Below are 220,675 nucleotides of genomic sequence, written 5' to 3' on the forward strand. Positions count from 1 at the left end.
CGGGCAACCACCGATGACAGGAACGACAATGTCGCTCCCGGCCGGTCGATCACCGCGATGGGAAAGGTCATCATAATGTCGCGCCAGCGTTCCCAGCGATGGAAATCGCGCAGGCTGTCGGCACCCATGATCCAGACGAAATCGACGCCGGGGTTGCGGGCCCGCACCAGCGCCAGCGTATCGGCCGTATAGCGCACATGGTGAGCCGCCTCGAAGGCGGTGACCTTGATGCGCGGATTGCGCGTGATCGCTTCGGAACGCGCGATCCGATCTTCCAGCGGCGAAAGCTCGCGCGTGCTCTTCAGCGGATTGCCGGGGGTGACCATCCACCAGAGCTGATCGAGTGCCAGTCTTCGCAGCGCAATTTCCGCGACCAGCACATGACCGGCATGGGGCGGATTGAAGGAGCCGCCGAAAAGCCCGACCTGCATGCCCTTCTCGACATGCGGCATGCGCAGATAGGCGGATTGCACCGATTGGCCGTGCATGGTCCCGCCTCCCCGAAAGCCTGCTTAAAACCGGTGCGCGGCGGTCAAGGCCGCACCTGCCCCGATCCGCGCACCCGATATTTGAACGAGGTCAGTTGCTCGACGCCCACCGGCCCGCGCGCATGCATCTTGCCGGTGGCGATGCCGATCTCCGCGCCCATGCCGAATTCGCCGCCATCCGCGAACTGGGTGGAAGCATTGTGCAGCAGGATCGCGGAATCGATCTCGTTGAAGAATTTCTCCACCGCCGCCGCATCCTCCGCCACGATCGCCTCGGTGTGATGCGAGGAAAAGGTTTCGATGTGCTCGATGGCACCGGCAACTCCATCCACCAGCTTCACGGAAATGATGGCATCGAGATATTCGGTGCGCCAGTCATCTTCCGTGGCCGGTGTCGCATCCGCAAACAGGGCCATCACCTCCTTGTCGGCGCGGATAGTGCAACCGGCATCGCGCAGCGCCGTCAGCACCGGCACAAGATGCGTTCCAGCCACAGCACGATCGACAAGCAGCGTTTCCGCAGCACCACAGATGCCGGTGCGGCGCATCTTAGCGTTGACGGCAAGCTTCACCGCCATGTCGAGGTCAGCCGACCTGTCGATGTAGAGATGGCAGATGCCTTCCAGATGCGCGAACACCGGCACGCGCGCTTCGGTCTGCACCCGCTCGACGAGGCTGCGGCCACCGCGCGGAATGATCACGTCGAGATTGCCGCCCAGACCCTTCAGCATCTCGCCGACGGCGGCGCGGTCGCTGACCGGCACGAGCTGGATGGCGTCCTGCGGCAGACCGGCCGCCTTGAGCCCTTCGACGAGACAGGCGTGAATGGCGCCGGATGAATTCAGCGAATCCGAGCCGCCGCGCAAAATGACCGCATTGCCGGCCTTGAGGCACAGCGCGCCAGCATCCGCCGTCACATTGGGCCGGCTTTCATAGATCACGCCGATGACGCCGAGCGGCGTGCGCACGCGCTCGATGTGCAGGCCGTTGGGGCGATCCCAGCCGGCGATGACATCGCCCACCGGGTCGGGCAGTTCCGCAATCGTCCTGATGCCGTCGGCTATGGCGCGGATGCGCTGCGGGTCGAGCTTCAGCCGGTCCAGCATCGCCGGCGAAAGACCAGCCTCCCCGCCATTGGCCATGTCGATGGCGTTGGCGTTCAGGATTTCCGCCTCGCCGCGCACGATGGCATCGGCCATGGCAACCAGCGCGGCATGCTTGCGCTCTGCTGAAGCGATGGCCAGTGGCCGGGCCGCGGCCCGCGCCTTGCGGCCGATTTCGGCCATCAACGCCACAGTGTCCTGACGGGAGTTGTCATTCATGTTCAGCATGGTCCCAACTCCGATCAGAGCTAGAGCATTTTGCAGCCGAATGGAAACATTCGGCGTCGCATAAATGCGGCAAAAACAAACAACTAGATCGTTGCATCGATCTAGATTTCAAATCCGTTACCATTCACCACGAGGTCGTCCCGGTGTATCATGGCCGAGCGGGCCTCATAGCCGAGCACGGCTTCTATCTCCGCCGTCTTCAACCCGGCAATTCTTACGGCATCGGCGGCATCGTAAGCAACCAGACCGCGCGCGATCTCGCGGCTGTCGACCCCGAGGATGGCCACCGTGTCGCCGCGCGAGAAGTTTCCGGCCACCTGCCGCACGCCGGCCGGCAGCAGCGACTTGCCCGAAAGCAGCGCCTTCACCGCGCCGTCATCCACCGTCAGGCGCCCGGCTGGTTCAAGCTGGCCGGCGATCCATGTCTTGTAGCCCTTTACCGGATGGGCGCTCGGCCTGAACAGCGTGGCGCGCTCGCCGCGCTCGATCGCCATCAGTGGCGACTGGCGCGTGCCGGCGGTGATGATCATCGCCGTGCCAGCGCCGGTGGCGATCTTGCCGGCATCGAGCTTGGTGCGCATGCCGCCGCGCGACAGTTCGGAAGCCGCTGCCCCGGCCATCGCCTCGATATCGGGCGTGATGCGCTCGACCACCGGAATGAACTTGGCATTGGGATCGATCGCCGGCGGCGCGGTGTAGAGCCCGTCAATATCGGACAGCAGCACCAGCAGGTCGGCGCCCATCATGGTGGCGACACGGGCCGCCAGCCGGTCGTTGTCACCATAGCGGATTTCCGAAGTGGCGACGGTGTCGTTCTCGTTGATGACCGGCACCGCCTTCATCTTGAGCAATGTCGAGATGGTGGCGCGGGCATTGAGATAGCGCCGCCGCTCCTCGGTGTCACCGAGCGTCAGCAGGATCTGGCCCGATGTCAGCCCATGCCTGCCAAGCGCCTCGGCCCATGCACCCGCCAGCGCGATCTGGCCGACGGCGGCCGCGGCCTGGCTTTCCTCCAGCTTCAGCGCCCTGCGCCCCAGACCAAGCATGGTGCGGCCGAGCGCGATGGCCCCCGACGAAACGACAAGGATTTCGGCCCCGTTTGCCGTCAGCGCGCCGATGTCGTCGGCCAGCGAGTCCAGCCAGTCGCGCTTCAGCCCCGTGTTGCGGTCGACCAGCAGGGCCGAGCCGATCTTCACCGTGATGCGGCGATAGTCCTTCAGCGAAAGAGCACTCATGCGATCAGACTTTCCAGCGGTCTTCGTCTTCGCCGGTTTTGGGTGACGCGAGCGCGCGCGCCTCCTCGACCACCGCCATGAGGGCCCGCAGCACCGCCTCGACGCCCTCGCCCGTTGCGGCCGAAAGCAGGAGCGGAGCCGAGCCACAGGCGCGCTTCAGTGTCGCCAGCTTTTTCTTGCGCTCATCCGCATCGATTGTATCGACTTGACTGAGCGCCACGATTTCCGGTTTTTCAGCGAGGCCGTTGCCATAAGCTTCAAGCTCGCCGCGCACGGTCTTGTAAACCTTGCCGGGATGCTCTTCCTGTGCCGACACCAGATGCAGAAGCACGCGCGTGCGCTCGACATGGCCGAGGAAGCGGTCGCCGATGCCGATGCCTTCATGCGCGCCTTCGATCAGGCCTGGAATATCGGCAATGACGAACTCGCGCGCGTCGATGCGCGCCACACCGAGCCCCGGATGCAGCGTGGTGAAGGGATAGTCGGCGATCTTCGGCTTCGCCGCCGTTACCGTGGCCAGAAATGTCGATTTTCCGGCATTGGGAAGCCCCACCAGACCGGCATCGGCAATCAGCTTCAGCCGCAGCCAGATGCTTTTTTCAACACCCGGAAGGCCGGGGTTGGCGCGCCGCGGCGCCTGATTGGTGGAAGTCTTGAAATGCTGGTTGCCGAACCCGCCATTGCCGCCCTTGGCCAGCAGGTAGCGCTGGCCGGGCTCGGTCAGGTCGCAGATCAGCGTTTCGTTGTCGTCCTCGAAAATCTGGGTTCCGGCCGGCACCTTCAGCACCACATCGGCGCCCTTTGCGCCGGTCAGATTACGGCCCATGCCGTGAACGCCGGTTTTGGCCTTGAAATGCTGCTGGTAGCGATAGTCGATCAGCGTGTTGAGCCCGTTGACGGCCTCGGCCCAGACATCGCCGCCGCGACCGCCGTCACCGCCGTCGGGACCACCGAACTCGATGAACTTTTCCCGGCGGAACGACACCGAACCGGCACCGCCATCGCCGGAGCGTATGTGAACCTTGGCCTGATCGAGGAATTTCATCGGACTCCAGCGCTTTCGCTGCTCTTGCGTTTCGTGAAAGTGCCCTTCACTAACCTATGGTGTGGCGAAGTGCGAGTGCGCTTATGCCGAAATGAGCATAAGCGGAAAATGTCGGCCTCGGCAGCCGGCGGAGTAGGAAGCAGATGAAGCTGGTCAACTACAATGTGCAGTTCGGCGTCGGGCGCGACGGCAAGGTCGGGCTGGAGCGCACCGCCGCCAGTGTTGCTGGCGCCGACATCATCGCCCTGCAGGAAGTGACCCGCAACTACCCCACCAATGGCGGCATCGACATGGTCGCGGAGCTGACCGCCCTGCTGCCTGATCATCACCATGTCTATGGCGCGGCCATGGACATCGATTTCGGCGCTCTGATGCCGGAACCTCCCAGACCCGCGATCCGCTTCCAGTTCGGCAACATGCTGTTGTCGCGCTGGCCGATCGTCTCCTGCCGCAACCTGTTCCTGCCCCGCAGCCGCACCTACGACAAGGCCAATCTCCAGCGCGCAGCACTTGAAGGGCTGATCGTCACGCCGCTTGGTCCTCTGCGCATCTACAGCACCCATCTCGACCACGTCAGCGCTGAGGAACGGATCATGCAGATCCGCCACCTGAAGGAACGCCTCTTCGCTTATCCGATGGAGGGCGGCGCCATCACCGGCGCCGGCGAATACGGCTTTCCCGAGCCACCCTGCCCGGAAGATTTCGTGCTGATGGGCGATTTCAACATGCGCCCCGGCGAGCCCGAATACGCGGAGATGACAGGCAGCCCCGACACGCTATTCGGCCGCCGCATCGTTGCCCATCACCCCGTCGACACCTCGCGCCTTGCCGGTCCCGCTCCGGAGGGAAGCGTGAGCTGGACCGATCTTTCCGGCGCCGGCCAGCATTCGCGGCTCGACTACTGCTTCGTCTCCGCAGGCCTTGCGGGACGGGTGAAGAATTGCTGGATCGACAACGACGCCGACGGCTCTGACCACCAGCCGGTGTGGACGGAACTCGCATAGAGCCTCGGACCGAAAGGCGTCGCGCCTGCGGGTCACGAGCGGGCCCAGGACCGCAGGCTGGACCAGGTGCGGCGGTCGAGCCGGTAGCGCTCAATCGGCACCTTGCCGGCGATGATCGAGTTCAGCATGCCCTGCCCGGCATACTGGAAGCCGCACTTGTGGATCACCCGGCGCGAGGCCGGATTGATGACCCGGCAGGACGCATGCAGCGTATTGATCTCCGTGACCCGGAAAGCGAGGTCGACCAGTGCATGCGCGGCTTCCGTGGCATAGCCCTTGCCCCAGTGCGGCTCGCCGATCCAGTAACCGAGTTCAAGGCCGCGCTCGTTGCGGGTGAGCCCCGCGCAGCCGACCAGCGCGCCGTTGTCGGCAAGGGTGAGCGCATAGACGACACCGCCCAGACCGGCCAGCTTGCTGGTGGCAACAAAGCTGCGGGCCTCCGCCTCGCCATAAGGATGCGGCATGCGCCCGAGCATCTCGGCGACGCGGCGGTTGTTCGCCAGTTCGGCGAGATCCTCCACGTCCTCCTCATGCGGTGCACGCAGAACCAGACGCTCGGTGACGAGCACCGGGCAGTCTATTCTCAGATCGTAGTAATCTTCGGCGTCTTCCTTCTCGACGACCATGGCCTGATCCCTCCAGGGCAAAGAAAAAGGGGAGATGGCGACCCATCTCCCCTGATCCTTTTCTGGTCTGACCAGACACCGGTTCCCGAGATGGGGCGCCGGTGTTGTGGTGCGGAAACCGGCTACTCCGCGGCTTTCGGCATCGGGTTTACCGACACGTAGGTTCGGCCGTTGGCTTTCTTCGCAAACGACACGGCACCTGCTTCAAGAGCGAAAAGGGTATGATCCTTGCCCATGCCGACATTGACGCCGGGATGCCATTGGGTGCCGCGTTGACGAATAATGATGTTGCCGGGAATCACGGATTCCCCGCCGAACTTCTTCACGCCAAGGCGCTTCGACTCCGAATCGCGACCGTTGCGCGACGAACCGCCAGCTTTCTTGTGTGCCATCTTGATGCTCCTTTGCGCCGTTTCAGGCGCCTGCAATCTCTATGAACGCGTTGGCGTTCCGTTTCAAGCCTGCAAGGACGGCAAAAACCGCCCTGCCGTTGCTTACTCTGCTGCCGCGTCCTCGGCCTTGGCCTTCTTAGGCGCTGCCTTTTCCTTCTTCGGCGCGTCTTCCTTGGCCTCGGCCTTGGCAGCCGCCTTCTTGGAAGGCTTGGCGCCACCGGTCAGGATCTCGGAGATCCGCACGGTGGTGAGAAGCTGGCGGTGGCCGATCTTGCGGCGCGAATTCTGGCGACGGCGCTTCTTGAACGCAATGACGGTGCGGGACTTGCCCTGCGCCACGATCTCGGCGGCGACGATGGCGCCTTCCACGAGCGGCGCGCCGATGACGACATTCTCGCCCTCGCCATGCGCCAGAACCTGGCCGATTTCGACGATATCGCCGACTTCGCCCGAAACCTTCTCGATCTTAAGCACGTCGTTGGCGGCTACGCGATACTGCTTGCCGCCCGTTTTGATGACTGCGAACATTTTTTGCCTTTCGCTGTTCGGTCGGCCTTGTTGATCCGCTTTGGTTCCGGTTGGCCCTGCAGGGCGCTTGATGCCGGAGCTTGTGGATCGGCCGTCTTTTTGTCAGTCTGCGGGTTCAATAGACAACAGGCGCGGACCACAGCCCACGCCGATTGCGCGCCGTCCGTAGACGATGCTCAGGGCGAAGTCAAGGAAAATGCCCTTGGCCGGCCAGCCGGAACGCTCCAGCCAGCTAACACCTTGCGCGGCTTGCCGGACGAACCACAAGAGCCTTACGCCATCCCCTTCACTCATCCCGCCCACGGCTTGTACGCCGTCCGGCATGAAAAACGAAAACCTTTCCGAAGACGCCTTATTGGCCCTTGTATCGGAACGCGACTGCCGTTATCTAGTGCGCCGCTGGCAACGGCCGACCACACTTGCGGAGAAGTGGCAGAGTGGTTGAATGCACCGCACTCGAAATGCGGCATGGGTGCAAGCCCATCGGGGGTTCGAATCCCTCCTTCTCCGCCATTTCAGTCCCTGAGTGGGCACTGAGTTTACGCCACTTCCCGCCACAAGCGTCTGTAGCAGCCGGGACTTCGATCCCATGATGCGAACCTCGCCGTCTGCGACCTCAACGCGCTGCGCGAGTGCGCGCAGGTGGTCGCGGCGATAGCCGCCACCTTCCAGCCGGATACGGTCGCGGGCGGTTGCGGCGAACTTGCGCAGCATCTGCGGCGTTACCGCCTTCTGTCCTGTATTCTGGAGCATGGCCTGCGCTCGGTCGGCGTCGGCCTTGGCCTGATCGCGGATCGCTTTGAGGCCGTCGATGCGGTCTTTCAGCGCCGGGTCATCCAGATTGGCAACACCTGCCTCGATGGCGTCATAGAGCCGCTTGAGGCGCAGCTCCGATTCGGCGGCGCGCTTGTTCAGCTCGGCGATATGCTCGCGGCGGCGCTCGGCGTGTTCCTCCCTGCGGTCCAGCGCGGCGGCAAGGACGGTTTCCAGCCGCTCGGGTTGGAGTATCTGGCCCTCAAGGTGATTGACGACCAGATCGTCCAGCTTCTCCATCGGCACGGCCATGCCCTCGCAGGCGGTCGGCCCCTGCCGTGCCTTCATTGAGCAAGCGTAATAGCGATAGCGTCCGCCCTTGCCGGTGCGGATGGTCATGGCCCCGCCGCACTTCGCGCAATGGATCAGGCCGGTCAGCATGGTCGGGCCGCTGATGACGCGGGAGGGCATGACCTTGGGATTGCGGGCCTTGAGCAGCTTCTGAACCGCCTCGAAGGTCTCCTTGTCGATGATCGGCGGGACCGGCACGACGACGACCTCGGTTTTGGGCTTCAATTCCTTGGTCTTGGTCCGCTTGTTGAACTCGTGCTCGCCCATATAGGTGCGCCGGGTCAGGATGCGGTGAACCTGACCGATGCCCCATCGCCCGCCGTCGCGGGTGAAGATGCGACGACTGTTGAGATAGGAGACGATGTTCTTCACGCCCATCTGGCCGGTCGTGCCGTCGCCTTCCAAGGCAAGGCGATAGATCAGCCGCACGGTGTCTGCGTGGAGCGGGTCGATTTCCAGCTTCTTCTTGGTCTTGGCTCCGCGCTGCTCGGCGGCGACGGTGCGATAGCCGATAGGGGGAAGCGAGCCATTCCAGAAGCCTTGCCGCGCGTTCTCCTTCAAGGCGCGCATGACGTGCTTGGCGTTTTCCTTGGACTGGTATTCATCGAACAGGGCCATGATCTGCCGCATCATGACGTGCATGGGGTCATCGCCCATTTCCTGTGTGATCGAAACCAGCTTCACGCCGTTCTTCGCCAGCTTGCGGACATAGAACTCAAGCTCGAAGTGATCCCGGAAGAACCGGCTGAACGAATGGACCACGACAACATCGAAGGGCGCGGGCTTGGACGTTCCGGCCTCGATCATGCGCTGGAACTCCGGGCGGCGGTCGTTGGTCGCCGATGCGCCGGGTTCGATGAAGGTTTCGACCAGTTGCAGATTGCGGGCCTCGCAATAGGCTTCGCCCTGCCGCTTCTGATCGGGGATGGAAACGTCATGCTCGGCCTGCCGCGCCGTCGAAACGCGCAGATAAAGGGCGGCGCGTAGCTGCACGGTGGAAGCGGTCATGGCGATGTCTCCATTCAAACTCGGTCGAACCGAATGAAGCCGCTATTCAGCGGCCTCCCGGATCGTCCCGACGATCCATTCATTCAGGCTCTTGCCCGATGCTGCTGCGGCAATGACTGCTGCGGCATGGTCGTCAGGCGTGAGGCGGACATTGAACTTGCCAGAGAACTTCCGACGCGGCTCGATGCCCTTCTCCCGGCACATTTCGAGATAGACGGCCAGCGACTTGCGGCCTTCCTCGATCAAATCGTGGACGCTCTCGGCATAGAAGTCGGCCCCACCGTTCAGGCCGACAAACTCGCCGCGCAGCATCTGAATCTCGGGATCGAAAGCGATAACCGCCTTCTCGCCATTGATTTCAACGACATTGTTCATGGCTTTACTCCGTGTTCGTCCAGCCATTTTCGGATGCTGGCAACCGCACCTTTGTCCGTATCCGGTGAGGGATGCGGGCGATGAAAGACGCGCACTTCGCCGAACAGGAACACGCCGACGCGCGAACCTTCCCGCTCGCTGACTTCCGCCCCGAGGGCTACAAACAGCGCCTCTATGTCGGCCCAGCGGATCGAACCGTTGACCGGGCGGGTGAAGATCAGTTCCAGCGTGGCTCTGTGACGCTTTTTCATGGAGTATCCAGTATCATTATTTAGTACCGTTTTCAAGATCGATTTCGATCCCGGCGCCAGGTGATCCGCCGTCGGGGTCAAAGAGTTCATCGAACAGGTCGCCGAACCATCGCTCGAATACCTCGATCTCGGCCTCCGTGACCGGAACGGGATCGGGCCAGTCGTCGGTGACGGTCCATGTGCTGAGGTCGTGCTTGGGCGGCCTGCCGGGGAACGGCCACGGATAGCCCAGCAATTCCTCAAGCTTCTCCGACGCCGTAGGCGGTCGTTTGGTGCGCCGGGAACGGGATGCCGTCACCGGCTTGCGGTCAGAAGTCATCGAGGAAGTCAAATTCGTTGAACGAACGCTGCCGCCATCCGGCAGGGTTAGCGACCCAGTGATTGATGTCGGATTCTTTCCAACCCGCGCCGTTGGCGCTGATCTTGATCTGGGCTGGAAAGGTGCCTTCGGCGATCTTGCGGTAGATGGTAGACCGGGACAGCCCGGTGCGGGCGAGAACGGTCTTGAGACGGACGATACGGTCTGGTTGACGCACGGCTGTGCTGCCTCCTGCTGGTTGTTTCTGACGATTGCAGAGACCAGTGAGGGCAACGAATTATTGTTGTGCAATAGATATTTAGCTGTCGTAGTAGTGTAGCGTAGAATCGGCGGTAAATAGGATGGTTCTACAGTCCGGGACGCCGACCTCTGCCAAGGTCGATACCGTGGGTGAAGGCCAATTCCTGACCGCGCCTCCGACCTGATTCGAGTTTACGCTTGCGGTTTTCGAGCAGGGATTCGAGATACTGATCGCGTCCTGCTCCGGCATCATGATGGGGTGCGCCATAACGGGGAGGCAGCAGCCTCTTGGCCTCCCTACCCGCGACTGTTGCAGGTTTTGGGATTTTCGCGACAGTCTACTATAGAGGAGAACGAATGTTGACGGGATTGATAATTCGGCAAACGAACGACAGCGATTTGAATTCTATTCTGGAAATTCATGAAAAGGCGTTCAACAATCTAAAGGAACCAGAGCTGGTCAAGAACCTTTTGAGTGACCCAAGCTCGCTGCCTCTAATTTCTCTCATCGCCGAACGTGATGGAAAAGCTGTTGGGCATATCCTGTTTACCGCTGCAACGCTGACTGGATCGTCAGAACCTTGCCTGCTCTCTTTGCTCGCCCCTTTGGCAATAATCCCTGATGCGCAAGGAGCTGGTATCGGTCAAGCATTGGTGCATGAAGGTCTGGCCCACGCAAAAGCATCCGGCCGCCAAATAGTTTTTGTGCTCGGTCATCCGGGATACTATCCAAAATGTGGTTTCATTCCGTCTGCCGGCGATCTGGGATTTGAAGCACCTTATCCGATCTCTGAAAAGGACGCCCCGGCATGGATGGTGATCCCGCTTGAGGATCGTGCGCTCGACCGTTTCGAGGGGAAAGTAAATTGCGCTAACGCGTTGAACCGGCCGGAATACTGGCGCGAATGACAGGAAATCCCGCGAAGTGGACTTGTTTGTCGCGTAACTCCTAAAACCCGCGACAGGTCGGCTGTCCCCGAAAAATCAGTGGTTTTCGTGTCGCATGTCTTTGTTGTAGGACGCGAACGACCCGCGAGATGATGTGCGACAATTGGGCGAGCCGACAGTCCGGTCCTACAATCCGATGCCGCGCCCCCTGCCGAGGCCGTGACTGAGGGCGAGTTGTCGGCCAAGCCTCATCCCTGAGTCGAAATCCATGCTGATGCCGAGTTGCTTCTTGCGGCCTTCGAGCAAAGATTCCATCTGCGGGTCGCGTTCGAGGCTCATTGCCATGTTGCCCATCTCTGCCCGCGCAGCGTGATAGCCGGAATAGTTGCCCGCCGCATACTGGCGTTCGCCGGTCTGCCTGAGGTCTCGAAAGCGTTCCACGAAACGGTCGGCGCGTAGGTCGGGGTTCTTGCGCATCTCGGCTTCCAGTTGCAGGGCGCGCCTGGCGGGCGCGGCGCGATCAGGATCGCCAGACGCGACATCCGTCGCAAACTCGGGATTCCGTTTATAAACGGCCTCGGCATCGCGGGAAGCGTGAGGGTAGTGCTTATCCAAGGCCGCGCGGGCTTCGTGCAATTCCTGTATCTGTCCGGGCGTTGCCGCGATGCCTCGGTCCTGCGTATCGAAGATCACATCCACGGCACGGGCATGGCGAACGAACGCCTGCCCGGCGCTCGCGCGACGCAACAGTTCTTCCGGTTCGATGCCGCTCTTGCGTGACGTGACTTCAAGGTCGCGCTGCACCTCCCGCCTTGCGGCTTCCCTGTCCGCCCCTGCGGGCACATGCTCACCGGGAGAGCGCAGGCTGTCGATATAATCGTCTATGGCATCGCGCAGCCGCTCGGGCATGAGTTTGCGCATGATCTGGGCGACACGGACACGGAAGGTGATGCCGCGCCGCTCGGCATAGTCCTGCGCCGGGTCGATCTGCTCGTAGTCGGTCGCCATGTCCTTGGCCCGGTCCCGCGACAGGGTGCCGATGAGCTTGCCCTGACCGGCGAAGTCGTCACGGCCATAATGCAGGTCCATGCCGTCGCGGTGACGCGACAGGGCGACATAGCTGCCGTGCGCGTCCATGCCCGGCGTTGCCAGCACATGCGTCCGATCCACGGTCATGCCTTGCGCCTTGTGGATCGTGGCGGCATAGCCGTGGTCGATGCGGTCATAGTCTTTCAGATCGAACGAGATGCCGCGCCCGTCATCGGTGCGAACCGACATGGATTGCTGGCTGACCTGTTCGATGGTGCCGAGCGTGCCGTTCTTCACGCCAAGGCTGCGCTCGTTTTGCAGGAACATCACGCGATCCCCGGCGGCGAAGCTGCGTTCACCGCGCTCGACGGTGACGCGCACATCCTCGCCAAGATCGCCGGCCTCCCGCATCCGGTCGCGGGCGGCTTCGTTGAGTTCCCGAACCTCGGCATTGGTGTGGGTGAGGATGATGCGGCGGCTGTCCGGTGCCGCCTGCCGGTTCCGGTCCCAGCCGTCGATCAGATCGTCGCGCGCCTGTTCCCGGCTTTGTGCCTCATGCACCATGCCATGCGCGTCATAGGCATGAATCGCTGCGCCCGTCCTGCCGGTCGCCAGATCGCGGGTCGCGTCTCGCTGCCAATCCTCGCGTTGGCGGCGCACTGTTTCGATCTCGACGCCGCCGTGGCGCTCGTGAATGGAACGGAAGGCCGCACCCGCCTCGATGGATTGCAACTGCTGCGGATCGCCGACCAGCACGACCTTTGCGCCAGCTTCCGCCGCGTGGGACAGGACGCACTCCAACTGGCGGGTGCCGACCATGCCTGCCTCGTCGATGACAAGCACATCGCGGCTGGTGAGCATGTCGCGGCCCTGCGCCCAGCCATGTTCCATGCTGGCGATGGTGCGGGATGCGATGCCCGATCCGCCTGCCAGATTCTCGGCGGCGATGCCAGACAGGGCAACGCCGCGAACCTCATAGCCCGATGCTTCCCAAGCCTCGCGGGCAACGCCAAGCATGGCGCTCTTTCCCGTTCCGGCATAACCTACGACAATGCCAAGGTCGCGTCCGTTCGTGACATGCGCCAGCGCATCGGCCTGCTCGCCCGACAGGACAAGGCCACGCTGTTCGGCGCGGGCAAGCGCGTCGAGTCTGTCTTTCTCGCTGACCTCATGCCGTTCCCTCTCGGCCATGAGTTCCGCCGCACGATGCAGGCGCTGTTCGGCCTCGATCATGTCTCGGGTGGTGAACCTGTCTTCACCGCGCACGTCCTGCCCAAGCTCGACCAGATCGGGAGCGTTGCGCATCGCACCCATGACCTCGTTGAACTGGTCGATGCCGTCGCTGTGCCGGTGCGCAAACTTCGCCATGTCGCGTCGCGTGAAGGTCGATTGCTGCTGCGTGATCGCGTCCAGCGCCACGGAAGGATCGGCGATGATCCGTTCGCCATTGTTGCGCGCGATCTCGCGGTGCATGTCGGCGCGGTCGGCAGCGTTGATGCCTTCGCCCTCGATCCGCTGCGCGGGTGCGCCGATCTGGCTTTGCGGCTCAAGCCCAATGCCCTGCGCTTCAAGGCTGCGGTGGTCGATACGGGCGTCAATATCGAGTTCGGCTAGACGTTCGTTGACATGTTCGGCCCAACGCTCGCGCCAACGCTCGACCATCCCCGTACGGTTCCAGTCCCGCACTTTTGGCCCGAAACCGTTCTCGTCCACGCTGCGCATGGTGAGCATGACATGAGCATGGGGTTTCGGCATCCCGTCCTCGCCGATGTCCCAATGCACATTCAGATCGGCGATCATGCCCTGATCGACAAATTCGGACTGCGCGAAGTCGCGGGCAAGCTCGATCCCCTGCGCCTGCGTCATCTCGCGCGGAATGGCGAACTCGACCTCGCGGGCAAGCTGCGCGTCCTTCCTGACCTCGAACGCCTCTACATCGTTCCAGAGCCGTTCGCGGTCGCTCCACGCCTCCGGTGCATTCTCTGGCAACAGCACCTCGGAATGAACGACGCCGCGCTTGTTGGAAAAGTCCTGTACGCGGTCGATGCGCTCGTCACGCATCCGCGAGGCCGAGCGGTAGGCGGCGGAGGCCACCGCGCTCGACCCGGCCTTGCGGCCAATGACCTTGACGTGAAGATGATAGATCGCCATCGCGATCAAGCATTGCCACGGTCAAGCGCACGTCGGAACGACGTATAAGCGCGCCCTCCCTCGAAAAAATCTCGGAATGGACCGGGCCGTGCCAGACCGTCCCGGCAACAATACTGCGTTCTGTCGCCTCCGCAACTATCATCGCTCCATCAACAGCTTATGGAGATGACGATGCGCAAGCCACGGGACTACGATGCGGAATTGAAGGCGCTGGAAGACAAGGCGCGGGAACTGAAAACCCGCAAGGTGCAGCAGTTTGGCGAACTGGTGATCGCCACCGGGGCCGACAACCTCACCGTCGACAAACTGGCCGGTGCGTTGGTCGTGCTGGCGGAAACCACAGATGCCGGAAAGAGGGAGGCATGGGCCAAGCGCGGGGCCGCGTTCTTTCAAGGAAAGTCGCGGCGAACTCCACCAACGCCTGACCGCGACACTGGCGGCGCTCCGGCGCAAGCGGGCGGCGCGCAACCGGCATCAGGCACAACGGGCACGGCATGATATGCGCACATGGCAGGTCGAGCGCCGCAAGCGCACGAAGCACCTGATCGAGCTTGGCGGTCTCGTCGTCAAAGCCGGAGTGGTTGACCTGACCGGCGACGACCGCGCCACCATCCTCGGCGCGATGATCTGGATCGCCGAAAAGCTCAAGAGCGACGACGCCGAACGCGCACGATTGCTCTGGGCCGAAAAGGGGAAAGAAACATTCGCGGTGGACCGCGATGGCGGGGCTTTCGCCGCCGCGCTGAACCAACACGATGGGGCGTGACCGATGGCGGGCGGCGCGGAGACCCTACATATCGCAGCGCCGCCCGCCATCGCGCTGCATCACCGCGCCAATGCAGCATGTACGCGTCCTATTTCTCGACGTTGACACGGGTGAAATCACTTCATCGATCGCCACAACAATGGCATTGCGAGCGCGCATGAAATAGCTAAAATAGCTTATCCTCTGTGGGGCTGATCACATGAAAACCATGTCTGCCAAAGATGCCAAAAACAGCTTCGGCCTGTTGTTGGATCAAGCCAGAGCAGAGCCAGTTCAGGTGGAGAAGCATGGTCGGCCAGTTGTGGTCGTCATGAGCGTTGAGGCGTTCGAGAAGCTTTCCAGCGCCCGCGCAAAAGGGAGGCAAGTTTCCGAACGGCAAAGGCCGGAAGAAGGCTGAAGTCAATATGTATGCCGGTGGGCGAACGAGAGCAGAAATGTTGGTATGTGGGCGTGAGCACAGGGGGCAGGCCCAACAGCGGTTTCCGGCTTACAAAGTAGTCGATCTCTTTGCGGGGCCTGGGGGCCTAGGGGAAGGCTTCGCTTCAAGCATTGACGAGAAAGGGTGCTCTCGTTTCACCAGCGTCGTATCGATTGAGCGGGACGAGTTTTCACATCAGACCCTTCTCCTGCGGCACTTCATCAGGCAGTTCCCGGAAGGCGAAGTGCCTGATGACTACTATGCGTTTCTCGCCGGAGATATTTCCCGCGACCAGCTTTACCGGCGCTATCCAGCCGCGCATCGTCATGCGGCATCGTCCGCTCTACGGATTTCGCTCGGCCCAGAGTCTCACGGGCAGGTGCAGGAGATTATTCGCGGGCGGATCGGTGGAAGTCGTCGATGGGCGCTTGTTGGAGGTCCTCCCTGTCAAGCTTATTCGCTTGTCGGGCGCTCTAGGATGATGGGCCGATCTGATTTTGAGAAGGACGAGCGCCACACGCTCTACCTCGAATATCTCAGGATCATTGCCGATCACCGCCCGCCTGTGTTCGTGATGGAGAATGTAAAAGGTCTGCTTTCTGCGACCATAGAAGGCAAATCGGCAATCGCGCGGATTGTACGTGATCTTTCCCGTCCGAATACCGCTATTCCTGACGCTCCGAGCGACCTGACATACAGGCTGTATTCACTGACCGAAGAGGATATGGCGGACGAGGAAGTGGACCCTCGCCTGTTTGTCGTGCGCGCAGAAGAATACGGCATCCCTCAGGCTCGGCATCGCATGTTCATTGTCGGCATCCGTAGTGACCTGAACGTCCGCCCCGGAGTGCTGAAGAAGATGGCGGCTCCGACCGTGCAGGAGACGATAGGATCGCTTCCATCCATACGTAGCGGTCTATCCAAGGAGAAGGACAGTGCGACAGCCTGGCTGAGTGAATTGCGGGCCATATCGAGCATGAATGTCCGCCGTCAGTTGAACGGCGCGACCTACGCAGGCGAGGTCGCCCGTGCTCTCGATTTCCATAATCTGATCGAGGTGAAATCGCCCCGCGCAGTCTCGTCCACGCGCTATCCTATGCGCAGGCCCGCGCATGACGTGTTGCGCAGCCTTTACGACGAGCGGCTTTCGGTGCTGACTGCGCACGAAGCGCGCAGCCATATGGCCTCTGATCTCAGGCGTTATCTTTACGCCGCCACCTTCGCGCAGAAGACAGGACGCAGCCCCAAGCTGGCGGATTTTCCCGAAGGCCTGTTGCCGGAGCACAGGAATGTCGAGCTTGGCCGCACTGGCAAGATGTTTTCGGATCGCTTCCGGGTGCAACTGGCGGATCACGTCTCCACCACCATCACGTCCCATATCTCAAAGGATGGACACTATTTCATCCATTACGATCCAGCGCAGTGCCGCAGCCTCACCGTGCGGGAGGCGGCACGTCTTCAGACATTCCCCGACAATTACTTTTTCGCCGGGCCACGCACAGCCCAGTACCATCAGGTCGGAAACGCCGTCCCGCCGCAGCTTGCAAAGCAGATTGCGGAAATCGTGGCGCAGGTGCTCGATTCCATCCGAGAAGACCGTTGATGGCAGATACGATCACGCGCGAACGGCGAAGCTGGAACATGTCCCGCATAAAGGGGCGAGATACCGGCCCGGAATTGCGGCTTCGTTCGCTGCTGCATCATGCGGGCTTCAGGTTCAGGCTTCACGCGAAGGAGCTTCCCGGCAAACCTGATATCGTCCTGCCGAAATACCGCGCGGCGATATTCGTCCACGGATGCTTTTGGCATCGCCACGACGGGTGTCGTAATGCCACGATGCCTTCGACCAGAACAGAATTCTGGAAGTCCAAATTTGATTCCAATGTAGATAGGGACGAGCGCAACCGAGCCGCCCTCAAGGCGGCGGGATGGACTGTCTTCACGGTATGGGAATGTGAGCTGAAAAGCGATGCGCCCAGCGTGGTGGAAAAACTTTCCTATGATATCCGTGAGGCGGGCTGATGGCACGAAATATCCCGCTTCCGCCAAGTGCGGCCTGTCTCTCTGCCTCAATGCGCGATCTGGGCTATTCGCTTGAAGCTGCGGTTGCAGACCTTATCGACAACAGCATCTCCGCCGATGCGTCGAAGATCGATATCTTCTGTGAACCATCAGTTCCGCAGCCCATCCTCGTCATCCTTGATGACGGGCGTGGCATGGACGCAGCCGAGCTTTTAGCGGCCATGCGGCACGGGGCCGCAAACCCGCGCATGGAACGGTCTCCTAAAGACCTGGGCCGGTTCGGTCTCGGTCTCAAAACCGCCTCTTTCTCACAATGCCGCTCCCTCACCGTGGTGAGCACGAAGGATGGCAGCCTGTCAGGGGCTGAATGGAACCTCGACGTTATTGACCAGGCGGATGACTGGATTCTCAGCATCCTCGACGAAAAGGATATCGCAGCTCTGCCCTATGTGGACCATCTTGGCGCACACGGCACCGCCGTCATCTGGCGGGAAATGGATCGACTGCTGGAAGATGAAACCGGCAACCGCCGGGATGAGATCGTAAATGAGAAGCTGGACGTGCTGGAAAAGCATCTGGCACTCGTCTTCCACCGTTTTCTTGCCGGTGAAATCCGGGGGCGGGGCCGCATTGCGATCAAGGTGAACGGGCATCCCGTCGAAGCCTTTGATCCCTTCTGCCGCAAAAACACCCACACCAGACATCTGCCGGAAGAGATTGTACGGATCGGATCGGCAGCGGTGCATCTGCAACCGTACATCTTGCCACACCATTCAAACCTGACGGCGCGCGAATATGATTTCTATCAGAACCGCAGCGACTTCATCTCCAATCAGGGTGCGTACATCTACCGCAACGGAAGGCTGATGGCGTGGGGCGACTGGTTCCGGCTGATACCGAAGGGAGAAGCGACCAAGCTGGCCCGCGTTCAGATCGACTTTCCAAACAGCCTCGATGAGGCGTGGACCATCGACATCAAGAAGTCGCGATCCCGTCCGCCGCTGCCGGTACGGGAACGGCTCCGGCAGATTATCGCTCAGGTTTCAGGGGCAAGCACCACCGTTCATCGGGGGCGCGGCCAGAAGCTTTTCCATGAAGTCACCGCGCCGCTGTGGGAGCGATATGCCGACAAGACCGGCATCCGGTATGCCCTGAACAGGACGCATCCGCTGGCACAGCGCCTGCACGAGAAACTGGACGGCGAAGGTGTGCGCCACCTCGACCTTCTACTGGAAGCCGTTTCGGCATCGCTGCCCGTCGAGATGATCTACTCAGATTATTCGACGCACCCTCGCGACGTGAGCCAGATGCCGCCAGTCGATGATGTGAAAGACCGCCTTGATGACCTCAGACGCGCCCTGTGGGGTGACGGGCCGGGAGATGCGGATGCATTTAGGGATATTGTCAGATCGACGCGACTCTTTGACGATCACTGGGAGATCGTTGAAAACTACATTCTGGGGGGATTCGCTTGAGTACGCAGAGCGATAAGGAGAAGGTTGTTCTTGCTGCACTGATCGGTGCGTTCGACGATCAGGACGGCCTGCCGTCACGCGACGAGATTGCAGCGAAAGCCGCTCTCCTCGCGCCGCTGCTCGGTTACTCTGGCGATCTTCAGAACATCATCACTGAAGCCGAGACGGCAATACCGTCGCGCATGAACGCGGGCGTTTCACTGATCGATGTCGATGCCGCGCACGACGAGGACTGGATTCACAAGCGCGAGATCGGCACCACTTATGCGGATGCCTATGGTGGCTACCTTCGCGGTCAGGGCTGGAAGCCCACCGTTGTGAACACCCTCCTCAACGCTGACGGTTCAAAAATTCTTGGCCTTCTCCAAGACCCGACCAGCGAAGGCGAATGGAAACGCCGTGGTCTGGTCATCGGCCATGTCCAGTCCGGTAAGACTGCCAACTACATGGGCGTGATCGCGAAGGCTGCCGATGCCGGATACAAGTTCATCATCGTCATTGCGGGCATTCATAACAATCTGCGCAAGCAGACCCAGCAGCGTGTCGATGAAGGGTTTGTTGGTCGGTCCAGCGATCCGGAAAATCGCGTCAACATCGGTGTCGGGCTGGACAGAAACTACCCGAATCCTGTCACACTCACGAACATAAACTCAGATTTCAACAAGCAGACTGCGAATGTCAGTGGCGCACAACTGAACGATTTCAAGAATCCTGTCATTCTTGTGATTAAAAAGAATGTGAAGACGCTTGAAGCTCTGCACATCTGGTTGCGGGAGTTGAATGCGAAAGGGCGCGACCGCATTGCCGATGTCCCAATGCTGGTCATCGACGATGAGGCTGACAACGCATCGATCAACACAAACAAGCCGGACATCAATCCGACCGCCACCAATGCGTGGATCAGGAAGATTCTGCGGCTATTCACCAAGAACTGCTACGTTGGTTACACGGCTACGCCGTTCGCCAACATATTCATCGACCCTGACGCTTTCGACAAGGATGCCTACGAAGAGCTGTTTCCGAGCGACTTTATTCACTCGCTGGACGCGCCGACCACATATTTCGGGCCGGACAAGGTTTTCCTGAACAACGAGAGCAGCAGTGCTATCCTGCGGCAGATCGACGACTGCGAGGAATACCTTCCGTTCGTCCATAAGAACGGTTTTCCGGTCGCGGAACTGCCGCCCAGCCTTTATCGTGCGCTCGATCAATTCATTGTCGCGCGAGCCCTCCGAAACCTCAGAGGTCAGGAGCGGAAACACTGCTCCATGCTGGTCAATGTGTCCCGCTTCGTATCCGTCCAGAAGGAGGTGCGGAGTTTCATCGGACTGCGCCTCGACCGGATGCGGGAGGCCGTGAAAGCCAATTACATGATGCCGGAAGCCGCATCATCGAAAAACGAACACATGGCCCGTCTGCGTGCTGTGTTCGACGCTGAGTTCGCCACCAATGAATTTGGCGGGAGGAACTTCACCTGGGACGAAGTGAAAGGGGTTCTCTGGGGTGTGTTCGAAAATCTGCGCACCTATGTGGTCAACAGCAAGAGCGATGAGGTTCTCGATTTCGCGAGGTACGAGAAGGATGGCATCGGCCTGACCGCAATCGCTATCGGCGGTCTGAGCCTGTCACGCGGCCTGACGATTGAAGGGCTGACAATCAGCTACATGTACCGCAACACCAAGATGTACGACACGCTGATGCAGATGGGGCGCTGGTTCGGTTATCGACCGGGCTACGAGGATGTCTGCCGCGTCTGGCTGCCGAATGACTCGACCAACTGGTATAAGCATATCGCACTGGCATCCGAGGAGCTGCGTCAGCAGATCACGCGGATGCGTCAGGCCGACATGAGTCCAAGGGATTTCGGCCTCTATGTGAAGTCCCATCCAGACAGCCTGATGGTGACTGCCGCCAACAAGATGCGCAGTGGTGAAAAGATCGTTCTCAACCAGAACCTCACTGGCACACTTCAGGAGAGTTGGCTGCTTCCTCTTGATACTAAGATCAACTTGGAGAACGAGGAACTGATCGCGGAATACTGGCGCGACGGGTTTGGCGGCACAGTGCAACCGACAGAAAAGGGGTGGTTTATTCCTGACGTTGATGTCGGGAAGGTGGACGAGTTCCTGTTGCGGTTCAACGCGCATAAATCCGCGAGAAAGAGGAAAGCTGACGCGGTTGAGTATCTGCTCAAGATTGCGCCGAAATTCTCCAAAGCTGATGTTCTGCTTATCTCGAAAGGGCTTGGTGACCCGGAAGCATATCGGCTTGGCGCACAGGACCGGACGGCTGAAAAGGATGCCACGCCTGATAAATGGCAGGTTTCAGGATACCGCGTCGCCAGTCGCGGCGACGAGAAGCTTGGCCTGACTGACGATCAGATTTCCGCCGCGGAGAAGCTGGCGTCCGAGGATGCCAAGTCCAAAAAGAAAAAGCCCTCTGACGTTCATTATCGCATGGTCCGTAAAAAGCCGCTGTTGATGATCCATGTTCTGGAACCGACCGAAAATCCTGCTTTCGCTGGTTACAGGGTTCCCGCATGGGGGCTGAGCTTCCCTGACGGCCTGTACGGAGCCGACTTCGAGATCGAGGTGATCGCCAACAAGGTTTGGATGGAGGAGATGTACGGCTCGATGGACGACGATCCCGACGCCGACGAGGACTATGACGATGAGTAGGTCCGTGCCGTGGGACGCTATTCCGACGCCGGCGGCTGATCTCAGTGTTCTCCGCATCGCGGGAACCACGGGTGTCTCCATCTTCTGGGGACGGGATGCCGGAGGACAGTGCCTGCTGATTATCGAGCTGGATGGCGATCACACCGCACAGCTCCGCCGTGATGTGGTTTCCCTCCATGGTATCGGCGTTGATCTTCGCAACGGTGATCGAGCCGGACAGCAGCGATTTGTTCTCACGCTTGCCCGTCATATCGACAGCGATCTGTTTCTTGGCCTGTGTGAAACCCTCATCGGCAGCCTCAGGGATGTCGCGGACCCGGCGACGGCACTGGCCGTCGCACTTGCCCATCTGCGGCGCTGGAAGGCGTTTCTTGCCGGACGCAATGCCCGCCTGCTTTCACCTGAAGAGATTCGCGGCCTGTTCGGCGAACTGCACGTTCTGCGCCTTCTCTATCAGGACACGCTGCCGCAGATCGCTGCCGTCGATGCGTGGTGCGGTCCCGACGATTGCCATCAGGATTTCATTTTCGGCAACCGGGCCATCGAGGTGAAGTCGCTTTCCGGTCGGGAGCGCAGCACTGTCCGCATTTCGTCCGAGGATCAATTGGAATCGCTTGCCGACGAGCTGTTTCTCCTGACTCAGCGCCTGAGTAGTCAACCCGATGCTGGCCAGGCATTGTCACTGAACGGTATTGTCGGGCTGATCGACAGTGAGCTTGCGGATGCCGGTGCCATCGAGCAGTTTGCCGATAAACTCGCAGGCATGGGGTACGTTCCACTCGCGGAATACGATGCTCCACGCTTCATTGTCGGCGGCCTTCAGGGATACCGCGTGACCGATGGGTTTCCCCGCCTGATCCGCTCGGAGCTGCCACCCGGCATCACCAAGGTTTCCTACGACGTCATGCTGGAAGCGATAGCGCCGTTCTCCTGCGATGAAGCCGATATGTTCCGGAGGCCCTGATTGGAAACGCCCGCCGAAGAGTTCTTCCATGATTTCCGTCAGGATTTGCTGGCCGGGGCCGAGGCGAACGGCAGCTTCCTGCTGGCCGAGTTCATGGATGTCGTGTCCCGCGAGCTGACAGAGACGGGGTTCACGGAAGGCTTCGAGTTCGCGCACTATCGGGCGCAGCGCGGTATGCGCGTGGACGGATACTGGTTCAACGACGAAGGCGTTCTGAACCTTTTCGTGGCGGATTTCGACAGCCGCACTGAGCTGGCATCACTTACCCGTACCGATGTTGATGCCGCGTTCAAGCGTGTGGTCAATTTCTTCGACGCCAGTTTGCGGAAGAATCTGGCGGCTGATCTGGAAATCACGTCGCCGGAATATGGCCTCGCAAGGCAGATCGCGGACAGGAAATCGCTGATCCGGCATCTCAATCTTATTCTCGTTTCCGAGCGTACCTTGAGCGACCGGATTCAGGCGCTGCCAGATGCCGAGACAGCCGGTATCGCAACGAGCTTTCACATCTGGGATATCTCTCGCCTTCACCGCCAGCGCAGTTCCCGTAGCCACAAAGAGGCGCTGGACCTGGACTTCGAGGCTATGTTCGGAACCGGTATACCCTGCCTTCCCGCCCATCTAGGGACAGATGCTTATCAGTCCTATCTCGTCGTCATGCCGGGACCGATCCTTTCGACAATATACGAGAAGTACGGCGCGAGGCTGCTGGAGCAGAACGTCCGCACGTTTCTTCAAGCGAGAGCGAAGGTCAACCAAGGTATCCGCACGACCATCATGACCGAGCCGGGTATGTTTTTCGCCTACAACAACGGCATCACAGCCACAGCCCAGGGGGTCGAAACGAAGCGGACTGGCGACGGACTCCAGATCACCAGGATAACCGACCTTCAGATTGTGAATGGCGGTCAGACCACCGCGTCGCTGTTCCATACCCGCAGGAAAGACAAAGCCGACCTCACGCAGATATTCGTGCAGATGAAGCTGTCCGTCATTGACAACGAGGAGAGCGAGAAGGTCGTTCCGCGTATTTCCGAGTACGCCAATACCCAGAACCGGGTTCAAGCTGCCGATTTCTTCTCAAACCATGCATATCATATCCGTATGGAGGAGTTTTCTCGGCGCCTATGGGCGCCTGCGGGTAAAGGTGCGCAGCGGGAAACCAAATGGTTTTATGAACGCGCCCGTGGTCAGTATGCGGATGCACAGGCCAAACTTACCCCTGCCGAGCAGAAGCGGTTCAAGGCGGAAAATCCGAAGCCGCAGATGCTGACCAAGACGGATCTTGCGAAGTTCGAGAACGTCTGGGATGACCATCCGCGATACGTGAACCTTGGAGCCGAAAAGAATTTCGCCCGCTACGCCGCCCGGATCGGCAAGGAATGGGACAAGTCATCGGACAGCTTCAACGAAGCGTACTTCAAACGCGCCGTTGCGCGAGGGATCATATTCCGTGCGACCGAACGGATTGTGTCAGCGCAGCCGTGGTATAATAACGGCTATCGCGCCAATATCGTCGCCTATACGCTGGCCGTTCTCAGCGAACTGACAAGGCGACAGGAAAAAACTCTTGATTTTCAGCGGGTCTGGAATGCGCAGGCGATAAGTCCTGTCCTCGAAAGCACCATCGCGGTTGTGGCTTCCCGCGTGAACGATGACCTCCTGCGCCCGATGCAGGGTATTTCGAACATTTCGGAATGGGCCAAGCGTGAAGCCTGCTGGACACGGATGCTGGAAAATATGGACGAGTTTGCCGACCTTCTGCCGAATGAGTTCGACGGCGAATGCCTGTCCCGCGACGATCATCTGTCTGAAAAGCGGGCTGCCCGGAATACCCAGAAGTTGGATAACGGCATTGAGGCGCAGACGAAGGTCTTCGCGATCCCGGCGGCCAGATGGATCGCTGTGCATGAAGCGCTTGCTGCCAAGCGTCTGCTGACGCCGAAGGAGATCGGCATATTGAACGTCGCCATGCAGATGCCGATGAAAATCCCGACGGAAAAGCAGTGCGCCGTCCTGTTGGACACCATCGAGAAAGCACGAGCAGAGGGCATCAGCCTTGATTAATGCCCTCGCCTAACAATGGATCAATAAGGAGGCATGTCACTTGACTTTCGAGGATGATCTCACAAGCGCCGATAGCACGATCTGACTCTATGGCACGAAGACCTACCGAGAGCGCGAATATCCCATGGACCGACGACGAGCTTAGGCGATCGGTCGAAGTGTATGTGCTGCTGCTTCGCCTTCAGCTTCACGGTGCGGATGATCGATCCGAGCCGCTTGCGCAGACGCTGTTAAGTGGCGCTCTTGCCCAGAGGAACGACGCAGCGATCCGCTATCGGATGCGCAATATCTCAGCCGTGGTTCAGGAACTTGGCGCTCCCATCCTCAACGATTTCTCTCCTGCCGAAAGCGTTGGGCGGCTCGTCCGTCCGAAAATCAAAGCAATGCTGCTGGAAGATACCGACTTTGCCCGTATCCTAAAGCCCGGCGGTGCAGGAGAAGCTGACACCACATCCAATGCACGCACGGCGCTTCGCATCCTCCGCGATCATATTGAAGACCTTGAGCGCGAACTCGCATGGCGGGGGCACAACGGGCCACCTGACCAAGAAGATCACAGTGCTGAACGTGACCAGCTCCGAAATGCACTGAATGATATAGGAGTGATTGAAAGGGAACTGGAAAAATCTAACCCCGACAAGGAACTTGTAAAATCGCGAACCGCAAAACTGCTCGGTTTGGCCGTCACCTTCGGGAAGTGGTTGGGCGAGCGGACAACGAAGTTCGTTGATGCCGCTCTGGTTGCGGCAGCCCCGGTTGCTGTCGCAAAAGTCACCGGCCTGCTCCCAGCCTTGGTAAACGCTATCGAGGCTGTGTCGAAGGCCATTGCACATTAAGCGGAAGCCCTCTGTAACTGCATAAAATGCGATATTAGAGGGCTATGGCGAAAACGTAGTGCTCATCACTATCGGTCGCCGCCCGCCATCAACTCACATTCTCAGCACCCGTGCAGAAACGGCCCAGCCCTAACCGAGAGCAGGGCATCGTGCCGGGTTGGCATGCGACCGTGATCCGGTTCCATACTTGTCGGGCAAAGTGTCTCCCGATAAATGCGGGATGTTGCATGCCGTTGTCCGTCCTAACTGCGTATCCACCATCGTCACCATCTCAAGGCCTGTTCCAGTTGAACGGCTTTCGTTCACTCAGCCGGCTCCGTGAAAGGGTTTCCATGCGTTCCTGTCTTCGTTTCGGGTTGCTGACCCTTGCCCTTGCCATGCCGATCGAGGGTTTCGCCCAGAATGCGGAAACTTTCACAGCCGCGGATGGATCCTATACGTTCCAGTATCCGCAAGATTTCACGCTGAGCCATATGTTTGCTGACGGAACCGGAGATGTGACGGGTGTCACGGCCTCCTCCATGGACAACGGCGATGTCAGCATCACCCTCCTTGGGCCGCGCGATCCGGGCGACATTGCAGAAGTCAGCGAGCAAAACCAGCAAGCCATTGTCGATGAATTCACAAAGGCCATTGCAGTTCTGTCATCGATCAGGTTCCAGTCGTCGAAGATGACGACGATGCTCGGCCAACCTGCCGTCGACATGGTGTTCACCAACAAGAGGTTCAAAACCGTCGCGATCAACCGTTACGTCTTCACGGTGCACGACGGCAAAGCCTACAATTTCGAGTGCATTTACCGCGAGGACAAGGCAGAGCAATTCGCGCCCGCCTGCGATCTTGCTGTTTCTACCGTCAGCATGCCGGCCGTCCATGCGAGATCATCCGACGATACGGAAGAAGACAGCAGCGCCGGCACATCGGCAGCCGGATCCTGCACCGAACAGGAACTCAACCGTCGCACTGTCGAGGTTACGGAGCTGGCCTCCAGCTTGCTGATGAAGGGTCAGTCACCAGCGGCGATCGCACGGGTGAAAGAGGCGTACGACGCAGCGGCAGGGATCGATGCACGGGCAGGTTCACAGCCGTCCGGACAGGATTGCCTCGACGTCGACGCGATCATCGAAACACTGAGGTAACAGGCTTTTCGGAACATAGAGCATTTCTGCTTTTCTCCGAATCGCAGAAATGCTTTATCTCTTTGTTTTGGCCGCATTTATGCGCCGCGGGGTGGTTCATTCCGCCCATTCCGGGTCGCCGGTGAAGACGACGGTGATCCAGCGGTTGGGTCCCTCGCCGCCGACCGCCTCGCCGATCTCGTCGCGCAGCGCATCCCATTCGCCGATGGTGCGGGCGGGCGCATCGGCGGGTACGATGAAATAAAGCTCGATTTCTCTGGATCTGCCAACCCGCGCCACATAGGCGCGATATGAAGCAAGGCCGTGCTTTTCGACAAAGGCCTGCGCCACCGTGTCGACATGCGCCTTGAGACCGGAGGGCGTGACAAGGAAGATGTCGGCCAGCGCCTGCCGGACGGTCGAGACCGGCAGCGGGATGATGAGCAGGCACACGATCGCCAGCACGGCCGGATCGATATAAGGCGAAATCCACTGCCATTCGGTGCCCTGCACGGCATAGCCGATGCAGAACGCGACCAGCAGCGCGGCGGTGATGCCTGCCGACATGAGCCAGCCCCTGACGTCGAGCCGCACGAATTCGGACCCGATCCTGCGGTTGGCGCGGGCCTCGACCATGGCGATGGAGGCGCAGGCAACCACGGTGACGACCGCATAGACGATGGCCCAGCCGAACTCGAGGTCCCGCCCGCCTTCAAGCAGGCTGCTGACCGCATTGACCAGCGCATAGACCGCGACACCGATCAGCAGCGTGCCGTTCAATCCCAGCACCATCGGCTCCAGATGCCAGAACCCCATGGAAAAGCGCTCCCGCAGCTTGCGCGACAGCCCCCTGGAAACGGCATAGGAGGTTATGAGATTGACCACGAACAGCGACAGCAGGCTCATGCTGGCGTCGATCAGCGAATAGACGCCATCGAAGATGATCGAGAACGAACCCGAAATCAGACCAAAGCAGATCCCGAGCGACGAGATCACCAGCGTCACGGCAACGGAGGTTCTGAGCACGCCGCGTTCGTCACTCAGATCGAAGAATGCGGGTTTCTCGGACATGGTTTTGCTGTGAGCCTTAGGTCTGTGATGGAAAGCGGGCCGCGATGAAGAGCGTTCGGAACGCGGCATATTCTGCGGTGCAGAATATCCGGGGTCAGCACCTCATGGTCAAGGTACACCCGAAAAAGGATCGGGATGAGTGCATTTGCAGCCACGCTCTATAGGGCAATTTTCATACAATACTGAACGCCCGCACCTCGCTGCCCCACCTCCCCTGCTGCCGTCTCACGTTTCGGCGATGGCTGCCTACGGGTGGACGATCTTCGTCGCGCAGGGTATCTGCCACAGGTGATCGGCACCAGCCTTTCGCTATCCATCCGGCCGCCGCACTCCGGCGGGCAATTGCGACGGCGAACGACAAGGTGCAACCAGCAGCCATCGGGGCAGGCATGTTTCGTTTCATCCATTCCAGCGATCTGCATCTTGGCAAGCGCTTCGGCAATTTTTCAGGTGATCTGCCGGTCAGGCTGCGGGAGGCGCGACATGCTGTCATCGCCAGGCTGGCAGGACACGCGCTGGAACATGGAGCCGGGACTGTGCTGCTTGCGGGTGACACGTTCGACACGGAAACTCCGGCCCCGGATGTGCGCCGGCAGGCGCTCGCCGAAATGGCGCATCATGCGTCCGTGCGCTGGGTGATCCTGCCCGGCAACCACGATTCCCTGCAGGCAACGCAATTGTGGACGACGCTGCGCGCGGAAGCACCGGAAAATGTGGTGCTGGCAACCGAGCCCGGCCCCATCGAACTGGCAGCCGGCGTCACCCTGCTGCCGGCTCCCTGCACCACGCGTCGTCCCGGCCGCGACCTGAGCGCGTGGATGGATGCGCAGGCGACGCCGGAAGGGGCACTGCGCATCGGGCTTGCCCATGGCGCGATCCAGAGCTTTTCCGAAGACGCCGCGGCAAGCGAGGTGATCGCACCGGACAGGGCGCGGCGCGCCGGCCTCAACTATCTCGCGCTCGGCGACTGGCATGGCGCTATGCAGATCGACCCCCGCACGCATTACAGCGGCACGCCCGAGCCCGACCGCTTCAAGCACGATCGCCCCGGCGAAGCCCTGCTGGTGAGCCTTGCCGGCCCTTCCGCCATGCCTGAGGTGACGCCGCTTGCCACGGCAAGCTTCAGCTGGAGCACGCTTGAACTTCACCTGCTTGACGGCGACGATCCCGTTCGCGCGATGGAAGCCGTGCTGCCGACAGGCAGGGACCGCCGCCATTGCCTTTCGCGCATCGTGGCATCAGGACAAAGCCATCTCGAAGGACACGCAAGACTGGTGCAGGCGGTTGAAAGTGCCGCCCCGGATTTCGCCTTCCTCGAACTCGATGATACGGATCTCGCAATCCAGTGCGAAATTGCCGATCTCGACCTGATCGACCGTGCCGGCGCCCTCCGCGAAGCCGCCAATGCGCTGCTGGCGGAGGCTTCCGACGAAAGCCGCCCGGCGGCCGATCGCGACATAGCGCGTGCGGCGCTGGCCCGGCTTTATTCCCTTGCGCAGGGAGCCACGGCATGAAGATTTCAGCGCTGCGGCTGTTCAACGTCAAGCGCTTCGGCGGACGCGGAGTGGCGATCGAAGACATTGGCGACGGCGTCAACGTGCTGTCGGAGGCCAACGAATTCGGCAAGTCGACCAGCTTCGAGGCCCTGCATGCGCTGTTCTTCCAGCCGCATTCGAGCGTGTCGGCCGACGTGCGCAGCCTGCGGCCTTACAGTGGCGGCAACCCTCTCGTGGAAGCCGACATCGCCACGGCCGAAGGGCGGTTTCGCATCACCAAGCAATATTATGGCGGCCGCTCGGCACGGGTGACGGATCTGGGCAGCGGACGGCTGATGGCACAAGCCGATGAAGCCGAAAACTTCATCGCCGGGCTGATCAGGGGCGGCAGTGCCGGCCCGGCGGGCCTGCTCTGGGTCCGGCAGGGCATTACCGGCATCGAGGCGCGCAGGAAATCCGAGGAGGACAGCGAGAAGCAGGCGCGCGCGGGCCTCCTCGAATCCGTGCAGGGCGAGGTGGAAGCCATCACCGGCGGGCGGCGCATGGCCGAGATCGCCAGAGTGGTCGGCGAAGAGATCGAGAAGCTGGTCACGAAGCGAGGGCCAAAGGCAGGCGGGCGCTATGCCGCCGCAATCGAAACCCGCGACAGGCTCGCCGCCGAAGAACAGAGACGGTCGGCCGAAGTCACGTCCCTGCGCGCAGCACTCGACCAGCGCGCCACGACTGCCAGACGGCTTTCCGAACTCGAACAGCCGCAGGACAGGCAGGAGCGCCGGGCTGCGGTCGAAAAGGCACAGGCGGCCCTGAACGCGGCAAGATCGCAGAGAGAAATGCTGAATGCTGCGGAAGCGAAGTGGCAGCTCAGCCGCGACCGCCGCGATCTTGTGGCGCAGAATCTCGGCATCTTGCTGGAGGCGCAGGAAAAGGCGCAGGCACTGCGGGGCAGGCTCGGCGAAGCCGAACTCAGGCATGTCCAGACCGCCGAAAAGCGGCGCGAAGCGGCCGCGACAATGAGCAAGGCGAGGGCACAGGCCGAAGCGGCCGAGCAGCAGGAACAGGAAGCCCGCGATCTGCTTGTCCGGCTGGATGCGGCGCTGAAGGCGCGCGATGCCGCCGAGCGTCACACAGCCTTGCAGGAGCGGCTGAAGCAGGCCGAAGACGCCCGCCTCGCGCTGGAACAGGCTGAGGCAAGGCATGCCCTTGTGAAGATCGACCCGAAAGCCATCGACGATCTTCAGGTGCTCGATGTCGAGATCGCCCGGCTGCGCGCCATCGGGGATGCCGCCCGCCCGTCCATGATGGTCGCCTATGAACCGGGTGCGGCGCACTCCATGGAGCTGGACGGTGTTGCGCTGACGGATGGCGAAGAACGCCGCTATGACGGCGAGGCGCATCTGTCGGTGCCGGGCATCGGCGCCATCACGCTGCGCTCGAACCGCCCTGCCCCGGACGACAGCAGGCTGAAGCAGGCCGTGGAAAAACGGCGCGCCTTGCTGGCCGCGCTGGAAGCCGATGGCCTTGCAGCCGTCAGGGCACGTCACGAACAAGCCCAGCAGATCGCCGTCGAGATGCAGGGGCTGCGCAGCCGCCTGTCCGCGCTGGCACCCGCAGGGCTGGCAAAGCTGCACGAAGAAGTTGCCGCGCAGGAACCCGCCGCCGCGTCCGCGACGGTCGAGATCACCGGCGAGCCGGAAGAGGTCCGGGCGGCCCACGCGCAGTCGGATGACAACCGCAAGGCTGCCAGGCAGGCGCTGCGGGAGGCCGAACCCCTGCAGCGCATCGCCGATGAGGCGTTCATCGCAGCACAAACCGATCTCGCGGCCCTGCGCGCGGAGCTTACCCAGATCGAGGCCGCCCTCGGCCCGGAGGACGGCCGCGCCGAGCGCCAGCAGGAACTTTCCGGGCAGCTCGACGAAGCCGCGCGCAAGCTGGAAGCCGACCGGGCCGAGCTTCAGAAGCTGCGCGACAGCGCCGCCGATCTGGAATCGGTCGAGGCCGCGCTTCGCCGTGCCCGCTCGGTCGAGGAAGCGGCCGAAAAGGAAGCCGCGGCGCTGCGCGAGACGATTGCCGAACTGAACGGCCTGATCAGGGCTCTGGCCGACGACGCCGTCGAAGAAAAATGGCACGAGACCAGGGAAGCCCTTTCGGCCGCGAATGCCCGCGTCGCCGCGTTTGAGAAAGAGGTCGGCGTCCTGCAAAGATTGTCCTCGGCGCTGGAGAGCGCCCGCACCGAGGCCAGCGATCTCTATCTCAAGCCCGTCATCACGGAACTGCGGCCATTGCTTGGGCTCCTGTTCGACGATGTTGCGATCAGCTTTGACGACAAGACCCTTTTGCCGCGAACCATTCTGCGCAACGGGCAGGAAGAAGAGGTGGAACGCCTCAGCGGCGGCATGCGCGAGCAGCTTTCGGTGCTGACGCGGCTGGCCTTCGCGCGCCTGCTCGCCCGCGACGGCCGCCCGACTCCGGTCATTCTGGACGACGCACTAGTCTATTCCGACGACGACCGCATCGAAAAGATGTTCGATGCGCTGCATCGCCAGTCGCGCGACCAGCAGATCATCGTCTTTTCCTGCCGTCAGCGTGCCTTCCAGAAGCTGGGCGGCAACATATTGAGGATGACCGACTGGCAGCCGTGAACCGTTACACGGCCAGCGAGTGGCGCGCAGCACCACGCCCCAGATAGCTGTCGAATTCGGCCGCGACGGAGCGCACATGGGCGCGTGCGTCGGGCTGCACCATGAAGCTGCCGTCCTGCCGGACGAGCACCTCGGGAAAGCGTGCACACATGGTGCGCGCCTCGTCGACGACCGCACCGGCTGCCGCGCCGAAACGCACCGACGCCTCGTCCACCGAAAAGCCGAAGTCGCACATCAGCCGCTCGATCACCCAGGCGCGCACGCGGTCCTCGCCGGAAAGCTCGAAGCCGCGCATCACCGGCAACGTTCCGGCCTCCACCGCCCGCCGGTAATCGCCCATGGCGGTGGTGTTCTGGGCGTAGCCCTCGCGCATGCCGCTGACCGACGATGGTCCGAGCCCGATCAGCGTTTCGCAGCCATCGTCGGTGTAGCCCTGAAAATTGCGCCGCAGCGTGCCACGACGCGCGGCCAGCGCAAGGCTGTCGCCCGGCTGGGCGAAATGGTCGAGGCCGATCGCCTCGTAGCCAGCCTCGCGAATGAGGGCAGCAGCCCGTGCCGACTGCGCCATGCGCGCCTCGCGGCCGGGCAGTGCGGCTTCGTCGATCAGTTTCTGGTGCTTCTTGAACCATGGCACATGGGCATAGCCGAACAGCGCCACCCGGTCGGGCTTCAGCGACAGCGAAAGCGCCACCGTATCGGCGATGCTGTCGACGCTCTGGTGCGGCAGGCCGTAGACGAGATCGAGATTGATGGCCGAAACGCCCCGCGCCCGCAGGCCATCGACCACGGCGCGCGTGTCCTCGAAGCTCTGCTCGCGATTGATCGCCTTCTGCACTTCGATGCGAAAATCCTGCACGCCGAGGCTGGCGCGCGTGGTGCCGACGGCGGCGATGGCGTCGAGACGCGCCTCGTCCATGTCGGTCGGATCGATCTCGACGCTGATCGACGCATTCGCGGTAAACCGGAAGGTGGCGCGCAGCGTATCGATGAGGCGCTGCAGATCCTCAGGTGTCAGCAGCGTGGGCGAGCCGCCACCCAGATGCACCGCGCCCACCTGCACCGTTTCAGGCAAGGCTTCAGCCACCAGCGCAATCTCGCGATAAAGCGTCCCGAGATAGGCGGCGACCGGCTCGTAACGCAGCGTATGGCGGGTATGGCAGGCGCAAAACCAGCACAGCCGGTCACAGAACGGGATATGAATATAGAGAGATACCGCTTCGCCGTCCTTCACCGCAGCCATCCAGCGGCACACGGTTTCATCGCCGACACCTTCATGGAAATGCGGCGCGGTGGGATAGCTCGTATAGCGTGGAGCAGTGTCGGCGAATTTGAAAGCGGTTTGCGCAGACATGAAACCTCCTTGTCATACGCAAAACTCTGACGTGAAGTAATTCATCCTGCGTTGACTCTGATCAAACCCCGCACAGCAAGACAAACTGACGCGGCGCGTCAATTGCGCTAAGGTGCTATCGATGAACCGAAAGGTGGCCAGATCGTGCGCAAGGACGTTCATACTGACGGTATTCCCGTATTGTGCGTGTCCTGCGAGGCGCGTCACAAGGGCGTTTGTGGCGCGCTTGAACCTGAGCAACTCGTTGCGCTGGCGAAAACATCGCACAAGCATCATGCCGACAGCGGTTCCGAACTGCTGGGCGACGCCGAGAAGATCGACACCTATGCCAATGTGCTGTCGGGCGTGGTGAAGCTGACCAAAACCCTTTCGGACGGGCGCCAGCAGATCGTCGGCCTGCAATTCGCGCCGGATTTCCTCGGCAGGCCATTCAAGACCGAAAGCGAGCTGAACGCCGAGGCCGCCACCGAAGTCTCGCTCTGCTCCTTTCCGAAGGCTTCCATCGAGCGGATGATGCAGGCTTCGCCCGAACTGGAACGACGGCTCTACAAGCAGGCGCTCAAGGAGCTGGACGACGCCCGCGAATGGATGGTGACGCTCGGGCGCAAGACCGCGGCAGAAAAGATCGCCTCCTTTCTGCTGATGATCGCGCGCCACATCGATCCTTCGGCAGCACCGGACCGCAACTCGGCCAGCTTCGACCTGCCGCTGACCCGCGCCGACATTGCCGATTTTCTTGGCCTGACCATAGAAACCGTCAGCCGCCAGCTCACACGTCTGCGCGCCGACAAGGTCATCACCATCGAGAACAACCGGCACATCATCGTGCCGGACCTTGCACGGCTGGAGGCCCGGGCCGGAAACTGACCCGTTCGGCCCTCACGCTTCCACGCAGCCTATCTCGGGCAATACATGCTCGCGCTCGAAGGCGACATGGCGGCGCTGGCCTTCGAAGAAGCCACGCAGCATGAAACCCAGCGCCTCAGGATTGTCGACGCTGCCGTCGCGCCCGAGCAGGAGAAGGGCTTCACTCAGTTCTCCGGCGAAGCACTCGTCCTCGACATGTTCGGCAAGCAGTCTCTCCAGCGAGCCGCGCCCTCGTCCGCGCTGCTCAAGCGCGCGCTCATAGGCCGGCAGCAGCGTTTCCTCCTCGAAACGGTGAATGCCGCGCACCAGCGGCTCCAGTTCGCAGGCGATCATCAGGCATTTGCGGCGATCGACGCTCGCCGGCAGCGAGTCGGCCACTTCCTCAAGCAGGCCGCACAGCCGCAGCATCTGCGCGTGGGCCAGTTCCACGATGGCGATCATGCTCTCCTGACAGCGCGGCTGGCGCGCCTCTCCTCCCTGCAGGGTCGTTATCCGTATGGTTTTCATTCTGCCTGACCCGATCGAATGCGACACACAATGGCTGCGGCGACGCGTCACGGCGTTGACATGGATCAATGCGCTTCACGCTGGAAACACCCAATGAAGAAGGATGCCGGCAGATGTCATCTGCGCTGCCGGGCAAGGATCGGGGACTCTGGATGACCAACGGACCATATATCGTCGGCCTGGGCCTGTTTGCGTTCATCGCCCTTCTGGGGGCGGGATTCGCAGCTGACCAGCCCTTCGCCCAGCACATGTGGGTGCTGTTCTTCGTACTCGTCGGCGCGACCTTCGTGCTGATCCGCCGCGCGCAGTTCGCGCCCGCGCAGGCGCCCGATCCGGACGCCTACATGGACGGGCCGATCCGCTACGGCTCGATTGCCACCATCTTCTGGGGGGTGATCGGCCTGACCGTCGGCGTGGTCGTGGCGTTGCAGCTTGCCTTCCCCGATCTCAACATCGAGCCCTGGTTCAATTTCGGCCGCATGCGGCCGCTGCACACTTCGGCCGTCATCTTCGCCTTCGGCGGCAACGCGCTGATCGCGACCTCTTTCTATGTGGTGCAGCGCACCTCGCGCGCACGCCTCTTCGGCGGCGATCTCGCCTGGTTCGTGTTCTGGGGCTACCAGCTCTTCATCGTCATGGCGGCGACCGGCTATCTGCTCGGCATCACCCAGAGCCGTGAATACGCGGAACCGGAATGGTATGTGGACATCTGGCTGACCATCGTGTGGGTCGCCTATCTGCTGGTCTTCCTCGGCACCATCCTGAAGCGCAAGGAACCCCACATCTATGTGGCCAACTGGTTCTACCTCGCCTTCATCGTCACCATCGCCATGCTGCACATCGTCAACAATCTGGCGGTGCCGGCATCCTTCGTGGGCTCGCGCTCCTATTCGCTGTTCTCCGGCGTACAGGATGCGCTGACGCAGTGGTGGTACGGCCATAACGCGGTCGGCTTCTTCCTCACCGCCGGCTTCCTCGGCATGATGTACTATTTCGTGCCGAAGCAGGCCGATCGCCCGGTCTATTCCTACCGGCTGTCGATCATCCACTTCTGGGCGCTGATCTTTCTCTACATCTGGGCCGGCCCCCACCACCTGCACTACACCGCCCTGCCCGACTGGGCGCAGACGCTGGGCATGGTGTTCTCCATCATGCTGTGGATGCCATCCTGGGGCGGCATGATCAACGGCCTGATGACGCTCTCGGGCGCCTGGGACAAGATCCGCACCGATCCCGTCATCCGCATGATGGTGGCAGCCATCGCCTTCTACGGCATGGCCACCTTCGAAGGCCCGATGATGTCGATCAAGGCGGTCAACTCGCTGTCGCACTACACCGACTGGACCATCGGCCACGTCCACTCCGGCGCGCTCGGCTGGAACGGCCTGATCACCTTCGCCGCCCTCTACTTCATGGTGCCGAGGCTGTGGGGCCGCGCGCGGCTCTACTCGGAACGCCTCGTGGTGTGGCACTTCTGGCTCGCCATGATCGGCATCGTCGTCTACGCGGCCGTGATGTGGGTGTCGGGCATCATGCAGGGCCTGATGTGGCGCGAATACGACGAGCAGGGCTTCCTGGTCTATTCCTTCGCCGAAACCGTCGAGGCCATGTTCCCCTACTATCTGATGCGTGCGCTGGGCGGTGCCCTCTACCTCGCCGGTGCAATCATCATGGCCTACAACCTCACCATGACCATTCTCGGCCACCAGCGCGAGGAGGAGCCGATCGGCGGCAAGGCCGCTTCGCCCCGCCCCGCTGCCGTGCCGGCCGAATAGGAGTTTGACCGAATGGCTCTTCTTGACAAGCATCGCGTCATCGAAAAGAACGCCACGCTTCTTCTGGTCGGCTCGCTCTTCGTGGTCTCGATCGGCGGCATCGTGGAAATCGCACCGCTGTTCTATCTCGAAAACACCATCGAGAAGGTTGACGGCATGCGGCCCTACTCGCCGCTGGAGCTGGCCGGGCGCAACATCTACATCCGCGAAGGCTGCTACGTCTGCCATTCGCAGATGATCCGCCCCTTCCGCGACGAGGTCGAGCGCTACGGCCACTACAGCCTGGCGGCGGAATCGATGTACGATCATCCGTTCCAGTGGGGATCCAAGCGCACCGGGCCTGACCTTGCCCGCGTTGGCGACCGCTACTCCAACGAATGGCACGTCCAGCACCTCATCGAGCCGCGCTCGGTGGTGCCGGAATCGGTGATGCCGAGCTACGCCTTCCTGAAGGACAAGAACCTCGACATCCGCAATTTCGAGACGCATCTGGTCGCCAACCGGCGCGTCGGCGTGCCCTACACCGACGAGATGGTCGAGAACGCAGTGGCCGACCTGCAGGCGCAGGCCGATCCCAACGCCGACACATCCGGCGTCGAGGAACGCTATCCGAAGGCCAAGCTTGGCGATTTCGATGGCGATCCCAACCGCCTGACCGAAATGGACGCGCTGGTCGCCTATCTGCAGATGCTCGGCACGCTGGTCGATTTCACCAGCTACGACGAGCCCGACGGCTCGCGCTAGGAGGCTTCCATGGAAACCTACACCTATCTGCGCCAGCTCGCCGATTCGTGGGGGCTGCTGTTCATGACGCTCTTCTTCATCGGCGTCGTGATCTTCGCCTTCCGCCCCGGCAGCCGCGAACAGGCCGACGAAGCCGCCCGCATTCCGCTCAAGGACGACTGACATGAGCCACAAGGAAATCGACGAAATCAGTGGCGTCGCCACGACCGGCCATGAATGGGACGGCATCAAGGAACTCGACAATCCCATGCCGCGCTGGTGGCTGTGGACCTTCTACGCCACCATCTTCTGGGCACTCGTCTACACCATCGCCTATCCGGCATGGCCGCTGGTGAATTCGGCGACCTCCGGCCTGCTCGGCTGGTCGAGCCGCGCCGACCTGCGCACCGAACTGACCGCGGCGGAAGTTGCCAAGGGCGACTATGTGGCTGCCATCGAAAAGGCTTCGGTCGAAGAGATTCTGGCCGACGACACCCTGCGCCAGTTCGCCATTTCGGCGGGCGCCGCGGCCTTCAAGGTCAACTGCGTGCAGTGCCACGGCTCGGGCGCGGCCGGTTCGCCCGGCTATCCGAACCTCAACGACGACGAATGGCTGTGGGGCGGCTCGCCCGAAGAAATCCGCACCACCATCGCCCACGGCATCCGTTTCGCCGGCGATGAGGACACCCGCATTTCCGAAATGCCGGCCTATGGCGACATTCTCAGCCGCGAGGAGATCGCCGACGTCGTGAAGCATGTCGTGGCGCTGTCCAGCGGCGGCGACCTCACTGGCCCCGGCGCCGAAACCTTCGCCAACAACTGCGCCGCCTGCCATGGTGAGGCCGGCAAGGGCGGCCTCGAGTTCGGTGCGCCGGACCTCACCGACGCCATCTGGCTCTACGGGTCGAGCCCCGCCGAAATCACCGCCCAGGTGCGCCAGCCGCGCCATGGCGTGATGCCGGCCTGGCAGGCGCGTCTCGGAGAGACGACGGTGAAGGAACTGACCGTTTACGTCCATTCGCTCGGCGGGGGCCGCTGATCCCAACCTCCGGTCCCAACCTGCAAAGGGGCCGGGCGATAAGCCGGGGGGCTGGAGGGTCCGGCAGCAATGCCGGGCCCTCTGACGCGCATGGATGTCACTGTGCCGCACCCTGTGCTTGACCCAGATCAAGCCAGCCGGGGCAGGTTCAGGGCATGGCTGGACGGCGGTTAGGTACGGTCAGGAGAAGAGTATGTCCGGCACAGTCGAGTTCGAACGCCACGACGCGCAGGCGGTCAACTCTGCCAAACTGCGCCAGCCGCTCTACGCCGCGCGCAAGAAGATCTTTCCCAAGCGCGCCAACGGCTCGTTCCGCAATTTCAAATGGCTGATCATGGCCATTACGCTCGGCATCTACTACCTGACGCCGTGGATTCGCTGGGACCGTGGCCCGCATGCGCCCGATCAGGCGGTTCTGGTCGACATCGCCAACCGCCGCTTCTATTTCTTCTTCATCGAAATCTGGCCGCAGGAGTTTTTTCTCGTCGCCGGCCTTCTGGTGATGGCCGGCCTCGGCCTTTTCCTCATCACCTCAACGGTGGGGCGCGCGTGGTGCGGCTATACCTGCCCGCAGACCGTGTGGGTCGATCTCTTCCTCGTCGTCGAGCGCGCCATCGAGGGCGATCGCAACGCCCGCATCCGCCTCGATCAGGCTCCATGGACGTCACGAAAGATCGCGCTCCGCACCGCCAAGCACGCGATATGGATCGCCATCGCGGTGGCGACCGGCGGCGCGTGGATCTTCTATTTCTCCGACGCGCCCTATCTGGCCATGGATTTCGCGACCGGGCAGGCAGCCCCCGTCGCCTACATCACCGTCGCCGTCCTCACCGCCACCACCTATGTGTTCGGCGGGCTGATGCGCGAGCAGGTCTGCACCTATATGTGCCCCTGGCCGCGCATTCAGGCAGCCATGCTCGACGAGCATTCGCTGACCGTGACCTACAACGACTGGCGCGGCGAGCCCCGCTCCCGCCATGCCAAGAAGGCTGCGGCAGCCGGCAAGCCGGTCGGCGATTGCGTGGATTGCAACGCCTGCGTGGTGGTGTGCCCGATGGGCATCGACATTCGCGACGGCCAGCAACTCGAATGCATCACCTGCGCCCTCTGCATCGATGCCTGCAACGGCGTCATGGACAAGCTCGGCCGCGAACGCGGCCTCATCTCTTACGCGACACTGGCCGACTACAACGCCAACATGGCTCTGGCGACAGGCGACGGCGCCCATGACATCCGCCCTTCGCTGGTCCGCGATGCCTCCGGCCGTATTTCCGACGCCATCTCGACCTTTCATCTTGGAAAGCTGTTCAGACCCCGCACCTTCATCTATTTTGGCGGATGGGCGCTGGTCGGCGTACTGCTGATCTACGGGTTGCTGACCCGCGACCGGCTGGAGATGAACGTGCTGCACGACCGCAATCCGCAATATGTGGTGCTTTCCGACGGATCGATCCGCAACGGCTACACGGTCAAGCTGCTCAACAAGATCCCCGAGCAGCGCACCGTCACCGTCAGCCTGGATGAGCTTCCCGGCGCGACGATGAATGTCGTGGGCCTCGATCATGAGGAAAGCAGCACCATCACGGTGACGCTGGAGCCGGATCGCGCGCGTTCGCTCAAGGTCTATGTGCGTCAGCCCCGCGAAGGGGCGAAGAGCCCCGGCAAGGCGCAGCGTCTCGTTTTCCACGTCGAGGACAAGTCCAGCCTCGATTCCGCCGACTATGTGACCAGCTTCGAGAGCCCGGAGTGAGAATGATGAGCCAGCAGTTCACCGGCCGCCACTTCCTGTTGATCATGGTCGCCTTCTTCGGCGTCATCATAACCGTCAACGTCACCATGGCCGTCTATGCCAATACGAGCTGGACTGGCTTCGTGGTGCGCAACTCCTACGTCGCGGGCCTCGAATTCAACCGAAAGTCGCGCGAACACCGCGAGCAGGTGGCGCTGGGCTGGAACACGACGGTGACCGGAACCGGCGGCACCTTCCGCTTCGCGCTGGCCGACGCCGAAGGCAATCCCGTCGCCCTGAAGGCCGGTACGGCCCAGTTCCGTCGCCCCGTCACCGATGCCGAGGATACGACGCTCGCCCTTGCACCCGCATCGGGCGGTGCGCTCGACGCACCTTTCGCGCTGGGTGACGGCGCCTGGATCGTGGAGATCGAGGCCGACGCCGGCCGCGACGTGCCATGGCACGAAATCCACCGCATCATCGTCAGGGACGGGGCCATCAGATGAGTTGCTGCGCGCCCGGAAGCGAAGATCTTGCCAGAGCGCTGGCCGCGCTTCCATCCGGCGAGGAAGTCGCCTTCGCCGCGCGCGACATGGGTGACGGGACGCGTCAGGTCGAGCTGTCGGTGCCGGACGTGCATTGCGCCGCCTGCATCCACGCCATCGAGACCGCACTGGGCAAGCTGGAGACGGTCGAGCGGGCGCGCGTCAACCTTTCCACCAAGCGCGTCAGCATTCGCTGGCGCGGCGACGACCTGCCTCCGGTCGTCTCCACGCTCGATGGGCTCGGCTATCCGCCGCATCTGTTCGACGATGCGCAGGACGGCAAGGACCCGGTGCTTTCGGAACTGCTGCGCGCGCTGGCCGTGTCCGGCTTTGCCGCCGGCAACATCATGCTGCTTTCCGTGTCCGTCTGGTCGGGCGCGGAAGGAGCCACACGCGACCTGTTCCACTGGGTCTCGGCACTGATCGCCCTGCCCGCGCTGGCCGTGGCCGGCGGCATCTACTATCGTTCGGCGTGGAGCGCCCTGCGCCACGGGCGCATGAACATGGACGTGCCCATCGCCATCGGCATCACCATGGCCTATGCCCTGAGCATCTACGACACCTGGCATTCCGGCACCCATGCCTATTTCGACGCCTCGGTGACGCTGCTGTTCTTCCTGCTCATCGGCCGCACGCTCGACCATGTGATGCGCAACAAGGCCCGCGCCGCCGTGGCCGGCCTCGCGCGGCTCAGTCCGCGCGGCGCTCTGGTGCTGTTCGGCGACGGCACCCGCGACTATCGCCCCATCGCCGAGATCGAGCCCGGCATGCGCCTTCTGGTCGCCGCCGGCGAGCGCATTCCCGTCGATGCGAAGGTCGTGCAGGGTGCATCCGACCTCGACTGCTCGCTGGTCAATGGCGAGAGCGCGCCGCTTGCCGTGGCTGCCGGGGCCGAGATACAGGCCGGCACGCTCAACCTGACCGGACCCCTGACGCTGGAGGCCACACGGCCCGCCTCCACCTCCTTCCTTGCCGAAATGATGCGGCTGATGGAAGCCGCCGAGGGCGGGCGCGCCCGCTATCGCCGCATCGCCGACCGCGTATCGGCCATGTATGCGCCGGTGGTACACCTGACCGCGCTCGTCACCTTCATCGGCTGGATGCTGGCCGGCGCCGACTGGCATCAGGCGGTCACCATCGCCATCGCCGTGCTGATCATCACCTGCCCCTGCGCGCTTGGCCTCGCCGTGCCCATCGTGCAGGTGGTTGCCGCGCGCCGCCTGTTCGAGAACGGCATCATGGTCAAGGACGGGGCTGCCATGGAACGTCTGGCGCAGGCCGATGCCGCCGTCTTCGACAAGACAGGCACGCTCACCCTCGGCCATCCGCGCCTGACCAATGTCCATGAGATCACGCCGCGCCTGCTCGGCATCGCCAGCGCGCTGGCCGCCCATTCCCGCCACCCGCTCTCGCAGGCCATCGCCGAACAGGGCGGCGGCACCCCTGCGCCTCACTTTGACAAAGTAGAGGAACTGCCGGGCTTCGGCATGGAGGCCACTGCGGGCGACACGATCTGGCGGCTCGGCCGGGCCAGCTGGGCAGAAAATGATTCGCAGGAAAGCGGTACGGTCCTCTCCCGAAACGGTGAAATCGTTGCCCGTTTCACTTTCGAGGATGAGCCCCGCGCCGGCGCGCGCGCCACGATCGCCGCGCTCAGGGCCAGCCTCGGCCCGGTTGAAATGCTGTCGGGCGATACGGAAGCGGCCTGCCGCCGCGTCGCCGGTGAACTCGGCATCGATGCCTGGCGGTCCGCCCTTCTTCCCGCCCAGAAGGTCGAGCGCATCGAGGAGCTTGCGCAGGAAGGCCGCAAGGTGCTGATGGTGGGCGATGGGCTGAACGACGCTCCGGCGCTGGGCGCCGCCCATGTCTCGATGGCGCCCGCAACCGCTGCCGACATCGGCCGCAACGCCGCCGATTTCGTGTTCCTGCGCGAGAACCTCGCCGCCGTGACCACGGCGCGTGACGTCGCCCTGCGTGCCGGCCAGCTCATCCGCCAGAACATCGGCATCGCCATCGTCTACAACATCATCGCCGTGCCGATCGCCGTTCTGGGCTATGTCACGCCGCTGATCGCGGCCATCGCCATGTCGGGCTCGTCGATCCTCGTCATCACCAATGCACTGCGGCTGATGCGCGCCGGCCGTACGGAGGATGAAGGCAAGACACGGCAGGTTACGGAGCCTGCAACGGCATGAGCATCCTCATCTATCTGATACCTGTTGCCCTGTTCCTCGGGGCCATCAGCCTGCTCGGCTTCCTATGGGCACTGCGCAGCGGCCAGTACGACGATCTCGACGGTGCCGCCGAACGCATCCTGCTCGACCCGGAGGACACGAAACCAAAGTCCTGATTCGCCTCCTCCTCTTTATGCTGCTGCACCGCAATCAAAGCGCATCCCGCCATCCGGCTGCGGCTCCGCCGCGATACACGATCACGGATAGCACGACACTCAAACGCACTCTTTGACAGCGAAACCTCCGATTCGCGGTCTCGCGTCAAAATCGCAGGCCAAAGACCGTTTCCGCCAGCACAGGTTTAACCCCGAGGACGGTTCGACTTTATAACCGGAATGAGGGAAATGGTGCTGCCACAGAGACTCGAACTCTGGACCTCTCCCTTACCAAGGGAGTGCTCTACCACTGCTCGCCTTTGGCGTTCGTCGAAAGACTGAATGAATTCAGCTACTTCGTAGTTGGTACAATCTTTCTCTGAGCTACGCAAGCCCATCGTTGCATGTGATCATTGTGACCAGGGCGCTGCCGGGACAGGAAAAGCTCCCCGATTGGTTTACGGTTCGGATTCCCTTCCATCGTTGACAGCGTTTCGTCCCACGCTTGATTTTTGAAATCTGTAAACTCAGCGGGTGGGAGACCTGCCATTGCAGAGGACAGAAGAAATCTTCCCTGTGATACCACCCGGTAGGGGAGGAAGTGACGGGTGGGGGCCAACGGGATTGCATATGGGCTCGACCTAATTTGAGGAAAAATTCTAGCTGTAAACCAATGCTACCTTCCCGTCCTCCTGTCACTGTTATTGGTCTGCTGAAGTTATTTTCGCATAAACATAACCATAACGAGATAATATTATATGATGTTAACACTTTTCCATATATATAACCCTAATGAGTAGGCGTTAACTTTATATTTATATAATGGTGATTCATGTTAACATCTACTCTTTTTTCATACAAAAGATATTCTCTCAAATCATTATCAAGAAATCTAGTTAGTTGTTCTTTTCTTATACCTAAGACATCGGTTAAATCAGATTTTTGTATTTTTATTTTTCCGGATTTTGCCTTATGCAAAATATATTCCACAAGTTTTTTCTTCCTGTCATTTAGATTACGAACAGGTTTCCATTCAACAACCTTTGCTTCGGGGAACACTTCTTCAAGAATAGCTGCCGGTATGGATTTAGTGGAGTAGATCACATACAAATGGCAATCCGGCGGGCAACAATCTCCCTCCGCTTTCCTGACAGCACCCCTGCAAGCAGCCTGAAAGATATGGTGCTTGATCTCCCCCAAGCGTGTTTTGAGGGAGTCTTCCTGACTGAAATTGTCATCAACACCAAGCTTCTTTGCTCCCCTTCCCAAGGCTTCGTAGTGGGGACCATCATACTGCAAAAGACCAACAAGAAAGACGTGCCGGCAATCAACGAAATCATTCGTAGCTGTGTGCTTGCCCCATGTACAAAACCTTACTCTGTCATCTCCAATAAATCGTTTCTGTAGCTCTTCCTCTACATTTGCAAATGTTCCATTTTCCTTGAAGTGGATTATCAGGAATTTTTCATCATCTTGAATATTCTCAATTCCCTTTACAATCCCGTCATATACCTTATTTCTGTCCAAATTTGATTTCTTGAACTGGTCTTTACCCGAACCACGATCCCAGTGATGAATCGTCAATCCTGAATAACGCTTGCCGGGACTGTGAAGGAACCTCAATCCCTTCCTGTTCTCATTCCAGTGCCGATACACTTCCCTGAAGGGGCCGGAGGCATCACATATCAGGATTGGCCCAAGGTCTTGAGGAAACGCTTCCTCGTATCCGACCAAAAATCCCCCGGTGTTGTACCTTCTATGGAGAACTCTCTTGCCAGACAGCTTCCACAGAGCTTCGACCGTCTTTCTGTCGTCGCCTCCTGTGAAGAGACCCCTCGCTTCGTTCAGGCCAACTTTGAAGCGGAGAATGTCCGGCATCTGAAAAATCGTGGTGCCGTCCGCATCCTTCACCTCTGTGGAGAGTTTTTCCAGCCGTTCGGCTAGGTCGTAATGCTTGGCTTTGGCAAAGCCTTTCAACAGATTGGAAATATCCCATCTACCGATAACCAGACTATTACTGGGGAGGATACCCTCATCCCATATCCTGACCTGACGTGCTTTTCCCTTGAAGTGGAAGTCCTTTATGTCCCTGAAAAGCTTACTTCCATTCAAGCGGACCTCAAGCATCTGCTGGGTGGTGAAAAGGACACGGGCTTCCCCGGCAATGCGATTCCCTTGAGGAACCTTGTCCCGATAGTTCTGGCTTACAAGCGTTGCAAATTCGGCATCCTTCAAACCCATCCCCTCAATGAGCTTTTTGATTTCCTCGACACGGGACAGGAAGAATATCACCCCGACATCATCACATGCCGGTGTCCTGACAAGTTGATAGATTGCCTGGCCAATGGTTGTCGTCTTGCCGATTCCGGGTGGCAGGGATGAAAGGAAATAGTCGTTGCCAAGGCTCTTGTGCCCTTCGCCCATTGCCTGAATGACCTTGGCGATTTCCTCCATGCCCTCATAGTGCTGTTTTGATGGGTTGCTCTTTTCACCTTCTGCAAAAAATTCCCTTACCGCCAACATCGTTCGTTCGGTCAAATCACCGGGATGCCGCTCAATCGTGAACCTTTCTTCGGGAAGAGGTACGTTATGGCGGTGCCCTTTCCAGCCATTCTCCTTGGCTAGCTGGAACAAAGTCCCGATGGCGACAGGGTTGCCGTGGTTCTCTCTGAAGCCTTCCCAAGTTCGGTGCTGCTCTTTTTCATCATAGTTCCCGGCCTTGGTATTTCGCGACCAGTCATCCCAGATTTCAAATGCCTTCTGGGAACCGTTCGATTCATGATGGAGAGCCATTCCGACCGTCAGCCAGACATTCCTGCCTTCCGATGGGATAGATGGAAGGGCATCCCCGACTTGATCGAAATTGATGGTGCCGTGTAGCGGAGGCGGCAGACTGTGGGTTGATCCATCGGCCTCGTTTTCATCATGATCGGCAAAGGCGGAGACGATTTCCTGCCGTGTATAGCGCTTGGGATTGCCCTCGTTGTCCCACACGATCCTGACCAGAAACGGCTTGCTTTTTTGATGAAGGCTTCCGGGTAATCTCAAGGCCCTCGAAATGTCCGAGGCATTGCTATCGCTGCCATAGCTCTTCACCATGGTAGCCATCACCCGCCTGAAATCCATTCGCCCTAGCTCGTCAGCAGGCCATTTGTCTTCTATCAACCAGTAGTAGTGAAACCGCCCCGGTGAAGTTTCAACAGTAAGAGAAGCGTCCAGAGGAAAAGACCCATTGTAGCCCTCGTCATTCTCGTTCCAAACAGCCCGAATGCGGGTGACATTCTCGCTCTTGCGCGGCCTTCCATCCGTAGCGTTGATTGTAACAGCAACGGCTTGGCCGGAACGGTTTGCGTCTCTAAGCTGGCCATGACAATCTTGAAATGATCCAGCGAACGTCTCTGCCCTGACACTTCCTGAATCAGAGAATGTTTGAAATACAAACTCCCCTTTGCACTCAAGATAATTTAAAAACTTATCTGATATGAATTTGTTCATTATAATTTCCTCATAAAAAATATACTTATCTATAGTTAGTTTCATTTACTATTACGAATTACACACAATAAAAACTCTGCCAGAAACAAATCCGCCAGAGGCTAGTCGTCGACTAGAAAAGCATGCCGAAGGACACACTCGTTGCGTACACGATTTTGGATTGCTTGCCGTCTTAATAGCCTATCTAGGGGCTAACGGGTTGACTGCAACACAGTCTCACATGAACCGGCTTCCAGTTTGTCAGACTGGCCAGAAGGGGTCACCTGTTACGTCCCTAAGGAGAAGCTATCCCTTGCAGGTCTCTGAAGACGGCTAGGGGTCAGGGTGGCCTTCGGTTTTTGCCGCAAATGCGCTTCGACGGCATCCATACATGCTCGCTATGGTTGCGTCAAGAAGAAATTAATTCTACGACCCCTAGGAGACTCGTACGCGCGCTTTGTGATCAAGGGCAGGAAAAGGCCACCCAATCCCGTAGTGACTCTGTGCGGGCTTCCTGGGCCCTTTTGGTGCGCTTCCATGAGCCGCGTTAATCCGCTGCCGAAACCATCCATCTGCCCTTCGCAAAGGTAATGTCGAATCTGGCGAGGAATGACCGCCCAAGCAGTCCGTCTATATCGCTGCTTAGTGCATCAGTTTTCTGCATTGCCACCCCAAGGACCTTCTCGGCCTTGACCTTTCCGACACGCACAGAATCCATTGTCACTCGGTTGCCCTTGGTAATTCCGTTAGCGGTGCCAAGAAGGATTTCACTATCCTTCGAATACTTCAACCCGGCTCGCTCAGCAAACGATCTGGACACCGAAACCAGCGCAGCACCCGTATCGACCACGAATCTACCCTTTATGCCGTTCACGTAGACGTCAGCATAGATAACCCCTGAGGCGTTTGGCTGATGGCGGAATGTGTCCTGTCCCGTCGCATAGTCCGTTACGCAGTCGCCCTTTTCCTTCAGGTTCACGACAAGGAAATTGAGTTGGCTGTTGTCATGCTCCCCGTTGGCTGCCACCCATGTTTGAATGGCGCTAGCTGCCTCGCAGAACTCCCGTTTGGCTTCGTATGCGAGAGACAAGCGCTTGAAGACGCCATAGCTTGTTTTTGAAGGATCGTTGATCAGGGAAATCGTCGTCAGATAATCGGATATTGCCTGATCCATGTTCCCAAGAGCCTCATTCGATCTGGCTCGAAGGTAGTAGCCGCCGGGATTTTCTGCCGTGTCCTCTATGTATCGCCCTATGGCTCTTAGCGCGGCAGGGTGGTCTCCGATTTGCTCATAGATATTGGCTGCGTACCAAGTGGCAGTGTTGGCCTTTCGACAAGAGCTATCGTAGTATTCATAGAGGGTAGCTGCATTCCGCCGCTGGCCATCCTTTGATAGCTGTTCAGCAAGATTGTAGATTGCATTCCAGTCACAAGGTTCATTATAGGCACCTGTCAGATGCCGAGAAAGAAGAGATTTCTCATCAAGAGACACAGATAGATTTGAGAAACCGAATTTATCCGAAATAATTTTCAGATTTTTATTTTTCTCATCTATCTGTTCAACTCGTTTTTTGAATTCTATTTCGTTCCTATCCTGTTTTCTTGTATGCTCCTGATAGATCAAATATCCAGCAATAGAAGATAGAATTAAAAATATCGCCAAGAATACATATATGAACGTATTTCGACCTTCATCATACTCCATTAATTTCCCGCCTTTAAAACTCTATTTTCTGATATAAGCAGGTATATTTACAGGAAAAACAATTCTCATTTCTTTTTGAATCGGTGATTTAGAAAATTTTATAGGATTTTTGAAAACATCATTAACTAGATATGTTGCTTGCTTTGTAGCATTCTTATTTCGTATTTTTGTTGCCGTTCCGTTTCCGTTCTTGTCGATAGTCATATGAACGAGAACTGATTGATATTGCCCGTTTGTGACGTTGTGGAAGCGATATTCGTTCTTCCGAATGAAATGCTGAAGCTCACTTTTGACGCCTGCTCTCCACTTCTCTATTTCTGGCGAACCAGCATTTGCCGTGCCTATCGCAACGATAAAAATACCGAGCGCCAAAATGATGCGTTTGAACATGATTCCCCCAGTTGCAGAGCCCATGGGCCCGCGCTGATTTGCCCTGCTATACATAATATAGGTGATAAACCGAACGCTCCGAACCTGCAATCCGTCCGTGTATGGATATGCGGAAATTGGTTGGCCGGAACGTTGCTCGCTTGCGTCGTGAGCGTGGTTTCACTCAGGAAAAATTTGCTGAGGAATCGGGTTTCAGCCAGCAGTACGTTAGCGACCTGGAGCGCGGTAAGCGCAATCCAACCGTCATCACCCTCTATGAACTGGCCCAAACACTCGGCGTGAGCCACGTCGATCTGGTAAAGCCTGATGGTGAGGACGAGGGTAATACTTCTGGAAAGCCGTCCTAGCCGGTCCCACAAGCTCCGTTTAGTTTTCTCGCAAGCTTGCTTTGGTCAGCGTGAGCGTATCTAAGGAGCATTCTTATATCCCTGTGGCCACTGATCGATGCCACTTCCGGCACGGTAAGCCCTTTCTCGAAAAATCGGGAAATCGCCTCATGGCGCAAATCATGGAAATGCAGATCGTCCAGCTTTGCCCTTCTGGTCAGCTTGTCCCATGCGAGACGCACCGCAACCGGAGTAATTGGGAAGATACGTTCATTCTGGTCTTTGGCCTTGTCGCTCATGACTGCCATGGTCGTTTCAAGAATTGCTACCGCCAAAGAAGATAGCGGAATAACCCTCGAATAGCCGTTCTTTGATTCCCTGACGGTTGCCGTGCAGCGTTCAATATCAACGTCACGGTATTTCAGGGCCAGTATCTCACCCCGTCTCATGGCTGTTTCCAGCGCCAGCCGCACAATTGGGATCAGGAACGGGTTACGGGTCTTTTTCCCGGCTTCCAGCAGCTTTTCGAGTTCGCCTTCTCGTAGCCGCCTGTCCCTCTTTTTGTCCGTTCCGGTAAGCCTAGTTTTCGAGAGTAGATCGGCTCTAAGTGGCAAATCCCATTCCGTCCGAGCATTAGCGAACATATGTCGTAAAGGGCTGAATTGCCGTTTCAGTGTTACAATCGTCACCCTTCCAAGGCGTTCATCACGGTAACGTGCGAATTCAGATGGCGTTAGGTCCGAAAGTCTCAATTTAGAGATTGGATGGGAGAGGAATTGAGCTAAGGAAACAGAATCCGTCTCACGATGGCGCTTTGTAGGCAGAACCTCTTCTCGGTACCGTAGAATTAACTGACCAAGCGTAATCCGGTCCAGTTCTCTTCTGTCAGGCCCCAGTTCTGCCCTGTCCGCCAGTCTGTCTTGGTGTCTTGCCCATTCTTTTGCGTCGGCAAGCAGGGTAAATGTTTTGGTTAAAGGGGCGAAACCCTTCCTGCGAATCTGTACCTGATATTTATCACGGTGCTTACGTATCGAAGCCATGAAGAACCCTTTGCTGTGACCAGAGCGTGACCAGCAGCTAAATCAAGGGTCTTTCGGACGAGGTCGGCTTAATAGATAACTTATTGAAAAATCTATCAAATACCGGAATGAGGGGAATGGTGCTGCCAGAGAGGATTGAACTCTCGACCTCTCCCTTACCAAGGGAAAGACTTTAGGTTTATAAGTATATTGAATTTAAAAAATAAAACATGGTTTTAAAAACGGGCTTGCACGGCCCGTGCACACTATTGATTGTGATGGGCTATAAGCAGCCTCGTTCCGTCGACGGCGATTGATGTGCGGTATATTGCAGTTTGCGCATCAATCCTGAACCACTCGTTGTGCATCCTGAATTCTCCAAGAAGATCGTGTGCCTCACGCTCGGCAATGATGGCGTACAGCCTGCTGTCAAATTGATGCTGATACGATACCCGAAGTTTAATGGGGCAGTTGGCCTGAACGTGAGACAGCCTTGTCGGCACGTCCTTCGCTATTCCAACCTTGGCGAACTGACCTCCTGTGAACACGTAAATGCTGACGCGCTCGCCCCTGTCGTATGTATCAGAGGCGCCCCTTGAAAGAAACATTGGCAGGTTCATCATAGATGAAACCGCCTCCAGTCGTCCTGCAGTAAGCATTGCTCTTCCTCGAAAAAGGCCCGCTCAATGGCGGGCCGGTTATAAGAAGGATGCTGGTGGCTTATAACTACCAGTCGAAAATTGCGTCTTCGACTCGATCCATCCACGATCGGCTAGTTCGCCGCAGGCGCACTCTCTCCGCGCGAACCAACTCTGCCAATAGCGCGGCCTTTACGCGCTCAACATGCAGACGTTCGCGCTCGATGCGCAGACGTTCGGCTTCAATATCGGTTTTCACGCCACCACCTCACGCATCACCCAGTCGAGGTTTTCGTGCAGCCTGTCTATGCCGTAGTGGTTGCCGATCATCGCATCCGCCTCCCAATCCATCTTTTCCGAAACGTGGCCGCCAGACAGCCCGCCCCGGCCCGCAAGCCGTACGACAACGCCGCCCAGCTTGCGCACCGCGTCCGCCTCGTTGGCAAAGCGGCAATCGTCCACCACGACGCGCCCCTCGGCATCCAGCACCTCAAGCGCGGCGCGTTCCCACAGACCAACCCAGAAGTGCGGGCCGATGCAGTCGCGTCCGAACTCTGTGCCGAGCAGCTGCATGAACTGGCGGGGCGACTTGCCTTGTAACCAGTCCAGCGGGCGCTCCTTGCCGTCGCCCTCTAAGTGCCAATCAGTAAATCCTATTGCTTGGCACATGGCCTTAAGCGGGCCGGCAAACTTGATCAGCGTGTAGCCCCGTTGCTGGAGGTAAGCTGCTGCGGTGGACTTGCCGCTTCCGGCGGGGCCTGACAGGGCAATAATGCGGGGAGAATTGTCGTTGGCGGGGAGGTGGGCCCATGGCGAATAGACGTAGCTCATCCCGACACCTGTTCGTTGAGGGCGGCGTCTATGGCGGCCTCGTACGCATATTGCGGCGCGATTGTTCCGGCGTGATCATCCATCGCATCCACCATCGCATCAGTCGGCTCGCGCATGGCCTCAATGGCGGTGCGGGCAGCCGGGAGGGCCAGCACATACCGCCTTTGGAAGCCGTCTGGCGTGAATACTTCCTCGTCGGGATTGTGACCGTCGCCGGTCTCAATCGCCCGTGCCACCCGCTCAATCATCGATTCAGACATGGCCGGACTCCCGGTTCGACATAAACAGCGACGTGCGCTTGAACGCAGCAAGGCCGACCTCATCAATGGCAGCCATAAATGCTGCCATCAGCGCTTCGCGCAGTTTCTTGCTATCCATGCTCAACCTCCAATTCCTTCAGCCTGCTCCCCGACACAACCGGCTTGAACCGATCGGCACGGAACGGAAGGTCGTCGCAATACGCGGCCGGGTCTTCGCCGCGCTGCAATTCCACCAACCGGACGCCCATGTACGAGCCGTCAATCGGGTGGTTCCATCTGCCACGCCATGCGATTGTGTACTCATGGCCGGCGACAAGCCCTTGCGGGCCAACGCCGTAGGGGAATTCTGCGTTGGTGCAGATAACGCGGTCGCCGGGTTTCATGCTCCGCTCCTCTTGGCGTTACGATCCTTGGTGAGCCTGTCGGCGTACCAATGAAGAATGATCTTCGCCATGCCGGTGAATTCTAGAATTTGGTTTGTCGCCCACATCGCCACAACAGCAAGAATGCCGACGGCCCCGACGCTCGTCACGGCAACGCCAAGCCAATACAGAGCCATATCTATCACGCCACCATCCTTTCCGCTCCCCCGCCGCGTAGCACCTTGGCCGCCGCGCAGAACGCATCCCAAAATCGTTGTGTGGTTTCGTCACTGCTGTAGAGCGCTCCGCGCACAAGGCGCCCGTTGTGCTGTCCAACCGCGTTGAAGCAGCGGTTAGCCGCCGCCTCCAACGGCTGCGGGCTGTAGCCAGCACGCAGCAGGGCCGTTGTGGTGTATGGGAGGTGGGTCATGCCGCAATCTCCCACGGTCGCTGCGTTCGCACGCCCACCGCCGTCTCCAGCGACATGTAATGTACCGGCTTGCCGGCCCGCTCGAACTCACCAATTTCGTAGGCAAGCCCAACGGAGTCCTGCCAGCCCTCCATGCGCAGCACGATCAGCGCCGCAGCCGCATCAATCATCGGCTGGCATTGCGCCTTCCAGAACTCCCAGTCCTGCGGCAGGTCGCTGTGCATCGTGACGAAATGGCCGTGCGCAATGGGCGAATATACGACAAGGCCGTCCGCCATCAGGCCGGCCGCAGCGCGAGCCACCAGCGAGGCGGCAGCGTCGTGGCCGTCTTTGTAAAGGCTGTATGGGCTTCCGAGGTAGTAGAAGCCTGATGGACGAGGCCCGGCCGCCAGCCGCGCCATGATCTTCGGAAAGCGCGCTAGCGTGTCTTTGGCCGAATCGGCGGCGCTTACCTTGGGCACATTGTCATTGTCGCCCTCGACGGCAAGGCGGGCCTCGGTGTCGCGGCAAGGCTTGGTGTAAATCTTGCCGTCCATATTGAGTCCATAGTTCGGCGCGTATTCGATCTTGCCCACGTTCATGCCACCCTCCTCTGCGGTTCGTTATCATTCGCGGCATGCAACTTGCTGGCGCCAGCAACCATGGCTGGTGTCATCCTGTCCCGGCCAACTTCACCATGTTCTTTGTGGTAGGTAATGCGCTTGGCTGACCTACCGGACAGCCAGCCGCCGCTTGCTGCATAGTCGTCCTTGGCGGCAAGCGTCTCGTGGCGCTCGACGTACATCAGATTGGTTTTGATGCCTTCGTCGGAGTGCCTATGCCCGATATGGCAATAAGACACATCGCTCTGGCCGTACTCCTTGCGGAACAGGCCGGCCATGGTGACGTCGACATTATTGATCGTGCGCTTGTCGCCGTGATGGTAGAACAGTGCCGTCTTGCCCCACGTATAGACGTGGTAGTGCATCGGTGAGCTATCGACTGTGATACGAGGCTCATTCTCGTACATGGCGGCGAGCATTTCGCGCAGCCATGCCGACGAGGCCGGGTCGTGGTTGCCAGATGCCATGATGACGTGGACATGCTTGTGCTTCTGAAGGAGCATATCGATAATACGACGCACCGTGCGTATGACGACGCGGATCACCTTCTGGAGCCTGCTGTCCGCGTCCAGAACATGCCTATGGGCTGGCGTGACGCTTTCAAGGCTATCGTGGTGCATCAGGTCGCCCAATTGCGCCAGAACCGCCGTGTGGGCTTGTGGCGCCTGCGCTACGGCTGCTGCAAACCAATCAAGAAGAAGCTGTTCGGCAATGCGAAGATCGTAATCGTCGCCTGTCTCTTCGCGCCATGCCAGCATACCAAAATGGCTGTCCGTTACGACGAACTGATTGAGCAGGTCTGACGATACATGGGCGGGCGGCGGCATGATCGTGACGCGCGGCAAGTCTTCTTTTAGAGCTTCGACCATCGCCCGCAGCGCAGATGCTTGCTGCTCGGCTGTGGCCCGCTCCATGATATGCTGCGTGATAATGCGGCCTTCCGCATCCACCAACGTCGTCTTGCCCTTCACCGGCAGCGTTGGCGTGTATTCCTCGCCATGCGCCTTCCGCTGCTTGACGTAGGTGCCATTGGGCGTGGTCGTCAGGGACTCTATGCGGTACCCCGGCAGCGTCTCTTTCGGCCCCAGCATCCCCCGCTCCGCCGCCCGCTTAAGCCGGTTTTGCAACGTAGCACGCGGAATGCGCAGGAAGTCGGCCGCAGCCTGTTTTGTGCCGAACGACTCAAAGGCATCGGCGGCTTCTTTGGCTAGTTCGTCACTTAAAGGTGGTGTTGGCAATGATCAGGCTCCGAAATACATAATGAGTGCGCTGACGATAAGGTGCGCCAGCCAAATGCCGCCGGCCGCTGACAGAATGAGCGCGCAGGCAAAGCCGAACAGGGCGAAGTAGAAAAGAATCCGAAGGTCTGGGAGGTTGCCCATTAATGCGCCCCCACGATGCGGTAGGCGATGATGTCACCATCGACACCCTCAACAGACCAGTCCCACTCTTCGGCGGGGCGACAGTAGTCCCATCCGCCTTCAGGATTCCGGAGCCGCACCTCCACGAGCAGTCCACCTGCCACCGGACACTCCCCACCGCCCCACTCAATCCAATCCCCCATCACACGCTCCTGCTTGCAGCAGTGAACGCAATCTTGTGGCGATCATGGGAGATCGAAGTGGACCAGCGCGTGCAGTAGCCTCCGTCTTCCTTCTCCACCAGCGCCACCAGAACACGGTCAGGGAAGGCAATCAGGAACATACCGACAGGCTGCGCACCGTCTGGAAACTCGATACCTGCGGCCTTGTGATAGGTGTTGACGAACTCGATGTCTTCCGTCGCCCAAAGGCGCTCAAGGCCGATGCCGTTGTCCTTCATGGCTTGATCTATGACAGCAAGCGGGATGCACTGTCCGGGCTGTTGCGCCACGGCAGGCACGGCGAACGCAATGGCGGCAACAGCCGCAAGCAAAGCTCTGCGAAGCATGGTGTTCTCCTCTGGGCGGCATAGCCGCGTGGTGTGGTAGTTGGGTGCGCCAAGGTTGGTGGTCTGGCACGCTGTTGGCAGTTAATGCCGGTTCGTCGTCAGTTCGCCGGCGTCACCGCGGAAGTCGATGTCCGGCAGAATGGACTGCGGCTTGAACACGACGCGGTAGTGGTAGGCGCTGACGGATGCGGCTTCCAGCTGCTCGACGAATGCGCTGGTGTTGTCGGACAGCACCAGCGTGTGGCGCTTGTATTCGGATGGCCCGGTCTTGCAGATGACGTTGAATGCCGTGCCGCCCGAGTTAAGGTCCATCGAACAACGGCCTTCAATCGTCAGCATGTACCTATCGGTAATGCCATTGTAGAAAACGATGCGCCGGGTGATCTCGAAATTGTCTGCCGCGCGCTTGATGTTCTCGGTGGCGACGGTCGCATCGCTGGAACAACCAGCAAGCGCGGTGGTGACAGCCAACATGGATGCCAGCAAGAGCTTCTTCATGTGTTTCTCCTCTAGGTGGTATGTCGCGGTTGGTAGCCGCTAGGCCCTATGGCTGGCCATATTCACACTATGCGCGCATCAGTTAACTTTGTCAACATCAAAAACAGAAAAAGCCCCGCAGCCGGTCAGGGCATGCGGGGCTGGTGTTACGATGCGCGCCGGCTTGCCGGGCGCTGCATGATGATGTTGTCCAGCCTTTCCGTGAGGCCGTCGATACGAGACGCCACCCCTTCGATGGCACGGAGCATCTGCGCGGTCTGCTCCTGCATCCCCTGCTTGGTGGCAAAGGTCTGCGCCGCGTGAAGGCGATGCTCGTGCAACTGGGTGATGGCCAATTCAGCCTTGGCGCCAGCTGCGGATACTGCAATGTTGGTTTCGGTGCGCACAGCGGCAATCTTGCTTTCGATGTACTTCCAAGCGCCAAACAGCGTGCCGAAGAGCATCGTAAAAAACCCCACCACGGCCATAATCTCTGCGCCGGTCATCCAGCCAGCCCCCGCAACCCTACGACCAGCGACAGCGCCTGCACATAGGCCCACGCCGACACCCCCGCCACTACGGGCGCAAGCCACATAGGCGCGCCAGTTTTTCGTTCTCGGCCAGTATCTGGCGCGCCGTGTCGGTGGTTAGTGCGTCCGTCACACTGGGCAGAATGGGTTTCGCAATATCGCAATATGATCCCCCGCTAGTCGCGCATCCAGCGACCAAGGCGGTCATGCACACTGCCGCTATCCAGGCCGTCGACTTCATGCTCGACTTTCCTTGCTTTGTTGATTTCGTTGAGTCTGGTTTCTGTGGCGCGGGCCGCGTTGTCCTTGCGCCCCTTGGTGTACGCCGCGAACAGGATGGCCAGCGCTGCGCCAATGGCGGCCAGATATCGGCCTATGCGGCTGGTCAGGGCGGCCCATGCAGCGCTAAGCATTGGCGTCCTCGATGTAGACGCCATGCTCACAAAGCCTGTCGATGATCCAGCCGGTGAGTTGTTTTGGCAGAACAATGGAAGCCACGGCCAAGGCGCGAGCTGCGCCGGAAAACCACCATCGTGTCATGACGCGTACGGTTATTTTGTCGACAGCCTCAACCATCCGCCCTCTCCCGCTGCACCAGCCTGTAGATCGCATACCCGACACCCGCCACCACAGCAGCGGCAAGCGCCCACTGCACAGGTCCGGCACCTGCGGCCAGCCCACCAAGGGCGGTCAGCATCGACACCACAAGCGTCGGCTCTTTCTTGACGATATCTACAACGCTACGGTCGGCCGGGTTCGCCTTGCCGCCCGCAACGGGTGGGTTCTCGACGGTCTGGGCTCCGGCAGCCAGACGCAGCGCGTTCCCGACCGCGCCGGGCTGGTCTTTCCACTGCCCTTTCGGATCCTTGCCGGTCACGCGGATGGTCCATCCACGGCCGTTAGCGGCCCACCCCTGCGCACCGCCCAATGACCGCAAGAATCGCATGCGCTCGTCGCAGTAGGCGCGGATTAGCGCCTGTACACCACCCGGATACCGATCGATCGCCGCGAGAGTCTGGCCACCAACAATGCCGTCCTGCGCTACGCCGACGACCTTCTGCAACGACTTGACGGCACGCGCTGGTCCCGAGTTGACGCCGTAGTCAAAAGCCGCATAGTCCAGCCCAACAGGTAGAAGATCGCCGCCGCTCTGCGTCCAATAGGACTTGCGGTAGATAGCTTCGGCCTCGGCCTTCGACATGGCCTTGACCTGTTCGGCGGTCACAGACTTTACGCCGCGGTGCGCGGCAAGCGTCTTATGGGTGATGCCGTATTTCGTCGGGCCGCCGCGGTCGGACTTCGCGTGGACGTAGCCGCCCTCGTGCCCAAACATCAGCGCAAGCGCTGTGGGCAGCGTTTCTCTGGCCATTATGGCCTCCTACTTTTTGGTGATTTCCGCTATGCGCATGCGCCAGCAGTGACCCGGGTCGCGCAGCGCCCAGCCGACAACCCGACAGAACAGGCAGTCATGGCCGCGCGTACGCGCCATGCGCCCACACAGCGTTTCATTGGGCTGGCCTTTGAGCAGACCGTTAAGGGCGCGCGAAAGGTTGCCGAGGGCGCGGACAAGCCGCGCTCGGGGATCGGGCATGGATTTGGGCTTTCGGATTGTTCTGAGGAACAGGCAGCCACGGACGCCGCGCCGGCGGGCACGGTTCTGTCCATGGTGGAGCCTTTCACAGTCTGGTAATTTTTCGTCTCGACATATAGACATGCCAAGGTTTTGATGAGGGTTGAAATGGCTGATGAGCAGTACGAGGCGGCGATCAGGCGCGCCATTGCCAAGCGGCGCGCCGAAACGCCTGAACAGCGAGAACAAATCTATGCAGCGGCGCGTGAGAGTTTTCAGCGCACTGGAAGAGCCGCCGAAGAGCTTGATGCTCTGGATGCCGCGATTAAGACCGTCGAGGATACTTTTTCAAAACCCTCACACAAAACTGCACAACGCTTGACTGAGATATTGAGCCCTTGGATGGTTCCGGTTTTTGTGGCCGGCATCGCGGCCGGTCTCGGCGCCACCTATGCACTCTCGATCACACCAGCCGGCACCAACGATATAGATGATGCAGTTTTTGCTCAGCGCTATTTTGAGCGTGCTTACAAAGAACAGGCCGAATTGATGCCTGTAGCCATCGGCTTTTTGCGTGAGGTCACCGATGCAGTTGTGGCGCGCCAAAGGACTGATCGGGCGTCTCTGGAAAAATCTCAAAAGACCTTCATCAGCCTGGCTGCCTTAGACGCTCAGCTAGCCAAGAAACTCCCTCCGGCTCTGCCTCGCGGCACAGCTGTGATTGTGCGTGCGAACGATACAGATTTTAAGGTGCTGATGAACTGGACGCTATGCGGGGTTGCAACCATTTCCAACCCAGAGATGGTAGACATGGTACGGAACACTGTCTCAACTATAGGTTGCCCATACTTTGGATTGTGGACCTCCGGCGCTGCTACGTGGTGACCGCAGCTCAGGCGTGCCAGCCTGCATTGTGCTCTGAGAGCTTGCCGCTACGATCAAGGCGCAGCTTCCCAAATGGCCGCAAGAGCCGGCAAAATCAGCCTCCTTCACAGCCGGTTGCTGGCCCATCCCTGCATCACGCATCGTGACAGATGTGTAATATTGTGGTAGTGGCACCGTCTTTCTTTGTCTTGGAAGGGGACAATTGGATGGCTCACCCCGTCAGCAGGGAGACTACCGAGGGAGCGTCGGGAGACGCGGTCAGGCAACAACTCCATCAAAAGAGAGCGCGAAAAACAGAGGCTATATTCATCGCTTGTTGGGTAGTTGGCTGCTCGGTCGCGATGCTCGTCTTGGTATCTTTCCTGACAGGCGCAAACGGGGCGGCTTTTTTCAGGCCTTAGCGTCTACCCACAGGCCCCACACACGAGACTGCCCTGAGCCCGGCTGGAGAATCCTCTTAAGTTTCGGACAGGGTGCTGGGATGGCGAATTGCCATGGCTCGAAAGCGGGTCCCTCCCCACGGGCAACTCAATGTGCTCCCCAAACGGGTGGATCGGACGTTGGCTATGCCGGTAGCCCCCCGGCTCGCCGCCGTCTCTCTTAGTCTTTGAAGACCTGCCGAATGATCCGGAGCTGTCGAGAGAATTGACGCGCAAGCATCAGCAGTCACGGTGCCGAGTTTCGTAAGGCCATCATGGCCTTGCGAGACCGTCTCGACTGTAGACGGATCAGTTGGTTGATGCCGGGGCCACTCCGCTGGCCTACCTGCACAACCGCCAAGACAAACAAGGCAGGAAAGAACGAGAATTGTAACGCGCATCGCCTGATTATGACAACCGGATTCGCCGATGGCAACCTACCATTCTTCGGCGACAGCAGGAGATGATTCGGAGCAAAGTTTCTCTATGGACCATCTCAATCAGAATCCTTAAGACAGGCCCATGATAGACCCCCCTTTAATCCAAGCTCTCAGATTTTTTGGCCGTGTCCTTTATGTCGTTTTAGCTGCTATCGGCTTATTGGCAGTGGTCTCGCTGCAATTTGGATGGATAAGGGGTCCTGTTAAAGAGCACTTCGGCGGCGCGAGAGATGTCGCCATTGCCAGTGATAAAAGCTTCCTATCAGCCGGCAGTCCCGCCACCTTCACATCGCAATTTGTGCCGGTAGATACCAACCTGACTTACAATCTGTCAGCCCAGATACGCACGCTAGCGCCAGCAGGATCAGAGCGCGCATCGGCGCGGACATATATCGGCGTGATATGCTACGATCAAGAGCAGCAGCCTATAATGCAAGGCCTCGGTGCTCACAGGTATGCCACCGCTAATAATCGGCATATATACAGCTCCATAGGCTGGGTGACTCTGATAGGCGATTTATCCGGCGAAGGCGACATGACGCCTAACCAGTTCGCCATAGGCACTAAATTCGTTCGGTTAGTCCTTATTCTTAACTATAAACATGACCCTACGAGTGACTCGGCAGCAACATCGACAGAAGTAAAGAACGTTATATTCGTCCCACGATTGAATCTAAGTTGAGATTGACCGGCACTGTTACCGACATGTTGCAAGAAGCGTCTACCGGAAAACGGTCATTACGCACGCCAGTTACCTTCGGGATGATCTTCGGAGGCATATTTGTTCTCGCTTGTATGAACCCCTGGACAAGCTTTGGCACAAACTCCATGGATTCTCAGCCATGGCCGCTTCTGCTTGGAATATTATTTCTGATAGTTTGCAACCGAATTGTCTTTCCGCGATATTTCGTATCGATTGCGGTGCTCATAGGATCCGGCCTCAGCCTTAGCATATTAGCTTCAGTTTCACCTCCAATTGCAGATGTGGCCCGCGCCATAGCTTCATACGGAACTCTCTTGGTGGTGTTCCTTGCATTTTATAATTATTTGCGGCGTTACGGCTTTCCACTCAAAATTTTGTTGTTCTCTTGTGCTTCGTGGATTGTGTTCGCTTTTGTCGAGATCTTAAATCCACACTTAAAAAGCCTTCTGGCAGCCTATCGAACTTCAGAGGGGCGAGGTCTCACGTCCCTGTCGCCAGAGCCAACATATTTCGCCATTTTCATGATCTTCTTGGCATGGCTGATATTGGTGGGGACAAACTACAGGCCAAAAATCATATCCAAACTGATGGTACTCGGATGCGTCATCAGTGTTTTTGTACTTGCGCAATCAGCTATGGCGATCTTGTATATCGTTTCAGCTTTCGCGATATACTCCGTGTACGTAATCCTCAAGCTCTTCCTCACTTTCAGAGGCAGAATTTGGCAGGCTTCGACAATCGTACTCACATTCGCAATCTCAGTCGGAGCTATATATGCGGTGGCAGATTATGGGGGGGAGTCCCGGGCGAGTCGGCTGATGAACAACATAATCAACCATGGAATAGTAGAGGTAATATATGTCGATGCAAGTGTAGCTCGCCGCCTAGAGGACGCTATCCTTTCCATCCACGCAGCCATAAACAATAAGCTGATGCCTGGGGGGCTGGATACCTACGAAACCCAAAAAGAATTTGCTCGCCCCTTTTGGCAAGAGTACCTATGGTCGCCTTCGACTGGCAACAAAATCATGAGCTGGAGCGGAGCCATCATCTATGAGTTGGGGATATTCGGTTTTTTGGCATACTTTTTGTTCCTATGGAGCGCTTGCCGGAAGGGGTCTGCCAGCCTTGGCGAGGTCGCGGTCTTCATGGTTTTTGCTGTGGGGGCGATCCCTGTAGCTTTCCCGCTGATCCCGATGCTGCTTGCCCTCTGGTGCTTTCAAGGTAGGGAGATACGGATGGCGCGAAGAAATCGCCTCAAGACCGGAACTCCCACCAAGATAGCGCCATCTAGCGCCAATTAGATCAGCCGGATGCCTATTGCCACAAGCCGCTGCGATCCCAAGGCGAAGTTAGCTGGCGAGTACAAATTCGTAATGTTTATGGCCGGGAAACTCATCGCCGATCGGGCGCGATTGTTGTGATTTTTATCGTATAGGGCCATAGCCGCCGTACCCGCCAGCTTAGCTCTTTAAACCTTTGTCGGGGTGAGTGTCTGCGGGGCGGTAAATGCCAATCCAAACGCGCCGATCCCGCGAAGGAGAACCCCACAACGGCCTAGCTCAAATACTCAGCGCTCAGATAGATCATGCCAGTTAGGGGATTGGCACTGGTGTTTCGCACCCGCACGATTGCTTTGTTGGCTGTTACGCTATGTATGTTATCCACGACGATAGCTGCCCCAGTTGTAGGAGTTGATACTGAAGCCGATATACTGTTGGGGGTGACAGCAAAGGCGGTTGCAAACGGCACAGTAACATTAGCAGCCGAACTCCCGGCCAATTCTCCAGTAGTGATAGATACCTTTTTTGCTGTGGACCCGTCCGGCCCATCGCCAATGACATCTAGTCCCGTGACCCCAGATAAGTAATGAACCTTGTTGCGTGTTGTGTTGCCCCATATTATCGGGTTTGTGACTTTGATGCTGTCCGATGCCATGACGGCAACACCAGTGTGTTGAGTAGGGATGGCTTGATCGTCATACGCCTGCACATGGTTAAACGATCCATTTATAGAGCGCTGAACTCCGGCCTGCTGAATGGCAATAAACCCAAAGAACTCTCCACCGCCCTGACCATTATTCCGAGATATGTCTCCAGCAACAGTCCAGTTCTTAGCACCAAGAAGGAGGCACCCAGACTGGCGGTTAAACTCCCACAAGTTACCGATTAGCGTCAGTCCATCAAGCACTTCGCCGCGCGCCAATGCGGCGGCGTTAAGAACCGATGCGCGAAATCCTAAGATGCCGCGTCGGCCGACGCAGCCCTGAACGGTTACTTGGCGAGAGCCGCGCACATCAATGGCATGCCAGTTGGAATTGTTGATGTCGGCAATGCAGTTGATGACCTTGGCCAGTAAGGTGCCATCGTTGATCGCAATGCCAGCATGGTCGGTGTCGTCAATGCGAAGCTTGTAAAATAAGATGTCTCGACATGGGATAGTATCGTTTCCAAGACCGTTTGAGCGATCGGTCATAAAGACCTGTTCGCCACAGTCGCCCCCAGCGGCATAGCGAACCGTGATGTTCGTCGCACCCTTTCCGGCGACACCGGACGCTATAGCCAGACCTTTCCGCCGGGAATGACGAACGTCGAACCCGCTCAGGATCACGTCCTCGACGTTGTAAACCAGCAATAGGCTCCTGTCCGTCCCCATATTAGACATCGCGGGCCGGTTTCCGTCGAACTTCAAACGGCCTTTGAGCCGAAAACCATCTGCACCTTGGACGAGAAACCCGTTCTTGTCTTCGTTCGGGCCAGCTAGTTTCAAGGTGGCGTTACCTCTCAGAGTAACGCCGGGCGCCGCTATGTTGGTTTCGAGCGGGAAGAAGTAAGTGCGGTCTCCCAAATCAACGATTTTGCTACCGAGCAATGATGACGTAGCAGCAAGAGTTTTGGAGAGGATGGCTCTGTTTGCAGACGTAGCGGTATCGTCATCTGGGATAAGCCCAAATGCCTCCGCAAACAGAGCCCCAGCCATCGCCACGACATACAGCTTAACGCCACCGGCAGTCTCGACGTGATTATCGGTGGCGCTCGTGGCGGCCTCCTCATACAGGAATTCACCGGCCTGCCACCGAGTTCCAGAACCGCCTGCCGCGCGAGTGCTGGAAAGCAAGTCCTGTACGGTTTTAAAGCGAAATGTCGGGTCGTAGAGCGCAGCCTCACTAGCGGCAGTCTCAGCCCTTACAGCCTGCGCTTCTGCTGCCGCAACAATCGCCGCGCTGGCCTGATCAGAGATCAGCCGATAATGCGTCCCGTCATCCAGAAACAGATAGATTCCATCAGCCACCAAGCCGGCGGCTGCGATCTGGTTGCCGCTATTGGTCAGCAGGGGTTTGCCGTTAACAGTGACGTTGCCGGTGTTGGGCTGGGCGACCCCGCCAAGGATGTAGACCGCAGATCCGGGATTGTCAGGCAGTTCCGAATCCGGCTCAGCGATGATATCATTAGCCGTGCCGCCTGTGACCGCAAACGAGATCACTCCGCGCGCAAGCTCGATGTCGCCGCCCTGCCCCGCAATGAGTGCAATGATGGCACTTTCGTAGCTCTTGAGCAGGCGGCGGATTTCAGGCTTGCGCGGATTCCACTTGCCGCTGGACGGCACCTTGTCGGTTACGAAATCCCGGAAAACCTGCGCAGGATCGAGATCGGGGAAAGCCATGCTTTTCTCCATACAAAAGCGCCCCACCAAGGCGGGGTCTGAAATGAAATTGTCGAAGTGATCAGTTGTCGGATTGGTCAGGTGACGGTGATTGGGCCTACGGCCACAGGGGCACTTTCCACGCCAGACGCGTTGGCCGCCCGGATCCAGTAGTAGTAATCGCCTGCGGCAAGGCCGGTATCGCTCCAGCTATCAGCCAGAGACGGCGGACCATATTCCACTCGCACTGGAGCGCCGGTCTCAATGTTGACCGTGTTGCGCCTGATGTGCGCCGCGACATAGTTCGGGCTATTAGGCGCCGTCCATGTGAGACTGACGGCTCCGGTGCCGCCAACGGCATTGGCGTCTTCGACGATGGCAGGCGCAGTCGGATCGGCAACCGGTGTCACGTATTGCGATGCGGACCATTCGCCCTGCCGACCGTTGGCCTGTGCGTAGCGAATTTGAGCCTCATACTGGACGCCATCGGAAAGAGCACCGGTTTGAGCTTCTGTTGCATCATCGCCTATAGGGATGACGGTCCAGTCCGAGGCAGACACCTGCTTGTAGCGCCCATCTACCTTCAGCGATCTGTTTGCCGGACGCGCAAATGTGATGACGCCGAGTGGCACCTGCTGATTGCCGACAGTGATGCGGGTGACGCCAAATGATAGATCAGAGGGCACAGGAATGGTGCTTTCGACATTCGTTTCCTCGGCAATGGGAGCCTCGCCCTCCTCTGCCGCTGCATCCCACGAAAAAGCCTCGGCCGGCATGGATGCAACCTGAAGTGTGCAGCCAAGCAGTATGCCGCCCTCCCCGATATTGAACCGGAAATCCTGCACCTCGAACACATCATCGATGCCGAACAGCGGATAGCGGATGCGCACCCGCCGTTTACCGAACGCCGCCAGACCGCGAAGGTTGCAGCGGAACTGCCCAACCCATTTCGGGTTTGCCCGGTAATAGGCCCGCTTCATCAACCGCCGGCACTGGCTGTGAGACGGCGCCATGTTGAATTCAGCCGGAGATATGATCTCCCCGCGCTCATCCACATCATCGGAATCAACCCATGCTTCCGCATCCGTCGCCTGGTAGTCGTGATCCGGCGACAAGAAGGTCGCTGCAATAATGTTGGCCGTGGTCATGATATCCCGACCACGAGAGACATCCGAGAACCCGACGACCGCATCGTCATCGAGGATGACGGTTGGCTCCTGCCACTCGTTGATGTCGAGCGTCACACCGCCATCAGGAGTCGGCACCAGCCAGCCATCGCAGCACGGCAGCATGCGGCCCAGCACATCGGCTGGCCGTTCGTCAAACCGGTAGCTACCCCACAGCCGCCACGCCGGCTCTGTTCCGCCTGCCTTCAGGGCAACAGGGGCAGCGGCACGGTTAAACGCTCGCCTCCAGCCTTCCGACGCCAAAGGCGTATTGAACAAGGATTCCGGGAGCCGCATACCATCGGCATGCCCCATATAATCTCGGATGATCGCGGCGGCATTATCGGACCAAGCAATGGTCTCTGTGACCGGATTCCAGACCTTCGAGCCCCGTGCGACAACGCGATAGAGCGTGTTGGTGACGTTAGGAAAGATCTGCGCAAAGGTTTCGGCGCTTGACGCCCCCTGAAAGGCATAAAGGGATGAAACACCGTCTCCGCGGTGGGTTTCATCCCACTCCGGGAAGACCGCCTCCAGATCGCTATAGTGGGTTTCTGTCGGCAGGCCCATGCGGTATTGGATACGCAGATGCTTCCACTTGCCGTCATAGTTCCACGGATGCTCCTGCACATAGCCATTGGCATCCAGAGTTACCGGTGCGTCATCAACCCAGATTTCTTCTATCGCGTCGAGTTCTCCGGTCCCGAGCGCGACCACCTTGTGGAAACTGCCTTCTTTGCTTTCACCAAAAGCCCACGGCCCAGAAGTCTTTACGCGCCCATAATGCCGCTGACGAGCTGCGGTCGGGTTTTTGATAGAGGTTTGGACATCCTCCGGTTTCGGCTGCCTCGGCGCAAACAGGCGCGATGACAGATAGGATAAACCCACCGAAAGGCCAATTGTCGCTGCGGTGGTCAGTCCGGCGATAAACGCCGCGGAGCCGGCAAGGCCGATTGTCGCCGAACTCGATATAAGGGCAGCAAAAATTGCGCCCTCAATAAAGCCGGTTCGCACGACTCCATGCAAGCCGAGCGAATTATCGCCCGCAAAATTGATGCGCCCCCACTTCATATCGCCCAAGCCTTCCAATATTTGTCAGCCGGGAACAGCATCAGCCCCGATGAATTGCGCGAATGCCATCCATGGCGGCCGCGTATCGCAACACTGATCGGGATTTTTTCGTTGATCCGATCCCCGTGGATGACCAGGCCAACATCACCGAATTGCGGGTCCGCGGTCTTCTCCAGACCGACAGACCGCATAATGCGGTTCACGGCCACTGCGATGCCGCCCGGCTCTGTGAGCCACGCCTGCACATCGTCATCTGTCTCAAAGTCCCGGCCATAGCGAGCGATGGGCGAAAAGCCACGCACGAGAGCAACCCACTTATCTGCCATGCGCCCACACGCGCCGGGATAGGGCCGCAAGGAGGCTTCCCGGCGAAGGAAATCCGCCAGTGCAATTTCGATATCCACGAGGCGTTTTCCTCAGTAGGAAGGATACGTGATCTTCTTGTTGAGCAGGCTGGCCACGAAGCCAAAGAACTTATCGCCGGGCGATCTGGCCTGCTGGTCGCGATCCGTATTGCGGCCATGGGGCGGCCGAGAGCGACCGAAGAAGACGTTCTCGGCAGTCAGCGACACGCTCTGCACTGCGCCCTCTACCCCCTGCATTTCCGAGCGGGAAACCTTTGGCGGCTGCATGAATCCGAAAAACAAGGGGATCGGCACCGAAACACACTGCCAATCTGGATCGAACAGTTGCAGCGAGACGGTCACCATGCGCTGATCGACTTCCTTGGTTTCCGCCAATGCTTTACCGAGAAAGTCGAGAGGCATGTCGGGCAGACCGTCGAGCCCGAGGGTGATGGCTTCAGACGTCGTTCCCGGCCCCGCAAGTCCCAGCCCGTCGATCTGGCCGAATCCATACATCGGGCGATAAGTGTTGCCGTCCAGCGCCGGCAGGTCGGTATTGCCGTTCCAAGCATAATACGGGCCGCTGAGGAAATCGAACTTTACGAGGAAGTCGCAACGCACTTCGGTTTGCGACAGGCGCTCGATCTGCTCGGGCGTGAAGAAGTCTTCTTCCATCACACATCCTCGATGAAATTGACGGTCGGGCTTCCCCACTTGCGCATGGCAAGTTCCAGATCCAGCTCGCTGTCGCTGGCAAGCCGCATGCGGCAAACCGGGTCGTCGAAGTTGAGTTCGGCACCCACCTCAACGGCTTCGCGCAGTGGTGGACGAAAAGTGAGTTCGCCGCTATCCGGGTCAAAGCCCCGAACGCGATAGAGCCGCTCCTCGACCGAGAAATGCTGCCCCGGCTGAATATCACCGGCCACATCCACATCAACTAGCATGGAAACGGCGCGAACTGGTGCCGCCTCTCTGGCGGTGACTGAAATCACCCCGCCCTGATACAGCGATGTGTCGCTGAAGGGAGTTTCGTCGCTATGCGGAACGCGATCATAAAGTTCGTATTCATCAGCCTCTGCGGGTGCCGGCTGATACCCTCGACACAGCGGCACAAGGATCGGATTTAGCCGCCCTTCCAGCAATGTCGAAATCGCGCGATGCGTCAAGACGCTATTGCGATTGCGGACAAGCACATTAGAAAAGGTCGCCTTCCAGATGCCGGCATCACTGGACACGACCTGCGTCTTGCCGCTCACAGACGACGGCCCGGCCAGTGTTCTGGGGGCAATATCAAATGCCACGTTCTGCGGAGGCAGAACGCCTACAGGCCAGCGAATTGTCATGGGTTACCCTAAAGCTTGCGAGCCTGCGTTTCGGCAATCATGCCCGACATCTGCCCGCGCACCGACTTCACGCTCTGCTGCACAGACAATTGCACAAGTGCTCCGGATCGGGTTCTGATTTGCTGGTCAGCGATATCGGCCATTCTGCCGCTGTCGTCTTGCAGAACGACGCGGATAGTTTCGGTGGAAGCGGGGGCGGTTGCCGCCAATTTCGGCATGGTCGTAAAAGAGGGAACGCTTGGCAGAATTTTCCCGTTTTGGTCGGGAACGAAGACCTCCGGCCTCCTCTCTCCAACGATGTACGGCTGCCCCTTCCTAACTGGGCCGCCTTTTTCTCGGAACAAGCCAGAAAGCAGCCCAAGAATACCACCTCCGCCGCCAAACAGTCCGCCCTTGGCATCGAACATAGAGTTGAGGGCAATATCGAGAAGTTTGTCAGCCACTTTCTGAAGCGCACCGGACAAAGCTTCGGACGCGCTTTTGCCGGATTGCAAATCCTTGATGAACCCGCCGAGGACATCCTTGCCTAGATCCCGCATTTCTTCGGATTGCTGCCGGGCTTTTTCTTGGCTATCGGCAAGTTTTTCAGCCGCAACGCTGGCCTTGGCGTAGCCTTCTGCCAGTTGCTCGATCTGCGCTTCAAGTTCTGGGGTTATGGCAACTCCAGCCTTCTTGGCGGCTGTCAGCAAGTCTTGCTTCGCCCTCGCCTTTTCCAGCGTATATCCGTAATCCTCGATAAGAGGATTCAATCCGGCCATCGCCTCGGTTTCTGCTTGAATAGCCGCGGTGCGATCCTTGATCTGTTCAATCTCTCGCTGAAGTTCGTTCTGCCTGTCGCGAGAGGAGCGGCCACCTTTACGGCCTCTGCCCCCCCCGCCGCCTCCGGGAGGATCGAAATCATTCAAAGAAACAGTTTTTGGCGTGAGGGTCGGGGCCGGCAACGGGTTAAAAGGGACCATGCGATTGATGGCATCATCAACCGACTGCTGGTTTACAACCCCCGTCTCCATAGCTGCACGAAGCGCATTCGCCTTAGCTATGAGGCTGTTTAATTGAGCTTCCGCTTCGGTCGTATCAATCGCCATTTCCTTGTTGGCGTTGATCCGATCCTCCAAAATCTTAACCTGACGCTCAAGGTCAGAAAGGTCCTTCTCCGCGGCAAGAGTTTCAACAGCAACCGGGCGACCAACCGTCAGTTCAGTTCCAGTAATCCATTCCGCGAACTTTTCCATGTAACTGGAGTTGGCAAGATCATCCAGGAAACTATCAAGCGCACCGTGCGCTTCTTGGATTTTGCTGATGAATCCAGAGACGTCGAAGTCTGACACGGCTTGAGCAATGTTATTTATTCCGCCCGCGAATCTCCCGGCCGCCCCGGTTGAAGTGTTGAACTCTCGCGCGACATCAATCAGAGCTGTGCTAAGGTTCCCTACAGCCTGGTCAACCGTGAATGTTGCATCGGCTACTTTCTCTTCAAGAATTGGGGCGCCAGCTTCAAAGGCACGGAAAAAAGCTTCAGACGAAACTTTTCCATCAACAACAAGTTGCCTCAGCTTCGCAACGCTTCCCCCAGCCTCTTTCAGCCCCGCCGCTGCGGCCTGCGCAATCGGAAGCGCCCCTTCGAGGATAGAGTTGAATTCCTCAGCCCTGACTACGCCAGAACCGAGAGCCTGCGACAACTGCAGAAGCGCCCCGGATGACTCAGCGGCGGATTTACCTGATACTCGTAGCGCTACGGCAATCTTGTCGGTGAAATTCAGAAGTTCCTCGCCAGAAATGCCGAGTTCTTTCTGAACCAGCGCAGCGCGCCCATAAAGCTCTACCAGCGCCTCGATGGGGGCGGCGTTTTTCGTGGCGCTGTCGCGGAGCCTATTATAAACCTTCTCTAGTTCTTCCCCGGAAAGCCCGGCAACTTTCAGAGAGTTATCTATACGAGTAGCCGCATCTGAAAACTTTTTAGCCTGTTGGACAGACAAACCAGCCGCAAACGCCGCGCCGATCCTGCCAGCCATGCCGGTCATGGATGACGCAATGCGCGTGTTCATGGCCTTGAACCGGCTCTCCACCGCGCGCGCCTGACGATTTGTAACTCCCATAGCGCGGTTAAGCGCGTTCTGATATTGCTTTGTGTCAGCGGAAAGCTGAACCACTAAGCGTTCAAGGTCGGTGGCCAAATCGGAGATTCCTCATGCGCTCGGCGCTAACTGCCGCTATGTGCATTCTGTCGACTTCAGCTTTTTCTGAGGTCGTTTTCGATTACGAAAATTTTCAGGTGACAAGGACGGGCGCGGCAGAACTTGTTCTCAAGTTCACCAACACAGGTTTAGAAACGGCAACATTCGCAAAGGCTGAGTGCGCTTTTCTTGACGGCAACAGAAGGGCAATAACCGTTAACCCGGTTATTGCCAAAAACATATCGCCCGGAGGAACGGGCTACGCCAAAACGTTTGGTCCCAGAGACCCGCGCGTTAAACATGCCGAATGCCGGATGGTGGACGTAGACTACAAGTGAAGCGGAAGACCCATGGCTTCTCACCTAAACACCCTTTTCGAGCATCCACTCCCAAAGCTCGTCAGCTTCACGGCTACCAAGCTTGCCGTCTTCTCTAGACGTATGCGCTTTCGCGTATCCCTCTACGGCGCACAAGTATTGCCAGACCGACATTTCGTTCACCTGTTGAGGGGTGAACCCCATAACGGCGGCATTACCATAAATCGGAGCTAGTCTGATTTTTCCGCGGGGGAGGTCGTCGATGCGCTCTGCGTTTCCGCCGCCTCCCCTGAGGTTTCCCCCACTTTTTCTTCCGGAGCGCCATGTAACCCAGCGGCTAAGATCGCCTGCGCCACCAGAACATTTTCCAGTGGAGGTCGATCTTCCACGTAGGCTCTGACCTTGCCAAGAGCCTCAGTCGGGGACATCCCGCCGCCAATCAGCCCGAGCCTGATGACATTCGTGATGTCTTCCATGCGCCACTGTCCGTCATACAAGCGGTTCAGCACGACATATGGGCCTGAATTACACCTCTCCTGAAGTTCAACCAACTGCCCCCAAGCGAGCCGAAAGCGAAAGTCGCCATCGGCCCACGTAATATCAATCGAGGCGTCGCGCGCCATTAAGCGGGATCCCAAGTCTTGGTGACTTCGCCATCTGACTGCATCGACACAGAAAGCTGAACGCGACCGCCCTGCTCTGCGGAGGGATTGAAACTGTCGATATGGAACGGTCCCTCAAACACTAGCGTGCCTGTGTTGAATTCGATCTCCACGCGGGCATTGATCGGCTCAGTGCTGTAGGCTGCATCGGTCCACGTCTGAATCGACTCGGCAGCGGCCAGCCCCTCACCAGTAATCGACGCAGACAGCGATTCCGTGTCTCGCGCAATCCAGAATGGTGCGTCGGGGTCGTCGCAATCCGGGATTGTGATTTCCTGAAGGTTCTTGGAAAGCGTGAATGCTTTAGAAGTGAAACCGCACGGGGCGACAAACTGCTCAGGGCTCGCTCCATCGCCAAGAAGAATACGGAAGCGGCCGAATTTTGCCGTGGTAGGCTGTGCCATTGAGGTGGCCTTTCTATGCGCAACAAAAAGGCCGCTCGTGGCGGCCCGTGTAGATGGGAATGTGAGGTTCCGGGAAGAAGCCTATGGCTCCTCGACGATAGCCTCGTATCTGATGGAAGCTTGCTTCAGGGCGCCGGCACGGATGTAATCTGTCCGCCAGTGATTGAAGGTAACAAGCGCGTTGGTGGTGAGCGTCGGCTCCCAATTTCTGAGGGCAGACCGAACCAAGTCCGAAACACGTCTTACTTCAGCCAGACTGCCCGAAATCGACCATGCATCAACCTGGATCATGACGTCGCCGCCGACAATGCAGTCCGCGTCTGCGGACTGATAGTTAGATGCCCCTATACTGATGTATGGGGCTTTATCCGTACCCGTGTGCCATGCCGGGTTTGGGATATCGACGATACGCGCAGCAGGCACCATGGCTGTAACGGTCGCATCGCTTCGCAGACGCGCTATGATCGCGCCCTGTAGTTCTAGGACTGGATCGGCCATTGACTACCCTTTGCTGGCGGCTACTTCCTTGGCCGATTTCGTTATGGCGCGCGTGATGCGAGACTTCGTGCGCCGGCGTAACGCCCTGTAGCTCACAAAGAAAAATGGCTGCGCCTGCGTTCCGGGGTGCATCGAGCCAGCGAACATGCCGCCGTTGACATGGGCTGCGGTGGCAAATTCCACCAAGTGGGCGTATCTGACCTTACTGTTGCCGGCGTATATCGTCAGCGTCAGTTTCCCGTCAGAAGACTTCAATGTCCCTATACGCTGGCTGTATTTAGGGGCCTCACCCCACGTCCACCCGATAGAATCGCGCAACTCACCAGTATCGACCGCCACCAGTGATTTCATTAGGGTGACTATCTCGTCAGCCCCCTGAGCCATCGCTTCTTTGATTCTCTTTTCGGCGGCAATCGGAAGTTTCGCTAGTTTTCGGTTCAACCGATCTAGACCCAATATGGCCTTGGCCATCTACCCGGCTTGCCCTTCGACAATCAACATTTCCAGATAGGCATTGCGCTCATCCGGATTGACGATTGTCTTGATGTTATATGTGCGGCCATTTCTGACATTGCGCACGCGCCAGTCTGGGCCGACGGCACGTGTTGCCGAACTTGACCGCACAATCAGGTTGTAAGGCTGCTCTGACGCCAAACGGGATGCCACAACGCTTTCGACAGTCAGGCGCGATCCAAACAATGGCGCCAACCGCGCCGCATCCTGAAAACGCTCGACATAGCCGGTAGTGATTCCGCCGTAGCCGTCATCGATATTGTCCGGCTCCAGGAAGGCTACTCGTTCGCTGAGTGAGCCGGCACCGGCTCGTTTTCTGGCCATTCTACCGGCTCCTCGTCTTTTAGGAATACAGGCCCACCAACCCGCTCGACCTTGCGCCAACCGTCCTCTACGTACTCGCGCGTTTCGACGTGCACGTATGTCGGCTCCTCATCCTTGCTTGCCTTCCGCATACGCACGGCTTTCCCAGCCGCTACTGCAAGCGTGGCGCACGCGCTCGGGACGTTCAGCGTCATGCCCGCTTTGTAGGCAATCACGACACCATAGCTCGGTCGGTAGTCGAAACGGTCTGTGAATTTAACCCAAGACATCACACACTCACAAACCAAGTGTAGTTCGAATCCAACTCCACCCCCTCGGGAAACGCCTCATCAACGGCCCTACGCACGCCCGTGAAATCGAACGGCGGCTCAGGGTTGTCGATATCGTGGCCTCCTATCCAGCCACCCTTGCGCACCTTCGGAAGCCATGCCTCGATGTCATCGCGCACACCCTCGTAGCTATGGTCGGCGTCGAGAAACACGAAATCCATGCTGCCGTCGTTAATCTGTCGCGCCGCCTCTACAGACGGCATCTTAAGCACCACGGCTCGACCGCCACTGCGCTCCGCAACGGCACGCGCATGCGCCTCATTGGCGCCGCACTCGGCAACAGTTAGCCCGGCGCAATAGTCCTTGGTCTTGCGGTAATGTTCCGGCTGTGCCTCTGCTGGCGCCCATGTGTCGACCATAAACAGCCGATCAACGCCCTTGCGCAAAAGGTACGCTGAAAGCGCGCCGCGGAACACGCCAACCTCAACGCCGCGAGCGTTACGTCCTACGCGCTTAAGGATGGCGTCACCACGCTGGGCGGCGCCGCTTCGCTTGTCTACCGCCATGCTTTTGGCACCCATCCGGTCTTTAGTTCGCTCGGCTTCGGCCTGCCGTGAAAAGCAACAACCGCAGCATCACTAGGCGGCGCATCCTCGCAGTTGTGAACCTTGTAGGACGCAACGCTGCGCTCGCCGAACAAATCGCGGAACGTGTCGACGTCCCGGCCAAGCAACTGGTCTTCAATGAACGCCTGGTCGCCAATGCGCGGGCGCATCTTGTTGTCGTACTGGTGCGCGTTCGTATTCGGGTTGGCCGCAAAAGCATTGGCGATAAACGAATAGTCGCCATTCCAAGCCATTGCCGTGCTGCACAACATCGACGGCCGGTAATACTCATGCGCCATCGTGAACTCGTGCGGGTAGGCCGCAATGGCGTCCAGCGAGCCGACGACAACCGTATCAAGGTCGAAATACAGCGTTGGCCCGGTAAACTCATAGAACAAGTTCAGCTTGCTCCACCAACCACGCCAGTTCTTGCGCAGTGGTAGACTTTCGCAGTCAACCGGCATATCGGTAAGGCACACAAACCTATGCGGCAGGCTCAAATGGCGACGCACGCCATTCTGTAGCTTTCGCACCCACGCTCCATCATAGATGCCGCCGCTGCGCAGTACGCACGCAACGGTGATCAATGGTCGTTCTTCGCCAGCCATTCCGCCACCTTCTGCTTGCATTCGCCAACAATCGCACGTCGGACAAGAATCTGCTCCGACATGCCGTATCGTTCATTTTCTGGAAGGTGCATGAAAGGCAGGTTGTTTATCGTCACCGGACCCTTGCGCTGCATTTCAAATCGGCCAGGAACATCCTTGAACTTGGCGAGAACAGCACTCGCGTTCGGCAGCACTTCGGCGTTGGGAAGCACATCGGCGTAGTCGTTCACGACGCACGGAACGTCGATGCCTAACCGCTGCGCAGCCCATAGGCGCGAGCCGCCGAGGTATTCACTGACGAGTAGCGTTCCGTCTCGGAGGTGTTGTCGCTCTTCGTGCGGTAATTCCGCCTCTTTGCGCCGCTCAAGCCGCCCGCCAGCCACCATGATTGGGTTTCTGAAGCCTTCGCGCGCCACGGACTCCAGAAGTCGCTCATAGTGACCGGAGACTTCGTTGAACCGCCGTACATAGTGATCCTCCACAATGTCGCGAAGCGGCTCATACCGCATATGATGCCAGTTGTATTTACCGCGCCATTTCAGGCTGATTTCCGGCAGATATCGCGGCGAAGTAAGGTTGAATATTCGCGACGGAGGAAGAACCGCATAGCGGACAACGCACCTCGCCACTATTCATCCTCCACAATCGTCCGCCACACCCTATACGGCGCAAGAAGCGCTCTTACAGCGCGCGGCAGCATCGCGGACGATGTGTCCTGCGCATCCGCCTCTCGTGTTTCGTACAAGTCGCCAAGCAACAGAAGTACGGCCGCCGTAATAGCTGGCGATATCTCGATAGCTGTTCCGTCATCGCCGCTAGGCGGCGCTCCGGGTGGGCTGTCGTCGGCGGAGGCATAAACAGCCCTGTCTATGTACTTCGTTACGACATCCTCAGCCGCTGCAAGATAGGCTTCTATCTCAGCGTCGTCATCATCGTGAAACACACGCAGGTGTTTCTTGGCAAGCGTCAGCGATACAAGAGCCATGCGTTTTCTCCGCGGCGGCCAGCGCCGCGCTAAATTCCATCTTGGGATATGCCGTCAGCGCGCTAATGGCGCTCGCGTTCAGCACGCGCACACCCATTTGCCGCAGTGGCTCCGCCTGACTATCCAAAACACCGCGCCATCGCGCTAAGCTCGTCTTGGTCGGATTGCGCAGGCCGTTCTCATGCCTGCCATGCCAGTGGATACCGGCTCTGTCATGCATGTCGTAGCCGACGAGAATGATCGTGCGGCACCCGAACTGCACCGCCAAATTCAGCGCCTGAAAGCCGGAATTGCCGCCGTAGCCGACCTTGCCAAACTGGTGGATGACAATCTCGTCGCGGCGCATGTCGATACGGATAGGCCGTACGCACCACTTGCCGTCACGGACATCGCCGCCGAATTTCAGGCCCTTGTAATCGGGCAGGCCGCGCGCAGAGCGCCACCAATCATAGTCGCAGGCGTAGTGGACATTAGACCACGGAGCCAGCTTCCACGAGTTGTTGATCGTGATTACTTTGCAGCGGCCTCGCGCTTCCTGTAGGTCCGCTTCGGCCGCGCTGGGGCCTCCTGCGACGATGACGCAGGTTTCGCCGAGCCATCGCGGCCAGTCGCTCGGCGCACCGGGAAAGGGTCGCTGGTCTCACCGTCGCGGACGGCAACCAAGGGTGCCGCGACAGACTGCTCCACTTCGGGAATATGCACGGCGTAGCCAAGCGCGATCAACTCTCGGGCCTTCCAATTGTCGACTTCCGCGACCGTACCCTTCTTGGTGGTCACGTTGCCGTCGAGCAAGGTCTTTAGGTATTGGATTCGCATTTAGCGCCTCAAATAAGGAAGAGGCGCTTGTCCTTCTTCCGAATGTTGTCGCCGCCCCACATTGGACGAAGGTTCGTCAAAGCCCAGCACGCCTTGAAGTCAGGATGATCAGGGCTGTCGTAATCGAAACTGGCAATCGGCAATATGTGGTCAATGTGCCAGCCATTGACGCCGCGGTTCTCCCACGTCATGCCGGGTAAGAACTGGCGCTCTAGGTGGGCCTTGAGTTCGTCGACGGTGTAGTCAACAAACGCCGTCCACGAGTTGCCGTCCTTCTTGTCGCCAAGAGACTTCAGGATACCGCCGCGCATAAAGTCGTTAAGTGCGAATTTTGGGTCTTCGCGGTATCGCTTTGCACGCCATTGGCGCCTGGCCTCTCGCAGGTGCGGGAGGCTCCCAGCCTTATTTAGCTCTCGGCACGCCTCGCAATAACAGGTTGGCTGATAAGTCCCCGGTCTAACAAAGAAAAACACATTTTTTTGTGAAAATTCGTTTTTATTATTCAACATAGTTCCCTTCAAGAGCGATACCCCTCGAATTGACGCGTCGAGGATCCCCGCCACGGTTGATGAGAGCTTTGTTGTAGGTGGACCAGTTGGTGATTTTGAACTTTTGCTTTGCCACGGAACGGTCTGCGTTGTCGGGAAGATGCGTGATCTGATCCTTCAACTCAGCAAAAGTTCGATTTATTCAACAAAGCCGCCGTCCCGTCAAGTCAGCGTAATGCTCTGCCAGTGTTACAACCAATTAACCAATTCTGATTAGAAAAACTCATCGAGCATCAAATGAAACTGCAATTTATTCATATCAGGATTATCAATACCATATTTTTGAAAAAGCCGTTTCTGTAATGAAGGAGAAAACTCACCGAGGCAGTTCCATAGGATGGCAAGATCCTGGTATCGGTCTGCGATTCCGACTCGTCCAACATCAATACAACCTATTAATTTCCCCTCGTCAAAAATAAGGTTATCAAGTGAGAAATCACCATGAGTGACGACTGAATCCGGTGAGAATGGCAAAAGCTTATGCATTTCTTTCCAGACTTGTTCAACAGGCCAGCCATTACGCTCGTCATCAAAATCACTCGCATCAACCAAACCGTTATTCATTCGTGATTGCGCCTGAGCGAGACGAAATACGCGATCGCTGTTAAAAGGACAATTACAAACAGGAATCGAATGCAACCGGCGCAGGAACACTGCCAGCGCATCAACAATATTTTCACCTGAATCAGGATATTCTTCTAATACCTGGAATGCTGTTTTCCCGGGGATCGCAGTGGTGAGTAACCATGCATCATCAGGAGTACGGATAAAATGCTTGATGGTCGGAAGAGGCATAAATTCCGTCAGCCAGTTTAGTCTGACCATCTCATCTGTAACATCATTGGCAACGCTACCTTTGCCATGTTTCAGAAACAACTCTGGCGCATCGGGCTTCCCATACAATCGATAGATTGTCGCACCTGATTGCCCGACATTATCGCGAGCCCATGTATACCCATATAAATCAGCATCCATGTTGGAATTTAATCGCGGCCTCGAGCAAGACGTTTCCCGTTGAATATGGCTCATAACACCCCTTGTATTACTGTTTATGTAAGCAGACAGTTTTATTGTTCATGATGATATATTTTTATCTTGTGCAATGTAACATCAGAGATTTTGAGACACGGGCCTCGACGCGTCCTCGGTACCGGGCCCCCCCTCGAGGTCGACTCTAGAACTAGTGGATCCTTTTTGTCCGGTGTTGGGTTGAAGGTGAAGCCGGTCGGGGCCGCAGCGGGGGCCGGCTTTTCAGCCTTGCCCCCCTGCTTCGGCCGCCGTGGCTCCGGCGTCTTGGGTGCCGGCGCGGGTTCCGCAGCCTTGGCCTGCGGTGCGGGCACATCGGCGGGCTTGGCCTTGATGTGCCGCCTGGCGTGCGAGCGGAACGTCTCGTAGGAGAACTTGACCTTCCCCGTTTCCCGCATGTGCTCCCAAATGGTGACGAGCGCATAGCCGGACGCTAACGCCGCCTCGACATCCGCCCTCACCGCCAGGAACGCAACCGCAGCCTCATCACGCCGGCGCTTCTTGGCCGCGCGGGATTCAACCCACTCGGCCAGCTCGTCGGTGTAGCTCTTTGGCATCGTCTCTCGCCTGTCCCCTCAGTTCAGTAATTTCCTGCATTTGCCTGTTTCCAGTCGGTAGATATTCCACAAAACAGCAGGGAAGCAGCGCTTTTCCGCTGCATAACCCTGCTTCGGGGTCATTATAGCGATTTTTTCGGTATATCCATCCTTTTTCGCACGATATACAGGATTTTGCCAAAGGGTTCGTGTAGACTTTCCTTGGTGTATCCAACGGCGTCAGCCGGGCAGGATAGGTGAAGTAGGCCCACCCGCGAGCGGGTGTTCCTTCTTCACTGTCCCTTATTCGCACCTGGCGGTGCTCAACGGGAATCCTGCTCTGCGAGGCTGGCCGGCTACCGCCGGCGTAACAGATGAGGGCAAGCGGATGGCTGATGAAACCAAGCCAACCAGGAAGGGCAGCCCACCTATCAAGGTGTACTGCCTTCCAGACGAACGAAGAGCGATTGAGGAAAAGGCGGCGGCGGCCGGCATGAGCCTGTCGGCCTACCTGCTGGCCGTCGGCCAGGGCTACAAAATCACGGGCGTCGTGGACTATGAGCACGTCCGCGAGCTGGCCCGCATCAATGGCGACCTGGGCCGCCTGGGCGGCCTGCTGAAACTCTGGCTCACCGACGACCCGCGCACGGCGCGGTTCGGTGATGCCACGATCCTCGCCCTGCTGGCGAAGATCGAAGAGAAGCAGGACGAGCTTGGCAAGGTCATGATGGGCGTGGTCCGCCCGAGGGCAGAGCCATGACTTTTTTAGCCGCTAAAACGGCCGGGGGGTGCGCGTGATTGCCAAGCACGTCCCCATGCGCTCCATCAAGAAGAGCGACTTCGCGGAGCTGGTGAAGTACATCACCGACGAGCAAGGCAAGACCGAGCGCCTGGGTCACGTGCGCGTCACGAACTGCGAGGCAAACACCCTGCCCGCTGTCATGGCCGAGGTGATGGCGACCCAGCACGGCAACACCCGTTCCGAGGCCGACAAGACCTATCACCTGCTGGTTAGCTTCCGCGCGGGAGAGAAGCCCGACGCGGAGACGTTGCGCGCGATTGAGGACCGCATCTGCGCTGGGCTTGGCTTCGCCGAGCATCAGCGCGTCAGTGCCGTGCATCACGACACCGACAACCTGCACATCCATATCGCCATCAACAAGATTCACCCGACCCGAAACACCATCCATGAGCCGTATCGGGCCTACCGCGCCCTCGCTGACCTCTGCGCGACGCTCGAACGGGACTACGGGCTTGAGCGTGACAATCACGAAACGCGGCAGCGCGTTTCCGAGAACCGCGCGAACGACATGGAGCGGCACGCGGGCGTGGAAAGCCTGGTCGGCTGGATCCGGCCACGATGCGTCCGGCGTAGAGGATCTGAAGATCAGCAGTTCAACCTGTTGATAGTACGTACTAAGCTCTCATGTTTCACGTACTAAGCTCTCATGTTTAACGTACTAAGCTCTCATGTTTAACGAACTAAACCCTCATGGCTAACGTACTAAGCTCTCATGGCTAACGTACTAAGCTCTCATGTTTCACGTACTAAGCTCTCATGTTTGAACAATAAAATTAATATAAATCAGCAACTTAAATAGCCTCTAAGGTTTTAAGTTTTATAAGAAAAAAAAGAATATATAAGGCTTTTAAAGCTTTTAAGGTTTAACGGTTGTGGACAACAAGCCAGGGATGTAACGCACTGAGAAGCCCTTAGAGCCTCTCAAAGCAATTTTGAGTGACACAGGAACACTTAACGGCTGACATGGGAATTCCTGCAGCCCGGGAATCATTTGAAGGTTGGTACTATATAAAAATAATATGCATTTAATACTAGCGACGCCATCTATGTGTCAGACCGGGGACTTATCAGCCAACCTGTTAGCAGTGGTTGCCGCCATTGGTGGATACCAAAAAACCCTCGCCGCAATGAGTGCATACCTCCAGTCGGCCTATGCGCTTTCTGGCTCCACCTTTATCGTCAGCATAGCTTCTGGCCCTAGATTCTCGACCATTCGCAGATCGATAGCACTCTTCACAGCAATACTTAGCGCGGCTCTTGGATGTTGCCACAAAGGATGTCTCACACTCCTGGCACGTGAACGTCTCACCCTTTACCTTTGGTACGCCCCTCTTGCGGCGCTGTTTCTCGGCCGCTATACGAGCGGACTCGCGTTTATTCTTGATCTTGCAAGATGAACAATAAACGCGAGCGTTTGTCCGATACGACACCATAGCGCCGCATCCACCAAAACACTCGGTAGTTTTACAAGGAAGTTGCGCTCCCGCGACGGGCGCACTAAATAACGCATCAAGCATCACGGAGTCCTAACTACTCGGTGGTGTTAGAGTCCCGCAGAGATTGGCGTCTCTGCGGGACTCGCCTACCTAGTATATAGGCATTCCTTTCGCGCCTTGCAAGGCGTTACGCCGAAGCGGTCGTAACCGTGTCGATGTCGCCGGTGACGAACGCTTCAGGCCTGTATACCGCAAGAGCAAGCCGCTCCTCGATCCTTACGGTCAGCATATTGCGCTCGAAGTCGTCGACGTTCTCGCTCGAAAGCAGAACCTCAACGCCCATGCGGTCGAAGATCTGAGCGCCAAGATTGAACGCGCCGGTCAGGAACTCACCTGCGGCCATGGCCTGCGTCTGCACAACCGGCAGACCCCACAGCGACGGACCAATCGGAGACTGAGCGTTGCCGACGATGTAGCGACCCTCGTTGTCCTTGGTCAGTTCGATGCGCGCCCAATCGGTCGGATTCAGCACGAAGCCGGAAGCCGGGTATTCGGCGAGCACGACCTGAAGAACCGCAAGGCGCAGGCGATCAATCGCCGTCTCGTCGGACGGGTTGAACGCCGGAGCGAACGCGGTAGCCTGCGGCAGGATGCCGTTCAGGTTCTGGCCGGTGCCGTTGCCGTTGAGAATCTGGTTCTCTTCGACAAACTTGAGGCCATAGGTGCCACGTGCGTTGATGTAGCTGGCCAGAGCCGGCGCGTCGTCCATGATCTGCCGCGACGCCTTGAAGATATGCGCGATAGTGCGCACCGGCGTAGTAAACAGGTTGAACGTGATGTCCGATTGCGGCTTCTTGGTGCCTTCCGTAACCGGACGGGCGTTGTTCGTGAATCCCGTCTCCTTGACGAACTCGACGCTCGACTGCGACGTGGTGCCGGGAGCAAGTAGGTCGCGGATGGTAAGCTGACGATTCGGAGGAGCGATGATGCCCGGAACGCGAGCGCCGGGAACCAGCGACGTACCAGCCGAACGGCCAGCACCGACAGTGGTATTACCGGAAGTGATATCAGCGCGCTCAGCCTGAACGCGGATCGAGCCACGCCAAGCGCCAGCCGAATCAAGCGCCTTGAACGCCTCGGAGTTAACGAGCTGGTCGCCGTATCCACCAACTTCGGCGTCATCCGAAGCTTCCTTCTCACGCGCGGCGCGCTTTTCCAGTTCCGTCAGGCGCGTGGTGGCCTCGCCAAGCTCAGACAGGGCCTTGTCGACCCTGCCGGTCAGTTCAGCCGAGGCTTCGCCGTGCTTGTCGATCTTAGCCTTGAATTCAGTGCCGAGGTTGCCGACGGTTTCTTTGATAGTAGCGAGAGACTGGCCAAGTTCGCCAATCTTTTCGGCAAGTGCATTATCGGACATAAGTCCTCCTTTAAATCTGGGGGAAGTCACGCGCGGCCGCAAGCAAGCGGTCCAGCGCAGCTAGTGTTGCCGCGTTCGTGTCAGGCTCCCCCTGACCATCCTTGAAGTAGAGGCGCGCGGCGCGCTCCGCTTCCAAGTTCGACAAGCCCAGAAGACCCTTCAGGCCATGCTCGAACTCGCGTTTCGTAATCTTTTCGCCCGCCGCCATCTTCGCGGCCAGCACTTCCGCAGCCTCGCGTCGAGACTGGTTTGCGGCCTTGATGCGGCGCACCGTGTCTGGCTCGGACGCCCCGCCATAGCGGGCAATCGTCTCTTCAAGCGTCGCCACACGGTCGACCATACCGCGGTCCATCAGGGCTTCGGCGTAAAACACCCGCCCGCGCCCATAACCGTCCTCGACTTTGCCGACAGTGGTGCCGCGGCCATCAGCAACGGCCTTCAGAAACGCCTGATAGGATCGATTCACACCATCCTGGATATGTGCCAGCGTGTCTTTGCCAAGCGGTTCCGTCTCGTTGCCCTCGACCTTTTCAGGCGTAGAGGCGATGTACGTTCGCTTGATGCCGCGCTTCTCCAGCGCCTGCGAAATGTCATCATGCGCCGTGTAGACACCAATTGAACCGGCTCGACCAGAAGGCGTGACCACGATCTCATCCGCGCTGGCCGCAATCCAGTATGCCGCGCTTGCCGCCAGCGAATTGACCTGCGCGATGATCGGCTTTTCACCGCCACGCAGCGCCCGCAACTCCGAAGAAAGCTCCTCCGTGCCCGGAACCGAACCGCCGGGGCTATCAATGTCAAGCACGATCGCCTTGACGTCATCGTTGGCAAGCGCCGAATGCAGCGCCTTCTTGATGCCGGCGTAACTCGTGCCGCCAGACATGGCGGAAAAGGCGTCCATTTTGTTCGCCAGAACACCATAAACAGGCACAATGGCGACGGCGCCATCAACGCTTGCGACTTCGCGGGCACGCGCATCGGAAATGGCCGAAGCCACCTCCGAAGGAACCAGTTTCTCACCTTCGGCGCGCGCAACGATGATATCGGCAAGCATGCCGAGCTTTTCGCGCTGAATAGCCCAAGGCTCCGCCAAAAAGGCGGTCATCAGGTTTTCAAATTTCATCTATTTTCCTGTTCAGCGCTTGGCTGCGGCAGTTGGGCGGGCTGCTCACCCAGCTTTTCCAGCGGCGTCATTGCGCCCTGCACAATCGCGCGATCGCCGCCCTTGACAGGCGCCTTGTCTTCGTAACCGCGCGCCTCGTCGATGAGGTAAATGCCCGCGTTCACCATGGTCGAAAGGAAGCTCGCCCGCGCCGCGCTATCGCCGCGCAAAAGCTCTTCCATGTTGAACTTGACCTTGTATTTCTTGCGGTCATCACTCGACAGAATGTCGCGATAGATCGCGTACTCGATGCGCTTCAGCATCGGACGCATGCACGTCTTGGTGAACTGAAGTATCAGCTGCTCAATGCCGCTTCCCCATGTCGTCGTGCCGTTGGCAGCATGGCCAATCATGACGGGGGGGACGCCGAAGATTCGGCAAATCTGTTCGACGCTGTACTGTCGCGTCTCAAGCATCTGCGCGTCTTTGGGGTTGATGTTCAGCTGGTACGGCTTCATGCCGCCCTCCAGCGGCAGGATCCCGCCGGACTTCTCGGCCCCGCTGAACTCATTCAGAACGCCATAGACCTGCTTGCGCTGCTCAGGCGTAAGCACCTGGTCCGCGCTCACAATCACGGACGGCAAAAGCCCGCCCTTGAACGTCTTGCCGGCCGTCTTTTCTCCGGCAAGAGCATTGCCGATAACGTTTCGGGCCACTCCGATGGGCGAAAGACCACGATCGCAGCCCGGCATGATGACGCCGCGCACATGAAACATGCGCTCTTCGGAAATCTTCCGAACCTTGCCCTTCTCGGTAACCTCGTAGTACCGAGCACCGCGGTCGTTGCGCTTTACAGCAACCGTAATCGGGTTAAGCGGCATCAGCGCTACAAGCCGGCTGCCTGACATCTTCTTCTCCGCGAAGAAGTTGCCGTCCAGACACAGGCAAAGTGCCACCATTGACCAGAACTCAGGCGCCGTATCGTCCGCATTCGGCATGCCGTGCAGCAAATCGTAAAGATTGCTGTCCTTGGCCACGGTCACACCGTCTTCAGCGTACACAATGCACGGCAGCGTGCCTACTGCGTTCTGAATCAGGTTGACGCACGCCCACACAGCATCAAGCTGCATGGCGCGGTCATACGTGACCACCTCGCCGCTATCCGTTCCCGCGCCAAAAAACGCCCGCCAGAACGGCGAGGATTCGGCGTTAAGGTCGATAGGGCGGCCAAGCCATCTATCCCACCAAGCCATTTATTGCCCTATCTACCAGGTAAAACTGCGAAGCGACGAAGCGAAATCGTCGAGGTTTGGCGGATTCTCCACCAAATCCCGCGCCTTCAGACCAAGCGCCATTGCGGCTGCCACGCTTCCATCGATGCGGAATCGCGTCGCAGCCTTGTCCAGCTTTCGATTGCCGGCCGAGTCTGTCTGTACGATCGCGTTTGCGAAGCAGAAGCCAAGAACTGGGTTCCCGTCGTGCTTGAATCGACGTCGTATTACCGACTCTTCAAGCGCATCAACGGCAGGTCCCATGCTTACGAAACCCTGCCCCCAGTCGACCATCCTGATTGCGCCATCTCGGGCATCCTTATCGTCTCGGTAAGCCTCAATGCCGATGGCGTCCAGTTCCTTCAAAAGCATGTCGATGCGCGCACGGTCATAGGCTATGCCGGCAATCTCGTATTCTTGCGAGATGCGAGAAATCGTTTGTGCAACGTATCCGAAGTCAATGACCTTGCCTGGAGCAGCATCAAGCCACCCATCTTTGTGCATCGTCGGATAGTCGAAGTGGTCGCGCCTATAGTGGTCGTGAAGGAAGTCTTTCGGCTTCCAATGCCAAGCTCTTACGCGATCATCACCCGGCTCAGCCGATACAGCGACCAATGCTGTCAAGTCGACCTTGGCTGACAGATCAAGCCCCAGATATATACGCTCGCCGGGACGCAGCAGGCCATTCGGCGCCGCACCATCGACTTGGCACGCCTTCCATTCCGACCTGGATATCAGCGGCGATGTCTGGTCAACGCGCTGATTCAGATAGAGGTTGCGGAAAGCCGCCTCTTTCGACGTCTGACGAGTTGCCTCCTCCGCCAGCGCACGAATATCTTCCGTCTTACGAAAGTCACCAAGCGCAGGGTTCGCTGCCGCCCAAGCTTCCTCGTCAAGCAGATCGTCGATGTCCTCATCTGCGGCATACAGGTGCACGCAAATACGCCTGTCGTTCGCCCGCAGGCCGTCGTCAATCAGCTTGGAAAGCGGATGTTCAGGGTCGGGTGACTGGGTGGAAATGACGAATCCAAGCGGCTCATTGCGGGCGCCCTGAGACGTATTCAGAACGTCGTAAAGCTCGTGGTCGCGGGCTTGTGCTAACTCGTCATAAATCCATACAGACGGGTTCAAACCGTGCTTCGTGCCCGCCTCAGCCGACAACGCGCGGTAGAAGCTGCCGTTGGACTTGCATACTATCGTTTTCGTCGACGGAACGACCGTCAGCGGCATTTCGCCAAGAGGCCCAAATTCCGGCTCAGCCTCGACCATCTGGCGGGCAAACTTGAAGACCTGGCCAGCCTGCTCACGATCAGTCGCGGCGCTGTAGATTTCGCCGTTGATTTCACTTACCGGGCCGCACAGATGCGCCAAAACAAGCGCCGCAATCAGCGCGGTCTTACCATTCTTACGGGCCACGCTGAAAATCGCTCGCCGGACGCGGCGCTTGCCGTCTGCCAGTGGCGCGTACACGTCCCGAATGAACTGCTTTTGCCACACGCGCAGGACTATCGGCTTGCCCTGCCCCTCCCCGCTCGGCACACGCAGAAGTTCAATGAAGTCGATTACTCGTTGAGCGCGTTCCAGCCCCTCATCGGTTACGCCTTCACCGCGCTCTGCCCAATCAGGCCGGCGAACTTTGATGATTTTTTCTCCTCTGGCAACGCCAGTGCAGCGCGAGCCTTCGGGTCCATGCCAAGGCGGTCGCCCATCGACATCATGATGCGCGCGGCGTCATTCTTGATCTTGAACCAAGGATTTACGGTCATATTCCCGGTCGAACCTGGAACCAGTGCCGGCTCTGTCTTCAGCGCCTCAGTGGCGCGCTTGTGGTCCGACCATGCCGCCGCGTAAACGGCGATGCCGCCCGTATCTGTCGCGGCATAAGTGCCCGGCGGCATCGCCGCAACGATCATTTCAAAGCATTGTCGCGCGTCGTCATCCAGATAATTTGGAATGAAAACATCGCCATCAGGCTTCACAGACGGCGGTCGCTTCTTGCGCTTGCCGGGGTTGCCCTTCAGCGCCTGCATTTCCGGCGTCTCGGGGCGCGGTCCTCTTGCGCCCATTTATTTCGGCCCTCGAAAAAATAACTTCAAAACCTGCGGCGTAACGCGCTCGACTCCCGCGCCGGTCCGGGACTGGAACAAGCGTCGAGTTTTTGACTACCCCCCCCATACTCAAAAATTTTTGGGTCAAGGTGCATCGTGAAATGAAAATAGTGACATAAGATGCTCTTAATGGTGCTATTTTCGCCTAGATTGGCCACCCATCTGGCCCGAACCGAACCACCTTCTGCCCAAGGTCTTCGCGCTGGCCTCGTGATGCGTGACATGACTTGCACGTCGACACGAATGGCCCGCTCCAGAACTTAGTCTCGTCACCTCTGTGGCCACCATCTGCGTGGTGGACCTCGGCTGCTTCGGTGATTTCCTCGCGCTCAAGGCACCACTCACACAGCGGGTCTTGCGTAAGCTTGGCTTGCCGTATGCGTTGCCAGCGAGCCGTCTTGTACAGCCGCCTATAAGCCTTGGCTTCATCGCTGCGCTGATCTTTACGTGCCATTGAACACCATGGGGCCGGCAGCCGGAATCGAACCAGCAACAGGTCAGTAACTAAGGCCTGCGCCGTACCTCTGACGGCGAGAATGCCGCCCTTTACCGAGGTTTTTGCCTTTGAATGTATCTGTTTGGCTGTGGCAGTTGGGGCACAATAAGCACAGATTATCCGGGCTATTATCGTCCGAATCTCCGCTGATATGCTCAACTTCAAGCGTTATATGCTTTCCATTCCAATCGCTGATGCCGCAGTCGCGGCACGAATACCCATCACGAATAGTTATCAGTCTTCGAAGAGCTCTGGCGCTCACCGGCGCGGATTCTCCAGAAATCCACCTACTGTAATTATCTTGGGTTTTGAACTCAGCCTGACAAGCCAAGGAGCAAAAGACGCGATCACCGCTATACCTCGCGTCAACGGCCTCCGAACCACAGCATTTGCAGGTAAATGTCCCTTTATCTGACGTATTTCGTCCTGTATTTCTCGAGATGGCGGCACATGACATGCAACAGTATTTGTTGCTCCGCTTTTCAAATGGCAATTCACAGCCACATTCGGCGCACAATTTTGGAGAGAGCCTATAGCTATCTCTTATTTCCGCGCTAATCTTCCTCTGGTATTCACCTGTGAACTGCCCCGTTGCCGTCCTCACCGCTTTTTTTCTCCGCGTTACTGCGTTGGGCAGCAATATCAGATTCTACCAATTGAGCTATGCCGGCTTGATCTGGTCTGGGCAGCAGGACTTGAACCTGCGACATCCGCCTTCCAAGGGCGGCACTCTACCGGACTGAGCTACACCCAGATTGAAAATGAAGGCCGCACGGCATAGCCGCAGGGTTACGCTACCCACATTTGCCTGTCGGCAGGGATGGCGGCCATAACAACAGGCCAGTATGTCTGGCATGGATAATCCGAAAGCGGCGGGGAGCAGCCCAGACGGGCAAGCTACAACCCGCCGCCGATACGCCCAAGGCAGCCAGACGTCGCAAGCGACGGAGGAGAATGGCGCCAAGGGCGGATGAAGACGACAGCGCAAGGGGCGCATGCAAGCAGTGGGGCCGCCTTGCTTTCTACTGTCGTGTAGTTCCGCCCGACTCATCCGGTACCTTGCCGCGCAGGGCTTTCCCGCAACTATGGTCGAGCGTGGGGCAGGTTCGCAAACCATCCCCTTCATAACCATACGCCACAAGTGGCATGGATTTGGACGCTAAGCCGCTTTTTTCTTGCGATTATTGTCATTGGCGACTTTTAGCGCCTTTGCCGCGTCCAGAAGCACATTTTTAGCGCCGCGATCGGGGCGCGTCGTGCCTACACCGAACCGCACTCCGATCTCCGTAAGCGTCGCTCCTGACGCTACCTCCTCCGCCACCCTGATCGCCTCGCCTTTGGCAATCTCCGGTGCCTCCCACATGATTGCGCCGCTAGACGCCGCGCCGCTTGAGCCAACCACGCCACCGAAGAACTCAGCGCCCTTAGCAATGCCTGAGGCAAACCGTACTGCCCGCTGCCCATATGCCGTCAGCGGCAAATCCTCGAACTTCACCGAGCCATCAACGCCGCGCTGGCGCAACTCGGCGCGATTGGCCTCCACGTTGCGCTGCGGATCATACATGGGCGCAAGCGCCGGATCCGCGCTTATCGGGTGTTGGTACGGCTGGGCCACCACAGGCGAAGCCACAGCACCGCGCAGGGCAAGATACCCGTTCGGGTTGCGCCGGCCGCTTGGCTCCTCCCCGCGAGGCGTTGCCCTGTCGCGCGGCTCCAGCTTCCTGCCTTTTGCTGTCCGGCCATACTCAACGAGCGCGTTGCCCTTGAACCTCAAATCGCCAAGCTTGATATACGGATTGCCGTCCTTATCCTGCTTAACTTCCGGCTTCAGCCAGACATAGTTGCCGTCGTCATCCTTGCCATTGCTTGACGCTTTTGCCAGCTCGCCGACCGTGGGGCGGATTTCTAGGTCGCTATCGACTGCGTCCGGCGACCATAGCGTCTTGGAAAGGGATTTCACCGCTTTTGCCATAGGCTCAGCCAACTCCGGGTGATTGTCGTAAAGCCATCGCAACGCCGGTAGGGTGGTGGTGCTGCGCAGGCGTTTCGATGGTTGAGGTTTGTTGTCGTTGGCGGCCTCGCGCTTGGCTGGTGTGGGTGGCGTTGCAGGTGCTGCCGAAAGGGCGTCGGCGAATGATTTGTAGGTTGTCATGCTGCGGCCTCGTGCTCGCTATGGCCCCAGTGCGCCTTGCCTGGCGTCACAACGCCAAAGTACGCAATCGGGATGTCGTCTATGATAGACAGGATTAGACTGTGCGCCTGCGATGGCTTGCACCGAAACCATTCGCTCTGAAGCCTCTGGAAACCTCGACTGGGCGCAGCTCTGTGAGTTTGATTCTCTACAAGCTGCGCGTATTGCTTATTGCGAAACCAGAATGCTCTGTGGATGTACAATCGCCTTGGATTGCCCGCCTGAAGTTGCAACAGCCGCTTGTTTGCGTCACGTGCCTCTCCAATTTTTACGCATTCCCCGAAGATATCTGAAATTACGTAAACCAAAGAATGATCATCGGAGTCCTGATTCATCGAATACAGATTAGATGACAGCATCCTCAATGGGTGTGATAACTTATATTCCTTTTCGGTTGTAATGAGCTGATCCGAAGATGTGACGTCTATGTTCCCCCATCCGCAGATTACATTCCTAAGGCGCTCATCATTGTCGTTGTTGGGCTTCAACGATTTCTCCTCAATGTGGCAGTTCGCGCTTGGTAGGCGCTGGTGGTATCCTGAACCTAAGCGCTTTTGTTAACTTTGTCAAGTACTAATAGACATCATTCAGGCGGTTGCCATCCGCTCTCCATGGCCAGCATGACCAGCGCCAAAAGCCGAGGCACGGGACGCGGGTTGGTCTCCCGCTCGAACTCGCTTATGCGCATCGGAGATTTGTACCCCAAAACGCGCGCAAGCTCAGCTTGGGTTAGTCCCAAACGGAGACGTATTGAGCGGAAGTCGGACGAATTCATGATGAGCCATCGCTTGCAGACAAAGATAGCTTATCTTGATCGTCTGATGTCCATAAAAGATGATCAACCGCGCTGCGAAATGTAAAATCATCCGTAACGCTGTCCCATGTAGCAACTACGATATCCAGCGGGTGAGCGCCCAAATTAACAAGTCTCTTTGTTAATTGTCGCATTGCGGGCCATGATACTGGACCCGCGAGAGGGACAATCTCCTTAATGCCACCGTTGTTAATTATTTCAAGGCAGATTATATGCGGTGCTTTTGTTTTTTTGGTAAATTCTCCAATCGGCGGCATCGGAAAAATTGCACCGCTAAATTTACCCCTCTCTGTCCCGGGAAGGCCGAGGTAAGGCATCTCCAGCGTCCATCGGCGGCGATCTTCGTAGGCTTTAGCCAGAGCATGGACCGGCCCCATCAGGCAACTGCCAGGCAAATGTTGTCGCGGATGATGAATTCGCCAGCATCTTCGCCCCACTCGCCCTCATATCCGCCGACGAGCACTATCGCCTCGTTATCCCAGCAGTATTCCTTGCGGATACGGGCGACTGCGTCTTCAGCTTCTGCGGCGGTGCGAACCTTGATAGTGCTGATGCCGCGAAGTTCCTCGTCGGTGCATTCGCCATCAACCCACACGCGGCTATTGCCGAGAGTCTGGCCAACGGTTGCGGCTACGCGGTGGGCGCGAACGCCGTAGTGCTCGTATTCGCCTTCTTCGATGATCGCTGCAAAGTTGGTCATTTCCGTCGCCCTTGTTGATGACTAATATGTAACGCATATGCGTTAGTACGTCAAGCGACTTTTTTTGCCTTCTCTGTTTTGTTTTGATTCCCGGCCAGCCACTGGCGGACAAGGGCAACGGCCTGTGCGGCAGCGTCCTCCGTCGTGGTGGCGCGCAGGACGGCAACCTCGTGCCCAAGCTTGGCCAGCGCAGCATGCCGATCAACCTGGGCCGGTGACAGGCGGCCACCCGAACCAGTGGCGGGGTTGCCAACCTTATTCTCGATGAATGCGCACTTGCCGCCCGGCAGAAAGATCGTGACATCCGGGTGGCCAGCCGTAAGTCCGGTTGCCAGTGCCTGCTGCTGTGCGCGTGGACCGCGCTTGCCGGCTTCCATGCCGCCGACCAGCAGGAACTGCTCGCCGTACTCGGGCATGGCGCGCAGCGCCCTGATTTGGGCGGCCTGCAACTCCCATTCCAGCACCGGTGCGGGGCGGGCGGTGACGCGCCCGTTGCGGGTGGTGAGGCGCATGCGCTGGCCGCCGATGCGGACAGTCTGGGTGGTGGTGGTGTTGGCGGTGCCGTTGGTGGTGGTGCGCGGCATATAAACTCCTACTATCAGGGGAAGCCGTTCCCAACGCTTCCCCCTACGTAGTAGGGGGTAATTTCCGGGAACGGAAATACCATTGTTTTCAATGGCTTATCCATTTCTGAAAATTCCGGGAACGCCGGGAATGGAAATGCTAAGTTATTGATTTTCAAAGAGAACCCATTCCCATTCCCGTGGGAACGACTTCATTTCCAAGAGGCTTGGGAACGGGTTTTTGCCTACCCGGCGCGCTTCATGCCAGCCCTAAATTCACCCAATCCAGCAGCGAATGGGCCTGTCGGAACATCGAGCCATTTTGGCGTTTTCTCATTTCTGGCCTTGCAGCGAACAATTTGTCCGCGCTCCAAAGCGTCATCCACCATGGCGTGAAGTCTCCCCTTTGAGAGGGCCTTCAACTCGGATGGCAACTGCTCACGAAGCTCGAAAATTCCTGACGCTCCCGACTTTGTATAGGGCGAACCGGCCGCAGCCGCGCTCTCGATGGATATGACAAGGATTGTCGAAAGATCATCCTGTGATGTGAAAACACCATCTGTATTTGACGCCGTGATATCCTCAAGCAGGCCAAATTCATTCCTATGGTAAGTTGACAGAATTCGTCGGGCGGCTCCGTTAGCCTTCACAACTCCGCCGTAGGCAACAGAGTTATGCAGGTAAGGCTTACCTATGCTGCGGCATATTTTCTTCGCGTTTTCTTCCTCGGCTGGCCACAGTGCATAGGCAAGGCGGAGGCCGTCCACCAATGCCGTGCTGCCCCGGATAGCGTCACGAGCCTCTGACAGCTTTTCTACGGGCTTCGCCGTTTTCTTCATGTGGTGCGCGACCATAACGGTAGCCCCCGTTTCGGTTGCCACTCGACTCAAGGATGTGCAAACGAATTGCCCTGCTGCTGGATCTTCATTGATCTGCAGATGCGCGAAGCTTGCTAGCGGATCTATGGCAACAAACATGAGGTCATCGATCGTCAAAAGTTGGTCAACCAGCTGCCTATATTCTGGCGTCTCCTCCAAACCTCGATCTTTACCTTGCCTCCAGAACGGCATGGCCCCACCAGCGCTCGGCAGGGGCACAACCATTAGCTTGTCAGCGACGGACTTGTAGCGGTCCTCACGCATGTCCAGAGCAGCAAGACGACGATGCACTTCGCCCTCGTCGTCTTCCGAAGTGATCATGACAGCGGTTCCGTTCCTCCTGACGTGACCGCCAAGTATAGGCGGCGCAAACGCACCCTCGCCAAATGCAACGCGACGGGCCGTTTCCATCATGACGAACGATTTACCGGTATCTCCCATCGCTGCGATCATAGCAGGCACACCGAGCGGAACGATACCGTCAATAAGATAATCGACCGATGGAGGCTCGCCCACGAAACGCGACGCCTTCCAGTCGAAGATATTGAGGCGTTTTTGCGGTTTGTCGTCGTTTGCGGCTTCTGGTGGCCGCTTGTCAGAATTAAGATTTAGGCTCACGCCAAGTTGAGGTTGGTTCCACCCCATGGATTCTGGATCAGCGCTGACACGCTCACAAAGCCAGAATGCAGCATCCTTCGGCGTCGCGGCGCCACCATACTCAATAACGAGCTGAATCGGCGTAGATGGCTTTTCCTCACCAAAGTCGCGCACGCCGTCCGGGTGGATACTGATGTCCTCCTCAAGGTTGCGGCCGAGTTCCTTGCTGCTAACGCGCCACGCGCCCGTGCCGGCCTCTTTGTGGGCGCCGGAGAACAGCGACGGCACCCATGCATCCGCGTTCGCAAGGGCGGATGTATTGACGCGCTGCCAGAAGGTTTCGCCTCCCTGCAGTACCTGTGTTGACGATTTGTCATGCTTTTTCTCGGGCAAACCAACCGCGGCCATCCGCGATTCCGATTCAGCAAGAAACCTGTCCAGATCGTCGGGCACAATTACAGGCAGGTCAGCAAAACGCACGTCCAGTGGCGAGTCGCCAATCCACTCATAATCGCGGCCTGTTTCTGGGTGCATCCCAAACGCCACAAACTGCTGGCCTTTACCGAGAACCTCGATCTGGCATTTGTGGCCACCAACCAGGTAGACAGGCGTCGTAGCCTTGCTGCGCGGCTCTATAGCGCGGAAAACGTAGAGGCACTTGGGCGCGCGGCCTACACGGCACAGTGCCTTTTGTCCGTCTGGCAGTGCTCGCACCATGCCGCCCAGCTCTGCCGCCAGCTCATGGTCCAGAACATCAACGTCGATCGCCACAACGTCGCCGGCCAGGATACCGGTGTTCTTGTGGTCGATGTGGCCGCGATCCCATGACTCAATGGTTGCCTCGGTCGCGCGAATTGATGACCATCCCGCGATACGCGGACGCTTCCCGTTAACCGGTATAGGGAGGTAGCCGTTACCGAGGAGCTTTTTTCTAATTTCGCTTTGATTCATGGTTGCCCGGCGGTCCTTGTCATGTTCGGCGTTACGACGCGATGCCACTCGGTGTGGCAGTTTCGGCATAGCCAGCTTGTCGGCCAGTCGTCAGCGTCGTTGAAAAGGTGAATGGGAGCCCAATGGTGACGCTCGGTCCCCTCGGTGCTCCCACATCTCTCGCATGGCTCCACATCATGGATCCGGATGAATGGAATTCTGTCCTCGTCAAGGCCCGATATGTCGGCATGTGGGAAATTCGCGCCTACGTTGCGGCACTCCGGGCAAAATGCCTTGTATTGGATAGTTCCATTTCGTGATCTGACTTTGCCCAGATGCGCCACCGTTAGGGTGCGGGAGCAGCGATAACCGTGACGCGGAGCCTTTATGCCAAGATCTGCGATGCTTGCTGTATATGGAGTGTTGTCGTTATCAAACCGCATAGGACTAAGCTGCGTCGGCAATGGTGGTGTCCTTGTTGCTGTGGGCGGAGCGCGCCATAGCGATGAGAATGTTGCGGAACGGCATTGGCGTGTGGATACGGGGCGAACTGTCCTTGCCGCCGCCGCGTGCGCCAACTTCACCAAGACGCTTGGCACGCTTGAGCCCCATGCGCTCGACCACGGCCGGATCAAGACGCGGCTCACCGACACCCCAATCCAATTCCGGAAGATCAACGCCAACGGCATAGAGAAGCGTCGGCTTGCGGGCATAGTGACCGTATCGTCCCTGCTCGACGCAACACGTCCACCCGCCATGAAAATCGGCCATGATCCAGCCGCCGGCACGAGGCGGCTTATTCAGGCCGAAGTGCGCCCAGGCATGGCTTCCCCATGGATGCTCGATGACGCCTCCGAAGGCCCGAACGGCCCATAGCGCATGCGCAAAGCAGCCGCCATCGTCGCCCTTGATTTTGCGGGTGCCGGTGCGCTTGATATAGAGCGGCTGGCCGGCCCATAGCTTGCCCCACCGCTGGCATGGTGGATGCGCGACGACAGGATGCGGCCCGGCGTACTTGCGTGCGTCGCGTACTTCGTCCCATGGATCGACGCCGGGCAGGCCGAAATAGGCGCCGTTGGCTTCGACGTATAGGGCGGCGATCGTCCGCGGCTCGCTATTGGCAACAATAGCCGGCCGCTGGTTATCATTATCGTGCTTCAAAACGGCGCCTCATTCCTGATTTCCGCCCGCAGCGCATTGCCGTACCCCTGCACGACGGTTTTCCAGAGCATGCGGCGCGTGAGTTCATCGTACTGCGCAATGTCGGTTCCGTGCTCGGCCGCAAAGTCGCCGGCTATCTCATCTACGCGATCGAGCGCACGGTGCTCGTAGGCGTCCATTCGTTTGATACGGCGGATGTCCTCGATGAGCATGGAGCAGTCGACGCAGAGCCAGCGCGGGTCTTTGTCGCGGCTGTGGGTGAAGCCGATGCCTATGCCGATGGCGCGCTCACAACAAATATGACAAACAGTCGGTTCTTCAACCTTCATGCGGCTGCTCTTTCTGAATTGTTGTCGTTCGATGGGTTCGGCCATCTTGCTCTCCATTCCATGTGGGAGCACACGTCATCCATAATGCCCAGCCTCCTCGCTACATGGACGGCCCTGCCGCATGACATTTCAAACTCTCTTCTAGTGTTGTACTTCTTCGCCTCCTCCCTGATGGTTTCTGGCATCCATTTAATTGGACGCCTGCTTGGCATGTGGTTGCAGAATTGTGCAACGCCACCAAAAAGGGCCGCAGCCTTATAGGCACCACCAGAGCCCCTTTTAAAATCCTCTCGGCTCGTGTATTTAAGCGCTTCAGCGTGAATTTCTTCAGGCGACCATGCGCGCTGCGTGCTCCCGCCAAGAGCCCCACCAACATTGGCATTAAGCAAGACTATGCCTTTTCTCGCGTAGTCTTGTATGTACCAGCGTTCCGCCTCTCTTGCGGAATCTTCGTGCAGCGGTCCACAGAGTATCTTAAATTCATGAGGTTCATTTATCAGGCGGCGAATGCATTCACGCCCAACCCGCTTGTGCTGCATGTATCTGCGCTGCGGCTGCTTGCTAAGCCCTATGTAAGCGGTCTTGTTGTTGGATGCTACTATCGCATAGATGTACCTATCTTGCGGAACCCTCTCCGTTCTCATATGAGCGTATAGCTCTCCCGTCCTGCCACTTCTTAGCCCGGCCGAATACGCTGCGTAATCGCCCTCTCTAAACTCTTGAAGTGTTTTGTAAGATTTTGCGATGGACATTATCTTGTCGAATGTCCATCGCTCGTTCTTCTTTTCCATATGACTACAGAAATGATCTAGGCCGTATTGACTGCGCCGCGCCGCTGCGTAGGCAGCCGTGGCGCCCTTATGAAATTCGGCGCGTGTTTTAAATTCTAGCGCGACGGACATGATCGCGTCGTGTGTCCATTTGCTTGTGCCTTTAGCGCTCATGCCGCACCTGCTTGCGCGGGAGCGGCATTGTCGTTGTCGCCGACCAGCGGCGCGTGGTCTTTCCAGTCGAACCACTGGATTTGCGGACGGCCCTCGTGCCGCCTGTCCCAGACAAACCACGCGTGGCAGACGGCCGAGCCCGCCTTCGGCCCCGTCCATCCATGGCGGTGCATCATGGGCAAGCGGCGGCTGGAGACATGGACGCGAGCCAGGGGGCGCATCTCGAACCACGTCTTGCGTGCGCACCCCTCAAGGAAGGCCAGCCGCAGAAGCATGGCCACGTAATCACACTCTTGAAGAGCGCGCTCCACGAACTGCCATGCCAGTTTGAAAGGCGGGTTAGTGATGATTGCCTTCGTCACGCCGCGCCCCGGATACCTGCCATCCCGCAGGAAATCCAAGCCTGCCGTGCTGTCCGGGCATCCCCGGTCCACCAAGTCCGTCGCGTATACCGTTCGGCCGCTCTCCCGCAGCGGCAGGACGATTGCGCCGTCGCCGCAGGCCGGTTCCCATATCGCCCCCTCCGGAAGCCACTTCTTCTCGATGGCCAGAAAGGCATCTACCGCTTCGCGCGGCGTGGCGTAAAAGTCGTGACCTCTGTCGGCATGACTGTGCATTCCGACTCCGGCAACCATTGCCATTCATTCTTCTCCTCATTGTGGTGCACGGTTGGTAGCCGTGTGGTGGTTGTTTTTGCGCCTGACTAGGCAACACCTGCTAGTGGGTGGTATTGTTCAAGCATCGACAACAAAGGAACGATGCAATGAACATTGGTTACGAAGAATTGGGTAGGCCCGGGGCACAGGGCTATTATGACTGCACTTACGGAAAGGTGTGGGTGCGCTGGTCTGAAATCAAGGATTGGCAACACGATCCCGCTACTCGTTATAGCCTCGTACCAACAACGGGTGGACGATATGGGCTTGGCTCAATCGTGTCATCCGGAAACCAGTCGTCGTAGGTGGCGACGTTGATCCGTCCATCTGCGGCCGAATTGTATCCGCAGGGACACTCGTATTCGTCCTTGATGTAGAGGCCGACGCCAACGTCAACACACTCAGCCTCAGCCACGCCGCCGCATTCCGGGCACTTCATGAATTGGTCGCCGTAGTTGGTCATGCCGCATCCTTTCGGCGCGGCATTTCCGAAATCAACTCGGCTCGCCACATGTTGGCGTCATCGAATGTAGAGAAGGCACCAGAGCAAATGCGAGAACGCGGCCCTTCGCTGGTGAGGTACGTTTCGATAAGCCTGTACGGACGGGGCGTTTCAGGAAACTCCTGCTTGACGATGGATAGTTCGGACATCACGCCACCCGCACCGAAATGGTAGGCTGGCCGGTCTTGATCTCAGCCCCGCGCACGGCCTTACCGGCATCTAGAGCAGCCTTGATCAGCGTCTTGTCGGGCGTCTTGACGACCTTCAGGAAGCGCGGCGGGACTGCTGTTTCGTCAACAATCTCCACACTATCCCTGCCCTTCGTCACGCTAACCGTTGCCTCAACCAGTGGCGCTTTCTGGATGCCCGCCGCTTGCATCACACGGAGCATGAGTACGCGCATTGCCTCCTTGCGCTTGTCGGCTCTGGCTTTGCGGGCTTGTAGGTCAGAGACACGTGCAGCCACGGCTTTGCCCATGCTGTCGGCGTCACGCTCGATGTTTACAAGGCGAGAAAGAACCGAGAATGCGTCGGTTTCGCCTTCGAGCATGTCGGCCTTGAGTTGGCCATCTTCGGCAAGCTCGGGATAGGCGGTCAGCAACGCGTCGATGTCTGCGAGCACATTGGCGACGTCGGCTTGCAAAAAGTTGTCGTTGGCTGTTTTGGTAGACATTATGCAGCCTCCTGCATTGCGTAATAGGCGCGCTCGTTGGCTCGATACTGTTCAAGTTCATGTTCTGCGCTACGCAACTGCTCACGCAGGCGGGGCAACTCGGCGTGTTCCATCTTGTAGTACTTCTCGACCAAGCCCTTTAATTGAGCCTCAAGGTCTGCAATGCGAGCGTCCGCAATCAAATCGCGGTGCGCCTCGACAATCTTGCGTCGCAACTCGACTGGACCGCTTTCGTGCAAGCGTGACGACGTGTCGAACCATGGTTTGAAGCCGCGCCCGTCATAATAGGACTCCGGCTTCAGGCTAAGCCGGCGGCGGGCTTCGTGTTCGTTGCCGGAAAGGATGGCTTCAATCGCCGCCTCCGCATTAGATCGGACATGACCCGCCAGCCATCCAGCAAGGTTTTCCTTGATGTTGTATTCGACCGTCGAGGCGATCTCGTCCGCAATGTCACGCGCCTGCTTCTCAAGCCTTTTCATGTCAGAGTCGGCAATTACCGTGTCCAGCGCGTCACTGATTTCGTCGCGCTTTTCGCGCAGGATATCGCCCATGCATATTCTCCTCAGTGGTAGCAGTACCGGCTGGGTAGGCCGGCACCATGGTTTTCAGACTATGGATGCATTTGTTAACTTTGTCAATGGCTAGAAGGGAATGTCGTCCGCCAACACTTCGGCCAGTCCGGGCGACATTTCCTGTACATTGTCATTATCGGCAGGCCGCGTGTTGTCGTTGTGGGCGCGAACAGTGCCCGCCTTCTGTGATACGACGGTCCAATATTTACCGTCGGGCTTCACCGATATTTCCTCCGTTTCGACAAGCTCACGCTGCCGCTCCAGCCATTCCATCACAGACTTCGGAAAGGGTCGCTCGCCGCCATGCGCCAGCCACCACCTATCAGCCTTGGATTTGGCGAACCCAGTGTGTTGAGGGCATAGCCATTCGCGGATGGCAGTCATTCCGCACATGTAGCTGACCTTCACCGATGGAGGTTTCCCGCCCTTGCCTTCATGGTAGTCGAAACGGCGGCTGTTGACGGGGCGCCATGATGGCTTCTCTGTGGACAGGACCGGAGCGTCTGCCGCGCTGGCGGTAATGCTGACATTCTCGCTCGGCGGGAACTTGTAGCCGCAGCAATGGCACGTCTTGGCCGATGCATGGATAAGTTCGCCGCAGCCATAGTTGCCGTCCTCGTCGGCCTTGTCCTGCGGGCATAATTTACGAGGCGGATCTCCTTCACCACTTCCGGGTGCGCGCGGTCGTATCTGGTCTATAGGCCCGTGATAGGCCAGATTCTTACCGTGGTCGGCAATAAGACAATTTTCTTTGCCCGGCGAGTTTCGGGTGCCCCGCCCGAGAATCTGGACCAATTTTCCGGGGCTTTTCGTTGACAAAATCAGCGATATGAAATCCACAAACGGAAAATTCGTGCCTGTCGTGATCATGCTGACCGAACTGATGGCCCAATATTTTCCTGATCTGAAGCCCTCAAACACCTCTTTCGTCTGGTGTGCGTTGTCACTTGTCAGGACTGCACATGTCCGCCCATGCCGGCGGATGCACTCCGCAATGTGGCGCGCGTTGTCCTTACTGGTGCTGAAGAATAGTCCGGCTCTGCGCCCCTCGGATATAACCATATCTTCGGCAACCGCATCTTCAATGATGCGCTCCGCGGCAGCCGAAAGCTGGCCGGGTATGTACTCCCCGCCACGGGTGCCGACTCCCTTCAAGTCGATCTTCGCCGTCGTCTTGCCGCTGATAAGGCGTGTAAGAAATCCTTTCTCGATAAGGTCGGCAATGCCCACTTCATAGACGACATCATCGAACAGTTTAAAGCGAACGGGCTTGCCGTCCTCATCAACTTCGTCGTCGCTGTCCAGATCGTCGGTTAGCCGCCCTGAGTCCATGCGGTAGTCGGTTGCTGTCGTGCCCGCCGTTCGGCTATCGGGATTGGCCTTACGAACCTCCCGAAAGAACTTGCCGTACTGCGTGTTGGCGTTGCGGCCGATCGCATGCGCCTCATCGACCAGAACAAGGTCGACTGGCCCCAGATGATCAACCTTATTCCACACAGACTGGATACCGCAGAACAACACCTGAGCGCGCGTATCCCGGCGATTGAGAGATGCGGAATAGATGCCCGCCGGCGCAAACGGCATCAGCCCGATGAATTCCTTGAAGTTCTGCTCCACAAGGCTGGCGGAGTGCGTAACGTTGACGATACGCATGTCAGGATAGTCGGTAAGCAGCTCCTCAATGATCTTTGCAATGACGAGCGCCTTGCCGGCTCCGGTTGGGAGCACGATGAGGCCGTTTCCGCCGCCGTTGGCCCAGTATTCATATAGGGCATCGATGCTGGCACGCTGGTAATCGCGAAGCTGCACTACCCATGTCTCCTATCTAGCCTGTCAAGGGCGGCCTGGATGGCGTCTATGGCAGTAGGGATTTCATTGTCATTTGCCGCGACCAGGATTCGAGCCGCGCCTACTAACTCTAGGAAATCCCCATGCCGTAGGCGCGGACGTTTGTTGGCAGCTTGCTCGGCCTGTGTTGCCCATCGGCAATTTGAGGGTTCATAGTTTCCGTTGACATTGATTCTGTCGAGCGTCTTACCATGCGGGCGCTCCCCCATATCGGCCAGGAAATTCCTGAAGTCGCTCCATCGATCGCACACAGATATGCCTCTCCCTCCATAGTCCGGGTAGGCTCTATGCTTCTCACTCCCGCACCTTTGCCGCATCGCGTGCCATGCTCGGTATGTGGGCGATGCTCGCCCCTCATTAGATGCGGCTGAATGTCCATGCTTGGTCACCTGAGCGACTCTAATCGCATGCGACTCGCAACCACAGTGTGTGGATTTTCCGCGCTTTAAGTTCTCCGCGCGGGTTATCTTTTCACCGCCACAATCACAGATGCAGCGCCATGATGCCTTATACTTTGGTGGCACCCACTTGATGTATTCGACAGCAACAAGCTTGCCAAATCTTTGCCCTTTAAGGTTCGCAGGTCGTCCCTTCCCGGGTATTATATCTAGCGTGCCTCTATTGCCTTTCATCGCATCTCACCTCCTCCCTCGCATGCGCCTGCGCCAGCCGGATCGCGTCGTGGCGCACAACGATCCAACCAGCTGCGCGCAACTCCGCTATGGCGTCGGCACCAATCACTTCGGCGGGCTTCATCATGCCGCCACCCTCTCACGCGCAGCCACAACTATCTGGCGCGCTCGCTCGATGCTCACGCCGCGTCGCTTGCCAATGTCAGCAAAGGTATCGCCCATGGCGTACCGCAGCACGTCTGCCCCACCGCGAACACGCCGAAGCTTTGCAACAGTTTCATTCAATTCGACGCGACTCTGTTGCACAGGCGGCGTGCCGATGCTGTATGCCGCTTCCAGCGGCGCGAAAGAAAGTTGCCGCTTCGCCCTATTGCGGTTTTCGCGCGCAATGGAACGCATCGTGAGCGATGCCCAATTCCAGAAGCCGCCATCCAGTCGGAACGACCGCCAGCGATGCAGCAGCAGAATGACTGTATCGACGTACAGTTCATCACCCTGCCCCGGCGCGAGTTTGCCAGCCAGGCGCTTTAGGCCGGGTGTGTATTGTTCTATCAGCGCATCAAACTCGGGCGGGCGGTTGTCGTTGGCGGCGGTCGTCATGGTGTTCTCCTCGTGCGGTGTTAGGCGGCTTGGTGGGTTGGGGTGGCGTTGGCTGGTGCCGCCCCGTCCACCCAAATGCGGCCGCTTCGCATGCGGTACGTGATGGATTCTGCGGCCTCGTCGAAATCGATTTGCTCGCCGTCGATCAGGCCGGGATTGAAAAGATGGGCGGGGCAAGCTTCTTTCTGTTCATCGACGGAAAGAGGCTTCGACCAGCGCATGCAGCTTATGTGGCAGTCTCCACCGCGCTCAGGCTGCATGTGAATGCAACTGCGGCACGACACGCGAGGCATTGCGCCTTCATGGCAAACGGCATGGTGTTTGCAGAAACGGCACAGCCATGACTCCGGATCGTCGCTTATGCGCGACGGTGGGTTGTCCGAAAACACGATGCGCTCGGCCCGCGCCAACTGACGAAGGCAGAATTCCACATCGTATTCAAGGCGCTCGGTGTAGCGTGCGTCGTCGTTCTTGTTTGTCACGTAGTACAGGCATCTCGTGTATCCGAAGGCGTGCATGCCGATCTGGCATTGAGCAAAATGCAAGGGCTTGGCCACGCGGCAGCCCTTCTTGACGATCTCCTTGAAGCCCTTGTCGTTGGAACTCTTGAACTCGCAAAGGTGAATGGTTTTCGGGGCTTCAGGGATTCCCAGCGCCATTCCGTCGCACTTGCCGCGTACGAAGCCGTGGACAAGGCGGATGCGCTCCTGCTGCCCCCAGACCTCAACGCCAATGCGTTCGAGGTCGGAAACCATGACCTCCTCCCACCGATCGCCGGTTCGGAAGATCGACAGTTTGCGACCGTCGATTTCCTCCGGCTGACTGGCCCAGCGAAATCCGTACCAAAGCGCGCGGTCGCATTCCGTACCGATCTCGCCAACGCTTATGCCAAGGCTGTCATAGTGCTTGTTTGCGGCCTCGTACGCCTTGTAGATCGCTGCGACGGTGGAGGCGCGGGGCTTGGGCAGGGGCGCCATTATGCAGCCCTTGTAAATGAGCCGAATATATCGTTGGCGGCCTTTATATATGCTTCATGGGCCTCAATTGGACAATTGAATGTACCAAGATGGATCAGTTTTCTATCTATCTTTATCCTCGCGATATACTTATTCGACCTCTTTAGGTGCGTGACTCCCTTATACCATGATGTATTATTGCTCTGCATATTCCGGTTGGCTTGATTTTGACTGGCAGTCGCCAACCTCAGATTTTCTATACGATTGTCTGACCTGTTAACGTTGATGTGATCTATCTGACCATTGGGCCACTCGCCATGCACATAAAACCATGCCAGCCGGTGGGCGAAAATTCTTTCTCCGTTGATCATTATTCGGATATATCCATCCCACGTCGGGGATCCTGCAATGCGACCGGCCTCGCCTTTTCCCAACTTTACTTTCCACGTGAATAGACCAGTGTCCTTATCGTAATTAAGGACACTGGTAAGTCGGTCGTGCGTCAATTTTGAAACCGTCTTCATATAACGCGTACCGGCATGCAGACCACCCGTTGCGCAGGAGCCGCGTCACTCGTGAACACCACAGGGCCGTTACAATCGCCCACAGCCATGCGCACATCGCCACTGGGCAGACAGCCAAGGACTTCGCCTAGATAACGCGCATTGAAGCCCACGGCCTGCGCAGGACCGTCGTAGGCGCATGGCACGACGTCATCGGCCTCGCCGTCGCCGCGAGCCGACACGCTGATTTCCTCGCTGGTAAGGTCCAGCCGAACGGATGGCGCCCTGTCCTGCGAGACGATAGCAACGCGATCCACGGCTGCTTTCATGGCGGCATTGTCGAACACGGCAGCGTTGGGCTGGTCGCGCGGAATGACACGCTCGTAGTCGGGATAACTGCCGTCTACCAGCGCGCTGGTCAGAACGATGTCGTCGGTGCAAAACTGGATCTTGGTTCCAGAAATGCGCACCTTGGTATTGCCCTTTGGCGCAAGCGCAACCGTGCCCGACGGCACGATGACCGGCTTGAACTCTACTCCAAGCTCGTGCGCCACCGATGACAGTTTGTGCCCGTTCGTAGCCGTAACTGCGTGCGGCTCCAGATATGCACCGCAAAGGTAGAAGCGCGTGGTTTCGTCCGACATGGCGAACGCAACGGGCGCAAACAGGGCGGCCGGGTCTGCCTCGAACTCCGCCGTGAACTCGCCGGTCTGCATGGTCGGGAAGTCGTCAACGGGCAGAACGGGCAGTTTGTAGCGGCTACGGCCAGCCTTGAGCGTTGCGGTCGCGCTATCCGTCTCGAATGCCAGATCGTCACCGCCAGCCTTGTTGACGGCTGCGGCAAGCAGCTTCGCATCGATGCATGCGGTGAAGTCGCCATCGGATTCGATGCTACCGGACATTTCAACGTTGAGGTTCGTGCAGGTGACGGTCAGGCGGTTGTTCTCGGCAACCAGTCTGACGGTAGCCAGAACGGGAATGGTGTTTCGGGTCTCGACGGCCTTTGTGACCTGCGTAAGCAGGCGCGCCAAGGCGCTGCGTGAAACGCGCATGGTGTTCTCCTCTTGGGTGATGGTGCCGCGTGGTACGCGGTGGTGGTGGTAGGTGGTGCCGGGCAGTTGGTGGCTGCCCGGCAGCGCGGTTGTTAGCGGCCTATGATGTAGAAGAAGCCTAAGAAAGCTCCTGCGCCGGCAATGGCGGCAACGCTATAGAAGAATGCTTCAGGCCAGCCCATCATGCGGCCTCCATCAGCGACTTAGGCTGGTCATCGTTGTCGGCCAGCACCTTGTAAAGATGCCGCGCCGCAGTCATGAACACGATGATGCCTTCCGGCTTCATGAAACCCGGCGCAGCCTGTGATCCGGCTTCCTTCAAGGTGTCCATCACCCAATCGACGGTGTTTGTGCTGAAGTCGCCGGCGTAGAGAACAGGCACAACGTCGCAGCACGCCGGGCGGTTTTCCGGGTTGCTCCACCGGCCGGTGTTGAACAGCGAGAACCGGCGCTCATGCAGGCCGTATCCGCGCTGAATGCCAAGTCCCCACCACTCGCCAAAGTGCTGGCCTTCACCTAGCGCGCGCAGCTCGTCCTCGTTCTGCTTCACCCACGCGGCAAAGCCGAAGTTGTCGTTGTCCGGCGTGATCCAGCGATTACGTGAGCCGGCCCGGACGTTGCCCTCCGCGTCAATGACGATCTGAGCGTTGGTGCCGTCGATCTTTTCGGTGATGATGCAGCCGCGCTTGAGGCGTGGGATTTTAGGGAATGGGATGAAGTCGGTCATCTATGCGGCCTCCTTCTTAGCCAACCCCTCGGCGGCAAGCTGGCAAAGGGCCACCGCCATGTCGGTATCCATCTGCACTTTCGTCTGGTTTGCCTCGGCCGCCATCAGGGCGAGACCCATCGTCTCGCCAAGGCCGCCCGTTTCAAGGTAGCCGCGCGCTTCCTGAACGCTGTAAGCCATATGCTTCTCCTCTATCCAGTAGGGGCGGCCAGTTGCGGGTAGCAACCAGCCGCCGTTGTTCAGATTACCAAGGACGCTTCTTCGCCGCCCCACCCGCAGCCGCCTGCTGCTGTGCCGCGGGACGTGCCGCAGGGCGATTGTCGTTGGCGGGAGCCTGCATGCGAGCGGGCTGCTCGGCGTCGATGGCCGGCTCGGGGACGTTGCCCTGATCTGGGAAGTAGTAGGTGGCGATTTCGGCGCGGGCCGGATACTGGCCATCCTTGGACGGCTTGCCCAACTTCACCTTTACGACATAGCGATGGAAATGAAGCTGCTCGCTGTCCTCGACTTCGGTAATGCCGATGGCGCGGCAAAGGCTGGCGAACTGGCGCTGGCCGATCTCTTGCGCCTGACTGTTCGGATTCTCGATATTGTAGTTGGTGAACAGCTTGCGGCCCTTGAAGTCTTCCGGTTCAAGCACGACGCTGGTGGTTTTCAGGATGGTTCCCGTGCCAGCTTTGGTCGGCGCCACGTCGCTGGCTTCAATTTCGAGAGCATAAATCCCATTTGGCAGTTCTTCGTAATCGCGTTGTTCGGTGTCGTGATCATGCGCGTTGAATTTCGAGCCAAGTACGGCCATTCTATTTTCCTCTTACGTGGTGGTAGGTGCGCCTGGTAGGCGCGGTGGGTGGTTAGGTGCGGCTGATGGTGGTGCGTAGAAAGCTGCCAAGAAAGCCCATGGCAGCGCCGACCTGCCACATGCTGAGGCCGCTGGTCGTAACGCCGACGGCAGCCAGAAAGGCGAGTATCGTTTCGCCGAAGAACAGGCCGACGACCCAGCCCATAAATGCGCCTATGAGCGTGCCGAGAACCGGCATCAGGAAGGCAAGTGCGATTACTGCAAGCGTGCCCATGAAGAGTTTTTCCATTTACGCAGCCTCCTTCTCGCCGCCCGGCCAGAACTTGGCCAGTTCAGCAAAGCCCTGCCCCTTGCTGTAGCGAACGGCGTCGGGCATGCCGTAGCGGTTCTTTGCAACGAAGCCGGCTCCCTCATTGAGGTGGATCTGACGTTCCTTTCCGCCTTCGGCATGGGCGACCTTCGTCTGGCGAGCGACTTCCTTCTCCTTGATGGAGATTCGGTAGTTCAGGAAGCCGACCACATCGGCGCGCTCACGCACCAGTGCAGCGGCACGCTTGTGGAGCTTGATGCCGTATCGGCTGTACGGGTCAGTGACCGGAGAGTCGAAGCGCGCGATTTCGGGGTGCGCAAGCTGCACAACAAAAATGCCGGCACGAGCAAGGGCAGCGCATGCGGAAAGGAACGTGCTCCACTCATTATCGGCTTCGACATAACCGCGACCGTAGCCCGGTTCTTCGATCGACGACACGCCAAGGCGGGCGCAGGTGGCCTGCCAGATAAGGGGCTCCAGCCCATCCAGGCTGTCGATAATGACGGTCTGGAAGCCGTGTTCCGTGGTCAGAAGCTCCTCGAAAATGTCCAGCAAGGCGCCGAACGTCTCCACCGTACCGGGTGTCGGCATATCCACGTCCGACGGTGCGCGCTCGCCTTCCGTCGGCAGGTAGATTGGGTTCGGGAACTCAGCGGCAAGGCTGGTCTTCCCAATGCCGTCCACGCCGTAAAGCAGGACAATGGGTGGATTGTCGCTCTTGGATGAGCGCAAACTAGATAGCGAAATTGCCAATGTGGTACTCCTCTATTGGGTCTATACGACTGGTCGGTAGCCAGCCGCAGGGCTAAACCACCGCCCAAATGGCGATGGCGATTGACAGGGCGACCGCGGACCAGAAGGCTGAGGCGTGCGGGTCTGGGGCGGTCATGCGAACACCGCGACCACGGCACAAACCACGGCCAGACACACAAGGATGGCCAGCCATCGGTTGGCGGGCGGTGAGCGCCGGCTCGTGCTAACAATGAACGTCACGTCCTTCTCGTGCGGTACTGGTCCGGGCGCATAGTCCTTCCACGGGCTGCTCATGGCAGCACCCCGAAGGACCAGAGCAATCCGACGGCCGGGAACACCACGAGCCAGCCGAAGGCGGCCAGCGCGTAGGCGGTGACGGTAAGCGTGGCCAGCGTTGCGGCGGCTATGTCGCGGGTGGTCATGCTGGCACCTGCGAGGCTGAGCGGATGGCTGCGACGATGGTTTCGTCAGACACGGCCTTTTGGGCAAGCGCTTCGGCCTGCTTGGCAGTAGCAATACGGTATACGCGCCAGCGCCACGGCACGAGCCACGCAAGCATGAAGCAGTCTCCGCCGTAGGTGATTGGCTTCCGCGCCGTTCGCCCAATCTTGTCGCCCCAGAATTTGACCTCCAGCCACTCAAGCCCGTTTGACAGCCAGATTTCGCATTTGATGCGGTTATTGGTGGCGGTGTACTCAGTGTACTCCCACCCTGCATCCGGGTCGTTCAGCGACGCAATCAGCGCGTCAACGATTTCGCGCTTCATTACGCCGCCCTCCCCTTCGGAGCCCGATGGAACGACACCGGCGCGTTGGACACGTACCGACCATCGGCCAGCGTTGCGGTGCGCCGTGCCTCTTGGCGCTGTGCAGCCGTGCGGTACGGCTTGCGGTTGTGCATGTTGAGTTTGCCGGTGCGCGTAAACGCGGTGGCATATGGATGCGCGTGATTGCTGGCGTGTTTCGCCATGTGCTTCTCCTCTTTGGTGGTGGGCTGCTGCGGTTGGTGGCCGCAGCAGGAGTTGGTTAGGCGGCTTTGTCGATGAAGGCTTCGACGGCCCGTTTGGCAGTAATCAAATCCAGGCCCGCGATGGCCCGCACTTCCTTGATGGCCGCAATCTTCTGGCCATCCGCCGCCAACCGCTGCCACTCGTGCTTGTAGGTCGGCTTTGCCGCCTCGGCATGGCTCACAAACTCGTAGACGCCGAACCGCTGGCCGGGGTACTTCTTCGCAAGGCGCTCTGCCTCCTTGCTTGCCGCAGTCTTGTTGCGGTGGACGTGCGGGCGACTGGACGGGAGCGGCTGGCCGTTTTCGATCAGGCAGACGATGGCGGGTTGGTTGGTTTTGGCGACCTTCGCTGTGAAGGCGCGGTCGATAAGGCTGTCCAGGAAGGAATCGAACTTGTCCGCGCGGTCGTCGACCAGTTCGATGCAGCCCATCCAATGGCCGCCGAAATGCCCGTATCTGTTCGAGCCGATCGCCACAACTCCAACCGAACCGTCATGGTTGAGCGCCTTCACAATGCCTTCCTTGTGCTTCGTGTGCGGGCCGAACCACCAAGCCCGCGGACACTGGTCTGTAAACCGCACCCTATCCCCAACCTTGAACTTGGCCATCACGCCGCTCCCCTCGTTTTTGCCTTTTTCAAATCAGCAACGGATTTGGTGAAATCCACCACGTTGTCGGCCTCAAGCCCGCCCTTTGGCTCCGGGTCTTGGTCAGCCATCTTGCGAAGCTCGAACTCGTGGTATGGCAGCGCAGTCACGGCATTAAGCCGCACGAATACAAGGCTGCCCGCGAAGCCGATGGCCTGCCCCCAAACCGAGGGCTGCACGACCAGCTCGACGAGATCGCCGGGATAGATCATGTCTTCGTCGTCATCATGCTGCATGGCTTGTAGCCTCCTCGACGTACGGCCGCTCCAGAATGGACACACGCGGCAGAGTTATGTTTCGGGATGGTTCGGGCTTGCGGTAACCGCGGCGGGCCGCAATCGCGTGCCATTTCGGGATGCCGAGGGCGCGTGCGACGATGGCGTCCGGGTCGTAATAACCATTGTCATCGCCCGGCAGGCGGTCGGCCACGCTATCCCAGATAGCGTTAGCCAGGTCTTTCAGGTTACTATGCATGTTCTCCTCGGTGGTGTGGGCCGCACATTGCGGCTGTTTGGTCGGGGCGCTTGACAAGGAGCTTGGTGGACTCCATGTCATAAGCGCCGGTGTGGTAGCCGGTAGGACCGTGGCGGGTCTTGGCTTCATGTGTGGCCATCCTCCCCGCCGCCAGTACGAATGCTCCAGACCAAACGGTGAAACGAGTGGTGTCGGCCCAGAGATGGGTCCGTGTGGTCTGGGGTGTTTTTCTGCTGTCGCTGCTTTGCCGTTAGCGGGCGGCTATGATTTTGATTGTCGCCAGCAAGTTAACTTTGTCAATAGGCTTTTTGCTGTCTAGCGTTGCTCCCCGTTAACCGTGTGCGCAGGCGCGTGTTGTCAACTTTGTCAACGGCTGCTAAATCGACGCCATGAAAACCGTTGACGAAATTTTGCGAGACTTGAAGGGCCTTGGGATAAACGCCTCGATGGTTGGCGAGGAGCTTGGCGTTTCCAAGGCCGCCATGTCGCGCTTCCGCAAGGGCATCCCGACCCTTTCTCCCGAAAAGGTCGCGCTGTTCCATGCGATATACGAAAGGCATATGCGCGATACTCCGAAGCAGAGACCACCATCCGGGAGAGACCAGACCGCGGAAATCGTTCGCATGGCGCTGGCGGGTGAAAGCTATGCCGATATCGGACGCGCCTTCCGTGTCTCCCGCCAATATGCCGAACAGGTTGCGAAGCAACACGGCGTCCCTCCCCGGCAACGGCGCGGCTAAGCCGCCTTCCGCCGCCAGTCGGGGTTGCAAATGTCATTCCGTATTCGATCCGTGACTTTCTCGTCGCCATTCTCCGCTGCGGCCCAAATGTCGTCGGCAAGCACCTTGATGCCAAGCAGGAAGTTATCCCGGTCGGCGCCTTCAGCTTTTGCCGACGCAATAGCCAGATACTTGATGACCTTGGCGCGGTCGACAATATCGAGGAACTTTTCTGCCGTGTCCAAGTCGGACCAGTTGTCGGTGGTGAATTCGGGTGTGGTGGTCATCGGTGGCGGCCTTTGTTTCAAATGCGATACGTTAGGGTTAATTGGATGATTACGCGATAATCGCACATACGTCAAGTGATTAACGCGATAATCGCGCACGACATTTGATTTATTTTATGCGATTTTCGCGCCATGGATAACAAGCGCATTGAAAACAGGCGAAAAGCTATCGGGCGATGGTTCGCTGAAAGCGAAGCGACCTTTGCAGAAGCGGAGCGATATACCGGCATAAAGGCTGATCACATCAGTAAGTATCTCAGCGGGGTTCGAAAGAAGCTGTCTGCCGAAGAGTTCGAAGGTCTCACCGCATTCTTTCTAGATAATTACCCGAACGTGAATATGAGAACGGGATACGTCCCGCTAATCGACTCGGACGGCGTTGGTGAGCTGACTTATGTTTCAGATGAAGAAGAGTGGTCGGCACAGCGCGCCGCGGTGAGCTCCAACTCTCGGCGCGGGATACCTGCTGGGGAGATACCGCAGATTGATGGAACAATCGGGGCCGGGAACAGCGACACAGTGGTGGCCATATCAATGGGCGGAGATGGTATTGAAACAGGGGCGCCTGTAGTTGGGACATGGCGAATGCCGCCTGCCGTCCTTCGTCGCCGGGTTAGCACATCAACAAAGCATCTGCACTTCATTGAATGCGAGGGGAATTCAATGGAGCCAAAAATTCGAGATGGCGACGTTGTACTTATAGATGAGTCGAAGCGCGTGCCAAACATGCCTGGTATTTTCGCCCTATGGGAGGACGGGGGCCAAACGATTAAGCAAGTGGAAATCGTCCGCGGTTCCGACCCACTACGCTTCAGGCTCGTCCCATATAATAAGGACTATCAGCCCTATGAGCGGTTGGCTGAAGAGGTTCACATTATAGGCCGATACGTCGCCCGGTTCACGGTTGACTAAGCGATTTTCGATTGGTGCGCGATAATCGCTTGACATAATCACGCGATTATCGCATAACTCTCCTCACCAACCACCGAGGAGAAGCACATGCGCACCTACCAAGCCGACCGCCACACGCACCAGCCGGGCAGCAGCCAAGCCGACAAGTCCCACATCCGCTATCTGGAACACCGCAAGCGCGCCCTGCTGCGTGAACTTGACAAAGTGAACAGTGAATTGCGTGCCCACTCGTCGGCACGCCGCCAGCGGCGCGATGTGGAGGTTTGCTGTGCATAACCCCTCTACCCACAACCACCTCCGCGACTTCGCCCATTCCGTCGCCAGCGCGCTTGCGCTTGGGCTGTTCGTTACCGGCATGTTTGCCGTGTTTTACGGCATGGCGGGCTGACCGTTCCCTACCCGGCCTCACCAGCCACAACCATCACTGAGGAGAAACACACATGACCACCCTAACCACCCGCACCCTAACCGCCCACCAATTCATCGCCCAAAGCACAACTGCCGGCGCGATCATGTCGATCGCAGCGGGACGGCCCGAGATCGAAGCCATTGCCCGTGAAGTCGCGGCCATCACTGGCCAGTCGCTGAAATGGCCGGGCCAGGTTACGGCAGAGCGCGAACGTGCCGCACAGGAGCGCCGTCGTCGGCCGGCCAATGACAATCGCAGCCGGCGCAACAGGAGGGCTGCTTGATGACTCGCCAGTACGAAGGCACGCCGCTGGAAGTCGTCTACGACAGCGAAGAGGCCCCGACTGTTGCCGCGCAACAGTGCGGGCGGTTAGGAGGGCTGGCCGCGTTCCGTGAAGCGCTGGAACTGCCCCGATGGTATAGTGATGCCGAGTTGCTATCCGCCATCCGCGCCTACCTCACCTCCGCAACGCCGCCTGATGTGGTGGACAGTGAAGAAGAAGCAAGAATAGACAACCTACGCCTCAGAGCATTCCAGACAAATGCCGAGCAGGATCGTCAGGCGTATTTCGATGCTGCTTCTAAGTGGTTCCAAGGTCGGCATTTCCGGCGCATGGAAGCCGCCACCGCGCTCCGTCTCTCCGCAGGTGGTGGGTGGAGGCCGATGAATAGCGCGCCAGAACTGGACCGTGTGATTGTTGCCGGATGGCAAAAGCCCACCAGAAGTTGCGCCGGGTATTGGTGGATGCACGAAGACGTAATCATCAATGGCCAACCCGATGAGTACCCCGACGCGCTCCTGTGGCATCCGTTCCCCTCAAGGCCGGCGGGTCTCCCCGCATCCCCCACCGTGGAGGATGGTCAATGAGGCTTCTTGACCGCGAGCATTACGAATTGATGACCCAATTTGAGCGGCAGCACTCGCACCTGCGCCTGGATCGCGAGCCAAAAGAACTTTGGCCAAAAGGCATCATCTATCAGAGCGCGGAAACCAACAGCACCTTTGCCGCCTTCCGCCACGGCTATTCCTTTGCGAAAGCGCTTTTTCAGGAGCCCGGCCATGACGAGTGATCTTGTGAAAGCACCTACAGACTTGTGGGGTGAGCTTCGCGGTCAAAAAGCCCGCCTCGAAGCCTTGGAAGCCGAGAATGCGCGGAAGGATGCCGAGATAGACAGGCTGAAACGTAGCCTTATGGGCACGGCAATGTTCGCACAACCAGCCATGAGACGCGCCCATGAAGGAGGCAACGTAGATGGTTGATGCACCGGAAAAACTTTGGATGACAGTCGAGGAAATGGGCTGGCCGGGGAGTTTCCGCTCTTTCCGCATGAGCGATCTGGAGCACCCCGAGGAGTACCCGGCCTACGTCCGGGCCGATCTATATGAGCAGGTGAAGCGGGAGCGGGATGAAGCTGTCGCGAGAGCAGACCGGCAAAAGGCGGCAGGCTTCTGTGACGCCTTCAGCCTGACAGATGGGGAGCCCGTGAAATGCGGATGGCAACGTCGCGCCGAAGCCGCCGAGCGCCTTGCCGGGGCGCGGGTGAAGGTGCTTGAAGAGCCGCCACACCTGACCGAGTATGAAATTCAGGTGCTTTTGGGCACGTCCATCAGCGGCTGCAACATGAGACCTGACAGGGTGTTCAGCCTCGATATGGCTTGGCATCGCCTCCGTGCCCTCGAATTGATCGATAGGGCAGATGGTCTGGCAATCATAACCGAGAAGGGGCAGGACGTTGTAGCCCGCATCCTCTCCGCCCTTGCCGAGCCTGCCGGAGAGGCGGAGCCGGTGGCATGCGTGGCTTGCGAGGATAACCCAAAAGGCGAGAACAATCCTTGTGCTGTGTGCGGCAAAGCCACCACCCCGCCCGACGCGAGCGCGATAAGGGGTGCTGCCACGCACCGCCACAAGAGGCGCGGAACTGACTACGAGCTGATCGGCATAGGCAAGATGCAGGCCGAGCATTGGCGCGATCCGAACCTTGATGCTGAGTATGATTGCCAAGCAGTCGATATGCGCGAAGTCGCAATATACCGCGGCGTTGATGACGGATCGCTGTGGGTCCGTCCGCGCGAAGAGTTCGAAGACGGACGCTTTGAAGCCCTCGCAGGAGCCAAGTCATGAGCGCGCTGGACACAATCGCAAGGTGCATTCCGGGATCTAGTGCTGAAATGTGCTTCGGTCTTGCTGATGGGATCATGAATGCCCTCACCGCCGCCGGCTACGTCATCCTGTCTCCCGACGAGGTGCGGGGGATGGAGCGTGACAGGCAGGCTGTCGAGTTTGCGGCGCTCTGGTGCTGGCGCACGGACCCGCCGAACGCCCATAACAAGCTGACTGACGCGGAGCGCCTGAGCGTCATCAAGCATCACCCCACGATCAAGAAATACGGTCAGCCACACGTCGAGTTGGCCGAGCGAGAAAGCTCGCTGAAAGGAGGCCGTGATGCACAGTGACCTTATCGCCAAGCTGACAGAGGCGCAGCGTTCGACCTTGCGAGAAATGGCATCGTACGGCGTAAGACCGTACTGGTTCCGGCAGGCGACGTGCAAAGCACTGGTTGATCTCGGCCTCGCTGAGCCAACCCGATTAGACCTCAAGCGCTCGCCTCATCGCATCACCGCTGCCGGTCGCGCCACCCTCAAAGCTCTGGAGGCGCGGGATGGCTAAGCAGGTGGATTCCCTCTTTTCGGATGGCAAAGACGCTCCTGCCGGCCATTTTCGCGTCGGCCGCACCAAGGGAGGTCATCCAGCCGATGGCATGACGGCAACAATCTCATTGGGTGGAGGCGCATACTCCACCATCATCAATCCTCAGTCATTCGCAGACGGCGGGCCTGAATGGGTTATGCGATATGGCGCTCCGGAATCCATTCGGTACACGGTCGCCAGCCTGCTTGAGACCTTCGACTATCTGCTTTCCGATGCGATCAGCATGAAGGAAGCGACCGATCGCCTTCGCATTATGCGCAAGGTGCGCGCCGCCCTCACGGAGGGGAAGGATGGGTAGGACCTGGTTTTACGCATTGCTGATTGTCCTGTTGTACGTCGGGCTTTTCGGCAGCCTTGTCGGTGTCGTTCCCGATCCTGCAGCTATTCTGCTGGTCCTTCCGGGCGCAATCGTCTTCGGGGTGGAGGCTATTTGTAAATGACTGACGCATTCACCCTGCTGTTTATACCGGCCACATTTATTGTGTTCGCCATATCAGCGTATTTCGCGCTTAACCGCACGAGGTGAAAAATGAAGGCTGCGAATGATAATATCGCCAGAGTCTACACTCTGGCTGAGGCCGCAGATGTCATGCGTATGACACCGCGAGGCATTGCAAAGGCGGCCAAGAAGCACGGCTGCTGCATGGTTGCCGGCCGCAAGATTCTTTTTACCGCCGAGCATCTGGCGAGACTTCAAGAGGCACTGACATGGGACTCAAACTCACTAAACGTGGGCAAACGTACTACCTCCGCGGAACAGTCGCCGGACAGCGCGTTTACGAGACTACGGGCACGAGCGACAAAGACCTCGCGGAAGCCATCAGGATCAAGCGCGAAAGCCGCATAGTCCAGGCGCACGTCCATGGCGAGAAGGCAGTTGCCACGTTTGACGACGCGGCTGATTCGTATACAGCAACTGGCGCACCTACCCGCTTTGTCTTTGATGCACGAAAGACCTCCGACAAGGAAACCGGCCTTGCGGTCTACTTCAAGGGCCGAAAGCTTGCTGACATCAAGCAGGAGGATCTGGATAAGGCTGCACGCGAACTTTACCCCGGCGCAAGCCGCGAGACGCTGATACGTCAGGTCTATACGCCATTCGTTGCGATTTGGAATCACGCCTGCCGCAAGGACATGGCCGACCCGAAATTGTGGGAGCGACCACGGAAGCCGAAGGGCACCAACGTCGTCCGGATGGCTCCTACTACACGCAGCGGAACCGCGCCCGTCGAGTACGACTATGCCGCGCGATTCGTCGCGGCCATGTCACCGGATCCCGCCATGCTAATGACGTTCTTGTTTTACACCGGGCTGCGGCCAATCGAGGCATTCGCGCTACGGGCTGAAGACGTCAATATCGACAAGCAGTGGTTCGTGGTGCGATCGTCGAAGACCGGACAGCCGCGCGGCGTGCCGCTGCATTCATTCCTGTGCGGGTGGTTGCCTGCCTTGGTGGAGCGGGGCGGAGCGCTGTTTAGGACGCCGCGCGGAGAGCCGTATGGCATCGTGCAGGACGGCGGCGGCGGGCTGAAGACTGCCATCAAAGGGGCGCGTAAGCGGTCGGGGATACTCGACGTTAGCCCATACACGGCCCGCCATACCGTATCGACTGGCCTTGTTGTCGCTGGTGTCCATCCGCACATCAAGGACCAGATACTTGGCCACGCGGCTGACGATATGAGCCGCCATTATACCAATGTGCCGCAGGCCCCGTTGATCGAGGCAATCAACAAACTGCCCTTTGGAGCATTTGCAAAGCTACCGTGGGTCGACGCGCCGTCCGATTGGTTCGGGAAGCTGGCTGAGGGCACGGGAAGGAGGACGGATTTGGAAGACAGGAGGAAGGCTTGATGGGCGGTTTTCGCGTTGGGCAAACCAGAAAAGACAAGAGGCGAGGTGCGACATCAGCCTTCACCACCCTTAAAATCTACCGTCGGACGTACTCCGACGGCACCATCGCAACACGGGTAAAGGGCGTTCTCGTCACGGGCGTTAATGGAAGCGGATGCCACCTGCGAGATTTGGACGAGCGTTCAGCGCTGAGAATGTTTCCGCATATTTTGTTTGACCCGCCAGTCGAGATCGACACCGAGGACAAATAACCCCGCTTCGGCGGGGTTTTTCTTTGCCAGAATCACCAGAACATAAGCCGAACAAAGCTGCACGCTTTTTGCACGTTTCGGTGTGCAATTCGCTGTTTGTTCCGCGCATTTCATACAAGCGCATGAAGTCGCACAAAGCGACGCAATTCATAAATGATTGATTTTATTGAGAAAAATGGTGCTGCCAGAGAGGATTGAACTCTCGACCTCTCCCTTACCAAGGGAGTGCTCTACCACTGAGCTACGGCAGCAACCGGATGCGGCGGACTTCTGCCACATCGTTTCGCCAAGTGCAAGGCTCTAAAACAGCCTGTGCAAAGACGTTGTTTCGAACATGCCCATGCCATATTCATGGAAGCTTATCCAGCCAGCAGGAACACAGGCATGAAGGACAAGAAAGGAACCGCAACCAGCAGCGAAGAAGCGCGCAAGGCACGCTCGGCGGAAGCCTTGAGGGCCAATCTGCTCAAGCGCAAGGCCCAGACAAGAGCCCGACGCGCCAGAGAGGCGGATTCGCGGCCTCAGGGCATCGAAGCTTCCAGGCCCGCTTCGGAAAGCTGATCCGTCCGGCGTTGGCCCCATCAGGGCAATGTGCGTGATCGTCTGCTACTTTTGTTGCCAGTGCATTTTCTTGAATGACAGCCGTCTATGGTTTAGACGGACCGCTTTAAACGATTGAAGCGCGCCAGCGGCATCAGCCGTATCCGGCGCGGCACATCCCAGACCGGCATTCAGCCGGGGAGAGGCATCTTCATGGATCGCATCAGGATCGTCGGGGGCAACAGGCTCTCAGGCACCATTCCGATTTCGGGCGCCAAGAATGCCGCCCTGCCCCTGATGATCGCTTCGCTGCTGACGCGCGAAACGCTGACGCTGGAAAACGTGCCGCATCTGGCCGATGTGGAGCAGCTCATCCGCATCCTCGGCAATCACGGCGTCGATTATTCCGTCAACGGCCGCCGCCCGACGCAGACCGAAGGCTATTCGCGCACCATCAATTTCACCGCCGGCAGCATTGTCGACACCACCGCCCCCTATGAGCTGGTGTCGAAGATGCGTGCTTCGTTCTGGGTCGTCGGCCCGCTGCTCGCACGCATGGGCGAGGCGCGGGTCTCGCTGCCGGGCGGCTGCGCCATCGGCACCCGGCCGGTCGACCTGTTCATCGAGGGCCTGCAGGCGCTGGGCGCCGACATCGATGTCGAGAGCGGCTATGTGCTGGCCAAAGCCGCGAGGGGCCTGCGCGGCAATCGCTACCGCTTTCCGAAAGTGTCCGTCGGCGCCACCCATGTGCTGATGATGGCCGCAGCCCTTGCCCGCGGAGAAACCGTTCTGGAGAACGCCGCCCGCGAGCCCGAGGTGGTCAACCTTGCCGATTGCCTCAACGCCATGGGCGCGAAGATTTCCGGCGCGGGCACCGAGACCATTACGATCGAAGGCGTGGATGAGCTGCACGGCGCCAGCGTTCGCGTCATCCCCGACCGCATCGAGACCGGCACCTACGCCATGGCCGTGGCCATGACCGGCGGCGACGTTCTGCTGGAAGGCGCGCGGGCGGACCTTCTGGAAAGCGCGCTGGAAACGATCTCCCGCACCGGCGCGGAAATCACCGTCACCAATGAGGGCATCCGCGTTTACCGCAATGGCGCCGGCATCGAGCCGGTGGACATTACCACCGAGCCTTTCCCCGGCTTCCCGACCGACCTTCAGGCGCAGTTCATGGGCCTGATGACCATGGCAAAGGGCCGATCGCACATCACCGAGACGATCTTCGAGAACCGCTTCATGCACGTGCAGGAACTGGCCCGCCTCGGCGCCCACATCACCCTGTCCGGCCAGACCGCGATCGTCGACGGCGTGGCAAAGCTGAAGGGCGCACCGGTGATGGCGACCGACCTGCGCGCCTCGGTGTCGCTGGTCATCGCCGGGCTGGCCGCGGAGGGCGAAACCATCGTCAACCGGGTCTATCACCTCGACCGCGGCTTCGAGCGGCTGGAAGAGAAGCTGTCGGGCTGCGGCGCGACCATAGAGCGCATCAGCGGCTGATGCCCGGTTCCTGCGGCATCGCGGTTGCACAGACCGCCAAGACAGCCTAACAAAAGGGTTCAGGACAACCCTTCGCAGGTGCGAAACAGGCATGGACAGCCTCAAGCTGATCGCGCTCGACGAGCAGGATCTCAACGTCATTTCCGCCCATGTGCAGGACGCGGTGATGAAGGTGTGCGACCTGCAATATCTGCCCGGCACGCACCGTTTCGTGCTGGCGATGAGCCGTTTTGCCTGGGAAAAGAAATCCGGCTTCCTGCGCAAGCACAATGAGCGCCGGCAAAGCGTGCTGCATTTCGACCGCGTGCTCGGCGCAAAGGTGGCCGGGATCGCGCGCGACAAGCCCGACGACGTGCTTTCGCTGCTGGCTGTCAGCTTTGTGCCCACGGACCAGCCGGCCGGCATCATAGAACTCATATTTTCCGGCGGCGGAACCATCATGCTCGATGTCGAATGCGTGGAGGCAGGCCTTGCCGATATAGGCGGCGCCTGGCAGGCAACGTCGCGCCCCGCCCACAGGATCTGACACGCATGGCCCTTACCCTCAGACAATCGGATGCGGATTTCGAACAGCGATTTGCCGCCTTCCTGTCGACGAAACGCGAGGTTTCGGCCGATGTCGAGGCCGTGGTGCGCGACATCATCGCCCGCGTGCGCGCCGAGGGTGACGCCGCCCTCATCGACTACACGAAGCGCTTCGACAGGGCCGACCTTGAAACGCTCGGCATTGCGGTCTCGCGCGCCGACATCGAGGCCGCCTATGGGCAGGCCGATCCGGCCACCATCGAAGCGCTGAAGCTCGCCCGCGACCGCATCCGCTCGCATCACCAGCGCCAGATGCCGAAGGACGACATCTATGTCGATCCCATCGGCGTCGAACTCGGCTCGCGCTGGACGGCAGTGGAATCGGTCGGCCTCTATGTGCCGGGCGGCACCGCCAGCTATCCAAGCTCGGTTCTGATGAACGCCGTTCCGGCGGCGGTGGCCGGCGTGGAGCGCATAGTCATGGTGGTGCCGGCCTCCGGCGGCGTCATCAACCCGCTGGTGCTGGTGGCGGCCGATCTGGCCGGCATATCGGAAATCTACCGCATCGGCGGCGCGCAGGCTGTCGCGGCGCTTGCCTACGGCACCGAAACGATCAGGCCCGTGGTCAAGATCGTCGGGCCGGGCAACGCCTATGTCGCGGCCGCCAAGCGGCATGTGTTCGGCACGGTCGGCATCGACATGATCGCCGGACCTTCCGAGGTTCTGGTGGTGGCAGACAGCTCCAACGATCCCGACTGGATCGCCGCCGACCTGCTGGCGCAGGCCGAGCACGACGCTTCGGCCCAGTCGATACTAATGACCGACGACGCCGAATTCGGCAAAGCCGTGGAGGACGCCGTCGAGCGCCAGCTGCGCAGCCTTTCGCGCGGCGAAACCGCAGCGCAGAGCTGGCGCGATTTCGGCTGCGTCATCCTCGTGGATGGTTTCGATACGGCGACCCCGCTCATCGACCGTATCGCGGCCGAACATCTGGAACTGGCGGTGGACGATGCTGACGCCTTGCTTGGCCGCATCCGCAACGCCGGTTCGGTGTTCATCGGCCGCCATACGCCGGAGGTGATCGGCGACTATGTCGGCGGCTGCAACCATGTGCTGCCCACCGCGCGCTCGGCCCGCTTTTCGTCGGGGCTTTCCACGCTCGATTTCGTCAAGCGCACCTCGACCCTCAGGCTGGGTCCTGAACAGTTGCGCTCGCTGGGGCCTGCCGCCATCGCGCTGGCCAGGGCGGAAGGGCTGGATGCGCATGCCCGCTCCGTCGCCATACGCCTGAACATGTAGCGCCGATGTCGGACTTCGATCACCAGCGTGACCGGCTCATCGACGTCGAACTTGACGAAACGATCGGCCGTTCCACGCCGGATGTCGAGCATGAGCGCGCCGTGGCGATCTTCGATCTGATCGAGGAAAACAATTTCCGTCCGGTCAACGACGAAAAGCCTGGCCCCTACAAGCTGAAGCTGTCGCTGGTCGATGCACGGCTGGTCTTTGCCATCACCCGGGAGGACGGCTCGGACGTTGTCACCCATATCCTGTCGCTCACGCCTTTCCGGCGGATCGTCAAGGATTACTATATGATCTGCGAAAGCTATTACGATGCCATCCGCTCGGCCTCGCCCAGCCATATCGAGGCCATCGACATGGGCCGGCGCGGACTGCACAATGAGGGTTCGCAAACGCTGAAAGACCGGCTGGCCGGCAAGATCGACATTGATTTCGATACGGCGCGGCGGCTGTTTACGCTGGTTTGCGTGCTGCACTGGCGAGGCTGACCTGAACGGCGAACCCTCCAAACCGCGCTCGATTCTTTTCATGTGCGGAATGAACGCCGTGCGCTCTCCCATGGCCGAGCTTCTGGCGCGCCGGGTGCTGCCGGCCGATGTCTTCATCGCCTCGGCCGGAGTCCATGCCGGCGAACGCGATCCCTTCGTCGATGCTGTTCTTGAAGAAGAGGGACTGTCGCTGGGCGACCGCGAACCACGCGCAGTGGACGACATAGAAGACGCCTATTTCGACCTGATCATCACCCTTTCACCGCAGGCTCACCATACGGCGATGGAATTCACCCGCACCATGGCGGTGGAAGTAGAGTATTGGCCGACCTTCGACCCGACCTCGATTACCGGCACCCGCGAGCAGCGGCTGGCTGCCTATCGCGATGTGCGCGAGCATCTGAAGGAGCGCGTCGCGTCGCGCTTTCTAAAAACGGACCAGCCATGAGAGCCTGAGACGGATCGGGGGCCGCAGCGTTGTCGATGGCAGCGAGATCGCGAGGCCCCTGTCTGCGGTCTGCGGAAATTGCCCGAATTCAGGCCGCCGGCTTTTTTGCCGCCTGCCGGAAAGTGAGCCAGAAGCCGACGCGGACCAGAAGAACCTGAATGACAAGGATGGCCGCGAACACTCCGGCGATCACGGCGATGCCAGCCTGACTGAACTCGTTCCACATCTGCTGGTCGCCGGAAAGGCCGAAGACGGCAAAGCCGGCCGAAAGGACGGCCGAAACGATGCCGCATAGCAGCGCGACCTTCCATGTGCGGCCACCGGCAGGCACCACCTTCTCACGGGAAAACCAGTACTGGCCGGCCACGCCAGCTGCCGCCACGACGACGAGGAACCCCATGGCCGGGTTGTCGAAAGGCACGAAGATCACAAGAATATTCAGAAGAATGGCGAGGACCAGGAACGCGGCCGCAAAGATACCGACGATTGCCGACGACGACACAGGGCGACTGTCTGCAGAATTCATTGAAACCTTCCCTCGACACTCAAGTTGATCGTGCGACGCACTCATTCACAAAACCATGATTGCTTGCAATATGGAAAATGCCGGCCAGATCGCATCCTCCTCAGGCAACGAAAAACGCCCGCAACACATGTTGCGGGCGTTTTTCGTTGCCAGTTGACAGCTTCTTACTGGCCGCTGGTGCTTTCGGCAGGCGCGCCTGCGGGCGCCGTGTTGGCTGCTCCCGAATTGTTGGCATCGGAACCTTCACCAACAACGGTCTCGACAGCGGCATTGCCGGCCGGCGCCTGAACGTCTTCCTTGTGCTCGACACCCACCATCACGAACCGGATGATGAACAGAATGGCGACAAGCCAGGTGGCCGGATGCACATCCCTGAAACGGCCGCTCAGCGTCTTCAGGGCAGCATAGCTGATGAAGCCGAAGGCAAGACCGTTGGCGATCGAATAGGTGAACGGCATCATCAGCGCGGTCAGCGCCGCCGGTGCCGCCTCGGTGATTTCCGTCCACTCCACCTCGACCAGTTCGCGCATCATCAGGCAGGCGACGTAGAGCAGCGCCGGTGCCGTTGCGTAGACCGGAACCGAGCCAGCCAGCGGCGCGAAGAACAGGGCCGCGAGGAACAGGATCGCAACCACCAGAGCCGTGAGGCCCGTGCGTCCGCCAGCCTGAACGCCGGAGGCGCTTTCGACATAGGCGGTGGTGCTGGAGGTGCCGAGCATCGAACCGGCAACGATGGCCGTGCTGTCGGCCAGAAGCGCCTTGCCGAGACGGTTGGGCTTGCCTTCCGGCATCAGGCCCGCGCGCTTGGCAACGCCGATCAGCGTGCCGGTGGCGTCGAAGATCTCGACCAGCACCAGAACGAGGATGACGTAGAGCACGCCGGCATGAAGCACACCCATGATGTCGAGCTGCATGAAGGTCGGCGCGATGGACGGGGGCATGGACACCACGCCTCCGAACTGGCTGACGCCGAGAGCCATCGAGGCAATGGTGATGACCAGAATGCCGATCAGGATCGCACCGCGAATTTTCAGCGCATCGAGAGCGGCAATGATGAAGAAGCCGGCGATCGCCAGAAGCGGACCGGTCTGCGTCACGTCACCCAGGCTGACCAGCGTGGCCGGATTGGCGACCACGATACCGGAGCTCGTCAACGCGATGATGGCGAGGAAAAGACCGATACCGGCGGCAACCGCGCTGCGCATCGACCTCGGAATTCCCTCGACAATCCACCTGCGCACGCCGGTGACCGTCAGGATCAGGAAGATGATGCCCGAAATGAAGACGGCGCCGAGCGCCTGCTGCCAGGTGAAGCCCAGAGCGCCAACCACGGTGAATGCGAAGAACGCATTCAGGCCCATGCCGGGCGCCATGCCGATCGGCCAGCGTGGCACCAGCGCCATGATCGCCGAACCGATTGCCGCAGCCAGGCAGGTGGCCACGAAAACGGCATCCTTGTCCATGCCGGTCGTCGACAGGATCGCCGGGTTCACAAAGATGATATATGACATCGTCAGGAAGGTGGTGACACCGGCAATCACTTCGGTGCGAACCGAGGACCCCTCTTCCTTTATTCTGAAATATGATTCGAGCACTTACGATCCCCTTCTCCTGATAGCGCAGAGGCCGCGGATGAAGAGGTTGCGTTCGGGTCGCTGACCGGGCCGGACCCCTCCTGCCCGTATAAGAAACCGCGACCCCGCTCACCCTGATCCAGCCTGCCTCAAGCTGAAGATACATTTTCGGCCCGTTGATTTAGCCGCGCAAGTGACAAGTGAAAGAAATCGCGGAAAAGCCATTTATCTTGTGTATATTACCTTGTGCGGGACAATGACGCGCACCGGCAGACCGCTTCCGCGGATGCAGGGTCAGAGATTTTACAGCCTGCGGCCATGTGCTGGCCGGGGTTTTGAAACCTGTGCCGATTAGCGTGTTCACAAACCCGCCTTTATCATATAGGTTCCGCGCAAAATCCGGGCACTGGTCCCGGATCATCACCCGAGAAAAGGTATCGAATGCCGAAGGAAGAAGTCCTTGAGTTTCCGGGCGTGGTGACGGAGTTGCTTCCGAACGCCATGTTCCGGGTCAAGCTTGAAAACGAGCACGAAATCATTGCCCACACGGCTGGCCGCATGCGCAAGAACCGCATCCGCGTGCTGACCGGCGACAAGGTTCTGGTCGAAATGACACCCTACGACCTGACCAAGGGCCGTATCACCTACCGTTTCAAGTAAAAACCGTCCGGGCAGGCAGGCATGGCTGGAAGCAAATCGCAGACGCTTGTGCTTGCCTCTGCTTCGCCGCGCAGGATTCAGCTCCTGCAGCAGGCGGGCATCGAGCCTGACCGCATTCTCCCAGCCGACATAGACGAGACGCCGCAGCGCGCCGAGCATCCGCGGTCGCTGGCAAAGCGGCTGTCGAAGCAGAAGGCGGAAAAAGCGCTTGCCGACCTGAAGGCAGAGCCGGCTGCCGAACCCGCCTTCGTGCTGGCGGCGGATACGGTCGTGGCCGTCGGCCGCCGCATATTGCCGAAGGCCGAGACCATCGACGACGCCGTCTATTGCCTGCAACTGCTGTCCGGCCGTTCGCACCGCGTCTATTCCGGCATCTGCCTCGCCACGCCATCGGGCAAGATCCGCCAGCGTCTCGTCGAGACGCGGGTGCGCTTCCGGCGGCTGCCGCGCGAGGACATCGAGCGCTATGTCGCCTCGGGCGAATGGCGCGGCAAGGCCGGCGCCTACGCCATACAGGGGCTTGCCGGCTCCTTCGTGGTCAAGCTGATCGGCTCCTACACCAGCGTGGTGGGGCTGCCATTGTATGAAACCGCGGCGCTGCTTGCCGGCGAAGGCTTCGACACACGCGCCGGCTGGCCGGCCACAGGTGTCTCATGAGCGGCGACAACACCGCACAGGTGATGCCTCTGCGGCCGAAGCGGCCATGCCCCGAATGCGGGCGACCTTCGGCGCGTGAGACTTATCCCTTCTGCTCCAAGCGCTGCAAGGATGTCGACCTGAACCGCTGGCTCAAGGGCGCCTACGTCATACCTGTCCGGGAGGACGAGGACGAGGCGGACGACGTGCCGTCGGCTACGGACCGGGAGTAGCGGTTCCGGATATTCGGTCTCCCGTTTGCCCATATGGCTGCAATGGCCTGAAATGGAAGCAGACGCCTGCCGTCACAGAACTATCATTCGCGCCCCCTTCCCTTCCGTGTGCCGAACCGGCATACTTGGCCGGTATTCTTAAATTTGGTGATTGATGACGCCCGTAAAGAAGGACGTTCGTTCAAAACGTTCCCGCAGCCCTGCCTTCGTGAATAACCTGCGCGGGGTAAAAAGCTGGAAGGACGCCAGTGCCTGGCTCGAATACCGCGGCATTGAAGACATAGAGTGCATCACGCCGGATCAGGCCGGTGTCGCGCGCGGCAAGATGATGCCGTCCAGCAAATTCACGTCCAATACGTCGCTGGCCCTGCCGTCGGCCGTGTTCATGGCCACCATTTCGGGCGGTTATCCGGAAGATGGCAATGGCTTCGTCTATCCGGAGGATGACGGTGACCTCAAGATGGTGCCGGACCTGTCAACCCTGACCGTGGTGCCATGGGAAGACGACCCGACCGCAGCCGTCATCTGCGATCTGGTGCATCAGGACGGGCGCACGGTGGAATTCACGCCGCGCAACGTGCTCAAGAACGTTGTCGCCGCCTATGACAAGCTCGGGCTGAAGCCCGTCGTCGCCCCGGAAATCGAATTCTATCTGGTCCACAAGAACCCTGATCCGGATTATCCGCTGACTCCTCCGGTCGGTCGCTCGGGGCGGGCCATCGGCGGCGGCGCCGGCTACTCCATCGCCGGCGTCAACGAGTTCGACGAGCTGATCGACGACATCTACCATTTCTCCGAAAGTCAGGGCCTTGAGATCGACACGCTGATCCATGAGGAGGGCGCCGGCCAGCTGGAGATCAACCTGCGCCATGGCGACCCGATCGAACTGGCCGATCAGGTGTTCATGTTCAAGCGCACGATCCGCGAAGCGGCGCTGAAGCACAACATCTACGCCACCTTCATGGCCAAGCCCATTCAGGGCCAGCCGGGGTCAGCCATGCATATCCACCAGTCGATCATCGACAAGAAGACCGGCGCCAACATCTTCACTGCCAGCGATGGTTCGGAGACCGATCAGTTCTTCCACTTCATCGGCGGCATGCAGAAGCATGTGCCGAACGCGCTGGTGATGCTGGCGCCCTATGTGAACTCCTATCGCCGGCTCACGCAGGCTGCCTCCGCCCCCGTCAACAACAAATGGGGCTACGACAATCGCACCACGGCCTTCCGCGTTCCGCGCTCCGACCCGGCCGCCAGACGCGTGGAGAACCGCATCCCCTCCTCGGATGCCAATCCCTATCTGGCGCTCGCTGCCTCGCTCGCCTGCGGGCTTATCGGGCTGAAGAACCGTCTCGAATCCGAAGCGCCCGTCGTCACAACGGCCAATGAGGACGAGATCGATCTGCCGCGCGGGCTTCTGGAGGCGGTCGATCTGTTCGAGCAGGATGAGGAGCTGGCCAGTCTTCTCGGAAAGACCTTCGCCACAACCTATGCTGCAATCAAGCGGGCCGAGTTCGAGACCTTCATGGAAGTCATCAGCCCCTGGGAGCGCGAATATCTGCTGCTGAACGTCTGAGCGGCGGCAAGCTGGTCTGCACCCTCCCAACAACCGCCACGCTGAAATCCGATGCCCTATCAGTCACCCATTTCACCCGGTCGCTCATGGTATGAAGACACCGTTGATGAGCGGCCTTCCTATTCCCGGCTGGATGGTGACAAAAGCTGCGACGTGGCGATCATAGGCGGCGGCTTTACAGGACTGTCGGCGGCGGCCCATCTGGCTGCGTCGGGCACGAACGTCGTTCTCATCGAAGCTCATCGTTTCGGCGATGGGGCATCGGGCCGCAATGGCGGACAGATGAACACCGGGCAGCGCGCCTGGCCTGAAGAGATGGAAGCCGAATATGGCTTCACCCGCGCCAGAGCGCTGTTCGACCTTGCCGAAGAGGCGAAGGCCCATCTGCTGGATTTCGCAAAAGCCCATGACATCGACATCGACTATGCGCCCGGCCAGATGTCGGTGGCGCACAAGAAGCGCTATGTCGACAATTACAGAGCCCATGCCGAGGTCATGGCGAACCGCTTCGGTTATCCTCATATCTCGTTCATGGGCGCTGACGAGACCGCAGAACGGCTCGGCTCACGGCGCTTTTTCGGCGGCGTACGCGATACCGGAACCGGACACATCCATCCCCTGAAGCTCCTGATCGGCACGGCGCGCGTGGCCGCTGAAGCCGGCGCTCACCTTTACGAGAACACGCCCGCCACAGGCATTGCCTCCAATGGCGGAAAGGTCTCCATCACGACCGATCACGGCACGATCACCGCCGACAAATGCCTCATCGCCACCAACGCTCACGGCGGCAATCTGGAACCGGAGAGCGCGGCGCATATCATGCCCATCGGTTCATTCATCGGCGCAACCGTGCCTCTGGGCGACGACAGCCCGGTGCTTCCCGGCGGCGAATCTGTCGATGACTCGCGTTTTGTCGTGCGCTATTTCCGGAAATCGAAGGACGGGCGCCTGCTGTTCGGCGGGCGCGAGATCTACGCCGTGACCGATCCGGGCGATATTCACATCCATATCCGTAAGCAGATCGCCGAGATCTATCCGGCGCTGAAGGACGTCGAGATCACGCACGGCTGGGGCGGCTATGTCGGCATCACCATGCCACGCCAGCCCTTCGTGCGCGAAGTGATGCCCAATGTCATCTCGGCCGGGGGGTATTCCGGTCACGGCGTCATGCTCTCGAACTTCGTCGGCAAGCTCTATGCTGAAACCGTGACCGGCAATCGCGAGCGGCTGAAGCTGTTCGAGTACCTGAAGATCCCCGCCTTCCCCGGCGGCCGTCGTCTGCGGGCCCCGCTGCTCTTTCTTGCGCTCAACTGGTATGCCCTTCGCGACAGCATCTGAACCCACCTGTCACGCCCGGGGAAAAAGGCCGGTCCGTTAAGCCTATCTTCATCCATCGGGCGGCATTGTCCCGGTCCTGCGGCACAGTATCGAGTACCGCGGCGCGCAAGCGCCCAGGCAACAACCCGCGTTTCCACAAGAGACGCGGGTTCTGCTTTTCAGCCTCCCCACAAGCAGGACAAAGCCACCGCGAAACCGGCCGCATAACGAGAAAAGCCGGGCATTGCCCGGCTTGTCGTCACTTATGCGTGATCTGATCAGGCGGCCTGAAGCGCGCCCTGCAGGGTGGTCAGTTCCGACAGATACTGCTCGGCGCGCGTGCGGGTGTTGTCGTCCCTGGCGTCGGCGACGTCTTCCTTCGCCTCCTGCACACGGCGCGCGATGTCGTCGCGATCGAGATCCTTCACCGACACGGCCGATTCAGCCAGCAGCGTGCAGCCACCAGGCAGGATGTCGGCGAAACCACCGAACACGACATAGCGCTCCTGCTGTCCGGCGGCGGTGTTCACGGTGACAACGCCCGGCTTGATCGTGGTCATGACCGGAGCATGATTGGCCATGATGGTCATTTCGCCTTCCGTTGCGGGAATGACGACCGATTCGATCTTTTCGGAGACAAGCAAACGCTCCGGCGAGACCAGTTCGAATTGGAAAGCTTCAGCCATGATGCCTATGCCTTTGGTTTCTCGGGCAGCGACTGCTCGAAATGAGAAATCGCTGCTGCGAACTTGTCCCGGCAGCCGGGATTACAGAAACCGACCGTGCGGCCCTTGTAGACGGTCAACGAATCCGCCGAAATCGGCTTGCCCGACCAGGGGCAGGTTTCGTTGACCGCATCCTCGAGCCGAAGGTCGCGATCCTGAATGGATCAGGCAGCCTCGGCCGCCAGCTTCTTAGCCTTCTCGACCGCCTCTTCGATGCCGCCGACCATGTAGAAGGCAGCTTCCGGCAGGTGATCGTACTCGCCGGCAACCAGACCCTTGAAGCCCTTGATGGTGTCTTCCAGAGCCACCAGCTTGCCCGGCGAACCGGTGAAGACTTCGGCCACGAAGAACGGCTGCGACAGGAAGCGCTCGATCTTGCGGGCGCGGGCAACGGTCAGCTTGTCCTCTTCGGACAGCTCGTCCATGCCGAGGATGGCGATGATGTCCTGCAGCGACTTGTAGCGCTGGAGGGTCTGCTGCACGTCACGGGCGACCTGATAGTGCTCCTCGCCGACGATCAGCGGGTCGAGCATGCGCGAGGTCGAGTCGAGCGGATCCACAGCCGGGTAGATGCCCTTTTCGGCGATGGCGCGGTTCAGCGTCGTGGTCGCGTCAAGGTGGGCAAACGAGGTGGCCGGAGCCGGGTCGGTCAGGTCGTCGGCCGGAACGTAAATGGCCTGCACCGAGGTGATCGAGCCCTTGGTGGTGGTGGTGATGCGTTCCTGCAGAGCGCCCATGTCGGTCGCCAGCGTCGGCTGATAACCCACAGCCGAAGGAATACGGCCGAGCAGAGCCGACACTTCCGAACCGGCCTGCGTGAAGCGGAAGATGTTGTCCACGAAGAACAGAACGTCCTGGCCCTGATCGCGGAAGTATTCGGCAACCGTCAGGCCGGTGAGCGCGACGCGGGCGCGGGCTCCCGGAGGCTCGTTCATCTGGCCGTAAACGAGAGCAGCCTTCGAACCTTCGCCGCCACCCTTCTGGTTGACGCCCGATTCGATGAACTCGTGATAGAGGTCGTTACCCTCGCGGGTACGCTCGCCGACACCGGCGAACACCGAGTAGCCGCCGTGCGCCTTGGCGATGTTGTTGATCAGTTCCTGAATGAGAACGGTCTTGCCGACGCCGGCGCCGCCGAACAGGCCGATCTTGCCGCCCTTGGCGTAAGGTGCCAGCAGGTCGATGACCTTGATGCCGGTCACGAGAATAGCGGCTTCCGTCGACTGCTCGACATATTCCGGAGCGGGCTGGTGAATGCCGCGATGCTCGATCGCGTTGATCGGACCGGCTTCGTCGACCGGCTCGCCAATGACGTTGATGATGCGGCCGAGCATGCCCGGGCCGACCGGAACCGAGATCGGAGCGCCGGTGTCGGTGACTTCCTGGCCGCGCACCAGACCTTCGGTGGCGTCCATGGCGATGCAGCGCACGGTGTTCTCACCGAGATGCTGGGCGACTTCCAGAACCAGACGGTTGCCGACATTCTCGGTCTCGAGCGCGTTCAGAATGGCCGGCAGGCTGTCCTCGAACTGCACGTCGACAACGGCGCCGATGACCTGACGAACCTTGCCCTTCGATCCCTTGGCGAGATTATGGCTGGCCGTGGCACCGCGTGTATTGACCTTGCCCGGCTTTGATTCCGCCACCAGCTTGGCCGCCTCTTTCGCAGCAGCGCCCTTAGCAGGCGCCTTCTTCGGCGCAGCCGCCTGAGCCTTCGCTGCAGCTGCGGGAGCCGCCTTTGCCGCAACCGCCTTCGCGGGAGCTTCTGCAGTCTTAGCGGTCGCCGTTTTCGGGGTCGCTGCTTTCGCCATCGTCTCTAGCCCTTTTTCGTCCGTTTGTTGTCACATGCTCGGGTGAAGGCTCCGGCCTTCACGCCGCATGCTAGAGCGCCTCGGCGCCCGAAATGATTTCGATGAGTTCCTTGGTGATCTGCGCCTGACGCTGGCGGTTGTAGGTGATCGACAGCTTGTTGATCATCTCGCCCGCATTGCGCGTCGCGTTGTCCATAGCGCTCATCTTGGCGCCCATCTCGCCGGCTGCGTTTTCGAGCAGCGCGCGGAAGATCTGGACGGAGATGTTGCGCGGGATCAGATCGGAAAGGATTTCGCCCGGCTCCGGCTCATACTCGTAAACGGCGCTGCCATTGGCAGCTTCCGCTTCGGCAGGAGCGGCCGCCGGAATGATCTGCTGCGCCGTCGGCACCTGGCTGATCACCGACTTGAAGTTCGAATAGAACAGCGTGCAGACGTCGAACTCGCCCTGACCGAACAGCTGGATCACCTTGCGGGCGATGGCGTCGGCATTGGCGAAGCCGATCGTCTTGACCTCGCGCAGATCGATACGCTCGATGATGAGCGAAGCGTAATCGCGACGAAGGATGTCGAAACCCTTCTTGCCGACGCAGATGATCTTGACCGTCTTGCCCTCGGCCAGAAGCCGGCGGACATGATCGCGGGCAAAGCGCGCGATCTGCGAGTTGAAGCCGCCGCACAGGCCGCGCTCGGCGGTGCAGACGACGAGCAGATGCACGTCGTCCTTACCCGTTCCGGTCATCAGCGCGGGGGCATCGCCGCCCGCACCGATGGCCTGGGTGATGTTGGCCAGGACGGCACCCATGCGCTCCGAATAGGGACGCGCGGCCTCCGCAGCTTCCTGGGCACGACGCAGCTTCGCCGCGGCGACCATCTGCATCGCCTTGGTGATTTTCTGCGTCGCCTTGACCGAGGCGATGCGGTTACGAAGGTCTTTCAGTGACGCCATGCTTCAAACTCTACAGTCCGCGTGCGTTCAAGGGTCAGGCGAAGGTCTTGGCGAAAGCGTCGACCTCGGCCTTGAGCTTGGCCCGCAGATCGTCCGAAAGCGCCTTTTCCTTGCGGATGCCGTCGAGAACTTCCTTGCCGACCGTGCGCAGATGCGACAGCAGGCCCTGCTCGAAGCGACCGACATCGCCAACGGCGAGCTTGTCGAGATAGCCGTTCACGCCGGCATAGATCACGGCAACCTGCTCTTCCGTCTTCAGCGGCGAGAACTGCGGCTGCTTCAGCAGCTCGGTCAGACGCGCACCGCGGTTGAGCAGACGCTGCGTGGAGGCATCGAGGTCCGAGCCGAACTGAGCGAACGCCGCCATCTCGCGATACTGGGCAAGCTCGCCCTTGATCGAACCGGCAACCTGCTTCATCGCCTTGATCTGGGCAGCGGAGCCGACGCGCGACACCGACAGACCCACGTTCACGGCCGGGCGGATACCCTGGAAGAACAGGTTGGTCTCAAGGAAGATCTGGCCGTCGGTGATCGAGATCACGTTGGTCGGGATGTAGGCCGAAACGTCGTTCGCCTGCGTCTCGATGACCGGCAGAGCGGTGAGCGAGCCGTTGCCATTGTCGTCGTTGAGCTTGGCGGCGCGCTCCAGCAGACGGGAGTGCAGATAGAAAACGTCGCCCGGATAGGCTTCGCGGCCCGGCGGACGGCGCAGCAGCAGCGACATCTGGCGATAAGCGACAGCCTGCTTGGACAGGTCGTCATAGCCGATCAGCGCGTGCTGGCCGTTGTCGCGGAAATACTCGCCCATGGTGCAGCCGGTGAACGGCGCCAGATACTGGAGCGGGGCCGGATCGGAGGCGGTGGCGGCGACGATGATCGAATACTCAAGCGCGCCGCGCTCTTCCAGAACCTTCACGAACTGCGCGACGGTCGAGCGCTTCTGGCCGACGGCGACGTAGACGCAGTACAGCTTTTCCGACTCGGGGCCGTTGTCGTGGATGGCCTTCTGGTTGAGGATGGTGTCGAGGATGATGGCGGTCTTGCCGGTCTGGCGGTCACCGATGACCAGCTCACGCTGGCCGCGGCCAACCGGGATCAGGGCATCGATGGCCTTGAGGCCGGTCGACATCGGCTCATGCACCGACTTGCGCGGAATGATGCCCGGCGCCTTGACGTCGACGCGGCGACGCTCCTTGGACTTGATCGGGCCCTTGCCGTCGATCGGATTGCCGAGCGCATCGACCACGCGGCCGAGCAGCTCGGGACCAACCGGAACGTCGACGATCGCGCCGGTACGCTTGACGGTGTCGCCTTCCTTGATGTCGCGGTCGTTACCGAAAATAACGACACCGACATTGTCGGCTTCGAGGTTGAGCGCCATGCCGCGGATGCCGCCGGGGAACTCGACCATTTCACCGGCCTGAACATTGTCGAGACCGTAAACGCGGGCAATACCGTCACCGACGGACAGAACCTGACCGACTTCGGAAACCTCGGCTTCCTTGCCGAAGTTCTTGATCTGATCTTTCAGAATTGCGGAGATTTCCGCGGCGCGGATGTCCATCAGCCGACCTCTTTAAGTGCAAGCTTGAGCGAATTGAGTTTGGTTTTGAGCGACGTATCGATCTGGCGCGAGCCCATCTTGACCACGAGACCACCGAGCAGGCTCGGATCGACGGTGACGTTGATGACCACGTCCTTACCGGCAACGCTCTTCAGCGCCGCCTTGAGTTCGGCCTGCTGGGCAGCCGTCAGCGCATGCGCCGCCGTCACCTCTGCCGACACTTCGCCGCGATGTTCAGCGGCAATTCTGCGGAAAGCATCGATCATGCCCGGCACCGCGAAAAGGCGGCGGTTGCGGGCGACGACGCGCAGGAAGCTGCCTGCGAGACCATCGATGCCGGCCTTTTCGAGGAGTGCCGAAATGGCGCGCTCCTGCTCGTCAGCCGCGAAGACGGGGCTTTCGATGAGGCGCTTCAGATCGGCGCTGCCGGCCAGCATGGCCTCGAAGCTGGAAAGAGCAGCCTCGACCCTGGCAACGGATTTTGCTTCGAGAGCCAGCTCGAACAGCGAGCTCGCATAGCGCTCGGCAACGGCGGAGATTGGCGAGGACGTTTTGGCCACGGTCCGTCTTTTCTCATGTCTGACAGGCCGCAGATTGTTGGCGCGAGTGAGAACTCTGGCTAAATCTTTGACCTTGCTTACGTTTTGTCGAAGCTAAAGGATCGGCTTCCGCTTCCCCTAGCTGAAAGTCGGTTGCCGTCTAGCACACGCCTCCCAAGACCGCAATCCATGGAGGGCAGTGGATTCCGGCACTTTTGTCGCATCCGCTTGACGAATGCGTTCCGCGCCCCCTGATTCAGGGCACAAAACCGAAGGCAAAAGCCAGCGGAAGTGCCGCAAGTGCCAGATCTACGGCCAGAGCGGCCCAGTTGTAGGGCGTGTTGCCCCGATCGCTCATCATCCCGAGCATGCGGCCAAAAGCTGTGAATAGCCAGGAAAAGCCGAGCGCCATGTAGAGCAATGGCTGCGCAAGCAGGATCGCGCACAGGCCGACACCAAGATAGAAACCCGCAAAGCGGCTGCGCCCCTCGATCACCGCCTCCGGCTTGTCGGGATGCGGCTGCAGGCGCAGGAGCCTGAATCCGATGCCCGGCGCCAGAAACAGAAGCAGTCCAAGTGCCGCTGTCACGACAGCGCTTGTCCACGCCAGCCATTCGCCCTGGCTCATCGGCCACGGAAATGAGAATTCCATCGCAGTCCCTCGCTTGATCTCGGTAAGGTGTCAGCGCGCGCCTTGCCCGGCCGCGCCGCGGTGCCGGTCTCGCTGCCTTATGCCTCAGCCAGAGCAAACGCGATAGCTGCCTCGGCATGGATAAGCGTGGTGTCGAAAACCGGAATGTCGAAATCCGGCTGGCCGATCAGCATGGTGATTTCGGTGCAGCCCATGATCACGCCATCGGCGCCCTGTTCGGCGCGCAACCGCGCGATCTCTTCCATATAGACGGATTTAGAAGCCGGCTTCACGACGCCGAGGCACAGTTCATCGTAGATGATGGCGTGAACCTTCGCGCGGCCCGCCTCATCCGGAACAACCGCCTCGATGCCAAAGCGCTCCGCCAGCCGTTGCCTGTAAAAATCCTGCTCCATGGTGAAACGGGTGGCAAGAAGGGCGGGCCGGCTGACGCCAGCGCGCCTGATGGCCGCACCCGTGGCATCGGCGATGTGCAGCAGGGGCATGGAAATCGCAGCCTCGATCTCGTCGGCCAGCTTGTGCATGGTGTTGGTGCAGAGAACCAGACACTGCGCGCCCGCCGCTTCGAGCTGGCGCGCAGCCCCGGCCAGCAGCCGCGCGGCACCCTGCCAGTCGCCCGCATGCTGGAGTTCCGCAATCTCTGCGAAATCAACCGAGACCAGCGCGAGCTTTGCCGAATGCAGGCCCCCGAGCCGCGAGCGAACGCCCTCGTTCAGCAGGCGATAATAGATCGCCGTGCTCTCCCAGCTCATGCCACCCAGCAGGCCGATCGTCTTCATTGCATGTCCTCTGCCCGCCCGCACATCACAGGAAGCTTTGCGGATCGATATCGACCTGCACCCGAATCTGGCCGCGCACCTTCGGTCCCGCAGCCAGCATCGCCCTGACAAAACCTTGCATATCGGCGCGGCGCTCGCCATGCACCAAAAGACGGAAACGATGCCGCCCGTTCAGCAACGCAAGCGGCGCTTCGGCGGGGCCCAGCACGAAGATGTCGGCGATCTCGGGAGCAGCAAGCCGCAGCGCCCGCGCATGGCCCTCGGCCTCTGCCCGCGTCGGCGCACTGACGATGACGCCTGCCAGCCGCCCGAATGGCGGCAGGCGGGTGCGTTCGCGCTCACCGATCTCGCGCTCGTAAAACAGCTCCGAATCGCCGGAGACGATGGCCTGCATCACCGGATGGTCCGGCTGGTAGGTTTGAAGAAGGCCAAGGCTCTTCTTGCCGGTGCGGCCGGCGCGGCCCGTCACCTGGCTGAGCAGCTGGTAGGTGCGTTCGGCAGCGCGCGGATCGCCATTGGCGAGGCCAAGGTCGGCATCGACCACCCCCACCAGCGTCATGTTCGGGAAATTGTGTCCCTTGGCGACGAGCTGCGTGCCGATCACAATGTCGGCATCGCCATTGGCGATGGCCTCCAGTTCCAGCCGCAAGCGGCGCACCCCGCCCAGTATGTCGGACGACAGCACGATGGTGCGCGCCTCCGGGAAGTGCGAGACGACTTCTTCCGCGATGCGCTCCACGCCCGGCCCGCAGGCAACCAGATGATCGACCGTGCCGCATTCCGGGCACGCATCCGGACGCCTTTCGGTATGACCGCAATGATGGCAGATGAGCTGGCCGCGAAACCGGTGCTCGACCAGCCATGACGAGCACACCGGACAGCCGAAGCGGTGTCCGCAGGAGCGGCACAGCGTCAAAGGCGCGTAGCCGCGCCGGTTGAGGAACAAAAGCGACTGCTCGCCCTGTTCCAGCGTCGCCGCCATCCTTTGCAGCAGAAGCGGCGACAGGAAACCGCCCCGCGCCGGCGGCGCGCGCCGCATGTCGATGGTGCGCAGGTCGGGCAGCGCCGCGTCGGCGAAGCGCGATGACAGGATGACCCGCCCATAGCGCCCCTGCATGGCGTTGACGCGGCTTTCGACGGACGGCGTGGCCGAGGCCAGCACCACAGGAAAACCGCCGATATGGGCGCGCACCACCGCCATGTCGCGAGCGTTGTAGAAGACCCGATCTTCCTGCTTGTAGGCTGGGTCATGCTCCTCGTCGACGACGATAAGGCCAAGATCCTGAAACGGCAGGAACAGCGCGGAGCGCGCGCCAGCCACCACCCTGACGGTGCCTTCCGCGACCTGCCGCCAGACCCGCTCGCGCATGCGTGGCGGCAGATCGGAGTGCCATTCGGCCGGCTTTGCCCCGAAACGGTTCTGGAAACGCTCCAGAAAGGCATGGGTCAGCGCGATTTCAGGCAGCAGGATGAGCACCTGCTGCCCTTTTTCAATCGCCGCCGCCACCGCTTCGAAATAGACCTCCGTCTTGCCCGAGCCGGTCACGCCATCGAGCAGGGTGACGCGGAAACCACCTTCCTTCACGCCGGCCTTCAGCTCGTCCGCCGCCATGCGCTGATCGGGCATCAGCTCTGCCGCCGCATAGGTCGTGTCCGGCTCGGGAACCACCGGACGGGGCGGGATCATCACCGTCTGGAACACGCCCTGCTCTCTCAGGCCATCGATGACGGAGGAGGAGACGCCGGCGGCATGGGCAAGCCCGGAGCGCGTCCAGGCAAAACCGTCGGCGGCCGTTTCCAGCACACGCTCGCGCGCCCCGGTCATGCGCTCGGGCCGCTGATCGGTGAGGGTGATGCCTTCCGTCCACGGCTCGGGATCGAAGGCCTCCGGAGCGCGCAGAAGCATGCGCGCCACCATGCCGGGCGGCGAAAGCGTGTATTGCGACACCCAGTCGACAAAGCGGCGCATATCGTGGCTGACCGGCGGGCAATCGAACACCTGCTCGATGGGCCTCAGCTTGCGGGCATCCACCTGCCCCGCCTCGCCGTCCCAGACGACGCCGGCGACCTGACGCGGCCCCAGCGGCACGCGCACGATCGATCCCGGCACGACATGCATTCCCGGCGGAACCGCATAGGTGTAGGGGCGTTCTGCAGGCATGGGCACCAGCACCGGTGCTGCGGACGAAAAGGGCGAATCCTGGCTCATCACGCGTGACCTTGCATCGTCTTTGGTCTAGAGCAAAGGCCGATAGCGCGTGCGCCCTCCCCGTACGCCGGAATCTTCAAGGAGACAGCAATGAAGTTCTTCGTCGATACCGCCGACATCAAGGAAATCCGTGAACTGAACGATATGGGGCTGGTCGATGGCGTCACCACCAACCCCTCGCTGATTCTGAAATCAGGTGGCAAGATCGATGAGGTGACGCGCGAGATCTGCGACATCGTTTCCGGCCCCGTTTCAGCCGAAGTCACAGCCACCGACTATGACGGCATGATGGCCGAGGCAAAGGTTCTGGCGAAGATCGCCGACAATGTGGCCATCAAGGTGCCGCTCACCCTCGACGGCCTCAAGGCCTGCAAGGCGATCCGTTCCGAAGGCCGCATGGTCAACGTCACGCTGTGCTTCTCGGCCAACCAGGCCCTGCTGGCCGCCAAGGCCGGCGCCTCCTTCATTTCGCCCTTCGTCGGCCGTCTTGACGACATCGGCATCGAGGGCATGGACCTGATTTCGGAAATCCGCCAGATCTACGACAATTACGATTTCGACACCGAAATCCTCGTGGCCTCCGTGCGCACCATCAATCACGTCAAGGATGCGGCACTGATCGGCGCCGATGTCATCACCGCCCCGCCCGCCGTGCTGCGCTCGCTGGTGAAGCACCCGCTGACCGACAAGGGGCTTGAAGCCTTCCTCGCCGACTGGGCCAAGACCGGCCAGAAGATCGGCTGAAATCGCCTTTGAACCGCACTGCCGGACTGGTTCCGGCAGTGCGGGAAACGCTATTTGCGCTTTGCGAGATCCTGCGCCAGCGCCAGCCGCAATATTTCAGCCAGTTCGCGCGCAGCACGGTTTTCCGCATCCAGCTCTGCGCGGTAGGTGGCGAATTCCTGCTTTGGACGATCGAAGGACGACGAGATCGAGCGCCTGCCGGATCCGACCAGCTTGCCGGTCGAAACTTCCGTCAGCCTGTAATCCGCGGTCAGCGTCACGATGCCCGCGCTCGGTTCATCCTGATCCTTGGTCACCTGGATAGATGCTGCAGACTGGATCAATTCGGTCACGCCAAGATCGAGCGAATAGACCGGCGACGATGGCCCGCCCTTGCCATGGGTCAGCCCGAAAATCAGATTGTTGCGCACCTGCTGGGCGTAGCGCGTCCTGACCGGCTTGACCGAAATCGACGCCAGTTCCTCGGTGGCAACAGTCTGCCCGCCGACGGTAAGCGGCTGGTTGGAATAGAGCGGGCGCACCGTGCAGGCCGAAGCCAGTGCCACGGAAAGCAGCACTGCTCCCGTGACCAGTCTTCCGGCGCGAACGCCACTCCTGTTCATCGTCTGCTTGGCTTTGTCAGGCAACGACATTCACGATCCTCTGCGGCACGACGATGATCTTGCGCGGCGCCTTGCCCTCCAGCGCCTTCTGCACGAAGTCGAGAGCCATGACCGCCTGTTCGACCGCAGCTTGATCCGCGTCGCGGGCAATTGTCAAATCCCCGCGCTTCTTTCCGTTCACCTGAACGGGCAGAACAACCTCGTTATCCACCAGCAGTGCCGGATCGAATTCCGGCCACGCACGGGCCGCGACAAGACCCTTGCCGTCGATGGCCTGCCAGCATTCCTCGGCCAGATGCGGCATCATCGGCGCCAGCATCGCGATCAGGATTTCCAGCCCCTCGCGCACCGCAGGCGCGCGCTCGGTCTTGCCTTCGCCCACCGCGGCCACCTGCGGCGACAGAAGATTGGTGATCTCGTAGATGCGGGCAACCGCGCGGTTGAAGTGCAGCCGCTCAATATCCTCGCCGACCGCCTTCAGAATCTTGTGCGCGGCGCGCGAAACCGCCAGCGCCTCGCCTGCGGTGCCCGTCTTCGGCGTCACATCGCTGAGCACCGGAACAGCATCCGACACCAGACGCCAGACGCGCTGCACGAAGCGATGCGCGCCCTCGACACCGGCCTCCGTCCAGATCACGTCGCGCTCGGGCGGCGAGTCCGACAGCATGAACCAGCGCGCCGTATCGGCGCCATAGCTGGCGATGATGTCGTCGGGGTCGACCACGTTCTTCTTCGACTTCGACATCTTTTCGATCGAGCCGATGGTGACCGGAGTGCCGTCGGAAAGCAGGCTGGCCCGGCGCTGTCCGTCAACGTCCTCGAAGCGCAGTTCGGCCGGCGAAACCCAGCCCTGCGGACCCTTGTAGGTCTCGTGAACGACCATGCCCTGCGTGAACAGGCCCTCGAAGGGTTCCTCGACCACGCTCAGATGGCCCGTCGCCTTCATGGCGCGGGTGAAGAAGCGCGAATAGAGCAGATGCAGGATCGCGTGCTCGATGCCGCCGATATACTGGTGAACCGGCAGCCAGCCGTTCCTGCCGTCGACATAGGCGAGATCGGTCGGCGCCTTCTCGTTCTTCGGATCGGTGAAGCGGGCGAAATACCATGACGAGTCGACGAAGGTGTCCATCGTGTCGGTATCGCGCCGCGCCGCCCCGCCGCAATTCGGGCAGGACGTGTGCTTCCATGTCGGGTGATGGTCGAGCGGGTTGCCGGGCTTGTCGAAGGTGACATCCATCGGCAGCTCAACCGGAAGCTGATCCTGCGGCACCGGCACCGCGCCACACGCGTCGCAGTGTATGACCGGGATCGGACAGCCCCAGTAGCGCTGGCGCGAGATCAGCCAGTCGCGCAGGCGGAACTGCACCTTGCGCTTCGCCTGCGGGCGACCGTCGAAATCGGTCCCTTCGAGCCGCCTTGCCACCTCATCGAAGGCATCAGTCGGGCTCATGCCGTCGAGGAAGCGCGAATTGATCATCGTGCCGTCGTCGGAATAGGCATCCTCCGCAACGTGGAAGCTGGCCGCATCGACACCGCCCGGCTTCACCACGGGGCGCACCGGCAGGCCGTATTTGTTGGCGAAATCGAGGTCGCGCTGGTCGTGCGCGGGGCAGCCGAACACAGCGCCCGTGCCGTAGTCCATCAGCACGAAATTCGCGACATAAACCGGCAGCGTCCACTCCGGATCGAAGGGATGAACGACCCGGATGCCGGTGTCGACGCCCTTCTTCTCCGCCGTTTCCAGCGTGGCGACGGAAGTGCCCATATGGTGGACGTCATCGATGAAGGCAGCGATCTGCGGATTGTTTTCCGCTGCCTTTTTGGCCAGCGGATGATCGGCGGATACGGCCATGAACGACGCGCCGAAGATCGTGTCGGGGCGCGTGGTGTAGACCTCAAGCTCGGTCTCGCCCGCAGGCGCGGTCGCCGCATCCAGCTTCCAGCGCAGCAGCAGGCCCTCGGACCGGCCGATCCAGTTCTGCTGCATGATGCGGACTTTTTCGGGCCAGCGGTCGAGCGTGTCGAGCCCGTCCAGCAGGTCCTGGCTCATCGACGTGATCCTGAAGAACCATTGCGTCAGGTCGCGCTGCTCGACCGGAGCGCCTGAGCGCCAGCCCTTGCCGTCGATCACCTGCTCATTGGCGAGCACGGTCATGTCGACCGGGTCCCAGTTGACCTTCGCCGCCCGGCGCTCGACCAGACCCGACTTCCAGAAGTCGAGGAACATCTTCTGCTGGTGACGATAATAGGAAGGATCGCAGGTCGCGAGCTCGCGTGACCAGTCCAGCGAAAGCCCCATGGTCTTCAGCTGGCCCTTCATGGTCTCGATATTGGCATAGGTCCAGTCGCGGGGATTGACCTTGTTGTCGCGCGCGGCGTTCTCGGCCGGCAGGCCGAACGCATCCCAGCCCATCGGGTGCAGCACATTGAAGCCCTTGGCCCGCTTGTAGCGCGCCACGACATCGCCCATCGTGTAGTTGCGCACATGGCCCATATGGATGCGCCCGGACGGATAGGGGAACATCTCAAGCACGTAATATTTGGGCTGAGGATCGTCGTTCTTCGTCTCGAACAGCTTGTCGGCATCCCAGGCCTTCTGCCATTTGGGTTCGGACGCGCGCGGATTGTATCGTTCGGTTGCCATGACCGGTTTTTCTTCTAAAAGCATGCTGGAAGCTGCCGCATGCATGCGGTCAGCGGGGATATGCCCCGGTCTTCACCATGCTTTGCGAGACCCGTCAACCTAAAGGCATGCCGGCGGGGCAAAATCGGAACGTCAGAACAGCAGGATTTCGAGATGAGCGATGCGGTTGAGCGGCTTGCACAGGTGAAGCAGAAGATCGCGGCGGCAGAACGCGAAGCCGGCCGCGACGCAGGCTCGGCCGTGCTCGTCGCCGTCTCCAAGACCTTCGATGCAGAGGCTGTCCGCCCCGTCATCGAGGCAGGCCAGCGCGTGTTCGGCGAGAACCGGGTTCAGGAAGCACAGGGCAAATGGCCGGCGCTCAGGCAGGCGTTCTCAGACATCGAGCTGCATCTCATCGGCCCCCTGCAATCCAACAAGGCAAAGGAAGCCGTCGCCCTGTTCGACGTCGTCGAGACGGTCGATCGCGAGAAGATCGCGGCCGAGCTGGCCAAGGAGATCGCGAAGCAAGGTCGCCCCGTGCGCCTCTACGTGCAGGTCAACACCGGTTCCGAGCCCCAGAAGGCGGGCATCGAGCCGAAAGAGGCGGTCGCCTTCGTGACACGCTGCCGCGAGATTCATGGGCTGGCCATCGAGGGACTGATGTGCATTCCGCCCGCCGATGAAAACCCCGGCCCGCATTTCGCTCTGCTGGAAAAGCTCGCCCGCGAGGCCGGCGTTGAAAAACTGTCCATGGGAATGTCGGGCGATTATGAAGTGGCCGTCGCTTTTGGCGCGACCAGCGTCCGGGTCGGTTCCGCCATCTTCGGCACCCGCTAGAGCAGTTCTGCTTTTCCCTGAATCGCAAAAAATGCTCTATCTCTTTGTTTTGGCCGCATTTATGCGACGCCAGATGTTTCAATCTGGCTGCAAAATGCTCAAAAACGCTCCCGCCTGAAATCACACCAAAGAAAAAGGCCGGGGCATGACACCCCGGCCTTTTTCGATTCAGTCGTGCAAACCTCAGATCATTTATGCGAGGCCAGATGTTTCCATCCGGCTGTAAAATGCTTTAGTCCGCAGCGACGATCTTGCCGCCTTCCCACTTGAACAGCGAGAAGCTGGGGCTCGTCAGATCACCGTTCTCGCCATAGGTCAGCTTGCCGATCGCGGTCGGGATTTCACCGCCGTCCTTGAGCGCGGCTGCAACGGCTGCGGTATCGTCGGCCTTACCGGCCTTCTCGATGCCCGCCTTGAGCACTTCAACCGCGGCATAGGCGTTGAGCGTGAAGGCTTCCGGAGGAATGCCCTTTTCCTTCAGCACTTCCACGGCAGCGGCGGAATCGGAGTTCTTCAGCGCGTCGGAAGCGTTGGTGAACAGCGTGCCGGCAGCGGCTTCGTTGCCGATAGCCCAGTACTCGGTGTTGGACAGGCCTTCACCGCCGATGATGGTCGCCTTCACGCCTGCATCGGCGAGCTGGCGGGCAAGCAGGCCGCCCTCAGGGTGATAACCGCCGAAGTAGATGACCTCGGCACCATCGGATTTCAGACGCGTGACCAGCGCCGACAGATCCTTCTCGCCGGCATTCAGCGAGGTGTGGCTGACTTCGGTCACGCCGCCGGCATTAATGCCGGCCTTGAAGGCGTCGGCGAGACCCTTGCCGTAGGTGCCCTTGTCGTCGACGATGGCGACCTTCTTGTCCTTCAGGTTCGCCACGACATAGGCCGCAGCCACTTCGGCCTGCTGGTCGTCACGGCCGCAGGTGCGCAGCACGTTGGTCAGGCCGCGCGCGGTCAGATCCGGCGCCGTTGCGGTCGGCGTCACCATCAGGATGCCGTTCTCGGCAAAGACGTCGGAAGCGGCCATGGCAACGCCGGAGGTGACCGGGCCGACCACATAATGCACGCTCTCGCCCACCAGAAGGTTGGCTGCCGAAACACCCTGCTTGGGATCGCCGGCATCGTCGGCCAGCTTGATCACCACCTTCTCGCCAAGGATGCCGCCATCCTTGTTGATCTTCTCCACGGCGGCCTCTGCGCCATTCTTGACCTGCTCGCCATAGGCGGCAACCGGCCCGGTCAGCGGTGCCACGACACCGATGACGATATCGGCCTGCGCGCCCGAAACGAAAGCCATCGAAGCAAACAGTGCAACGCCGGCCAAAAGTTTGTTCTTCATGAGTGTGCTCCCTGTTACCTGAACCTCGATGCATGAACCTGCCGATAAGGCAAAAAAGGTCCAGCGAAGTCCTGAATTTCAGGCATAGCTGCTGTGCCGCCTCTTGGCAATCGCCCGCCGATCAGGCTTTCGGCATTGGCCGCGCTATCGCTTGGGCCAGAAATGAACAGCTCCGCAAACGCCCGTCATGACGCAATGTCGCGGCTTTAAATGATGGCAATCCAAGGTCTAATGTTGCCGTTGAGGCAGCAATGTTAATAATGCGGCCGACTTTCGTGGCGGGATGCCGCGCAGATAAGCCCGCTGGCCGGGCGCATTATTCGGGAGGGAAGCCTGTAATGTCCGATACCAATATCTACCGGGTCCAGCCGTCATGGAAGCGGGAGGGCACGATCGACAACGAAACCTACCTGAAGTGGTACGCTGACAGCATCAACGACCCGGATGCATTCTGGGGAGAGCATGGCAGGCGGATCGACTGGTTCAAGCCCTACACGAAGGTAAAGAACACCAGCTTCGAAGGCGACGTTTCGATCAAATGGTTTGAGGACGGCGAGCTCAACATCTCCTACAACTGCATCGACCGCCATCTGGAAAAGCGCGGCGATCAGGTCGCCATTCTCTGGGAAGGCGACAACCCTGCCGAAGACAGGAAGATCACCTATAAGGAACTTCACGAGCAGGTCTGCCGGCTCGCCAATGTGATGAAGAAGCACGGCGTGAAGAAGGGCGACCGCGTCACCATCTACATGCCGATGATCCCGGAAGCCGCCTTTGCGATGCTTGCCTGCTCGCGCATCGGCGCGGTCCATTCGGTCGTGTTCGGCGGCTTCTCGCCCGACGCGCTGGGCGGACGCATCGTCGACTGCGAATCGACCTTCGTCATCACCGCCGATGAAGGTCTGCGCGGCGGGCGCACCATTCCCCTGAAGGAAAACACCGACAAGGCCATCGACATCGCGGCCAAGAACTTCGTGATGGTGAAGAACGTGCTGGTGGTGCGGCGCACCGGCGGCAAGATCGGCTGGGCCACGGGTCGCGACTTCTGGTACGATGAGGAACTGGCCTCGGTCGAGCCGACATGCGAGCCGGAAAAGATGAATGCGGAAGATCCGCTGTTCATTCTCTACACCTCCGGCTCGACCGGCAAGCCGAAGGGCGTGCTGCACACCAGCGGCGGCTATCTGGTCTATGCCTCGATGACCCACCAGCATGTGTTCGACTATCATGACGGCGACATCTACTGGTGCACCGCCGATGTGGGCTGGGTGACGGGCCACTCCTACATCGTCTACGGGCCGCTGGCCAACGGCGCGACGACGCTGATGTTCGAGGGCGTGCCAAACTATCCCGATCAGGGCCGGTTCTGGGACGTGGTCGACAAGCACAAGGTCAACATCTTCTACACCGCCCCCACCGCCATCCGCGCACTGATGGGCGCGGGCGACGAGTTCGTGACGCGCTCCTCCCGCTCGACGCTGAAGCTGCTCGGCTCGGTCGGCGAGCCGATCAACCCGGAAGCGTGGGAGTGGTACTACAATGTGGTGGGCGAAAAGCGCATTCCGATCGTCGACACCTGGTGGCAGACGGAAAACGGCGGCATCCTGATCACCCCGCTGCCGGGCGCTACCGACCTCAAGCCTGGTTCGGCGACACGGCCGTTCTTCGGCGTGAAGCCGCAGCTTGTCGACAATGAAGGCAATGTGCTGGAAGGCGTGGCCGACGGCAATCTGTGCATCACCGATGCGTGGCCGGGCATGATGCGCACGGTCTATGGCGATCACAAGCGCTTCATCGAGACCTATTTCTCGCAATATCCGGGCCGCTACTTCTCGGGCGACGGCTGCCGGCGCGACGCCGACGGCTATTACTGGATCACCGGCCGCGTGGACGACGTGCTCAACGTGTCGGGTCACCGCATGGGCACGGCGGAAGTGGAATCCGCCCTCGTCGCCCACGACAAGGTGTCCGAGGCCGCGGTCGTCGGCTATCCGCACGACCTCAAGGGACAGGGCATCTACTGCTATGTGACGCTGATGGATGGCGAGGAGCCTAGCGACGAGCTGCGCAAGGAACTGGTGGCGCATGTGCGCAAGGAGATCGGCCCGATCGCCTCGCCCGACAAGATCCAGTTCGCGCCGGGCCTGCCCAAGACGCGCTCGGGCAAGATCATGCGCCGCATCCTGCGCAAGATCGCCGAGGACGATTTCGGATCGCTGGGCGACACCTCGACGCTGGCCGATCCCGGCGTCGTCGACGACCTGATCGAGAACAGGCAGAACAAGCACTGATCTGAACGGAACGAGGCGGGCAAAAACCCGCCTCCTTCTTTTTGAAGTCCTTACTCGGGCAAACCAGCTTTGCGTTCCCGCATCTTTCCGATTTGTTCGGAAGCGCTCAGAAGTCGCTGGTGAGGCCCTTCACTTCCCAGTCGCCATAGCGGCCGGGTTCCATGCCTCCGCGACCGCCAAGCTCCACCGGCCGTGCGGCTTCGGCCTGCTTGTAGGCCTTGCGCCGTTCGGCAGCCTCTTTCAGCGCCCGCTCGGCCGCCGGGCTGAGAGCCTTGTCTTCCGCTGACATGCTTTCCAGCGGTTCCGTACCATCTTGATCTGTCATTTCCGTCCTGCCAAATGGATTGAAAGCTGGCCTTTCGCTTCCCATCATATAGCGAAACAGGTGCGTGGGATCGACCCTTTGCACGCGGGAACACGGAGTACGGTATGAACACGATGCGCACCGCCATGCTGCTCGCCGTCATGACGGCGCTGTTCATGGGCGTGGGCTACCTGATCGGCGGCTCGGGCGGCATGACGATCGCTTTCGTGATCGCGGCGGCCACCAATCTGTTCAGCTACTGGAACGCCGACAAGATGGTGCTGTCCATGCACCATGCCGTCGAGGTCGATGAGCGCAATGCGCCCGAATACTACGCCATCGTGCGCGAGCTTGCCTCGCGGGCCGGGCTGCCGATGCCGCGCGTCTATCTCATCGACAACCCGCAGCCCAACGCCTTCGCCACCGGCCGCAACCCCGAGAACGCCGCCGTCGCGGCCACCACCGGGCTCCTGCAGCGCCTGTCGCCCGAGGAAGTCGCCGGCGTCATGGCGCATGAGCTTGCCCATGTGCAGAACCGCGACACGCTCACCATGACCATCGTTGCCACGCTTGCCGGCGCCATTTCGATGCTCGGCAACTTCGCGCTGTTTTTCGGCGGCAACCGCGACAACAACAACAATCCGCTGGGCTTCATCGGCGTGCTGGTGGCGATGATCGTCGCTCCCTTCGCCGCCATGATCGTGCAGATGGCGGTGAGCCGCACGCGCGAATATGCCGCTGACCGGCGCGGCGCGGAAATCTGCGGCCGACCGCTTTGGCTGGCTTCCGCCCTTGACAAGATCGCGCGCAACGCCGAACGCATCCACAATCCCGATGCCGAGCGCAATCCGGCAACGGCGCATCTCTTCATCATCAACCCCCTTTCCGGCGAGCGCATGGACAATCTGTTCTCCACCCACCCCGACACGGGCAATCGCATCGCCGCGCTGCAAGCCATGGCGCACGAATGGGAGGAGCCGGCAGCAACGCCGGATATAGGTCGTAACCAGGCTGATCCCGCACGCCACAGCGCTCCGCAGGCAAATGCCGACCCGGGCGAAAGCCAGAACGCCGGTCCATGGGGCGAACGCCGGCAGGAAGCTCCGCCCCGGCAGGCAGAGCCTCAATCCAAACCCAAATCCAATCCATGGGGCCGCAATCCCACCGGGCCGAAAGGCCCGTGGTCGTGAGGTCCGGGGATTTGAAAGAAAGGGCGCAGACGCGCAGACGGAATCCTTCCGGTTCACGCGGCCCGGACACCGCATCGTCACCCGTGGCGGGCCTTGCCGCGCGCAAGACCGCCGTGCGGCTGCTCGGTGCCGTCATCGAAGCAAGTACGTCGCTGGACGGCCTGACCGACAACGAGCACGGCCACCCGCAATATATGGCGCTCGACATGCGCGACCGCGCCCTGGTGCGCGCCATGCTGGGCGCGGCGCTGCGTCACCGAGTCACCATCGGCGCACTGCTGGCGAAACGGCTCGACAAGCCGCTGCCGGCCAACGCCACCGCGCTTGCCCATATCCTGCATATCGCCGCCGCGCAGATCCTGTTCCTCGACGTGCCAGACAGCGCCGCCGTCGACCTCGCCGTCACCCACGCCAAGTCGGACCCCCGCACGCAGCGTTTTGCCGGGCTGGTGAACGCGGTGCTGCGCGCGCTCTGCCGCGCCAAGGCAACCGAGCTCGAACCGGCGCTCGCCAACACCCACGACGCGCCGGAATGGTTCGCCAGCCGCCTGGTCGCGGCCTATGGCGCGGACGAGGCCGGCGCCATCCTCCGCGCCCACCGGCTTGAGGCGCCCATCGACATTACCGTCAAGTCAGACCCCGATCTGTGGGCGCAACTCCTCGGCGGCATCGTCCTGCCGACGGGTTCCGTGCGGCTGGAGAAGCTCGATGGCGCCATCACCGGACTGCCGGGCTTCGATGAGGGCACGTGGTGGGTTCAGGACGCCGCCGCCGCCCTGCCGGCACGGCTAATGGGCGACATTTCCGGAAAAAAGGTCGCCGATTTGTGCGCAGCCCCCGGCGGCAAGACCGCGCAGCTCATTCTCGCCGGCGCCGACGTCACCGCCGTCGATGCTTCGGCAAGCCGCCTGAAGCGTCTTGGCCGCAATCTCGACCGTCTCGGGCTGAAGGCCACCATCATCCACAGCGATCTGATGCAGTTGGACCCGCCCGACCTGTTCGATGCGGTGCTGCTCGACGCGCCCTGCTCCTCCACCGGCACGGTTCGCCGTCACCCCGACGTGCCGTGGACGAAGACGCCGGACGATATCGCCCGGCTGGCCGCTCTCCAGCGCCGGCTGCTGAACAAGGCCTTCACCCTGATTCGAGACGGCGGCATTGTCCTGTTCTCGAATTGCTCGCTCGATCCGTCGGAAGGCGAGGAGCTGATCGCCGCTTTTCTTGCGGATACGCCCGGGGCGGAACAGGACCCGATCCAGCCGCGCGAAGTGCCCGGCATCGCGCCATTCGTCACGCCACAGGGAGCCCTGCGCACCACGCCGGCGGGGCTGGATATGGGTTCGCCTTCGCTTTCGGGGCTGGACGGTTTTTACGCCGCAAGGCTGAGGAAGCGCGCTGCGTCATAAAGTGAGAGCAGGCTTAATGCATGTCGCCCGAGAGCGGAAACGAGTTTCGGGACAACGACATGCGTGAAACAGGAACCTGAAGCGTAAGGAGCGAATCTGAAAGATCGCGACACGCTTTAGGCAAGCCGTTGCTTACGAAAGCATGTGGACAGAATGCCCTGCGGCGCAGGCCGCAGGTTTGCATTCCCCTTCGCATAACCTATTGAATCACATAGTTTGCATGTAAATTCGAGACTTCGGTACAAGCGTTGGCCACTGCTGCCATGAATACGACTCGCCTTTGGGCGCTGGTCGCACGGGAATTCTGGCGCAAGGCGCGCCGGAACCTGCGCGCCGGTCCGGCCTATCGCTGGCGCTATTCCGGCCGCACGCCCGAGCGCGTTCTGATCGCCCCGCCCGACCTGCGTCTTGCCGATCCCCAGATCGCCACGGAGATCTACTACGGCCGCTTTCCGCTTTCGGGCCGGCTGGTGGAGACCGGCGGCGAATCGCCGTTCCGCATTTCCGCCTCCCATGAGGGCTGGCAGCGCTCCCTGCACGGCTTCCGCTGGCTGCGCCACATGCGCGCCGCGAGTTCCGAGCTTGCCTCGGCCAATGCGCGGGTGCTGGTCAAGGACTGGATCGCCATCCACGGCAGCCACATAGCCGGCATCGCCTGGGATCCGGGCGTGACCGCCAAGCGCATCATCGCGTGGCTCCAGCATTCCTCCGTGGTGCTGCAGGGCGCGGACCTGCCCTTCTACCGTGCTTTCCTGAAATCGCTGGCGATGCAGATCCGCTACCTGCGCTCGATGACGCGCGAGATGCCGCATGGCAAGGATCTGCTGCGCGCGCGCATCGCTCTTGCCTTCGCCGCCCTTTCGCTGCCTGCGCCGACATCGGCGCTGCGCTCGGCCAGCCGCAATCTGGCCGAGGAACTCGATCGCCAGATCCTTCCCGACGGCGGCCACATCTCGCGCAATCCGCTGATGGTTCTGGAGTTCCTCGCCGACATACTGCCGCTGCGCCAGACCTACGCAAATCAGGCCGAACAGCCGCCGGCGGCATTGATGGGAGCCGTGGACCGCATGCTGCCGGCGCTGCGCTTCTTCCGCCATCAGGAAGGCAGCCTCGCCTGCTTCAACGGCATGGGCGCCACCATACAGGACCGGATCGCCGCCATATTGCGCCATGACGACACCGCCGGCGCGCCGCTTCTGCACGCGCCCCATTCCGGCTATGAGCGCCTCAGCATCGGCGATGTCACCGTAATCGCCGATACCGGCGCGCCGCCGCCCCTCGAAGTCTCGGGCTCGGCCCATGCCGGCTGCCTCTCCTTCGAGTTGTCGTCGGGACGCCACCATTTCATCGTCAATGCCGGCGTCGACACCTATGGCGACCCGGAATTCAGGCCGCTGGCGCGCGCCACCGCCGCCCACTCCACGGCCACCATCAACGACAATTCATCGGCCCGCTTCAGCCATTCGTCACGCCTCTCCGGCCTTGTCGGCTCGCCGCTGATCGGCGGCCCGCAGCATATCCATTGCGAGCGCCGCGACGGGCCGGACAGGCACGGCTTTCTCGCCCGCCATGACGGCTACCTGCCCCGCTTCGGCCTGTGGCATGAACGTGAGCTGATCCTTTCCAACCGGGGCGGAACGCTGTTCGGCCGCGACAGCTTCCTTGCCGACACCCCAAGCCGCACCCGCAATGACGGCCAGCATCTGGTGACGGTTCGTTTTCACCTCCACCCCGACATCAACCTGTTCACCGATTCCGGCGGCCATTACGTGCTGGCGGCCGACAATGGCGATGCGTGGATGTTCTCCTGCGCCGAGGTCGCCCCGCAGGTGGAAGAATCTATCTATTTCGCCGGCATTGCCGGCCCTCGCATCACCCGCCAGCTGCTGCTCTCCTTCGATGCCTCGGAGGTTCCCGAGATTCGCTGGCGTCTGAAGCGGGTGCGGCTGGCGGGCGCAAGCCTTCCCCGCTGACGGGCAACGCCCAAGCGCGTCATTCTGCGATTCATGCGTTTAATTCGAAGCCCTCATGTGCTAGGGCGCGGCCATATTCCCGCAGCATGAAGGACCCCGCGCATGGCTGTCGCCTCCAAGAACATTCCCGCTCCCGATCTGGTGCCGGTGCGCCGGGCGCTGCTGTCGGTCTCCGACAAGACCGGCCTCGTCGATTTCGCACATGCGCTGGCCGCGGCCGGCGTCGAGCTGGTGTCCACGGGCGGAACCTCGAAGGCGATCGCGGAGGCCGGTATTGCGGTGCGCGATGTCTACGAACTGACCGGCTTTCCCGAGATCATGGACGGCCGCGTCAAGACGCTGCATCCCTCCGTGCACGGCGCACTGCTCGGCATTCGCGATGACGTCGAACATGTCGAGGCCATGCGCGCCCACAACATCGAGCCGATCGATCTGGTGGTGGTCAATCTCTATCCGTTCGAGGAGGTGCGGGCCTCGGGCGCCGGCTATGCGGCAATCGTCGAGAACATCGACATCGGCGGCCCCGCCATGGTGCGGGCCTCTGCCAAGAACCATGCCTATGTCGCCATCGTCACCGACCCGGAAGATTATGCCGGCGTACTGGAAGCCATGCAGGCAAATTCGGGCGCGCTTGCCCTGGATTTCCGCAAGCGGCTGGCCGCAAAAGCCTTTGCCCGCACCGCCGCCTATGACGCCGGCATCTCCAGCTGGTTTGCCGAGACGCTGGAGATCGAAAACCCGACATGGCGCGCTTTCGGCGGCAAGCTGGACAGTGTCATGCGCTATGGCGAAAACCCGCATCAGCAGGCCGGCTTCTACGTCACCGGCGAGAAGCGGCCGGGCGTTGCCACGGCGCACCAGTTGCAGGGCAAGCAGCTTTCCTACAACAACATCAATGACACCGATGCCGCTTTCGAGCTGGTGGGTGAATTCGATCCGGCCCGCACCGCGGCGGTCGCCATCATCAAGCACGCCAATCCCTGCGGCGTCGCGGAGGGCGCATCGCTCAGAGACGCCTATCTGAAGGCGCTCGCCTGCGACCCCGTTTCCGCCTTCGGCGGCATCGTGGCGCTGAACGGGCTGCTCGACGCGGAGGCGGCCGAGGAGATCGTGAAAACCTTCACCGAAGTGATCATCGCCCCGCAAGCCAGCGAGGAAGCGCAGGCCATCGTTGCCGCGAAGAAGAACCTGCGCCTGCTCGTCACCGGCGGCCTGCCCGATCCGCGCATGGCCGGGATGATGGTGAAGTCGGTGGCCGGGGGCCTGCTGGTGCAGCGCCGCGACAACGCCGTGGTCGACGATCTCGACCTCAAGGTGGTGACGAAGCGCGCGCCGAATGACGCCGAGATGGCCGATTTGCGCTTTGCCTTCCGCGTCGCCAAGCATGTGAAGTCGAATGCCATCGTCTATGCGAAGGACAGCGCCACCGTCGGCATCGGTGCCGGCCAGATGAGCCGCGTCGATTCCTCGCGCATCGCCGCCCGCAAGGCGATCGATGCCGCCGAGGCGGCCGGCTGGGCCGAACCGCTGACAAAAGGCTCGGTCGTGGCCTCGGATGCCTTCTTCCCCTTCGCCGACGGCCTGCTGAGTGCGGTGGAAGCCGGCGCCACCGCCGTCATCCAGCCGGGTGGCTCGATGCGCGACGAGGAAGTGATTGCCGCGGCCGACGCCCATGGCATCGCCATGGTGTTCACCGGCACACGCCATTTCCGGCACTGAGCCGGCCGCCGGCCTCCCGGTTGAGATAAAAGCTCAGCGCCCTTTCCGGTCCGCCGGATAGGGCGTGCCGGCAAGCAGGACCATGCCGGTGACGATGAACAGGATGATCATCGCCATGCCGAGCCGTGGCGAGCCGCTGAGCGCCGTCACCGTCGCCACCATGAAGGGTGCGGCAAAGCTGGTCGCACGCCCGGCCAGCGCATAGATGCCGAAATAGCGGCCGGCTTCCTCGGCCGAGACGCTGCGCGCCATATAGGAGCGTGACGAGGCCTGCGCCGGCCCGAAGGCGATACCGATCAGCAGCCCGTAGAGGATATAGGCCTTCTCCGCGGCCGTACCGAACAGCCCGCCCGAATCGGCAGCGGAAAGCTGCAGGACGCCAAACAGCGTGTAGCCCGGACCCGTCGAGACGATACCGACCGTCGCCACGCTGAGCAGCACCAGCGAGACCATCACCACCACCTTGGAGCCGAAGGCGCTGTCCATCCTTGCCGCGACAAGGCAGCCGAAGATCGCCACCACATTGAGAATGATGCCGAATATGCCGATCTCGGTGATCGACCAGCCGAACATCGCCGCGGCAAATCCGCCGCCGAGCACGATCAGCGCGTTGACGCCGTCCTGATAGATCATGCGGGCGATGAGAAAGCGGAAGATGCCGGGACGCCGGCGCACCTCGCCCAGCGTCGATTTCAGCTCCGCCAGCCCCTGACGCACGGCCGGGCGGATCGGAATGCCCTTCACCGCATCCGGCGTGAACAGGAACATCGGCAGGATGAACACCAGATACCAGAGCGCAGACAGCGGCCCGGTGGCGCGGGCATCTTCGCCCAGCGCCGGATCGAGCCCGAACAGAGGTTTCAGGCCGACGATGGTGAGCCCCGTCTCCGGCAGGGCCGCAAGGCAGGCAACCACGAAGATCAGCACCACCATGCCACCCAGATAGCCAAGCCCCCATGCGATATTGGAGATCTTTCCGATCTCTTCCTTCGGCACCAGCCGCGGCATCATGGAATCGTTGAAGACCGTTGAGAATTCGGCCGCGACCGAGGCCAGCGAGAACACCGCCACCACCCAGAACAGGCCGGAGCCGGGAGCCGCCAGCCACAGCAGGAGCAGGCAGGCGATCTTGATCGTGGCGAAGCAGGCGATCCACGGCTTGCGCGGTCCGGTCTGGTCGGAGATCGCGCCCAGCACAGGCGACAGCACGGCGATGGCAAACCCTGCCGCCGCCACGCCATATCCCCATGCCGCCTGGCCGGCGACCGGGTCGCTCGCCATGCGCGACACGAAATAGGGGCCGAAGATGAAGGTGGTGACGACCGTGAAAAAGGGCTGCGCCGCCCAGTCGAACAGCATCCAGCCCCAGATACCGGCACGCGATGCCTTGCGCGCCTCGATGCCGGTTTCACTCATGCCATCTCCATCCGCCTGCCACGTCCAGCGCCCAATCCGCATGCCGGGATATAGAGCATTTATGGCGAAGTGGCATCGTCCGGACTGCACGAATGCAGAATACGTTCAGAAGGCGAAAGAAAACCGGGACCCGAAGCCCCGGTTTTCCGTCAGCGGGTTATGCACCCTGAAGATAGGGCCAAACCTCCATCGCCCCACGATAGATCATCTCGCCCGCCACATAGAGGATGATGACGAGACCGACATAGGCGATCCAGCGATGCTTCTGGAGGATGCGCGCGATGAAGCTGGCGGCGAGGCCCATCAGGGCGATCGAGAGCGCCAGGCCGAAGATCAGCACGCCGGGATGGTCGCGTGCGGCGCCGGCGACCGCCAGAACATTGTCCAGCGACATGGACACGTCGGCAATGACGATCTGCCAAGCCGCCTGCGCGAAGGTCTTGCGCGGAGCCTTGCCGGCAACCGCGCCATCCTTGTCGATGTCGTTCTCCGTCAGGGCTTCCATGCCCTGAGCTTCCTCGGCAGCGCTGTGGCGCAGTTCCCGCCACATCTTCCAGCACACCCAAAGAAGCAGCACACCACCGGCCAGCAGCAGACCGACGATCTGGAGAAGCTGGGTCGTGGCGGCCGCGAAGCCGATGCGCAGCACCGTCGCGGCGATGATGCCGATGAGGATGGCCTTGGCGCGCTGCTCCTTGGGAAGGCCGGCGGCCGCCAGTCCGATAACGATGGCGTTGTCGCCGGCCAGAACCAGGTCGATCATGATGACCTGCAACAGGGCCGTTAACGCATCGCCCGTGAAAAATTCTGTCATTCTGCACCCTTGCGTTCAGCTTGGGCGATCTGGCGCGCATATGAACCTTGCCGGACACGCAGTCCGTCACAAGAACTCAGATGCGGTTTGAAATGGGAAACATGAAAGCCAGGCCGCCGGTTTTGAATTCCAGTCCGACATCACAGCCAAATTGACTGCCAGAGGGGCCCGGCCTGGTGCGCAATGCCTACGTCACCGGCCTTCAAAACGCAAGAGGTCTTCTGGAGGCCCGCCGGCTCGCCGCCGGCGGGAATGATTCATCAGATCACAGCGCCGAGCCCTCAGGCCCCGCGCGGCCCCGAAAGATCGCTCATCAGCCCCGCCGCGACGGACAGGCGTGACACCGAGATGTCGCCCGCCTCGGTCAGGGCCTGAAGACGCTCCCGGATCGCGCCGACGCGCGCGCCGCCCGCTTCCAGCCACGCGGCCACCGGATCTTCCGCCGCGCCATGGCCGGCCAGCGCCGCCACCGCGATGCCGCGCCGTGCGGCGTCGATCGTGTCGGTCGCCCGCGACAGGGCAAGCTGGTCGTAATAGTCGGAGGGCGAGATCGCATAGGCGGCCTCCTCGATGCGGGCGATGCGGAACGCTTCGCTGACCGCGAAGAACGCCGTGGCCGCCGCGACCATGTCCGCACCGGCCAGGCGCGCGGTGAGCGCGATGTCGGGCACCAGATCGGCGAACTCGGACAGCGCCAACCGGGCTGCGAGCTTTTCAGGCACGCCGTGCGAGACGAGGTCCCCGCGCGCGGCATCCACCCGTTCGCGGGACGTTTCGGGCAGCAGCTGGAGCAGGTTCGGCTCAAGTTCCGTCCGCGCCGTCCTGAGGCTCGCAATGCGTTCGTCGAGGTCGCCGCCGCCGGCATCGTTCTTCAGGTACCAGCCGCTGTTCACGTAGATCAGCCGGCTGACCGTCTGGTAAAGGCCGAGCTGAACCTCGCCGTCGATGCGATTGTCGAGCGCATCGATCTCGTCGTAGAGCGCGGGCAGCCCGAAGCCTTCGCGGATCAGCACGAAGGTCAGCATCACATCTGCCGCACTGCGCCCGGTCGTCTCCATCAGCCGGTTGACGAAGGTGGGCCCGCCCCGATTGACCAGATCATTGGCCAGAACGCGGGTGATGATCTCGCGCCGCAGGCGATGGGTGGTGATTTCCTCGCCGAACCTCTCAGCCATGGCATGGGGGAAGTAGCTCATCAGATCCTGCCCGAAATGCGGATTGTCCGGCACCTCGGAGGCGACGATATCGCTGAACAGCACGATCTTGGCATAGGCGAGCAGCACGCCGAGTTCAGGCCGCGTCAACGGCTCGCCCCGCGCCTCGCGCTCGGCCAGCACCGCAGCCGAAGGCAGGTTTTCGACCGCCCGGTCGAGCAGGCCACGGCTTTCCAGCGCCGCCATGAAGCGGGCCTGATGGGCCATGTCGGCAAGGCCGCGTCGCCGCGCAAGCGACAGAGCGAGCGTCTGCTGGTAGTTGTTGGCCAGAACCAGCCCCGCCACCTCATCCGTCATCGCAGCCAGCAATTTGTTGCGCGCTGGCCGCTCAAGCGCGCCCTTGCGCATGGCGGCGGCCAGCGCGATCTTGATGTTGACCTCGACGTCCGAGCAGTTGACGCCGCCGGAATTGTCGATGGCGTCGGAGTTGCTGCGACCGCCCCTGAGGCCATATTCGATGCGGGCGCGCTGGGTCATGCCGAGGTTCGCGCCCTCGCCGATCACCTTCGCCCGCACATCGCCGCCATTGATGCGGATGGCATCGTTGGCGCGGTCGCCCACATCCTGATTGGTTTCGCCGGCCGCCTTCAGATAGGTGCCGATGCCGCCGAACCACAACAGGTCCACAGGTGCTGCAAGAATGGCGCGGATCACCTCGACCGGCGTGGCGACCGTCTTGCCGATGCCGATCGCTGCGGCGGCCTCCGGCGTCAGCGTGATCGACTTCTGCGACCGCGACACGATCATGCCGCCGGCGGAGAGCTTCGACTTGTCGTAGTCCTGCCAGCTCGAACGCGGCACGCCGAACAGGCGCTGGCGCTCGGCAAAGGACGAGGCGGCGTCCGGATCGGGATCGATGAAGATGTCGCGATGGTCGAAGGCCGCGATCAGGCGGGTCTGCTCTGACCGCAGCATGCCGTTGCCGAACACGTCGCCCGACATGTCGCCGACGCCGATGCAGGTGAACGGCGTCGTCTGGATGTCGCGGTTCATTTCGCGGAAGTGCCGCTTTACCGCTTCCCACGCACCGCGCGCGGTGATCGCCATGCCCTTATGGTCGTAGCCGGCCGAGCCGCCGCTGGCGAAGGCATCGTCCAGCCAGAAATCATGCGCCTCGGAAATCGCGTTGGCCGTATCGGAGAAGGTCGCCGTGCCCTTGTCGGCGGCGACGACGAAATAGGGATCGTCGCCATCATGGCGCACCACGCCCTGCGGCGCAATCACCGCATCGGTGCCGATGTTGTCGGTGATCGACAGCATGCTGGAGATGAAGTTGATGTAGGCCGCCCGGCCGGCCTCGAACACCTCATCTCGGCTGCCGCCCACCGGCAGGCGCTTGGGGTAAAAGCCGCCCTTGGCGCCGACCGGCACGATGACCGCGTTCTTCACCTGCTGGGCCTTGACCAGACCCAGCACCTCGGTGCGGTAGTCCTGCGCGCGATCCGACAGGCGCAGGCCTCCGCGCGCCACCGGGCCGAAGCGCAGATGCACGCCCTCGACCTGCGAGCCGTAGACGAAGATTTCGCGCCATGGCCGCGGCTCGGGCAACCCCTCTATGGCGCGCGGATCGAGCTTGAAGGCCAGCGAATGGCCGCGCTCCAGCTTGCCCTCGACGAAATGGTTGGTGCGCAGCGTCGCCTCGATCAGGTTGAGGTAGCGGCGGATGATGGTGTCGTCATCGATGTTGGGAACATCTTCCAGCGCGTCCCTGATCTTGGCCTTGAGATGGCGTGCCGCCACCTCATCGCCTTGCGGTGCGGCCGGATCGAAACGGGCGACGAACAACATGTAGAGCCCGCGCGCGATCTCGGGATAACGGTTCAGCGCCGCCGCGATGAAGTCCTGGCTTTGTGGGATGCCGGCCTGCTGCAGGTAGCGGCCATAGGCACGCAGCACCAGTATTTCGCTGGCGGCGAGCCCGGCCGTCTGGGCCAGTGCATTGTAGCCGTCATTGTCCATTTCACCGCGCCACACGGCAAGGAACGCCTCGTCGAACAGCGCGCCGCCGTCGGACAGGTCGACCGGCCGGCCATAGGCGCTCTCCAGTTCCATGTCGTGGACGAACACCTTGTCCGCGCCTTCGGTCCCGCTGCCTCCGTCAACCTCGAATGTGCGCTCGCTGATGACGCGGAACCCCAGATTTTCGAGGATCGGCACGCGCTGCGACAGGGCCACCGGGCTGCCATGGTGATAGATCTTCAGCGAGGCCTGTTCCTGCGTCTGGAAGACGTCGCGATAATAGTCGATGACGATCGGGTTCCGCCCGCTCACCTGCGCAATGCGGGCAGCGTCGACGAGCGCGACGTCCGGCGAGAAACTGTTGCGGTAGCTCTGCGGAAAACGCTGGGCGATCTCCGTCACCTGCCGGTCCACGCCTTCGGGGCCGGCCGCCTCGCGCAGCGCATCTTCCCATGTGCGCACGATATCGCGGATTTCGGCCTCGATCGTTGCCGTATCCACTTCCGGCGTCTTGCCGCCGGAGCGGCCGATGATGAAATGGATGCGCGCCAGCCCCCCTTCCGGGAAAGCCGGATAGAAGGCGGAGACGTGGCCTTCGAACACGGTTTTCAGATAGACGCCGATCTTTTCGCGCACTTCCGAATCGTAATGATCGCGGGGAACGAAGACAATGACGGAGACGAAGCGGTCGAACTGGTCCGCCCGGATCAGAGCACGTACACGCGGCCGGTCAACCAGACCGAGTATCGCTTCGCAATGCCTGCCCAGCAAAGGCACCGGAATCTGGAACAGCTCGTCACGCGGATAGCTCTCCAGCACATTGATGAGAGCCTTGCCCGCATGGTCGAGCTGGTTGAGGCCGGACTGTTCGATCACCGTCTTCGCCTTGGAGCGAAGATAGGGAATGTTCATCACCGAGCGCGTGTAGGCGGTGGACGTGAACAGGCCGACGATGCGCAGTTCACCCGCAAGCTCGCCATTGGCCGTGTAGGTCTTGACCCCGACATAATCGAGATAGATGCGCCGGTGCACCGACGACTTGGCGTTGGCCTTGGTCACGATCAGTGGCTCTGGCCCGTGCAGGAAAGCGCGGATTTCCGGCGTGGTGGTCACCGATTCCGTGCCACGGCGCAGCACCAGAACGTCGGGATCGCCCAGAATGCCGAGACCCGCCGTGTCGGCCAGTTCCAGCGTGCCGCTTTCCTCGCCGCCGCTGTATCTGTATTCGCGCATGCCGAGGAAGGTGAAATTGTCGTCGCGCAGCCATTCGAGGAAGGCGATCGCCTCCCTGACGGCCTCCTGCTCCAGCGGAACCGGTGCATGGCGAAAATCGCTGATCGCCGCATCCAGCCTGGCCAGCATCGGCTTCCAGTCGTGAACGGCGGCGCGCACCTGCTCAAGCGTGCGGCTGAGCTTCTGCTCCAGCAGGGAGGCTTCATCCGCGTTCATGCGTGCGACATGAACCTGAATGACACTCAGCCGGTCGGCACCGGCGTCTTCGCTGGACGCGCATGTGTCACCCAGAATTTCAACCCCGCCCGCAGCGTCATGGCGCACGTTCAGCACCGGATGCGCGACGAAGAACGCTTCCCCGACCGCCTCGTTGATCTCGCCGATGACGGAATCGAACAGGAACGGCATGTTGTCATTGACGATGGTGATGACAGTTACGGGGCGGCCCTGCCGCGAGACGTCCCCACCGGCATCGATCAGGATGGTGCTCGCGCCCTTGCTGTGGCTTGCGACGGCTCGTTCGGCCAGTTCTGCGGCGCGTTCCAGATCCGCTTCATCATAGGCCGCGACGTCCTCATCGGGTGCCCGGGCCAGCAGATATTCCAGAAGTCTGCCGCCGGTTCCGGAGCCAGCCCCGGCGCTCCTCTTCGTTGCGGTTCTGTCGTATCCGGCTTTCTCAATAGCCATGATATGCTTTGTCCTTCTGACGAAATGACAGCCATATGATCACGGAGGGGTGGCTGCTTTTTGGATGACAGGCCTCAGCCCGCAGGAAGTCGTCGCGGCGTGTGCATGCGCTGAACCATCAGGAGCGCCCGGCAATCGCGGCGGCGGCACCCGCCATGGTTCCGGCACTGATGCGGTTGGCGATCTGCATGGCGCGCCGGCTCTTTAGCAGGCGGCGCGCCTGAACGGCGGCAAGCGCCCATGAGAGATCGATGATGACCAGAACCACGACCATGGTCAGCGTCAGTTCAAGCCAGCCCAGCACGCTAACGGATTGCAGATCGATGATGGTCGGCAGCAGCGCCAGATAGAACATCATCACCTTGGGATTGCCGAGCGACACCGCCAGACCCGCGAAGAACATTTTCAGGGAGGAACCTGCCTGCGGCAGGGGCGCGCCGTGCGCCTCAGCGGGCGCCGTCCACATCTTCCACGCGAGAAAAAGCAGATAGCCGACGCCAGCCCATTTCAGGATGAGAAAGGCTAGATGGAAAGTCTGCGCGACCACGGCCAGCCCGAAAACGGCCAGCGACAGCCAGATCGCCTCCCCGATCCAGAGTGCCAGAAGAAACGGGAGCACTCCGCGAAAGCCGGTGGAAATGACCCGCGCGACCAGCGCTGCCACGGACGGCCCCGGAGAGCCGGCGGCAACGAACAATGCCGCGGCGAAGATGAGCAGAGAGGTCAGGTCCATTCCGCAAGCTCCAGGCTGATGCGGCGATCATAATCTTTTGAGGCGACCTGACCAGACGTCATCTGGTTCTTAAATCGATATGAAAAACCCGGCGCCGATGACGCCGGGTTTTTTTCTGTTGATGATGGAGCTGGCTGCGGTCAGGCCGCGCCGGCCACCTTCTGCTTCTCGAAACGCTTGCGCTCATTGGGATCCAGATAGAGCTTGCGCAGGCGGATCGACTTCGGCGTCACTTCCACCAGCTCGTCCTCCTGGATCCACGACAGTGCGCGCTCCAGCGTCATGCGGATCGGCGGGGTCAGCTTCACGGCCTCATCCTTGCCGGCGGCGCGGATGTTGGTGAGCTTCTTGCCCTTCAGCACGTTCACTTCCAGATCGTTGTCACGCGAGTGAATGCCGATGATCATGCCCTGATACACCTTGACGCCGGGATCGATGACCATCGGGCCGCGATCTTCCAGATTCCACAGCGCATAGGCGACAGCCTCGCCCTGTTCGTTGGAGATCAGAACGCCGTTGGTGCGTCCGCCCAGCTCGCCCTTGTAAGGCTGGTAGGAATTGAACAGGCGGTTCATCACCGCCGTGCCGCGCGTGTCGGTCAGCAGTTCGGACTGGTAGCCGATGAGGCCGCGGGTCGGGGCGAGGAAGACGAGACGCTGGCGATCGCCGCCGGACGGGCGCAGCTCGATCATCTCGGCCTTGCGCTCGCTCATCTTCTGCACGACGATGCCTGCGTGCTCCTCGTCGACGTCGATGACGACTTCCTCGATCGGCTCCAGAATCTGGCCGTTCTCGTCCTTCTGCATGACGACGCGCGGACGCGACACGGCAAGCTCGAAGCCCTCGCGGCGCATGGTCTCGATCAGAACCGAAAGCTGCAGCTCGCCGCGGCCCGACACATAGAAGGAGTCCTTGTCGGCGGATTCCTCGATGCTGAGCGCCACGCTGCCCTCGGCTTCCTTGAGCAGACGATCGCGGATAACGCGGCTCGTCACCTTGTCGCCTTCGGTGCCCGCCAGCGGCGAATCGTTGACGATGAAGCTCATTGTCACGGTCGGCGGATCGATCGGCTGGGCCGGCAGCGCCTCGTTCAGCGAAGGATCGCAGAACGTGTCGGCGACAGTGCCCTTGGAAAGGCCGGCGATGGCAACGATGTCACCTGCCTGCGCCTCTTCGATCGGCTGGCGCTCGATGCCACGGAAGGCGAGAATCTTGGACACGCGGCCGGTTTCCAGAACCGTGCCGTCGTGGTGCAGAACCTTGACCGGCTGGTTCGGCTTCAGCGTGCCGCTTTCGATGCGGCCGGTAACGATGCGGCCAAGGAAGGGGTTGGCTTCCAGAATGGTGCCGATCATGCGGAAGGGGCCATCGCCGACCTTCGGGGCCGGAACATGGTCGAGCACCAGATCGAACAGCGGCGCGAGGCCCTGATCCTTGGGGCCCTCGGGGCTGGCGGCCATCCAGCCGTCGCGGCCCGAACCGTAGAGGATCGGGAAGTCGAGCTGCTCGTCGGTGGCGTCGAGCGCTGCGAACAGGTCGAACACTTCGTTGATGACCTCATCGGCGCGGGCGTCGGGACGGTCGATCTTGTTGATGGCAACGATGGGGCGAAGGCCGACCTTCAGCGCCTTGCCGACCACGAACTTGGTCTGCGGCATCGGGCCTTCGGCCGAGTCGACCAGCACGATCACGCCGTCGACCATGTTGAGGATGCGCTCCACCTCGCCGCCGAAATCGGCGTGGCCAGGAGTGTCGACGATGTTGATGCGGGCGTCTTTCCACTCCACCGAAGTCGCCTTGGCGAGAATGGTGATGCCGCGCTCCTTCTCGATATCGCCGGAATCCATGACGCGTTCAGCGACGCGCTGGTTGTCGCGGACGGAGCCGGATTGCTTGAGGAGCGCATCGACCAGCGTCGTCTTGCCGTGGTCAACATGCGCGATGATCGCGATGTTACGGAGTTTCATTGGTATCTTCTCTGGGGTACTGACGGCGGCAGCCAAAGCGGGTCCGGCCGCCCACGCCATCAATTTCGGTTGGCGCGCTCTTACAGGTTTTTTCGCAAATGCGAAAGGGCAGCAGCCAAAGAAAATCGCCGCTTACGATTTGTTAAGGGTCCGGATGCGATAAAGTTTCGTTAACCAAGGGTACAGTGAACCCTTTCCGAAAGGCGATTGGACATGGCCATGCCGACTGCAGCGCGAACCGGATTCCGCCTCACCATGCTGTGCATGGCCGCCGTCCTCGCAGGCGGTGCAGCCCATTCCATGACCTCAGTCAAGGGCGACAGCGAGGACAGGGTCCTGTCCGTCACCGCCGCCCAGCAGCTCTTTGCCGATGCGCCCGACGGCGTCGATCACATGGTGACCGGCCCGGTCAGCTCCGCCTTCCGCGAGCGCCAGCGCGAGGCCGGCTGCGCCGATGCGGTGTGGCCGAACGTGCCGCTCGCCTGCTTCCCCGGCTGATCTCTTCACTCAGGCCGGCTGCGGCTCGGGATCGCTTTGCGGCTTGCTGGTATCGATCAGCATCGAGATGCAGGCCGCCGCAAGACCGGTCAGCCCGGCAATCAGGAAGGCCATTTCGTAGTCGCCCTGCAACTCATGCATGATGCCGCCGAAATAGGCGGCCGCCGCCGCGCCCACCTGATGGCCGGCCACCACCCAGCCGAACACCAGCGGACCCGCCGCATCACCGAAACCCTCATTGGCCAGCCGCAGCGTCGGCGGCACCGTGGCGATCCAGTCGAGCCCGTAGAAGATGGCAAAGACGATGAGGGCCGTCGCCGAGAAGCCTGAATAGGGCAGGTACATCAGCGACAGGCCGCGAATGCCGTAATAGATGAACAGCAGCTTGCGCGGATCGAAGCGGTCGGTCAGCCAGCCGGACAGCGTGGTGCCGATCAGATCGAACACGCCCATCAGCGACAACAGCCCCGCTGCCTGAATCTCGTTGATGCCCATGTCGCCGCAGAAGGCGATGAGATGCGTGCCGACCAGCCCGTTGGTGGTGAAACCGCAGATGAAGAAGGTGGCGAACAGATACCAGAAGATGCGCGTGCCGGCGGCCCGCCTCAGGGTCGACAGCGTGTGGACGAAGAAATTGCCGCGTGCCGAGGGCGGCACTGGCGGCGCATCATCGGCATCCGCACCGTAGCGCACAAGGCCGACAGAGGCGGGGCGTTCCGGCACCAGAAACCACACCAGCGGCAAAAGTGCCGCCGTGGCGATGGAAACCGTCAGCGCCACCGGCCGCCATCCGCCCGACTGGGCAAGGGCCGCCAGCAGTGGCAGGAACACCAGCATGCCGGAGGCGCTGGACGCCGACATCAGCCCCATGACCAGGCCGCGATTGGTCTTGAACCAGCGGTTGACGATGGTGGCACCGAGCACAGTGGCGACCGCGCCGGATCCGATCCCCGAAAGAATGCCCCATGTGAGCACCATGTGCCATGGCTGCGTCATCCACAGGCTGAGCGCCGTCGCTGCCGACATCAGCACCAGCGCGGCCAGCAGTACACGCCTGAGACCGATGCGTTCCATAAGTGCGGCGGCGAACGGCCCGGCAAGGCCATAGAGAAAAATGCCGACGGCAGCGGCGAAGGAAATGCTGTCGCGGCCCCAGCCGAGGCTTTCTTCCAGAGGCAGCATCATCACAGCCGGGGCCGAGCGCAGCCCCGCCGCGATCAGCAGGCACAGGAAGATGACGGCAACGACCACGAAGGCGTAACGCTGGCCAAAGGGAGCGGATCTGGCTATCATGTAACTGACCGGTACGTTTCAACACGCAAGCTGTACGTACCGATCGGTAACATTGTCAAGTGAACTTCGCTGATGGCACAGAACAGCAAAATTGAAGGCCACGCCGGAAAAGACCGCCAGCCGGCGGCAGCAAAGCGGATTCTCGATGTCGCGCGCGACCTGTTCTACCGGCAGGGCATCAGGGCGATCGGCGTCGACGAGATCGTCAGGACGGCGGGCGTCGCCAAGCCCAGCCTCTACCGCGCCTTTTCCTCCAAGGACGAACTGGCCGCCTCCTATCTCAGGCAATATGACCGCGAATTCTGGGAGCGGTTCGACGACGCTGTGGCGGCCCATCCCGGCGACCCGCGCGCCCAGATCCTTGCCTTCCTCACCCGCGTCGGCCAGCGTACGCAGACGCCCGCCTATCGCGGCTGCGGCATGACCAATGCGGCGGTGGAATATCCTCAAGCCGACCATCCGGCCCGCAGGGTGAGCGAGGACAACAAGCGCGAACTTCGCCGACGCCTGCGCGAAATGGCGCGCGGCATGGGCGCGGCCGATGCCGATACACTCGGCGACGGCCTGCTGCTGCTGATCGAAGGCGCCTATATTTCCGGCCAGCTCTTCGGCGCGGGCGGCCCGGCACAAGCCGTCGCCCGCAATGCCGAACTGCTGATCGATGCAAGCCCGAAGGCTGGTGACTAGAGCTTCGTCCTTGAAATTGGAATCTGTGTTGCCATTGGCATGATGGGCTGATTCACTTCCGTTTGGAGGTGGATTTATGGGTCGAAGTTATTCACATGATTTGCGAGAGCGGATTGTGGCTTTTGTAAGTAGCGGCGCCTCGCGGCGGGCGGCGGCGCGACGGTTCGGGGTCAGCGAGAGCTTTGCGATCAAACTGCTCCAGCGCTGGGATCGACAAGGATCGCTGTGTGCACTCCCCCAAGGCCGTCCGCGCCGTGGTGGCAAGCTCGACCGGGTCGAAGACTATCTGGTTGGGATGGTCGAAGCTGAACCCGACATCACCATGCCCGAATTGGCGGGACGACTAATGGCGCAGCACTGCGTCCAAGCGACACCTGCCATGCTGTCGCGCTTTTTGTGCCAGCGCGGCTTCACATATAAAAAAAGCTCTGCTGGCATCGGAATGCGAGCGCGTTGACGTTGCGGCGGATCGGGACACTTGGAGGCGCCTGCGTCAACCACGCATGCGTCAGCAACCCGGCCGCCTTGTGTTCATCGACGAAACGAGCGTGACGACCAAAATGACGCGGCTGCGGGGGCGCAGCCGCAAGGGACTAAGGCTGAAGGCGAGCGCGCCTTTCGGTCATTGGGGAACCCAGACTTTTATCGCAGCCTTGCGCTGCGATGGCCTGACGGCCCCGGGGCTGATCGACAAGGCGATGAACCGGGCTGCCTTCGACACCTATGTCGAGACCCAGCTCGCTCCGACGCTCCAGGCAGGTGATGTCGTCATCCTGGACAACCTTGCCGTCCACAAGAGCGCCAAGGCTGCGGCATACCTCAAGGACAAAGGAGCATGGTTCCTGTTCCTACCGCCCTATAGTCCGGATCTAAACCCCATAGAAATGGCCTTCGCCAAGCTGAAAGCGCACCTGCGAAAGGCCAAGGCGCGCTGCTTCGATGAGCTCTGGCCTGCTATCGGCAGCATATGCGGGCTCTATCATCCAAGCGAGTGCTGGAACTACCTCAAGGCAGCCGGATATGCGTACAATTAAATGGACGATGCTCTAGACCAGCCCACGCTTGACCATCATCGCCTCGGGCGACGGCATCTTTCCCCGGAATGCCGTGTAAAGCGCTTCCGGATCTTTCGAGCCGCCGGCCGAATAGATGTTTTCACGCAGGCGCGCGGCCAGTTCCGGATTGAAGGGGTCGCCGCTTTCCTCGAAGGCGGAGAAGGCATCCGCGTCGAGCACTTCCGACCACATGTAGGAATAGTAGCCGGCTGAGTAGCCGTCACCTGAGAACACATGGGAAAAATGCGGCGTGCGGTGGCGCATGGCGATGGTGTCGGGCATGTCGAGCCCTGCCAGCGTCTCGGCCTCGAAGGCCAGCGGCTCCTGTGGCGCGTCCGGTCTCGCGTGATAGGCCATGTCGACCAGCGCCGAAGCGGTGAACTCGACCGTGGCGAAGCCGGCTCCAAAAGTCTGCGCCGCCAGCATCTTGTCGAGCAGCGCCTTCGGCATCGCCTTGCCGTCGCGGTAATGCAGCGCGTGCTTTTCCAGCACGGCAGGCACTGTCAGCCAGTGCTCGTAAAGCTGCGAAGGCAGTTCCACGAAATCGCGGCTGACGGAGGTACCCGACACGCTCGGCCACGTCACTTCGGTCAGCATGCCGTGCAGCGCATGGCCGAATTCGTGGAACAGGGTTCTGGCTTCGTCCATGGACAGCAGCGCCGGCTCGCCCTTCGGCGGCTTGGCGAAGTTCATGATGTTGTAGATGATCGGCGTCGACCCCTCGCCAAGCCTGTAGCCCGATTGCAGCGAGCTCATCCAGGCGCCCGAGCGCTTGGATGAACGCGCGAAATAATCGGCCAGAAACAGGCCGCGCTCCGAACCGTCGGCGTTCTTCACCACGAAGACGCGCACATCCTCATGCCATCCGGCGATGCCGGTCTTTTCCTCGAAGCTGATGCCGAACAGGCGGCCGGCCACGTCGAAGCAGGCGGCAATGATGCGCTCAAGCTGGAGATAGGGCTTCAGCTCGGCCTCGTCGAAGGCGAATTTCTCGGCGCGCAGCTTTTCCTGATAGAAACGCCAGTCCCATGCCGCGAAGGGCTCGTTGCTGCCGGCCTCTGTCGCCAGCCGCTCCAGTTCCCTCTGGTCCTCGCCGGCCTTTTCCAGCGCCTTCTTCCACACCGGGTCGAGCAGGTCGTGCACCGCCTTCGGTGTCTTGGCCATGGTGTCGTCGAGCTTCAGCGCGGCGAAGCTGTCATAGCCGAGCAGCTTCGCCTTTTCGGCGCGCAGCTTCAGCGTATCGCGCACCAGCGCGGTGTTGTCGCTCGCGCCGCCATTCTCCCCGCGCGAGGTGAAAGCGCGCCACGCGGCCTCGCGCAGATCGCGGCGCTCTGAGAAGGTGGTGAAGGGCTCGTAGATCGAGCGCGACAGCGTCACCGCATAGCGACCCTCCTGCCCGCGCGCGGCAGCCGCTTCGGCCATCGCGCTTTTCAGGAAATCTGGCAGCCCCGCAAGGTCGCCCTCGTCGAGGAACAGCGCCCAGTCGCGCTCGTCGGCCAGCACGTTCTGGCCGAAGCCGGTGCCGAGCGACGACAGTTCTTCGTTGATGGCCGCAAGCCGCTTCTTGCCCTCTGCATCGAGCTTCGCGCCGGAACGCACAAAACCCTTCCAGCTCTTTTCCAGAACCCGCAGCGTCTCCGCATCGAGACCCAGATCGGCGCGCTTCGCATACAGCGCATCGATGCGGGCAAACAGCTTTTCGTTCATGGAGATGGCCGAGAAATGCCGCGACATCTTCGGCGAAACCTCGCGCTCCAGCTTCTGGATGGCTTCATTGGTATTGGCGCCGGCCTTGCACCAGAAAATCGACGCGACCCGCTCCAGCGCCTGACCGGAAAGCTCAAGGGCTGCCAGCGTGTTCTCTATCGTCGGCGCCTCCGCATTGCCGGCGATGGCCTCGATCTCAGCTTCGTGGGCGGCGAAGGCTGCATCAAACACCGGCCCGAAATCGGCATCGGAAATGCGGGTGAAATCAGGCAGGCCAAGCGGCCCGTTCCATGCCGTGAGCGGATGGGCGGCAAGGTCGATTGTCTTTGCAGAGGACATGAAACAACTTTCGGCGATTGAATTCTCGTACCGCCGATGTAGGCCCGCCGGCCGCTCTCTGCAACCGTCGCCCGGCCGTGCTCGGGGCCGGTGCTTGGGGCCATGCTCAGGGCGGGCTCAGTAGTCGTCGCAATTGTCGGCGACTTCGGCCTGCGAACTCGCCGTGATGCGTCCGTCGCTCACCGCGAAAGTTTCCTGCATCAGCATGCGGTTGTCGGGAAAGTCGTAGCAGACCATGACGGTGGTGACGCCCTCATCCTGCTTCTCAACCCGATGGCGAATGGAGGCGCCGGCGACGGCGTTCTCCCACTCGTCCATGGAATCGAGAAATTCCTGCTTGTCCTGAATGACGTCGAGATCGTCGAGACTGATGCGGGCGTCGTCGGAGAGCAGTTCGGCGAGTGTGTCGCGGTCGGCCGTGAGCAGCGCGGCATACCAGCGCTCGATGACCTGATTATCGGCTCGCGCGCCGCCGGCCGCAAGCAGAAGTGCCGCAGTCAACGCCAGCAGGGCCCTCTTCACGGAAGACATGGCCAGTTCCCCGAACGATCCTCTTCCCGCATCAAACGCGAAAGGGGTCAGCCAAGTTCCGGCCGCTCGAAATCGCCGGTTTCCTTGTTCATCACCCACAATTCGCCGGTGGAGATGTCGAACCATGCGCCGTAGAGCGTCAGCCGGCCCTTGCTTTCCAGTATATTCACGCACGGGAAAGTGCGCAGATTGGCAAGCGAATAGCGGATGGAGATGCGTTCCAGCGCCGTCTGCCTTTCGGAAGCCGTCATCAGGGTGCTGGACGCCACGGTTTCGGCAGCCGGGCCGATCATGCTCATCCACTTGCCGATGAAATCTCCGGGAGAAAGCGGGGCATTGTTGCTGAGGGCCGCCTTGATGCCGCCGCAACGACCATGGCCCATGACCACGATGTTCTTGACCTTCAGGCTCTGCACGGCGAATTCGAGCGCCGCTGAGGTAGCATGGAATTCTCCATCCGGCTCATAGGGCGGAACGAGATTGGCCACGTTGCGCAAAACGAACAGCTCGCCCGGTCCGCTGTCGAAGATGGTTTCGGGTGCGGAACGCGAGTCGCAGCAGGCGACGATCATCGTATCGGGATGCTGACCCTCCCGCGCCAGTGAGACGTATCGGCCGCTCTCGGAAGCGTAGCGGCCCTGCATGAAATTGCGATAGCCGTTGAGGAGGTGTTCGGGCAGATGGGTCATGGCCGGCGGTTGCTTTCCGTTGGGGATGGCGGACAGCCTGTGTTGGCTGGGGCCGGTCTAACGGGAAAGAGGCCTGCCGATCAACGAAGAATCGCAACGCAGGCCGAATAAAATGCTGACCGCCGGCGTTACACGGCCTGCAATTGCCGCACCGAAACTTCCGTTTCGGGATGCCGCAGGCTGTGGGCATCCGTCTCGATCTGCAACTCGTTGCTGCCGCGCTGCGCCGCTCTTTTCAGCACCTCATAGACCGAAGCCGTCGTTGCGTGCAGGGCCTCCTGCGCGGTATCGCCTCCAAGCACATGCGCCAGATAGAGCGAAGCCGTGAGGTCTCCGACACCGTTCGGCGGATTGCGCACCAGATCATGTTCGGCGAACATTTCCTGCTCGCCCTCCACCAGCAGATTGCCGACGCGACCGGCAATCGCGGCGGGTGAAGACGTCACCAGCATGGTGCGCGGTGGTGCGGCGCGCGCTGCCTGCGCCAGCGACGGCAGATCGGTCAGCTCGCGCCCGCTCATCCACGCCAGTTCATAACGGTTGGGCGTAGCGATATCGGCAAGCGGCATGAACTGGTCGCGCATCGCCTCGGCCACAGCCTGCGGCACATAGAGGCCATCCAGATCGCCCATGACCGGATCGCACACGTAAAGCGCGTCCGGATTGCGCTGCTTCACGGCACGCACCAGCGAAGCGACCGCATCGGCCTGCCGGTAATCGCCCAGAAAGCCGGACAGCACACCCCTGACCTCACCCAACCACTTCGAGCCCTCAAGGTCCCTGAGCAGGGCCGCGAACTGTTCGGGCGGCGCCACGATCTTCGTTCCCGGTCCGTGACCCAGGTGCCAGGGCAGCATCACCGTCGGCACGGCCCAAACCGGGAAGCCCAGCGTCTCCAGCGCGAACACCGCCGCGCGGTTGCCCACGGTGCCACGCGCCACATGGCTGGAAATGACGATGACGGCCGGTTTCGGCACGGGAAGATGCGGGGTCATGCTTTATCCGTTGCTGACAAGAAGGCGGAACAGCCACACGGCCAGACCGATCATGATCACCATGCCCAGCACACGGCCAATGCGGGTGCCCCATGTTTCTATGCGATCGGACTGGTCGGCATCGACAGCCGTCAGATGATCGTGAGCACGCTTCGACACGCGCGCGGCCAGCGAAGACTGGCCGGGGCCGGCCTCGCTTGCGATCCCTTTCAGGATGCGGCGCGATTCCTGTTCCCGCCTGTCATTCCTGTCTGCTGCCATAATGATATCCCTGACATGGGCCATTCGTTCCGGAGCCATGATATCGGCTCTTCTTCGCCTATAACACGGCTGTCGCACATGGCGGGCATTTTCTCCGCGTCTGTTTGTGCTATTTCTTGGTCCACCATCCGCAGCTGAGAGATCTGCCCATGCCCGTTCAGTCCATCGCCGCCCGGCGCCCCGCCCTGCCTTTCGCGCTGCGCACCCTGCCCGCGCTCCTGATCATGGCGCTGTTGCTGCCGCTTCTGGCCGGCTGCGGCTACAACACGATCCCCACGGCGGAAGAAAACGCCAAGGCGGCATGGAGCGAAGTGCTCAACCAGTATCAGCGCCGCGCCGACCTCATTCCCAATCTGGTCGAGACCGTGAAGGGCTACGCCAGCCACGAAAAGGACGTGCTGGAAGGCGTGGTCGAAGCGCGCGCCAAAGCCACGCAGGTGACCGTCACGCCCGAAACGCTGTCCGACCCCAATGCCTTCAAGGCGTTTCAGGAAAACCAGGCCGGCCTGACCAGCGCGCTGTCGCGCCTGCTGGCCGTGGTGGAGAACTATCCCGACCTGAAGGCGAACCAGAATTTCCTTGCCCTGCAGGCCCAGCTTGAAGGCACCGAGAACCGCATCGCCGTCGCCCGCCGCGACTACATTCAGGCGGTGCGCGACTACAACCTCACCCTGCGCACCTTCCCCTCGGTGATCTGGGCGACCCTGTGGTTCCGTTCCAACCAGCCATTCCAGAACTTCACCGTGGACGAGGACAAGATGCAGGCCCCGCAGGTGAACTTCGGCACCGGTCAGGGCGGCTGAGCGTCCGCGCGCGCTGATCCGGCAAGGTGAATTGATGACCCGGCACTGCCTCGCATCGGAGCGGGCCCCGCACCGTGGTTTCAGGAGGATGCTGGCTATCCTCCTGATCGGGCTGTTACTGCCTGCCGTGGCGCTGGCCGCCGCCCTGCCCGCTCTCACCGGCCGCGTGGTCGATCAGGCCGGCATGATCGATGCCGCCACCCGCGTCCTGTTGGAGCAGAAGCTGGCGGATTTCGAGAAGGAAGGTTCGGACCAGATCGTCGTCGCGACGGTGGAAGACCTCGACGGAGAGGCCATCGAGCCCTACGCCAACCGGCTGTTCCGGGAGTGGAAGCTCGGGCAGGCCGGCGAGAACAACGGCGTCCTGCTGCTGATTTCGCGCGATGACCGCAAGATGCGCATCGAGGTCGGCTACGGCCTCGAAGGCACGCTCACCGACCTGCACAGCCGGCTGATCATCGAAAACGATCTGGTGCCGGCATTCCGTGCCGGCGATTTTTCCGGCGGCATAGAAAAGGCCGTCGACGACATCATCATGGTGCTGCACGGCAATCCGGAGGAACTGGAGGCGCGCGGCAGGCGCAACCCCGCCAGCAGCAACGACATCGAGGACTGGATTCCGGTCCTGTTCATCACCATCTGGGCGATCCTGTTCTTCGGCGGCTTCGCCATGGCGATCCTGCCACCCATCTTCGGCGAAAAGATCGGACCCGGCCGCTATCGCTGGCTCGGCATGGTCTTCGAGGTCAACCGCAGCAGCGGCTCTTCGCGCCGCTCGGGCGGTGGCGGCTGGTCATCCGGCGGGGGCGGTGGCTGGTCGTCCGGTGGAGGTGGTTTCTCGGGCGGCGGCGGCTCGTCCGGCGGCGGCGGCGCATCTGGAGGCTGGTAGATGGCGACGAAACCCATAAGCGAAGCCGACCGCGAGCGCGTGGCTGCCGCCATCCGCGAGGCGGAGGCGAAAACCGACGGCGAAATCTACTGCGTCGTCGCCCGCCAGAGCGACGGCTACTTCTTTCCCGCCGCCTGCATGGCGATGATCGGCATTATGCTCGCCAGCCTCGCCGTCGCCTTCGTGTCCGAATACTGGTGGGTATCGATCCGCCTGCCGCATTTCATCCTCAAGCAGCTTGCCGCAGTGGCTGCCGTGCTGGCGCTGTTGTGGCTGGTGCCGGCGCTGCGCATTCATCTGGTGCCGTGGCAGATGCGCCACCGTGCCGCCCGCGACAATGCACGGCGCCAGTTTCTGGGACGCAATGTGCACCGCACCGCCGGCCGAACCGGCGTGCTGATCTTCGTTTCGCTGACTGAGCGCTATGCCGAAGTCATCGCGGATGTCGGCATCGGCAGTCGCGTCGACCCACTTTTGTGGGAAGACACGATCCGCGACCTGTCCGCGCATGCGCGCCAGGACAAGCTGGCAGATGGCTTCGTTCAGGCCATCGGATCGGTCGGAGCCGTTCTGGCGGAGCATTTCCCCCTCTCGCCCGGCAACGAAAACGAACTCGACGACCACCTGATCGAAATCTGACGGACAAGACTTCCTGTGTGCAACCCGGACAGGAACACCGGCACGGCTCTTGCGCTCTGCCGCGCGCGGAGATTATGGTTAAGGAATTATGAAGACCCTGGCCATCGACATCCGCAGAGCCGAACCGCGCGACGCAGTCGCAATAGCGAGCGTTCACCTTGAGGCATGGCAGGGTGCCTATGCCGGCATCATTCCCCACAAGGCCCTGACCTCGATGATCAACCGCCGCGGCAGCGACTGGTGGGCCAATGCCATCCGGCGTGCAGCCACGGTTCTCGTGGTGGAAATCGGCGGCGTCATCGCGGGCTATGCCACCATTGGGCGCAACCGTGCGCGCGAGCTTTCCCAGCAGGGCGAAATCTACGAGCTTTACCTGCGCCCCGAATATCAGGGCATCGGCCTTGGCAGCCGCCTGTTTGCCGAAGCGCGCCGCCGTCTGGCCGAACATGGCCTGAAGGGCCTCGTGGTCTGGGCTCTGGAGGAAAACGACAATGCGCTCGCCTTCTATACGGGAGCCGGCGGCCGCGATGTCGCCGAAGGCGTCGAGATCTTCGAGCAGAAAGCCCTGAAGAAGGTCGCTTTCATCTGGGAGTGACCTGCAGACGCTTCGCTCTCCACTCCTGCTGAACGCTCGATTGCAACAGCCGGCGTCTTTTTCGGGATCAAATGTGCAATCGGTTCGTTCCGTCGCATTGCCTGTCGCGGCAAGCCCCGCTATTGCGACGCGCAGGACGTGATGCTGCGTCGTTTCAGGATGCAGTCTCTCCCTGATTTTCATCTTGTTCCCGCAACGACACCCGCCGGTGCCGTGCCGGGAATTCTGCAAACCAAGAGGCCCAGACATGCGCATCGACGCCATATCGCCCGGAAACAACCCTCCGGAAGACGTCAACGTCATTATCGAGGTTCCGGTCGGCGGCGAGCCGATCAAGTACGAAATGGACAAGGAAGCCGGCACGCTGTTCGTCGACCGCTTCCTCTACACGCCGATGCGCTATCCCGGGAATTACGGCTTCGTGCCGCATACGCTGTCCGGCGACGGCGATCCGGTCGACGTTCTGGTTTGCAATACCCGTGCGCTGGTACCGGGCTGCGTGATCAATGCGCGCCCGATCGGCGTCCTGATCATGGAAGACAATGCCGGTCAGGATGAGAAGATCATCGCCGTGCCGTCTCCGCACATCACAAAGCGCTACGAAAACGTCCGCGACTACACCGATCTGCCGCAGATTTCGCTCGACCAGATCGCGCACTTCTTCCAGCACTACAAGGATCTGGAACCCGGCAAGTGGGTGAAGATCGGCGGCTGGCACGGTGCGGACCGCGCCCGTCAGATGATCGTCGAAGGCCTCGAGCGCGCCCGCGCCTCGAAGTAAGCTTTTTCAGCAGACCCCGTTAGGTGACACCATCACCGCGACAGGGTCTGCTCCAGCTTCTGCTGAAGCGTCAGCGGCTCGCCGCTTATCCGCACCGTCTTGAGCCGCGCGGTTCCCCCCGCCACCACCTGCACCGTCGTCGCGGGCACGCCAAGGCTCTTTGCAACCAGCTTTTCCAGCGCCGTGTTGGCAGCCCCCTTTTCGGGCACCGCTCGCACGCGCGCCTTGAGGTAAATCTTCCCGTCAGCTGAAGCTTCGACGCCGCCCAGCTCGTCCTTCGACGATTTCGGCGTCAGCCGTACATAGAGGTCGAGCCCGTCGTCCCGAAGCCTGCAGGGCAGATCCACCACCTGTCCTACAGGAACAGCGGCGCCACGCTCATCAGCAGGAACTGGCGTACGAAGAACAGGACCAGCAGCAGGATGATCGGCGAGATGTCGATGCCGCCAAGGTCCGGCATGAAACGGCGGATCGGCCGCAGCGCCGGCTCGGTCAGCCTAAACAGCATGTTGCCGATGGTTCCGACGAACTGGTTGCGCGGATTGACGACGTTGAACGCATAGAGCCAGGAGAAGATGGCCGAGGCGATGATGATCCACCAGTAGAGGTCAAGCGCCAGGACGATAGTCTGGATAAGGGCGATCATGCGGGTCTCCGATTGTTGACGACATGTAGCCATTGCGGCCCGGACCGGCAAGTCCTGCATGGCCTCAGCTTTGCGGGCGAAAACACAAAATTGCGCGCTTGACAGTTTTCGTCCGCCGCACATAAATGCCCCATCCTGCTGATGGGGCTGTAGCTCAGCTGGGAGAGCGCGTCGTTCGCAATGACGAGGTCAGGGGTTCGATCCCCCTCAGCTCCACCAACTTCCCTGATTCCGTGCCATGTCAGACCAACTTCTTCTTGCCGGCTTTATGTCATGACAATGCTTGAGTGATGCGGCTCCTGTCGCTATACCGGCTTCATGACCGGTCAAGAAAAATCTCAGTTGCAGAACCTCTCGAAGATGCTGCGCAAGGAGCAGGCCGCTCTGCTGCTGGAAGCAGCCAGAAACAAAGCACTGCCAAGCAACAGCACCATTCAGCGCGTTGCCTATCTGGAACTCAATATTGCCGCCATCGAGAACACGATCGCCGATCCCGTTGGCTGATGACGAAGCTGCGGCCGATGTCTGCACGATCTTCAGATTGAGCGAACAACAGCTGAGGCTCGCGTCGTTTACCCTACCAGAACAAATCGCACGATTTCCCCATAAACCGGATTTTCACTCCCCATGATGGCTTGCCGTGATGGCGGGTGAAAGCGTTAATGCGTTCTTCAACCTGCTACCGTATCAGACGGCGGGATGAGAGTGTCAAAGCGCGCGGACGAGATGCCATTTCCGGCAGGACAAAAAGGGGTTGAGCTGGGCGTTCTGCGCGATCAGCTCGCTGATCTGCGATCCAGCCTTCTCATTTCGATGCCCATCAGCACCGTGCTTTCCGTGCTGATCGTTCTTGTCAAATCCATTTCCGGCGCCGACTGGACGACGTTCGCCTGGCTCGTGATCGTGAACCTGGTCAATGGCGCGCGCATTCTCCTGGCGCTACGCCAGCCGCAGAATGAAGAGCTGGAAAAACAGGATTACGCAACGCTCTCGAAGTGGCTGCGCGGCTACATGGCGCTGGCATTTCTGGCGGGCGTTGCCTGGGCATATGTCGCCGTTATCTCGGACGGCTTCATGGCTCCCGAAACACCCGTTTATCTGGTCATCGTCGCCGGCATCTCGGCCGGCGCGGTATCTTACAGTGCCTGCTATGCGGCGCTTCCCATTCTGTTCATGGCTCCTCCGCTGCTTGCGGTGGTGGTGTGCATGATCATGGGCGGAGAGCTAGACGACTACGTTCTCGCCTTTACGAGCACGCTGTTTTTCGGAGGGCTGGTGAAAAGCTCCTTCCTCGGGCAGGAACGCTTTCGTGAAACGAGCAGGCTCAAATATGAAGCCAATCACCATGCCGGTAAAATGGAGAAGAATTCCAGAGAAGACCCGCTTACGGGCCTTCTGAACAGGCGCGGACTTGAGCAGGCCGTCAGCCGCCTGAAACCTGCGGATGGCCCCTTCACGGCGATGCTCATCGATCTCGATGGCTTCAAATCGGTAAACGACACCTACGGCCACCGCGTCGGCGACGATCTGCTTCTGAAGATCGCGGGACGGATAAGGGCCGAGGCCCCGGCCGAGGCCACTCTGGCGCGCGTGGGCGGTGACGAATTCGTCCTGCTTTTCGGGCGCGCGGCCGCAGCCGATACCGAGCAGCTCGCCCTGCGCATCATCGCCTCGATTTCGCGGCCCTATGCCGGCATCAATTCCATTCAGGTCGGCGCGTCCGTCGGCATCCATGTTGCCGATGATCCGCATCTCACCCATATGCTGCTGCGCGCGGATTTTGCGCTCTACACGGCAAAGGACAGGGGGCGGAACAATCTGTGCATCTTCGATACCGTGCTTGAGGAGGCCTTCAGACGCCAGCAATGCATCGAACGCGACCTGAAGGCCGCGCTGGCATCGGGAGAGCTGCAAAGCTGGTATCAGCCGATCGTACGCCTCGACACGCGCAGGATCGTCGGCTTCGAGAGCCTGTTGCGCTGGGAGCATCCCGAGCATGGGCAGATTGCGCCACCAGAGATCATCACGACCGCGCGAGCCACAGGCCTGCTGCCGGCACTCACTGAAACCGTCTTCTGGAACGCCTGCGACATGATGGACAGGCTGCACGAGGAGGGCAGAAGCGGGATCCGTATCGCCATCAACATTTCCCCCCGGGAGCTCGAAGCAGCCGACATCGACACCATGATCCTCGAAGGTCTGGCCGAACGCGGATTGACGACTTCGATGCTGGAAATCGAGATTACCGAGGAAGCCCCCGTCGATCTGGGGCGGGTCGGCGAAAAACTCGGCCGGCTGGCCCGCGCCGGCATTTCGATCGTGCTGGATGATTTCGGGGCCGGCTTTTCCACGCTGGCCTCCCTCAAGGACGGCCGCATTTCCAAGGTCAAGATCGACCGCAGCTTTGCCAACGATCTGGCAGGCGCCAAGGAAAGCCGCCTGCTGATGAAGGCGGTCATAGACCTCGCGCACACGCTTGGCATCGAGGTGATGGCGGAAGGCGTGGAAACGCCGGATCAGGCGCGCATTCTGCAATCGATGGGCTGCGCATGCGCACAGGGATACCTGTTCTCGCCTGCGCTGCCGATCGATAAGGCACTGGCGCTGCAACGGGTTGGCGTGGCCTGAAATCCGGCCTGCTGCACGAAGCCCCCGCTCAGGCCGACTTTGCTGGAAAGAAGATCGCCCGGCCGGGATCGAAGTCATAGCGCGGCGCATGGATGGTGGCATCGCCGGCCATCTGCCTCACCGCATCGATGATGTAGTCCGCCTTGTCATCGTCGAGCAGAACGCTGAAGTTCAGCCGCGTGAATCCCGGCTTCGCCATCTCGTCTCCGGACAGGATCGCCTGCCGCAACTCCTGCGCGCGTCCCTCATCGATCGACAGCAGTCTCAGCACGTAAGGACCGGCGCAGGCGCAGCCGCCACGCGCCTGAATGCCGAAACGGTCGCTCAGCATGCGCGTCACCAGTTGCTGGTGCACATAGCCACCCCGGCCGTCCCGAATGCGAAACGAGAACACCGGCAACCGGCCCGGCACGGGCAGGCCAAGCAGTTCGAGATTTTCGACGCCCTGCCACGCGCGCGCGGCACGGCCAGCCAGTTCGCTGTTGCGGCGCTGCATGAAGTCCGCGCCTATCGCCTCCTTGATAAGGACGGAAAGCGCAGCGCGGATATCACCCACCACATTCGGGGTGCCGGCTTCTTCGCGTGCTTCGAGATTGCCGCTGTAGTCATGCGCCTGCGAAGTTACGAAACGCACCGTTCCGCCACCCGGCCATGAGGGCTTGCTGATCGCCGCCGCATCACGCCGAACCACCAGCACGCCGGAAGCACCGGGTCCGCCGATGAACTTGTGCGGCGACAACACGATAGCGTCGATCACCGCATCATCTTGCGGCGTCATGGCGATCGGCAGATAGGGACCGCCGCCGGCGTAGTCCCACACCATCAGCGCGCCTGCAGCCTTCACCATCCGCGTCAGGCCCGCAACATCGGCCACGATGCCGGTCACGTTCGATGCAGCGGAAAAGGCGCAAACCGTCAGATCAAAATCTGTCTCGCCCAGAGCATCGGCAAGCATCCCCGCATCGGGACCGCCCTGCGCAGCTTCCGCGATTTCCACGATGTCGGCACCGCTTTCGCGCCATGGAAGGATGTTGGAATGATGCTCGTAGGGGCCGATGATGACACGCACGCGCCGGCCGGACCGCACCGCCTCGGCAACGCCGAACAGGCTGACCAGCCGGTTGATGCCGGCGGTCGCGCCCGACCCGGTGAAGATGACCGCATGATCCCCGTCAGCGCCGCAATGATTGGCGATTACAGCACGCGCATCGCGCCGCAAACGGGTCATGAAGCCACCGCACCAGGACGCCTCGGTGTGGCTGTTGGCGTAATAGGGCAGCACCTCTTCCAGGACGAAGCGCTCCACCTGCCGCAAGGCCCGCCCCGAGGCGACATAATCGGCATAGACCATGGGCTTCATGCCGAACGGGCCGTCGATGACGGCGTCCCCCCCGATCAGGCCGGCGCGCAGCTCCGCCACGATGTCTTCCCGCGCCAGTTCCTGCCGAAACCGGTCCAGCGGACTGCCGCCAAACTGCGCCGAAACCGTCATTTGCCCACCTCTGACCCATTCGAAGATACGAGATGGAAGATTCTACGCGGATTATCGGTTGAAACTTCACCTGTTTAATGCACAGAATGACAAAAATTGGGTCACATGATCTAAGAATGGCGAAAATTGACAGCATCGACCTCAGAATTCTGAACTGCCTGCAACAGCGGGCCGGCCTGTCGCAGCGCGATCTGGCCGAGCAAACCGGCATTTCGCAGAATGCCTGCTGGCGGCGTTTGCAGCGGCTGACGAGCGACGGCATCCTGCGCGGCTCGCATGCCGACATCGACCTCTCCGCGCTTGGGCTCGACCTGACCGTGCTCGTCATGATCCGCACGCGCCATCATTCGAAGGAATGGGCGGAACGCTTTCGCAAGCATGTCGAGAAGCTGCCGGAGGTCATCGACTTCTACCGGATCGGCGGCGACTGGGATTACATGGTGAAGGTGATCACCCGCGGCATGGCCGGCTATGACGCCTTCTATCAAAGGCTGATCACCGACTTCGATCTGGCGACCGTCACCGGTTATTTTTCGATGGAAGCGATCATCGACAACCGCCCGGTGGATCTGCTGCGCCTGCGACAGGCAGCGTCACGATAGCCCTGTCGCAGGCCATATCCGGCAACTTCCGTGTGGCCGCTGCCGGGTATGGTTGTGCCTTACCTGTTCTTTTTCAGGGCCGCAGCCGGCGCGGCCGCCTTGGCGGCGTCATCCATGAGCTCGTACCACATGGCGTTCAGCACCGCGAAAGCGGCGGCGAGCGGCAGGCCGAGCAGCCAGGCGAAATACCACATTTCACGTCTCCTTTGCGTCAGTAAGCGTGGCCGCTGCCGTCGCGGATTTCCTTCTCGTCCACCTTGCCCCACAGCACATGGTAGACCCAGCTCGTATAGGCGACGATGAGCGGGATGAAGATCGCCGTCACCACCAGCATGATGAACAGGGTGAGATGGCTGGAAGAGGCGTCCCAGACCGTCAGGCTGGAGTTGGGATCGAGCGACGACGGCAGGATCATCGGGAACATCGACAGGCCGACCGTCGAGATGATGCCGAGGATCGAGATGGCACTGGCCAGCACCGGCAAGACCTCGCGCCTGCCTCTCTGCAGGGCCAGATTGGCGAGCGCCCCGACGAAGCCCAGCGCTGGCGCGATGATCGTCCACGGATGGTTGCCATAGTTCTCGAACCACACACCGGATGCCCGCTCCACGGTCTTGGCGAGCGGGTTGGAGGGTCCGTCCGTCACCACCGCGCTGGTGATGTGATAGCCATCGATCCCCAGCCACAGCCAGATGCCTCCGAGCGCGAACAGGACGATCGTGACGATCGCCGCCCCCGCGCCATAGCGGCGCGCGCGTGCCGCAACCGTGTCCTCGGTCTTGAGCACCAGCCATGAGGCGCCGTGCATGACCAGCATGGCCACCGAAAGCAGCCCGCACAGCAGGCCGAACGGATTGAGCAGCTCGAACAGCGTCGTCCCGTCATAGAAGATGCGCAGATCCGTGCCGAACCGGAACGGCACGCCCTGCAGCACATTGCCGACCGCCACGCCCATCACCAGCGCCGGCACGAGGCCGCCGATGAACAGGGCCCAGTCCCAGCCGCTGCGCCACGCGGCACTTTCGCGTTTGGAACGGTACTTGAAACCGACCGGGCGCAGGATCAGCGCGAACAGGATGGCGAACATGGCGAGGTAGAAGCCGGAGAAGGACACGGCGTAAAGCGGCGGCCAGGCGGCGAAGATCGCTCCGCCGCCGAGGATCAGCCACACCTGATTGCCTTCCCAGACGGGGCCGACCGTGTTGATGACGACGCGGCGCTCGACATCGTCCCTGCCGACGAAGGGCAGTAGCATGCCGGTGCCGAGATCGAAACCGTCCATGACGGCGAAGCCGATCAGCAGCACGCCGAGCAACAGCCACCAGATGACCCTCAGGGTCTGATAGTCGAGAAGTTCATGCAGGATCATGTCATCTACTCCGCCGGAGCGAGGGAAGGAGGCGCAAGCCGGGTGCGCGGGGCGTGGTCGGCCTCCGGACCCTTGCGGATTGCGGCCAGCATCAGCGCCATTTCAACGACGAACAGCACCGAATAGATCAGCGAGAAGCCGACAATGGTGGTCAGCACCGTGGCGGCACCGAGATTGGAGACGGCAGCCGCTGTCGGCAGAACGCCCTCGATGATCCATGGCTGGCGTCCGAATTCGGCGACGATCCAGCCGCATTCGGCCGCGATCCACGGCAGTGGGATGGCGAACACGCCGACGCGCAGCAGCAACGGATAGCGGTCGAGCTGATGGCGGGCCGAAAGGTAGAAGAACACGGCCGTCAGCGCGATGAAAAAGAAGCCCAGCCCCACCATGATGCGGAAGGTCCAGAACAGCGTCGGAACGTTGGGCACGGTATCCCATGCTGCCTGCGCGATCTGCTCGTCGCTGGCCTGCGTCGGGTCGTCGAGATAGGGCTTCAGCAGAAGCGCATAGCCGAGGTCCGCGCCATTTTCCTCGAACGTCGTGCGCGCGGCTTCCGGTATGGCCGCATCGCTGCCGGCCGCCCGGATTTCCTGGAGCGCGCCATAGGCCGCCATGCCGTTGCGGATGCGCGTCTCGGCATGGGCTACGAGGTCTTCGATGCCGGGGATTTCGGTGGTCAGCGAGCGCGTGCCGATCAGGCCCATCACCCACGGAATATGGACGGCATAGTGGGTCTTGCGCGCTTCCTGATCGGGAAAGCCGATGGCGGTGAAGGCGGCAGGCGCCGGCTCGGTCTTCCACATCGCCTCGATGGCCGCGAGCTTCATCTTCTGATGCTCGGTGGAGAGGTAGCCGCTCTCGTCACCCAGCACCACCACCGACAGCGATGCGGCGAGGCCGAACGAAGCCGCGACGGTGAGCGAGCGCTTGGCGAGTTCGAGATGGCGTCCCTTCAGCAGATACCAGGCCGAAACGCCGAGCACGAAGATCGATGCCGTGACGTAGCCGGCCGAGACGGTGTGCACGAATTTCGCCTGCGCCACCGGATTGAACAGCACGGCGGCAAAATCGTTGACCTCCATGCGCATGGTCTGCGGATTGAAGGAGGATCCCACGGGGTTCTGCATCCACCCGTTGGCGATGAGAATCCACAGCGCCGAGAAGTTGGAGCCGATGGCCACCGCCCATGTCGCGGCCAGATGGCCGAGGCGCGAGAGCTTGTCCCAGCCAAAGAAGAACAGGCCGACGAAGGTCGCTTCGAGGAAGAACGCCATCAGCCCTTCGATCGCCAGCGGCGCGCCGAAGATGTCACCTACATAATGGCTGTAATAGCTCCAGTTCATGCCGAACTGGAATTCCATAACGATGCCGGTGGCCACGCCCATGACGAAGTTGATGCCGAACAGCGTGCCCCAGAACTTGGTCATCTGGCGCCAGATGTCGCGGCCGGTCATCACATAGACGGTTTCCATGATCGCGATGACCACGGACAGGCCGAGCGTCAGCGGCACGAACAGGAAGTGGTAAAGAGCGGTGATCGCGAACTGAAGTCGCGACAGATCGACAATATCGAGTTCCATGGCTACTCCGGCTTTCCGGCCTCCCTGGCTGATGTGACGCCTTTTCCCGGCGTCGAGAACTCTGTGCTCAGTCCGGCCGCAGCCGGTCGAGCAATCTGCGATAGCCTTCGCTGCCGCGCGTGAAATCATTCTCCACCCGGCCCTCCTCCATGACCACGATGCGGTCGGCTAGTTCCGCTTCGCGGCGTATATGCGTGACGATGACGAGCGTGCGACCGTCCGCACAGGCGCCGATGCAGTCGACGACATCGCGCGCCGTCGCGCCGTCAACGCCCTCGGTGGGCTCGTCGAGCAGCCACACCGGCGTGTCCCGCAGCAACAGGCGGGCCAGCGCCAGCCGGCGCGCCTGACCGGTGGAAAGGCCGGTGCCGCCCTCGCCCAGCATCGTGTCCAGGCCTTCGGGCAGTTCGGCCACGAAGGTGCCAAGTCCGGCCGCATGCAGCGCCTGCATCATTTCGCCGTCGCCGGCATCGGCACGGGCAAGCTGAAGATTGCCGCGCAACGTGTCGCGAAACAGCTCCGTGCGCTGGGTGAGCAGGGTGGTGGGCAGCGTGGCCACAGTTCCCGCCCGCGGGACCAGTTCGCCCGCGATCAGCGACAGCATGGTGGACTTGCCGGCCCCGCTGGTGCCGATCAGGGCAACGCGCTCGCCCTGGACGATGGAAAGCGACTGGCCTTGCAGAACCGGGCGTTCGCCGCAGCGGTAGGAAAACGTCGCATTCGCTATTTCAACCGCATTGGCGGAGCTGGCAGGGCGGGCGGCGCCGCGCACCTCATCTGCTGCATCGCCAAGCTTCGGCCCCAGCCTGCGGGCGGACAGCAGGACGCGCCCAAGCTCCAGCGCGCCACGGCGCAGGCCGGCGAAAGGTTCGAGACAGGCAAGCGCCACGAACACGGCCAGCGCCGCGACCGGCGCGCCGATGGCGCCGCTCTCCGCCAGCATGGCGGCGGCGACCAGCGTGATCGCCAGCAGAGCCGCGCCGGCAATGGCGAAGGCAAAGCCCGTATTGGTTTCGATGCGGTTCAGCGCATCGTCGGCGGCGGCAAGCCGCGCATCGGCATGGGAAACCCCTGCTGCCTGTGCCACGAGCCTGTTCGTCATCACCAGATCGGTCTGGCCGCGCATCAGGTCGATGGTGCGCGAGCGCAGCACTTCCAGCGCATGGGCGCGCCGCCGCGCCGGCTTTTGCGCACGCGCGGCGGCAACCGCCGGAATGGCAAGCCCGCACGAAAAGAGCAGGAGACCGATGCCAATGCCCAGAACCGGCGCGATGACCCCGAGCACGGCAGCCGTCACCAGCGCCGAACCAAGCGCCGCCACCAGCGGCACCGCGACCCGCAGGTAAAGCGAATCCAGCGCATCGATGTCGACGGTGAGCCTGAACAGCAGCCGCGACGGACGGGCCGCGAGGCTGCGCGCATGCATGTCGGTGGCGAAGCCGCGGAACACCCGCTCGCGCAGGCGCGCCAGCACCTTCAATGTCGCATCATGCGTGACCAGTCGTTCGCCGTAGCGGGAAAAGGTGCGGGCAAGCGCCAGGAAGCGAATGCCGGCGGCGGGCGCGAACACGTCGAAGGCAAGCGCGGTCGCCACGGAGACCCCGGCCATCGCGGTGGCCGTAATGAACCAGCCGGACAGGCCGAGCAGCGCAATGCCCGCCAGCGCGGTGCACAGCGCCAGCAGCGCACCGGCCGCAAGCATCATCCGGTTGCCGGACCAGAACAGCGCGGCGACAGCGCGCAGATGCCGCAAAGCGCTCATGTCCGCTCCCCTTTCCCGGCTGCGTCACCAAGCGTGACGATACGATCCATTCGGGCCGCCAGAACCGGATCATGGGTGGCGACGATAAGCGTGCGCCCTTCGGCGATGTCCAGCAGCATATCGGTGATCTCGCCGGCCGTGCGGCGGTCGAGGTGTGCGGTCGGCTCATCGGCCAGCACGAGCCCGGCGCCGGGTGTTGCGGCCGCACGCGCAATGGCAAGACGAAGCGCCTCGCCGCCGGAAAGCCCGGCCCCGCCCTCGCCCAGAAGCACGGACATGCGGTCCCGTGCCACGTCACCGAGACGTGCGGCATCGAGCGCGGCATCGACCGCGTCGTCCAGACCCGGACGGCCAACCGTAACATTGCCCGCGAGCGTTCCCGCAAAGATATGCGGCGACTGGCCGACCCACGCCATGCCCGCCCGCAGCCGCGCCGCCGTCTGCGGCCTCAACGTCTCCCCGCCGATGCGGATGGTGCCGGCTTCCGGCACCGCAAGCCCGGCGATCAGCGCCAGCAGGGTGGACTTGCCGCCACCGCTCGGCGCCATGACGGCCACGCGCTCGCCCGGCGCAATATCCAGCGACAGGCCATCGAAGACCGGACGACTATGCTCCGGGCGGTCCTGTCCGGCGTGGCTGAAATGGAGATCATCGATGGCGATGCCCACAGCGGCGCCATCGGCTTTCGCCGTGCCAGCCCGCTCGGCGGCAACGATGGCCTCGCCGGCTGCCGCCACTTTTTGCAGGGCTTCCAGAGCCGCCACGCCGGCGGCGCGGTCGTGCCAGACGGCGGACAGGTCGCGCATGGGCTCGAAGAAGGCCGGCGCGAGCATGAGGATGAACACGCCCTCAGTCAGCGACATTTGCCCGCCCCATGCCCCGAACGAGAGCTGGCCGAGGAAATGGAACCCGACATAGACGGCCACCATGGCGACGCCCAGCGCCGAAAACAGCTCCAGCACCGCCGAGGACAGAAAAGCGATGCGCAGCACCGCCATGGTGCGGCTGCGCAGGAGATCGGCTTCCTCGCGCAGGCGCAACGCCGTGCGGTCGACCGCGCCGAAACTGCGGATCGTGGCAAGGCCGCGCAGCCGGTCGAGCAGGAAGGCGTTCATATCGCCCATCTTGGCAAGCTGGCGCTCGCTCGCCTCCTTCGCCCGCCAGCCTACCAGGGCCATGAAGATCGGGATCAGCGGCAGCGCGATCAGCATGATCAGGGCAGCCACCCACGAAAGAGGCAGGACGCAAACGAAGATGGCCAGCGGAACGATCACGGCGCGCCAGCGCAGCGGCTGGAAACGCGCGACATAGGGCACCACAGCCTCGGCCTGCTCGGCCATCGTGCTGGCGACGAAGCCGGATGACGGACGAGACGCATCGAGCGGCGAGCGGGTGGCGAGCACCGAAACGGCATGGTCGCGCAGCCGTGAAAGTTCCCGCCGCGCGGCGGCGAAGGCAAGACGCGAACCTGCCCGGTCCATGCCCGCCCGCACCACGCCAAGCAGGAAGACCCCGACGGCCGGCCAGATCACCGCGTTCATTCCGGCACCGGCAGCGATATCGCCGATGGCCAGCGCCAGCAGAGCGGCCTGCCCGATCCAGATCAGCGATGCGGCAGACTGAAGAGCTATCGGCAGCCTGCCCGGCGACGCGGACGGCTTTGAAGCGCGGCGACGGCGCTTCGTCCCGACCGCAACCTGCTCCGGAATTTGGGGGTTTTCGGCTTCAGCCGGCCTCCGCAGGGCGGGTTCCTCAGCCAGTTGCCGGGCAATCGCCGTGTCGAGCGCACTCACGGTTGTCCGTCCCCCCTGCGTTTGCGGCCAAGCGAGACGATGCGATCCTTCGCATCGAGCAGCCTCGTCACCTTTGAGCCGAGGCTGAGCAGTGTCGCCAGCCGTTCCGTATCGAGTCGTTTGACGTCATCATACCAGTTCGTGAGCTGTTCGATGAGTCCGTTCATCTCCATAAGGCGGGACTGGGCGTAACGTTCCTCTTCGCTGCCCGGCTGCTGCATGAGAAGCTCGCGCAGCACCGAAAGGGTGGGATCGACCTCGCGCTTCTTGCGCTCCTCTGCCAGCGTGCGCAGGATCTGCCAGATGTCATCGGGTGCGGCGAAGAAATCGCGACGGTCGCCGGGAATGTGGCGCAGCATCACCAGATTCCACGCCTGAAGCTCGCGCAGCCCCATGGAGACGTTGGAGCGCGAAATGCCGAGCCCGTCCACGATCTGATCTGCGCAGAGAGGTCCAGGCGACACATAGAGCAGCGCGTAGATCTGGCCGACCGTGCGGTTGATGCCCCAGCGGCTGCCCATCTCGCCGAAGTGCAGTACGAAAGACTGTATGAGTGGCGGAAGGTTCATGATTGACCAATTTTCAGAAATTTCTGAAAATTCAGTACGTCCCGCCACGCCGGAAGTCACTTGGGCACCATGTCGCACCCGTACACGTACAAAAGGAAATCTGTGCGAACGTCAGGGAAAGCTGGCCGCAACCAGCTTCAGAAGCCGATCGTTTCCTCGAACCGGTCCCAGGAACGATACATTTCGTATCGCCCAACCCCGCGGATCGGCACATGGCCGTAATAGGGTGAAAGCTGCAGCTCGGCCGCGATCTCGCCCTTGCCGGCGATCGCACCCGTATAGATGGCCGATGCCAGCCCGGTGCGGTTCGCACCATGGTCGCAATGCACCAGAAGCGGCTTTTCCGCGTCGCGCATCAGGGCGGCAAGTTCGGCAGACTTTTCGACAGGCAGGCCCTTCGAAGAGGACATCGGGAAATCGATGATCCTGATGCCACGGCCCTCCGCCGCCGCGCGCGCTGCCAGCGCTTCGGCATCGGGGGTCTCGTTGCGCAGGTTGATGATGGTGCGGATCCGGTAGCGGTCCGCATAGGCCGCGACGTCGTCCCCGTCCGGTTGTCCGGAGCGGTAGAATTCGCCCGGTATCACCTCATGGAAGTTGCCGAGCAATTGCTGCACGCCCATATGAGCGCCCATCAACAGCGGGGCGCCGAGCAATACGGCGGCGAATACCCATATACGTCGCAATGCAGACTTCCCCGCCTTTGATCCCGGCTACTCCTGACAGCGAATTGCGACAGGAACAAGAATGCGCCGTACGGCCATTGCCGCAGGCTCAGTTGCGGCCGGTCAGGCGGGTGAAATGGCCCATCTTGCGGCCGGGACGCGCCTCTGCCTTTCCATAGAGATGGACAAGGACGTCCGGTTCCGCCACGAGTTCAGGCACGCGCGCGACATCGTCGCCGATCAGGTTCTCCATCACGCAGGCGCTGTGATGGCGCGTGTCGCCCAGCGGCAACCCGGCAATGGCCCTGATGTGCTGTTCGAACTGCGAAACGACGCAGGCGGCTTCGGTCCAGTGGCCTGAATTGTGCACCCGCGGCGCGATCTCGTTGACCAGCACCGACCCGTCGTCCAGCACGAAGAACTCCACGCCGATGACGCCCACATAGCCGAGCGCTTCGAGTATCGAGGCGGCTGCCGCCCGCGCAACGTCGGCGGTAGTGTCGGGAACGGCGGCAGGCACGGTGGAGGTGTGCAGGATGCCGTCGCGATGGACGTTGCGCGCCGGCGCATAGGTCTCCACCCTGCCGTCCGCGCCCCGCGCACCGATCACCGAAATCTCGCACCCGAAGGAAATGAGCCCTTCGAGGATCAGCGGCACCGACCCCATCGCCTCGAAGACGCCGGAATAGCTGCCGCTTTCCATATGGCGAAACACGCGCTGGCCCTTGCCGTCATAGCCCATGCGGCGCGTCTTCAGCACGCCGTTGCCGCCGAAGCTGTGCAGGGCGGACGCAAGGTCCGCGTCGCTGTCGACGGCAAGGAAGGGGGCCGTGTCGATACCGATGCCGTTGAGGAACTGCTTTTCGCTCAGCCGGTCCTGCGACACCTCCAGCGCGCGGGGCGGCGGCAGCACGGGCACGCGCCCGGCGAGCCTCTCGGCGGCCTCCACCGGCACATTCTCGAACTCATAGGTTATGACATCGCTGATTGCGGCCAGTTCGGCCAGCCCGGCCGGATCGTCATAGGCGGCCACGATCTGCCGGTTCGCCACCTGCGCGGCCGGGCAATCGGCCTGCGGCTCCAGCACCGCGATGCGGTAACCGAGGCGGGCGGCGGCCATGGCCAGCATGCGGCCAAGCTGGCCGCCGCCGACGATGCCGATTGTCGATCCGGGCGCCAGCATCACGCGTCGTCCTTCGGCTCGAGGGCAACCTTGTCGGTCTGCGCGGCGCGCCAGGCTTCCAGCCGCCCGGCCAGCGCATCGTCGGTGAGTGCCAGCACGGCAGCGGCCAGAAGTGCCGCATTGACCGCGCCGGCCTTGCCGATGGCCAGCGTGCCGACCGGAATGCCGGCCGGCATCTGCACGATCGACAACAGCGAATCCTGTCCGGACAGCGCCTTCGATTCCACCGGCACGCCAAACACGGGCAGCGACGTCATCGCCGCCGTCATGCCCGGCAGATGCGCGGCCCCGCCGGCACCGGCCACCACCACCTTGTAACCGGCAGCCTTCGCGCCGTGGGCAAAGTCATAGAGACGTTGCGGCGTGCGATGCGCGGAAACGATGAGGCTTTTGTGGGACACACCAAGCTCGGCGAGCGTTTCGGCGGCGTGGCGCATGGTCGCCCAGTCAGACTGGCTGCCCATGATGATGGCGACATCGGCTTGTCGGTCGGTCAATGGCCTGCTCCCGTCAGCTAAAGCGGCGACGTAGCGGAATTTTCGCCCCCCCGCAAGGACGAGAAGTGCGGCGGGCACTGCTGATCCCGTCCTGTCCGAATTGACACGCCGTGCCAGCGATGCTTAGCGTCGCAACCGGAACTGGTTCCGATTACGGATGAAAAGGGAACACGGTCTGCCGCATTGCCGGCAAAGCCGCGACTGCCCCCGCAACTGTAGCCGCCGAGCCTCCCCCGATATGCCACTGGATCTTGACGCTCCGGGAAGGCGGCGGGAGGCAATGACGCGGAAGTCAGGAGACCTGCCGGTTCCGGTCACCCATGTCTGATCTCGGGGTGAGATCGGGCGCGGCCGTCCGCAGCGGTGACACGAAACGTGTTGCCGCGTGCCGGTACGGCCGGGGGTGCAGACTGCACCTCCCCTGCCTGCCAGTTCCCGGTGAAAGGCTGTTTTTCCGGGCGCACCCGTGCCCGGCAGGGGGAAATGACGATGAGAACAACGATTCTGGCGGCCAGCATCTGCTCGCTGACGCTTACCGGTACTGTCCGGGCGCAGGATGAAGGTCTGCAGGCCGGCGATTCATCGAGCTGAAGACGATTTCGGTAACCGCCAACCGCACCCCGACCCAAAAGAACAAGGTCGGCTCGAAGGTGGAGCGGATCACGCAGGCGGAAATCGGGGCGAAATCCCGTCCGGTCCTCAGCGACTATCTGAACCTGCTGCCCGGCGTTTCGGTTGCCAGAAATGGCGGCCTCGGCGGCACAACCGGCCTTTTCGTGCGCGGACTTGGCTCCGGCTACGTCAAGACGCTCTACAATGGCATCGACATTTCCGATCCAACCGGCACACAGGTGCTGACGCATTACCAGTATCTTCTCACCGGCGGCATCAGCAATGTGGACGTTCTGAAGGGCTCCCAGAGCACCCTCTACGGTTCCAGTGCCATAGCCGGTCTGGTGAACATCTCGACACTCGGCCAACCGGACAGCGGCATTCACCATACGGTTGAGGCCGAGGGCGGTTCTTTCGGCACCGTGCGCGGCCGCTACGGATTTGCGGCTGCGAACGAAGGATCGGGATTCGCAGGCAACATCTCGGGACTGCACACCGACGGCATCTCGGCCCTGGCAGACGGCCGGGAGCGGGATGGCCTCGACAGTCTGAATATCGACCTAACCGCCGAACACAGGATCAACGAAGCCTTTTCGGTCTTCGGCTCGATCCTTCACCTCAATTCCAAGGCCGAGTTCGATGGCACAGGCCCTGACGATCCCGACAGCTATGAGCAGGCGAGGATGACCGGAGGCCGGTTCGGCCTCAATTTCGATCTCATGGACGGCAGGCTGAAGAACACCGTCTCCGCTCAAGGTTTCAAATCGGACCGTGAAAGCGTGTGGGGTGGTTCCCCCAGTTCCTTCATCGGCACGCGGCAGAAGATCGACTATCAGGGATCGTTCGAGGCGACGGAACGAGTTCTCCTGCAATATGGCCTCGACCATGAAAAACAGGAAGCCGACGATGCCGGCGGCGGCAGCCCGCTGGGCAAGTTCGACCTCACCAGCGTGTGGGCTCAGGCGGTTCTCGAACCCATGAATGATCTGGTGCTCACCGCTGGACTTCGCCATGACGAGCATTCCGAATTCGGCGGCCACACCACCTATCGCGGCACGGCGTCCTACCTGTTTGCCACCACAGGAACCCGCCTTCATTCATCTTATGGAACAGGTTTTCGCGCGCCCAGCCTATATGAACTGTATGCGCCGGCAAGCCAGTGGGGCCCAATTGGCAATTCGGGGCTTCAACCGGAAACCAGCAAAAGCTTCGATATTGGAATCGAACAATCACTGCTTGAAGGCAAGCTGCTTGCCGATCTCACCTATTTCAGAATTGACGTTGATAACCTGATTACATTTGGCTCAGGTTATGAGCAAACTCCCGGCACCACGCGCTCGAAAGGTGTCGAAGCTTCCTTCACCTACGCCGCCACCGGCTGGCTCGACCTCGGCGGGTCCTACACCTACACGGATTCGCGCAAGGCGGACGGCACCCATAACGTCCGTATTCCGCGACATGCCGTTGTCCTTTCGGCCGAAGCCCGGCCCGCCGAAAAATGGACCATTGGCGCAGACGTGAAATTCGTCGCGGATGTCGTGGACGGCGGCGCAAAGCTGGATGATTATGTGCTGCTCAACGCCAAAGTCGCCTACCAACTCACCGAGTCCACGCAGATCTACCTTCGGGGTGAAAACCTGCTCAACGAGAACTACCAGACCGTGAAAGACTACGGCACACCCGGCATCGCTGCCTTCGCCGGAATCAAGGCGAAGTTCTAAAGCAGTTCCAGCAAAAGTGCGCAGCGGTTTTGCGTCCGGAACTGCGTGAAAACAAGGAGATAGAGCATTGGAAGTGATCCCTTTTTCACCGGAAATGCTCTAGTGCCAGGAGGCAACCGCCGAAAGCATTCCCCTTTGCGCGCCACTTTTGCGGCATGGCGCGCAAATCTGCTGATGGCATTTGCCTTGGGTCTTTCCGTGATGCCGACCCTTGCGCAGGATACCGCGCCCCACCGCGTCGTCTCCCTGAACCTGTGTACCGACCAGCTCGCCATGCTGATTGCAGGCGAAGGGCAGCTTCATTCGGTCTCCGTGCTGGCCAGCGACCCGCGCAGCTCGGCGATGGCGCGGCAGGCCGAAGCCTTCGCGATCAATCACGCGCTTGCCGAGGAAATCTTCCTCATGCAACCCGACCTCGTTCTCGCCGGCACCTTCTCCTCGCGCGCCACCGTCGGGCTGCTGCGCCGTCTGGGATTCAGGGTGGAGGAATTCGCCCCGGCAACCTCCTTTGACGATGTCCGTAACCATATCGCCCGCATCGGTGAACTCCTCCATCGCCAGCAGCGCGCCGCCGAACTGGTCGCCGAGGTGGACGCCGGCCTTGCGCGTCTCGCCACCGGCCCACGATCCGGCCGCACCATCGCGCTCTATGAGCCAAACAGCTACACGGCAGGCAGCGGCACGCTGGCCAACGAGATCTTCACCGCGGCGGGGTTGGTCAACATCGCCGAAAGGCTGGGAATCGCCGGCTCGGCGCGCCTGCCGCTGGAGCAGCTCATCATGGCAAAACCCGATCTGATCGGCCGTTCCAGCAGCGATTACGGCGCACCGGCGCTGGCGCAGGAAAACCTCGTCCACCCGGCTTTCCGTGCCCTCGCAGGGCAGCAGGTCGTCGACCTGCCGGTCGCGAAAATGATCTGCGGCGCGCCCTTCACCCTCGATGCCGCCTTCATGCTGCAGGATGCGGCGGGGGAACAGAGCCAGCCATGAACGCCGATCGCCGTTACCATCTCCTGATCGCGCTGCTTGCCGCGCTCACCCTGGTGCTGTTCCTGCTGTCGCTGACGGTCGGCCCGGCGGCGGTCGGCGTTGCCGACAGCATGGCCGCGCTGTTCTCCGGCAAAGCCGATGGCGTTGCCCTCATCATGCGCGAGATCAGGCTGCCGCGCGCCATTCTCGGGCTGATGATCGGCGCAACGCTCGGGCTCTCCGGCGCTGTCCTGCAAGGCTATTTGCGCAATCCTCTGGCCGAACCCGGCCTGCTCGGCATCAGCGCTTCGGCCTCGCTGGGGGCTGTGCTCGCCATCTATACCGGCCTGTCCGCCGCCTTCCTGCTCGCTCTGCCGCTTGCCGCCCTTGCCGGCGCGGTAGCCGCCGTTCTGGTCGTGCAGGCCCTTGCCGGTGCGCGGGGGTCGGCCCTCATCGTCATTCTCGCCGGCATTGCCGTCACCAGCTTCGCCGGGGCCATGACCTCGCTGGCGCTCAACCTGTCGCCCAATCCGTTCGCAGCCCTTGAGATCATGTTCTGGATGCTGGGCTCGCTCACCGACCGCTCGATGACGCATGTGTGGCTCTCCGCGCCCTTCATGCTGATCGGCTGGATCATGCTGGGCTCGCTGGGGCGGGCGCTCGATGCGCTCACCCTCGGCTCGGAAACCGCATCCTCGATGGGCATCGAATTGCGCCGCGTGCAATTTCTGGCCGTGTTCGGCACGGCCGCCAGCGTCGGTGCCGCGACGGCCGTGGCCGGCGCCATCGGCTTCGTCGGGCTGGTGGTGCCGCACATCCTGCGCCCGCTGGTGGGGGCGCGGCCGTCGCGCCTGCTGCCGGCCAGCGCGCTCGGCGGTGCATCCATGGTGCTCGGCGCCGACACACTGGTGCGCATCATCGCGCCCGAGCGCGATCTCAAGCTTGGCGTGCTCACCGCAATCGTCGGTGCCCCGTTCTTCCTCTGGCTCGTCTTCCGCACCCGCAGGAGCCTCATGTGACACTGCTCTCTGTTGAAAACCTTTCCGTCAGGCTCGGGCACCGACAGGTGCTGAACGGGCTGGGCTTCGATGTCGAAGCCGGCGAATTCGTCGGGCTGATCGGTCCGAACGGAGCGGGCAAATCGACCCTTCTACGCTCGGTGCTCGATCTGGTGCCGACACAGGGCCATGTCCGCCTGTCCGGCGAAGCCGCCAGAGCCATGGACGCGCGCCGGCGCGCGGCCCGCGTTGCCTATCTGGCCCAGGAGCGCGAAATCGCATGGGCCGTGCCGGTGGAAACGATCGTGGCCCTCGGCCGCGAACCCCACCGAACAGGCTTTGCCGCTCTGACCACACATGACAGAACGATCATCGACGCCGCCATGCAGCGCATGGACATCGAGGCCTTCCGCAACCGTATCGCCACCGAGCTTTCGGGCGGCGAAAAGGCACGGGTTCTGACGGCCCGCGCACTGGCGCAGGACGCGCCGCTGCTGCTGGCCGACGAGCCGACGGCCGGCCTCGATCCAGCCCATCAGATTTCGCTGATGCGCCTGTTCGCCTCGCTTGCCGCGGGCGGAAAAAGCGTGATCGCCTCTCTGCACGACCTTGGACTCGCGGCGCGCTGGTGTTCGCGCCTGCTGCTGCTTCATGAGGGCCGCATCGTGGCCGATGGTTCACCGAAACAGGTGCTCACCCCGCAGAACCTGCGCGACATCTATGGCGTGGAAGCCTTTTTCGGCGAAGCCGGCGGCACGCCGGTCATCCAGCCGCTCGATCTGGCAGATGTGCTGCCCTGATCAGCCCTGCACCCTGCCCGCCCCGGGCGGACGCTTGCGGGTGGCAAGGAAGCGACTGACGCGTGCACCCGGAGGGGGCGCCGCTACTTTCAGCGGCTTCATGCCGTCGTCCAACTCGCCGGAGAGATCGAGCGTGGCGCGTTCGCCCACCGCATCAAAGTTCTCCTCCAGCCAGTCGCTGGCCGCATCGCGCCCAAGATCGCGCAGATATTCCAGAAACGCCCATTCGGCGTTGATCTTGGACGAAGCTGACAGGCCCTTGAACGCCGCATCTGCATCGATGCGATGCATGCGGATATCGCGGTAATCGCCATGCGGCAGGCGCCCTGCCGCGATCAGTTCCTTGACGAAGGCAATGGCGCGGAATTCGCGCAGCAAGGCTGCATTGAACGCGATCTCGTCCATGCGGTTCTGGATCTCGCTGGAGCTGGTCGGCACGCCCTCGCGCTGCACCGGGTTGATCTGGACCAGCAGCACGTCCTCGGTCTCGGTTGCCCTGAAAAAGGGAAACAGCGCCGGATTGCCCCCATAGCCGCCGTCCCAGTAAGGCACGCCATCGATCTCGACCGCGCGGAACAGTTGCGGCAGGCAGGCGGAAGCCATCACCGTGTCGCGGTCGATCTCGCCATCGGAAAACACTCGGATCTGGCCGGTCTCGACATTGGTGGCCGAGATGAACACCTGCATGGCCTTGCAGGAGCGCACATTGTCGAAATCGATCTCGCTTTCGATCACATCGCGCAGCGGATTGAGACCGAGCGGATTGGCCAGATAGGGCGACACCACGCGTGACATGGTGTCGAACCAGATGTAGCCGGGCGAATTCTCGATCGACCAGTTGCCCCACAGCACATCCCATGGCGTGCGCTGCACCGGGCTGAAACGGCCCTTTCGCGCCACGGCGCGCCAGAAATCCTCCAGCTTGGTGCGCGCGCCTTCGGCACCGCCGCGCACGAAGCCGTCGGCCAGCGCAACCGCGTTCATGGCGCCCGCGCTTGTGCCGGAAACGGCGACAATGTCGAGCCTGTCGTCTTCCAGCAGGCGATCCAGAACCCCCCATGTGAAGGCGCCATGCGACCCACCGCCCTGCAGGGCGATGTTGATCTTCTTGCGCTGCACCGTGTTACCGTTGGCCCGCATATGCGATCCTTCCGAAGGCTGAGGAGTGAGTGGAGACGGGCGGCGCCTACTGCGCCACCCAGCCGCCATCGACGGAGATATGCGTGCCGTTGACCTGCGCGGCGGCCTCCGAGCAGAGGTATGTGACAGCGGCCGCAACCTGCTCCACGGTGACGAATTCCTTGGTCGGCTGCCTGTCCAGCATCACCTCGCGAACAACCGTGTCGCGGTCCATGTTGTTGGCCTTCATCTGGTCGGGGATCTGCGCCTCGACCAGCGGGGTGAGCACATAGCCGGGGCACACCGCATTGCAGGTGATGTGGTCGCGCGCGACTTCCAGCGCCACGGTCTTGGTCAGGCCCATGATACCGTGCTTGGCCGCGACATAGGCCGACTTGAACGGCGAGGCGACGAGCCCGTGGGCCGAGGCGATGTTGACGATGCGCCCGCCGCCTTCCCGCTTCATCAGCGGGATCGCCGCCGCAATGGTGTGAAAGGCCGAGGACAGGTTGATGGCGATTATGGCATCCCATTTCTCGACGGGAAATTCCTCGACCGGCGCCACATGCTGGATGCCTGCATTGTTGACGAGGATATCGACCGACCCGAAACGCTCGGCCGCCTTCGCCACCAGGGCGCGGCATTCGGCGGGCTTCGACATGTCGGCCCCGATATAGGCCGCTTCCACCTTGTGGTCGCGGGCTATTTCTGCCGCAACTTCATGGTCCTCGGGCCTGTCGGAAAACGAATTCACGACCACGTTGCAGCCCTGCGCGGCAAGCGCGCGGGCAATGGCGAGGCCGATTCCGGAGGTGGAGCCGGTTACAACTGCGGTTCTGGTGGCGCTCATGACGGTCCTTTCCGCGATGGCAGGGATAAAAATGCTGCGCTGCAATATATGCGACAAACGGGGCAAAACCAGCCCACTCTGGCGAAAAAGCGATGTTTCGAGAATCCTTTGCCGCCCGATTGTTGACTGATAGGATCATGTATGAGCTTTCAGGCACTTCGCCGCAAAAGCATGTTCGAGAGACAACTCATGCATCCTGCCCTTTCCGCCCTTTTCGGCAGCACGCTGGCCCTGGCCGGCCTCCTCTTATCCTCGCAGGCAATGGCTCAGGAGAAGCAGATCATTGTCTACAACGCCCAGCATGAAAGTCTTGCGAAGGAATGGGCCGCGGCCTTTACCGCCGAAACCGGCATCGGGGTGACGCTGCGCAACGGCGCCGACAGCGAGTTTTCCAACCAGATCGTGGCCGAGGGCAAGGCTTCGCCCGCCGACGTGTTCCTGACCGAGAATTCACCCGCCATGACGCAGGTGGAGCAGGCCGGCCTGTTCGCGCCGGTCGATGCCGACACCCTGGCGCTGGTCGAGGAGCAATATCGCCCTTCCGGCGGCCACTGGATCGGCATCGCCGCGCGCAGCACCGTGTTCGCCTACAACAGCAACAGGCTGACGCAGGACAAGCTTCCCAAATCCCTGCTCGACCTGGCCGACCCGCAATGGAAGGGCCGCTGGGGCGCCTCGCCTTCGGGACCGGATTTTCAGGCCATCGTCAGCGCCCTTCTGCAACTGAATGGGGAAGAGGCGACGGCCGGCTGGCTGAAGGCGATGAAGAGCAATTTCAAGGCCTATCGCGGCAACAACACCGTTCTGAAGGCGGTGAACAGCGGCGAGATCGATGGCGGCATCATCTATCACTACTACTGGTTCGGCGACCGCGCCCGCACCGGGGAAAACAGCAGCGACGTCGAGCTGCACTATTTCCGCAACGGCGATCCGGGCGCGTTCGTGTCCATTTCCGGCGGTGGCGTGCTCGCTTCCAGCAAGCACCCGCAGGAGGCGCAGGCGTTCCTGAAATGGATCGTCGGCAAGAGTGGTCAAAAGGTGCTGCGCGAGGGCACGTCCTACGAATACACGGTCGGCAGGGGCGAGCCTTCCAACGCCGCCCTCGTACCGCTTGAGGACCTGCAGGCCCCGAAGATCGATCCGCAAACGCTGAATTCCCGCAAGGTGACCGACCTGATGACCGACGCGGGCCTGATGTAAACGCCCATGCGGACCTTGACCGACGGCACCCTGATTGCCGGACCTGCCGCCGCGCGGCCGGCGACGGCACCGTTGCGCTTCTCGTGGATCGGGTTCGCGGCGCTGCTGGTCACGCTGCTGACGCTGGTTCCGCTCGTCTTCATCCTGTGGGTGACGGTGCAGACCGGCTGGCAAACGGCCATATCGCTCATCTTCCGCCCAAGGGTTGGCGAGCTTCTGGTCAACACGCTGCTGCTCGAACTGCTTGCCGTGCCAGCCTGCGCGGTGCTTTCAGTGGCGCTTGGCTGGCTGACGGAACGCAGCGATCTGCCGGGGGCACGTCTGTGGTCATGGCTTTGCGTGGCACCGCTTGCCGTGCCTGCCTTCATCCATTCCTATGCGTGGGTCACCATCGTGCCCGGCCTCAACGGTCTTGGAGCCGGCGTTCTGGTTTCGGTGCTGGCCTATTTTCCCTTCCTCTACCTGCCGGTTTCGGCAGCCCTTCGGCGTCTCGACCCAGCGCTCGAAGACGCGGCAGCGGCACTTGGCCATGGTCCGTGGAGCGTGTTCTTCCGCGTGATCCTGCCGCAGCTGCGACTGGCGCTGTGCGGCGGCGCGCTGCTGGTCGGCCTGCATCTGCTTGCCGAATACGGGCTCTTCGTCTTCGTGCGCTTCGACACCTTCACCACGGCCATCGTCGACCAGTTCCAGTCCACGTTCAACGGTCCCGCCGCAAACATGCTGGCCGGCGTGCTGATCGCCTGCTGCTTCGTCCTTCTGGCGCTGGAAATGCTGGCGCGCGGCGACGAGCGCTATGCCCGCGTCGGCTCCGGCGCCGCCCGCCACCCTGCGAAGGCAAAGCTCGGCCGCGCCGCCCTGCCTTGCCTGCTGCTGCTTGCCGTGGTGACGGCGCTGTCGCTCGGCGTGCCCTTTTATACCATTGCCCGCTGGCTGTGGGCCGGCGGACTTCAGGTATGGCGCATGGACGAGATCGGCGCCGCACTCGGCCACACCACGGTGCTGGCGCTCGGCGGCGCGTTGCTCGCCACCCTTGCTGCCATTCCCATGGCGTGGCTGTCGATCCGCGCGCCGGGGCGCCTGCAACGCATGCTGGAAGGCTGCAACTACATGGTGGGCTCCCTGCCCGGCGTGGTCGTGGCGCTGGCGCTGGTCATGCTCACGGTGCGCTATCTGCTGCCGCTCTACCAGACGCTCGCCACCATCCTCGTCGCCTATATGCTGATGTTCCTGCCACGCGCCATCATCAGCCTGCGCGCCTCGATCGCGCAGGCGCCGCCGGAGCTGGAGCAGGCAGCGATGAATCTGGGGCGACACCCGTTCAACGCGCTGTGGTCCACCACCATCCGCCTTTCGGCACCCGGTGCCGCAGCAGGCATGGCGCTGGTGGCGCTCGGCATTCTCAACGAGCTGACCGCCACCCAGATGCTGGCCCCCAGCGGCACCCGCACGCTGGCGCTCGCCTTCTGGGCCTACAGCGGCGAGATCGACTATGCGGCGGCCGCACCCTATGCGCTGATCATGGTTGCGGCCTCGCTGCCGCTGACATGGCTGCTTTACGTGCAATCGAAGAAGATGGCCGGACAATGAGTTTTCTTCAGCTTTCCGGCCTCTGCCGAAACTATGGCCCCGTGGCAGCCGTGAACGGCATCGACCTTGCCGTCGCCGCCGGCGGCCGCACCGCCATCGTCGGCCCTTCCGGCTGCGGCAAGACCACGCTTTTGCGTCTCATCGCTGGCTTCGAGCCGCCCGATGCGGGCAGCATCGAACTCGATGGCGAACCGCTTGCCGGACCGGGCGCGTTCCTTCCCGCCTACCGGCGCCCCATCGGCCTCGTCGCGCAGGACGGTGCGCTGTTCCCGCACCTCTCCGTCGCCGCCAATATCGGCTTCGGCATGCCCCGCGGCGAACCGGACCGCGATGACCAGGTCGAGCACCTCATCCGGCTGGTGGGCCTCGACGAAAGCTTCCTGCAACGGCGTCCGCACCAGCTTTCCGGCGGCCAGCAGCAGCGCGTGGCACTGGCAAGGGCGCTCGCCCGCAAACCGCGCCTGATGCTGCTCGACGAGCCGTTCTCGGCGCTGGATACGGGCCTGCGCGCGGCCATGCGCAAGACGGTCGCCGGCGTTCTGGAAGCGGCCGGCGTCACCACCATCCTCGTCACCCACGATCAGGAGGAGGCGCTGTCCTTCGCCGATCAGGTGGCTGTGATGCGCGCGGGAAAGATCATGCAGGCCGGCTCTCCGCGTGATCTTTACCTCAGGCCCCGCGACCGCATGGTAGCGGAGTTTCTGGGTGAGGCGATCATCCTGCCGGCCCGCGTCACAGACGGCCATGCACATTGCATTCTGGGCGCGATCCCCGTCGACCGCGACGAAAGCCGCCAGACGGCCGAAATCCTGCTGCGGCCGGAGCAGGTCGGGCTCGGGCCGGATCAGGCCGGCGGCGCGAGCGCCATGGTGACGGATTCGGAATTCAGCGGGCCTACCTGCACGCTCACCGTAGAGGTGGCCAACGGCGCGGGCGAAGCAGGCACTCTCGTCCTGCGTCAGCCTTCAGCCGGCGCGCCGCAGGTCGGAACGCGCATCCGGCTTATCGTCAGCGGCAGCGCGCATCTGCTGGAGTAATTCCAGCAAAAAGTGCGCAGCGGTTTTTGCGTCTGGAATTACGTCTGAGAAAGGATGGAGCATTTTCGTCCAAAAACGAAAATGCTCCCGACTGATGCGCGCTGCCTGAAGCTTTTTACCGCGTGTTGCGGCGGCGGGCCGCCAGCGTGCGCAGACGCAGCGCGTTGAGGCGGATGAAGCCTTCGGCGTCCTTCTGGTCGTAGGCGCCACGGTCGTCCTCGAAGGTGACGAGGTCGTCGCGGTAAAGCGACTTCGCCGACTTGCGGCCGGTGACGATGACATTGCCCTTGTAGAGCTTCAGCCGCACCGTGCCCTCGACGTCTTCCTGGCTCTTGTCGATCAGCGCCTGCAGCATCTCGCGCTCCGGCGAGTACCAGAAGCCGTTGTAGATGAGTTCCGCATAGCGCGGCATCAGCTCGTCCTTGAGATGGCCGGCGCCGCGATCCAGCGTGATCGATTCGATGGCGCGGTGCGCTGCGATCAGGATGGTGCCGCCGGGGGTCTCGTAAACGCCGCGGCTCTTCATGCCGACGAAACGGTTCTCGACCAGATCGATGCGGCCGATGCCATTGTCGCGGCCGAGGTCGTTGAGCGCGGCGAGCAGCGTGGCCGGCGACAGCTTCCTGCCGTTCAGCGCAACCGCGTCGCCCTTCAGGAATTCGATCTCGATCTCGGTTGCGGCATCCGGCGCATCGAGCGGCGAGACGGAGCGCTGGTGCACATATTCCGGCGGCTCCACCCACGGATCTTCCAGCACCTTGCCCTCCGAGGAGGAGTGCAGAAGATTGGCGTCGACCGAGAACGGCGCTTCGCCCTGCTTGTCCTTCGGCACCGGGATCTGGTGCTTTTCGGCGAATTCGATCAGATCGGTGCGCGACTTGAACGACCAGTCGCGCCACGGCGCGATGACCTTGATGTCGGGGTTGAGCGCATAGGCCGAAAGCTCGAAGCGCACCTGATCGTTGCCCTTGCCGGTCGCGCCATGGGCGACGGCGTCAGCCCCGGTTTCCTCGGCGATCTGGACCAGATGCTTGGAGATCAGCGGCCGGGCGATGGATGTGCCGAGCAGATAGGTGCCCTCGTAGAGCGCGTTGGCGCGGAACATCGGGAACACGAAATCCTTCACGAACTCCTCGCGCAGGTCGACGATGCGGATGTCCTTGATGCCCATCATCTCGGCCTTGCGGCGCGCCGGCTCCAGCTCCTCGCCCTGTCCGAGATCGGCGGTGAAGGTGACGACCTCCGCGCCCAATTCGGTCTGCAGCCATTTCAGGATGATGGAGGTGTCGAGGCCGCCCGAATAGGCGAGCACGACCTTCTTGACGTCTTTCAGCTTGGTCATGGGCGTTTCCGATGTTCGTTCCGGGACTGCGGCGAGGCGCAAAAACTGCGTGGGCAGTCATAGCAGGAAAGCCGCGCCGGACAAGCGCCCAGGAAGCAGGAACGGGAGGCAGCAAAGCCGCGCCGGCAAAGCGTCCGGACGCAATCTCAGCAGGTGCCTGCTGCTTCGGCAGAGTGCGCAACAAAATGACGAAATGTGCTCAATATAAAACCTTTTCTTGTGAATCTGCACTTTTTCGTGCATTTCATGGCCCGCGCCCGCCAGGGCGCATCATTACCACCCGAACTGACAGGATCATACTGATGGCGGAAGAAAGTCTTCTTGATAGCGCACTGGTACGTCTGGACGATGCCGCAAGGCACCTCAACGTCGACGCCGATGTCATCGAGAAGCTGAAATATCCGCGAGAGACGACCAAAGCCCGTCTCATGATCCGCATGGACGACGGTTCGCGAAAATCCTTCCTGGCATGGCGATGCCGCTATGACGACACCCGCGGCCCGACCAAGGGCGGCATCCGCTTCCATCCCGATGCGACGGCCGAAGAAGTCGAGATGCTGGCCTTCTGGATGACGTTCAAATGCGCCGTGATGAACCTGCCCTATGGCGGCGGCAAAGGCGCCGTTCAGGTCGACCCGCGCCAGCTCTCCAAAGCCGAGCTGGAGCGCCTGTCGCGCGCTTACATTCAGGCTTTCGCCGGCATTATCGGGCCGGACCGCGACATTCCCGCACCCGACGTCTACACCAACTCCATGATTATGGGCTGGATGGCTGACGAGTACAGCCAGATCGTCGGCAAGAGCTCGCCTGCCGTCATCACCGGCAAGCCGCTGGCGCTCGGCGGCTCCGTCGGCCGCGGCGACGCCACCGCGCGCGGCGGCTACTATCTGGTGCGGCATCTGGCGCAGGAACTGGGCCTGAACGGCAAGCTTCGCATCGCCATTCAGGGCTTCGGCAACGCCGGCCAGTACATCGCCTCGCTGCTCGCCGGCGACGGCCACACCATCGTGGCCGTCTCGGATTCCGGCGGCGCCGTCCATTCGGCCGAAGGGCTGAGCCTCGACACCCTGATGGCGGCCAAGAACGATAACCGTTCGGTCGTCTACACTGCCGGAAAGGATGGCCATGAGGCCATTGCCGCCGACGATCTGGTCGGCGTCGACTGCGATATCCTTGTGCCAGCGGCGCTGGAAAACATGATCCACAAGCACAATGCCCACACCGTGAAGGCGCGTCTCGTGCTGGAACTCGCCAACGGCCCGGTAACCCCCGAAGCCGACGAGATCCTCGCCGAACGCAACGTCGTGGTGCTGCCCGATATTCTGGCCAATGCAGGCGGCGTCACCGTCTCCTATTTCGAGTGGGTGCAGAACAAGCAGGGCTATTACTGGGAGCTGGAGGAAATCCACACCAAGCTGCGCACCATCATGGAGCGCGAAGGCCGGGCCATCTGGCAGCTTTCGGTCGACCGGGGCACCACGCCGCGCACGGCCGCCTATGTCCACGCGCTGAACCGGCTGGCTGAAGCGATCGAGGCCCACGGCACGCAGAGCTATTTCGACAGCTGACCCCATCTCGAACTGCGTTCGCGGATCGGATATAAGAGGGCGTCGCGCAATGCGGCGCCCTTTTCTTTTGCGCTTCTCTCAGGCAGGCCGTCCATGAATTTCATTCCCGACGCAACCGTGATGGTGCAGTTCGCCATCGCCACCGTTGTCCTGACGATCACCCCAGGTCCGGACATGACCCTGTTCGTCGGACGGGCCCTGTCGCAGGGAAAAGCCGCCGGCTTTGCCTGCGCCTTCGGAGCCATGACGGGCATCGTCTTCCACACCGCGCTGGTGGCGCTCGGCCTGTCGGCCCTGATCGTGGCCTCGCCGCAGGCCTTCTTCGTGCTCAAGATCGTCGGTGCGCTCTACCTGATCTGGCTCGCCTTTCAGGCTATACGCCATGGATCGGCCTTCTCGCCGGAGGTAACCGGCAAGGCGCCGCGCTCGCTCGCCCGCAACTGGGCGACAGGGCTGGGCATCAACCTGCTGAACCCGAAGATCATCCTGTTCTTCATGACCTTCCTGCCGCAATTCGTATCGGCGCACGATCCCCATGCGCCCGGCAAGCTGTTCTTCCTTGGCCTGATGTTCATCCTCATTGCGCTGCCGTTCACTGCGACCATGGTGATCGCAGCGGACCGTCTGGCAAACCTGCTGAAGAAGAGCCCGCGCATCACGCGGCTGACGGATTATCTGTTCGCCGGCGTGTTTTCGGCCTTCGCGATCAAGATCCTGACGACTCAGGCGAAGTAGGCGGAAGCCGATTGCGGCCACGCCAGTCCGGCGTCCACATGCCGGATACCAGCCAGTAGGCCAGCCCGCCGACAAGCCCGCTGCCGATCATCGCCAGAAGGATGGCGGTGCCTTCGGAACCATCCGCCTGTCCCGTCCCTCCGTAAAACAGCCCGGCGAATGCCGCCGCAACGACCCCGCCGGCAATCGCATAGAACAGCCAGTCGCGCCGGCCGAGAAACTCGCCCACGACAATGGCGACAGCCGCCGGCCAGAAGTTCAGATGAGCGATGAACAGGGCAAAGATCGGCACGGCCACGACCATGCCGGCATTGAAGGTGGAAAACTCTGGTTCCTGCGCCAGCCCGGACCAGCCGAGAAACAGGACGTAGAGGAATAAACTGGCGGCAAGGCAGGCAGCGGCATAACCGGCGACCACCGTCGCAAAGCGAAGCAGGACCCTCAGCAGATCGCTCAAGCCTCGCCGTGCCCGGCGATCATCATCGCCTCCAGCGCCAGCCTGTCCACCTTGCGCATGCGCTCCGATTCCGACTTGAGCTGGCCGCAGGCGGCGAGAATGTCGCGTCCGCGCGGCGTGCGGATCGGCGAGGCGTAGCCGGCGGCGTTGATGTAGTCTGCGAAGCGCTCGATTGTCTCCCAGTCCGAGCACTGGTAGTTGGTGCCCGGCCACGGGTTGAACGGGATCAGGTTGATCTTGGCCGGAATGCCCTTCAGCAGCTTCACCATCTGCTTTGCGTCTTCGAGGCTGTCATTGACGTCCTTGAGCATCACATATTCGAAGGTGATGCGGCGCGCATTGGACAGGCCCGGATATTCGCGGCAGGCTTTCATCAGCTGTTCGAGCGGATACTTCCTGTTGATCGGCACCAGAAGGTCGCGCAGATCGTCGTTCACAGCATGCAGCGAGATCGCAAGCATGACGCCGATCTCCTCGCCGGTGCGGTAAATCTCCGGCACGACACCGGAGGTGGACAGCGTGATACGGCGCTTCGACAGCGACAGCCCGTCGCCGTCGGAGGCGATCAGCAAGGCCTTCTTCACCGCCTCGAAATTGTAGAGCGGCTCGCCCATGCCCATCATGACGATGTTGGACACCTTGCGTCCTTCCGCCGGCACGATGGCGCCTGCCGGGGTATCGGTGTCGGGAAAGTCGCCCAGCCGGTCGCGCGCGGTGAGCAATTGCGCCAGAATTTCTTCCGCCGTCAGATTGCGCACCAGCTTCTGGGTGCCGGTATGGCAGAAGGAGCAGGTCAGCGTGCAGCCGACCTGGCTGGAAATGCACAGCGTGCCGCGTCCCTCTTCCGGGATATAGACGGTCTCGATCTCGACCGGACGACCCGCGCCGCGCGGCGGAAAGCGGAACAGCCACTTGCGCGTGCCGTCGTTGGAGATCTGCTCCTCGACGACTTCCGGCCGCACAACGGTGAAAGCGCGATCCAGCGCCGCACGCAGATCCTTGGAGATGTTGAACATCTGGGAAAAATCGGAAACGCCGCGCACATAAAGCCAGTGCCAGAGCTGCTGCACACGCATCTTCGCCTGCTTTTGCGGCACGATGCCGGCCTCAACCAGCGCATCAGCCATTTCCTCGCGCGACAAACCGATCAGCGACGGCTTCTCAGGCGCTGGACGAATGCGCAGCGCATCGCGGGCGCCGGCTGGAATGAGATCGAATGAAAGGCTCATGATGCCCAATATAGGTGCTTTGCGGCCGATTGCAGCAGCAGATCCGGAATGAAGCGCGCCCGATAGCACAAGTTTGACCCGGAGTCATGGCCCCCCAAAGTCAGCTCCCAAGTCAGGGCCCGCATTCATGGCCAGCACTCATGGCCCATTGTCGTCACATGTGCCGCGAACAAAAAAAGCCGGGCCCGAAGGACCCGGCTTGCATTCCGATTGCCGGAACAGGCTTACTTGCAGCTGGCGATGGAGCCGAGGGCCGCGGAAATGCCCTTGAGCGAGAACACGTAGCTGGTGGTATTGCCGCGTCCCGACTTCGCCTGCACCTTCATGTCCGCGCCGGCGCGCATGGCGGCGATGAGCTGCGGCTCGTCGGCGGCATTCTCGACCCATGCGGACTTGCCGCGCGTGAACATTGTGAAGGACCTGTCGCCCACGCTGACGGTAACCTTCGAGTTGGCCTGAAAATCATAGCCTGCAATGAATTGCGGCTCGTAGCTGACCTGCTGTCCCGGGCGCTGCGACACGAAGAAGAACATGTCGCCATGATTGAGCGTCGGAGGCTGCTTGTCGGTGGGAACGGTCAGCACGTAGCAAACCTTGCCGCCGGAAGCCTGATAACTGTAGGTGCCCCACGCATTGTGCTGGCCAATCTTGGTCGCTTGCTGGGCCAGAACGGGCGAAGCCGTGGCGAGCATGATCAGACCAGAAACTGTAGCAATCAATCGGCGCATTGTGATTCCCATATTCCAAACAGTGGGGAGCAGGCCGGCGTCTCGCCCTGCCCGATCTCTTCAATTTGATTTAATCTGGGTTACCAAAGCGTGAAGACCGCAAAAGAAAATGGACTTCCGCCATAGAAACCGCCGCCATCTCCGCGCTTTTCCCGCAATTTGTCGTTTTGCGGGGTCCGGCGCGACGTCCCTGCCGACGACTTGGACTGGAGGAAAAAGGCAAGAATTTGACTTTCGCCCAAATTGAACGCGAAGCGGCCCCGGAACCGGAGTTCGGGGGCCTGCCAAACCATCGCAATAAAGCATGTCGCCCGAAAATGTGTCGCGGTTTCAGGAAAACGACATGCTTAAGAGATTGAAATCAGGCGTCTTCGGCCAGTGCGTCTTTCGCAGCCGCCTTGTGGGCGGGGGTGATGTGCGTCCTGACAGCGGCGATTGCAGCGCTCAGCACCGCAATGTCATCGGTGAAGCCAAGGCCGAAGATCACATCGGGGATGGCATCCACCGGCAGCACGAAGTAGCCGAGCGCAGCAATGAGAATGCCCTTGGCCCTCAGCGGCGTATTGGCGTCCAGAACGCAATAGTAGGCAGCGACGACATCTTCCATGAACGGAACATGGCGCGCGGCTTTCTTGGCGGTGCGCCAGAATTTTTCGCGTACCTCCTGTTCGCCGCCAACCTTGTCCGCGAAGCCGAAGAGATCGAAAACGGTCCTTTCAGCCATGTGCCAGCATCTCCTTCAAACGGCCCGCCTTCTGCCGGCCCTTGCCGGTAATGTGGTGGGGCGAAGGGCGCGGTGCAAGATTTTCGCGTTCCAAACAGGGCTCAGTTGCCGAAAATCCGGTCGATGCGGCGCGCGAGGCCAAAGTCGAGTTCAGTGAGCCCGCCCGCATCATGAGTGCTGAGCCGGATGTCGACGGTCTTATAGACGTTCGACCATTCCGGGTGATGGTCCATCTTCTCCGCCGCCAGCGCCACCCGCGTCATGAAGGCGAAGGCTTCGGAAAAATTGCCGAAGCTGAAACGCCTTTCGATGGCCAGCCGGTCCTCGCTCAGCGCCCAGCCGGGACGTTCCTCAAGCGACGCGGTGATGGCGTCCGGTGCCAGTTTCTCTCGTGCCATGGCCTGTTTCCGTGTTATCCGCGTGGAACAACTGAACATAGGGCCTGCCGTGATGGACGCCAAACCGAAAAGCTCGATCCTGTTCGTGTGCCTCGGCAACATCTGCCGCTCGCCACTGGCGGAGGGCGTCTTTCGCACCGTGGCCGCAGAACGGGGGCTCTGTGACCTGTTTGTGCCGGATTCAGCCGGAACCGGGGGCTGGCATGCAGGATCGCCACCCGATCCGCGCTCCATCGCCGTGGCCGCGCGCTATGGCGTCGACATTTCGGGCCAGTCCGCGCGGAAGGTCGACGCCGGGGACTTCTCCCGCTTCGACCTCATCCTCGGCATGGACCGCTCCAACGTGCAGGACCTGCGCCGCGTGGCACCGCAGGACGCACAGGCGCGCATCCATCTCTATCTCGATTACACGCTGGGAACTGTGCGCGATGTCCCCGATCCCTATTATGGCGGGGCCGATGGCTTCGAGAAAGTCTACCGCATGATCCGCGAGGCGTCGGAAGCACTGTCCACGCGGCTTACCGGGACACTGCCGGTCAGCGGCCAGGCTTCCTCTACGATATAGGGTCCGCCGCCCACCGAATCGCGCGACGACATCAGCACGAAACGGCCGACCTTGAAGGGCGTGGCGGAGAAATTGCCGCGTGCCGACAGGTAGCGCGCCACCTCGGCGGGGTTCGAATTGCGCAACCTTGCCAGCGTCACATGCGGGGTGAATTTGCGCGGATCGGCACCTATGCCGAGGCGCTGGCAGATGCGGTCGATCTCCGCCTGCAGGGCGGAAAGATCCGGCGAGGCCGTAACCCCCGCCCAGATCGAGTGCGGCTTCTTCTGCCCGAAGGCTCCAACCCCGGTGAGCGCCAGCGTGAAGGAAGGCCGGCGCACCCGGTCGAGCGCGTCGGCTATGTCGTCGGCCACATGGCCCTCGACGTCGCCGATGAAGCGCAGCGTGATGTGATAATTTTCGACGTCGATCCAGCGGGCGCCGGGAAGGCCGCCCCGAAGCAGGGAGAGCGATAACGCGGCATCGCGCGGAATTTCGAGAGCGGTGAAAAGACGCGGCATGGCATAGCCTCCTGTCCTCGAATCGAAACCCTGAATGTCAGCGGACCACCGATAGAACGGTTCGGCAAGCGAATTGTGACACCCCTGCCGTTTCCGCAGGGGAAAGATGGTTCTGCGGTCAGTCTTTCGGCAGTGCTGCGATCGCCGTCTCGACGGTCGGCAGGATTCGCCCGACGATCGTGCGGATGCCCTCGGCGCTCGGGTGCATGCCGTCTTCGCTCAGCAGATCCTGCTCGGCGGCGACGCCGTCGAGAAAGAACGGATAGAGGATGACGCCGTGCTTCTGCGCCAGGCGCGGATAGAGCGAGCCGAAGGCCTCGCCATAGGCATGGCCGAGGTTGGGGGCGGCCACCATGCCGGCCAGCAGCACATCGATGCCGCGCGCCTTCAGCCGCGCGAGCATCTCGTCGAGGTTCTTTTCCACGATCGCCGGATCGATGCCGCGCAGCATGTCGTTGGCGCCGAGTTCGAGAATGACCAGATCGGTCCCCTCCGGCACCGACCAGTCGAGACGGGCGAGGCCGCCGCTGGAAGTGTCACCGGAAACGCCGGCATTGGCGACAATCACCTCATGGCCTTTGGCCCTGAGAGCATCCTGCAACTGCTCGGTGAAACCTTCGCCCGGCCCCAGCCCGAAACCGGCCATCAGGCTGTCGCCGAAGCCGACGATCTGCACCGCATCAGCCCGCGCCGGGACGGCAAATGAAAACATCGCCCCGACAAACATCGCGCACCACACCGAGGCAGGAAACAAAAACGTGTATTTGAAAGCCATGCTTTTGCCCCCATATGTCCGGTGCATTCTCGCTTAAGGGCGTTTGCCCTTCCCTCCATATAGGATCAATCCGTTTTGACAAAAGCCGTCATCGAACTGGAAAACGTATCGCTGACGCTGGGCGAAGGCGCATCCTCGGTGCATGTGCTGAAGGGCATCGACCTGACCGTCCGGCAGGGCGAGATCGCCGGCATCGTCGGCCCTTCCGGTTCCGGCAAGTCGACGCTGCTGATGGTTCTGGCCGGGCTTGAAAGGGTCGATGACGGCCGTGTGACGATGGCCGGCATGACGCTGAACGGCAAGAGCGAGGACGAGATCGCCGCCTTCCGCGGCCGCAATATCGGCATCGTGTTCCAGTCCTTCCACCTCATTCCCAACATGACGGCGCTGGAAAACGTCGCCGTGCCGCTGGAGCTGGCCGGTCATCCGGAGCCCTTCACGGTGGCAGAGCAGGAACTGGTGGCGGTGGGCCTTGGCGAACGCCTGACCCACTATCCGGGTGAACTTTCCGGCGGCGAGCAGCAGCGCGTGGCCATCGCCCGCGCGCTCGCCCCGTCCCCGCCGATCCTGATTGCCGACGAGCCCACCGGCAATCTCGATCAGGCGACGGGCCGGCAGATCGCCGATCTCCTGTTTTCCAAGGCAGCCGAGCGCGGCATGACGCTGGTGCTCGTCACCCACGATCCGGCACTTGCCGCGCGCTGCTCGCGCCGCATCGCCATGCGCTCCGGCCGCATCGAGACCGGGGAGAGGGAGGATAGCGGGCCCGCGCTGGCTGCGACGGCGATCGCATGATGACGATGTCCCGCCAGCTTGCGCTTGCCTTCCGCTTTGCCCTGCGCGAAATGCGCGGCGGCCTTTCCGGCTTCGCCATTTTCCTCGCCTGCATCGCGCTCGGCGTTGCAGCTATCGGCGGCGTCAACTCCGTCGCCCGCTCGATCAGCGACGGCGTGGCGGCGCAGGGCCAGCCGCTGCTCGGGGGCGACCTGCGCTTCCGCCTTAACCAGCGCGAGGCGAACGACACCGAACTCGGCTTCCTGAAAGCTGCCGGTGACGTGTCGGCCAGCGCCAGCATGCGCTCCATGGCCCGCCTGACCGACAGCTCCGATCAGGCGCTGGTCGAGGTCAAGGGCGTCGACAATACCTACCCGCTTTACGGCACGCTGGAGACCCAGCCGGCTTTGGCGCACGAAGAGCTTTTCAGCGAGAGCGCCGGCGCCTTTGGCGCTGCCGCGCCCGACCTTCTGTTCGAGCGCCTTGGCCTGAAGGTCGGCGACCGCATCATGCTCGGCAACGCGACCTTCGAGCTGCGCGCCGTTCTGGTGAGCGAGCCGGATGCCGTTTCGGAAGGTTTCGGCTTCGCCCCGCGCCTGCTCGTCTCGCTGGAAGGGCTGCAGGCTTCCGGCCTTGTCGTGACGGGCAGCCTTGTCGAACATTCCTACAAGCTGAAACTGGAGCCCGGCGCCAGCGATGCCCGGCTGGCGCAGGTGGAGGCGCAGGCGCGCACAGCCTTCCCCGAAGCCGGCTGGTCGATCCGCAACCGCTCCAATGCCGCCCCGGCGCTTTCGGCAAATATCGAGCGCTTTTCTCAGTTTCTCACGCTGGTCGGCCTCACCTCGCTTGTGGTCGGCGGTGTCGGCGTCGCCAATGCGGTGCGCGCCTATCTCGACGGCAAGCGCGGCGTCATCGCCTCCTTCAAGAGCCTCGGGGCCTCCGGCCGCTTCGTCTTCACCGTCTATCTGGTGCAGACGCTTCTGATCGCGGCGATCGGCATCGCCGCGGGCCTCGTGCTGGCCGCATTGATGCCCTTCGCCGCCTCCGGCGCGCTGCGGGCGGTCATTCCCGTGCCGGCGGAAGCGGGCATCTATCCGGCCGCGCTCGCGCTCGCCACCGCCTTCGGCCTGCTCGTCACGCTGGCCTTCGCGCTCATGCCGCTCGGCCGCGCCCGCGACGTGCCGGCCACCGCCCTGTTCCGCGAGCTCGGCTTCGAGGCGCGGGGGCGGCCACGGCTCGTCTACATCGCGGCCACCACCGGCATCGCGCTCTCGCTGGCCGCGCTTGCCATCTTCACCGCCCACGACCGGCGCATCGCCGTCACCTTCGTCGGCGCGGCGGTGCTGTCCTTCCTCGTCCTGCGCCTCGTGGCATGGCTGGTGCAATGGCTGGCCAGAAGGGCGCCGCGCGTGCGCTCCACTTCGTTGCGGCTGGCGGTCGGCAACATCCACCGGCCGGGCGCTCTCACGCCCTCGGTGGTGCTGGCGCTGGGGCTCGGGCTGACGCTGCTCGTCACGCTGGCGCTCATCGACGGCAATCTGCGCCGCCAGATTTCCGACAGCCTGCCGGAAAAGGCGCCGAACTTCTTCTTCGTCGACATACAGGCCGCCGACGTCGATGGCTTCTCCACGCTCATTGCAAGGGAAGCGCCTCAGGGCACGCTGGTGAAAGTGCCGATGCTGCGCGGTCGAGTCACCACGCTCAACGGCACCGATGTACGCGAACTGGACATTCCGCCGGCCGGGGCATGGGTGCTGCGCGGCGATCGCGGCCTCACCTATGAGGCCGAGCAGCCGCGCAACGCCTCCCTGACGGCGGGAAGCTGGTGGCAGGCCGATTATACGGGCGAGCCATTGGTCTCATTCTCCGCCAAGGAGGGCGAGGAGCTCGGCCTTGCCGTCGGCGATACGGTGACGGTCAACGTGCTCGGCCGCAACGTCACGGCGCGCATCGCCAATTTCCGGCAGGTGCAGTGGGAAACGCTCGGCATCAACTTCGTCATGGTGTTTTCGCCGAATACATTTGCAGGTGCTCCGCATAGCTGGCTGGCCACACTTTCCGACGACACGGCCACGGTGGCGGACGATGCCCGCATCCTCAACGCCGTAACCCGCGCCTTTCCAGCGGTGACCACGGTGCGCGTCAAGGATGCGCTCGACATCGTCAACCAACTCGTCGGCGAGCTTGGCACGGCGATCCGCGCCGCCGCCGGCGTAGCGCTGATCTCGTCGGTGCTGGTGCTGGCGGGCGCGCTCGCCGCCGGCAACCGCGCCCGCATCCACGACGCGGTGGTGCTGAAGACGCTGGGCGCCACCCGGCGTACGCTGATTTCCGCCTTCGCGCTGGAATATATGCTGCTCGGCCTCGCCACCGCCGTTTTCGCCCTCGCGGCCGGGGGCGTGGCGGCATGGTATGTCGTCACGCAGATCATGACGCTGCCCTCGCAGTTCTCGGTCGAGGTCGCGCTCGGCACCATCGTTCTGGCGCTGGTGCTGACCGTCGGCATCGGCCTTGTCGGCACATGGAGGGTGCTGGGACACAAGGCGGCACCCGTTTTGCGCGACCTGTGAATCACCGGCCGCGCGAAAAAGAGCCGCTCCGGCGCGGAAAGAGCACAGCAGAGCTGCCGGCCGGCCCGTGATTAACCATATCGGCCGGCGCAGATCAAAAATTCGCGATTTGGGGCCTCACGAACGATTTCCTCCGGTTACGGGTCTTGTTCCGGACAAAAAGAACCCTCATATTCCGGGCAGGCATGCTGGAGGCCCCGCCAGCGGCGCCTGGGCACGCGCCCGACACCGGACGGGGCAAGAAGCAACAGAGGACTACAATGGCTGACCCCCTTCACAATTACCAGACGCGTACGGCCCCCTACGGCCGCGCCGACATGGCTATCGACGAGGGCCTGCGCGCTTACATGCTGCGCATCTACAACCTGATGGGCATGGGCCTGCTGATCACCGGTCTTGCGGCCGTCGCCACGATCATGCTGGCCACGACCAACAACCCGGCCGCAGCGGTCGCCACGCTGCCGAGCGGCCAGATGCTGACCTCGTTCGGCTATGCCATCTTCGCATCGCCGCTGAAGTGGGTTGTGATTCTCGCTCCGCTGGCCGCCGTGTTCTTCCTGTCGTTCCGCGTCCAGTCGATGAGCGTGGGCGCGGCTCAGCTCACCTTCTGGGTCTATGCGGGACTGGTTGGCCTGTCGCTGTCGTCGGTGTTCCTGATCTACACCAGCGCGTCGATCACGCAGACCTTCTTCGCCACCGCGGCCGCCTTCGGCGCGCTGTCGCTCTACGGCTACACCACCAAGCGTGACCTGACGGCCATGGGCTCGTTCCTGATCATGGGCCTGTTCGGCCTGATCATCGCCATGGTCATCAACATCTTCCTGCAGTCTTCCGCCCTGTCCTTCGCGGTTTCGGCCATCGGCGTGCTGATCTTCGCCGGCCTTACCGCCTACGACACGCAGAAGATCAAGGAGATGTACTACGAGTCCGACGACGCCGACGTGGCCGGCCGAAAGTCGATCATGGGCGCCCTGACGCTCTACCTCGACTTCATCAACCTGTTCATGTTCCTGCTCCAGTTCATGGGCGACCGCCGCTGAGCGAAGGCAACGAACGAAATGAAAGGGCGGCCCACCAGCCGCCCTTTTCTTTTGCCTCATGACCGCGCATATGTTTCTCGGCTCCACCATCCCGGACACATCAGATGATCCGCACGGCGACCCCGGACGATCTTGCCTCGATCACGGAAATCTACCGTGACGCCGTTCTCAACGGCACCGCCACCTACGAGCTTGAACCGCCCTCGCTGGAAGAAATGCAGGGCCGTTTCGAGGCGCTGCGCGCCAGCGGCTATCCGTTTCTGGTTGCAACGGACGACGGTGGAACCGTGCTCGGCTACGCCTATGCCGGTCCCTTCCGGGCACGCCCCGCCTATCGCTTCATCGTCGAGGATTCGATCTACATCTCCCCTGAGGCCAAGGGGCGCGGCCTCGGCACGGCACTCATGCGTGCACTCATCGAAGAGGTGCGTGAGCTGGGCTTTCGCCAGTTCGTCGCCGTGATCGGCGATGGCACACCGGACAGCCCGTCGGTGCGCCTGCACGAGAAGCTCGGCTTTCGCCACACCGGCAAGCTCGAAGGATCGGGCTACAAGCACGGCCGCTGGCTGGATACCACCTTCATGCAGCTTGAGATGAACGGCGGCGCAAACCAGCCGCCGGATCCCGGCTCATGGCCGGAAAAGGCTCTGAAGGACGGCTGAGCCTTACGCCTTCACCAGCTTCAGCCTGTTGTCGAAGACCCCCAGCACCCGCGCCAGCTCGTGTCCCCGCTTGAGGATGCGCCCGCCCGCGGCGATCACCGAAAAAGAGCCCTGACGCTTCGCCAGCTTCGGGTCCTTGACGATCTGGAAAAGGGGCACCTCACTGGCGCGCCGGTAGACCGAAAAGATCGCCCGGTCCTCCAGATGATCGATGGCGTAGTCCTTCCACTCATTGGTCGCGACCATGCGTCCATAGAGCCGCAGGATCAGGTCGAGTTCGCGGCGATCGAAGGAGACCGGCATGCCGAGGCGCTCGCGGCGCACCTCCTGAAGCGGGATGAGTATTGCGGAAGCGTCTCCTTCTCCCGCGCCCGCACTGCCTTCGCTCATGCCAGATTCCTTGCAAATGCAACTGCAATCCGGACAGGTTCGCCCTTTCCGGCCCCAATTGCAAGTACGCCGGCTATCGTGGCTCTGGACCAGAAATAGCCGGGTGCTTCTGGATTGTCGCGACGCCTTATGAAAAATGGGAAGCTGATTTGGCAATCGAAACGATGCCTGCGGACTGTTCGTTCAGCGTAAACCGGCACTTACATTTGTGAAAGCCTGTAGAAATTGGTGATCTTTCGCCACATTCTCGCCACTTTTTATCCGCGCTTCCGCCCCATTGTGAAACGACTCTGTGCTCGTTGCCTGAGACGGTTCGGTCCGGCACTTGCCTGTAACCCCCAAGCCCCCCGCCCACGGGCCTGAGTCGGATCGAACCAACCTCGGCATGCCCGCCGAGCCGGCTATTCCCCCTGAAATCCTGTTTCTCCGAAATCCCTGCGGTTCAGCGCTTCGGGCTGTTGATGACCGCCGCCCCGATGATGGGTCCCGGCAGCCCATCCTTCGCCACCGATTGCAGCAGCACGGCGCATCCGCCTTTCTTCATCACTTCACTGGCCGGCAACTCGTAGCGAAGCGCCTTGCCATGCCACATGCCAGCGGTCTGCATGGAAGAAACCGCGTTCCAATATGTCATCTCGCGGCCGCGGTTGCGTCCCCGGCCGATCTCCACGGTTTGCGGCGGCTCGAAATAGGCAAGCACCAGATGCGCCGTATCCGGCAGGTCGGAGCCGGCTTCCGCCTCCCCGGTTTCGATGACCACGCCATCGCCCTCGCGCGTCACGCGGATCGGCACCACCATGCCGTTGCCGGAAGACTTCAGCATGCCCATGGCCCCCTGAACCGCGTTGCGGTTCGCGCCATTGACATGGGTTCGGCCATTGATCACCGCCTGTGGCGTATAGATGGAACGCGCTCCGAAGGCGCGCATATAGGCATACTGGCGCTCGGTATTGTCCTTCGTGCTCAGCGTGTCATGCCAGCCAAGATAGTCCCAGTAGTCGACATGATAGGCGAGCGCGATGACATCGTTCCTGCCGGCCAGCTCGGCAAAGAACTTGTCGGCCGGCGGGCATGAATTGCACCCCTGGCTCGTGAACAGCTCCACCACCCCGACGGGCTTTGCGAAACCGGATGTTTCGCTCTCCTGCGCCGTCACCTGTCCGGAAACTGCCGACAAGGCGACTGCAAACAGACAAAGCCGCACAAATGTTCTGACTGGCATGGCAATTTCCGAACCTGCCGGCTTATCCGGCTTTGTTTTATGCACCGACCTGTTTGGCAGATGTGGCGTTCACCGCAAAGTCACGTTGCGGTGAGCCATTCCTGCGTAAAAGCAAAGGGTCGCCGGTTATCCCGGCGACCCTTTATTTCTGCACTGCTGACCGGTCAGGCAGCGAGATCGCGCAGCACGTACTGCAGGATGCCGCCGTTCTTGTAGTAGTCCAGCTCATCCAGCGTATCGATGCGGCACAGGATGGGAACTTCCTTCACCGAGCCATCGGCATAGGTGATCTTCGCCACCATCTTCTGGCGTGGCTTGATGGTCTCCACGCCGTCGATCTCCACCAGCTCGTCACCCTTGAGGTTGAGCGAAGCCCACGAGGTGCCTTCCTCGAACACGAAGGGGATGATGCCCATGCCGACGAGGTTGGAGCGGTGGATGCGCTCGAACGACTGGGCGATCACGGCGCGCACGCCGAGCAAATTAGTGCCCTTGGCCGCCCAGTCGCGCGACGAGCCGTTGCCATATTCGACGCCGGCGAAGATCACCAGCGGCACGCCTTCCTTCTTGTACTCCATGGCGGCGTCGTAGATCGACATCTCTTCCTTGGAAGGATAGTGGATCGTGTAGCCGCCTTCCTTGCCGTTCTCACCCAGCATGTGGTTGCGGATGCGGATGTTGGCGAAAGTGCCGCGCATCATCACTTCATGGTTGCCGCGGCGCGTGCCGTACTGGTTGAAGTCGGCAACGTTCACGCCATGGTCGAGCAGGTATTTGCCCGCCGGCGAAGCAGCCTTGATCGAGCCTGCCGGCGAGATGTGGTCGGTGGTGATCTTGTCGCCGAACAGGCCGAGAATGCGGGCGCCCCTGATGTCGGACACCTTGCCGGCACCCTTGCCAATGCCCACGAAATAGGGCGGGTTCTGAACGTAGGTCGACTTGTCGTCCCACGAATAGGTCTGGCCTTCCGGCGCCTTCACCTTCTGCCAGTTCTCGTCGCCCTTGAAGACGTCGGCATATTTGCGGGCGAACAGCTCGCGCGTGACGTTCTTCTCGATGAACTCGTTGATCTCGGCCGATGTCGGCCAGATGTCACGCAGATAGACCGGATTGCCGTCGCGGTCTTCGCCGAGCGGCTCTTTTGTCAGGTCCTTCGTGACGGTACCGGCCAGCGCATGCGCCACCACCAGCGGCGGCGAGGCGAGGTAGTTCGCCTGCACGTCCGGAGAGACACGGCCTTCGAAGTTGCGGTTGCCGGACAAAACGGCGGCGGCGATCAGGCCCTTGTCGTTGATGGCCTTGGAGATGGGGGCCGGCAGCGGGCCGGAGTTGCCGATGCAGGTGGTGCAGCCGAAGCCGACCAGATTGAAGCCGATCTGGTCGAGCTCCTTCTGCAGGCCAGCCTTTTCCAGATACTCGGCCACGACCTGCGAGCCCGGCGCCAGCGACGTCTTCACCCACGGCTTCTGCTTGAGACCGAGGCGGTTGGCGTTGCGGGCGAGCAGGCCGGCGCCGATCAGCACCGAGGGGTTGGAGGTGTTGGTGCAGGAGGTGATCGCCGCGATCACCACGTCGCCATGACCGAGATCATAGTCCGTGCCTTCGACCGCATAGCGCCTGTGCATGTCGGCGGCCTTCTTGTACTCGGTCTCCATCGCCTGTGCGAAGCCATCAGCAATGCCTTCCAGCGGCACGCGGCCTTCAGGACGCTTGGGGCCGGCCATCGAAGGCACGACGTCGCCCATGTCGAGTTCAAGCGTGTCGGTGAAGACGGGGTCCTGCGAGCTGTCGTCGCGCCACATGCCCTGCGCCTTCGAATAGGCCTCGACCAGCGCGATGCGATCATCCTTGCGGCCGGACGTGGTCAGGTAACGCACCGTTTCGCTGTCCACGGGGAAGAAGCCGCAGGTCGCGCCATATTCAGGGCCCATGTTGGCGATGGTGGCGCGATCGGCCAGCGTCATGTTGGAGAGGCCGGGGCCGAAGAACTCTACGAACTTGCCGACGACGCCCTTCTTGCGCAGCATCTGGGTGACGGTGAGCACGAGGTCGGTGGCGGTGACGCCTTCCTTCAGCCTGCCGGTGAGGCGGAAGCCGATGACCTCCGGCAGGAGCATGGAGACGGGCTGGCCGAGCATGGCCGCCTCGGCCTCGATGCCGCCGACACCCCAGCCAAGCACGCCAAGGCCGTTGATCATGGTGGTGTGCGAGTCGGTGCCGACGCAGGTGTCCGGATAGGCGGTGGTCGCGCCGTCCTCATCCTTCGTCCACACGACCTGACCGAGATATTCGAGGTTCACCTGATGGCAGATGCCGGTGCCGGGCGGAACGACGCGGAAATTGTCGAACGCCTGCTGGCCCCATTTCAGGAACTTGTAGCGCTCTTCGTTGCGCTCATATTCGAGTTCCACGTTGCGGGCGAAGGCCAGCGGCGTGCCGAACTCGTCGACGATGACGGAATGGTCGATGACCAGATCCACCGGCACCAGCGGATTGATCTTCTGCGGATCGCCCCCGAGCGAGACGATGCCGTCGCGCATGGCGGCAAGGTCGACCACGCCGGGCACGCCGGTGAAGTCCTGCATCAGCACGCGGGCGGGACGATAGGCGATCTCGACGCCGGCGGCGCCTTTGTCATCGAGCCAGCTGGCCACGGCCTGGATCGATTCCTTTGTAACGGAGCGGCCGTCCTCGTTGCGCAGAAGGTTTTCCAGAAGCACCTTCATCGAATAAGGAAGCCGGGAAACACCATCAAGGCCGTTCTTCTCGGCCTCGAGCAAATCGTAGTAGACATATTCGGTGCCGGCAGCGGTCAGCGTGCGGCGACAATTGAAGCTATCGAGAGATTTGGACACGTGCGATCCCATCCTAAAGTCGTTCAGCCTGATTGGGAACGGACTCCGATGGCATGCTCATCACGCGCAAAGGTGCGGGTACGGCCATTTCCGCTGTCCGCTCCCAGCGCTCGGGCCGTTCAAGGCGGCTCGCGCACCAGTTCGGCGCAATATGGTTTGCCTTCCCCGACCGCTGGGGTTGGTAAGCTGGATATAGTGAATATCCTGGAATAGTTCTAGACGGTGTTTGGGCAATTTTGACGCAGCTCAGGGTTGCGCGGCATGGAAATGACAAAAGGAGGTCCGATGCGGCTGATCGCCGAGAACCTTGCGGGCGAACGCGGCGGAGAAACCATCTTCGCCAATGTGGAGTTCGCTCTTGAAGATGGCGAAGCGCTGATCGTCACCGGCCCCAACGGCTCGGGCAAGTCCACGCTGTTGCGGGTGGTCGCAGACCTTCTGCCCGCCACCGAAGGCAGCGTGCGCTTCGAGGGCGGCGGCGAGAAATGGCCCACCCCTTCGGCAGCCTGCCACTATCTCGGCCACCTCAACGCCATGAAGACGGCGCTGACCGTCAACGAGAACCTCGACTTCTGGCTACGTTTCGCGGGCGAACCGGCACTCGGCATCACCGAGGCGCTGGAGGAAGTGGGCCTCGGCCATATCGGCCATCTGCCCTTCGGCTATCTGTCCACAGGCCAGAAGCGGCGCGCCGCCCTTGCGCGCCTGCTGGTGAGCCGCCGGCCGGTCTGGCTGCTTGACGAACCGACCGCCGGCCTCGACAAGGCATCCGAGAAACGGCTGACCGAAATGATGGAATGGCATCTGGATGAAGGCGGCATCATCGTTGCCGCCACCCACCTGCCGCTCGGCATCGAGGGGGTAAAATCTCTGGACATGGGAACCAGATCTCATGAGTGAACGCAGTGACACTGCAGCGGAGATGACTGCCGCCGCGCTGCGCCGGGGCGCGGCAGGAAACGCTTGGCTATGCTAGCTCTGTTCCTGCGCGACCTGCGCCTTTCCATGCGCGTCGGCGGCGGCGCGCTGACCGGCATCATCTTCTTCCTCGCCGTGATCGCCACCATCCCCTTCGGCGTCGGTCCCGATCTCAACCTGCTTTCCCGCATCGGCCCGGCGATCCTGTGGATCGGCGCGCTGCTGGCCTCGCTGCTCGGCCTCGACCGCCTGTTCCAGGCCGACCGTGAGGACGGTTCGCTCGATCTTCTGGTGCTGGAGGCAGACCGCCACATGCTGGCGCTGACCGTGCTGGTCAAATGCCTCGCCCACTGGACCGGCTCGGTGCTGCCGCTGGTGATCGCAGCCCCCCTGCTCGGCCTGTTCATGAACATGGAGCCGCTTGCGATCGGCGCCACGGCGCTTACCCTGCTTGCCGGCACGCCGGCCATCACCTTCATCGGCGCAGCCGGGGCTGCTGTCACCGTCGCCCTGCCGCGCGGCGGCCTGCTGATCTCCATCCTCGTGCTGCCGCTGACCATTCCGGCACTGATCTTCGGCGTGTCGGCGAGCTATGGGGCCACGCAAAACCCTGCCCCTTTCCTGCAACCCTTCCTCATTCTCGTGGCGCTGACGCTTTTTCTGGCCGTCATCGGGCCGCTGGCCGCGGCTCTGGCGTTACGCCGCAGTGCTGACTGATTGCATGGCGCAAAGCTGAGCGTTAAAGCTTGTCCGGGACGGAGGGGCCGCTATGAAGCGGCCCCGAAGACAGGATTTGCTTCAAGGAAAGCAATGGCAATTCGAAACGACCAGCCATCCTTGATCGGAAACCGGAGACAAGAGGTGCGGCAGTGACCACGCATGACCTCTATGTCGCGGCGGCCTATGGCATCGCCGTTCTGGTTCTGGGCGTCCTGATCGGCTGGATTTTGCTCGACCAGCATGCCCGCCGCCGGGAACTGGCCGAACTGGAGGCAGCCGGCATCCGCCGCCGCTCGGACCGTAAAAAGACGGCAAAGCCATGAGTTCAGAGACGCCGAGGCCCACGTCACGCCGGCTGTTCGTTCTGCTGCCGTTGGCGCTTTTCCTGGCGCTGTGCGGCGTCTTTCTGGCGCAGCTCATGTCGGGCCGCGACATTTCCGAAATCCCTTCGGCCCTGATCGGGGAGCCTGCCCCCCTCACCGGGCTGCCGCCCTTGCCCGGAACCGACCTGCCCGGCCTTGATTCCGGAACCTTTGCCGGCAAGGTCACGCTGGTCAACGTCTTCGCCTCATGGTGCGTGCCGTGCCGCGACGAGCACCCGATGGTGATGGAACTGAAACGCGACGGGCGCTTCGCCGTCACCGGCCTGAACTACAAGGACAAGCCGGCAAACGCGCTGAAGTTCCTTACCGAACTCGGCAATCCCTACACGGCCATCGGCATCGACGAGAACGGGCGCGCCGGCATCGACTGGGGCGTTTATGGCGTGCCGGAAACCTTCCTTGTCGGCAAGGACGGCCGCATCGCCTACAAACATGTCGGGCCGATCACGCCGGCTTCACTGGCGCAAAGGCTGATGCCCGAAATCGAGAAGGCGCTGATCGCTCAGCCGTAAATCTGCTGACGGATCTGGTAGAGCATGTCGGCGCGGCTGGTGCGCAGATCGGCGAGGTCACGCTCGTCGAGACCGTTGATTTCATCGACCATCTGGCGATAGCGCCGGTGCCTGGCGTAGCTGGCGCGGGCGCGGGTGATCAGGCTGGAGAGGCTCATGGAACATCCCTTTCCGCCTCATGAACCGAGGCGTGTTGTTCCTCCCTTACCTTCACATCATGCGACGATCTCGCTGCGGCGCAAAAGAATATGCTGCAACGCAGCAATGCATTGAATGCATGGCCGGACGCTGTCCGGCGCCCCGGATACGGCGGGCGCTTACTTCTTGTCGGAAGGCTCTTCCAGCGAATGGCGCATGATCAGCGGCATCTGGCTCATGGTGAAGGCGATGGTGATCGGCATGATGCCCCAGACCTTGAACGCCACCCAGAAATCGGTCGAGAACATGCGCCACACGACCTCGTTGACCACGGCGAGAAACAGGAAGAAAACGCCCCAGCGCAGGGTGAGCTTGCGCCAGCCCTCGGCATCGAGACGGAAGGCGGAATCGAACACATAGCCGAGCAACGATTTGCCGAAGGCCAGACCGCCAAGCAGTGTAACGCCGAACAGCGTGTTGACGATGGTCGGCTTCATCTTGATGAACAGCTCGTCCTGCAAATAGAGCGTCAGCGCCCCGAACACCAGAACCACGACGCCCGACACCAGCGGCATGACCGGCAGGGTGCGGGTGAGCACCCACGAGATGGCAAGGGCCAGCGCGGTCGCCGCCATGAACAGGCCGGTCGCGATGAAGATCGGCCCGCCGAATTCGGCCAGAACCGGGAATTTCCCGGCCAGCCACTCGCCACGGGCATTGGCGAAGAAGAAGACCAGAAGCGGCCCCAGTTCCAGCGCCAGCTTGAGCAGAGGATTGACGCCGTCCTTGCCCGAATTCCGGGTTTCGGAAGGGTCACGCTCGAATAGGGGCTGGTTCATGGAGGCTCGCTACCTGTCACTTCGTTCGCTTGCACGTTTCATGCGCGATGTTGCGCCTTAACCGGTTCCGGCAATGGCCTTCGCGAAATCACCGGCCGAGAAGGGTTCGAGATCGTCCACCCCCTCGCCCACGCCGATGAAATAGACCGGCAGCTTGTGCTTCGCCGCAATGGCAATAAGAATACCGCCGCGCGCCGTGCCGTCCAGCTTGGTCATGACCAGACCGTTGACGCCGGCTACATTGCGGAAAATCTCGACCTGGTTGAGCGCATTCTGGCCGGTCGTGGCGTCGACCGTCTGCAACACCGTATGCGGCGCTTCCGGGTCGAGCTTGCCGAGCACGCGCACGATCTTCTCAAGTTCGGCCATCAGCTCGGTCTTGTTCTGCAGGCGGCCGGCCGTATCGATGATCAGCACGTCGGAACCGGCTGCCTTTGCCTGCTCGAAGGCGTCATAGGCGAGGCCGGCGGCGTCGGCGCCGAGCTTCGTCGCGATCACCGGCGAGCCGGTGCGCTCGCCCCATATTTTGAGCTGCTCGATGGCGGCCGCCCGGAAGGTGTCGCCCGCCGCCAGCATGACCGAGAGCCCGCCCTCGGTGAGCTTGGCAGCAAGCTTGCCGATGGTGGTGGTCTTGCCGGTGCCGTTGACGCCGACGACCAGAATGACATGCGGCTTGTGCGAAAGGTCGAGCTCCAGCGGCTTCGCCACCGGACCGAGCACTTT

The 220,675-nt window shown here is 61.0% G+C and carries 237 protein-coding genes, 5 tRNA genes, 3 pseudogenes and 1 riboswitch (2 of these 246 cut by a window edge); of the genes and pseudogenes, 94 read left to right on the forward strand and 151 right to left on the reverse strand.

The window, feature by feature from the left end; all coding sequences use genetic code 11:
- The 4 genes from AC5XE7_RS04790 to obgE all read right to left on the reverse strand — a co-directional run.
- Nucleotides 1-452 carry the 5' portion of a nicotinate-nucleotide adenylyltransferase gene (locus tag AC5XE7_RS04790; protein ID WP_495365513.1) on the reverse strand. It extends 133 nt beyond the left edge of the window, so the window shows 452 of its 585 coding nt (coding positions 1-452); its start codon is at nt 450-452; the stop codon falls past the left edge of the window.
- An 80-nt stretch (nt 453-532) separates the two neighbouring features.
- Nucleotides 533-1,819 (reverse strand): glutamate-5-semialdehyde dehydrogenase, encoded by a 1,287-nt coding sequence (locus tag AC5XE7_RS04795; protein WP_495365036.1) that lies wholly within the window; start codon nt 1,817-1,819, stop codon nt 533-535.
- Nucleotides 1,820-1,920: 101 nt separating this feature from the next.
- On the reverse strand, nt 1,921-3,054 hold the full coding sequence (gene proB, locus AC5XE7_RS04800) for a glutamate 5-kinase (RefSeq protein WP_495365037.1): 1,134 nt from the start codon (nt 3,052-3,054) through the stop codon (nt 1,921-1,923).
- A gap of 4 nt (nt 3,055-3,058) precedes the next feature.
- Nucleotides 3,059-4,099 carry a GTPase ObgE gene (gene obgE / locus AC5XE7_RS04805; protein WP_495365038.1) on the reverse strand — a complete coding sequence of 347 codons (1,041 nt, stop codon included), beginning with the start codon at nt 4,097-4,099 and terminating at the stop codon, nt 3,059-3,061.
- Between the two features lie 143 nt (nt 4,100-4,242).
- On the opposite strand from obgE, the gene AC5XE7_RS04810 reads away from it, so the two are divergent.
- Nucleotides 4,243-5,103: an endonuclease/exonuclease/phosphatase family protein gene (locus tag AC5XE7_RS04810; RefSeq protein WP_495365039.1), complete on the forward strand. Its 861-nt coding sequence runs from the start codon at nt 4,243-4,245 to the stop codon at nt 5,101-5,103.
- A gap of 32 nt (nt 5,104-5,135) precedes the next feature.
- On the opposite strand, the gene AC5XE7_RS04815 is transcribed toward AC5XE7_RS04810, so the two are convergent.
- The 4 genes and pseudogenes from AC5XE7_RS04815 to AC5XE7_RS04830 form a co-directional block, all read right to left on the reverse strand.
- Nucleotides 5,136-5,729, reverse strand: coding sequence for a GNAT family N-acetyltransferase (locus AC5XE7_RS04815; protein ID WP_183824442.1), 594 nt, complete (start codon nt 5,727-5,729; stop codon nt 5,136-5,138).
- Between the two features lie 122 nt (nt 5,730-5,851).
- A complete protein-coding gene (rpmA, locus tag AC5XE7_RS04820; protein ID WP_035027213.1) occupies nt 5,852-6,121 on the reverse strand; it encodes a 50S ribosomal protein L27 in 270 nt (89 codons plus the stop codon).
- 108 nt (nt 6,122-6,229) lie between these two features.
- Nucleotides 6,230-6,649, reverse strand: a pseudogene (rplU, locus tag AC5XE7_RS04825) (50S ribosomal protein L21); the annotation flags it as partial.
- A 102-nt stretch (nt 6,650-6,751) separates the two neighbouring features.
- The gene (locus AC5XE7_RS04830; RefSeq protein WP_495365040.1) at nt 6,752-6,973 is read right to left on the reverse strand and encodes a hypothetical protein; all 222 of its coding nucleotides are present in this window, start codon (nt 6,971-6,973) and stop codon (nt 6,752-6,754) included.
- A gap of 99 nt (nt 6,974-7,072) precedes the next feature.
- Between AC5XE7_RS04830 and AC5XE7_RS04835 the strand changes: the two genes are divergently transcribed.
- A tRNA-Ser gene (locus tag AC5XE7_RS04835) sits at nt 7,073-7,162 on the forward strand.
- Here the strand turns inward: AC5XE7_RS04835 and AC5XE7_RS04840 are convergent.
- From AC5XE7_RS04840 to AC5XE7_RS04860, 5 genes and pseudogenes are all read right to left on the reverse strand, one after another.
- Nucleotides 7,133-8,761: pseudogene (locus AC5XE7_RS04840) on the reverse strand (recombinase family protein); the annotation flags it as partial. The gene AC5XE7_RS04835 and the pseudogene AC5XE7_RS04840 sit on opposite strands and share 30 nt — an antisense overlap.
- A 42-nt stretch (nt 8,762-8,803) precedes the next feature.
- The gene (locus AC5XE7_RS04845) at nt 8,804-9,136 is read right to left on the reverse strand and encodes a type II toxin-antitoxin system HicB family antitoxin (RefSeq protein ID WP_012090880.1); all 333 of its coding nucleotides are present in this window, start codon (nt 9,134-9,136) and stop codon (nt 8,804-8,806) included.
- Nucleotides 9,133-9,387 carry a type II toxin-antitoxin system HicA family toxin gene (locus AC5XE7_RS04850; protein ID WP_495365041.1) on the reverse strand — a complete coding sequence of 85 codons (255 nt, stop codon included), beginning with the start codon at nt 9,385-9,387 and terminating at the stop codon, nt 9,133-9,135. The genes AC5XE7_RS04845 and AC5XE7_RS04850 overlap by 4 nt, the downstream gene beginning before the upstream one ends.
- Nucleotides 9,388-9,403: 16 nt before the next feature.
- Nucleotides 9,404-9,706 (reverse strand): hypothetical protein, encoded by a 303-nt coding sequence (locus AC5XE7_RS04855; RefSeq protein ID WP_495365042.1) that lies wholly within the window; start codon nt 9,704-9,706, stop codon nt 9,404-9,406.
- On the reverse strand, nt 9,696-9,923 hold the full coding sequence (locus tag AC5XE7_RS04860; RefSeq protein WP_495365043.1) for a helix-turn-helix transcriptional regulator: 228 nt from the start codon (nt 9,921-9,923) through the stop codon (nt 9,696-9,698). The genes AC5XE7_RS04855 and AC5XE7_RS04860 overlap by 11 nt, the downstream gene beginning before the upstream one ends.
- Nucleotides 9,924-10,303: 380 nt before the next feature.
- On the opposite strand from AC5XE7_RS04860, the gene AC5XE7_RS04865 reads away from it, so the two are divergent.
- A complete protein-coding gene (locus AC5XE7_RS04865; RefSeq protein WP_495365044.1) occupies nt 10,304-10,855 on the forward strand; it encodes a GNAT family N-acetyltransferase in 552 nt (183 codons plus the stop codon).
- A 165-nt stretch (nt 10,856-11,020) separates the two neighbouring features.
- Here the strand turns inward: AC5XE7_RS04865 and traA are convergent, their stop codons facing one another.
- Complete coding sequence (gene traA / locus AC5XE7_RS04870; RefSeq protein ID WP_495365045.1) at nt 11,021-14,014, reverse strand: Ti-type conjugative transfer relaxase TraA; 2,994 nt, start codon at nt 14,012-14,014, stop codon at nt 11,021-11,023.
- 171 nt (nt 14,015-14,185) lie between these two features.
- Between traA and AC5XE7_RS04875 the strand changes: the two genes are divergently transcribed.
- The 11 genes from AC5XE7_RS04875 (at nt 14,186) to AC5XE7_RS04925 (ending at nt 26,379) form a co-directional block, all read left to right on the forward strand.
- A complete protein-coding gene (locus tag AC5XE7_RS04875; RefSeq protein WP_495365514.1) occupies nt 14,186-14,512 on the forward strand; it encodes a conjugal transfer protein TraD in 327 nt (108 codons plus the stop codon).
- 1 nt (nt 14,513) lies between these two features.
- Nucleotides 14,514-14,780 carry a conjugal transfer protein TraD gene (locus tag AC5XE7_RS04880; protein WP_495365046.1) on the forward strand — a complete coding sequence of 89 codons (267 nt, stop codon included), beginning with the start codon at nt 14,514-14,516 and terminating at the stop codon, nt 14,778-14,780.
- Between the two features lie 199 nt (nt 14,781-14,979).
- Nucleotides 14,980-15,177: a type II toxin-antitoxin system Phd/YefM family antitoxin gene (locus tag AC5XE7_RS04885; protein WP_204951511.1), complete on the forward strand. Its 198-nt coding sequence runs from the start codon at nt 14,980-14,982 to the stop codon at nt 15,175-15,177.
- A 265-nt stretch (nt 15,178-15,442) separates the two neighbouring features.
- Nucleotides 15,443-16,801, forward strand: a complete 1,359-nt coding sequence (locus AC5XE7_RS04890) for a DNA cytosine methyltransferase (RefSeq protein WP_495365047.1) — start codon at nt 15,443-15,445, stop codon at nt 16,799-16,801.
- A complete protein-coding gene (locus tag AC5XE7_RS04895; protein ID WP_495365048.1) occupies nt 16,801-17,220 on the forward strand; it encodes a very short patch repair endonuclease in 420 nt (139 codons plus the stop codon). The genes AC5XE7_RS04890 and AC5XE7_RS04895 overlap by 1 nt, the downstream gene beginning before the upstream one ends.
- Before the next feature lie 50 nt (nt 17,221-17,270).
- Nucleotides 17,271-18,695: an ATP-binding protein gene (locus AC5XE7_RS04900; protein ID WP_495917697.1), complete on the forward strand. Its 1,425-nt coding sequence runs from the start codon at nt 17,271-17,273 to the stop codon at nt 18,693-18,695.
- Nucleotides 18,692-21,373, forward strand: a complete 2,682-nt coding sequence (locus AC5XE7_RS04905) for a Z1 domain-containing protein (RefSeq protein WP_495365050.1) — start codon at nt 18,692-18,694, stop codon at nt 21,371-21,373. The genes AC5XE7_RS04900 and AC5XE7_RS04905 overlap by 4 nt, the downstream gene beginning before the upstream one ends.
- Entirely contained in the window at nt 21,366-22,337 is a 972-nt protein-coding gene (locus AC5XE7_RS04910) for a PD-(D/E)XK motif protein (RefSeq protein ID WP_495365051.1), read from the forward strand. The genes AC5XE7_RS04905 and AC5XE7_RS04910 overlap by 8 nt, the downstream gene beginning before the upstream one ends.
- The gene (locus AC5XE7_RS04915) at nt 22,338-24,404 is read left to right on the forward strand and encodes an AIPR family protein (protein WP_495365052.1); all 2,067 of its coding nucleotides are present in this window, start codon (nt 22,338-22,340) and stop codon (nt 24,402-24,404) included.
- 158 nt (nt 24,405-24,562) lie between these two features.
- Nucleotides 24,563-25,240, forward strand: coding sequence for a hypothetical protein (locus AC5XE7_RS04920; RefSeq protein WP_495365053.1), 678 nt, complete (start codon nt 24,563-24,565; stop codon nt 25,238-25,240).
- 227 nt (nt 25,241-25,467) lie between these two features.
- Complete coding sequence (locus tag AC5XE7_RS04925) at nt 25,468-26,379, forward strand: hypothetical protein (protein WP_495365054.1); 912 nt, start codon at nt 25,468-25,470, stop codon at nt 26,377-26,379.
- 96 nt (nt 26,380-26,475) lie between these two features.
- Here AC5XE7_RS04925 and AC5XE7_RS04930 read toward each other — a convergent pair whose 3' ends face one another.
- A complete protein-coding gene (locus AC5XE7_RS04930) occupies nt 26,476-27,429 on the reverse strand; it encodes a cation diffusion facilitator family transporter (RefSeq protein WP_495365055.1) in 954 nt (317 codons plus the stop codon).
- 389 nt (nt 27,430-27,818) lie between these two features.
- Here AC5XE7_RS04930 and AC5XE7_RS04935 point away from each other — a divergent pair, with 389 nt between their 5' ends.
- Entirely contained in the window at nt 27,819-28,943 is a 1,125-nt protein-coding gene (locus tag AC5XE7_RS04935; RefSeq protein WP_495365056.1) for a metallophosphoesterase family protein, read from the forward strand.
- Entirely contained in the window at nt 28,940-31,564 is a 2,625-nt protein-coding gene (locus tag AC5XE7_RS04940) for an AAA family ATPase (RefSeq protein ID WP_495365057.1), read from the forward strand. The genes AC5XE7_RS04935 and AC5XE7_RS04940 overlap by 4 nt, the downstream gene beginning before the upstream one ends.
- A 4-nt stretch (nt 31,565-31,568) precedes the next feature.
- On the opposite strand, the gene hemN is transcribed toward AC5XE7_RS04940, so the two are convergent.
- A complete protein-coding gene (hemN, locus tag AC5XE7_RS04945) occupies nt 31,569-32,915 on the reverse strand; it encodes an oxygen-independent coproporphyrinogen III oxidase (protein WP_495365058.1) in 1,347 nt (448 codons plus the stop codon).
- Between the two features lie 144 nt (nt 32,916-33,059).
- On the opposite strand from hemN, the gene AC5XE7_RS04950 reads away from it, so the two are divergent.
- A complete protein-coding gene (locus AC5XE7_RS04950) occupies nt 33,060-33,782 on the forward strand; it encodes a Crp/Fnr family transcriptional regulator (protein WP_495365059.1) in 723 nt (240 codons plus the stop codon).
- 12 nt (nt 33,783-33,794) lie between these two features.
- Here the strand turns inward: AC5XE7_RS04950 and AC5XE7_RS04955 are convergent, their stop codons facing one another.
- Nucleotides 33,795-34,289, reverse strand: a complete 495-nt coding sequence (locus AC5XE7_RS04955) for a hemerythrin domain-containing protein (protein ID WP_280198444.1) — start codon at nt 34,287-34,289, stop codon at nt 33,795-33,797.
- 152 nt (nt 34,290-34,441) lie between these two features.
- Here AC5XE7_RS04955 and ccoN point away from each other — a divergent pair, with 152 nt between their 5' ends.
- The 8 genes from ccoN (at nt 34,442) to ccoS (ending at nt 42,450) form a co-directional block, all read left to right on the forward strand.
- A complete protein-coding gene (gene ccoN / locus AC5XE7_RS04960; RefSeq protein WP_495365060.1) occupies nt 34,442-36,064 on the forward strand; it encodes a cytochrome-c oxidase, cbb3-type subunit I in 1,623 nt (540 codons plus the stop codon).
- Between the two features lie 12 nt (nt 36,065-36,076).
- Nucleotides 36,077-36,808 (forward strand): cytochrome-c oxidase, cbb3-type subunit II, encoded by a 732-nt coding sequence (gene ccoO, locus AC5XE7_RS04965; RefSeq protein ID WP_183824597.1) that lies wholly within the window; start codon nt 36,077-36,079, stop codon nt 36,806-36,808.
- Between the two features lie 9 nt (nt 36,809-36,817).
- Nucleotides 36,818-36,970 carry a cbb3-type cytochrome c oxidase subunit 3 gene (locus AC5XE7_RS04970; RefSeq protein ID WP_183824600.1) on the forward strand — a complete coding sequence of 51 codons (153 nt, stop codon included), beginning with the start codon at nt 36,818-36,820 and terminating at the stop codon, nt 36,968-36,970.
- Nucleotide 36,971: 1 nt separating this feature from the next.
- Complete coding sequence (gene ccoP, locus AC5XE7_RS04975) at nt 36,972-37,826, forward strand: cytochrome-c oxidase, cbb3-type subunit III (RefSeq protein WP_183824603.1); 855 nt, start codon at nt 36,972-36,974, stop codon at nt 37,824-37,826.
- Between the two features lie 193 nt (nt 37,827-38,019).
- Nucleotides 38,020-39,576: a cytochrome c oxidase accessory protein CcoG gene (gene ccoG / locus AC5XE7_RS04980; protein WP_495365061.1), complete on the forward strand. Its 1,557-nt coding sequence runs from the start codon at nt 38,020-38,022 to the stop codon at nt 39,574-39,576.
- A 2-nt stretch (nt 39,577-39,578) separates the two neighbouring features.
- Nucleotides 39,579-40,061 carry a FixH family protein gene (locus tag AC5XE7_RS04985; protein ID WP_495365062.1) on the forward strand — a complete coding sequence of 161 codons (483 nt, stop codon included), beginning with the start codon at nt 39,579-39,581 and terminating at the stop codon, nt 40,059-40,061.
- The gene (locus tag AC5XE7_RS04990; RefSeq protein WP_495365063.1) at nt 40,058-42,295 is read left to right on the forward strand and encodes a cation-translocating P-type ATPase; all 2,238 of its coding nucleotides are present in this window, start codon (nt 40,058-40,060) and stop codon (nt 42,293-42,295) included. Before AC5XE7_RS04985 ends, AC5XE7_RS04990 begins: the two co-directional genes overlap by 4 nt.
- Nucleotides 42,292-42,450 (forward strand): cbb3-type cytochrome oxidase assembly protein CcoS, encoded by a 159-nt coding sequence (gene ccoS / locus AC5XE7_RS04995; RefSeq protein ID WP_183824616.1) that lies wholly within the window; start codon nt 42,292-42,294, stop codon nt 42,448-42,450. Before AC5XE7_RS04990 ends, ccoS begins: the two co-directional genes overlap by 4 nt.
- Nucleotides 42,451-43,218: 768 nt before the next feature.
- On the opposite strand, the gene AC5XE7_RS05000 is transcribed toward ccoS, so the two are convergent.
- The 3 genes from AC5XE7_RS05000 to AC5XE7_RS05010 form a co-directional block, all read right to left on the reverse strand.
- Nucleotides 43,219-45,924 (reverse strand): PriCT-2 domain-containing protein, encoded by a 2,706-nt coding sequence (locus tag AC5XE7_RS05000; protein WP_495365064.1) that lies wholly within the window; start codon nt 45,922-45,924, stop codon nt 43,219-43,221.
- Between the two features lie 526 nt (nt 45,925-46,450).
- Entirely contained in the window at nt 46,451-47,608 is a 1,158-nt protein-coding gene (locus AC5XE7_RS05005) for a TIGR02281 family clan AA aspartic protease (RefSeq protein WP_495365065.1), read from the reverse strand.
- A gap of 21 nt (nt 47,609-47,629) precedes the next feature.
- A complete protein-coding gene (locus AC5XE7_RS05010; protein ID WP_495365066.1) occupies nt 47,630-47,998 on the reverse strand; it encodes a hypothetical protein in 369 nt (122 codons plus the stop codon).
- A gap of 101 nt (nt 47,999-48,099) precedes the next feature.
- On the opposite strand from AC5XE7_RS05010, the gene AC5XE7_RS05015 reads away from it, so the two are divergent.
- On the forward strand, nt 48,100-48,345 hold the full coding sequence (locus tag AC5XE7_RS05015; protein WP_495365067.1) for a helix-turn-helix domain-containing protein: 246 nt from the start codon (nt 48,100-48,102) through the stop codon (nt 48,343-48,345).
- Here AC5XE7_RS05015 and AC5XE7_RS05020 read toward each other — a convergent pair.
- The 19 genes from AC5XE7_RS05020 to AC5XE7_RS05110 all read right to left on the reverse strand — a co-directional run bounded on the left by AC5XE7_RS05020 (nt 48,342) and on the right by AC5XE7_RS05110 (nt 56,993).
- The gene (locus AC5XE7_RS05020; RefSeq protein WP_495365068.1) at nt 48,342-49,364 is read right to left on the reverse strand and encodes a site-specific integrase; all 1,023 of its coding nucleotides are present in this window, start codon (nt 49,362-49,364) and stop codon (nt 48,342-48,344) included. The genes AC5XE7_RS05015 and AC5XE7_RS05020 overlap by 4 nt on opposite strands.
- A 117-nt stretch (nt 49,365-49,481) precedes the next feature.
- A tRNA-Thr gene (locus tag AC5XE7_RS05025) sits at nt 49,482-49,637 on the reverse strand.
- Nucleotides 49,610-50,002, reverse strand: coding sequence for a GIY-YIG nuclease family protein (locus AC5XE7_RS05030; protein WP_495365069.1), 393 nt, complete (start codon nt 50,000-50,002; stop codon nt 49,610-49,612). The genes AC5XE7_RS05025 and AC5XE7_RS05030 overlap by 28 nt, the downstream gene beginning before the upstream one ends.
- 67 nt (nt 50,003-50,069) lie before the next feature.
- The gene (locus AC5XE7_RS05035; protein WP_495365070.1) at nt 50,070-50,240 is read right to left on the reverse strand and encodes a hypothetical protein; all 171 of its coding nucleotides are present in this window, start codon (nt 50,238-50,240) and stop codon (nt 50,070-50,072) included.
- The gene (locus tag AC5XE7_RS05040; RefSeq protein ID WP_495365071.1) at nt 50,237-50,812 is read right to left on the reverse strand and encodes a deoxynucleotide monophosphate kinase family protein; all 576 of its coding nucleotides are present in this window, start codon (nt 50,810-50,812) and stop codon (nt 50,237-50,239) included. Before AC5XE7_RS05040 ends, AC5XE7_RS05035 begins: the two co-directional genes overlap by 4 nt.
- Complete coding sequence (locus tag AC5XE7_RS05045) at nt 50,809-51,072, reverse strand: hypothetical protein (protein ID WP_495365072.1); 264 nt, start codon at nt 51,070-51,072, stop codon at nt 50,809-50,811. The genes AC5XE7_RS05040 and AC5XE7_RS05045 overlap by 4 nt, the downstream gene beginning before the upstream one ends.
- A complete protein-coding gene (locus AC5XE7_RS05050; protein WP_495365073.1) occupies nt 51,065-51,190 on the reverse strand; it encodes a hypothetical protein in 126 nt (41 codons plus the stop codon). Before AC5XE7_RS05050 ends, AC5XE7_RS05045 begins: the two co-directional genes overlap by 8 nt.
- Nucleotides 51,183-51,455, reverse strand: a complete 273-nt coding sequence (locus AC5XE7_RS05055; protein ID WP_495365074.1) for a hypothetical protein — start codon at nt 51,453-51,455, stop codon at nt 51,183-51,185. The genes AC5XE7_RS05050 and AC5XE7_RS05055 overlap by 8 nt, the downstream gene beginning before the upstream one ends.
- Nucleotides 51,452-51,640 (reverse strand): hypothetical protein, encoded by a 189-nt coding sequence (locus AC5XE7_RS05060; RefSeq protein ID WP_495365075.1) that lies wholly within the window; start codon nt 51,638-51,640, stop codon nt 51,452-51,454. Before AC5XE7_RS05060 ends, AC5XE7_RS05055 begins: the two co-directional genes overlap by 4 nt.
- Complete coding sequence (locus AC5XE7_RS05065; protein ID WP_495365076.1) at nt 51,637-51,864, reverse strand: hypothetical protein; 228 nt, start codon at nt 51,862-51,864, stop codon at nt 51,637-51,639. The genes AC5XE7_RS05060 and AC5XE7_RS05065 overlap by 4 nt, the downstream gene beginning before the upstream one ends.
- Nucleotides 51,861-52,445, reverse strand: coding sequence for a DUF1937 family protein (locus AC5XE7_RS05070; protein ID WP_495365077.1), 585 nt, complete (start codon nt 52,443-52,445; stop codon nt 51,861-51,863). The genes AC5XE7_RS05065 and AC5XE7_RS05070 overlap by 4 nt, the downstream gene beginning before the upstream one ends.
- Nucleotides 52,442-53,704: an oxidoreductase gene (locus tag AC5XE7_RS05075; protein ID WP_495365078.1), complete on the reverse strand. Its 1,263-nt coding sequence runs from the start codon at nt 53,702-53,704 to the stop codon at nt 52,442-52,444. Before AC5XE7_RS05075 ends, AC5XE7_RS05070 begins: the two co-directional genes overlap by 4 nt.
- Before the next feature lie 325 nt (nt 53,705-54,029).
- Nucleotides 54,030-54,395, reverse strand: coding sequence for a hypothetical protein (locus AC5XE7_RS05080; RefSeq protein ID WP_495365079.1), 366 nt, complete (start codon nt 54,393-54,395; stop codon nt 54,030-54,032).
- 81 nt (nt 54,396-54,476) lie between these two features.
- A complete protein-coding gene (locus tag AC5XE7_RS05085; RefSeq protein WP_495365080.1) occupies nt 54,477-54,893 on the reverse strand; it encodes a beta-sandwich lipoprotein in 417 nt (138 codons plus the stop codon).
- A 146-nt stretch (nt 54,894-55,039) separates the two neighbouring features.
- Complete coding sequence (locus AC5XE7_RS05090) at nt 55,040-55,378, reverse strand: hypothetical protein (RefSeq protein WP_495365081.1); 339 nt, start codon at nt 55,376-55,378, stop codon at nt 55,040-55,042.
- A gap of 200 nt (nt 55,379-55,578) precedes the next feature.
- Nucleotides 55,579-55,815 (reverse strand): hypothetical protein, encoded by a 237-nt coding sequence (locus AC5XE7_RS05095; RefSeq protein ID WP_495365082.1) that lies wholly within the window; start codon nt 55,813-55,815, stop codon nt 55,579-55,581.
- Entirely contained in the window at nt 55,808-55,978 is a 171-nt protein-coding gene (locus tag AC5XE7_RS05100) for a hypothetical protein (RefSeq protein WP_495365083.1), read from the reverse strand. The genes AC5XE7_RS05095 and AC5XE7_RS05100 overlap by 8 nt, the downstream gene beginning before the upstream one ends.
- The gene (locus tag AC5XE7_RS05105; RefSeq protein WP_495365084.1) at nt 55,971-56,735 is read right to left on the reverse strand and encodes a glycoside hydrolase family 108 protein; all 765 of its coding nucleotides are present in this window, start codon (nt 56,733-56,735) and stop codon (nt 55,971-55,973) included. The genes AC5XE7_RS05100 and AC5XE7_RS05105 overlap by 8 nt, the downstream gene beginning before the upstream one ends.
- Before the next feature lie 45 nt (nt 56,736-56,780).
- Nucleotides 56,781-56,993 carry a hypothetical protein gene (locus AC5XE7_RS05110; RefSeq protein WP_495365085.1) on the reverse strand — a complete coding sequence of 71 codons (213 nt, stop codon included), beginning with the start codon at nt 56,991-56,993 and terminating at the stop codon, nt 56,781-56,783.
- Between the two features lie 147 nt (nt 56,994-57,140).
- On the opposite strand from AC5XE7_RS05110, the gene AC5XE7_RS05115 reads away from it, so the two are divergent.
- The 3 genes from AC5XE7_RS05115 to AC5XE7_RS05125 all read left to right on the forward strand — a co-directional run bounded on the left by AC5XE7_RS05115 (nt 57,141) and on the right by AC5XE7_RS05125 (nt 60,723).
- Nucleotides 57,141-57,857 (forward strand): hypothetical protein, encoded by a 717-nt coding sequence (locus tag AC5XE7_RS05115; RefSeq protein ID WP_495365086.1) that lies wholly within the window; start codon nt 57,141-57,143, stop codon nt 57,855-57,857.
- Nucleotides 57,858-58,798: 941 nt separating this feature from the next.
- A complete protein-coding gene (locus AC5XE7_RS05120; protein WP_495365087.1) occupies nt 58,799-59,398 on the forward strand; it encodes a hypothetical protein in 600 nt (199 codons plus the stop codon).
- A 2-nt stretch (nt 59,399-59,400) separates the two neighbouring features.
- Nucleotides 59,401-60,723, forward strand: a complete 1,323-nt coding sequence (locus AC5XE7_RS05125; RefSeq protein ID WP_495365088.1) for a hypothetical protein — start codon at nt 59,401-59,403, stop codon at nt 60,721-60,723.
- A 253-nt stretch (nt 60,724-60,976) separates the two neighbouring features.
- On the opposite strand, the gene AC5XE7_RS05130 is transcribed toward AC5XE7_RS05125, so the two are convergent.
- The 6 genes from AC5XE7_RS05130 to AC5XE7_RS05155 all read right to left on the reverse strand — a co-directional run bounded on the left by AC5XE7_RS05130 (nt 60,977) and on the right by AC5XE7_RS05155 (nt 69,159).
- Nucleotides 60,977-63,082 (reverse strand): hypothetical protein, encoded by a 2,106-nt coding sequence (locus AC5XE7_RS05130; protein WP_495365089.1) that lies wholly within the window; start codon nt 63,080-63,082, stop codon nt 60,977-60,979.
- Between the two features lie 77 nt (nt 63,083-63,159).
- Nucleotides 63,160-65,298 (reverse strand): phage tail protein, encoded by a 2,139-nt coding sequence (locus AC5XE7_RS05135; protein WP_495365090.1) that lies wholly within the window; start codon nt 65,296-65,298, stop codon nt 63,160-63,162.
- Nucleotides 65,295-65,702, reverse strand: coding sequence for a DUF6950 family protein (locus AC5XE7_RS05140; RefSeq protein WP_495365091.1), 408 nt, complete (start codon nt 65,700-65,702; stop codon nt 65,295-65,297). The genes AC5XE7_RS05135 and AC5XE7_RS05140 overlap by 4 nt, the downstream gene beginning before the upstream one ends.
- A gap of 12 nt (nt 65,703-65,714) precedes the next feature.
- On the reverse strand, nt 65,715-66,317 hold the full coding sequence (locus tag AC5XE7_RS05145) for a hypothetical protein (RefSeq protein ID WP_495365092.1): 603 nt from the start codon (nt 66,315-66,317) through the stop codon (nt 65,715-65,717).
- On the reverse strand, nt 66,317-66,985 hold the full coding sequence (locus AC5XE7_RS05150; protein ID WP_495365093.1) for a hypothetical protein: 669 nt from the start codon (nt 66,983-66,985) through the stop codon (nt 66,317-66,319). Before AC5XE7_RS05150 ends, AC5XE7_RS05145 begins: the two co-directional genes overlap by 1 nt.
- Before the next feature lie 8 nt (nt 66,986-66,993).
- Nucleotides 66,994-69,159, reverse strand: a complete 2,166-nt coding sequence (locus AC5XE7_RS05155) for a phage tail tape measure protein (RefSeq protein ID WP_495365094.1) — start codon at nt 69,157-69,159, stop codon at nt 66,994-66,996.
- Between the two features lie 14 nt (nt 69,160-69,173).
- On the opposite strand from AC5XE7_RS05155, the gene AC5XE7_RS05160 reads away from it, so the two are divergent.
- A complete protein-coding gene (locus AC5XE7_RS05160) occupies nt 69,174-69,497 on the forward strand; it encodes a hypothetical protein (protein ID WP_495365095.1) in 324 nt (107 codons plus the stop codon).
- Nucleotides 69,498-69,706: 209 nt separating this feature from the next.
- Here AC5XE7_RS05160 and AC5XE7_RS05165 read toward each other — a convergent pair whose 3' ends face one another.
- The 14 genes from AC5XE7_RS05165 to AC5XE7_RS05230 all read right to left on the reverse strand — a co-directional run bounded on the left by AC5XE7_RS05165 (nt 69,707) and on the right by AC5XE7_RS05230 (nt 77,291).
- Nucleotides 69,707-70,099, reverse strand: coding sequence for a gene transfer agent family protein (locus tag AC5XE7_RS05165; protein ID WP_495365096.1), 393 nt, complete (start codon nt 70,097-70,099; stop codon nt 69,707-69,709).
- Complete coding sequence (locus AC5XE7_RS05170) at nt 70,099-70,542, reverse strand: phage tail tube protein (RefSeq protein ID WP_495365097.1); 444 nt, start codon at nt 70,540-70,542, stop codon at nt 70,099-70,101. Before AC5XE7_RS05170 ends, AC5XE7_RS05165 begins: the two co-directional genes overlap by 1 nt.
- Before the next feature lie 81 nt (nt 70,543-70,623).
- On the reverse strand, nt 70,624-71,040 hold the full coding sequence (locus AC5XE7_RS05175; RefSeq protein ID WP_495365098.1) for a DUF3168 domain-containing protein: 417 nt from the start codon (nt 71,038-71,040) through the stop codon (nt 70,624-70,626).
- Nucleotides 71,041-71,043: 3 nt separating this feature from the next.
- Nucleotides 71,044-71,511: an HK97 gp10 family phage protein gene (locus tag AC5XE7_RS05180; protein ID WP_495365099.1), complete on the reverse strand. Its 468-nt coding sequence runs from the start codon at nt 71,509-71,511 to the stop codon at nt 71,044-71,046.
- The gene (locus AC5XE7_RS05185; protein WP_495365100.1) at nt 71,512-71,877 is read right to left on the reverse strand and encodes a head-tail adaptor protein; all 366 of its coding nucleotides are present in this window, start codon (nt 71,875-71,877) and stop codon (nt 71,512-71,514) included. It lies immediately after the preceding gene.
- Between the two features lie 268 nt (nt 71,878-72,145).
- The gene (locus AC5XE7_RS05190) at nt 72,146-72,712 is read right to left on the reverse strand and encodes a class I SAM-dependent methyltransferase (protein ID WP_495365101.1); all 567 of its coding nucleotides are present in this window, start codon (nt 72,710-72,712) and stop codon (nt 72,146-72,148) included.
- Nucleotides 72,703-73,359, reverse strand: a complete 657-nt coding sequence (locus AC5XE7_RS05195; RefSeq protein ID WP_495365102.1) for a hypothetical protein — start codon at nt 73,357-73,359, stop codon at nt 72,703-72,705. Before AC5XE7_RS05195 ends, AC5XE7_RS05190 begins: the two co-directional genes overlap by 10 nt.
- The gene (locus AC5XE7_RS05200) at nt 73,335-73,988 is read right to left on the reverse strand and encodes a hypothetical protein (RefSeq protein WP_495365103.1); all 654 of its coding nucleotides are present in this window, start codon (nt 73,986-73,988) and stop codon (nt 73,335-73,337) included. Before AC5XE7_RS05200 ends, AC5XE7_RS05195 begins: the two co-directional genes overlap by 25 nt.
- Nucleotides 73,988-74,344, reverse strand: a complete 357-nt coding sequence (locus AC5XE7_RS05205; protein WP_495365104.1) for a head-tail connector protein — start codon at nt 74,342-74,344, stop codon at nt 73,988-73,990. The genes AC5XE7_RS05200 and AC5XE7_RS05205 overlap by 1 nt, the downstream gene beginning before the upstream one ends.
- Nucleotides 74,289-74,690 (reverse strand): hypothetical protein, encoded by a 402-nt coding sequence (locus tag AC5XE7_RS05210; protein WP_495365105.1) that lies wholly within the window; start codon nt 74,688-74,690, stop codon nt 74,289-74,291. Before AC5XE7_RS05210 ends, AC5XE7_RS05205 begins: the two co-directional genes overlap by 56 nt.
- Nucleotides 74,691-74,854: 164 nt before the next feature.
- Nucleotides 74,855-75,160 (reverse strand): hypothetical protein, encoded by a 306-nt coding sequence (locus AC5XE7_RS05215; protein ID WP_495365106.1) that lies wholly within the window; start codon nt 75,158-75,160, stop codon nt 74,855-74,857.
- An 8-nt stretch (nt 75,161-75,168) separates the two neighbouring features.
- The gene (locus AC5XE7_RS05220; protein ID WP_495917664.1) at nt 75,169-75,669 is read right to left on the reverse strand and encodes a hypothetical protein; all 501 of its coding nucleotides are present in this window, start codon (nt 75,667-75,669) and stop codon (nt 75,169-75,171) included.
- Nucleotides 75,670-75,921: 252 nt separating this feature from the next.
- Entirely contained in the window at nt 75,922-76,737 is an 816-nt protein-coding gene (gene aph(3')-Ia / locus AC5XE7_RS05225; protein WP_175869731.1) for an aminoglycoside O-phosphotransferase APH(3')-Ia, read from the reverse strand.
- A 38-nt stretch (nt 76,738-76,775) separates the two neighbouring features.
- Nucleotides 76,776-77,291: a TraK family protein gene (locus tag AC5XE7_RS05230; RefSeq protein WP_495366248.1), complete on the reverse strand. Its 516-nt coding sequence runs from the start codon at nt 77,289-77,291 to the stop codon at nt 76,776-76,778.
- Nucleotides 77,292-77,658: 367 nt separating this feature from the next.
- Here AC5XE7_RS05230 and traJ point away from each other — a divergent pair, with 367 nt between their 5' ends.
- Entirely contained in the window at nt 77,659-78,030 is a 372-nt protein-coding gene (traJ, locus tag AC5XE7_RS05235; RefSeq protein WP_008832110.1) for a conjugal transfer transcriptional regulator TraJ, read from the forward strand.
- A gap of 34 nt (nt 78,031-78,064) precedes the next feature.
- Nucleotides 78,065-78,712 carry a TraI/MobA(P) family conjugative relaxase gene (traI, locus tag AC5XE7_RS05240; RefSeq protein ID WP_057077966.1) on the forward strand — a complete coding sequence of 216 codons (648 nt, stop codon included), beginning with the start codon at nt 78,065-78,067 and terminating at the stop codon, nt 78,710-78,712.
- Between the two features lie 983 nt (nt 78,713-79,695).
- Here traI and AC5XE7_RS05245 read toward each other — a convergent pair.
- The 36 genes from AC5XE7_RS05245 to AC5XE7_RS05420 form a co-directional block, all read right to left on the reverse strand.
- Complete coding sequence (locus tag AC5XE7_RS05245; protein WP_495365108.1) at nt 79,696-80,922, reverse strand: phage major capsid protein; 1,227 nt, start codon at nt 80,920-80,922, stop codon at nt 79,696-79,698.
- 10 nt (nt 80,923-80,932) lie between these two features.
- A complete protein-coding gene (locus AC5XE7_RS05250; protein ID WP_495365109.1) occupies nt 80,933-82,045 on the reverse strand; it encodes a S49 family peptidase in 1,113 nt (370 codons plus the stop codon).
- The gene (locus tag AC5XE7_RS05255; RefSeq protein WP_495365110.1) at nt 82,042-83,277 is read right to left on the reverse strand and encodes a phage portal protein; all 1,236 of its coding nucleotides are present in this window, start codon (nt 83,275-83,277) and stop codon (nt 82,042-82,044) included. The genes AC5XE7_RS05250 and AC5XE7_RS05255 overlap by 4 nt, the downstream gene beginning before the upstream one ends.
- Before the next feature lie 12 nt (nt 83,278-83,289).
- Entirely contained in the window at nt 83,290-84,834 is a 1,545-nt protein-coding gene (locus tag AC5XE7_RS05260) for a terminase large subunit (RefSeq protein WP_495365111.1), read from the reverse strand.
- A 56-nt stretch (nt 84,835-84,890) separates the two neighbouring features.
- Nucleotides 84,891-85,325, reverse strand: coding sequence for a phage terminase small subunit P27 family (locus AC5XE7_RS05265; protein WP_495365112.1), 435 nt, complete (start codon nt 85,323-85,325; stop codon nt 84,891-84,893).
- Between the two features lie 1,251 nt (nt 85,326-86,576).
- A tRNA-Pro gene (locus AC5XE7_RS05270) sits at nt 86,577-86,653 on the reverse strand.
- A gap of 405 nt (nt 86,654-87,058) precedes the next feature.
- Complete coding sequence (locus tag AC5XE7_RS05275; RefSeq protein WP_495365113.1) at nt 87,059-88,051, reverse strand: hypothetical protein; 993 nt, start codon at nt 88,049-88,051, stop codon at nt 87,059-87,061.
- A complete protein-coding gene (locus AC5XE7_RS05280) occupies nt 88,048-88,578 on the reverse strand; it encodes a GIY-YIG nuclease family protein (RefSeq protein WP_495365114.1) in 531 nt (176 codons plus the stop codon). Before AC5XE7_RS05280 ends, AC5XE7_RS05275 begins: the two co-directional genes overlap by 4 nt.
- A 95-nt stretch (nt 88,579-88,673) precedes the next feature.
- Complete coding sequence (locus AC5XE7_RS05285; protein WP_495365115.1) at nt 88,674-88,865, reverse strand: helix-turn-helix domain-containing protein; 192 nt, start codon at nt 88,863-88,865, stop codon at nt 88,674-88,676.
- Entirely contained in the window at nt 88,862-89,221 is a 360-nt protein-coding gene (locus AC5XE7_RS05290) for a hypothetical protein (RefSeq protein ID WP_495365116.1), read from the reverse strand. The genes AC5XE7_RS05285 and AC5XE7_RS05290 overlap by 4 nt, the downstream gene beginning before the upstream one ends.
- A gap of 59 nt (nt 89,222-89,280) precedes the next feature.
- On the reverse strand, nt 89,281-89,604 hold the full coding sequence (locus AC5XE7_RS05295) for a hypothetical protein (protein WP_495365117.1): 324 nt from the start codon (nt 89,602-89,604) through the stop codon (nt 89,281-89,283).
- Between the two features lie 50 nt (nt 89,605-89,654).
- Nucleotides 89,655-90,188 (reverse strand): VRR-NUC domain-containing protein, encoded by a 534-nt coding sequence (locus tag AC5XE7_RS05300; RefSeq protein ID WP_495365118.1) that lies wholly within the window; start codon nt 90,186-90,188, stop codon nt 89,655-89,657.
- Between the two features lie 224 nt (nt 90,189-90,412).
- Nucleotides 90,413-92,593 (reverse strand): AAA family ATPase, encoded by a 2,181-nt coding sequence (locus tag AC5XE7_RS05305; RefSeq protein ID WP_495365119.1) that lies wholly within the window; start codon nt 92,591-92,593, stop codon nt 90,413-90,415.
- A gap of 426 nt (nt 92,594-93,019) precedes the next feature.
- Nucleotides 93,020-93,733, reverse strand: coding sequence for a hypothetical protein (locus tag AC5XE7_RS05310; protein WP_495365120.1), 714 nt, complete (start codon nt 93,731-93,733; stop codon nt 93,020-93,022).
- Complete coding sequence (locus AC5XE7_RS05315) at nt 93,730-94,107, reverse strand: hypothetical protein (protein WP_495365121.1); 378 nt, start codon at nt 94,105-94,107, stop codon at nt 93,730-93,732. The genes AC5XE7_RS05310 and AC5XE7_RS05315 overlap by 4 nt, the downstream gene beginning before the upstream one ends.
- Complete coding sequence (locus AC5XE7_RS05320; RefSeq protein WP_495365122.1) at nt 94,059-94,853, reverse strand: GIY-YIG nuclease family protein; 795 nt, start codon at nt 94,851-94,853, stop codon at nt 94,059-94,061. The genes AC5XE7_RS05315 and AC5XE7_RS05320 overlap by 49 nt, the downstream gene beginning before the upstream one ends.
- A gap of 149 nt (nt 94,854-95,002) precedes the next feature.
- Nucleotides 95,003-95,647, reverse strand: a complete 645-nt coding sequence (locus tag AC5XE7_RS05325) for a hypothetical protein (RefSeq protein ID WP_495365123.1) — start codon at nt 95,645-95,647, stop codon at nt 95,003-95,005.
- 244 nt (nt 95,648-95,891) lie between these two features.
- The gene (locus tag AC5XE7_RS05330) at nt 95,892-96,125 is read right to left on the reverse strand and encodes a hypothetical protein (RefSeq protein WP_495365124.1); all 234 of its coding nucleotides are present in this window, start codon (nt 96,123-96,125) and stop codon (nt 95,892-95,894) included.
- Between the two features lie 187 nt (nt 96,126-96,312).
- Entirely contained in the window at nt 96,313-96,837 is a 525-nt protein-coding gene (locus tag AC5XE7_RS05335) for a siphovirus Gp157 family protein (protein WP_495365125.1), read from the reverse strand.
- Nucleotides 96,837-97,388 (reverse strand): hypothetical protein, encoded by a 552-nt coding sequence (locus AC5XE7_RS05340; RefSeq protein WP_495365126.1) that lies wholly within the window; start codon nt 97,386-97,388, stop codon nt 96,837-96,839. The genes AC5XE7_RS05335 and AC5XE7_RS05340 overlap by 1 nt, the downstream gene beginning before the upstream one ends.
- Nucleotides 97,389-97,478: 90 nt before the next feature.
- The gene (locus AC5XE7_RS05345) at nt 97,479-99,218 is read right to left on the reverse strand and encodes a DEAD/DEAH box helicase (RefSeq protein ID WP_495365127.1); all 1,740 of its coding nucleotides are present in this window, start codon (nt 99,216-99,218) and stop codon (nt 97,479-97,481) included.
- Between the two features lie 794 nt (nt 99,219-100,012).
- The gene (locus AC5XE7_RS05350) at nt 100,013-100,489 is read right to left on the reverse strand and encodes a sigma-70 family RNA polymerase sigma factor (protein ID WP_495365128.1); all 477 of its coding nucleotides are present in this window, start codon (nt 100,487-100,489) and stop codon (nt 100,013-100,015) included.
- 20 nt (nt 100,490-100,509) lie between these two features.
- Nucleotides 100,510-101,466, reverse strand: coding sequence for an oxidoreductase (locus tag AC5XE7_RS05355; protein ID WP_495365129.1), 957 nt, complete (start codon nt 101,464-101,466; stop codon nt 100,510-100,512).
- On the reverse strand, nt 101,466-101,969 hold the full coding sequence (locus AC5XE7_RS05360; protein WP_495365130.1) for an HNH endonuclease: 504 nt from the start codon (nt 101,967-101,969) through the stop codon (nt 101,466-101,468). The genes AC5XE7_RS05355 and AC5XE7_RS05360 overlap by 1 nt, the downstream gene beginning before the upstream one ends.
- A complete protein-coding gene (gene dnaN / locus AC5XE7_RS05365) occupies nt 101,966-103,000 on the reverse strand; it encodes a DNA polymerase III subunit beta (RefSeq protein WP_495365131.1) in 1,035 nt (344 codons plus the stop codon). The genes AC5XE7_RS05360 and dnaN overlap by 4 nt, the downstream gene beginning before the upstream one ends.
- A gap of 181 nt (nt 103,001-103,181) precedes the next feature.
- On the reverse strand, nt 103,182-103,727 hold the full coding sequence (locus AC5XE7_RS05370; protein WP_495365132.1) for an RNA ligase family protein: 546 nt from the start codon (nt 103,725-103,727) through the stop codon (nt 103,182-103,184).
- The gene (locus AC5XE7_RS05375; RefSeq protein ID WP_495365133.1) at nt 103,728-103,907 is read right to left on the reverse strand and encodes a hypothetical protein; all 180 of its coding nucleotides are present in this window, start codon (nt 103,905-103,907) and stop codon (nt 103,728-103,730) included.
- 64 nt (nt 103,908-103,971) lie between these two features.
- Nucleotides 103,972-104,526, reverse strand: coding sequence for a DUF669 domain-containing protein (locus tag AC5XE7_RS05380; protein ID WP_495365134.1), 555 nt, complete (start codon nt 104,524-104,526; stop codon nt 103,972-103,974).
- Between the two features lie 52 nt (nt 104,527-104,578).
- A complete protein-coding gene (locus tag AC5XE7_RS05385) occupies nt 104,579-104,815 on the reverse strand; it encodes a hypothetical protein (protein WP_495365135.1) in 237 nt (78 codons plus the stop codon).
- Nucleotides 104,816-105,589, reverse strand: coding sequence for an ATP-binding protein (locus tag AC5XE7_RS05390; protein WP_495365136.1), 774 nt, complete (start codon nt 105,587-105,589; stop codon nt 104,816-104,818).
- Nucleotides 105,590-105,879: 290 nt separating this feature from the next.
- Complete coding sequence (locus tag AC5XE7_RS05395) at nt 105,880-106,011, reverse strand: hypothetical protein (RefSeq protein ID WP_495365137.1); 132 nt, start codon at nt 106,009-106,011, stop codon at nt 105,880-105,882.
- Nucleotides 106,008-106,355 carry a hypothetical protein gene (locus AC5XE7_RS05400; protein WP_495365138.1) on the reverse strand — a complete coding sequence of 116 codons (348 nt, stop codon included), beginning with the start codon at nt 106,353-106,355 and terminating at the stop codon, nt 106,008-106,010. The genes AC5XE7_RS05395 and AC5XE7_RS05400 overlap by 4 nt, the downstream gene beginning before the upstream one ends.
- Nucleotides 106,355-106,558 (reverse strand): hypothetical protein, encoded by a 204-nt coding sequence (locus AC5XE7_RS05405; protein WP_495365139.1) that lies wholly within the window; start codon nt 106,556-106,558, stop codon nt 106,355-106,357. Before AC5XE7_RS05405 ends, AC5XE7_RS05400 begins: the two co-directional genes overlap by 1 nt.
- A 56-nt stretch (nt 106,559-106,614) precedes the next feature.
- Nucleotides 106,615-107,205: a ribosomal protein L7/L12 gene (locus tag AC5XE7_RS05410; protein WP_495365140.1), complete on the reverse strand. Its 591-nt coding sequence runs from the start codon at nt 107,203-107,205 to the stop codon at nt 106,615-106,617.
- The gene (locus tag AC5XE7_RS05415) at nt 107,205-107,480 is read right to left on the reverse strand and encodes a hypothetical protein (RefSeq protein WP_495365141.1); all 276 of its coding nucleotides are present in this window, start codon (nt 107,478-107,480) and stop codon (nt 107,205-107,207) included. The genes AC5XE7_RS05410 and AC5XE7_RS05415 overlap by 1 nt, the downstream gene beginning before the upstream one ends.
- Entirely contained in the window at nt 107,470-107,718 is a 249-nt protein-coding gene (locus AC5XE7_RS05420; protein WP_495365142.1) for a hypothetical protein, read from the reverse strand. The genes AC5XE7_RS05415 and AC5XE7_RS05420 overlap by 11 nt, the downstream gene beginning before the upstream one ends.
- Before the next feature lie 446 nt (nt 107,719-108,164).
- Between AC5XE7_RS05420 and AC5XE7_RS05425 the strand changes: the two genes are divergently transcribed.
- Nucleotides 108,165-108,458, forward strand: coding sequence for a hypothetical protein (locus AC5XE7_RS05425; protein ID WP_495365143.1), 294 nt, complete (start codon nt 108,165-108,167; stop codon nt 108,456-108,458).
- On the opposite strand, the gene AC5XE7_RS05430 is transcribed toward AC5XE7_RS05425, so the two are convergent.
- Nucleotides 108,455-108,724 (reverse strand): hypothetical protein, encoded by a 270-nt coding sequence (locus AC5XE7_RS05430; protein WP_495365144.1) that lies wholly within the window; start codon nt 108,722-108,724, stop codon nt 108,455-108,457. The two genes, AC5XE7_RS05425 and AC5XE7_RS05430, sit on opposite strands and share 4 nt — an antisense overlap.
- Before the next feature lie 132 nt (nt 108,725-108,856).
- Between AC5XE7_RS05430 and AC5XE7_RS05435 the strand changes: the two genes are divergently transcribed.
- The 13 genes from AC5XE7_RS05435 to AC5XE7_RS05495 all read left to right on the forward strand — a co-directional run bounded on the left by AC5XE7_RS05435 (nt 108,857) and on the right by AC5XE7_RS05495 (nt 114,857).
- Nucleotides 108,857-109,636, forward strand: coding sequence for a S24 family peptidase (locus tag AC5XE7_RS05435; RefSeq protein WP_495365145.1), 780 nt, complete (start codon nt 108,857-108,859; stop codon nt 109,634-109,636).
- Between the two features lie 87 nt (nt 109,637-109,723).
- Nucleotides 109,724-109,912, forward strand: coding sequence for a hypothetical protein (locus tag AC5XE7_RS05440; protein WP_495365146.1), 189 nt, complete (start codon nt 109,724-109,726; stop codon nt 109,910-109,912).
- Nucleotides 109,913-110,076: 164 nt separating this feature from the next.
- Nucleotides 110,077-110,328, forward strand: a complete 252-nt coding sequence (locus AC5XE7_RS05445) for a hypothetical protein (protein ID WP_495365147.1) — start codon at nt 110,077-110,079, stop codon at nt 110,326-110,328.
- The gene (locus AC5XE7_RS05450) at nt 110,328-110,912 is read left to right on the forward strand and encodes a hypothetical protein (protein ID WP_495365148.1); all 585 of its coding nucleotides are present in this window, start codon (nt 110,328-110,330) and stop codon (nt 110,910-110,912) included. Before AC5XE7_RS05445 ends, AC5XE7_RS05450 begins: the two co-directional genes overlap by 1 nt.
- Nucleotides 110,909-111,115: a hypothetical protein gene (locus tag AC5XE7_RS05455; protein WP_495365149.1), complete on the forward strand. Its 207-nt coding sequence runs from the start codon at nt 110,909-110,911 to the stop codon at nt 111,113-111,115. Before AC5XE7_RS05450 ends, AC5XE7_RS05455 begins: the two co-directional genes overlap by 4 nt.
- Entirely contained in the window at nt 111,105-111,305 is a 201-nt protein-coding gene (locus tag AC5XE7_RS05460) for a hypothetical protein (protein WP_495365150.1), read from the forward strand. The genes AC5XE7_RS05455 and AC5XE7_RS05460 overlap by 11 nt, the downstream gene beginning before the upstream one ends.
- Nucleotides 111,298-112,167 (forward strand): hypothetical protein, encoded by an 870-nt coding sequence (locus AC5XE7_RS05465; RefSeq protein ID WP_495365151.1) that lies wholly within the window; start codon nt 111,298-111,300, stop codon nt 112,165-112,167. The genes AC5XE7_RS05460 and AC5XE7_RS05465 overlap by 8 nt, the downstream gene beginning before the upstream one ends.
- A complete protein-coding gene (locus AC5XE7_RS05470; RefSeq protein WP_495365152.1) occupies nt 112,164-112,499 on the forward strand; it encodes a hypothetical protein in 336 nt (111 codons plus the stop codon). Before AC5XE7_RS05465 ends, AC5XE7_RS05470 begins: the two co-directional genes overlap by 4 nt.
- A complete protein-coding gene (locus tag AC5XE7_RS05475; RefSeq protein ID WP_495365153.1) occupies nt 112,489-112,713 on the forward strand; it encodes a hypothetical protein in 225 nt (74 codons plus the stop codon). The genes AC5XE7_RS05470 and AC5XE7_RS05475 overlap by 11 nt, the downstream gene beginning before the upstream one ends.
- Nucleotides 112,706-113,053: a hypothetical protein gene (locus AC5XE7_RS05480; protein WP_495365154.1), complete on the forward strand. Its 348-nt coding sequence runs from the start codon at nt 112,706-112,708 to the stop codon at nt 113,051-113,053. The genes AC5XE7_RS05475 and AC5XE7_RS05480 overlap by 8 nt, the downstream gene beginning before the upstream one ends.
- Entirely contained in the window at nt 113,046-113,195 is a 150-nt protein-coding gene (locus tag AC5XE7_RS05485; RefSeq protein WP_495365155.1) for a hypothetical protein, read from the forward strand. The genes AC5XE7_RS05480 and AC5XE7_RS05485 overlap by 8 nt, the downstream gene beginning before the upstream one ends.
- Before the next feature lie 268 nt (nt 113,196-113,463).
- Complete coding sequence (locus AC5XE7_RS05490; RefSeq protein WP_495365156.1) at nt 113,464-114,606, forward strand: tyrosine-type recombinase/integrase; 1,143 nt, start codon at nt 113,464-113,466, stop codon at nt 114,604-114,606.
- The gene (locus AC5XE7_RS05495) at nt 114,606-114,857 is read left to right on the forward strand and encodes a hypothetical protein (RefSeq protein WP_495365157.1); all 252 of its coding nucleotides are present in this window, start codon (nt 114,606-114,608) and stop codon (nt 114,855-114,857) included. The genes AC5XE7_RS05490 and AC5XE7_RS05495 overlap by 1 nt, the downstream gene beginning before the upstream one ends.
- Nucleotides 114,858-115,033: 176 nt before the next feature.
- Here the strand turns inward: AC5XE7_RS05495 and AC5XE7_RS05500 are convergent.
- A tRNA-Thr gene (locus AC5XE7_RS05500) sits at nt 115,034-115,108 on the reverse strand.
- Nucleotides 115,109-115,241: 133 nt separating this feature from the next.
- Between AC5XE7_RS05500 and AC5XE7_RS05505 the strand changes: the two genes are divergently transcribed.
- The 6 genes from AC5XE7_RS05505 (at nt 115,242) to AC5XE7_RS05530 (ending at nt 119,663) form a co-directional block, all read left to right on the forward strand.
- Nucleotides 115,242-115,418: a hypothetical protein gene (locus AC5XE7_RS05505; protein ID WP_495365158.1), complete on the forward strand. Its 177-nt coding sequence runs from the start codon at nt 115,242-115,244 to the stop codon at nt 115,416-115,418.
- A gap of 192 nt (nt 115,419-115,610) precedes the next feature.
- On the forward strand, nt 115,611-116,900 hold the full coding sequence (murA, locus tag AC5XE7_RS05510; protein WP_495365159.1) for a UDP-N-acetylglucosamine 1-carboxyvinyltransferase: 1,290 nt from the start codon (nt 115,611-115,613) through the stop codon (nt 116,898-116,900).
- Nucleotides 116,901-116,991: 91 nt separating this feature from the next.
- A complete protein-coding gene (locus AC5XE7_RS05515) occupies nt 116,992-117,426 on the forward strand; it encodes a DUF2948 family protein (protein WP_495365160.1) in 435 nt (144 codons plus the stop codon).
- A 5-nt stretch (nt 117,427-117,431) separates the two neighbouring features.
- Nucleotides 117,432-118,724 carry a histidinol dehydrogenase gene (gene hisD / locus AC5XE7_RS05520; protein WP_495365161.1) on the forward strand — a complete coding sequence of 431 codons (1,293 nt, stop codon included), beginning with the start codon at nt 117,432-117,434 and terminating at the stop codon, nt 118,722-118,724.
- 5 nt (nt 118,725-118,729) lie between these two features.
- Nucleotides 118,730-119,215: a UPF0262 family protein gene (locus tag AC5XE7_RS05525; RefSeq protein WP_183824631.1), complete on the forward strand. Its 486-nt coding sequence runs from the start codon at nt 118,730-118,732 to the stop codon at nt 119,213-119,215.
- 49 nt (nt 119,216-119,264) lie between these two features.
- Nucleotides 119,265-119,663 (forward strand): arsenate-mycothiol transferase ArsC, encoded by a 399-nt coding sequence (locus AC5XE7_RS05530; RefSeq protein ID WP_239801072.1) that lies wholly within the window; start codon nt 119,265-119,267, stop codon nt 119,661-119,663.
- An 88-nt stretch (nt 119,664-119,751) separates the two neighbouring features.
- Here the strand turns inward: AC5XE7_RS05530 and AC5XE7_RS05535 are convergent, their stop codons facing one another.
- Together AC5XE7_RS05535 and AC5XE7_RS05540 are read right to left on the reverse strand one after the other, a co-directional pair.
- Nucleotides 119,752-120,189: an ABZJ_00895 family protein gene (locus AC5XE7_RS05535; RefSeq protein ID WP_495365162.1), complete on the reverse strand. Its 438-nt coding sequence runs from the start codon at nt 120,187-120,189 to the stop codon at nt 119,752-119,754.
- 320 nt (nt 120,190-120,509) lie between these two features.
- Nucleotides 120,510-121,784: pseudogene (locus AC5XE7_RS05540) on the reverse strand (NCS2 family permease); the annotation flags it as partial.
- A 420-nt stretch (nt 121,785-122,204) separates the two neighbouring features.
- Between AC5XE7_RS05540 and infA the strand changes: the two are divergent.
- The 5 genes from infA to AC5XE7_RS05565 all read left to right on the forward strand — a co-directional run bounded on the left by infA (nt 122,205) and on the right by AC5XE7_RS05565 (nt 126,206).
- Nucleotides 122,205-122,423 (forward strand): translation initiation factor IF-1, encoded by a 219-nt coding sequence (gene infA, locus AC5XE7_RS05545; RefSeq protein ID WP_006200926.1) that lies wholly within the window; start codon nt 122,205-122,207, stop codon nt 122,421-122,423.
- A gap of 21 nt (nt 122,424-122,444) precedes the next feature.
- Nucleotides 122,445-123,080, forward strand: a complete 636-nt coding sequence (locus AC5XE7_RS05550) for a Maf-like protein (protein WP_287943470.1) — start codon at nt 122,445-122,447, stop codon at nt 123,078-123,080.
- The gene (gene yacG, locus AC5XE7_RS05555) at nt 123,077-123,292 is read left to right on the forward strand and encodes a DNA gyrase inhibitor YacG (RefSeq protein WP_495365163.1); all 216 of its coding nucleotides are present in this window, start codon (nt 123,077-123,079) and stop codon (nt 123,290-123,292) included. Before AC5XE7_RS05550 ends, yacG begins: the two co-directional genes overlap by 4 nt.
- Before the next feature lie 154 nt (nt 123,293-123,446).
- Nucleotides 123,447-124,868 carry a glutamine synthetase family protein gene (locus tag AC5XE7_RS05560; RefSeq protein ID WP_280198475.1) on the forward strand — a complete coding sequence of 474 codons (1,422 nt, stop codon included), beginning with the start codon at nt 123,447-123,449 and terminating at the stop codon, nt 124,866-124,868.
- A 51-nt stretch (nt 124,869-124,919) separates the two neighbouring features.
- A complete protein-coding gene (locus tag AC5XE7_RS05565) occupies nt 124,920-126,206 on the forward strand; it encodes an NAD(P)/FAD-dependent oxidoreductase (RefSeq protein WP_495365164.1) in 1,287 nt (428 codons plus the stop codon).
- Between the two features lie 257 nt (nt 126,207-126,463).
- Here AC5XE7_RS05565 and AC5XE7_RS05570 read toward each other — a convergent pair whose 3' ends face one another.
- The 9 genes from AC5XE7_RS05570 to AC5XE7_RS05610 all read right to left on the reverse strand — a co-directional run bounded on the left by AC5XE7_RS05570 (nt 126,464) and on the right by AC5XE7_RS05610 (nt 135,413).
- The gene (locus AC5XE7_RS05570) at nt 126,464-126,871 is read right to left on the reverse strand and encodes a F0F1 ATP synthase subunit epsilon (protein ID WP_495365165.1); all 408 of its coding nucleotides are present in this window, start codon (nt 126,869-126,871) and stop codon (nt 126,464-126,466) included.
- A 5-nt stretch (nt 126,872-126,876) separates the two neighbouring features.
- Nucleotides 126,877-127,071, reverse strand: a complete 195-nt coding sequence (locus AC5XE7_RS05575) for an eL24 family ribosomal protein (RefSeq protein WP_239801073.1) — start codon at nt 127,069-127,071, stop codon at nt 126,877-126,879.
- Nucleotides 127,072-127,074: 3 nt separating this feature from the next.
- Nucleotides 127,075-128,721 carry a F0F1 ATP synthase subunit beta gene (atpD, locus tag AC5XE7_RS05580; protein ID WP_495365166.1) on the reverse strand — a complete coding sequence of 549 codons (1,647 nt, stop codon included), beginning with the start codon at nt 128,719-128,721 and terminating at the stop codon, nt 127,075-127,077.
- 70 nt (nt 128,722-128,791) lie between these two features.
- Nucleotides 128,792-129,670, reverse strand: a complete 879-nt coding sequence (locus AC5XE7_RS05585; RefSeq protein WP_183824667.1) for a F0F1 ATP synthase subunit gamma — start codon at nt 129,668-129,670, stop codon at nt 128,792-128,794.
- Between the two features lie 34 nt (nt 129,671-129,704).
- Nucleotides 129,705-131,234 carry a F0F1 ATP synthase subunit alpha gene (atpA, locus tag AC5XE7_RS05590; protein ID WP_495365167.1) on the reverse strand — a complete coding sequence of 510 codons (1,530 nt, stop codon included), beginning with the start codon at nt 131,232-131,234 and terminating at the stop codon, nt 129,705-129,707.
- The gene (locus tag AC5XE7_RS05595) at nt 131,234-131,794 is read right to left on the reverse strand and encodes a F0F1 ATP synthase subunit delta (RefSeq protein ID WP_183824673.1); all 561 of its coding nucleotides are present in this window, start codon (nt 131,792-131,794) and stop codon (nt 131,234-131,236) included. The genes atpA and AC5XE7_RS05595 overlap by 1 nt, the downstream gene beginning before the upstream one ends.
- 235 nt (nt 131,795-132,029) lie before the next feature.
- A complete protein-coding gene (locus tag AC5XE7_RS05600; protein ID WP_183824676.1) occupies nt 132,030-132,425 on the reverse strand; it encodes an AGROH133_08824 family phage infection protein in 396 nt (131 codons plus the stop codon).
- 77 nt (nt 132,426-132,502) lie between these two features.
- Nucleotides 132,503-133,204, reverse strand: a complete 702-nt coding sequence (locus tag AC5XE7_RS05605; protein WP_495365168.1) for an aspartate/glutamate racemase family protein — start codon at nt 133,202-133,204, stop codon at nt 132,503-132,505.
- 25 nt (nt 133,205-133,229) lie between these two features.
- Nucleotides 133,230-135,413: a primosomal protein N' gene (locus tag AC5XE7_RS05610; RefSeq protein WP_495365169.1), complete on the reverse strand. Its 2,184-nt coding sequence runs from the start codon at nt 135,411-135,413 to the stop codon at nt 133,230-133,232.
- Nucleotides 135,414-135,503: 90 nt separating this feature from the next.
- Between AC5XE7_RS05610 and fsa the strand changes: the two genes are divergently transcribed.
- On the forward strand, nt 135,504-136,157 hold the full coding sequence (gene fsa, locus AC5XE7_RS05615) for a fructose-6-phosphate aldolase (protein WP_239799744.1): 654 nt from the start codon (nt 135,504-135,506) through the stop codon (nt 136,155-136,157).
- A gap of 50 nt (nt 136,158-136,207) precedes the next feature.
- On the opposite strand, the gene AC5XE7_RS05620 is transcribed toward fsa, so the two are convergent.
- Nucleotides 136,208-136,789, reverse strand: a complete 582-nt coding sequence (locus tag AC5XE7_RS05620) for an LPS assembly lipoprotein LptE (protein WP_495365170.1) — start codon at nt 136,787-136,789, stop codon at nt 136,208-136,210.
- Nucleotides 136,776-139,403 (reverse strand): leucine--tRNA ligase, encoded by a 2,628-nt coding sequence (leuS, locus tag AC5XE7_RS05625; RefSeq protein WP_495365171.1) that lies wholly within the window; start codon nt 139,401-139,403, stop codon nt 136,776-136,778. The genes AC5XE7_RS05620 and leuS overlap by 14 nt, the downstream gene beginning before the upstream one ends.
- Before the next feature lie 153 nt (nt 139,404-139,556).
- Between leuS and AC5XE7_RS05630 the strand changes: the two genes are divergently transcribed.
- Nucleotides 139,557-140,219 carry a YggS family pyridoxal phosphate-dependent enzyme gene (locus AC5XE7_RS05630; RefSeq protein WP_495365172.1) on the forward strand — a complete coding sequence of 221 codons (663 nt, stop codon included), beginning with the start codon at nt 139,557-139,559 and terminating at the stop codon, nt 140,217-140,219.
- Nucleotides 140,220-140,451: 232 nt separating this feature from the next.
- Here the strand turns inward: AC5XE7_RS05630 and AC5XE7_RS05635 are convergent, their stop codons facing one another.
- A complete protein-coding gene (locus tag AC5XE7_RS05635; protein WP_183824696.1) occupies nt 140,452-141,558 on the reverse strand; it encodes a branched-chain amino acid ABC transporter substrate-binding protein in 1,107 nt (368 codons plus the stop codon).
- 338 nt (nt 141,559-141,896) lie between these two features.
- On the opposite strand from AC5XE7_RS05635, the gene acs reads away from it, so the two are divergent.
- Entirely contained in the window at nt 141,897-143,849 is a 1,953-nt protein-coding gene (gene acs / locus AC5XE7_RS05640; protein ID WP_495365173.1) for an acetate--CoA ligase, read from the forward strand.
- 106 nt (nt 143,850-143,955) lie between these two features.
- Here acs and AC5XE7_RS05645 read toward each other — a convergent pair whose 3' ends face one another.
- Nucleotides 143,956-144,174, reverse strand: a complete 219-nt coding sequence (locus AC5XE7_RS05645; RefSeq protein WP_495365174.1) for a DUF1674 domain-containing protein — start codon at nt 144,172-144,174, stop codon at nt 143,956-143,958.
- Nucleotides 144,175-144,278: 104 nt separating this feature from the next.
- On the opposite strand from AC5XE7_RS05645, the gene htpX reads away from it, so the two are divergent.
- The 4 genes from htpX (at nt 144,279) to purH (ending at nt 150,441) form a co-directional block, all read left to right on the forward strand.
- Nucleotides 144,279-145,343 (forward strand): zinc metalloprotease HtpX, encoded by a 1,065-nt coding sequence (gene htpX / locus AC5XE7_RS05650; RefSeq protein WP_495365175.1) that lies wholly within the window; start codon nt 144,279-144,281, stop codon nt 145,341-145,343.
- Nucleotides 145,301-146,749 carry an RsmB/NOP family class I SAM-dependent RNA methyltransferase gene (locus tag AC5XE7_RS05655; RefSeq protein ID WP_495365176.1) on the forward strand — a complete coding sequence of 483 codons (1,449 nt, stop codon included), beginning with the start codon at nt 145,301-145,303 and terminating at the stop codon, nt 146,747-146,749. The genes htpX and AC5XE7_RS05655 overlap by 43 nt, the downstream gene beginning before the upstream one ends.
- A 263-nt stretch (nt 146,750-147,012) precedes the next feature.
- Nucleotides 147,013-148,722 carry a heparinase II/III family protein gene (locus tag AC5XE7_RS05660; RefSeq protein WP_495365177.1) on the forward strand — a complete coding sequence of 570 codons (1,710 nt, stop codon included), beginning with the start codon at nt 147,013-147,015 and terminating at the stop codon, nt 148,720-148,722.
- Nucleotides 148,723-148,824: 102 nt separating this feature from the next.
- Complete coding sequence (purH, locus tag AC5XE7_RS05665) at nt 148,825-150,441, forward strand: bifunctional phosphoribosylaminoimidazolecarboxamide formyltransferase/IMP cyclohydrolase (protein ID WP_495365178.1); 1,617 nt, start codon at nt 148,825-148,827, stop codon at nt 150,439-150,441.
- A 33-nt stretch (nt 150,442-150,474) separates the two neighbouring features.
- Here purH and AC5XE7_RS05670 read toward each other — a convergent pair whose 3' ends face one another.
- The 5 genes from AC5XE7_RS05670 to typA all read right to left on the reverse strand — a co-directional run bounded on the left by AC5XE7_RS05670 (nt 150,475) and on the right by typA (nt 160,464).
- On the reverse strand, nt 150,475-151,857 hold the full coding sequence (locus AC5XE7_RS05670; RefSeq protein ID WP_495365179.1) for an MFS transporter: 1,383 nt from the start codon (nt 151,855-151,857) through the stop codon (nt 150,475-150,477).
- A 157-nt stretch (nt 151,858-152,014) separates the two neighbouring features.
- Nucleotides 152,015-152,671: a TerC family protein gene (locus AC5XE7_RS05675; protein WP_495365180.1), complete on the reverse strand. Its 657-nt coding sequence runs from the start codon at nt 152,669-152,671 to the stop codon at nt 152,015-152,017.
- A 281-nt stretch (nt 152,672-152,952) separates the two neighbouring features.
- A complete protein-coding gene (locus AC5XE7_RS05680) occupies nt 152,953-157,764 on the reverse strand; it encodes an NAD-glutamate dehydrogenase (protein WP_495365181.1) in 4,812 nt (1,603 codons plus the stop codon).
- Between the two features lie 118 nt (nt 157,765-157,882).
- A complete protein-coding gene (locus AC5XE7_RS05685; RefSeq protein WP_495365182.1) occupies nt 157,883-158,497 on the reverse strand; it encodes a LysE family translocator in 615 nt (204 codons plus the stop codon).
- Between the two features lie 140 nt (nt 158,498-158,637).
- Nucleotides 158,638-160,464 carry a translational GTPase TypA gene (gene typA, locus AC5XE7_RS05690; RefSeq protein ID WP_183824728.1) on the reverse strand — a complete coding sequence of 609 codons (1,827 nt, stop codon included), beginning with the start codon at nt 160,462-160,464 and terminating at the stop codon, nt 158,638-158,640.
- Nucleotides 160,465-160,677: 213 nt separating this feature from the next.
- Between typA and AC5XE7_RS05695 the strand changes: the two genes are divergently transcribed.
- The gene (locus AC5XE7_RS05695) at nt 160,678-160,962 is read left to right on the forward strand and encodes a hypothetical protein (RefSeq protein ID WP_239799760.1); all 285 of its coding nucleotides are present in this window, start codon (nt 160,678-160,680) and stop codon (nt 160,960-160,962) included.
- A 9-nt stretch (nt 160,963-160,971) separates the two neighbouring features.
- Here AC5XE7_RS05695 and AC5XE7_RS05700 read toward each other — a convergent pair whose 3' ends face one another.
- Nucleotides 160,972-162,255 carry an MFS transporter gene (locus AC5XE7_RS05700; RefSeq protein ID WP_239799761.1) on the reverse strand — a complete coding sequence of 428 codons (1,284 nt, stop codon included), beginning with the start codon at nt 162,253-162,255 and terminating at the stop codon, nt 160,972-160,974.
- Nucleotides 162,256-162,327: 72 nt separating this feature from the next.
- Here AC5XE7_RS05700 and AC5XE7_RS05705 point away from each other — a divergent pair, with 72 nt between their 5' ends.
- Both AC5XE7_RS05705 and AC5XE7_RS05710 read left to right on the forward strand, forming a co-directional pair.
- Entirely contained in the window at nt 162,328-162,942 is a 615-nt protein-coding gene (locus AC5XE7_RS05705) for a TetR/AcrR family transcriptional regulator (protein WP_495365183.1), read from the forward strand.
- 76 nt (nt 162,943-163,018) lie between these two features.
- Nucleotides 163,019-163,976, forward strand: a protein-coding gene (locus AC5XE7_RS05710; protein ID WP_495365184.1) for an IS630 family transposase whose coding sequence is annotated in 2 segments (ribosomal slippage) — nt 163,019-163,369 and nt 163,371-163,976 — 957 coding nt in all. Because the reading frame shifts where the segments join, the coding sequence is not laid out codon by codon here.
- Between the two features lie 12 nt (nt 163,977-163,988).
- Here the strand turns inward: AC5XE7_RS05710 and AC5XE7_RS05715 are convergent.
- The 5 genes from AC5XE7_RS05715 to AC5XE7_RS05735 form a co-directional block, all read right to left on the reverse strand.
- Nucleotides 163,989-166,043: a M3 family metallopeptidase gene (locus AC5XE7_RS05715; protein WP_495365185.1), complete on the reverse strand. Its 2,055-nt coding sequence runs from the start codon at nt 166,041-166,043 to the stop codon at nt 163,989-163,991.
- 117 nt (nt 166,044-166,160) lie between these two features.
- Nucleotides 166,161-166,574: a DUF4440 domain-containing protein gene (locus tag AC5XE7_RS05720; protein WP_495365187.1), complete on the reverse strand. Its 414-nt coding sequence runs from the start codon at nt 166,572-166,574 to the stop codon at nt 166,161-166,163.
- A gap of 47 nt (nt 166,575-166,621) precedes the next feature.
- On the reverse strand, nt 166,622-167,263 hold the full coding sequence (locus AC5XE7_RS05725; RefSeq protein WP_183824743.1) for a carbonic anhydrase: 642 nt from the start codon (nt 167,261-167,263) through the stop codon (nt 166,622-166,624).
- Nucleotides 167,264-167,391: 128 nt separating this feature from the next.
- On the reverse strand, nt 167,392-168,258 hold the full coding sequence (gene pdxY / locus AC5XE7_RS05730) for a pyridoxal kinase PdxY (RefSeq protein ID WP_495365190.1): 867 nt from the start codon (nt 168,256-168,258) through the stop codon (nt 167,392-167,394).
- Between the two features lie 3 nt (nt 168,259-168,261).
- A complete protein-coding gene (locus AC5XE7_RS05735) occupies nt 168,262-168,519 on the reverse strand; it encodes a hypothetical protein (protein WP_239799766.1) in 258 nt (85 codons plus the stop codon).
- Between the two features lie 164 nt (nt 168,520-168,683).
- Between AC5XE7_RS05735 and AC5XE7_RS05740 the strand changes: the two genes are divergently transcribed.
- The 5 genes from AC5XE7_RS05740 to ppa all read left to right on the forward strand — a co-directional run bounded on the left by AC5XE7_RS05740 (nt 168,684) and on the right by ppa (nt 172,226).
- Nucleotides 168,684-169,322, forward strand: a complete 639-nt coding sequence (locus tag AC5XE7_RS05740) for a LemA family protein (protein WP_280200574.1) — start codon at nt 168,684-168,686, stop codon at nt 169,320-169,322.
- An 88-nt stretch (nt 169,323-169,410) separates the two neighbouring features.
- Complete coding sequence (locus tag AC5XE7_RS05745; RefSeq protein WP_287947717.1) at nt 169,411-170,211, forward strand: TPM domain-containing protein; 801 nt, start codon at nt 169,411-169,413, stop codon at nt 170,209-170,211.
- A complete protein-coding gene (locus tag AC5XE7_RS05750; RefSeq protein ID WP_495365193.1) occupies nt 170,212-170,850 on the forward strand; it encodes a TPM domain-containing protein in 639 nt (212 codons plus the stop codon).
- Between the two features lie 88 nt (nt 170,851-170,938).
- Nucleotides 170,939-171,445 (forward strand): GNAT family N-acetyltransferase, encoded by a 507-nt coding sequence (locus AC5XE7_RS05755; RefSeq protein WP_495365195.1) that lies wholly within the window; start codon nt 170,939-170,941, stop codon nt 171,443-171,445.
- Between the two features lie 247 nt (nt 171,446-171,692).
- Nucleotides 171,693-172,226 carry an inorganic diphosphatase gene (ppa, locus tag AC5XE7_RS05760; RefSeq protein WP_183824763.1) on the forward strand — a complete coding sequence of 178 codons (534 nt, stop codon included), beginning with the start codon at nt 171,693-171,695 and terminating at the stop codon, nt 172,224-172,226.
- A 32-nt stretch (nt 172,227-172,258) separates the two neighbouring features.
- On the opposite strand, the gene AC5XE7_RS05765 is transcribed toward ppa, so the two are convergent.
- Both AC5XE7_RS05765 and AC5XE7_RS05770 read right to left on the reverse strand, forming a co-directional pair.
- Nucleotides 172,259-172,573, reverse strand: a complete 315-nt coding sequence (locus AC5XE7_RS05765; RefSeq protein WP_495365198.1) for a DUF167 family protein — start codon at nt 172,571-172,573, stop codon at nt 172,259-172,261.
- 8 nt (nt 172,574-172,581) lie between these two features.
- Nucleotides 172,582-172,872, reverse strand: coding sequence for a YggT family protein (locus AC5XE7_RS05770; protein WP_183824769.1), 291 nt, complete (start codon nt 172,870-172,872; stop codon nt 172,582-172,584).
- 143 nt (nt 172,873-173,015) lie between these two features.
- Between AC5XE7_RS05770 and AC5XE7_RS05775 the strand changes: the two genes are divergently transcribed.
- The 3 genes from AC5XE7_RS05775 (at nt 173,016) to AC5XE7_RS05785 (ending at nt 175,500) form a co-directional block, all read left to right on the forward strand.
- Nucleotides 173,016-173,091 (forward strand) — tRNA-Ala (locus AC5XE7_RS05775).
- A 123-nt stretch (nt 173,092-173,214) separates the two neighbouring features.
- Entirely contained in the window at nt 173,215-173,376 is a 162-nt protein-coding gene (locus AC5XE7_RS05780; protein ID WP_239799772.1) for a hypothetical protein, read from the forward strand.
- Nucleotides 173,377-173,577: 201 nt separating this feature from the next.
- Nucleotides 173,578-175,500 (forward strand): putative bifunctional diguanylate cyclase/phosphodiesterase, encoded by a 1,923-nt coding sequence (locus tag AC5XE7_RS05785; RefSeq protein WP_495365201.1) that lies wholly within the window; start codon nt 173,578-173,580, stop codon nt 175,498-175,500.
- Nucleotides 175,501-175,528: 28 nt separating this feature from the next.
- Here the strand turns inward: AC5XE7_RS05785 and AC5XE7_RS05790 are convergent, their stop codons facing one another.
- Nucleotides 175,529-176,992, reverse strand: a complete 1,464-nt coding sequence (locus AC5XE7_RS05790; RefSeq protein ID WP_495365202.1) for an aminotransferase class V-fold PLP-dependent enzyme — start codon at nt 176,990-176,992, stop codon at nt 175,529-175,531.
- Nucleotides 176,993-177,108: 116 nt separating this feature from the next.
- Between AC5XE7_RS05790 and AC5XE7_RS05795 the strand changes: the two genes are divergently transcribed.
- Nucleotides 177,109-177,594, forward strand: coding sequence for an Lrp/AsnC family transcriptional regulator (locus AC5XE7_RS05795; protein ID WP_495365204.1), 486 nt, complete (start codon nt 177,109-177,111; stop codon nt 177,592-177,594).
- Between the two features lie 59 nt (nt 177,595-177,653).
- On the opposite strand, the gene cydX is transcribed toward AC5XE7_RS05795, so the two are convergent.
- The 9 genes from cydX to purE form a co-directional block, all read right to left on the reverse strand.
- Nucleotides 177,654-177,788: a cytochrome bd-I oxidase subunit CydX gene (gene cydX, locus AC5XE7_RS05800; RefSeq protein ID WP_495365206.1), complete on the reverse strand. Its 135-nt coding sequence runs from the start codon at nt 177,786-177,788 to the stop codon at nt 177,654-177,656.
- A gap of 17 nt (nt 177,789-177,805) precedes the next feature.
- On the reverse strand, nt 177,806-178,963 hold the full coding sequence (cydB, locus tag AC5XE7_RS05805; RefSeq protein WP_495365208.1) for a cytochrome d ubiquinol oxidase subunit II: 1,158 nt from the start codon (nt 178,961-178,963) through the stop codon (nt 177,806-177,808).
- A 5-nt stretch (nt 178,964-178,968) separates the two neighbouring features.
- Nucleotides 178,969-180,546, reverse strand: coding sequence for a cytochrome ubiquinol oxidase subunit I (locus tag AC5XE7_RS05810; RefSeq protein ID WP_495365210.1), 1,578 nt, complete (start codon nt 180,544-180,546; stop codon nt 178,969-178,971).
- 67 nt (nt 180,547-180,613) lie between these two features.
- Nucleotides 180,614-182,308, reverse strand: a complete 1,695-nt coding sequence (locus AC5XE7_RS05815) for an amino acid ABC transporter ATP-binding/permease protein (protein WP_495365211.1) — start codon at nt 182,306-182,308, stop codon at nt 180,614-180,616.
- The gene (gene cydD, locus AC5XE7_RS05820; protein ID WP_495365515.1) at nt 182,305-184,017 is read right to left on the reverse strand and encodes a thiol reductant ABC exporter subunit CydD; all 1,713 of its coding nucleotides are present in this window, start codon (nt 184,015-184,017) and stop codon (nt 182,305-182,307) included. Before cydD ends, AC5XE7_RS05815 begins: the two co-directional genes overlap by 4 nt.
- A gap of 80 nt (nt 184,018-184,097) precedes the next feature.
- Nucleotides 184,098-184,670 carry a GbsR/MarR family transcriptional regulator gene (locus AC5XE7_RS05825; protein WP_495365213.1) on the reverse strand — a complete coding sequence of 191 codons (573 nt, stop codon included), beginning with the start codon at nt 184,668-184,670 and terminating at the stop codon, nt 184,098-184,100.
- Between the two features lie 137 nt (nt 184,671-184,807).
- Complete coding sequence (locus AC5XE7_RS05830) at nt 184,808-185,305, reverse strand: fused DSP-PTPase phosphatase/NAD kinase-like protein (RefSeq protein WP_495365517.1); 498 nt, start codon at nt 185,303-185,305, stop codon at nt 184,808-184,810.
- A 139-nt stretch (nt 185,306-185,444) separates the two neighbouring features.
- The gene (locus tag AC5XE7_RS05835) at nt 185,445-186,521 is read right to left on the reverse strand and encodes a 5-(carboxyamino)imidazole ribonucleotide synthase (protein ID WP_495365215.1); all 1,077 of its coding nucleotides are present in this window, start codon (nt 186,519-186,521) and stop codon (nt 185,445-185,447) included.
- Nucleotides 186,518-187,015 carry a 5-(carboxyamino)imidazole ribonucleotide mutase gene (purE, locus tag AC5XE7_RS05840; RefSeq protein ID WP_495365217.1) on the reverse strand — a complete coding sequence of 166 codons (498 nt, stop codon included), beginning with the start codon at nt 187,013-187,015 and terminating at the stop codon, nt 186,518-186,520. The genes AC5XE7_RS05835 and purE overlap by 4 nt, the downstream gene beginning before the upstream one ends.
- Nucleotides 187,016-187,140: 125 nt before the next feature.
- A riboswitch (cobalamin riboswitch) is annotated at nt 187,141-187,338 on the forward strand.
- Between the two features lie 273 nt (nt 187,339-187,611).
- Between purE and AC5XE7_RS05845 the strand changes: the two genes are divergently transcribed.
- From AC5XE7_RS05845 to AC5XE7_RS05860, 4 genes are all read left to right on the forward strand, one after another.
- On the forward strand, nt 187,612-189,348 hold the full coding sequence (locus AC5XE7_RS05845) for a TonB-dependent receptor plug domain-containing protein (protein WP_495365518.1): 1,737 nt from the start codon (nt 187,612-187,614) through the stop codon (nt 189,346-189,348).
- 135 nt (nt 189,349-189,483) lie between these two features.
- Nucleotides 189,484-190,338 (forward strand): ABC transporter substrate-binding protein, encoded by an 855-nt coding sequence (locus AC5XE7_RS05850; protein ID WP_495365219.1) that lies wholly within the window; start codon nt 189,484-189,486, stop codon nt 190,336-190,338.
- Complete coding sequence (locus tag AC5XE7_RS05855; protein ID WP_495365221.1) at nt 190,335-191,336, forward strand: FecCD family ABC transporter permease; 1,002 nt, start codon at nt 190,335-190,337, stop codon at nt 191,334-191,336. Before AC5XE7_RS05850 ends, AC5XE7_RS05855 begins: the two co-directional genes overlap by 4 nt.
- Nucleotides 191,333-192,115: an ABC transporter ATP-binding protein gene (locus tag AC5XE7_RS05860; RefSeq protein ID WP_495365223.1), complete on the forward strand. Its 783-nt coding sequence runs from the start codon at nt 191,333-191,335 to the stop codon at nt 192,113-192,115. Before AC5XE7_RS05855 ends, AC5XE7_RS05860 begins: the two co-directional genes overlap by 4 nt.
- Here AC5XE7_RS05860 and AC5XE7_RS05865 read toward each other — a convergent pair whose 3' ends face one another.
- Nucleotides 192,116-193,255, reverse strand: coding sequence for a patatin-like phospholipase family protein (locus AC5XE7_RS05865; RefSeq protein ID WP_495365225.1), 1,140 nt, complete (start codon nt 193,253-193,255; stop codon nt 192,116-192,118).
- A gap of 46 nt (nt 193,256-193,301) precedes the next feature.
- Nucleotides 193,302-194,084, reverse strand: a complete 783-nt coding sequence (locus AC5XE7_RS05870) for a 3-hydroxybutyrate dehydrogenase (protein WP_495365227.1) — start codon at nt 194,082-194,084, stop codon at nt 193,302-193,304.
- Between the two features lie 189 nt (nt 194,085-194,273).
- Between AC5XE7_RS05870 and AC5XE7_RS05875 the strand changes: the two genes are divergently transcribed.
- The 3 genes from AC5XE7_RS05875 to AC5XE7_RS05885 are packed head-to-tail and all read left to right on the forward strand — an operon-like array spanning nt 194,274 to nt 197,908.
- Nucleotides 194,274-195,284: an iron ABC transporter substrate-binding protein gene (locus AC5XE7_RS05875; RefSeq protein WP_495365519.1), complete on the forward strand. Its 1,011-nt coding sequence runs from the start codon at nt 194,274-194,276 to the stop codon at nt 195,282-195,284.
- Between the two features lie 6 nt (nt 195,285-195,290).
- A complete protein-coding gene (locus tag AC5XE7_RS05880) occupies nt 195,291-196,871 on the forward strand; it encodes an ABC transporter permease (RefSeq protein WP_495365229.1) in 1,581 nt (526 codons plus the stop codon).
- On the forward strand, nt 196,868-197,908 hold the full coding sequence (locus AC5XE7_RS05885) for an ABC transporter ATP-binding protein (protein ID WP_495365231.1): 1,041 nt from the start codon (nt 196,868-196,870) through the stop codon (nt 197,906-197,908). The genes AC5XE7_RS05880 and AC5XE7_RS05885 overlap by 4 nt, the downstream gene beginning before the upstream one ends.
- A gap of 115 nt (nt 197,909-198,023) precedes the next feature.
- Here AC5XE7_RS05885 and AC5XE7_RS05890 read toward each other — a convergent pair whose 3' ends face one another.
- Entirely contained in the window at nt 198,024-199,250 is a 1,227-nt protein-coding gene (locus AC5XE7_RS05890) for an argininosuccinate synthase (RefSeq protein WP_495365233.1), read from the reverse strand.
- 302 nt (nt 199,251-199,552) lie between these two features.
- On the opposite strand from AC5XE7_RS05890, the gene AC5XE7_RS05895 reads away from it, so the two are divergent.
- Both AC5XE7_RS05895 and AC5XE7_RS05900 read left to right on the forward strand, forming a co-directional pair.
- Nucleotides 199,553-200,818 (forward strand): Glu/Leu/Phe/Val family dehydrogenase, encoded by a 1,266-nt coding sequence (locus tag AC5XE7_RS05895; protein ID WP_183824833.1) that lies wholly within the window; start codon nt 199,553-199,555, stop codon nt 200,816-200,818.
- Nucleotides 200,819-200,911: 93 nt separating this feature from the next.
- Nucleotides 200,912-201,553, forward strand: a complete 642-nt coding sequence (locus AC5XE7_RS05900) for a LysE family translocator (RefSeq protein ID WP_183824836.1) — start codon at nt 200,912-200,914, stop codon at nt 201,551-201,553.
- Here the strand turns inward: AC5XE7_RS05900 and AC5XE7_RS05905 are convergent.
- The 5 genes from AC5XE7_RS05905 to AC5XE7_RS05925 form a co-directional block, all read right to left on the reverse strand.
- Nucleotides 201,525-202,010, reverse strand: a complete 486-nt coding sequence (locus AC5XE7_RS05905) for a hypothetical protein (protein WP_495365236.1) — start codon at nt 202,008-202,010, stop codon at nt 201,525-201,527. The two genes, AC5XE7_RS05900 and AC5XE7_RS05905, sit on opposite strands and share 29 nt — an antisense overlap.
- Entirely contained in the window at nt 202,007-203,239 is a 1,233-nt protein-coding gene (gene rlmN / locus AC5XE7_RS05910; RefSeq protein WP_495365238.1) for a dual-specificity RNA methyltransferase RlmN, read from the reverse strand. Before rlmN ends, AC5XE7_RS05905 begins: the two co-directional genes overlap by 4 nt.
- A gap of 224 nt (nt 203,240-203,463) precedes the next feature.
- Nucleotides 203,464-203,967, reverse strand: coding sequence for an invasion associated locus B family protein (locus tag AC5XE7_RS05915; RefSeq protein ID WP_239799795.1), 504 nt, complete (start codon nt 203,965-203,967; stop codon nt 203,464-203,466).
- 361 nt (nt 203,968-204,328) lie between these two features.
- Complete coding sequence (locus tag AC5XE7_RS05920; protein WP_495365241.1) at nt 204,329-204,691, reverse strand: YkvA family protein; 363 nt, start codon at nt 204,689-204,691, stop codon at nt 204,329-204,331.
- Nucleotides 204,692-204,792: 101 nt separating this feature from the next.
- Nucleotides 204,793-205,089, reverse strand: a complete 297-nt coding sequence (locus tag AC5XE7_RS05925) for a 4a-hydroxytetrahydrobiopterin dehydratase (protein WP_495365242.1) — start codon at nt 205,087-205,089, stop codon at nt 204,793-204,795.
- Between the two features lie 52 nt (nt 205,090-205,141).
- On the opposite strand from AC5XE7_RS05925, the gene AC5XE7_RS05930 reads away from it, so the two are divergent.
- Nucleotides 205,142-205,654: a low molecular weight protein-tyrosine-phosphatase gene (locus AC5XE7_RS05930; RefSeq protein ID WP_495365243.1), complete on the forward strand. Its 513-nt coding sequence runs from the start codon at nt 205,142-205,144 to the stop codon at nt 205,652-205,654.
- On the opposite strand, the gene thpR is transcribed toward AC5XE7_RS05930, so the two are convergent.
- Together thpR and AC5XE7_RS05940 are read right to left on the reverse strand one after the other, a co-directional pair.
- A complete protein-coding gene (gene thpR, locus AC5XE7_RS05935; protein ID WP_183824857.1) occupies nt 205,564-206,154 on the reverse strand; it encodes an RNA 2',3'-cyclic phosphodiesterase in 591 nt (196 codons plus the stop codon). The two genes, AC5XE7_RS05930 and thpR, sit on opposite strands and share 91 nt — an antisense overlap.
- Before the next feature lie 118 nt (nt 206,155-206,272).
- Nucleotides 206,273-206,929, reverse strand: a complete 657-nt coding sequence (locus AC5XE7_RS05940) for an arylesterase (protein WP_495365244.1) — start codon at nt 206,927-206,929, stop codon at nt 206,273-206,275.
- A gap of 75 nt (nt 206,930-207,004) precedes the next feature.
- On the opposite strand from AC5XE7_RS05940, the gene AC5XE7_RS05945 reads away from it, so the two are divergent.
- The 4 genes from AC5XE7_RS05945 (at nt 207,005) to AC5XE7_RS05960 (ending at nt 211,975) form a co-directional block, all read left to right on the forward strand.
- Nucleotides 207,005-207,724: an ABC transporter ATP-binding protein gene (locus tag AC5XE7_RS05945; RefSeq protein ID WP_495365245.1), complete on the forward strand. Its 720-nt coding sequence runs from the start codon at nt 207,005-207,007 to the stop codon at nt 207,722-207,724.
- Complete coding sequence (locus AC5XE7_RS05950; protein ID WP_495365520.1) at nt 207,724-210,273, forward strand: ABC transporter permease; 2,550 nt, start codon at nt 207,724-207,726, stop codon at nt 210,271-210,273. Before AC5XE7_RS05945 ends, AC5XE7_RS05950 begins: the two co-directional genes overlap by 1 nt.
- 260 nt (nt 210,274-210,533) lie before the next feature.
- The gene (locus tag AC5XE7_RS05955) at nt 210,534-211,313 is read left to right on the forward strand and encodes a Bax inhibitor-1/YccA family protein (RefSeq protein ID WP_495365246.1); all 780 of its coding nucleotides are present in this window, start codon (nt 210,534-210,536) and stop codon (nt 211,311-211,313) included.
- 104 nt (nt 211,314-211,417) lie between these two features.
- Nucleotides 211,418-211,975, forward strand: coding sequence for a GNAT family N-acetyltransferase (locus AC5XE7_RS05960; protein WP_495365248.1), 558 nt, complete (start codon nt 211,418-211,420; stop codon nt 211,973-211,975).
- 3 nt (nt 211,976-211,978) lie between these two features.
- Here AC5XE7_RS05960 and AC5XE7_RS05965 read toward each other — a convergent pair whose 3' ends face one another.
- From AC5XE7_RS05965 to acnA, 3 genes are all read right to left on the reverse strand, one after another.
- Nucleotides 211,979-212,365 (reverse strand): DUF2794 domain-containing protein, encoded by a 387-nt coding sequence (locus tag AC5XE7_RS05965; protein WP_495365250.1) that lies wholly within the window; start codon nt 212,363-212,365, stop codon nt 211,979-211,981.
- A gap of 442 nt (nt 212,366-212,807) precedes the next feature.
- Nucleotides 212,808-213,587 carry a DUF1223 domain-containing protein gene (locus AC5XE7_RS05970; protein WP_495365251.1) on the reverse strand — a complete coding sequence of 260 codons (780 nt, stop codon included), beginning with the start codon at nt 213,585-213,587 and terminating at the stop codon, nt 212,808-212,810.
- Nucleotides 213,588-213,751: 164 nt separating this feature from the next.
- On the reverse strand, nt 213,752-216,442 hold the full coding sequence (acnA, locus tag AC5XE7_RS05975) for an aconitate hydratase AcnA (protein WP_495365253.1): 2,691 nt from the start codon (nt 216,440-216,442) through the stop codon (nt 213,752-213,754).
- Nucleotides 216,443-216,727: 285 nt separating this feature from the next.
- Here acnA and ccmA point away from each other — a divergent pair, with 285 nt between their 5' ends.
- The 4 genes from ccmA (at nt 216,728) to AC5XE7_RS05995 (ending at nt 218,975) form a co-directional block, all read left to right on the forward strand.
- The gene (ccmA, locus tag AC5XE7_RS05980; RefSeq protein ID WP_495365255.1) at nt 216,728-217,342 is read left to right on the forward strand and encodes a heme ABC exporter ATP-binding protein CcmA; all 615 of its coding nucleotides are present in this window, start codon (nt 216,728-216,730) and stop codon (nt 217,340-217,342) included.
- A gap of 69 nt (nt 217,343-217,411) precedes the next feature.
- Nucleotides 217,412-218,077 (forward strand): heme exporter protein CcmB, encoded by a 666-nt coding sequence (ccmB, locus tag AC5XE7_RS05985; protein WP_495365257.1) that lies wholly within the window; start codon nt 217,412-217,414, stop codon nt 218,075-218,077.
- Nucleotides 218,078-218,229: 152 nt separating this feature from the next.
- Nucleotides 218,230-218,403, forward strand: coding sequence for a heme exporter protein CcmD (gene ccmD / locus AC5XE7_RS05990; RefSeq protein WP_495365258.1), 174 nt, complete (start codon nt 218,230-218,232; stop codon nt 218,401-218,403).
- Nucleotides 218,400-218,975: a DsbE family thiol:disulfide interchange protein gene (locus AC5XE7_RS05995; RefSeq protein ID WP_495365260.1), complete on the forward strand. Its 576-nt coding sequence runs from the start codon at nt 218,400-218,402 to the stop codon at nt 218,973-218,975. The genes ccmD and AC5XE7_RS05995 overlap by 4 nt, the downstream gene beginning before the upstream one ends.
- Here the strand turns inward: AC5XE7_RS05995 and AC5XE7_RS06000 are convergent.
- From AC5XE7_RS06000 to ftsY, 3 genes are all read right to left on the reverse strand, one after another.
- The gene (locus AC5XE7_RS06000) at nt 218,966-219,133 is read right to left on the reverse strand and encodes a YjiS-like domain-containing protein (RefSeq protein ID WP_183824889.1); all 168 of its coding nucleotides are present in this window, start codon (nt 219,131-219,133) and stop codon (nt 218,966-218,968) included. The two genes, AC5XE7_RS05995 and AC5XE7_RS06000, sit on opposite strands and share 10 nt — an antisense overlap.
- A gap of 159 nt (nt 219,134-219,292) precedes the next feature.
- Nucleotides 219,293-219,952, reverse strand: coding sequence for a septation protein A (locus tag AC5XE7_RS06005; protein ID WP_495365262.1), 660 nt, complete (start codon nt 219,950-219,952; stop codon nt 219,293-219,295).
- Nucleotides 219,953-220,009: 57 nt separating this feature from the next.
- Nucleotides 220,010-220,675 carry the end of a signal recognition particle-docking protein FtsY gene (gene ftsY / locus AC5XE7_RS06010; protein WP_495365264.1) on the reverse strand. The gene runs 840 nt beyond the window's last position, so 666 of the gene's 1,506 nt are visible here — the last part of the coding sequence; its start codon lies off the right edge, out of view; its stop codon occupies nt 220,010-220,012.

It is taken from the genome of Aquamicrobium sp. YD-1-mutant5 (genome assembly GCF_059509755.1).

What these genes read in the sequence shown, in the direction of transcription:
- AC5XE7_RS05120 (WP_495365087.1), top strand. Translation starts at nt 58,799, where the DNA reads ATGATAGACCCCCCTTTAATCCAAGCTCTCAGATTTTTTGGCCGTGTC.
- AC5XE7_RS05445 (WP_495365147.1), top strand. Translation starts at nt 110,077, where the DNA reads ATGACCACCCTAACCACCCGCACCCTAACCGCCCACCAATTCATCGCC.
- AC5XE7_RS05810 (WP_495365210.1), bottom strand. Translation starts at nt 180,546, where the DNA reads ATGGAACTCGATATTGTCGATCTGTCGCGACTTCAGTTCGCGATCACC.
- AC5XE7_RS05265 (WP_495365112.1), bottom strand. Translation starts at nt 85,325, where the DNA reads ATGCAGGCGCTGAAGGGCAACCCCGGCAAGCGCAAGAAGCGACCGCCG.
- AC5XE7_RS05015 (WP_495365067.1), top strand. Translation starts at nt 48,100, where the DNA reads ATGGATATGCGGAAATTGGTTGGCCGGAACGTTGCTCGCTTGCGTCGT.
- AC5XE7_RS05210 (WP_495365105.1), bottom strand. Translation starts at nt 74,690, where the DNA reads ATGCGCCGCGACGAGATTGTCATCCACCAGTTTGGCAAGGTCGGCTAC.
- AC5XE7_RS05320 (WP_495365122.1), bottom strand. Translation starts at nt 94,853, where the DNA reads ATGGAAAAGAAGAACGAGCGATGGACATTCGACAAGATAATGTCCATC.
- AC5XE7_RS05440 (WP_495365146.1), top strand. Translation starts at nt 109,724, where the DNA reads ATGCGCACCTACCAAGCCGACCGCCACACGCACCAGCCGGGCAGCAGC.
- AC5XE7_RS05105 (WP_495365084.1), bottom strand. Translation starts at nt 56,735, where the DNA reads ATGTTTGGGCACGAGGGCGGCTACGTCCACGCGAAGTCCGACCGCGGC.
- AC5XE7_RS04815 (WP_183824442.1), bottom strand. Translation starts at nt 5,729, where the DNA reads ATGGTCGTCGAGAAGGAAGACGCCGAAGATTACTACGATCTGAGAATA.
- AC5XE7_RS05620 (WP_495365170.1), bottom strand. Translation starts at nt 136,789, where the DNA reads ATGTCGTTGCCTGACAAAGCCAAGCAGACGATGAACAGGAGTGGCGTT.
- AC5XE7_RS04940 (WP_495365057.1), top strand. Translation starts at nt 28,940, where the DNA reads ATGAAGATTTCAGCGCTGCGGCTGTTCAACGTCAAGCGCTTCGGCGGA.
- AC5XE7_RS05030 (WP_495365069.1), bottom strand. Translation starts at nt 50,002, where the DNA reads ATGCTTACTGCAGGACGACTGGAGGCGGTTTCATCTATGATGAACCTG.
- AC5XE7_RS04900 (WP_495917697.1), top strand. Translation starts at nt 17,271, where the DNA reads ATGCGCGATCTGGGCTATTCGCTTGAAGCTGCGGTTGCAGACCTTATC.
- AC5XE7_RS05400 (WP_495365138.1), bottom strand. Translation starts at nt 106,355, where the DNA reads ATGAAGCGCGAAATCGTTGACGCGCTGATTGCGTCGCTGAACGACCCG.
- AC5XE7_RS05100 (WP_495365083.1), bottom strand. Translation starts at nt 55,978, where the DNA reads ATGGTTGAGGCTGTCGACAAAATAACCGTACGCGTCATGACACGATGG.
- AC5XE7_RS05085 (WP_495365080.1), bottom strand. Translation starts at nt 54,893, where the DNA reads ATGAAGAAGCTCTTGCTGGCATCCATGTTGGCTGTCACCACCGCGCTT.
- AC5XE7_RS05950 (WP_495365520.1), top strand. Translation starts at nt 207,724, where the DNA reads ATGACGATGTCCCGCCAGCTTGCGCTTGCCTTCCGCTTTGCCCTGCGC.
- AC5XE7_RS05970 (WP_495365251.1), bottom strand. Translation starts at nt 213,587, where the DNA reads ATGCCAGTCAGAACATTTGTGCGGCTTTGTCTGTTTGCAGTCGCCTTG.
- AC5XE7_RS04935 (WP_495365056.1), top strand. Translation starts at nt 27,819, where the DNA reads ATGTTTCGTTTCATCCATTCCAGCGATCTGCATCTTGGCAAGCGCTTC.
- AC5XE7_RS05900 (WP_183824836.1), top strand. Translation starts at nt 200,912, where the DNA reads ATGAATTTCATTCCCGACGCAACCGTGATGGTGCAGTTCGCCATCGCC.
- AC5XE7_RS05675 (WP_495365180.1), bottom strand. Translation starts at nt 152,671, where the DNA reads ATGACAGAATTTTTCACGGGCGATGCGTTAACGGCCCTGTTGCAGGTC.
- AC5XE7_RS04930 (WP_495365055.1), bottom strand. Translation starts at nt 27,429, where the DNA reads ATGTCCGAGAAACCCGCATTCTTCGATCTGAGTGACGAACGCGGCGTG.
- cydB (WP_495365208.1), bottom strand. Translation starts at nt 178,963, where the DNA reads ATGATCCTGCATGAACTTCTCGACTATCAGACCCTGAGGGTCATCTGG.
- AC5XE7_RS05770 (WP_183824769.1), bottom strand. Translation starts at nt 172,872, where the DNA reads ATGATCGCCCTTATCCAGACTATCGTCCTGGCGCTTGACCTCTACTGG.
- AC5XE7_RS05870 (WP_495365227.1), bottom strand. Translation starts at nt 194,084, where the DNA reads ATGAGCGCCACCAGAACCGCAGTTGTAACCGGCTCCACCTCCGGAATC.
- AC5XE7_RS05080 (WP_495365079.1), bottom strand. Translation starts at nt 54,395, where the DNA reads ATGCTTCGCAGAGCTTTGCTTGCGGCTGTTGCCGCCATTGCGTTCGCC.
- AC5XE7_RS05600 (WP_183824676.1), bottom strand. Translation starts at nt 132,425, where the DNA reads ATGGAATTCTCATTTCCGTGGCCGATGAGCCAGGGCGAATGGCTGGCG.
- AC5XE7_RS05715 (WP_495365185.1), bottom strand. Translation starts at nt 166,043, where the DNA reads ATGTCCTCTGCAAAGACAATCGACCTTGCCGCCCATCCGCTCACGGCA.
- AC5XE7_RS05725 (WP_183824743.1), bottom strand. Translation starts at nt 167,263, where the DNA reads ATGACCCATCTGCCCGAACACCTCCTCAACGGCTATCGCAATTTCATG.
- AC5XE7_RS05170 (WP_495365097.1), bottom strand. Translation starts at nt 70,542, where the DNA reads ATGGCACAGCCTACCACGGCAAAATTCGGCCGCTTCCGTATTCTTCTT.
- AC5XE7_RS05405 (WP_495365139.1), bottom strand. Translation starts at nt 106,558, where the DNA reads ATGGCGAAACACGCCAGCAATCACGCGCATCCATATGCCACCGCGTTT.
- AC5XE7_RS05515 (WP_495365160.1), top strand. Translation starts at nt 116,992, where the DNA reads ATGGACAGCCTCAAGCTGATCGCGCTCGACGAGCAGGATCTCAACGTC.
- AC5XE7_RS05480 (WP_495365154.1), top strand. Translation starts at nt 112,706, where the DNA reads ATGGCTAAGCAGGTGGATTCCCTCTTTTCGGATGGCAAAGACGCTCCT.
- AC5XE7_RS05790 (WP_495365202.1), bottom strand. Translation starts at nt 176,992, where the DNA reads ATGACGGTTTCGGCGCAGTTTGGCGGCAGTCCGCTGGACCGGTTTCGG.
- AC5XE7_RS05395 (WP_495365137.1), bottom strand. Translation starts at nt 106,011, where the DNA reads ATGACCACCCGCGACATAGCCGCCGCAACGCTGGCCACGCTTACCGTC.
- AC5XE7_RS04925 (WP_495365054.1), top strand. Translation starts at nt 25,468, where the DNA reads ATGCCGTTGTCCGTCCTAACTGCGTATCCACCATCGTCACCATCTCAA.
- AC5XE7_RS05055 (WP_495365074.1), bottom strand. Translation starts at nt 51,455, where the DNA reads ATGAAACCCGGCGACCGCGTTATCTGCACCAACGCAGAATTCCCCTAC.
- AC5XE7_RS05940 (WP_495365244.1), bottom strand. Translation starts at nt 206,929, where the DNA reads ATGGCTTTCAAATACACGTTTTTGTTTCCTGCCTCGGTGTGGTGCGCG.
- AC5XE7_RS05685 (WP_495365182.1), bottom strand. Translation starts at nt 158,497, where the DNA reads ATGGACCTGACCTCTCTGCTCATCTTCGCCGCGGCATTGTTCGTTGCC.
- AC5XE7_RS05275 (WP_495365113.1), bottom strand. Translation starts at nt 88,051, where the DNA reads ATGACAACCTACAAATCATTCGCCGACGCCCTTTCGGCAGCACCTGCA.
- atpA (WP_495365167.1), bottom strand. Translation starts at nt 131,234, where the DNA reads ATGGACATCCGCGCCGCGGAAATCTCCGCAATTCTGAAAGATCAGATC.
- ccoP (WP_183824603.1), top strand. Translation starts at nt 36,972, where the DNA reads ATGAGCCACAAGGAAATCGACGAAATCAGTGGCGTCGCCACGACCGGC.
- AC5XE7_RS05410 (WP_495365140.1), bottom strand. Translation starts at nt 107,205, where the DNA reads ATGGCCAAGTTCAAGGTTGGGGATAGGGTGCGGTTTACAGACCAGTGT.
- AC5XE7_RS05720 (WP_495365187.1), bottom strand. Translation starts at nt 166,574, where the DNA reads ATGTCTTCCGTGAAGAGGGCCCTGCTGGCGTTGACTGCGGCACTTCTG.
- AC5XE7_RS05635 (WP_183824696.1), bottom strand. Translation starts at nt 141,558, where the DNA reads ATGAAGAACAAACTTTTGGCCGGCGTTGCACTGTTTGCTTCGATGGCT.
- proB (WP_495365037.1), bottom strand. Translation starts at nt 3,054, where the DNA reads ATGAGTGCTCTTTCGCTGAAGGACTATCGCCGCATCACGGTGAAGATC.
- AC5XE7_RS05010 (WP_495365066.1), bottom strand. Translation starts at nt 47,998, where the DNA reads ATGTTCAAACGCATCATTTTGGCGCTCGGTATTTTTATCGTTGCGATA.
- obgE (WP_495365038.1), bottom strand. Translation starts at nt 4,099, where the DNA reads ATGAAATTCCTCGATCAGGCCAAGGTTCACATACGCTCCGGCGATGGC.
- ccoG (WP_495365061.1), top strand. Translation starts at nt 38,020, where the DNA reads ATGTCCGGCACAGTCGAGTTCGAACGCCACGACGCGCAGGCGGTCAAC.
- AC5XE7_RS05355 (WP_495365129.1), bottom strand. Translation starts at nt 101,466, where the DNA reads ATGGCGCCCCTGCCCAAGCCCCGCGCCTCCACCGTCGCAGCGATCTAC.
- AC5XE7_RS06005 (WP_495365262.1), bottom strand. Translation starts at nt 219,952, where the DNA reads ATGAACCAGCCCCTATTCGAGCGTGACCCTTCCGAAACCCGGAATTCG.
- AC5XE7_RS05415 (WP_495365141.1), bottom strand. Translation starts at nt 107,480, where the DNA reads ATGCAGCATGATGACGACGAAGACATGATCTATCCCGGCGATCTCGTC.
- AC5XE7_RS05065 (WP_495365076.1), bottom strand. Translation starts at nt 51,864, where the DNA reads ATGACCCACCTCCCATACACCACAACGGCCCTGCTGCGTGCTGGCTAC.
- AC5XE7_RS04880 (WP_495365046.1), top strand. Translation starts at nt 14,514, where the DNA reads ATGCGCACATGGCAGGTCGAGCGCCGCAAGCGCACGAAGCACCTGATC.
- AC5XE7_RS05895 (WP_183824833.1), top strand. Translation starts at nt 199,553, where the DNA reads ATGGCGGAAGAAAGTCTTCTTGATAGCGCACTGGTACGTCTGGACGAT.
- AC5XE7_RS05330 (WP_495365124.1), bottom strand. Translation starts at nt 96,125, where the DNA reads ATGACCAACTACGGCGACCAATTCATGAAGTGCCCGGAATGCGGCGGC.
- murA (WP_495365159.1), top strand. Translation starts at nt 115,611, where the DNA reads ATGGATCGCATCAGGATCGTCGGGGGCAACAGGCTCTCAGGCACCATT.
- htpX (WP_495365175.1), top strand. Translation starts at nt 144,279, where the DNA reads ATGAACACGATGCGCACCGCCATGCTGCTCGCCGTCATGACGGCGCTG.
- AC5XE7_RS05180 (WP_495365099.1), bottom strand. Translation starts at nt 71,511, where the DNA reads ATGGCCAAGGCCATATTGGGTCTAGATCGGTTGAACCGAAAACTAGCG.
- AC5XE7_RS05505 (WP_495365158.1), top strand. Translation starts at nt 115,242, where the DNA reads ATGAAGGACAAGAAAGGAACCGCAACCAGCAGCGAAGAAGCGCGCAAG.
- AC5XE7_RS05290 (WP_495365116.1), bottom strand. Translation starts at nt 89,221, where the DNA reads ATGCCTTACCTCGGCCTTCCCGGGACAGAGAGGGGTAAATTTAGCGGT.
- AC5XE7_RS04875 (WP_495365514.1), top strand. Translation starts at nt 14,186, where the DNA reads ATGCGCAAGCCACGGGACTACGATGCGGAATTGAAGGCGCTGGAAGAC.
- AC5XE7_RS05145 (WP_495365092.1), bottom strand. Translation starts at nt 66,317, where the DNA reads ATGGAAGAAGACTTCTTCACGCCCGAGCAGATCGAGCGCCTGTCGCAA.
- AC5XE7_RS04910 (WP_495365051.1), top strand. Translation starts at nt 21,366, where the DNA reads ATGAGTAGGTCCGTGCCGTGGGACGCTATTCCGACGCCGGCGGCTGAT.
- AC5XE7_RS05130 (WP_495365089.1), bottom strand. Translation starts at nt 63,082, where the DNA reads ATGGCTTTCCCCGATCTCGATCCTGCGCAGGTTTTCCGGGATTTCGTA.
- ccmA (WP_495365255.1), top strand. Translation starts at nt 216,728, where the DNA reads ATGCGGCTGATCGCCGAGAACCTTGCGGGCGAACGCGGCGGAGAAACC.
- AC5XE7_RS04985 (WP_495365062.1), top strand. Translation starts at nt 39,579, where the DNA reads ATGATGAGCCAGCAGTTCACCGGCCGCCACTTCCTGTTGATCATGGTC.
- AC5XE7_RS05070 (WP_495365077.1), bottom strand. Translation starts at nt 52,445, where the DNA reads ATGAACGTGGGCAAGATCGAATACGCGCCGAACTATGGACTCAATATG.
- AC5XE7_RS05255 (WP_495365110.1), bottom strand. Translation starts at nt 83,277, where the DNA reads ATGGCTTGGTGGGATAGATGGCTTGGCCGCCCTATCGACCTTAACGCC.
- AC5XE7_RS05040 (WP_495365071.1), bottom strand. Translation starts at nt 50,812, where the DNA reads ATGAGCTACGTCTATTCGCCATGGGCCCACCTCCCCGCCAACGACAAT.
- AC5XE7_RS05495 (WP_495365157.1), top strand. Translation starts at nt 114,606, where the DNA reads ATGGGCGGTTTTCGCGTTGGGCAAACCAGAAAAGACAAGAGGCGAGGT.
- AC5XE7_RS05285 (WP_495365115.1), bottom strand. Translation starts at nt 88,865, where the DNA reads ATGAATTCGTCCGACTTCCGCTCAATACGTCTCCGTTTGGGACTAACC.
- AC5XE7_RS05465 (WP_495365151.1), top strand. Translation starts at nt 111,298, where the DNA reads ATGGTTGATGCACCGGAAAAACTTTGGATGACAGTCGAGGAAATGGGC.
- AC5XE7_RS04850 (WP_495365041.1), bottom strand. Translation starts at nt 9,387, where the DNA reads ATGAAAAAGCGTCACAGAGCCACGCTGGAACTGATCTTCACCCGCCCG.
- AC5XE7_RS05485 (WP_495365155.1), top strand. Translation starts at nt 113,046, where the DNA reads ATGGGTAGGACCTGGTTTTACGCATTGCTGATTGTCCTGTTGTACGTC.
- AC5XE7_RS05185 (WP_495365100.1), bottom strand. Translation starts at nt 71,877, where the DNA reads ATGGCCAGAAAACGAGCCGGTGCCGGCTCACTCAGCGAACGAGTAGCC.
- hisD (WP_495365161.1), top strand. Translation starts at nt 117,432, where the DNA reads ATGGCCCTTACCCTCAGACAATCGGATGCGGATTTCGAACAGCGATTT.
- AC5XE7_RS05695 (WP_239799760.1), top strand. Translation starts at nt 160,678, where the DNA reads ATGGCCATGCCGACTGCAGCGCGAACCGGATTCCGCCTCACCATGCTG.
- AC5XE7_RS04795 (WP_495365036.1), bottom strand. Translation starts at nt 1,819, where the DNA reads ATGCTGAACATGAATGACAACTCCCGTCAGGACACTGTGGCGTTGATG.
- AC5XE7_RS05450 (WP_495365148.1), top strand. Translation starts at nt 110,328, where the DNA reads ATGACTCGCCAGTACGAAGGCACGCCGCTGGAAGTCGTCTACGACAGC.
- leuS (WP_495365171.1), bottom strand. Translation starts at nt 139,403, where the DNA reads ATGGCAACCGAACGATACAATCCGCGCGCGTCCGAACCCAAATGGCAG.
- AC5XE7_RS04990 (WP_495365063.1), top strand. Translation starts at nt 40,058, where the DNA reads ATGAGTTGCTGCGCGCCCGGAAGCGAAGATCTTGCCAGAGCGCTGGCC.
- AC5XE7_RS05885 (WP_495365231.1), top strand. Translation starts at nt 196,868, where the DNA reads ATGAGTTTTCTTCAGCTTTCCGGCCTCTGCCGAAACTATGGCCCCGTG.
- AC5XE7_RS05995 (WP_495365260.1), top strand. Translation starts at nt 218,400, where the DNA reads ATGAGTTCAGAGACGCCGAGGCCCACGTCACGCCGGCTGTTCGTTCTG.
- typA (WP_183824728.1), bottom strand. Translation starts at nt 160,464, where the DNA reads ATGAAACTCCGTAACATCGCGATCATCGCGCATGTTGACCACGGCAAG.
- atpD (WP_495365166.1), bottom strand. Translation starts at nt 128,721, where the DNA reads ATGGCGAAAGCAGCGACCCCGAAAACGGCGACCGCTAAGACTGCAGAA.
- AC5XE7_RS05920 (WP_495365241.1), bottom strand. Translation starts at nt 204,691, where the DNA reads ATGGCTGAAAGGACCGTTTTCGATCTCTTCGGCTTCGCGGACAAGGTT.
- AC5XE7_RS05890 (WP_495365233.1), bottom strand. Translation starts at nt 199,250, where the DNA reads ATGACCAAGCTGAAAGACGTCAAGAAGGTCGTGCTCGCCTATTCGGGC.
- AC5XE7_RS05960 (WP_495365248.1), top strand. Translation starts at nt 211,418, where the DNA reads ATGATCCGCACGGCGACCCCGGACGATCTTGCCTCGATCACGGAAATC.
- AC5XE7_RS05855 (WP_495365221.1), top strand. Translation starts at nt 190,335, where the DNA reads ATGAACGCCGATCGCCGTTACCATCTCCTGATCGCGCTGCTTGCCGCG.
- AC5XE7_RS05565 (WP_495365164.1), top strand. Translation starts at nt 124,920, where the DNA reads ATGCCCTATCAGTCACCCATTTCACCCGGTCGCTCATGGTATGAAGAC.
- AC5XE7_RS05525 (WP_183824631.1), top strand. Translation starts at nt 118,730, where the DNA reads ATGTCGGACTTCGATCACCAGCGTGACCGGCTCATCGACGTCGAACTT.
- pdxY (WP_495365190.1), bottom strand. Translation starts at nt 168,258, where the DNA reads ATGACCCCGCATCTTCCCGTGCCGAAACCGGCCGTCATCGTCATTTCC.
- AC5XE7_RS05360 (WP_495365130.1), bottom strand. Translation starts at nt 101,969, where the DNA reads ATGAAGACGGTTTCAAAATTGACGCACGACCGACTTACCAGTGTCCTT.
- AC5XE7_RS05420 (WP_495365142.1), bottom strand. Translation starts at nt 107,718, where the DNA reads ATGCATAGTAACCTGAAAGACCTGGCTAACGCTATCTGGGATAGCGTG.
- AC5XE7_RS05050 (WP_495365073.1), bottom strand. Translation starts at nt 51,190, where the DNA reads ATGGATAGCAAGAAACTGCGCGAAGCGCTGATGGCAGCATTTATGGCT.
- AC5XE7_RS04955 (WP_280198444.1), bottom strand. Translation starts at nt 34,289, where the DNA reads ATGAAAACCATACGGATAACGACCCTGCAGGGAGGAGAGGCGCGCCAG.
- AC5XE7_RS05490 (WP_495365156.1), top strand. Translation starts at nt 113,464, where the DNA reads ATGGGACTCAAACTCACTAAACGTGGGCAAACGTACTACCTCCGCGGA.
- AC5XE7_RS04845 (WP_012090880.1), bottom strand. Translation starts at nt 9,136, where the DNA reads ATGAACAATGTCGTTGAAATCAATGGCGAGAAGGCGGTTATCGCTTTC.
- AC5XE7_RS05020 (WP_495365068.1), bottom strand. Translation starts at nt 49,364, where the DNA reads ATGGCTTCGATACGTAAGCACCGTGATAAATATCAGGTACAGATTCGC.
- AC5XE7_RS05630 (WP_495365172.1), top strand. Translation starts at nt 139,557, where the DNA reads ATGAGCGATGCGGTTGAGCGGCTTGCACAGGTGAAGCAGAAGATCGCG.
- AC5XE7_RS05375 (WP_495365133.1), bottom strand. Translation starts at nt 103,907, where the DNA reads ATGGCTTACAGCGTTCAGGAAGCGCGCGGCTACCTTGAAACGGGCGGC.
- AC5XE7_RS05160 (WP_495365095.1), top strand. Translation starts at nt 69,174, where the DNA reads ATGCGCTCGGCGCTAACTGCCGCTATGTGCATTCTGTCGACTTCAGCT.
- AC5XE7_RS05090 (WP_495365081.1), bottom strand. Translation starts at nt 55,378, where the DNA reads ATGACCGGCGCAGAGATTATGGCCGTGGTGGGGTTTTTTACGATGCTC.
- AC5XE7_RS04865 (WP_495365044.1), top strand. Translation starts at nt 10,304, where the DNA reads ATGTTGACGGGATTGATAATTCGGCAAACGAACGACAGCGATTTGAAT.
- traA (WP_495365045.1), bottom strand. Translation starts at nt 14,014, where the DNA reads ATGGCGATCTATCATCTTCACGTCAAGGTCATTGGCCGCAAGGCCGGG.
- AC5XE7_RS05655 (WP_495365176.1), top strand. Translation starts at nt 145,301, where the DNA reads ATGGGGCCGCAATCCCACCGGGCCGAAAGGCCCGTGGTCGTGAGGTCC.
- AC5XE7_RS05475 (WP_495365153.1), top strand. Translation starts at nt 112,489, where the DNA reads ATGCACAGTGACCTTATCGCCAAGCTGACAGAGGCGCAGCGTTCGACC.
- AC5XE7_RS05350 (WP_495365128.1), bottom strand. Translation starts at nt 100,489, where the DNA reads ATGACGACCGCCGCCAACGACAACCGCCCGCCCGAGTTTGATGCGCTG.
- ccoO (WP_183824597.1), top strand. Translation starts at nt 36,077, where the DNA reads ATGGCTCTTCTTGACAAGCATCGCGTCATCGAAAAGAACGCCACGCTT.
- AC5XE7_RS05880 (WP_495365229.1), top strand. Translation starts at nt 195,291, where the DNA reads ATGCGGACCTTGACCGACGGCACCCTGATTGCCGGACCTGCCGCCGCG.
- AC5XE7_RS05825 (WP_495365213.1), bottom strand. Translation starts at nt 184,670, where the DNA reads ATGAACCTTCCGCCACTCATACAGTCTTTCGTACTGCACTTCGGCGAG.
- AC5XE7_RS05045 (WP_495365072.1), bottom strand. Translation starts at nt 51,072, where the DNA reads ATGTCTGAATCGATGATTGAGCGGGTGGCACGGGCGATTGAGACCGGC.
- AC5XE7_RS05430 (WP_495365144.1), bottom strand. Translation starts at nt 108,724, where the DNA reads ATGACCACCACACCCGAATTCACCACCGACAACTGGTCCGACTTGGAC.
- AC5XE7_RS05680 (WP_495365181.1), bottom strand. Translation starts at nt 157,764, where the DNA reads ATGGCTATTGAGAAAGCCGGATACGACAGAACCGCAACGAAGAGGAGC.
- AC5XE7_RS05605 (WP_495365168.1), bottom strand. Translation starts at nt 133,204, where the DNA reads ATGAAGACGATCGGCCTGCTGGGTGGCATGAGCTGGGAGAGCACGGCG.
- AC5XE7_RS05095 (WP_495365082.1), bottom strand. Translation starts at nt 55,815, where the DNA reads ATGCTTAGCGCTGCATGGGCCGCCCTGACCAGCCGCATAGGCCGATAT.
- ccoS (WP_183824616.1), top strand. Translation starts at nt 42,292, where the DNA reads ATGAGCATCCTCATCTATCTGATACCTGTTGCCCTGTTCCTCGGGGCC.
- AC5XE7_RS05925 (WP_495365242.1), bottom strand. Translation starts at nt 205,089, where the DNA reads ATGGCACGAGAGAAACTGGCACCGGACGCCATCACCGCGTCGCTTGAG.
- AC5XE7_RS05215 (WP_495365106.1), bottom strand. Translation starts at nt 75,160, where the DNA reads ATGCGAATCCAATACCTAAAGACCTTGCTCGACGGCAACGTGACCACC.
- AC5XE7_RS05150 (WP_495365093.1), bottom strand. Translation starts at nt 66,985, where the DNA reads ATGACAATTCGCTGGCCTGTAGGCGTTCTGCCTCCGCAGAACGTGGCA.
- AC5XE7_RS05830 (WP_495365517.1), bottom strand. Translation starts at nt 185,305, where the DNA reads ATGGGCGCTCATATGGGCGTGCAGCAATTGCTCGGCAACTTCCATGAG.
- AC5XE7_RS05110 (WP_495365085.1), bottom strand. Translation starts at nt 56,993, where the DNA reads ATGCCCGATCCCCGAGCGCGGCTTGTCCGCGCCCTCGGCAACCTTTCG.
- AC5XE7_RS05115 (WP_495365086.1), top strand. Translation starts at nt 57,141, where the DNA reads ATGGCTGATGAGCAGTACGAGGCGGCGATCAGGCGCGCCATTGCCAAG.
- AC5XE7_RS05425 (WP_495365143.1), top strand. Translation starts at nt 108,165, where the DNA reads ATGGTTGGCGAGGAGCTTGGCGTTTCCAAGGCCGCCATGTCGCGCTTC.
- AC5XE7_RS05795 (WP_495365204.1), top strand. Translation starts at nt 177,109, where the DNA reads ATGGCGAAAATTGACAGCATCGACCTCAGAATTCTGAACTGCCTGCAA.
- AC5XE7_RS05915 (WP_239799795.1), bottom strand. Translation starts at nt 203,967, where the DNA reads ATGCGCCGATTGATTGCTACAGTTTCTGGTCTGATCATGCTCGCCACG.
- AC5XE7_RS05135 (WP_495365090.1), bottom strand. Translation starts at nt 65,298, where the DNA reads ATGAAGTGGGGGCGCATCAATTTTGCGGGCGATAATTCGCTCGGCTTG.
- AC5XE7_RS05205 (WP_495365104.1), bottom strand. Translation starts at nt 74,344, where the DNA reads ATGGCTCTTGTATCGCTGACGCTTGCCAAGAAACACCTGCGTGTGTTT.
- AC5XE7_RS05610 (WP_495365169.1), bottom strand. Translation starts at nt 135,413, where the DNA reads ATGAGCCAGGATTCGCCCTTTTCGTCCGCAGCACCGGTGCTGGTGCCC.
- AC5XE7_RS05370 (WP_495365132.1), bottom strand. Translation starts at nt 103,727, where the DNA reads ATGACCGACTTCATCCCATTCCCTAAAATCCCACGCCTCAAGCGCGGC.
- AC5XE7_RS05745 (WP_287947717.1), top strand. Translation starts at nt 169,411, where the DNA reads ATGCTGGCTATCCTCCTGATCGGGCTGTTACTGCCTGCCGTGGCGCTG.
- rlmN (WP_495365238.1), bottom strand. Translation starts at nt 203,239, where the DNA reads ATGAGCCTTTCATTCGATCTCATTCCAGCCGGCGCCCGCGATGCGCTG.
- ccoN (WP_495365060.1), top strand. Translation starts at nt 34,442, where the DNA reads ATGACCAACGGACCATATATCGTCGGCCTGGGCCTGTTTGCGTTCATC.
- AC5XE7_RS05220 (WP_495917664.1), bottom strand. Translation starts at nt 75,669, where the DNA reads ATGTTGAATAATAAAAACGAATTTTCACAAAAAAATGTGTTTTTCTTT.
- AC5XE7_RS05175 (WP_495365098.1), bottom strand. Translation starts at nt 71,040, where the DNA reads ATGGCCGATCCAGTCCTAGAACTACAGGGCGCGATCATAGCGCGTCTG.
- AC5XE7_RS05470 (WP_495365152.1), top strand. Translation starts at nt 112,164, where the DNA reads ATGAGCGCGCTGGACACAATCGCAAGGTGCATTCCGGGATCTAGTGCT.
- AC5XE7_RS04895 (WP_495365048.1), top strand. Translation starts at nt 16,801, where the DNA reads ATGGCAGATACGATCACGCGCGAACGGCGAAGCTGGAACATGTCCCGC.
- AC5XE7_RS05585 (WP_183824667.1), bottom strand. Translation starts at nt 129,670, where the DNA reads ATGGCGTCACTGAAAGACCTTCGTAACCGCATCGCCTCGGTCAAGGCG.
- AC5XE7_RS05530 (WP_239801072.1), top strand. Translation starts at nt 119,265, where the DNA reads ATGAACGCCGTGCGCTCTCCCATGGCCGAGCTTCTGGCGCGCCGGGTG.
- AC5XE7_RS05560 (WP_280198475.1), top strand. Translation starts at nt 123,447, where the DNA reads ATGACGCCCGTAAAGAAGGACGTTCGTTCAAAACGTTCCCGCAGCCCT.
- AC5XE7_RS05245 (WP_495365108.1), bottom strand. Translation starts at nt 80,922, where the DNA reads ATGTCCGATAATGCACTTGCCGAAAAGATTGGCGAACTTGGCCAGTCT.
- AC5XE7_RS05250 (WP_495365109.1), bottom strand. Translation starts at nt 82,045, where the DNA reads ATGAAATTTGAAAACCTGATGACCGCCTTTTTGGCGGAGCCTTGGGCT.
- AC5XE7_RS05190 (WP_495365101.1), bottom strand. Translation starts at nt 72,712, where the DNA reads ATGGCGGTAGACAAGCGAAGCGGCGCCGCCCAGCGTGGTGACGCCATC.
- fsa (WP_239799744.1), top strand. Translation starts at nt 135,504, where the DNA reads ATGAAGTTCTTCGTCGATACCGCCGACATCAAGGAAATCCGTGAACTG.
- AC5XE7_RS05535 (WP_495365162.1), bottom strand. Translation starts at nt 120,189, where the DNA reads ATGAATTCTGCAGACAGTCGCCCTGTGTCGTCGTCGGCAATCGTCGGT.
- AC5XE7_RS04810 (WP_495365039.1), top strand. Translation starts at nt 4,243, where the DNA reads ATGAAGCTGGTCAACTACAATGTGCAGTTCGGCGTCGGGCGCGACGGC.
- AC5XE7_RS05750 (WP_495365193.1), top strand. Translation starts at nt 170,212, where the DNA reads ATGGCGACGAAACCCATAAGCGAAGCCGACCGCGAGCGCGTGGCTGCC.
- AC5XE7_RS05165 (WP_495365096.1), bottom strand. Translation starts at nt 70,099, where the DNA reads ATGGCGCGCGACGCCTCGATTGATATTACGTGGGCCGATGGCGACTTT.
- ppa (WP_183824763.1), top strand. Translation starts at nt 171,693, where the DNA reads ATGCGCATCGACGCCATATCGCCCGGAAACAACCCTCCGGAAGACGTC.
- AC5XE7_RS05755 (WP_495365195.1), top strand. Translation starts at nt 170,939, where the DNA reads ATGAAGACCCTGGCCATCGACATCCGCAGAGCCGAACCGCGCGACGCA.
- AC5XE7_RS05660 (WP_495365177.1), top strand. Translation starts at nt 147,013, where the DNA reads ATGAATACGACTCGCCTTTGGGCGCTGGTCGCACGGGAATTCTGGCGC.
- AC5XE7_RS05930 (WP_495365243.1), top strand. Translation starts at nt 205,142, where the DNA reads ATGGACGCCAAACCGAAAAGCTCGATCCTGTTCGTGTGCCTCGGCAAC.
- AC5XE7_RS04855 (WP_495365042.1), bottom strand. Translation starts at nt 9,706, where the DNA reads ATGACTTCTGACCGCAAGCCGGTGACGGCATCCCGTTCCCGGCGCACC.
- AC5XE7_RS05295 (WP_495365117.1), bottom strand. Translation starts at nt 89,604, where the DNA reads ATGACCAACTTTGCAGCGATCATCGAAGAAGGCGAATACGAGCACTAC.
- AC5XE7_RS05550 (WP_287943470.1), top strand. Translation starts at nt 122,445, where the DNA reads ATGGCTGGAAGCAAATCGCAGACGCTTGTGCTTGCCTCTGCTTCGCCG.
- AC5XE7_RS05195 (WP_495365102.1), bottom strand. Translation starts at nt 73,359, where the DNA reads ATGGCTGGCGAAGAACGACCATTGATCACCGTTGCGTGCGTACTGCGC.
- hemN (WP_495365058.1), bottom strand. Translation starts at nt 32,915, where the DNA reads ATGTCTGCGCAAACCGCTTTCAAATTCGCCGACACTGCTCCACGCTAT.
- AC5XE7_RS05700 (WP_239799761.1), bottom strand. Translation starts at nt 162,255, where the DNA reads ATGATAGCCAGATCCGCTCCCTTTGGCCAGCGTTACGCCTTCGTGGTC.
- AC5XE7_RS05300 (WP_495365118.1), bottom strand. Translation starts at nt 90,188, where the DNA reads ATGCCGCGCACCACCACCAACGGCACCGCCAACACCACCACCACCCAG.
- dnaN (WP_495365131.1), bottom strand. Translation starts at nt 103,000, where the DNA reads ATGCGCGTTTCACGCAGCGCCTTGGCGCGCCTGCTTACGCAGGTCACA.
- AC5XE7_RS05005 (WP_495365065.1), bottom strand. Translation starts at nt 47,608, where the DNA reads ATGGAGTATGATGAAGGTCGAAATACGTTCATATATGTATTCTTGGCG.
- AC5XE7_RS05325 (WP_495365123.1), bottom strand. Translation starts at nt 95,647, where the DNA reads ATGGCAATGGTTGCCGGAGTCGGAATGCACAGTCATGCCGACAGAGGT.
- AC5XE7_RS05815 (WP_495365211.1), bottom strand. Translation starts at nt 182,308, where the DNA reads ATGAGCGCTTTGCGGCATCTGCGCGCTGTCGCCGCGCTGTTCTGGTCC.
- AC5XE7_RS05335 (WP_495365125.1), bottom strand. Translation starts at nt 96,837, where the DNA reads ATGTCTACCAAAACAGCCAACGACAACTTTTTGCAAGCCGACGTCGCC.
- purH (WP_495365178.1), top strand. Translation starts at nt 148,825, where the DNA reads ATGGCTGTCGCCTCCAAGAACATTCCCGCTCCCGATCTGGTGCCGGTG.
- AC5XE7_RS05735 (WP_239799766.1), bottom strand. Translation starts at nt 168,519, where the DNA reads ATGGCAGCAGACAGGAATGACAGGCGGGAACAGGAATCGCGCCGCATC.
- AC5XE7_RS05315 (WP_495365121.1), bottom strand. Translation starts at nt 94,107, where the DNA reads ATGGCCGAACCCATCGAACGACAACAATTCAGAAAGAGCAGCCGCATG.
- AC5XE7_RS05380 (WP_495365134.1), bottom strand. Translation starts at nt 104,526, where the DNA reads ATGGCCGTACTTGGCTCGAAATTCAACGCGCATGATCACGACACCGAA.
- AC5XE7_RS04830 (WP_495365040.1), bottom strand. Translation starts at nt 6,973, where the DNA reads ATGCCGGACGGCGTACAAGCCGTGGGCGGGATGAGTGAAGGGGATGGC.
- AC5XE7_RS05955 (WP_495365246.1), top strand. Translation starts at nt 210,534, where the DNA reads ATGGCTGACCCCCTTCACAATTACCAGACGCGTACGGCCCCCTACGGC.
- AC5XE7_RS05865 (WP_495365225.1), bottom strand. Translation starts at nt 193,255, where the DNA reads ATGCGGGCCAACGGTAACACGGTGCAGCGCAAGAAGATCAACATCGCC.
- AC5XE7_RS05460 (WP_495365150.1), top strand. Translation starts at nt 111,105, where the DNA reads ATGACGAGTGATCTTGTGAAAGCACCTACAGACTTGTGGGGTGAGCTT.
- infA (WP_006200926.1), top strand. Translation starts at nt 122,205, where the DNA reads ATGCCGAAGGAAGAAGTCCTTGAGTTTCCGGGCGTGGTGACGGAGTTG.
- AC5XE7_RS05435 (WP_495365145.1), top strand. Translation starts at nt 108,857, where the DNA reads ATGGATAACAAGCGCATTGAAAACAGGCGAAAAGCTATCGGGCGATGG.
- AC5XE7_RS05340 (WP_495365126.1), bottom strand. Translation starts at nt 97,388, where the DNA reads ATGGGCGATATCCTGCGCGAAAAGCGCGACGAAATCAGTGACGCGCTG.
- AC5XE7_RS05385 (WP_495365135.1), bottom strand. Translation starts at nt 104,815, where the DNA reads ATGGAAAAACTCTTCATGGGCACGCTTGCAGTAATCGCACTTGCCTTC.
- AC5XE7_RS05455 (WP_495365149.1), top strand. Translation starts at nt 110,909, where the DNA reads ATGAGGCTTCTTGACCGCGAGCATTACGAATTGATGACCCAATTTGAG.
- AC5XE7_RS05570 (WP_495365165.1), bottom strand. Translation starts at nt 126,871, where the DNA reads ATGGCTGAAGCTTTCCAATTCGAACTGGTCTCGCCGGAGCGTTTGCTT.
- AC5XE7_RS05670 (WP_495365179.1), bottom strand. Translation starts at nt 151,857, where the DNA reads ATGAGTGAAACCGGCATCGAGGCGCGCAAGGCATCGCGTGCCGGTATC.
- yacG (WP_495365163.1), top strand. Translation starts at nt 123,077, where the DNA reads ATGAGCGGCGACAACACCGCACAGGTGATGCCTCTGCGGCCGAAGCGG.
- traJ (WP_008832110.1), top strand. Translation starts at nt 77,659, where the DNA reads ATGGCTGATGAAACCAAGCCAACCAGGAAGGGCAGCCCACCTATCAAG.
- AC5XE7_RS05230 (WP_495366248.1), bottom strand. Translation starts at nt 77,291, where the DNA reads ATGCCAAAGAGCTACACCGACGAGCTGGCCGAGTGGGTTGAATCCCGC.
- cydX (WP_495365206.1), bottom strand. Translation starts at nt 177,788, where the DNA reads ATGTGGTATTTCGCCTGGCTGCTCGGCCTGCCGCTCGCCGCCGCTTTC.
- AC5XE7_RS05000 (WP_495365064.1), bottom strand. Translation starts at nt 45,924, where the DNA reads ATGAACAAATTCATATCAGATAAGTTTTTAAATTATCTTGAGTGCAAA.
- acs (WP_495365173.1), top strand. Translation starts at nt 141,897, where the DNA reads ATGTCCGATACCAATATCTACCGGGTCCAGCCGTCATGGAAGCGGGAG.
- AC5XE7_RS05645 (WP_495365174.1), bottom strand. Translation starts at nt 144,174, where the DNA reads ATGACAGATCAAGATGGTACGGAACCGCTGGAAAGCATGTCAGCGGAA.
- AC5XE7_RS04885 (WP_204951511.1), top strand. Translation starts at nt 14,980, where the DNA reads ATGAAAACCATGTCTGCCAAAGATGCCAAAAACAGCTTCGGCCTGTTG.
- AC5XE7_RS06000 (WP_183824889.1), bottom strand. Translation starts at nt 219,133, where the DNA reads ATGAGCCTCTCCAGCCTGATCACCCGCGCCCGCGCCAGCTACGCCAGG.
- AC5XE7_RS05705 (WP_495365183.1), top strand. Translation starts at nt 162,328, where the DNA reads ATGGCACAGAACAGCAAAATTGAAGGCCACGCCGGAAAAGACCGCCAG.
- AC5XE7_RS05875 (WP_495365519.1), top strand. Translation starts at nt 194,274, where the DNA reads ATGCATCCTGCCCTTTCCGCCCTTTTCGGCAGCACGCTGGCCCTGGCC.
- rpmA (WP_035027213.1), bottom strand. Translation starts at nt 6,121, where the DNA reads ATGGCACACAAGAAAGCTGGCGGTTCGTCGCGCAACGGTCGCGATTCG.
- AC5XE7_RS05305 (WP_495365119.1), bottom strand. Translation starts at nt 92,593, where the DNA reads ATGAATCAAAGCGAAATTAGAAAAAAGCTCCTCGGTAACGGCTACCTC.
- AC5XE7_RS05965 (WP_495365250.1), bottom strand. Translation starts at nt 212,365, where the DNA reads ATGAGCGAAGGCAGTGCGGGCGCGGGAGAAGGAGACGCTTCCGCAATA.
- thpR (WP_183824857.1), bottom strand. Translation starts at nt 206,154, where the DNA reads ATGCCGCGTCTTTTCACCGCTCTCGAAATTCCGCGCGATGCCGCGTTA.
- ccmB (WP_495365257.1), top strand. Translation starts at nt 217,412, where the DNA reads ATGCTAGCTCTGTTCCTGCGCGACCTGCGCCTTTCCATGCGCGTCGGC.
- AC5XE7_RS04970 (WP_183824600.1), top strand. Translation starts at nt 36,818, where the DNA reads ATGGAAACCTACACCTATCTGCGCCAGCTCGCCGATTCGTGGGGGCTG.